Consider the following 230,686-nt stretch of genomic DNA (forward strand, 5'->3'; position numbering starts at 1 on the left):
GGGCCTGCTACCGGGCGCTCCGGCGCTTACCCGGACGGGACTCTCACCCGCTGGAGACGTGCAGCGGGAGATCGGTCCGCGAGCCGGCGTCCCGGCTGCTTGATCGATCTCTTCACGACGCACCATGTGCGCACATGGTAGCATCACGGGAGCCGCTCCGGCCAAGATGCGCCCGGCGGGCGCCCTTGCCCGCAGGGGACGCGCACGATAACGTGCTCTGTCTTCGCATGGATTGTCCGGGTGAAAACACGCTGAACGCTCTGCTCGGCGGCCACCTCGCTCCCGAGATGGCCGCGCGGACCGAGCACCACGTGGACGAATGCCCCGCGTGCCAGGAGCTCGTCGCCGTGGTCGGACAGACCATGGGCTCGTCCCAGGAGAGCGGCGCGACGCCGGAGATGCTCGCGCGTCCCCGGGAAGAGGCGACGACGGAGAAAGACGACGCGCGAGGCCCCAGCGCCGAGGCGCCGCTCCAGCCGGGAAGCGCCGTCCACCGCTACGTCGTGCTCTCCCGGGTGGGCGCCGGCGGTATGGGCGTGGTGTATGCTGCGTACGACCCGGAGCTGAACCGACGCGTCGCATTGAAGGTGCTCCGCGCCGAGGGCGGAGGCGAAGGGAGCGAGCAGGCCCGTGCGCGTCTGCTCTCCGAGGCGCAGACGCTGGCCCGCCTCGCCCATCCGAACGTGGTCTCGATCCACGACGTGGGGGTGACCGCCGGAGACGTCTTCCTCGTGATGGAGTTCGTCGAGGGGCCGACGCTCGCCGCGTGGCTCGCCGAGCGCCGTCGCCCCTTGCACGAGATGCTCCCGGTGTTCCTCCAGGCAGGCCGCGGGCTCGCCGCCGCGCACGCGATGGGGATCGTGCACCGCGACTTCAAGCCCGCGAACGTGGTGGTCGGGCGCGACGGCCGGGTCCGGGTGCTCGATTTCGGCCTCGCGCGGGAAGGGCTTTCCCGGGGCACGAAAGCTTCGAGCCCGGATGCAGAGGCGGCGACGGTGCAGACCGTCGTCGCCGGCACGCCCGCCTACATGGCGCCCGAGCAACACCAGGGCCGACGCGCCGACGCGCGCGCGGATCAATTCAGCTTTTGCGTCGCCCTCCACGAGGCGCTCCACGGCGTACGCCCCTTCCGCGGCGATACGCCGGCTGAGATCCTCGATTCCATCCTGCGAGGAGACATCCACGCCCCGCACGCAGCCAATGTCCCGGCCTGGCTGAACGAGGCCCTCCGGCGTGGTCTTTCCGCGAAACCCGAGGCACGGTACGCCTCGCTCGGGGATCTGCTCGCGATCCTCGAACGGGATCGGCGCGCGCTGCGCCGGCGGATAGCGATGTGGGTCGTCCCCCTGCTCGCGGCGGTCGTCGCGGGCGGGGTGGTTCGTGCGTCGATGGGGCCTTCGGCGGAGCCGCCTTGTCGCGGGGCGTCGCGGCGGCTCGAAGGCGTGTGGGACGCCTCCGGGCGTGCCGCGGTCCGCGAGGCGTTTCTCGCGACCAAGCTGCCTTATGCGGCGGGCGCCTTCGACCAGGTCGCGGCGCACCTCGACCGGCGCGCGACGGAATGGGCGGACGCGCATACCCAGGCGTGCGAGGCGACGCGAGTGCGCGGCGAGCAGACGGAAGAGCAGCTCGGCCGGCGCATGGTATGCCTCGAGCGGCGGCTCGCCGACCTCGGCGCGCTCACCCAGGCGCTCTCGCAGGCCGACGCCGCCGTGGTCGACGAGAGCGCGCATGCGGTCTCGGAGCTCGCGCCCGTCAGCGATTGCGAAAACCTGGAGTCGCTCTCGTCGATGGATCCGCGTCCGGAGGGTACGGCCGCGCAGGAGGAGATCACCCGGGTCACGGGTGATCTCTCCCGCGTGCGCGCGGAGCTCGCGGTCGGTCGTTACGAGGACGGGCTCTCGCGGGTCGATCCCTTGGTCGAGCGTGCCGCCGGAACACGTTATGGGCCGCTCGAAGCGGAGGCGCTTTACCTGCGCGCGCGCTTTCGAGACCTCCTCGGCAAGGATCGCGAAGCCGAGGGGGACTACCACGCGGCGGCCCACGCGGCGATTTCGAGCCACCACGACGAAATCGTGGCGAGCGCCTGGGTCGATCTGTTCGGCATTCTGGCCTTCGACGCGCGCCGGACCGACGAAGCCGCGCGTATCCTGGAATATGCGCGGGCGGCGCTTCGAAGGCGCGGGGCCAATCCGGAGCTCCTCGCGCGGCTGTCGGTGCGGATCTGCAATCGAGGCAATACGCTCGCCGATGCGCCGCAGATCGAAACGGATTGCAGGCGCGCCATCGAGCAGGTCGAGCGCTTCGCGCCCCACGATCCCGAGCTCCTCTCGGCCTCGCTGCAAGGGCTCGGCAGCGCGCAGCGCAATCAGGGCAAGCTCGTCGATGCCCGCGCGTCCGTCGATCGAGCGTTCGCCACCCTGTCGAATACGCTGGGCAAAGATCACCCGTCGGCGCTGCGCGCGCGCCGGGCGCTCGTCCTGGTCCACCAGGAGAGCGGCGCGCTGGCGGAGGCCGAGGCCGAGAGCCGATCCATCGTCGAAATCAGCGAGCAAAGCTTGCCGCCCGAGCACCCGGTGCGCCTGATGGCGCTCTTCGATCTGGCCAAGGTCCTCACGGTCCGGGGCAACCACGCCGCGGCGCTGCCCATCTTCCAGCAGGCCTACGAGGGAGAGCGCCGCAAACGCGGCGAGGACTCCGAGCAAGCGGCGACCTGCCTCGAAGCCATGGGGCGTGCCCTGCACATGCTGGGGCGCACACAGGAGGCGCTCGACCATTACCGCCGCGCGCTCGCGATACGTGAAAAAATCCTCGGCACGGATCACGCCGTCGTCGCGAGCACGCTGGTCTTCATTGCCATCGTGCGTCACGACCAAGGGGACCACGAGGAGGCGCTTTCGCTCCTGCGCCGCGCGCTCGAGATTCGTGAGAAGGCGCTCGGGCCGGAGCATCCGCTCGTCGCGAACACACTCGATACGCTCGCCAGGATCTACGGCGCGGTCGGTCGCCTGGACGCAGCCGAGCCGCTCGTCGAGCGCTCCCTCGCCATCCGCGAGGCGCGGCTCGGCAAGGAGCACCCTTCGCTCGCGGACGCGCTCGTCCCGCTCGCGGACATCCACATCGACCGTCACGCGCCGAAACGAGCCATTCCGCTGCTCGAACGCGCGATCGCCTTGCTCCTGCGTCACCCGGGCGATCCGACGAGGCTGGCGGACGCGCGGTATTCGCTCGCGCATGCGCTCGTGGCGGCCGGCGAGGACCGGCAGCGCGCGGTCGTGCTCGCGGACGAGGCGCGGGCAGGATACCTCGCGTCCGGGCCGAGGGCGGAGGCCGCCGCCGCGGACGTCGAGGCATGGGTGGCTCGTCTTCGGCGGTGATCGAATCCCTACGGACCCCGCTCCGCCAAAAGCTTCATCAGCGCGGTATTGTCCACCGGTTTGACCAGGTGGTGGTCGAACCCCGCCTCGCGTGATTGCCGACGATCCTCGGCTTGCCCCCAGCCCGTCATGGCGATGAGCCAAATGGCGCGCCCCCACGGCAACTCGCGCAGCCTCCGGCAGACCTGGTAGCCGTTCATCCGCGGCATTCCGATGTCGAGCAGCATCACGGTAGGCTTGAACGACTCGGCGATCCGGAGCGCTTGCTCGCCGTCGTAGGCGGTCCTCACTTCACTGCCCATGATCTCCAGCAGCGCGGCGAGGCTATCGGCATTGTCGACATTGTCGTCCACCACGAGCACGCGATGCTTCACCACGAGCGCAGGCGCGGCGTCCTCGTGCGGCTCGCTGTCCTGCGGCACGGAGACGATCGGGAGCTCGACCCGAAACTCGCTCCCGCCATTCGCCCCGTCGCTCCGCGCCGACACCTTGCCGCCGTGCAGCTCCACCAGCCCTTTCACGAGCGACAAACCAATGCCGAGCCCCCCCTGCGCCCGCTCGAGCGCAGGCGCCGCCTGCGCGAACATGTCGAACACCTTCGGCAGCATGTCGCTCGTGATGCCGATGCCGTTGTCCTTGACCGACACGACCACGGCCGCCCCTCGACGCTCGACGGAGAGCGCAATCTTGCCCTCCTCGGGCGTGTATTTCGCCGCATTGTTGAGCAGGTTCGAGAAGATCTGGGCGAGCCGCACGGGATCCCCGTCGACGCAGAGCGAGCCCGCCGGAAGGCTCACCGTGAGCTGGTGCCGCCCGGCTTCGATCACCGGGCGGCTCGTCTCGACGGCGACATCGATGACGGAGGCCAGCGCGACCCGCTCTCTCCTCAGCTCGAGCTTGCCGCGGGAGATACGCGAGACGTCCAGCAAGTCTTCGAGCAATCGGGCCATGTGCTGGACCTGCCGGTCGATCACGTTGCGGCACCACACGAGCTTCGGCTCCTGCGGACCTCTCGCCTTCAGGAGCTGCACCGCGTTCCGGATCGGGGCGAGCGGATTGCGCAGCTCGTGGGCGAGCGTCGCAATGAACGTGTCTTTTCGTCGATCGGCCTCGCGGAGCTGCTCGATGAGCCGCAGCCGTTCGTCCGCGACGGCGACGTACTGCGTGATGGTCTCGAGAAACTCCACCTCGTCCTGCGCGAATGCGCGTTTGCTGCGGCTGCCGAACGACAACGTGCCGACGAGCCGTCCACCAACGATGAGCGGATTGCAAACGTACGCCTGAACGCCGAGCGCGCGAATGGACTCCGCCGCTGCATCGGTCGAGCTCTGCACATCGCTCAGAACGATGGACTCCGAGCGCTCCGCGACCACGCCGCCAATCGACGCCCCGAAGTCGATCGACGCGGCGGCTTCGGGCGGGATTCCCTCGCTCGACACGAGGCGCAGGCGCGGAGAAGCGGGCTCGACCACGCAATTTTCGTAAAGGTCGAGCCCGAGGTCGACGCGGATCTTCTCGAAAAGCGCGCGGACCATGGCATTCAGGTCGTGAACGGTCATCAAGATGCGGGCCGCCTCCCAGAGGAGCTGGAGCCGCCGCGTGCGCCGTTCGAGGTTGGCTTCCGTGAGCTTGCGATCGGTGATGTCCAGGAATGCCGCGATGCTCCCCCGAATTTCGTGCGCGGCGTCGTAGAGCGGCGACGCATACCCGAAGATGTGCTTTCGGCGCCCGTCCTCGAAGACGATGTCGTACTCTTCGCCGTCGAGGAGCTGGCCCAGCGCGGCGCGCTGCATGGGCAGATCCATGATCCCGAGCTCGCGCCCCTCGTGCAGGACCTTGTGGGGCGTGGGACGCTCCTCGGGCTCCGCCAGCAAGGAAATGTTCGTCCGCACCCTCGCGCCGATGAGCTCCTCGGCAGCACGATTGCCGGTGATGCGAAGGCAATCCGGATCATGCGCCATGAAAATCGCGATGGGGACGAGGTCGAGCACCGTCTGCAGCTCGCCCGCTCTCGCCTCGAGCTCCGCATTGAGCCGCCGAACGTGCTCCCGTGCTTCCACCTGATCGGTGATGTCGACGGACATCCCGGCGAGCAATATGCGGCCATGGCTGTCGTGTATCGGGAACTTGTACGAGAGGTAATGTGCAGGCCGCCCCGCCACCGTCACCGTCTCCTCGAGACGGGTCACGGCGCCGCTGCTGAGCACGCCTCGATCATTCTCGCCCACGCGTGCGGCCTCCTCCGGCGAGAAGAGGTCCGCGTCCGTACCTCCGATCCATTGCGCGAGAGGGCGGTCGAACCTCCGTTCGAGGTAGGCGTTCACCCAGACGTACCGCCCCTCGGCATCCTTGATGTATGCCGAGGCGGGGCAATTGCCCATGAATTGCTGGAAGCGCTCCTCGCTCTCCCGGAGCTGGTTCTCGACCCGCTTCTGGGCCGTGATGTCGAGGGATACGGCGCCGATCCCGCGTACATCGCCGCGGCAATCGCGGATCGGATAATAGTTCATGACCCAGTGGCGCGCCTCGTCCGGAGCGAAGTCCGGCCCGCTGACCTCCACACCACGAATGGCCTCCCCGGTATCGCGCACGCGCCGGAGCAGCGGCTCGACCCGCTCGGCCCACGTGGGCCGCAGCTCGCCGAGGGTCTTGCCGACGTGGTCGTCGATGGCCCTCCCTTCGAGCGCAGCCTCCTCATTGAGCGATACGATCCGCAGCTCACGATCGAATGCGACGATGGCAACCGGCGCGTGCGTGATCAGCGCATCGAGCTGTGCGAGGAGCTCCTCGCGCTCCTGCTCGAGCCGCTTGCGGTCGGGGAGGTCCACATGTTCTGGGTCGTCGGTTCCGATTTCCTCCTTTCGCCGGAGAAACACGAATACGCCGTCACCATCCTTCAGCCCCGTGAGGGTGAACGAAGGCAGGTCGAAGCTGCACGGCTCGCCGGAGCGGTTCGTGGTTTCGAGCGCGGCGTAGAGCCCGTTCTCCCGGAACGCCGGGACCTCTCGGCCCATCGTCTTGCCGACGAGGTCGCTTCGCGATAACGCCCGAGACGCCGCGGCATTCAGGTACGACCATTCGAAATCGCTGGGCGCGCCGGTCTCGTCGCGCACCGCGCGGAGCCGCATGACGCCGTCCGGGTGACAATCGAAGAGAGTGGGATCGAACGGCATGGCGTCGGGCGGTTCTAGCCCACCGCGCCAGAGGCGAGAAGGGTCGTCGTCGAAGATCACGAAGGTGACTCCCCTCTCCCCGCGCACGACGTCAGGGTTTGGCCGGCCGCACAGGCTGGCCTCTCGCCAAATCGCTGGCTCGTTCGTTGCAACGGTGAAACGCGAGCTGTGCCGCGCGCGCCTGCCGCTGGTGACGGAGACCGATGAGCACGCAAGATTCCAAAGGAGCACCCCGCGGGCCGAGCCTGTCGGGGCTCTTGCGGGACCTGGAGCCGGAGATCCTGGCGAAATGGGAGCAGGCGGTCCGAAAGCTCCCCGTCGCTCGTTCCCTCGCGCGCCCGGTCTTGATGGACCACGTGCCCCAGCTCCTCCAGCACATCGCCGCAATGATCGACGCGATGGCGGCGGGTCAGCCTCCCGAACCGCCGAAGGAGACGGCCGAGATCCACGCCCGCGATCGCCTGGAAGCCGGCTTCGATCTCGGCGAGGTCGTCGCCGAATACGCCGCGCTCCGGGCCGCGATCACGAAGCATTTCTTGCAAAAGGAGCTCCTGGCCGAGCAGCCGGAGGCCCTGATGGTCCTGAATGGCGCGCTCGACATGGCCATCGCGGCCTCTGTCGATCGTTTTACCCGCGCGAGCCGGCGCACCCTCGAGGCCCTCGATCGAATCTCGACCGCTTCCCTCGAAGCTCGGAACCTGGACGAGCTTTTGCAGCGGCTCCTCGGCGTATTCCTCGACGCGACCGCTTCCGTCGAGACCGCCGTGATCCTCCTGCGCGAGGACGACGTCTTGCGCGTTCGCGCCGCCGTGGGTCTCGAGGAGGAGGTCTCGCAAGGTTTCTCGCTGAGGATCGGCGAGGGATTCGCGGGGACCATCGCTGCCGAGCAGCGCCCGATGTTCCTCCGGAATGCCTCGGAGGACCCGCTCGTCAAGAGCCCGCTCCTCCGCGCGAAGGGCGTGAAGGCCCTTTATGGCGTCCCTCTCGTCGATGGCGCTCGTGTCCTCGGCGTCGCGCACATGGGCTCCCGGACCACCTCCGAATTCTCCGAACAGGACAAACACCTCTTCGGCGCCCTCGCCGGTCGCGCCACGACCGCGATTTCTCAATGCATGCTCCGTGAAAAGCTGGAGGTGGAGCGCGCGCGCCTCGCGGCCGTCGTCGAGCAGATGCCCGCCGGCGTCCTCCTCGCCGAGGCGCCCTCCGGCAAGTTGGTCATGGGAAATCGGCAAGTGGCCGAGATCTGGCGCCGCCCGTTCGAGCCGTCGAAGACCATCGAGGAGTATCGGACCTGGCGGGGTTTCCATCTCGTGAATGGTCGACCGCTGAGGCCGCAGGAGTGGGCGATCGCGCGGGCGCTCCTGAATGGCGAGACGGTGCGGCAAGAGGTGAGGATCCTGCGCGGCGACGGCACCTATGGCTTCATCCTGAATACGAGCGCGCCCATTCGTGACTCCGCGGGGCGCATCGTCGCGGCCGTCGCGGCGCTCGTGGACATCACGGACCGCAAGCGCGCCGAGGAGGAGCGCGAGCGGCTCATCGCCGAGATCGATTTCGAGCGCATTCGATATCTGGACCTCATCAACAATCTCGATCACGTCGTCGTGTGGGAGGCGGATCCCAATTCTCTCGCTTTCTCCTTCGTGAGCAGCCGCGCGGCCACGGCGACGGGCTTCACCGCCGAGGAATGGAAACGTTCGCCGAAGTTCTGGGCCGCGCACGTCCCGCCGGAGGATCTCGACGCGCTCCTGTCCCATTTTCGTCGATGCCAGGACGAGGAGAGCCCCGCCCCCTTCGACCACCGCTTCCTCCGGCGCGACGGCCAGGTATCCTGGTTGCGCACGGGCGTCCATCTCTTGCGGTCCGGGCACAAAGCCCAGCTCGTCGGCGTGAGCATGGATGTCACCGAGTTGAAGGCTGCCGTCGGGGCGAGAGACCAGGTCCTGGCCATCGTATCGCACGACCTGCGAAATCCCCTCGCCAGCATCATGGGCGCGGCGCAATTTTTGACCTTACGAGCGGCCTCCGACGAAGCGTATACGTCGTTTCGCAAGCCGGCGGACATCGTCTCGCGCGCGGCGCAGCAGATGGCGCGCATGATATCCGACATCATGGATGTATCGAGCATCGAGACAGGGCACATCACCGTCGTGCCGGCGCCCGAAGAGCCGTGCCGGCTCGCGAGCGAAGCGATGGCCGGATTTCAAGATCGAGCGCGCGAGAAGGGGGTATCGCTCCGGAGCGAAATCGCGTGCGAGCTCCCGCGGGTCCATTGCGACCGCGACCGTGTGATGCAGATCTTCGGAAACCTCCTCAGCAACGCCATCCAGGTCACCGACCCGGGCGGATCGATCGTCCTGCAGGCCGAGGCGCGCGGCAAGGAAGTCGCCTTCTCGGTCTCGGACACGGGCCGAGGGATCCCGGCGAATGAAATCGGTCATCTCTTTCAGCCTTACTGGCGAAGCACCCGATCGGGATACAAGGGAAGTGGACTCGGACTCGCGATCGTCCAGGGCTTCGTCGCCGCGCACGGCGGAAAGGTCTGGGTCGAGAGTGCGGTCGGCAAAGGGACCACGTTCTTTTTCACGCTCCCCGTCGAGGGCGCGGAGCCGCGCGAGGGGTTGTCCCGGGCCGCCTGAATTGGTAACGCAATCGACCACGCGAGCGTGGTCCAATTCGTTACCAGCGACGCAGACCATGGCCGAAATCGTGCGTGCGACGATCTCCGCTATGGTTTTTCCGCGGTCCTGGTTATCCTCCGAAGGGCCTACCGGGCTCTCTCCTCACAAAGGAGGCTTCGAATGTCGACCCTCACCCAACGTGTGCTTTGCATCCTGCTCGCGGCCCCCTTGCTCGTGTTTGCCGTGCCCTCGTGCAGTGACGGGACCAGCTCCTCGGGTTCTGGCGGGGCGGGCTCGGGGACGGGAGGCATGGGCGGCGCGGGCGGCGCGGGGGGAGGTTCGAGCTCGTCGAGCGGCGGTAGCGGCGGCACCGGCGGCACCGGCGGCACGCCGACGCCCGTCGCTTGCCTCAACCAGTTCTACGAGTGCGGCGACGGCGACGACAACGACGGCGACGGACGCATCGATTCGAACGATCCCGACTGCCTCGGCGCATGCGACAACACCGAGGGCAGCTACTTCGGCGGCATCCCTGGCTCGGTGGGCCAGGCGTGTATCGTCGACTGCTACTTCGACGCCGATTCGGGCGCCGGCAACGACGGCTGCTACTGGAACCACAACTGCGACCCGCTCGCCGTCGCGCCGAACTTCTATCCGGAGAAGTACGAGCAGCAGCAGTGCAAGTACGACACGCAAGCCATGACGCCCGGGACGCCCCTCGGCTGTACCGAGCTCTCGCAAGGCCAGTCCCAGGAGTGCTACGACTACTGCAAGCCGCTCGTGCCGAACGGCTGCGATTGTTTCGGCTGCTGCGAGCTACCCGCAGGCAGCAAGAAGTACGTCTGGCTCGGCTCCGAGAACCCGAACGGTAGCGGGAGCTGCACCCTCGACGTGCTCTCCGATCCGGACAAGTGCCAGCCCTGCACGCCGGTCCCCGGCTGCAACAACGATTGTGATGTCTGCGAGCTCTGCGTCGGCAAAAACGAGCTTCCGCCCGAGTGCATGATGATGGATGGTGGCACGACCGGGCAATGCGAAGCCGGTGTCCAGCCCTGCGGCCTGAAAGGGCAAGACCCCTGCCCCGTCAATAGTTATTGCGTCACCGGCTGCTGCCAGGAGATTCCGAAGTAGCCCGCCTACGAACGTCACTCGTCCTGCATACGCGCCCGGACGAACACGCCGTGCCCCTTCAGGTACGTGCTCGTCCACCCGCCCGTGACGGGGGCGTTGGGTGCGAGAATGCAGCTCGAATCCTGCCCGCAATTGTCGAGCTTCCAGGCGGTCCAGCCGATTCCGTGCGTGTTCATCCACTCGTGCCAGAGGCGAGCGGCGTCGAGGCATACCTGCCCGTCGGTCCCCCCGTCGGCGTGCGTGGCCCCCCACTCCGTCACGAGCATGGGCAGCCCTTTGGCGCGGGCCCCGTCGGCCTTGCCGCGCAAGAAATCCGTGTGGGTACACGCATAGAAATGCAACGTGTAAAGGAGGTTCGTCCCGGCCACCGGTGACTCCGCGGCGCGGTCCACGTCCTGCGACCAGTTCGGCGTGCCGAGCACGATCACGTTGTCCGGATCCTTCGCGCGGATCGCCGCGATCACGGCCTCGTGATACGGCTTCAGCGTGCCCTGCCAATCGAGATCCAAGGGCTCGTTGAACGGCTCGTAGATCACGTTGGGGTTGTCGCCGTATTTCGTGGCCATCTCGCTGAAGAACTGCACGGCCTGATCCTTGTGCTGGTGCGCATTGTGATCGTGCCAGTCGATGATCACGTACACGCCCGCAGCGATCGCATTGTCGACGATCTGCTCCACCTGGCTCCGCGCCTTGTCGGGGTTCGTCAGGTACGCCCCGTCCGGCTCGACGCCCATCGCGGCGCGGATCACGGTCGCGCGCCAGTTGTTTCGCATCCAGCGCAAGGCCTCGAGGTTCTGCGCGAACCCCTCGTTCTCCCAATTCAGCCACATGCTGCTCGGGCCCTTGAGCTGCATGCGCTCGCCGTGTTCGTCGCGGAGCTCCGTGCCGACCACCTCGAGCTGCCCATGAAGCTCGACCGGCGTGGGGCCCATGTCCCCTGCGCCGACATCGTCGTCCGAGCCCGTGTCCCGGGGATCGATGGTCACCGGCGGGTTCTGGCTCTGGGCGCTCCCGGGATCACACCCCCCGGCGCCCATGCCAATGAGCCCGCACGCGACGAGGACACACGCGTATCGACTCACGGCTCCACCCCCCAGACGAGCGAGCCATTGTGGTAGAGTGTGACCTTGTCCCAATCGGTGAACGCTGTTTTCGTCGGGTCGAACGAGTAATCGTTCGTCTCGTCGTACGCCGCGTAATCCATCTTGTTGTATCGAGCCTGGATCTCTCCGCTCTGCTGACCCGGCGCGAGGACGTCGGCGCCGCTGAACGATACCTCCAGGTAATGGTCGGCGTTCGCGCCCGAGGTCGTCAGGAACGCGCCCGACACCTTGCCACAGCCGACGAACGCATAGTCGCAGTGGAACACCTCGGTCTGCGAGCCGTTCGGCTCCAGCGTGTAGTAATATCGAATCTGGAGCTCGGCGAGCGGCACGGAGACATCGCTGCCGTTCACGATGTTGAAATGCGGCTTGATCTCGGCATTCGTCGCGTTGGTATCCGATGCCTTGTACTGAACGTGCAAACCGGTCGGCGGCGCGCCGCCCGCGCCCGAGGAGCTGGAGCTGCTCGAGCTGCTCGAGCTCGAGGAACTGCTCGCGCTGGAGCTCGAACTGCTCGCGCTGGAGCTCGAGCTGCTCGAGCTCGAAGAACTGCTCGCGCTGGAGCTCGAACTGCTCGCGCCGCCCGCGCCGCCCGGTCCGCCGCCGCCCGCGCCGCCAGGACCTGCGCCGCCGGCTCCGGGCGTGAGGCCGCTCCGGTCCGGCTCGACTCCATAAGCACAGGCCGCGAGCAGCGCGGCGACCGAGACGAGGATCCCCTTCCTGGCGGACGACACAACGAAGCCTCTCGTTCGCATGATGAACTCCCTTCCCCCGTCCCGAGAGAACACGCGCCGGCGGGACCGAGGCATCGCCAATGCCATATCATGGTCGGCTGAAAAGATCGACGACACGAGCCGCGTCGAAGCGACCTTGACGCTCGGCGAAAAATGCGGGTAGCGTCGAGGAGAAACGAATTCGATGGCCTTGGAAGATTCCTCGATGACACGAATGCGATGGCCTCGCCGGCGTTTTTTGGCCGCGACGCTCCTCGCCCCGCTCGCGAGCGCGTGCTCCGGGCGGCGCGGCGCGCGGCGTGATCCCGGCGGTGTCCTCACGGTGTCGACCGAGCAGCAGGCCTCCTGGGTACGCAACTTCAATCCCTTGCTCGCGCCGGGCAACATCCGCTGGCCCACGCGGGCGGGAATCTACGAGCCCCTTTTCATCTACGACACCATCAACGGAAAACTCGTCCCGTGGCTGTCGACCGGCGCCACCTGGAGCCCCGACAAACGAACGCTCCATTGTACCCTCCGCCCCGGCGTGACCTGGTCCGACGGTGAGCCCTTCACCGCCGACGACGTCGTCTTCACCTTCGAGATCCTCAGTCGCCACAAGGCGCTCGATCTCTGCGGCGTCTGGTCCTTCCTCGACGACGTGAAGGCGCGCGGCCCGGACGTGGTGGTGTTCTCCCTGAAAAAACAATACGTCCCGGGGCTCGTCTACCTCGGCCACCAGCCCATCGTGCCGCGGCACGTGTGGCGGGACGTGAAAGACCCGGTCACGTTCACGAACGAGCGCCCCGTGGCCACCGGGCCCTTCACCGAAATCACGGTCTTTCAGAATCAGGTCTACGAGCTCGGCCGAAACCCGCGGTACTGGCAGCCGGGCAAACCTGCTCTCCGGGGGCTCCGCTTCCCCGCGTATCCCGGCAACGATCAGGCGACGCTCGCGCTGCTCCACGGCGAGGTCGACTGGGCCGGCAACTTCGTGCCCGACGTCGAGCGGATCTTCGTCGCGAAGGATCCGGCCCACCACCATTACTGGTTCCCGCTCGTGGGCGGCACCGTCATGCTCTATCCCAACGCCGCGCGCGCCCCGCTCTCGGACGAACGCGTGCGCAAGGCGATCAGCATGTCGATCGATCGCGCCCTGCTCGTGAAGGTCGCGATGTACGGTTATACCCGCCCCGCGGACGCGACCGGCCTCCACGACGGATACGCGCGTTTTCGCAGCGCCGAGGCCGCCGCGGCCGGCGACTGGATCACGCACGACATCGACCGCGCCGGACGACTGCTCGACGAGGCCGGTTATCCGCGCGGCGCGGATGGCCTTCGCGCTTCGGCCGACGGCGCGCCGCTCACGCTCGACGTCCACGTGGTCACGGGCTGGTCCGACTGGATCCGCGCCGCGCAGATCATCGCCCAGGGCTTGCGCGCGCTCGGCGTCACCTCGGCCGCACGCGCGTACGACTTCAGCGCCTTCTTCGAGAAGCTCCAGAAAGGCGCGTTCGACCTCTCACTCGGCTGGTCCTCGGACGAGCCAACGCCGTATCATTTTTATCGTGATCTGATGGGCACGGCGACCCTGCGGCCCCTCGGCGATCCTGCCGCGCGCAACTGGCACCGGTTCGGCAGCGAGGAGGCCGACGCCCTGCTCGCGGAATTCGAGGGGGCTTCCGACGAGCGCGACGAGATGCGCCTCTCGCACGCGCTCGAGCGCCTGTTCGCCGCGCGTGCGCCCGTGATCCCGCTCTTCCCGAACCCGGCCTGGGCCGCGTTCAACACCCGCCATTTCGAGGGTTTTCCGAGCGCGCAGGATCCGTACGCCAAACCCTCCCCTTACAGCGCGCCGGAGTGCTTGCTCGTCCTCACGCGGCTCACGCCGCGGGGCGCGTGAGGCGAAAGGTTCACGAGGAAACGGCACGTGCGATACCTCCTGCGACAGCTCGGCCTGTACATCCTCGCGGCCTGGGCCTCGCTCACCCTCAATTTCATCGTCCCGCGCCTCGCGCCCGGTGATCCGGCCTCCGCGATGTTCGCGCGTTACAAAGGACAGCTCCAGCCCGAGGCGCTCGCGGCGCTGCGCGAGGCGTTCGGCTTCACGGGCGGCCCCTTGCACGAGCAATACGCGGCCTACCTCGCGCACCTCTTCCGCGGCGACCTCGGCGTATCCGTCGCGTATTTCCCGGCCAAGGTCACGGACGTCCTCGCCATGGGGCTCGGCTGGACGGCGCTGCTCACGGGCTCCTCCGTGGTCGTCGCGTTCGCCCTCGGATCGCTGCTCGGCGTGATCGCGGCGTGGCGCCGCGGCGGCGCGTTCGACACGACGCTGCCGCCGCTCCTCGTGTTCCTCGGCGCGTTTCCTTATTTCTGGCTCGCGATGATGCTGCTTTACGGCTTCGGCTTCACGCTCGACGTGCTGCCGCTGCGCCACGCGTATGCCGACACGCTCGCGCCCTCGCTGAGCTTCTCGTTCGTCGCGAGCGTCGCCGAGCACCTCCTCTTGCCGGCGACCTCGATCGTCCTCGCGAGCGTGGGCGGCTGGATGCTCTCCATGCGCAGCTCGATGATCGGCGTCCTCGCCGAGGATTACGTCACGATGGCGCACGCGAAGGGCCTGTCGCCGCTCCGGATCATGTTCCATTATGCGGCGCGAAACGCGCTCCTGCCGAACGTCACCGGCTTTGGCATGGCGCTCGGGTTCGTCCTCGGCGGCTCGTTGCTCACCGAGATCGTCTTTTCGTACCCGGGCCAAGGGTATCTCCTCGTGCAGGCGGTTCGTAGCCAGGACTATCCGCTGATGCAGGGCATCTTCCTGACGATCACCATGGCCGTGCTCGCCGCGAACTTCCTCGTGGACGTGCTTTACGTATGGCTCGACCCGCGGACGCGCGGGCGCTGAGGGCTCGGGGGCGCATCCGATGGGCAGCACGAAGATCCCTCGAAAAGCCGCCGTGGGCCTCGCCATCCTCGGGGTGTTTTTCCTGATGGCGCTCGTCGGGCCCCTCGTCGCTCCGTACGACCCCTCGGCGTTCGTCGACATCCCGCTGCAGCCGCCCTCGCGCGCGCACCTGCTCGGGACCACGGGGCAAGGGCAAGACGTTTGGTCTCAAACGATCGCAGGCGCGAGGGCCTCACTGCTCGTCGGCTTCGTGGCTGGACTCGCGATGACCACGATCGGCGCGACCGTCGGGGCGATTGCGGGCACGTTCGGCGGCCTCGTCGACGACGTGCTCTCGCTGCTCACGAACGTCTCGCTCGTCATTCCGGGTTTGCCCCTGGCCGTGGTGCTCGCGGCATATCTGCCCGCGGGCACGAGGGCGCTGCTCGTCGTGCTCGTCGCGACGGGCTGGGCCTGGAACGCGCGGGTGATCCGCGCGCAGGTGCTCTCGCTCCGCAACAAGGATTTCGTCGCCGCCGCGATCGTCACGGGCGAGAGCAGGCTGCACATCGTCTTTCGCGAGATCCTGCCCAACATGACGTCGGTCCTCGCGTCGTGCTTCATCAGCGCGACGGTGTACGCGATCGGCGCGCAGGTCGGCCTCGAGTTTCTCGGGCTCGGCGACATGAGCGTCGTCACGTGGGGGACGAACCTCTACTGGGCCAGCAACGACGCCGCGCTGCTCACGGGCGCGTGGTGGACGCTCGTCCCGACGGGCCTCTCCGTCGCGCTCGTGGGCACGGCGCTCGTCCTCGTGAGCTTCTCCCTCGACGAGATCACGAACCCGCGCCTGCGCGCCGTGAGCGACTGGACACGCGCCCTCGCCGCGCGTGGCATCCGACCCGGCGCATCGACGCCGGTCGTGAGGGACCATGGGTAGCGCGCCCCTCCTTGCGGTCGAGGAGCTCGTCGTCGCGTACCAGACGCCGTCGGGCCCCGTGCGCGCCGTCGACCGCGTGTCGTTCGTCCTCGAGCGCGGCGAAGTCCTCGGCCTCGTGGGCGAGTCGGGCAGCGGCAAATCGACCGTCGCGCAGGCGCTCGCGCGTATCCTCGCGCCGCCCGCGATGATCACGGGCGGCCGCGTGCTCTTCGAGGGCCACGATGTCCTCGCCATGAACGAGGACGAGCTGCGTCGCTTCCGCTGGCGCAAGATGTCCTTCGTCCTCCAGAGCGCCATGAACGCGCTCTCGCCCGTCCTGACGATCGGCGATCAGATCATCGACGTCCTCGTCACGCACGAACGGACGAGCAAGCGCGTCGCGCGCGAGCGGGCCGCTCACCTGCTCGAGCTCGTCGGCATCGATCCCACGCGGCTCGCGAGTCATCCACACGAGCTTTCGGGCGGCATGCGTCAACGTGTTGGCATCGCCCTCGCGCTCGCCCTCCATCCGCCGCTCGTCGTCATGGACGAACCGACGACGGCGCTCGACGTGGTGGTCCAGCACGAGGTGCTCTCGAAGATCGCCGAGCTGAAGGAGAAGCTCGGTTTGTCCGTGCTCTTCATCACGCACGACATGTCGATCGTGTCGCAGTTCGCGACGCGCATCGGCGTGCTCTACGCGGGCCGCCTCGTGGAGACGGCGCCCACGCGCGAGCTCTTCCGCGCGCCGCGGCATCCCTACACGAAAGGCCTGCTCGGCTCGTTCGTCTCGATCCACGGCCCGCGCCGGAAGCTCGTCGGCATCCCCGGCTCTCCCCCCGATCTGCGTCGTCTGCCCGCAGGCTGCGCCTTCCGCGCGCGTTGCGGCGAGGCCGCCGCGCAGTGCGCGACGGAAGCGCCCGTGCTGCGCGTGATCGCCGAGGACCACCACACCGCTTGCCACGTCGTGTCCCCATGAGCGTGCCCGATCGAACGCCCCCGCTCCTCGAAGCGCAGCACCTCGGCAAGCTCTACCGGGTCGGAGGATGGCTGCGCCCGAAACACCTCCGGGCCTTGCACGACGCGTCCTTCACGCTCGGCCATCGCGAGATCCTCGCGCTCGTCGGCGAGTCGGGCAGCGGAAAGAGCACCATCGCGCGGCTCTGCGTGCGCCTCGAAGCGCCGACGAGCGGGCGCATCCTGCTCGACGGCCGCGACGTCCAAGGCGAAGCGCGAGGCCACGCGACGCTCGCCTATCGCCGCCGCGTGCAGATGATCTTCCAGGACCCCTTCGGCTCGCTGAACCCCGCGCGCACGATCGGAAAACACCTCGAACGCCCGCTGCTCCTGCATGGCAAAACCAAAACGAGCGCCGATCTCACCACGCGCGTCCACGCCTTGCTCGACACCGTGGGCCTCGTCCCCGCGCCCGAGGTGGCCGCGAAATACCCGCAAGAGCTCTCCGGCGGGCAACGTCAACGCGTCGCCATCGCACGCGCCCTCGCCGTGGAGCCGGATCTCATCCTCGCGGACGAACCCGTGAGCATGCTCGACGTCTCGATCCGCGCCGACATCCTCAACCTGATGCTCGACCTCAAAGAGAAGCGCGGCATCTCGTTCCTGTACATCACGCACGACCTCGCGAGCGCGCGGTACGTCGCAGACCGGATGATGGTGATGTACGCCGGTCACATCGTGGAATCGGGGCCGAGCGAGGCGCTCCTGCAAAAACCATTGCACCCGTACACGAAGCTCCTGCTCTCGGCGATCCCCGACCTCGAAGGCTCGTTCGCCCGCGGCCTGCCCGCGCGATCCGGCGCGCCCGCGCTCGTCGATCCGCCGCCGGGATGCCCCTTCGCCGCGCGTTGCCCCGATGTCGCCGACGTTTGTCGGCGCGAGACCCCGCGCCCCGTCTCCCACGACGAGGGCCGCGTCGTCCGCTGTCATCTGTACCCCGAGCCCCCTCGGACCCGAAGCGAGTAAACCCAGCGAGGCACCATGTCCAAGTACGTTTTTCCCGACAATTTCGTGTGGGGTACGGCCACGAGCTCGTACCAGATCGAGGGCGCAGCGACCGAAGACGGCCGCGGCGAGTCCATCTGGGACCGGTTCTCGAAGACCCCGGGCAAGGTGAACGACGGCACGAACGGCGACGTCGCCTGCGACCATTACCATCGCTACCGCGACGACATCGCGCTCATGAAGGACCTCGGCGTGCGCGCCTATCGCTTCTCGGTGGCATGGCCACGCGTGCTGCCGAAGGGCCGCGGCGAGGTGAACGCAGCCGGCCTCGACTTCTACGATCGAATCGTCGACACGCTGCTCGCAGCGGGCATCGAGCCGTTCGTCACGCTCTACCACTGGGATCTCCCGCAAGCACTGCAAGACGAGGGCGGATGGACGAACCGCGCCACCGCCGAGGCGTTCGTCACATACGCCGACGTGCTGAGCCGGCGCCTCGGCGATCGCGTGAAGAAGTGGATCACGCACAACGAGCCCTGGTGCGCGTCGCTGCTCAGCCACCAGATCGGCCTGCACGCGCCAGGAATCCGCGATTACCGCGCCGCGCTCTCCGTGAGCCACCACCTGCTGCTCTCGCACGGTCTCGCCGTGCCGGTCCTGCGCAAGAACAGCCCCGGCGCCGAGGTAGGCATCACGCTGAACCTGACGCCCACGGTGCCCGCGTCGCGGAGCGCCGCCGATCTCGACGCCGCAAGGCACCACGACGGCTATTTCAATCGCTGGTTCCTCGATCCGCTCTTCGGCCGCCACTACCCCGCCGACATGGTCGCCGACTACATCAAGGCCGGGCACCTGCCCCCCGAAGGTTTCACGGACGTGCGCCCAGGCGACCTGGAGATCATCGCCACCCCCTGCGATTTCCTCGGTGTCAACTACTATAACCGCACCGTCATGCGCAGCGACAAGGTGCCCGAGGAGCAAAACCTCCCGCGCACCGAGCACCTCGCACCACGCGAGGAGTGGACCGAGATGGGATGGGAGGTCTACCCGGACGGGTTGCGCCAAATCCTGACGCGCGTGCACCTCGAATACGGGCCAGCCAAGCTCTACGTGACGGAAAACGGGGCAAGTTATTCCGACGCCCCCGACGCCGAGGGTCGCGTGCGAGACGAGCGGCGCACCCGCTTCCTGCGCGACCACTTCATCGCCGCACGCCGCGCAATCGACGCAGGCGCGCCCCTCGCAGGGTACTTCGTGTGGTCCTTGCTCGACAACTTCGAATGGGAGCGCGGCTACACGCAGCGCTTCGGCATCGTGTGGGTCGACTACGAGACGCAGAAGCGCATCCCGAAGGACAGCGCGCTCTGGTACCGCAGGGTCATCGCGGCAAACGGCGTGGAGGATTGATCGCCATGGCGTAGCGCCGGGGTTTCACCCCGGACCCCGACCAGGGGCTGTCCGCCCCTGGACCCGGACCAGCGCAAGCGCTGGACTCGGGGTCGATGAACTGCGCAATGCGCAGTTCATCGAACGGGCCAGGGCGAGACCAGCGACGAGGTTGCCAGTCAAGACCGCAGCGCTGACGTGTCTGCTCGAGGTGGGGCAGCGCTGCTGTCTCTGCCGGCGCGGCCGCTTGTGGTCTTGCCACGGGCCCGTCGGAAAAACCGCGCATCGCGCGGTTTTTCCGCCTTCGGTCCAGGCCGTGCCTGGTCCGGGGTGCAGGGGGCGGACAGCCCCCTGCTGGGGTGCGGGGCAAAGCCCCGCGGCATCAGGGATTCTGCAGCGCTGATTTGACGATCTGCCCGGGCGCGCTTGGATCGCCGTTCCAGTTGTTGATGAGCGCGGGGAAATTGCAACCGCCTGGGTACCAGGCCCAGCCGGTCCAGGACATGCCGCGCTGCTTTGCGTAGTCGAGGAGCTGGCTCGTGTAGTTCGTCGAGCAGTCGAAGCTCCCGAACTCGGTGATGAATATCGGATCGGTCGCTGCGAGGAAGCCGAATTTCTGCTCCCACGTCCCCGGCTGCTTGCTCTCGAAATCGTACGGGTGGGTGACGTACACGATGTTCGTCCCCTGGATGCGGTTCTGCGTCACGCCCGAGAGATCGAAGGCCCAGTCGAGGCCACCGATGAGCACGAGGTTTTGCGCGCCCGTGGCTCGGACCGTGTCGTAGAGCTGTTGCATGCCTACGGCCTGGAAGCCCTCGCCGCTGTCGCCGCCGCTCCGCCACACCTGCCAGGATACGTCCCGCGGCTCGTTGTAAAGCTCGAACAGCACCCCGCCGTCGTTTTTGTATTTTTCGGCCACGGATTGCCAGAACTTCACCGAGTTCTGATCGGCCATCCGCTGCTGCTTCGTGTCCCAGTTGTTCATGTCCCCGCGATCCGACCAGTGCAGATCGAGGATGACGTCGAGCCCGGCCTGGTGCGCCCACTGGATCGCTTGATCGATGTTCTGCTGGTATTGCCCGTCGTAACGGACGTGCCCGGGCAGCCAGAAGCCTTGGTTCAGGGACAGACGCGTGACGTTTGCGCCCCAGCCCTTGATCTTCTGGAAATCGGCGAGGGAGACGTTCTCGCCCTGGGGCGTCCATTCGTGCGAGGGCCGCGCGAGCCCGCGGAATACGTGAACGTTCCCGTTCTCGTCGTAGATCTTGTTCCCTTGCACGTAATACCCGCCCGGGGGTACGGGCGGCGCGCCGCCGCTGCCGCCCGTGCCCGAGCTCGACGAGCTGCCGGAGCTATTGGAGCTGCTCGATCCGGGCCCGCTCGATGATCCCGACGCGCCCGCGCCGCCGCTGCCGCCCACGCCGGGCGTGGAGCCGCCCATGCCCATGGTGGACTGGGCGCCGCCCTCGCCGCCCTGAGCGCCCGTGAGGTTCGACGTCTCGCCGACGTCGCAGCCGATCGCACCGAGCGAGATCCCGAAGAGCGACAAACCGAGGAACAACAGGCCGCGTCGTGATTGCATGGTTTCCCTCACTCGTAGAAGGAGATGTCGTCGATCCAGATGTCGAACGTCGCGTTCTGCGAAGCCTGGAAGTGCACGTAGTACAGCGCGTCCTTCTTGATCGCCGTCAGGTTCTGCTTCGACCAGTTCACGGTCTTGAGCTCGGCGAAGGCGAACTTGAACTCTTGCCAGTCGGTCGTGAGCGTGACGTTCGCGCCGAAGTCGTCGCTGCACGTATCGCCGCAGTTGCCGGCCTCGGGCGTCGTCTGCGAGTCGCCGACGTTGAAGCGCACCGCGCCGCTCGATCCCGCGCCGACCTTGGCCCAGAAATGGATCCCCGCGAACTGCGACGCATTGTAGGCCTTCTTCGTCACGCCGTCGTTGTTGAGGTCGAATCCGAAGCCCGCGCCCCACGTCGTGAAGCCGTTCCCCTTCGTGTTCGCCGCGTACGTGCTCGAGCCCCGCGCGGGCGACAGCGCGGTCATCTCGAAGGGATCCCCCACGATGGGCGTCTGCGTCGCGCCGGCCGTCTCGTCGTTGTACGTGTACCAGGCGCCCAGCATGCCCGCATTCGGGAAGATGGATCCGTTCTGATCCTCCATATCGTCGATGATGGTGAGCTTTTGCCCGCCGCCGCCCGAGCCGCCGCTGCCGGGGCCGGGGCCTCCGCCGCCGGGGCCGGGGCCTCCGCCGCCGCTCGCGCCCGCTCCGCCCGCTCCTCCGGTGGTATCCGTCGAGCCCTCGTCGCACGCGGCGGCCGAGACCACGAGCAAGCCCATCACGACGGCAAAGAAAGCACGATGTTCGTTGACGAATTTCATTTCTGCGACCTTTCGGTGGGAGCGGAGGGAGAGCCGCTCGGAAGGAATGGGATCATCGTAGCGGAGCCTCCGCGCGACCACAATGAGCCGCGCGGGATTCCGTTTTCGCTTCATTCGTTCGAGGGGATCAGATCCGACCTTTTTCGTCGAGGAACGCGGCGACCCAGGCGAGCGGCGCATTCCAGTTGATGGTGATCTCGTTCAAGCCCCAGGCCTCGATGTGGTCGATGAAGCACTTCTGCGGCGCGCATCCGGCAAGCCCCGCGGCCTGCCCATACGGATCATCGAGGCCCGAGTTCGGGCCGCCCGAGACCGCGCCGGGCGGCGCCGTCGGGAACTTCGCGTCGACCTGGTTCGCCCAGAATCGATGGTGCGGGTTCTTGAGCGGATTCGACCCGTAGCCGGTCACGTACGACTGTACCATCGGGTTCTTGCCGAGGAGGTAATCCATCCCCTCGACCGCGCCGCCGAGGTACTTCGGCTTGCTCGTGAAATCGTGTGCGAGCGCGAGGACCACGAGGTTGTTCAGCACGAACGAGTTCGAGCCCCAGGGATACTTGCGCGCCCCTCCCGCCTTGAAGGGCAAACGATACCCCTCGGCGTCGAGGATGCCGAGGTACGCGTCCGCGGCCGCGACGACGCTCGAGCGCATGGCCGCGACGAGATCCTTGTCGAGCTTGTTCGGGACGACGGCGAGCGAAATCGTGCCGAGCGCCTGCGTCATCTGCCACGTCATGGAAGACGGCGCGCCAGCGCCCGTGCCACCGGCCGTCTGGGGAACGGACATGTAATGCTTCGACTTCGTGAGGGCGGTCTGGTACTCCTCCTTGCCCGTCGTGATGAAGAGCTCGGCCGCGGCCCAGTAAAATTCGTCGCTCACGTCGATGTCGTCGTACGGCCCGCCGCCCTGGTTGTCGCTCGCGGGCGCGTACACCGCCGGGTTCGCCTTCGCCGCGGCCCAGGCCTTCTCCGCGGCGGCCAGGGTTTTCTCCGAGAACGCTGGATCGAACGTCTTCCAGATACGCGCCGCTTGCGCCGCGTTCGCCGCGAGGTTCAAGGTCGCCGCGGTGCTCGGCGGGCGCAGGTAGCGCTTCATGTTGGCCTCGTGCGGCGCGAGCCCGAGCCCGGTCCATTTCTCGTCGTGGACCTTGTGGTGCACCATGCCCGCGCGCGGCTGCCCGTCCGGCACCTGCATCTTGAGCATCCACTCGATCTCGTATCGCGCCTCGTCGAGGATGTCCGGGGTCCCGTTCTTGTTCTCGGGGATCGCGAGCTTGCCGTCCCCGAAATCGCCGGAGCTCGTGCCGAGGTGCTTCGCTCGCTCGTACTGCGCGAGCATCGTCCAGACCGAGATACCCCCGTTGACCACGTATTTGCCGTGATCACCGGCGTCGTACCAGCCGCCGGACACGTCGAGCGAATACGAGCAGCCCGTCCCCGGCGCGCACGGCACGCTCTTGTCGCTCGTGTGGCCGGCGGGGCGCGCCCATTTCTCCTCGCCCGCGTAAGGCATGGCGATCGGCATGCCGCTGCGGTTGTGGTAGAAATAAGCGAGCGCGTCGTACTTGAGCTTTCCGTAGAGATCCTTCCGGACGTTGAAGGGAAAACTCGTCTCGCCCTCGACGCGCAGCTCGTACTTGTCGCCGGGCTTCGCGAACGAAGTGAAATCCACGATGTGGACGTGCTCGCCGGACGCGGGATCGTCGCCGAAGACCGCCGTCGTCCCCTTGGCGACCGACTCCTTGCCCTCCTTGACGATCTCCCAGGCGAGGGGCTTGTTCGGCGCGGCCTTCACGATCGCCTTCTTCACGAGCCCCGGGAAATACCCGACCTGGTTGACCCGCACCTTGGGCAGCTTCACCTGCGGCGGCGGCGGCGGCGCCTTGAAGTCGGGGTCGTCGAGACGAACATCGTCCAGACAAACCGTCACGCCTCCCTCGGCGGCGAGGCCCCCGCCCATGTGAAAGGCGAGCTCCGCCGTCGGATCGTCGCCCCTGCCCATGACGAACGCGCCCTCGAAGCGTTGCGGCTTCGTTTTCAGATCGATCGTGGCCGACCAGTACTCGGCGTACGGCGGCCCGGCCATGCCCACCTTGGGCCGGACCCGCGTGGGTTTGCTCGCCCAGGCCTTGAAGCGCACGGTGTACGTGTGGCCGCGCTTGACGACCATCTCGCGATGGCGGACCTGCGCGTCCCAGGGGTTCGCCCCTTTGTCGTCGATCTTCAGGCAAAACGCGCCGTTCTCGACCGCCGCCTTGCCCGTCGCGGGCGCGCTGAACGACGTCGTCCACGGCAGGCTCGTGCCGTCCTCGAAATCGCTGTTCTTGAGCAGGTTGTTGCCGCCCTGCGGCGCCACCGGCGTTGCGTTCGCCACGGGCGCGGGCCCCGAGCCCGTATCACTCGGCGCATTCGGGTCTTGTGTTGCGGCGCCGGGCGTGCAGCCCGACAAGAGGAGCGCCGCGTAGAGCATGCTCGATGAGGTCACGTTGCGCATGACAAACCTCGCGGAACGTCCCCGCATCACGGACAACCCGTGAACTGGATGTCGTCGACGTAGATGTCGTAGTCGGCCCCGGGCGAGTTCACCTGCCACTGAATGCCGAACATCTTCGCGCTCTCGATCGCGCCGGGCCGCGGCTGGCCCCACCCCGCCTGCTGCTGCGCCGCGCTGAACAGGACGACGTACTGCGTCCACGTCGTCGTGAGCTCGATATCCATGCCGAAGTCGTTGAAGCACTCCGTGCAGACCTTGCCCTCCGGATCCGTGTTCACGTCCGGCAATTTGATGCGCACGTGGCCCGTCGAGTTTTCGCCGCGCTTCGCCCAGAACGAGATGCCCTTGTACTGCGAGACATCGAACGGCGCCTTCGGATCGACGAAGTTGAAGCCCATGCCCGCGAAGATCGTGCCCGATCCGCCGAGCTTGCCGTTCATGCGCGCCGAGCTCTGCGAACCGTTCGCGCCGCCGGGGCTCATCGAAAACGTGCCGCCCAGCGCGCCCGCTTGCGGCGTGATCGTCGAGCCGCCCTTGTCGGCGAACGTGTACCAGTAACCGCCCCGGCCCTTGCTCACCGCGAGCTGGTTGTTGTTGTCCTCGCCGTCGTCGAGCACTCCATCGGCAGGACAAAGCTTCGCGTCCGGCGAATCGAGGTTCGTGCCCGCCCCAGCGCCAGCGCCCGCGCCCCCGCCGCCCGGCGGGCGCGGGATGCATCCGGAGATCGCCGACACGAACGCGCAGAGCGCGACGAAGGCCCCCGTCGAATACGTGATTGCCTTGTTCATGTTCGCCCTCACCACCAGATCGAGGCCTGCAGCCGGATGACGTTGAGATCGGGCCGCGTCGCCGGCGCGCCGCGGGTCCCCGGATCCTGGTTCGTCGTGGTCGCGCCGAAGCCGTCGGGCAGCGTGGGCGCCGCGGGCGGCTGCGTGCAGAGCTGCGGGGCGGCCGGATCTGCGCACTCCCGCTGATTGAAGAAGTAACGCGAATACTGCAGGGTGATCTCCTCGTGCGCGAGCCAATCCGATCGGAAGACGAGCCGCGGCGAGAGGACCGCGAACGACTGCTCGGGGATCTTGGAGTTCGGCTGCAAGCGGTCGAAGCGCAGGCCGAGCCCGAGCCACGATTTGATGCGGCCGTTGAGGTCGAAGCCGTACTTGAACTTCCGGACGCCATCCATGTCGGGGTCTTGGCTCGAGATGAAGTTCGCCATGGTGAAGGCGGCGATCTTCAGGTCGGGCCCCTCGCCCCAGTAACGTTGCGGCGGGCTCTTCATGTTCGAGAGGATGTTGGCGATGCTGAGCTCGTATTGCGCCATCAGCGTGTTCACCGCGCCGTTGCCGTTGCTCTGGGGGGTCGCCTGGTCGTCGAGGTAGTTGCTCGTGATGCCGAGCGCGAACTCGCCGCCGCCATTCGCGTGGATCACCTCGACCGCGGGCCCGACGACCCGCGCGTTCTCCGCGGAGACGCGGGAAAAACCCGCGTAGAGATAACCGTACATGTTCGCGTCGAGGCGCACGTCCGCGCCGATCACGCTCATGTTGCCGTTCGGCACGTTCGTCAGCGCCGAGCCGGGCCGATCCTCCTCCTGTGCCCACGTGTAGAAATGGTGGACGGAGAAGTCGAGCATCTTCTTCCAGCTCATACCGGCGTGCAGATGGTTCACGAGCGTGAAGCGCGCGTTGTTGTAGATGCTCGGGTTCGGGCGCCGCACGCCGAAGCCCTGCTCGCCCCAGAGCGTGAAATCGCCGACGTCGATCTCCATGCGGAGCGTCTCGCCCAGCGTGTGCGTGCGGCCGAAGAGGAACGTGTCGTAATACCCGGCGTCGTACTTGCCCGCCATTCCATACCGACCCCAGAAGCTGCCGACCTTGGCCTCGAGGCGGACATTGAGCCAGGGCAGCTCGGGCGTGATCGTCACCCAGCCCTGGGCAATGCCGAACTGCGCGAGGTTCTCCTTCCACGCCGCGTCCGTGAAGTTGAACGCGAGGATGCCGGCCGTCGCCTTGGCCCACCCCTTCGAGTAGCTGAAGTAGAGCTCGGCCCAGTCGCGCGCCTGGTGGCCGCTGTATTGCCAGTTCAGGTATTGATCGTCCGGCACGACGGGCGCGTGCAAGGTCGTCTTGCTCTGATCCGGCAGGGGGTTGTCGCGGGCGCCGATGCCGATCCGCATCGGAGCGCGGAAATAGCCGTGGAACTCGAAGCCTTCGGACTTGTTACCGTTGTTGCCCCCCGAAATGCCCGTGACCGCAGGGCTCGAGTTGCCGAACGTCGGCGGAGGGCCCTGGGGCGTCTGCACGTCGGGCGCGGCCGGCTTTTGCGCCGATTGCGCGGGCGCGGGCTTCGCGGGCGCAGCTGGCGCGGAGCCTCCGCCGGCGCTCGTGTTTTGCATCTGCACGACAGGAGCATCCTCGTCGGCAGGCTTCGGATCCCCCTGCGCCAGCGCCGGCAACGGCGCGAGCACACCACAGAGCAGCATGGTCAACGAGGACAAACGCATCGGAGCTCCTCTCACCACCCCCAACGGAAACATCTTGAAACACACGGACGATCAGAAGCCGTGCGAATACCCCAGCGTGGCGCCGAGCGCGGTGCCCGAAGCGCCAAAGAGCTGCATCACCCGGACCTCCGCGACGGGCCCGGTATTCGGCCGGATCGCGTACATCGCGCCGCCGCCGGCCGCGAGGAAGACGAGGCCCGACTTCTTCCACGCGTCGAGGACGAGCCTCTTGTCCGCGATGAAGTCCTGCTCGGTATTGTACACCGTGACCTCGACCGAGGCGTCGACCTGCGCGAGCCCGCCGCCGAGCGTCAAGAAGGGCCGGAAGCCCGCCCCGGCAAACGGATCGGCGCCGAACCAGTAGGCCGCCCGCGCCTCGGCGTGAATGGGCACGAACGCCGCGCCGCCCGGCGCCTGCGGCCCGCCGCCGAACACGAACCCGACGCGTAGCCCGGCCGTGAAGTTTTTCCCGAACACCCGATCGTACCCGAGGAAGATCCGCGTGGTCGCGACCGCGAGGCCCCCGGCGAGCTCGCCGCCGGATTTGTCGTAGGGGATGGCCTCGTAGAAATCGTCCCCCGAAAAGCAAGCATACTCGTTGCCGCCCGAACACGTGCCGGTCACGCCCGACAGCCCCAGGAAATCTTGCTGGAGGCCCAGGGTCACCCAGTTCTTCTTCCGGGTGGACGGCGGCTCCGGCGGTTTGTCGCAGGGCTCTCCCTCCGGGCAAGTCTTTCCCTCGCCCGGCTTGGGACACCCGAGCAGCCCCGGCGGGCAATCCGCCGCCTCGGAGCACTTCGCGGGCGGCGCCTGCCCCGGCAAAGAAGGCGACGCGCCTTCGATCTGGAGCTTGATCGCCACGTTCAGCGGCTCTTTCCGGGTACCGGCGAAAGCGACGACGTTGTTGTCCTTGTCGAAAGCCTGAATGAAATATTTGAGCTGCCCGGTCACGCTGCCGACGTCGAGGCAGGGGACCTCGACTCCATACCCCTGCGCCACCTTCGGCATCTCCAGCGTCTTCCAGGCCGAGGCGCCGAAAGGCCGATACTGGAGGACGACCTTGACGGCTTCCACACCATCCGGCAGCTCCGTATAAATAGGCACCGGCGTCATCACTGCCTGCTCGGGCGGGGGCGTGTGCACGAGATCGCCTTGCGCCGGTGCGGGCGCGACGGGCCCTTGGTTCGGCGTCGGGTTCGGGTTCGACGGAGCTTCGGAATTGCCTCCGATGCCGGCCGCCGCCTTTGCGTCCTTGAAGACGGCCTCGATCTCCTCCGAGGTGAGATCCGGATCGAGCGTGATGTCGGGGTCGGCCCTGAGCGCCGCGACGAACTCGGCCTTCCCCTCCTCGACCTTGCTCATGCCGCCGGCATAAACGACGCCGAGGTCGCGGTGCAGCCGCGCCACCACCTTGTTCGAACAGGACTTCGGGCCGCAAAGCGTGAGCGCCTGCTTGAGCTTTTTCTCCGCCTCGGCGAACTTCGTGCCGAGATAATCCGCCTCGATTGCTTTTTTCGCCAGGTCGAGCGCGGCGTCGTCGTTCGGCTCCGCGCCCGCCACCCGCGCGGTGGCGAAGACGAAATGGAACAAAGCGACGGACACGGCGCGCGACAGCGCCCCCTTGAAGCGGCGGTCCATGAATTGGGCACCTTACACGATTTACGGTAACTCTTACAACCACCGCATGCGGGTCGAGCGCAAAAAATTTGACGCGTCCGGGCACGGAGGAGCGGGGGGCCCGGGGGTTTTACCCATATCCGAAAGTTTTACCTCGGATGCGGGTAAAACCCGGGGCCCCTCCTCATTATATTACTTGGGCGGGGGCGGGGGCGGGATGTCGAAGATGTCCCAGGCCGGCGTCAGGTTGCTGGTCTTCGCTTCCTGGTTCCAGATGTAGACCGCCGGGTACGTCTGGTAGTTGCCCTGCGCGTCGCGCACGATGGCCGTCATGTAGAGCTGCGAGGAGCGCGTGTCCGACGGGCTGTACTGGTTCGGCGGCACGATGAACGCGCCCGGATAATCCCGCGCCGAGGAGAAGATGAGCCAGTAGTAGGTCTTGCCGTTCGGCACGCCCCCGAGCACCGTGGGCGACCATTTGGCCCAGCTATTGATGACGCCCGGGCTCGTCTGGCCCGTGCAGGCCGGCGGATCGTTCGCCGCGAGGCGGATGGGCGTCCCGCCGCCCGTCGGGATGACGTATACCTCGCCGTCGGGCCGATAGTAGATCTTTCCGCTCGTATTGCCCGCGCGGTTGTACGCGATGAGCTTGTCGTCCGCCGAGAAGGACGGGTAATACTCGGACACACCCGGCGTCGCCGCACCTTGCACCGGTGTGACCGTGCCGCCCTGGCGATTGTTGTAGGGCACCGTCTTGATGTCGGTCTCGACATTGTCGGCGATGCGGCCGTCCTGGGATTTTCCTGCCGACGTGTAAACGATGGTTTGACCGTCGTGGCTCCAGTTCGGGGCGACGATGCCTTGCGACTCGCCACTCGTCTGGAGGAATCCCCATGCCGTGCCCTGCGCGCTCTTGATCGCGTCGTTCGTCGGGCCGCTCTGCCCCTCGGTCCAGGGAATGTTCACGTTCGTCTCGAGGTCGAACCACGCGAGCCGATCCGAGCCGTAGCCCGCGCTGTCGGTGAAGCCGATGTCGACGTTCCGGTTCGCGTACGGCGTGAGCGCGATACGATTGCCCTGGCCCCAGACCGCCTTGGAGAACGTCATCATGCCGAGCCAGGGCTGGCTCAAGAGCCGCTGCGCGCCCGTGGTGAAATAGGCCGGCACCTCGCCCGCCTTGCCCTCCTCGATCGTGCTGACGACGTTGTTCCAGGGCCAGTGATCGGTATATCCGACTTCTTTGCCCTCGGGCGTCGAGACGTGACAGCCGATGCACTGCACGCGCCCCTGGGGCACGCCCTTGGGATCGCTGTACTTGCCGCGCAGCTCGCGCCCGCCCTCGGCGAGGATGCCGCCCTGCTGGACCTGCTGGATCGTCAGCGCGTCGATCGTGGTCTCGTCGCCGACGTAGAAGCCGACGAGCTTGCTCGTCGTCGGCGTGACGTCGGACGAGGTCGCAGCCCAGTACACCATCGATCCGCCTGCCGTGACGGGCGCGATCGTGAATGTGCCCGTAGCGCCCGTGGGCGTGCCGGGGTTCTGCGAGTTCACGCCGCGGATGGTCACCTGAATCTCTTGATCGATGGCGCCGCCCTTGACACCGATAGCCTCCCAGATCTCCTTCGGCATGGCCCAGATCGGGCTCGCCGAGTAGGCGACGAGCTCGTTCTTCTGGTTCGGCGCCTTGAGGCGGATCTCGAAGAGGTTCTCGTTGCCGGCGGGTTTGACGCGGAACCGGACGCGTAGCCAGTTTGCCGGGAACAACGCGCCCGGTTTGCCCGCGTCGCCGAGGTGAGGCTCGACGATGCAGAGCCCCGGCGTGTAATTGTCGGGGGCGCCGAAGAGCTCGGGGGCGTTCGAGGGGGCATTCCCGTCGAAGATCGGATCGGCAGGAAAATCGTCGCAGTTCGCCTGGCAGTTCGCGTTCACGATCACGTCGCCGCCGACGGGCCCGCCGCCCGCCGCGCCCATCCCGCCCGACGGATTGAAGATGTCGCCGCCGTTTCCGCCTTGCCCTCCGCTCCCCGATGCGCCCGAGCCGCCGGTGCCCGTAGGCGTCTTGTCTCCCCCGCCGCCCGCCGAACAGCCGACGGCCATGACGGTTCCCAAGATGAAGCATGCCCCTGCGAATCGCATCGCTCGCCTCCTGATAAAAAAGATCGAGAGCAGGGACCACCATTCTCATGGAGCGCCCGTCGGCTCCACGAGTTTTGTTGAATGACACGGCGCGTCGTGCACCATTCCGAGAGGCGAGCAAAAATCCATCCGAGCGACAATCGAGAAGCGCGAAAACGGTGCTCGCGGCGTGACACGCCCGTTGCGCCCGAAGCTCGAATGACACTAGACGATAAGGATGGCTCGGCGTCTGCGTGTCCTCTCCTGGGTCGCCTCCGCGGCCCTCCTCTTATGTTCGTGTATCCCGAGGCCCGGAGGCGGCGCGGTGGAGATGGGGGCGCAAGGAAGCGCGACAGCGCCCGCGCCCGGGGAAAACCCGTTCAAGGGCGCGCGCCTTTACGTCGATCCGACATCCTCCGCGCGAAGGCAAGTCGAAGCGTGGCGCAGCTCCCGCCCCGAGGACGCGGCCATGATCGAAAAAATCGCCCGCGAGCCGCAGTCCTTTTGGTTCGGGGACTGGAACCACGACGTCACCGCGGACGTGAACGCGCGCATGTCGGAGATCGCCGCGGCGGGCGCGGTAGGGCTCCTCGTCGCATACGACATCCCGAACCGGGACTGCGGCAATCACTCGGCGGGCGGGGCGGCGGCCGCGGAGGGATACAAGAACTGGATCCGGGCATTCGCCCGGGGGATCGGGGGGCGCCCCGCCGCCGTCATTCTGGAGCCGGACGCGCTCGGGCTCCTCAAAGACTGTCTCACGCCCGAACAACAAGAGGAGCGGCTCGCGCTCCTCGGCGACGCGGTGGCCGTCCTCGGGCAGGGCGGCGCGTCCGTGTACATCGACGCGGGGAACGCGAAATGGCAACCCCCGCCCGTGATGGCCGAGCGCCTGCGCGCCGCGGGGCTCGAAAAGGCGCGCGGGTTCGCGCTGAACGTCTCCAATTTCGTGACCACGGAGGAAAGCGTCGCATACGGCAAGCAAATTTCAGCGCTGCTCTCCGGCAAGCCGTTCGTGATCGACACGAGCCGAAACGGGAACGGGCCGACGAAGGAGCTGCAATGGTGCAACCCCGATGGACGCGCGCTCGGCCGGTCGCCGACGGCCGAGACGGGGGATCCGCTCGTGGATGCTTATCTGTGGATCAAGCTGCCCGGCGAATCGGACGGGGCCTGCAACGGCGGCCCGCGCGCGGGGGAGTGGTGGCCCGAGTATGCGCTCGGGCTGGCGCAGCGCGCCAAACCCTGAAGCGTCGTTTTTCCGAGACAGGGCGCCGCTGCTCCACGTAGCATCGCGGGCATGACCGACCTCTACGCGGCGCCGGCGAGCGCCGAGCCCACGCCTTCGAATGCAAAGAGGCGGCACCCGATGTTGTGGGTGCCTTCGCTCTACGTCGCGATGGGCACGCCAATGATCACGGTCTCCGTGGTCGCGGCCATCATGTACAAGAACCTCGGCCTCTCGAATACGGACATCACGCTCTACACGAGCTCGATGTACCTGCCGTGGGTGATCAAGCCGCTCTGGTCGCCCGTGGTGGAGATGTTCAAGACCAAGCGCTTTTTTGTGCTCTGTATGGAATTCCTCATGATGGTCACGCTCGGCTGCGTGGCGTTGTCGCTCTCGCTCCCGAATTATCTCGGCCCGACGCTCGCGTTTTTCTGGATCACGGGTTTCGCCTCGGCGACGCAGGACATTGCCGCGGACGGCGTCTACATCAGCTCGATGTCGGAGACCGAGCAGGCGCAATACGTCGGGGTGCAGGGGATCGCCTGGAACATCGGGCGCATCATCGCCTCGGGGCTCCTCGTGACGTTCACGGGCTGGCTGCACAATGGGCTCGGGCTCGACTGGGCGAGATCGTGGATGGTGGTGATGAGCTTGCTCGCCGCGCTCATGGGCATCTCGGGCGTCTGGCACATCTCCATGCTCCCCACCGGCGGCAAGGCGAAGGACGCGCCGAGCGGAATCGGGAACGCGGCGAAGACGTTCGCCGACGCATTCGCGAGCTTCTTCAAGAAGAAGCACATCGTGATGATGCTGCTCGTCGTGTTCTTTTATCGGTTCGGCGAGGGGCTCATCGAGAAGATCGGGCCCCTGTTCATGCTCGACAAACGCGAGGTCGGGGGCCTCGGGCTCGACAACGAGGCGCTCGGCAACATCAATGGCACGTTCGGCACGGTCGGCTTCATCGTCGGCGCGCTGCTCGGCGGGCTCTTTTGCGGGCGGCTCGGGCTCAAGCGCTCGTTCGTGCTGCTCGCGCTGGCCCTCAACGTCCCGCACCTGACGTATTTCTACCTGAGCCACGCCCGCCCCGAGAGCCTCTGGCTCATCACCGCCGTCGTGACGATCGAGAAATTCGGTTATGGGTTTGGCTCGGTCGGGCACATGCTCTACATGATGCAGCAGCTCGCGCCCGGGCCGTACAAGACCGCCCATTACGCGTTCGCGACCGGCATCATGGGCCTCAGCATGATGTTCACGGGGATGATCAGCGGTCCCATTCAAGAGGCCGTGGGTCATTCGCATTTCTTCACGATCGTGCTCTTCGCGTCGATTCCGCCCGTGCTCTTCGCGTTCCTCGCGCCGTTCAACGTGACCTCCGACAAGGCCAAGGGCGGCGCCCTTCCCGCGGGGCATTGAATGGGCACGGGCCAAGCGACGATCAATCGAGGCGATCTGTTCTGGATCGAGCCTGACGAATCACGAGGGTCCATTCCGGGCCATACGCATCCCCACGTGGTGGTGCAGGACGATCTCTTCAACCACTCGCGCATCCATACCGTCGTCGTGTGCGCATTGACGTCGAACTTGCACCGGGCAAACGAGCCCGGGAACGTGCTGCTCGACATGGGCGAAGGAAATCTGCCGAAGCAGAGTGTCGTGGTCGTGTCGCAGATCTCTTCGGTCGAAAAGGCGCGGCTCGGCGAGCGTATCGGGGCGCTGTCCGACGAGCGGGTGGAGCAGATCCTCTCCGGCCTACGATTTCAGCAGGCGTCGTTCTTCCATCGGTAACGAGCCGCTCTGGCCGGGCGCGTGGCGCGGCGTATGGACAAGCCCGCGCGATTGCCGATAGTCTGGGGCCTCCCGCCGGGTTCACCATGCCCATGCCCAGGACTCCCCACTTCACGTCCGTGCTGCCGCTCGTGATGCTCGCGTGCCTCGCGGCCTGCAAGAAGGACGCGCCCGCGCCGCCCCAGCAAGAGCCGTCGAAGGCCCCGGCGACGGCCGCTCCGAGCGCGTCCTCCGTGGCGCCCACGGGGCCGAAGGGCGTGCCCACGCTCGTCCTCGAAGAGTTCGCGCCCGCGGGCAGCAAGCCGGAGGCCGTGTTCGCCGTGGAGGGCGCCGTCGTCGTGACGCAGAAGCAGCGCGTCGGGCGGATCGTGGGCGAATCCATCGAATGGCTGAAGGAGACCATCCCGCCCGAAATCGCCACATCCGGGGCGACCGTCATCGATTCCGTGCAAGGCGTCTGGCCCGACGCGCTCGACGTACTTTACAGCAGCGAGAGCATGCGGGCGCCGGTGCCCTCGTACATGCCGCTGACCGGAAAGGGAACGAGCAAATCGTTCGCCTGGGGCGGTGGCCCCGCCGCAATCAACGGCCTCGCCCGGATCGGGGAATCGGTCCTGCTCCTCGGATGGTCGTACGCGTACGGGGATGGCATCTTCTTCTCGACCGTTCGCGGGCCCAAGCTCGAGCGAAAGCAGCAGACGCCCGCGGAGGCGGGGTGCAAGCCGGAGGAGGTGCAGAACGAATTCATGCCGGTCCGGCCCGCGATCTGGGCGGACACGCTCGCCGCCTCGAAATCGGGCGTGCTCGTGGCCGTGGGCCAGTTGTGCCATTCGCGGGGCCCGACGCTCGAGGTCTGGGAGGAGAACGCGACGAAATCGCGATTCATCGACGTGAAGCCCCTGGTGAAGGATCTCGGCTACTGGCCGAAGCTCCTCGGCGGCAAGGACGAGGTCTGGCTTTATTCGGGGAAAAACAATCCCATTCTGGAGCTCAAGGGCGGCGCGCTCACGGCGCTGCCCCGGACCGAGGCGCCGCCGACGCTCGCATTCGTCTCGACGAGCGGGGTTTTGCACGTGGTCGCGGGGCCCTCGCTCGAGCGATGGGAGGACGGCAAATGGGTGGAGATCGCGAGGCTCTCCTGGCCGACGCTGTTTCGCACGATGGTCGTCGACGGCGAGGCGATGTGGGCGTCCGCCGAGGGCAAGGTGTATAAGCTCCGCGAGGGGAAAGGCTGGTCCTTCGGGGACGATTGCAAGACGCCGGTTGTGTATCTCTACGACGTGAGCCCGGGGAACGCGAACAACTTCACGTTCCCCGGGACCCGCAAGGCCCTCGCCACGTTCCCCGGCGTCGCCGACATTCGATTGGTGGAGATCCGCGAGGGCGGGCGGCGGCTCGGCGTCGAGGTGAAGAGCCAGGAGCAGGGCGAGGCCCTCATCACGCACGTACGGGCGACCATGAAGGACGAGAATCCAATTCTGATCTGCCACGCGCCGAACAAGCCACGCGTCATCGAGATCAACGACGGGAAATGAGGCCCATGCTTCCGCTCGAGCAACATCCGACCGGCTTTCACGCGACCCCCGTCGCGCCCTCCGAGAAGATGCCCAATGCCGTCGCGGGCAAGAGCGCGTATGTCGTCGATGTCGAGGATTACGAGCTCCATCGCACCATGCTGTATGCGCTGGGCGCCAAGAGCGTCGCCAACAAGCTGATGGCGACCGCGGACCTCATCATCCATGGCGGGACCGAAGCCCCGCAAAAGGCACGCGCCAAGTATCCCGCTGCAAAGATCATCCGAGCGCAGACGATCCTGCCCCTGTTTCACCAGGAGATCCGGTCCTTCGCGGAGCTCGTTCGGGCGCTCCAGAGCCACGGGTTCAGGGTGCGCAACCCGAGCGACGAAGGGGATCCGCGCTTCGATTTTTTCGAGGTGCCGCTCGTCGACGGGTCGCTGCACGCGACGCTTTTGCACTGGCTCGGGACCTCGGAGTTCGTCCGCGAGTTCACGCACAATCCGCATTTCCCCGTCGACGTGCGCGAGGAAGGATACATCGATTTCCCGATGCCGGACAGCCGCGGGATCACCTGGTATTACTTCTGGAAAAGCGACGCCTGGGGCCGTGTCTACGCCCAGCGCGGCGAGGGTGATTACCCGCTCGAGATCAAGGGCAGCCAGCTCCTGCGTGTCGAGCCCTTGCTCTGGACGCAAAGCACGGGGCTGTACTTCCACGAGTATCCCCGGATCGACAGCATCGACGGCCTGTTCATCCAGGCAGGCGTCGACGCGCGCACCGGCATGGTGAACGGCGCGGCGGTGTCCCGGGTGTGGACGTAGCCTGGTTTCTCAGCCGCCGTGGGCGCGGATGAAATCGCGCACCTTCGGGTAGATGCCGTCACGCCATTTGCGGCCGGAGAAGATGCCGTAATGGCCGGCGCCCTCCGCCACGTAATGCTTCTTCTTCTCGGCCGGGACGCCCGTGCAGAGCGCGTGCGCCGCCTCCGTCTGTCCGAGGCCGGAGATGTCGTCCTTTTCGCCTTCGATCGTGAAGAGCGCGGTCTTCTCGATCGCCGCCGGATTCACGCGCGCGCCGCGCACGTACCAGGTCCCCCGGGCGAGGGCGAACTCCTGGAACACGAGCCGCACGGTCTCGAGGTAATAAGCGGCGTCCATGTCGAGGACCGCGTTGTACTCGTCGTAGAACTTCTCGTGCATCTCGCGCGCGGCGGCGCCGGACTCGCCCTTGTGCGAGTCGATCCAGTAGCGGAAGCTCGCCTTCCAGTGGTTCTTCGGGTTCATCATCACGAACGCCGTGAGCTGGAGGAACCCGGGATAGACCCGCCGTCCCTTGCCCGCGTAAGGGCCGGGGACCTTGTGGATCATGTTCTTCTCGAACCACTCGATCGGGTGCTGCGTCGCGAGCAGGTTCACCTCGGTCGGGCTCTTGCGCGCGTCGATGGGCCCGCCCATGAGCGTGAGTGAGCGCGGCGTCTCCTCGCCCGCCTGCGCGAGGAGCGAGACCGCGCCGAGGACGGGGACCGTCGGCTGACAGACGGACACGACGTGCAAAGAGCCGGCCCCGAGCAAACGCAAGAAGCGCATGACGGTGTGCACGTAATCGTCGAGGTGGAAGATCCCCTTCGAGAGGGGCACGTCGCGCGCGTCGAGCCAGTCGGTGACGTAGACGTCGTGGTCCTGGAGCAGCGTGCGGATCGTGTCGCGGAGCAGCGTCGAATGGTGGCCGGAGAGGGGCGCGCAGACGAAGACCTTCGGCTCGGACGCGAGGCGGCGCGCGACCTCGGGATCCTCGGAGCGGCGCACGAAATGAACGAGCCTGCAGAATGGCTCGTCGACGACGACCTCCTCGGCGACCGAGACCTCGACGCCGCCGCTCTCGACCTCGTCGATGCCCCAGGGCTGCTTGGGGTAACGCTTGCCGAGGCGGTGAAACAGGGCCTGGCTCGCGCCGAACGTGCGTACGTGGGGCAACTTCGACAGCGGGTTCCTCGGGTGCCGGAGCATCTCGGCCGAGGCGCCGGCGATGTGCGCGAGCGGCTCGAGCAGCGTCCGCTGCAGCTCGTAGAGGTGGTACATCTTCGGCGGCCTGAGGTACTGCGCGGCAGTGGAGAGGAACGGAGGGCGCACGTTTTGTTGCACCGCAACATAACTCGCACGTTCCTGAAGATCAAGGACTTTCAGGTCTTCGGGTGCGGGTGTGGTGCGGCTCCGCGGGGCACGCCGACGAGGGCGCTTGCCGGCCGGCGCGCCTTCACTTGCAGATCCGGACCACGCGGGCCTGCATGTCCCAGGTGTGCTGCTGCTGAAAGTTATCCGTGTGGATCACCTGGGCTGCGATATCGAAATCGACCACGCCGTCCGGCTGGATCTGGAAGGTGTTCACCTGGAGGTTCTGGATCGAGACCTCCTTGTTGACCGCCGCGAGCGATTTGACTTCGCCGTTTCCGAGCAGGGCGAAGCGGATCACCTCGAACCCCTGCTGCCAGACGACGTCGGCCCACGGCGCGCCGTACGTGGCCGTCTCGGCATAACAGCCGTATACCGTCCAGCCGCCGCTGCACTTGCAGCCCTTGCAATCCTCGCTGACCTGGCCGTCGACCGTGCGATGCGCGAAACGCTGGCCCACGGGGCCGCACGAGACGCACACGGACTCGGTCCCGCTGTCCGCCTTGCATTCCTCGGAATAATCACACGTCTGGGTCGCGACGAACTCCCACCCGGTGCTCGATTGGAAGCAATTGTAGCCGGCAATCTGGCGAAACGATTGCTTGTCGAGCTCGGTATCCGTCTTGTAGGTGCACGTCGCCATTTGCTGCTCGCAGCCGCCGGCGCCCCCGCTGCCGCCGGCGCCCCCGCTGCCGCCGGCCCCCCCGCTGCCGCCGACACCCCCGCTGCCTCCCTCGCCGGCGCTGCCGCCGGTCCCTGGACCGCTCCCCCCGCCGCCCGTTCCCGGGCCGCTGCTGCTCACGCTGCCGCCCATTCCACCCGCGCCGCCTGGACCTGCGCCGCCCGTTCCGCCGCCGGAGCCCGAGCCCGACGGAGTGTCGGATCCGCAGGCAGCCGAGGACGCGGCGAGGAGCGTGGCGAGGAAAAGAAGAGGAAATGATGAATGTAGGGACGTCGTCATGTTCTCGATGAGGAATGCGAACACAGGCGCCGGCCGCGGACGCGGAGGAGTTGCGACGGAATCTTGCTCGGCTCGAAAGGCTGCCCGCGCCGCTCCCGGCCCCTTCCCGCCTTTGCTCTGCGGCGCCATGATGTCCTCGTGATTCGTATCGCCCCGCCTCCCCTCTTGCTCGCCCTCGCCCTTGGCACCGTCGGCTGCGCTTATCGTGTCCCGCCCACGCACGTCCCCCCGCCCCTCGCGTTCTCGGCGGCCGATCTCGACGTCGACGAAATCATGATCGTCGATCACGACCCGACGAGCGTCGACACCGGGACGCCCGCCGATCTCTGGCAAGACACCGTCAATATCCTCGGCGATGCTGCGCGCGCTCGGCCCACGCCGTCGGGTCGGGCGCGCGTGCGCGTGCGTATCGATCTGGAGCGCAGGTCGTCCGTCTACGACGCCATGCGAAAGGATGGCATCGCTTTCGTGTCGCTCTTCTTCGCGCCCCTCGGTCTGGTCATCGATAACGAAAAACTTTCGGTCGACGTGACGGTCGAGCAGGGCGGGCGCACCTACGAGGGCCACGGCTCGGCCGAGAAGCTCGGCAGCATGTATGCCCCTGCGCGCCGACGCGCCCTCGCCGTGGCCCTCGATCGCGCCCTCGCCGACGCGTCGACGAAGAGCCCGTGACCCAAGCGTCTACCGTCCCCTTCCCCTCTCTATCCAAAGCACGAAGATCCGTGTAGAGTCCCCTACAGGGGAGTGAGCGGACCGGGCCTCGGGGGAAAACATGAGCATTGTCGTCTTTCTGGTCTTCGTGTTTGGCGTGTACACGTTCATCACGCGCCTGCGACGCAAGGAGCTCCCCGAGGAGACGCGGCAGTTCGGGGCGAAGCTCGGGCGCACGGCGCACGGGGCGATCCCGCTGCCGGGATTCATGGGCCAGGCGCCCGCCGATTACATGCCCGCCGAGCCCTGGCGCGAGACGGTCGGGCCGCCCGACGATCACACGCTCGTGCTCGACGCGACGGGGCGACCCGTGACGAACGAGCCCACGATCGACCCGGGCGATCTCGGCCCGTACCGGGATCCGACGGTGGCGCTGGTCTCGACCGCAGAACCGAGGCCCAAGCGCCGAAAGAAGAAGACGAAACGACCGACGGCGGAGGCGTGATACGGAGAGCCGATGACCATCCTCCTTTACGACCTCGTCGCCGAGGGCGACAGGCGCCCGAGCCCGTTCTGCTTTCGGACGAAGCTCGCCCTCGCGCAGAAGCGCCTCGCATTCGAGACCGCGCCCGTGGCGATGACCGACATCGAGGCCCTCGAAGGCGGCGCCTTCAAGACCGTGCCGATCCTGAAGGACGGGGCGCACGTCGTGGGCGATTCGTGGGCCATCGCCGATTACCTCGACGAGGCGTATCCCGAGCGTCCGCGGCTCTTCCATTCGCCGGAGGAGCGTGGCCTCTGCCGCTTCTTCGAGGCCTGGTTGTTCTCCGGCGTGCTCCAGCAGGTCCTGCGATTCTACGTGAGGGACATTCACGACCGTCTCCTCGAAAAAGACCGCGCCTATTTCCGTCGAAGCCGTGAGTCGAGGCTCGGATGTACGCTGGAGGAGGCGGCGGCCGGGCGCGAGGCGCGGCTCGACGCGATGCGCGCGAGCTTCGATCCGGCGCGGCTCACGCTCACGCACCAGGGACAGCCGTTCCTTTCGGGTCAAAACCCGGGCTACGCCGATTGCATCCTGGCCGGCGTCCTCCTCTGGATCGAGGCGATCGACACGGTGCCGCTGCTCGTGCAGGGCGACCCGCTGGTCGTGTACCTCGAACGCGTCCGCGCTTCGCTGACGCGTTGAAGCCTGGGCAATCGCGTTACCACCAGGCATCTCCCGACACGGGGCCAGGCTCGTCCCGAGCCCGCGTCAGAATTTTGCCTGCAAGCACGAAGACGGAGTTCCGGTACATCTGGAGCTTTACAAATCTGGAAAGCCCGGATAAGCTTCGCAAAGTTTCCTTTTTGGCGCTCATCGCCTCCTGGCGCTGAGCAGCTCCTATTCGTGCACGGAGGTCCCATGACGTTCACGCGCCCCCAGGCGGCGAAACGCCCATTTCGCCGTCCGCTCCTCTCCATTCTCGCCGTGGCACCGCTCCTCGCAGGGCTCTCGGTGAGCGCGGAGGCGTCCGCCGATAGCTCCTATACCCTCTTCGAAAGCGGTCAGGTCCGGCCCGTCGCGCTCTCGCCGAACAAGCAATTCCTGTTCGCCGTCAATACGCCCGACAATCGCCTCGAAATCTTCCACGTGGAAGCGAACGGCGGCCTCTCGCACCGCGGCTCGGTGCCGGTGGGGCTCGAGCCGGTCGCGGTCGCCGCTCGCTCGAACGACGAGATCTGGGTGGTCAATCATCTTTCCGACAGCGTCAGCGTCGTGAAGATCGGCCCGCTCGGGTACCAGGGCAACGTGGTGCGCACGCTGCTCGTCGGCGACGAGCCGCGCGACATCGTATTCGGCGGTCCCGGCAAGAACCGCGCGTTCATCACGACGGCCCATCGCGGCCAGAACGTGCCCTACGACCCCGAGCTCACGACGCCCGGCGTGGGCCGCGCCGATGTGTGGGTGTTCGACGCCGGAAACCTCGGCTCGACGCTCGGCGGCACGCCCCAGACGATCCTCACGCTCTTCAGCGATACGCCCCGCGCGCTCGCGGTGACGCCCGACGGCTCGCGCGTTTATGCGGCGGCCTTCCACTCGGGCAACCGCACGACGGCCCTGAGCGAGCTGCAAGTCCCCGACGGCGGCGAGGCGGCCGGCGGCGTGCCTGGGCCGAACACGAATTTCCAGGGCGTACCCGCGCCCGAGGTCGGCATCATCGTCAAGTTCGACGGCACACACTGGAAGGACGTCGTCGGCCGCTCCTGGGACAGCGCCGTCCGCTTCTCCCTGCCGGACAAGGACGTGTTCGTGATCGACGCGAACGCGAACCCCCCGGCCCAGCTCTCCGGTTCGTCTGGTTATTACACGGGTGTCGGGACCATTCTCTACAACATGGCCGTGAACCCGGTCAGCGGGAAGGTCTACGTCAGCAACACCGAGGCGCGCAACGACCTGCGCTTCGAGGGCCCGGGCATTTACGCGGGCGAGACCTTGCGTGGCCACCTGCACGAGAGCCGGATCACGGTGCTCGGGGCGCACGGCGTCGCGCCGCGTCATTTGAACAAGCACATCGATTACAACGTGTACCCGGCCCCGGCCGCGGTGAACGACAAGACGCTGTCGCAGCCGCTCGGGATGGTCGTGTCGGGCGACGGGACGAAGCTCTACGTGGCGGCGTTCGCCTCCTCGAAAATCGGCGTCTACAACACGGCGGCGCTGGAGAACGACACGTTCGTGCCGAACGCCGCGAACCATATCCAGCTCTCCGGCGGCGGGCCCACGGGCATGGTGCTCGACGAGAGCTGTGGACGCATGTACGTGCTCACCCGCTTCGACAATTCGATCGCGATCGTGAACACCACGACGAACCAGGAAATCGGGCATGTCTCGATGCACAGCCCGGAGCCGGAGAGCGTGATCGAGGGGCGGCAATTCCTCTACGACGCGCGCCTGTCGTCGAGCAACGGCGAGGCCGCGTGCGGGAGCTGCCACGTCTTCGGCGATCTCGACAGCATGACCTGGGATCTCGGCAATCCCGACGGCCTGGTCCTGAACAACCCCGGCCCGTTCGTCTCGATCAAGCCCGAGCTCGTCCCCGTCTTCGGCACGGATGATCCGCTCTTCGGCCAGAACCCCGACTTCCACCCGCTGAAGGGGCCGATGGCGACGCAGAGCCTGCGCGGCATGGCGAACCACGGGCCAATGCACTGGCGCGGCGACAGGACGGGCGGCAACGACGAGGCCTCGTCGCAGCCGGACGACGGGTCCTTCGACGAGGAGGCGGCCTTCAAGAAGTTCAACGGGGCGTTCGTGGATCTGCTCGGCCGCAATGCGACGCTCTCGGCCGAGCAGATGCAGAAGTTCACGGACTTCATCCTGCAGGTCATGTATCCGCCGAACCCGGTCCGGAACCTCGACAACTCGCTCACGCCCGCGCAACAAGCCGGCCGCGATTTCTTCTTCACCCAGAACGTCGCGTCCCAGGGCGCTTGCGAGGCGTGCCACCGCGTCGATCCCGATGCGAATCCCGGCGACGCCTTCCCCGGGTTCTTCGGGACCGCCGGCTTCGGCTCGTTCGACGCGACGACCCAGATCCTCAAGGTCCCGCACCTGCGCAACGCCTACCAGAAGGTCGGCATGTTCGGCGCCGGCTTCACGAGCGGCAATCGCCCGCCGGATCCGTTCCTCGGCGACCAGGTCCGCGGCTTCGGCCTCAATCACGACGGGACCGTGCCCGAGCTCTTCACGTTCGTGAGCGGCTTCGACGAGGTCCCGGCGAATCCGGCCGGCATCCCGAATACGCCCGCGGGCAACCAGGCGAAGCTCGACATGGTGCAATACCAGCTCGCCTTCGAATCGAACCTGGCGCCGATCGTGGGGCAACAGGTGACGCTCACGCAGAGCAACAGCGCCGTCGCGTCGCCCCGGATCGATTTGCTCGTCGCGCGCGCCGACGCCGGGGAGTGTGATCTCATCGCGAAGGGCCGGCTCTTGAACGAGATCGGGTTCGTCTACGTCGGCAGCGGGCAATTCCTCGTCGATCGCGCCTCGGTCTCGCCCGTCGCGAGGGGCCTGATGGAGACGGTCCTCACGGCTGGCGACAAGGCGCTCACGTATACCTGCACGCCGCCGGGCTCGGGCGTTCGCATGGGCATCGACCGCGACCTCGACGGCTTCCTCGACGGCGACGAGCAAGTCGCAGGCAGCGATCCCGCCGATCCCACGGACACGCCGTGAGCGCGTGTTGACAATCGCGCGGGGGCCTGGAAAAACCCTCCCGGCCCCCGCGATGCCGCGCCTGCGAAAGCGACTCCTCCCCGCCCTCCCGCTCCTCGCGCTGCTCGCGGCCTGTAGCCCCGCGCCGCCGCCCCCGTCCGCGCCGCCCCCCGAGGCGCCGCCCCCCGCGCCTCCGCCGCCGCACACGCTCCCGCTCGCGTCGCCGCCGCCCGAAGCGCTCCCGCCTGCGCCGCCGCCTGCTCCGCCGCCTCCGCCCTTCCGCTCCGACGAGGTTTTTCGACTCGCCGTCCGCGGGGGCCACGTGATCGACGGCTCGGGCGGCCCACGTCGCCGCGCCGATGTCCTCGTCCGCGGCGATCGCATCGCCTTCGTCGGCGACGTCGACCCTTCCGTACGCGCCGAGCGCACCCTCGACGCCACGGGCGCCGTCGTCACGCCCGGCTTCATCGACGCGCATTCCCACGGCAATCCGCTCGGCGACGTCGAGTACGCGCTCGCCATGGGCGTCACCACGCTCGTCGTCGGCCAGGACGGTCGCAGCCCGGCCACGCGCATCGGCCCCTGGCTCGCGAGCATCGACGCCGGAAGGCCCCGCGTCCACGTCGCCGCCCTCGTCGGGCACGGCACCGTCCGCGCCCTCGTCGGCGCGGCTCTCCATACGAAGCCGAGGCCCGCCGAGCTCCAGCGAATGCGGGATCTCGTCGCCCAGGCCCTTCACGACGGCGCCTTCGGCCTCAGCACCGGCCTCGAATACGACCCGGGGCGCGGCGCCTCGATGGACGAGCTCGTCGCCCTCGCCGAGCCCGTCGGCGCGCGCGGCGGCGTCGTGATGAGCCACGTCCGCAGCGAGGACGACGATCGCGTCGAATCCTCGCTCGACGAGCTCTTCGAGATGTGCCGCAGGGGCAAGGCCCGCGCGCACGTCGCGCACCTCAAGATCGTCCTCGGCCGCGGCACGGCCCGGGCCGAGCGCCTGCTCGCCCACATCGAAAAGGCCCGCGCCCTCGGCCTGCCCGTCACGGCCGACCTGTATCCGTACGCTGCGAGTTACACCTCGCTCGCCGTCCTTTTCCCCGACTTTGCGCGCCCGCCGTCCTCGTATGCCGACGCGCTGCGCAGCCGCCGCCCCGAGCTCGCCGCATTCCTGCGCGCCCGCGTGGAGAAACGCAACGGCCCGAAGGCGATGCTCTTCGGCACGGGCGCATTCGCGGGAAGGACGCTCGAAGAGGTCGCCGCGTCGCGTCGTGTCCCATTCGAGGACATCCTCATCGACGTCGGCCCGGATGGCGCCGAGGCCGCTTACTTCGTGATGGACGAGGCCGTCGTGGCGCGCCTCTTCGCCGATCCTTTCGTGATGGTCGGCACGGACGGCGGCGGCGGCGGCCGGCATCCGCGCGGATTTGGCGCGTTTGCGCGGGTGATCGAGGAGCTCGTCGAAAAGCAGCGCCTCGTTTCCCTGGAGGAAGCCGTGCGCAAGATGTCGGCTCTGCCCGCTCGCACGCTTGGGCTCGAAGGCGAGCGGGGCTGCGTGCGCGAGGGGTGCGGGGCGGATTTGCTCGTGTTTTCGCCGGCCGAGGTCCACGAGCGCGCGAGCTTCACCGCGCCGCATCGGCTGGCCGAGGGGATGCGTTTCGTCGTGGTCGGGGGCGTCGTCGAGCGTGAAGGTGGCAAGCCGACGGCGGGACGTGGAGGACGCGCGCTTCGATTTTCAGCGGTGGAGCGGCGGTAGCGGGAGCGGAAAGCGGAAAGCGAAATCTGCTTGTGTGCCGTTTCTGAGGATTGCGGCGGGCAGGGCCCCGTTGAGCACGGGGGCGACGTGGTATCAGTCCGTCACCACGAGGGTAGGCGCCTTAGCGCCACGTTCGCGGCTACGGGTGCTGCGCATGGCGACGGACCGCGCGGGTCCGCTCGACGCCCCGGCCGTCACCAGCGAGGGCGCTCTCGACGAAATCGGAACACGTGAACCCGCGGCGGCGGTATCATCGCGCATACGCTCGCCAGAAGACGTCAGGTAGAGGAGATGGGCTCGTCATCGTTATAGGGCGCATTCTCCACGCACAGCACTCCCTTGAAGCTGAGTGTCAGCGTCTCGTTGCGCCGGTAGTACTCGCCGTCCGGTTCGGTGCCCGCGAGCGGCTGGGTATACCAACGCGTGGCGGTGGTATTGACCGTGACGTCCACCGTGCCGCTCGTGGCGTACCACTGGATGATATACGTCGAATACGGCGGGACTTCATAATCAATGGTGGTGGCGAGCACGACTTCCTTCTCCAGGCTGTCTGTGCTGCTCTCGGAGTGCTCGTAGTTGTAGGTGAACCCGAATGTCAGATCCAACGCGTTGTTATCCGAGCCTACCTTGCTATGGGTATAGCCGGCTTCAACGGCGCCGCCGGAGCTGTGTGTGTCGGTGACCGTGACTTCGGCGGTCTCTATGACGCTCACCTTCACGCCGATCGCCGGTTTGATTGGCGTGCTCCCCGCGTTCGTGCCCTTCAGCTCGTAGACCACCTTGCGCGACTGGTTCGTCGGGACGTAATTTTCGACGATCACTTCCTTGATTTCTTCCTTCACTGGCCTGAGGCGGATGATCTTGAACGCACTGGCGCAGTCGTTGAACCCCACGTCATCCAGGCTCCTCACCTCCCCCGCGCCACGCGCGATGTTCGTGTAGCGCCTTCCGCCACCGTCGCTGTTCTCGTAGAGTTCCACGGTGAAGGTGTCGAGCATGCCCTGCCACTTGATCGAGCTGAGCTCGTCTTCGATATGCCAGCCGTCGATGTTGTGGACCGTATCGAGCTCCCACTCCGACATGAAAAGTGTCGTGTAGTTGCCGGTGAATTCGGCGCCTTCATAGAGGCACACATACCCCATGTCGAGGTCGACGTTCCGCCACAGGAAGGCGGAGGCGCAGTCGTTCAGATCGCACGATTTCAGATTGACCGCGTGCTCCTGCCCGTCACCGATGAGGTCCAAGACCCTGCCAGCCCCTTTGAGGTTGGGCCAATCCAGCGTCGCGTGGTTGTCGAACAGCGTGACGACGCACCCCTTGGGGAGGTTGTAGCGCACGTAGGTGGCTTCATCCTTCGACTCTTGGAGGGCGTGGACATACCCCAATGTGTATTGGGTCAAGTCGATCTTTTCGAGTTCGATGTTTGTGTTGTCGTCTTTGTAGAGGATGATGGTGTTATTCGGTACCGGGGTTGCCACGGATTGCACTCCTTTGGTTGCTTACAGTCAGAGACGCCTGACCATGAGGTGGCATCCTGTGGGATCCAGGACATAGAAACCAGGATTTCCGCTCTCGCTGGAGCATCGCACGCTCCCCTCTCGGTGGTTGACCGTGTCCTTTCACACCATGAGTACCCGAAAATTGTTTTATAGCTCACCGTTATTCGTGTTGGACGCAATGTTCTTGACTGTATGCCAAACATGTGACTCCACATACCCCCACTCGAACGGGGTATGGGGTATGAAGATGCTCTGGTGTCGCCTTCCTCTGCGTCGGGCAGCCCCAGCGGCACACATGGGTGCCCGAAACCACCGACCGTCCCGCCAAACGCGTGCAGGGTCCGCAGGCGCGCCACTTTTGTTGTTACCTCGCCCGGAGCCCAGCATTGATCGGGACATGGGATCGGGGGGGCGATGACGGGGTTGTAAATCAAAACGCCAGCCTGATCTTCCCCCGCTCCCGCGGACGTGGCTCTCAGCCCTGCGTCCCCTCCGCCGCGGGTCGGGAGAAGAACAGAGGGCGGAAGAAGAACCGGGGGAACGTTCCCGGCAGCTTCCTCCCTCGATGCCAAGGTCGAGGGATCGCCCCGGGGAGCTTCCTCCTCCAGGGACCTGGAAGCTCGGCGTGCGGCAGGGACTTGCTACGACGACATGCTCGTCGACGAGAAATGGGCCGGCGCGCTCGCGGGCTCCCTGGCGCACACCACCCGCCCCAGTCACCATTTCGACCCGCCTGCACGCGCGCAGTGGCAGCGCAAGACGGTTTATTGCTTTCCTTCGGATCCTCATTGTTTGCCATTTCGTCGGCGCTCGTATTCGTACTATTCTGAACCATCATGAAACACTCCCGTCTTGCTGCCCTCTCGCTCCTCTTCGGCGTGTTCGCGGCGTACGGCTGCGGGAAGGAAGAATCGACGACCGAGACCACCCTGGGCGCCGGCGGCAGCGGCGGCGTGGGAGGCGCGAACGGCAGCGGCAGCGAAGTCGGCAGCAGCGGCGGGAGCAGCGGCGAGGGCGGGAGCGCCGGCGCGACGTCGTGCGAGCCGAACACGACGGAGGCTTGTTATGGCGGCCCCGAAGGCACGGAGGGCGTCGGGGTTTGCCAGGGCGGGACCCGCACGTGCAACGCCGCGGGCACGGCCTTCGGGCCCTGCGAGGGCGAGGTCCTGCCCTCGCAGGAGGACTGCGCGACTTCGGAGGACGAGGACTGCGACGGCGCGACGCCTGCGTGCGGGAGCGACAACCTCTGGAGCCGCAGGTTCGGCGCGGCCGAGGGCCTCGCGCTCATCGCCGGCGCCGGCGGCCACCCGATCCTCGTGGGTCGTTTTCCCGGCACCTTGAGCTTCGGTGGCAACACGTTCACGAGCTCGGGCGGCTACGACGCGTTCGTCGCCAAGCTCGACGGCGCCTCGGGCGAGCAGCTCTGGAGCCGCAGGCTCGGCGGCGCCGAGGATCAGGCCGCGTGGAGCGTCACCGAGGACGCGCAAGGCAACGTCATCGTCGTCGGCGAGTTCCTCGGGCAAATGAGCGTCGGCGGCGGCAACTCGCTCCAGAGCGAGGGCGGCTACGACGTCTTCGTCGCGAAGTACGATGGTACCGACGGTGACCACATCTGGAGCCGGCGCTTCGGCAACAGCGAGGACCAGAACGCGCGCGGCGTCGCCGTCACGAAGACGGGCGAGATCCTCGTGATCGGGAGCTTCTCCGGCGGCGTCGATTTCGGCACGGGTCTGCTCGAGAGCGCCGGCAGCTTCGATCTCTTCGTGCTCACGCTCGACAATAGCGGTAACCCCGTGCGCGCCCAGCGCTTCGGCGACGGCGAGGACCAAAACGGACGCGCGATCGCGGTCGACGCGGGCGGCAACGCCGTGATCACCGGCGACTTCCGCGGCAAGGTGGACTTCGGCGGGACCACGCTCACGAGCGCGGGCGGCTTCGACCTGTTCGTCGCGCGCCTCGATCCGAACGGCGGCGTCACCTACGCGAAGCGGTACGGCGACATGGATCCGCAGCGCGGCTACGCCGTGCGCATGAACGCCGCGGGCAACGCGGTCGTGAGCGGGATCGTGCGCGGCACCGTGGATTTCGGGGGCGGCGCGCTCACCGCGCAGAACCTCGACGTCTTCCTGCTCGAGCTGTCGCCGAGCGGCGGGCACGTGAAGAGCGTCATCATGGGCGGCTCGAAGGCCGACACCGCCGGCGGCGTGGCCATCGGCGCCGGCGGCCGCTTCGTCGTCGGAGGCGGATTCCTGAAGGACGCGAAATTCGGCGCAATCACGCTGAACGCGCAGGGAGGCGCGTCCTCGCCCGACGCGTTCCTCGCGCGGTACGACACGTCGGGGAACGTCCTCTCGGCCACGGGTTATGGCGACAAGGACGACCAGTCCATCACCGCGGTCGCGACCGACGCCGCCGGCCGTATCTTCCTCGCCGCTGTGGCCTCCGGCACGGTCGACTTCGGCCAGGGCCCGCTCATGGGCGGCGCCTCCGAGCTCGTCCTGGCGAAGCTCGCGCCGTAGCCGTCCTGCGACGACGAACGGCCGTTCCGGTGCTACGCCTCTCCTCGATGCGCCCCGCGACGGTCGCCGCCTTCGCGCTCCTCGTGCTCGCCCCTTCCGGCGGGGCCGCTCGTCCGCCGCCTCCCCCCGAGGCGCCCTCGGCCCCCACGCAGCAAGCGAACACGAAGGCCGGCATCGTCACCCTGCAGAGCCCCGCGCCCGAGGCGATCCTCCTGCGCGAAGGCACCTTCACGATGGGCTCGACCCCCTCCGAGGTCGCCCACGCGCAGACGCTCTGCGCCCTCGAGCCGATGGGCCGCGAGTGTCCCGAGCAGATCTTCGGCGACGAGTACCCGCCCCACGAGGTCTACCTCTCGGACGTCTGGATCGATCGCGCCGAGGTCACGGTCGCGCGCTACCGCCGCTGCGTGGCCGCGGGGCATTGCCTGGAGCCGCCGTATGCGTCGGGGGCCGCGCGTTTCGATCGGCCGGAGCTGCCGGTGGTGATGGTGAGCTACAGCGACGCCGTGGCCTTCTGCACCTGGGCGGGCGGCCGGCTGCCGACCGAGGCGGAGTGGGAGCGCGCGGCGCGGGGCGCGCGGGGCCGGCGTTACCCTTGGGGCAACCTCTGGAACGGCACGATCGTGAACCACGGCAAGATCTCCTGGGACGAGCTCGACCCCACCGACGGCTTCCTCGAGCTCGCCCCCGTGGGCTCGTTCCCGGACGGCCGGACCCCGGACGGGTTCGCCGACATGGCGGGAAATGTGGAAGAATGGGTTGCCGATTACTACGCACCCCGATACCAGGAGGGCAGCGTGATGAATCCGCGTGGCCCGTCCTCGGGGGAGGAGCGGGTGCTCCGGGGCGGCGGCTACGTGCACGGGCGGCCGTTCATGCGCGCGGCCTCGCGCCAGCATGATCTTCCCTCCATGCGCAGGCCCTGGCGTGGCTTCCGTTGCGCCCGAGATCCGTAGCGAAGCGCGCCCGGCGGGCTCATAGTGGGCGCGTGAAGATCGCCCACCTCTCGGATCTGCACCTGCTCTCGCTCGAAGGCGCGGTGCCGATGCGCCTCTTCAACAAGCGCATCACGGGCTACATGAACCTGCGCTTCCACCGCAAGTCGGTCCACAAGCCCTTCGCCGTCGAGGCGGCCGCCGCGGAGATCCGGAAGCTCGGCGTCGATCACGTGGTCATCACGGGCGACGTCACGAACCTCGCCCTCGAAGTCGAGTTCGAGCTCGTGAAGAAGCTCGTCGAGCAGGACCTCGGCCTCTCGCCCGACCAGGTCAGCATGGTCCCGGGCAACCACGACACCTACACCCGCGGCGCTTTCCACTCGAAGCGCTTCTTCCGTTACTTCGAGCCCTACCTGAAGACCGATCTCCCCGAGATCCCGGGCCCCTTCCCGTTCGTGCGCCTGCGCGGCCCGGTCGCGCTCATCGGCCTGTCCACGGCCGTGCCGAGGCCGCCGCTCGTCGCCGCCGGCGCGCTCCGCCCGAAGCAGCTCGAGGCTCTCTCCCGGGCGCTCTCCCACCCCGAGGTACGCTCGCGCACGCCGATCCTGCTCCAGCACCACCCCTGGCACAACCCGCCGCGGCTCGTGAAGACGCTGCTCGAAGGGCTCTACGACGCCCGGGAGCAAGCCGAGCTTCTGCGTGGGATCGAGCGGGGCCTCTTGCTGCACGGCCACCTGCACCGGCGGATCCACCGCACGTTGCCGACGGCACGGGGCCACATCGACGCGGTCGGCGCGACGAGCGCGTCGCTCCTGCACGACAGCGACGAGCGTATGGCGGGCTTCAACCTGTACGAGATCGACGACGGCTCCGGGGCAATCCGGGCGATCACTTCGTGCCGGCTCGATCCCGCGACGAAGACGTTCTCCGAAGTGTCGATTCCGAAGGGATGAACAGGCAGGGGGGCGTGGGGGGGACGCCAAAAACGAACCCGGCGCCTGCGGACGGTTCGGACGTCCGAGGCGCCGGGTGGACGAGTCGCTCCGCTCAGCTCGCGGCGAGGCGCATCACGTTGATGGCCTGCAGGCCTTTCGGGCCCTCCTTGATCTCGAACTCGACCGTCTCGTCCTCGAAGAGGCGCTTCCGACCCGCGTCCGGTTGCTGGATCTGCGAGTAGTGGACGAAGACGTCAGGGCCCGTGTCCTGCTTGATGAACCCCCAGCCCTTCTCGTCATTGAACCACTTGACTTTACCTACTGCCATAACTCCTCCACTTCACACGGTGCTCGCCGATCGCTGACGATCCCCACGATTCCGCGCGTATCCAGCGCACGCGCCCCCGGTCGAGCGGCGCCAAGGTAGACGTCCGCTCGTCCGACCGTCAAGCGGGGTGCCACCGGTGGAAGGCGCGCAAGCACACCTCCAGCTTTGACGCGCGCTGCGAAATCGAAATCGCGCCGCGCGCGACGCACGTGCGTAACGACGTTCGCTTCCAGGGAAAAATATGACCGGGAAATGACCGAATTTCAGAGGCGCCGACTTCGGCACGACCATCGCAAGGGCGGCCGGCATGGAGTTCCCCACCCCCAAAGCCGAGATCACGGGCGCCCCTTCCGAGGGGAGCGGTGACGCGATGCAGCGGCCCCGCCCTTATGAACACGCCTCCCGCGATCCGCGGGCGCTCCGCATCCTCGCGAAGACCATCTACCGCGAAATGCGCCAGGGTGGTCTCGCCGAAGAGGACGTGATGTCGGTCGCCGGCGAGCTGCTCTCCCTCGTCGCCGGTGACATGAAGGACCGCCGCGAAAACGACAAGCCCTCCTCGATCCCGCCTTCGTCCGCCTCCGCCCGCAAGCCGCGCTGATCCGTCCCCGCGCGCGCGATCGTCCCCTCTTCGTTGACATGCTCCTCGGGGCTTGCTCGTATTGCCGAGCGTGGCCCGGGGCCGATCCCGCAAGGCCGCCCGAGCGGAATGATTTTCTCGGTCATCATCAGCGAGAAGGGCGGCGCCGAGCGCCGTGAATCCTTCGATCGCGCGGAGATCAACGTCGGCCGCGTGCAGGGCAACGACCTCATGCTGCCGAAGGGCAACGTGTCGAAGCGGCACGCGCGCCTGGTCCTGCGTGACGGCCGCTTCATCGTCACCGACCTGAAGAGCACGAACGGCACGTACGTCAACGGCCGCAAGATCGGGCAGCCGACGATCGTCCGCGAGGGCGACAAGATCTACATCGGCGACTTCGTCCTGCGCATCGAGGCCGGACCCGGCGCACAGCTCGCCGGCGGGCGTATCCCGAGTGGCGAGTTCAACGCGATGCCCGACATGGGCGCGATCGAAGGCCCACTCTCGTCGCCCGGAGGCCCGCCCTCGGCCGTTCCTGCCAAACCCCGCGACCCAGGCGTGCTCACCGGCGAGCAAGCCGCAGATGTCGTCAGTCACTTCCCGCTCGAGAACGATCCCGACGAGGCGCCGGTCCCCGTGCCCGCGCCGCCGCGCGTGCCAAGGCCGACCGCGAGCACGAAGCCGAGCGGCTCGATGCTCTCGCCGACCGCACTCTCGCCACTGCCGCCGCACGCCGCAGCCGGCCCGCCGACGCTGAGCGCAGGCCCGCGGCCCACGGCGTCGAGCATTCCCGCGCCGCCGCAAAGCCCCTTCCCGCCGGCCTTCCAGCAAGCCTTCCCGCCGCGGCACGCGATGCCACCCGGCCCGACGGCGGTGCCTCCGTCCCCGGTGAACCGCACGAACTCGGAGCCGACGCCGGGCCCGTCAGCCCCGCACCGCGCCGCGCTCGTGACCCTCGTGGAGCGCGTGGGCGAGGGGCTCGATCTCGCCCCGCTCACCGCGGGCGCGCCCATCTCGTCGACGTTCGCCACGAAGGTCACGGCAGCGATCGAGGAGCGCGCGGCGGTCATGAAGACCGCGGGCCTCGTGCCGGACGGCGTGGGCGTCGAGCAGCTCGCAGTGGAAGCGCGGCGCGAGCTTCTGGAGCTCGGCGCGATCGGTCCGCTGCTCGCGGACGACGACGTCGTCGAGATCCACGTGCAAGGGAACACGCGGCTCGTCGCATTCCGCAAGAGCCGCAAGACGCCGACGGGCGAGATGCCGTTCACGAGCGAGGAGGCCGCGGCGCGAGCGCTGCGACGGCTCCTCGTGCGCGCAGGCACGCCGTTCGAGGCGCCGGGCGCGGTGGATGTCGTCGCGCCGGAAGGATTTCGGATCCTCGGGGTCGTGCCCGCGCCAGGCGCGAAGGGCCTGCTCGTCGTGCTGCGCAAACCGCAGCGGATCGAGGCGAGCACGCTGGAGGATCTCGTGCGCGCAGGGCTGCTCTCGCGGGCCGTGGCGACGCTGCTCTCGCAAGGCATGGCCGGCCGCGCGAACGTGCTCGTGGCAGGGCCGATGGGCTCGGGGCACGGATCCCTCGTCGCAGCGCTCGCGGGAGGCTTCGCTGCGGAAGAGCGCGTCGTGTCGCTGCAAGACGACGACGAGATCCCCGTGCTGCACACGAACACGCTGTCGATCCCGCTCGGCCCGAGCGCAGACGCGGCGGCGAACGCGGCACGTGTCGCCGCGCGGATGCGCCCCGATCGAATCGTGATCGGCGCGCTCGCCGGCCCCGCGGCCTCCGAGCTCGTGGGAGCCCTCGGCGAGGGCGCGGGCAGCGTGCTGGCAGCGACACGCGCGCCCACGCTGCGCCATGCCCTCGCCCGGCTCACAGCCGACCTCGTGACGGCGCGCCCAGGCACGACCGTGGAAGCGGCGCGGGAGGCGCTGGCAAGCGCGTTCGATCTCGTGCTGGAAGTCGCTCGACTCCGCGACGGCCGCGCGCGGCTCATGCGAGTCGCAGATCTACGCGTCGAAGGCGGCGCGCTCGTGGCGCGGGACCTCTTCACGTTCACCATCGAACGGACCGCCGCAGGCGGGACGATCGAGGGCAGCCTCCACCCAACAGGCGCAGTCCCGGCCATCGTGGAGGACCTGGCAGCGCGGGGCACGCCGGTCGATCCGGCGATCTTCCGACGCACGAAGTAATGCTTCGTCGGCGAGCCGAGCGCATCTTGACGAGTCTCGGCAGGACGACGAGGTTCGACTAGGCTACCTTGTATGCGCTGTCCTGCCGCGGTTACGTTGCGGCAGCGGCGGTTCGAAGGGCACAAGAAGCGATCATGGCCATCCGCACCATCCTGCATTATCCCGACCCTCGCCTTCGCCAGAAGGCCCTGCCGGTCGAGCGCATCACGCCCGAGATCGAGCGGCTCATCGACGACATGGCCGAGACCATGTACGCAGCGCCAGGCGTGGGCCTCGCCGCCACGCAGATCGGCGAGCCACACCGGATCTTCATCATCGACATCGCCGCCGAGGACGAACCGAGCAACCTCATGGTCTTCGTGAACCCGGAGATCCTGTCGAAGGTCGGCGAAGAGGTGGGCACCGAGGGCTGTTTGTCCTTCCCCGGCGTGAGCGAGGACATCAAGCGCGCAACCGAAGTCCGCGTGCGCGCCCAGGGCCGCGACGGCAAGACGTTCGAGCTCACAGCCGACGGTCTGCTCGCCGTCGCGATCCAGCACGAGAACGATCACCTCGACGGCGTGCTGATGATCGACCGCGTGGGCATGCTGAAGAAGCGCATCATCCAGCGCAAGATGCAGAAGCGCGCCGACGCGACAGGCTGACGCGAGGGCGTTTCGCTGGGGCTTCGCCCCAGGCCCGACCAGGGGCTATCCGCCCCTGGACCCGGACCAGCGCAAGCGCTGGACTCGGGGTCGATGAACTGCGCGATGCGCAGTTCATCGAACAGCCGGTGGCAAGACCGGCGACGAACCTGCCAACCAAGACAGCAACGCCGACGGTTCAACCGGCAACGTGCCGCTACGTGCGACGACCTTCATGGTCTTGCCACCGGCCCCTTGGAAAAACTGCGCGAAGCGCAGTTTTTCCACCTGAGGTCCAGGGCTTGCCCTGGTCCGGGTCCAGGGGCGGACAGCCCCTGGTCGGGTCCGGGGTGAAACCCCGGCGCCACGCTTCAACGCGGAAACGACAGCGGCCCGCTGACGTATGCGTCGCGGCCGCAGAGCGCCCATCGCGGATCGACGATCCGCGGCGCCTCGCTCGGCGTGTCTGGGCCTGCCCAGTCGACTGCGCCGGGACGACCGCGCGGACCGAGCAGGATGGGTGCGATGAATGCGTGCAGCTCGTCTGCGAGGCGTGCCGCGAGCAGGCTGCCCGCGAGCTCTGCGCCGCCCTCGACGAGCATCGACACCACGCCCTGCGCCGCGAGGATCCGCAGCGCTGCCGACACCTCCACCCGACCTTCCGCCGAGTTTGGCACGCGCAGCACCACGCATCCTGCGTCGGCGAGCGCCTGCTCGTTCGCCCCGGGCGCGTCCTCGCCCGTGAGCACCCACGTTGGCACCTCGCGTGCGGTCTGCACGAGCCGGCTGTGCAGCGGCAAGCGCAGGTGCGTGTCGAACACTGCGCGCGTCGGGCAACGTCCCTGCTCGGCGAGCCCGGGCGTGCGCACCGTCAGGCGTGGATCGTCCGCGAGCGCCGTCCCGATGCCCACGCCGACGACGTCGTGCTGCGCGCGGAGCTCCTGCACCTTCGCCCGCGCCTCGGGGCCTGTGACCCACTTGGAGGCGCCGCTGCGGGTCGCGATGCGCCCGTCGAGCGAGAGCGCGAGCTTCAGCGACACATAGGGCATGCCTGTCGTGATGAACTTCGCCCATGGCGCGATGAGCGCGCGTGCCTCGGCGCCTGCGACGCCGACGTCGACCGTGATGCCTGACTCGGTGAGACGCGCGGCGCCCCCGCCCTCGACGTTCGGGTTTGGATCCAGGCAGCCGATGACCACGCGGCGGATGCCTGCCCGCAGGATGTTGTCGACGCACGGCGGCGTGCGGCCGTGGTGGTTGCAGGGCTCGAGCGTCACGTAGAGCGTGCCGCCGCGCGCGGCCTCGCCGGCGCGACGCAGGGCGGCGGTCTCGGCGTGCTCTTCGCCGGCGCGGAGGTGGTACGACGACGCGACGACCTCGCCCGCTTCATTGACGACCACGGCCCCGACCGGCGGATTCGGCGATGGCTGGGACTTCCTCGCCTCCTCGAGCGCGAGGCGCATCGTGGCGAGATCGAAATCGGATTCGGGGGCAGTCGTCATGGGTCAGCCCGGATCTACTAGGGGCCCTTCGCCTTCACAAGCTTACCAAGCTCGCGGAGGAACTCGTCCACGTCCCGGAAGGAGCGATAGACGCTGGCGAAGCGGACGTAGGCGACCTCGTCGAGGTCGCGCAGGTGGTTCATCACGCGCTCGCCGAGCTCGGCGCTCGTCACTTCGCGCCGCTCGGACTCCTGCACCTCACGCTCGATCGCGTCCACCACGACCTCCAGCCGGTCCACCGAGACTGGCCGCTTGTTGCAGGCGGTCCGGAGACCTCGCATCAGCTTGGCGCGATCGAAGGGTTCGCGCCGGCCGTCTTTTTTCACGACGGTCGGCAGGACGTCCTCGACGCGCTCGTACGTCGTGAACCGACGACCACACGCGGCGCATTCGCGGCGCCTGCGGACGACGTCACCCGACCCGGGTGCGCGGGACTCGACGACCTTGTCCTCGAGGTGCCCGCAGAACGGGCACCTCATCGCCTAGCCCTCGAAGCGGGAGAACACGAGCGCAACGTTGGTGCCCCCGAACCCGAACGAGTTCGACATGACGTTCCGGAGACGGCGCTCCCGCGCGACGAGCGGGACGCAGTCGAGCACGCACTCGGGATCCTGCTCCTCGAGGTTTGCCGTGGGAGGGACCTTGCCGTCTTGAAGCGCGAGCACCGAGAGAGCTGCCTCGACCGCGCCCGCGCCGCCGAGCAGGTGCCCGGTCACGGACTTCGTGGAGCTCACCCAGAGCGCGTGTCCGGTCGCGTGCTCCCCGAACACTTTCACGATCGCGCGTGCCTCCTCGATGTCGCCGTGCGGCGTCGAGGTGCCGTGCGCGTTGATGTACTCGATGTCCGTCGGCGCGAGCTTCGCGTCTGCGAGCGCTTGCTTCATCGCGCGCTGCGCGCCTTCGCCTTCCGGCGCGGGCTTCGTCAGGTGGTACGCGTCGCACGTGGCGCCGTAGCCCGTGACCTCGCCGTAGATCTTCGCCCCGCGGCGCTTCGCGTGCGAGAGCGATTCGAGCAAGAGCGTCGCCGCGCCCTCGCCCATGATGAAACCGTCGCGTCCCTTGTCCCAGGGACGGCTCGCGCGCGTGGGCTCGTCGTTGCGCCGCGAGAGCGCGAACATGGCGCCGAAGCCTGCGGCGGCGAGGCCCGTGATCGTCGCCTCCGTGCCACCTGCGAGCATGAGGTGCGTGCGGCCGCGGCGGATCCACTCGAAGGCTTCGCCGATCGAGTGGGCGCTCGACGCGCACGCGCTCGTGTTGCAGTAGCTCGGCCCCTTGAGGTCGAGGGCCATCGCGACCTGACCGGCGGCGAGGTTCGCGATGACCTGCGGGATGAAGTACGGGCTGACCTTCGAGGGTCCCTTTTCGAGGAGCACCTGCGCGTACTGGTACAGGTTCTCCAGCCCGCCGAGGCCCACGCCGATGTACGTGCCGCAGGTCTCGCGGTCCTCGTCGGTGAGCTCGATCCCCGCGTCCTGCATGCAGAGCTGCGAGGCGGCGACCGAGAGGTGGGCGAAGCGGCCCATCTCGCGGACTTTCTTCTTGGGGATGAAGTTCTCCGCGACGAACCCTTTCACCTCGCCTGCGATGCGCGTCGAATACTGCGACGCATCGAAGAGGGTGATGGGCCCGATCCCGGACTCGGCCGCGAGCACGGAGCGCCACGTCTCCGCGGTGCCGATGCCGTTCGGGGTGACGAGACCGATGCCGGTGATGACGACGCGTTCCATACTCGCTTCGCCCAGGATGGACCGGGGACCGAGCCCTCGCTAGGGCTCTCGGGGGCTACTTCTTGGTGTGCGCGTTGATGTAGTCGATCGCATCCTGCACGGTCCGGATCTTCTCCGTGTCCTCGTCCGGGATGTCGATCTCGAACGCCTCTTCGAAGGCGAGCACGAGCTCCACGAGGCCGAGCGAGTCCGCGCCCAGGTCGTCGATGAACGTCGACTCGGGCTTGATGTCCTTCTCGTCGACGTCGAGCTGTTCCTTGATGATCTTTTTGACATCGGCCGAGATGTCGCGACCTTCCGCCATGGCGTCCTCCGGGGAAAAAGCGGTCCCCTCCTAACCCATCGTTCGAGCTTTTGCACCACCTTCGTGGCGTGCGAAACGCTTTTTACATGTACATGCCGCCGTTTACGCGGATGGTCTCGCCCGTGATGTAAGAAGCGGCATCCGAGCAGAGGAAGGCCACCGCGGCAGCGACCTCTTCCGGCTTTCCCGTGCGACCGAGAGGAATGGCCTTCAGCATGCCGTCCTTCACCTCGGCCCCGAGCGACGACGTCATGTCGGTGTCGATGAAGCCGGGCGCGACCACGTTCACCGTGATGTTCCGCGAGGCGTACTCGCGCGCGAGCGTCTTCGAGAGGCCGAGGAGCGCGGCCTTCGACGCGGCGTAGACCGCCTGCCCGGCATTGCCCATCTCGCCGACGATGCTCGACAGGAGCACGATGCGGCCCGCGCGAGCACGCATCATGGGCTTGATCGCCGCGCGCGCGCAGCCGATCGCGCCCTTCACGTTCACCGCGAAGACGCGATCGATCTCCTCTTCCTTCACGCGCAGGACGAGGTTGTCGACGGCGATGCCCGCGTTCGCCACGAGGATGTCGAGGCGGCCGAGCCGCTTCGCCAGGGCCGCGATCGCCTCGTCGGTGGCCTGCATGTCCGCCACGTCGAAGCCGAGCGCCTCGGCCTTGCCGCCGCGCTCCTCGATCGCCTGCACGACGCGCCGTGCCTCTTCCTCGCCGCGTACGTAGTTCACGACGACGTGCGCGCCTTGCGCCGCGAGCGCCTCCGCCGTCGCCCGACCGATCCCACGTGAAGCGCCCGTCACGAGCGCGACCTTGCCGCTCAGACCGAACATCTCTCAACCCTCCAGGAACGCAGGCACCGCGTCGATCCCCGCGGGATCCGAGACGCTCAGCACCTTGATGGATTTCGCGATTCGCTTCACGAGCCCGGCGAGCACCTTGCCCGGCCCGAGCTCGAGCGCGTGCGTCACGCCCTCGGCCGCCATGCGCTCGACCGAAGCGGACCACAAGACCGCTCCGTCGATCTGCCGCAGCAAGAGCTCGGCGACCCGGCCCGGCTCGGCGTTCGGCGACGCGTCGACGTTGGCGATCACCGGGAAGGCGAGCGGATGGATCGCGACCTGTCCGAGCGCAGGCGCGAGCGCGTCGCGCGCGCTCCGCATGAGCGCGCAGTGGAAGGGCGCGCTCACCTTGAGCGGAACGGCCTTGCCGCCGCGCGCCACCACGAGATCGTTCGCGCGCGCCACCGCGTCCTTTTGACCTGCAATCACCACCTGCCCGGGCGCATTGTAGTTCGCGGGCGAAACGATCTCTCCCGCGGCCGCCTCCTCGCAGATCGCCGCGATCGCCTCGGCATCGAGCCCCATGATCGCCGTCATCGCGCCCTCGCCCGGAGGCACGGCGGCCTGCATCGCGGAGCCACGCAGCCGGCAGAGGCGCACGGCGTCTTCGAGATCGAGCGCGCCCGCGGCGCAGAGGGCGCTGTATTCGCCGAGCGAGTGCCCTGCGGCGAACACGGGCGGCGCGAGGTCCGGGTGACGCTCGCGCAACGCCGCCACGATGGCCGCGCTCGCCGCCACGAGCGCGGGCTGCGTGTTCGCGGTGAGCGTGAGCTCCTCCATCGGGCCCTCGAAGCAGAGCCGGGAGAGCGGCTCACCGAGCGCCGCGTCCGCGCGCTCGAACGTGCGGCGCGCAGCCTCCGACGTCGCGGCGAGGTCCTTGCCCATGCCGACGAGCTGCGAGCCTTGACCAGGGAACAACCAGGCGACCTTCGTGCTTCGTTGCATCGACGCGGACTCCGAGGTGCTACGTCGCGAAAGAATGTTTTGTCGTCAAAGGATCGGCCCGGCGCGCGGGAAGGAAGACGCGCGTCACATCCGGACGAGCGCGGCGCCCCAGGAGATCCCGGCGCCGAGGGCGCACATGAGGACGTTTTGCCCGGGCTTGATGCGCCCGTCGCGAACCGCTTCGTCGAGCGCGATGGGGATCGAAGCGCTCGACGTGTTGCCGTACTCCTGGATGTTGATGACGAACTTCTCCATCGGGAAGTTCAGCCGATCGGCGACCTGCGTGATGATGCGCAGGTTCGCCTGATGGGCGACGACCCAGTCGAGATCGGCGCTCGTCAACCCGGAGGCCTTGAGGACCGCGGTGGACGCGCTCGTCAGGTTCTTGATGGCGGTCCGGAAGATCTCCTGCCCCATCATGTGGACCTTGTTGCGCTTCTTCGCGAGGCCCTCGTCCGTGAGCGGCTCGGCCGTGCCGCCGCCTGGGATCGTGAGCGCATGCGCGAGCGAGCCGTCGGTGAAGATGCGCGTGGCGAGCAGGCCACGGCCGTCTCCGTCCGAGGGCCCGAGCACCACCGCGCCCGCGCCGTCTCCGAAGAGCACGCACGTCGTGCGATCCTGCCAGTCGAGGAGCCTCGAGAGGAGCTCCACGCCGACCACGAGGACGCAGCGCGCCGCGCCGGTGGCGATGAACTGATCGGCGATGGTCATGCCGTAGATGAACCCGGCGCACGCGGCCGACACGTCGAAGGCCGGGATGTTGTCGGCGCCGAGCTTCTGCTGCACGTGCACGGCGCACGCGGGCATCGGGGTGTCGCCGCTGATCGTCCCGACGATGATCATGTCGATGTCGGCGGCGTTGAGGCCCGCCGACTCGAGGGCGCGGCGCGCGGCCGCCGCCGCCATGTCGCTCGTGTTCTCGTTCTCGGCCGCGATGTGCCGGCGCCGGATGCCGGTGCGCTCCGCGATCCAAGCGTCGGATGTGTCGACCATCTTCTCGAGATCGACGTTGGCGAGCACCTTCTCGGGGACGTAGTGGCCGGTCCCGAGGATGCGACTCTTCGGTGTGGGGAGCGCGCTCATGATGACAAGGTAGCAGGGCGCCGGGGCGGCGCGCGATCGAGCGATGGACCTCGGCTCATGCATCCGCGAGATTCATCGCGGAGCGCCGAGATCCATGCACGCACGCGCTGCCCGGCGCGAGCCCGTCTCGAAGCCTCGCCCTTCGTCGTGGAGCGGGAGGCCCGGCGAGACGGGCAAGCTGGGGATTTGCGGTGATTCAGGCGGTCGTGGCCTTGACGGCCTTCGCCTTGCGACCCTTGTAGAAACCACAGGCGCCGCAGGCGCGGTGCGGGAGCGCGGCTTCCCCGCAGTTCGGGCAGGCAACCACCTGCACCGGGGTGACCTTGTCGTGGTTCGCGCGCCGCATGTCGCGCTTGCTCGGGGTGGTTTTCCTCTTCGGGACGGCCACGGGCTACTCCTTCTTCGTCTTCTTCTGCTGGGACGCGTCGGCGCTGCCGGACGCGGCCCCTTGATCATCGTTCGGCCCGCGCGAGCCGCTCTTGGAGAGCGCGGCGCGCAAAGCGCCGAGGGGCGCGAGCCTGGGGTCGATGGGCGGCTCGGCGCCCCCCTCGACGGCCTCGGGGGAGGCGGGACGGATACCCGGACACGCCTCGGAGCACAAGGGGAAGATGGGCATCTCGAGCAGAATCGCCTCGCGGATGAACCCGTCGAGCACGACCGTCTCGCCGTCGTAGACGTCGACCTCCGCCTCGTCCGAGGAAAACTCGTACTCCGGCAGCTCCTTTTCCTTCGACGCCTTCTTGCCCGTTTCGGTTTTCGTGCTTCCTCCGGCGGCCTTCTTCGCCTGCGCCGCCGCGCGCTTCTCGTCGGCCTTCTGCGCGAGCACGGCAGGCGCCGCAGGCTTGAGGAGGAGCGACATCTCCGCGTCGACGTCGAGCTTCGTGGGCTCGAGGCAACGAGCGCACGGCGCCTGCAACACGGTGTGGACGCGCCCGCGCACGACGATGTCGGCGCCCGAGCGGGAGATCCGCCCCGACACGTGCCCAGGCTCGGCGCTGCGCACATCGCAGTCGCTGAGCTGCTCGTCGAGCCAAGCGACGGGCAGGTCCGCCGCGATCGAGCGACCAGCGGCGTCGATGTCTCCGGCAGGAATGGCGAAGAGCGGCATGGTCGACTCCTGGGGGGCGAGAACGAATTCGCGGGAGCCGTGGGTTCGCCAAGGCGCGCGAGGCGGGAGCAACTAGCGCACGGTCGGGGTACTCGCAAGCCGCCCGGCGCGGCTTCGACCAGCGATGGCCATGGTAGGGTGCGCCCAGCACGCATGGATCGCCTGTTCGAACGGCCCGACGATCGATCACGAAGGTGGCTCGTCGCCGCGGTGATCTACACGTTGGTCACGGTCGTGTGTCTCGCCACGACGGCGCGCGAGCGGCTCACGACGCACACGCCGTACAACCACTTCGCCTTGCTCGCCGATGCGTGGCTGCACGGCCGTCTGGACCTCGGCGGCCCGCCCCCCGCGTACACGGGGAACAACGATTTCGTCACGTGGCAAGGCAAGCACTACGTGAGCTTTCCGCCGTTCCCCGCGGTCCTCTTGCTGCCTGCGGTCAAGCTCGCGGGCAACGTCGAACGCGTTCGGGACGGTCAGGTCTTCGCGCTCTTCACGGGCCTCGCCCCGGCGCTCTTGTACCTCGGCCTCGACGCACTCGCGCGCGCCGGCAGGACGGGCCGATCGGAGCGGGAGAACGTGCTCCTCTCGCTGCTCTTCGCGTTCGGCACCGTGTACTGGTTCTCCGCCGTGCAAGGCACGGTCTGGTTCGCGGCGCACGTCGTCGGCGCGGCGCTCGCGGCGCTTTACCTCTTCGCGTCCGTCGGCGCCGCGCATCCCATCGTCGCGGGTCTCGCGATCGGCCTCGGGTTCGCCACGCGCACGCCGCTCGGCTTCGCGTTCCCGCTCTTCGTGTACGAGGCGGTGAGGGCGAGCGCGCGCTCCGGGGCAAGCAGTCGCGTGCGTCTCGCGGACGTGGATGCGCGCGCGCTCGCGAAGAAGCTCGTACTGTTCGCTGCACCTGCCGCCGCGGTGCTCGGCGTCCTGCTCTGGTACAACGCCGCGCGTTTCGGCGATCCGTTCGAGTTCGGCCATCGGCTCTTGGCGATCACGTGGCGAGCGCGCATCGAGCGCTGGGGGCTCTTCTCGTACCACTACCTCGGCCGGAACCTCGGCGTGATCCTGACGTCCCTGCCCTACACGGGTGTCAGCGGTGCACCGTTCCAGATCAACGCGCACGGCCTCGCGCTCTGGATCACGACGCCCATCTACGCCTGGGTGCTCTGGCCGAGACGCACACCGCCTTCCTTCTGGCCCATCGCGCTCACGGCCGCGTGCATCGCGCTGCCGAGCTTGCTCTACCAGAACAGTGGCTGGATCCAGTTCGGCTACCGCTTCTCCAACGACTTCGCCGTGTTCCTGTTCGCGCTGCTCGCGCTCGGCCGGAGGCGGCTCGGCGGCTTCTTCTGGGCGCTCGCCCTGATCTCCGTCCTCGTCAACGCGTTCGGCGCGCTCACCTTCCAGCGCGCCGCTCACGCTCGGTTCTACTTCGTGGATCCGACCCAGAAAATTCTCCACCAGCCCGATTGACGTGACGCACCCCGCGCGGCCCGGGGACACCGCGTCGGCCTTGTGGTAGCTCGTCCCCGCCATGTCCGAAGTCCTCCTCGATCCGGTCGCGGTGGCCCGAGGCCTCCGCCGCGTCGCTGGCGAGATCGCCGAGCACGGCGGCGTCCGTGACCTCGCGCTGGTCGGCATACGGCGCGGCGGAGAGCCCCTCGCAGAGAGGCTCGCCGCGCTGCTCCGCGAGCTCGAAGGCGAAGCCCCGCCGACGGGCTCCATCGACATCACCCTCTACCGCGACGACGCCGCGACGGCCCTGCCGAACCCCAAGATCGGCCCGAGCCGCATCCCGTTCGAGGTGCGCGGCAAGCGCGTCGTGCTCGTCGACGACGTCATCTACACCGGCCGCACGATCCGCGCGGCGCTCGACGCCGTGCTCGACTACGGCCGCCCGCGTCGCATCGAGCTCTGCGTGCTCGTCGATCGCGGCGGCCGCGAGCTGCCCATTCACCCGGACTACACCGTGCGTCGCGTGGAGCTCGGCCCCGGCCAGCGAATCGAGGTCGCGCAGAAGGACGACGGCGCGTGGGCCACCATCGAGGACGCATCCACCCTGGGGGGAACGTGACGACGACACCACGCGCGCGATATCCGCACCGCCACCTGCTCGGGATCGAGGCCCTGGAGAGGACCGAGATCCTCTCGATCCTGGACGCCGCGGAGAGCTTCTTCGACGTCTCGCGGCGCAGCGTCCGGAAGGTGCCGACGCTCCGCGGCAAGACGGTGATCAACCTCTTCTACGAGCCTTCGACGCGCACGCGGACCTCGTTCGAACTCGCGGGCAAGAGGCTCTCGGCGGACGTCATCAACATCAGCGTGTCGACGTCGAGCGCGGTCAAGGGCGAGACGCTCCTCGACACGGTGAAGAACCTCGAAGCGATGTGCCCGGACGTCCTCGTGATCCGGCATCAAGCGTCGGGCGCGCCGCACTACGTGGCATCACGCACGAACGCCGCCGTGGTCAACGCGGGCGACGGCACGCACGAGCACCCCACGCAAGCGCTGCTCGATGCGTTCACGATCCGACGTCGCAAGGGCCGGCTCGAAGGCCTCGTCGTGGCCATCTGCGGCGACGTCCTGCACAGCCGTGTCGCGCGCTCGAACGTGCTTCTCCTGCGGAAGATGGGCGCCACGGTGCGCTTCGCGGGCCCTCGCACGCTGCTACCACCTGCAGCCGAGGCGCTCGGCGCGGAGGTGCACGATCGGCTCGAGCCTGCGCTCGAAGGAGCCGACGTGGTGATGATGCTCCGCGTCCAGCGCGAGCGCCTCGCGGGCACGTTCTTGCCGAGCACCCGCGAGTACAGCAGGAAGTTCGGCCTCAACGAAGCACGACTCGCGCTCGCCGCGCCCGACGCCATCGTGATGCACCCTGGGCCGATGAACCGAGGTGTGGAGATCGACCCTGCCGTGGCGGATGGATCACGAAGCGTCATCCTCGATCAGGTGGAAGCGGGCGTCGCCGTGCGAATGGCGGTCTTGTGGATGGTCGCGACGGAGGCGGAGGGAGAACCGATCGCGGGCGCGTGAGCGCGGATGATCATTGACGCTCCCTCCCACACGCAGGACAAACCGTTCGAGAGGCGCGGGCGACGCCGAGCACACCGGCCGCGCCTCGGGGCGGTGAACCATGAAAACGGCCGACGAGCGTCCCCGCAGCACCCGCGGGAAACGAGCTTCACGCGCAGGTTCGTCTGGTAAAACTCTTGCAGAAGGCAAGCGTCGTGGCGCTTCTTTCCCGTCGACGCCGACGCTGTCTCCCTCCACGTGGTGCCCCGACGTCATCCCTCCCCCGTCGGCCGACGTCGTGCCTCACGATCCCTCGCGCCCTCCCGTTCGTTATCCGTTCGCGGAGGAGCTCGTCTCCGGGGTCCTTCCTCCGCGCGACGAGGTGTTCCAGCAGCTCTATGCGCGCGAATGGCAGTTCGTCCTGCGCACCGTCGAGCGGTACGGAGTGCCCGCACGCGACGCCGACGACATCGCGCAGGAGGTCTTCTCGGTCGCCCTGCGGCGCATCGAGGATCACGACGCGGCAAGCTCGGCGCGCCCGTGGCTGTTCGTCATCGCGATGCAGCTCGCGACGAACTACCGAAAGCTCGCGAGGCACCGCATGGAGCCGCTCGTGGCCGAGCTGCCGCCGGAGCCGATGAGCGACGCTCTCGCAGCCGAATCCGCGCTCCTGGAGGGCGAGGAGCAGGCGCTCGCCCGTGAGCTCATCGGCCGGATGCGCCCGAAGCTCCGCGAGATTCTCGTCCTGCACGACCTCGAGGAGCAGCCGATGCCGGAGATCGCCGAGAAGCTCGGGGTCCCGCTCAAGACGGCTTACGCTCGGCTCAAGCTCGCGCGCGCAGAGGTGCTCCGGCGAGGGCGCGCGCTCGCCGCGTCGAGCCTCGCCGTGTCGGCGCCGCGCCCCCTGCGGCCGAAAGATCTGCTCCGCGTGCGCGAGGTGCTCCTCGCGTATGCGCATCCATCGCCCCGCGCGGCGCGCCCCGCACGACGGCGCAAGGGACCGATCATGTATCCCTGCGCCATCGCTCGGCGGGAGTTGTCCTATCCCATGGCCATGTTCCCGCCGTGAGGCGAGAGGCGCGCGGCCCCCATCCGCGCGCCGCCAATCATTCGAGGTCGAACGGATCGACCTGCGTCTCGAGCAACCGCGGGACGGACTTCGCGATGGCTTCGCCGATCTGCGAGAAGGTCCCCACGACGGAGACCACGAGATCGTCTTCCGACAGACGCTCGCGGATCGCGGCGTTCGCCTCATCCAGCGTGACGGCCTCGATCTGCTCGAGCTGCTTGTCGTGGTAGCCCTCGGGCAAGTCGTAGAGCGCGGCTTCGAGCTTCTGGTACGCCCGTTTCCTCGCCGTATCGACCTCGAACGCGTGCGAGCGGACGAGGTACTTTTTGACGAACGAGAGCTCGTCCTTCGTGATCCCGTCCTTGCGAAGCGCGTGCAAAAGCTCGAGCTTCAAGGCGAGGCAGGCCGAGGCATCCGAGGCCTTGGGCGCCGTCCACATCGTGAACGCGTCCCTCTGCCGATCGAAGCCGACGCGCGAGGACGCGCCGTACGACCAGCCTCGCTTCGCCCGCACCTCCTGCATGAGCCGCGACGTGAACGTCCCGCCGAACGCGGTGTTCGCCACGAGGAGCGCCACGTGATCGGGATCGTTCGGGTGCGTCCCGAGCCCTCCGACGATCATCTGCGTCTGGGTTCGCTCGGGCTTGTCGACGAAGACGAGCCGACGGCCGGATCTGCGCGGCGGCGGCTGCACGGGATCCGGGACACTCGCGCCGACCGGGAGTCCAGAAAGCAGGCGCTCCGCGATCGCGTGCCCTTCCTCGACGTCGACGTCTCCCGAGATCGTGACGATCGCGTTCTCCCGCGCGTAGTGCGCCTCGTAAAACGACACCACGTCGGCGCGCTCGATCGCCCGCAAGGCGGGGATGCAGCCGGCGACGCGGCGGCCGTACGGATGACCGGCGAAGAGCGTCCGGCGGAAGGCGCGCGCGCACAAGGTGCCGTCGCTGTCGCGCGACTCGATGAGCTCGGCCTCGGCCTCGCGCTTCAGCCGAGCAAGCTCGGCTTCGTCGAACGAAGGCCGGGCGAGCAGCGTCGACGCGAGGTCCACGAACGGATCGAGCGAACGCCGGATCACCTCGAAATGCACCGTGCTCGAGCTCGGTGAGACGTCCACGCCGAGCTCGCCGCCGAGCAGGTCGATCGTCTGCTCGATCTGCTCCGAGCGGTAGCCTTCGGCCCCGCGGCGGAGCATGCGGGCGGTGATGCGTCCGAGCCCTTCGCGGCCCACGGGGTCGTGTGCCGAGCCCGACCGGAACGCGACGACGACGCTGACGAGAGGCAACGCGGGGCTCGGCTCGATGATGACGTGCGTCACGACGCCACCTCCTCTTCGCTCTCCTCACCGTCCGTCTCTTCGTCGGGAGCCTCGTCGCTCTCCATCGATCCGTCGGGCGCGACCTCGATGACCGTCCTCGACGAGCGCACGAGGTAGCGCCGCGCCACGCGGAGCAGATCCCCCACGGTGACCCTGCGGTACGCCGCGAGCCGCTCGAAGAGCACCGCCGGATCGCCCAGCACGACCTCGTAGAACCCGATCTGCTCGGCCTTGCCGCTCACCGTTTCGAGCCCTTGCAGCACTGCGAGCTCGACGCGCGCCTTCGCCTTTTCGAGCTCCTCCTCGGTCACCGGCTCGACACGAACCCGGTCGAGGAGCACGTCGAGCGCGTTGCAGAGCTCCTCCGCCGTGCGCTCGCCGCGCGCCGACAAGAAGACGTCGTACAGCGAAGGATCCCGGAACGAGCCCACCCAGCCGCGCACGTCGGTGGCGATCTCCTGCTCCTGGATGAGCGCGCGATGCACCCGCGACGAGCGCCCTCCGAACAGGATCTCGTTCAGGAGCGTGAGCGCCGGATGATCAAAGTCGCCGAGCGCCGGCGACTTGTACCCGATCGCCACCTTGTGCGTCGGCGTCGGCTTGGTGATGCGGATCCGGCGCTCTTCGATCTGTGGAGGCTCGGGGCGCACGTCCTCGACCGGCAGCACCGAAGACGGCAGGCCGCCGTAGTTGTCCTGCACGAGCCGGAGCACCTGCCCGATGTCGACGTCGCCGACGATCGCCATCGCCGCATTGTTCGGCGCATAATACGTCCGGTAGAACGAGACGCAGTCGTCGGTCGTGAAGCCGAGGATGTCGTCCATCCAGCCGATCGTCGGGTGCCCGTAGCCGTGCTCGCGAAACGCCTCCTTGTAGAGGATCTCGCTGATCGCGCCGTCCACGTCGTCGTCGACGCGTTGCCGTCGCTCGTTCGCGACGACCTCCTTCTCGCTCGCCACCTGCGGATCACGCAGCACGAGGCGTGACATCCGGTCCGCTTCGAGCCGCAACGTGAGCTCGAGCGCCTCGGCGGGCAGGTTCGTGTGGTAGTACGTCCAGTCGAGGAACGTCGCGGCGTTCGTCTCGGCGCCCGCCTCTTCGAGGGTGCGATCGAACGCGCCGTGGGCCGAGGTCTCGGTCTCGCCGAACATGAGGTGCTCGAAGAGATGGGCGATGCCCGTCTTGCCGACGCGCTCGTGCCGCGATCCGACGCCGAACCACGTCTGCACGCAGACGACGGGCGCCGCGTTGTCCTGCAGGATCAAGACCCGCAGGCCGTTGCCCAGGACGAAACGTTCGACGCGCATCGTCGGGCCGAACGAGATGGTCGCGTCGTGCTCGGCCTCGGCGAGCCGGGTCCGGTTGCGGTTGAGCTCGGCGAGCAGCTCGGCGTAGGGACCTTTCCGGACGCGCGAGCGAAGATTCGGGAGGGCCGTATGCATTTGCCGCTCTCCCTTACCACATCGCGCATAGAAGCGCGGCCAGGCGCCACGCACGGGTGATGCGGGCTCGCTCGTCAGGGGCGGACGTGGCTCAGCGGCGCGGCGCGGCGTGGCAAAGCACGTCCTCGGGGATACGCGTCGACTGATGGCACTCCCACTTGTCGTCGTGGCAGGAGATGACGAGCACGCCGGCCTCGTACGCTTCCTTCAGCGACGAGCCCGCCCGCTGATGCAGCAAGTTCTCGGGCACCCGCTCGTTGCATCCCTTGCCCATGTCGACCTCGAGCTTGCGGTTGCCTTTGTTCGGCTTCACCGGGTTCGGCGGCGTCTTGCCCTTGTCGGCCGTGCGCACCGCGGCTTCGAGCTTCTTCACGATGCGCTCGACGTAGTCCTTGTCGACGATGGGGTCGGTGCCGCGCGGCGTGACCATCGCGATCGTGTACTGGATCGCCATCATCTGCTGATCCGGCGGCGCGCTCGGCTGGATCGGGCCCGCCGAGCCGAGGGGCACGGGCCGCGGCGGCATCTCGATCTTCGCCTTCGCCGGCGGAGGCGGCGTCGTCGCGGAGGGCTGCGGATCGGCCGCGGTCGGCGGCGCGGCCGAGGGCGCCGCGGACGACGCGGCCTTCGTCGAGGCCGGTTCGTCGCAGGCGGCGAGCGAGAGGAGGAGCGGGAGGCAGAGTGGGAGAGCGCGTCGAGCGACCGACATATCGCGCCTTATACGAAGGCTCGGCCGCGGACGGTAGAGGGCGCGCGCTTCAGTCGACCTTGAGGATCGCCAGGAACGCCTCCTGGGGGATCTCCACGCTGCCGACCATCTTCATGCGCTTCTTGCCCTCTTTCTGCTTCTCGAGGAGCTTGCGCTTGCGGGAGATGTCGCCGCCGTAGCACTTGGCCGTGACGTCCTTGCGCATCGCCTTCACGGTCGTCCGGGCGATCACCTTCGAGCCGATGGCCGCCTGGATGGCCACCTCGTACTGCTGGCGCGGCACGATGTCCTTCAGCTTCACCGCGAGATCGCGCCCACGCTGGAAGGCCTTCTCCTTGTGGACGATGACGCTCAGGGCGTCGAGCGGGTCACCGTTCACCAGCATGTCGAGCTTCACGAGGTCCGCGGGCCGGTAGCCGACGAGCTCGTAGTCCATCGAGGCGTAGCCGCGGGAGACGCTCTTCAGCTTGTCGTGGAAGTCGAAGAGCACCTCGCTGAGGGGCATGTCGTACGTGATGATCACGCGGTCGGACGAGGCGTATTGCAGCGACTTCTGCTCGCCGCGCCGGTCCTGGCAGAGCGCGAGCACCGCGCCCACGTACGACGAGGGCACGTGGATGGTCACGCGGTAGATCGGCTCCTCGAGGTGGTCGACGTGCTGCGTCGGCGGCAGGCGCGCCGGGTTCTCGATCGGCTTCATTTCCCCGCTGTTCATGTACACGTGGTACACGACGCTCGGGGCCGTGGTGATGAGGTCGAGGTTGTACTCGCGCTCGAGCCGCTCCTGGATGATCTCCATGTGGAGCAGGCCGAGGAAGCCGCAGCGGAAACCGAAGCCGAGCGCCTCGGACGTGTCGGGCTCGTAGACGAACGCAGCGTCGTTCATCTGGAGCTTCGACAGGGCGTCGCGCAGGTCCTCGTACTGCGCCGAGTCCGTGGGGAAGATGCCCGCGAAGACCATCGGCTTCACCTCTTTGAAGCCGGGCAGCGCGACCGTGGTCGGGTGGACCGCGTCCGTCACCGTGTCGCCGATCTTCGTGTCGGTGACGCTCTTGATGTTGCCCGCGATGAACCCGACTTCGCCCGGCCCGAGCTCGGTGATGGGCGTCGCGTGCGGGGCGAACACGCCCATCTCGGTGATCTCGTAGTCGCGCCCCGTCGCGAGGAACCGCACCTTCTGGCCCTTGCGCAGCGTGCCCTCGACCACGCGGACCATGACGACCGCGCCGCGGTAGCTGTCGTACCAGCTATCGAAGATCAGCGCGCGGGGCGTGACCGAGGCATCACCCTTCGGCGGCGGAACACGCGCCACGACGGCTTCGAGGATGTCCTTGATGCCGATGCCGGTCTTCGCGCTCGCCAGGATCGCGTTCGAGCAATCGAGTCCGATGACGTCCTCGATCTCGCGCTTGGTGCGGTCGACATCCGCCGAGGGCAGATCGATCTTGTTCAGGACGGGGATGATCTCGAGGTTGTTGTCGAGCGCGAGGAAGACGTTGGCGAGCGTCTGCGCCTCGACCCCCTGGGAGGCGTCCACGACGAGCAGCGCGCCCTCGCAGGCCGAGAGGCTACGCGAGACCTCGTAGTTGAAGTCCACGTGTCCGGGCGTGTCGATGAGGTGCAGCCGGTACTTCTGGCCGTCGCTGGCGGCGTACTCGAGCCGTACGTTCTGCGCCTTGATGGTGATCCCGCGCTCGCGCTCGATCTCCATCTTGTCGAGGAACTGGTCTTGTTTCTCGCGCTCCGACAGGGCGCCCGTGGCCTCCAGGATGCGGTCGGCCAGCGTGCTTTTGCCGTGATCGATGTGCGCGATGATGGAGAAATTGCGGATGAGCTTGGGATCGGCGGGCATACTTCCGTGAGGCCGGCAAGACGACGGCCGCGTGCTCCTAGCGCGTCGCGCGGGCGAAAGCCACGGCTTGCGGGGGTTACTTCTTCTGGACCGTCGTCTCCAGGCTCATCTGTCCCGGAAGCACGTGCTCGTAGTGCTTGAGGACCATGTCGATCCCCTCGCGGATGTAGACCGCGATCGGCACCTTCGTCCGGTCGTGCAGGAGCTTCAGGCGCTCGGCCTGCTCGGGCGTGATGTAGATGGTCGTCGAGACTTTCTTTCGCGACATGTCACGCCGGCCCTGCGCTCTTCGCGACGCCCACCGCATGCGGACGGCGCGCCCCCAGGACTCTGAGGGATACTGACAAGGCGTTACCCTAGATGCCGGTACGTGTGTTGTCAATCAGGAAGACTCGGGAGTCTCCGGAAACGCGCGTCAGTAGCATGAGCACGAGCAAGGCGTCGGCCTGCCGCTCGCCTTGCGGAAGACGTCGCGCTGCGTCTAGACTCGCCTCGAACGCTTGGAATCACGCCGCTTTCCATGCCCTTTCCGCTGGGCGCGCTCGCTCGGCGTCGCGGCCCTCCTCACGTCGCTGCCGGCGATCGGCAGCGCCGCGTGCACCTCGGCCGATCCAGGCGGCCCGCCGCCCACCCTTCCCACGGGCGCCGAGCGTGACACCGAGGTGAAGCACGAGGCCTGCGACATGACCGCAGCCAACGCGCAGCGCTTCGACGTGAACGGCGACGGCAAGCCCGACATGACACGCGTGCCCGACGCCTCGGGTCGCGAGCTCTGCCGCATCCTCGACCTCAACTTCGACGGCGCAATCGACGTCTTCGTCTACTACGATCCCGCGGGCCGCGAGCGCCGCCGCGAGTCGGACTACGACAGGGATGGTCGGGCCGACGAGATCGTGAGCTCGCGCGACGGCGCCGTGTTCCTGAAGGAACGCGAGACCAACTTCGACGACAAGCTCGACACCTGGGACTACTACGAAGGCGGCCGCCTCGTCCGGCGCGAGCGCGACTCGGACGGCGACGGGCTCATCGATCAGTGGTGGGCCTTCAACGATCCGACCGACGATCGGTGCGCGCTCGTCGCGACCGATCGCAACGTCGACGGCAAGCCCGATCCCGAGACCGTGCTCGACCTCTGCGCCGAGGCCCGCGCGAAGCAGGCCGCGACGCCGCCCAAGCCGCAGGCGCCTGCGCCTCGCCCCTCGGGCGCGGCGCCGCTTCCGACCGTGCCTGCGCCGGTGCTTCCGGCGGGCGCGCCCACCGCACCGCAGCCAGGCGCGACGAGCCCTCGATGATGACGAGCCGCGTGATCGTGTGGACACTCGCAGGCTCTCTCCTCGCGCTCTCCGCGTGCGCGAGCACGCCCGCGCCCACGACGAACGCGTTCACCGGCGAGACCACGCCGAAGCGCGCGCCGCTCAAAGGTCCCGCCTACAAGGTCGACGATCGCTCGATGTGCGACTGGAAGGGGCGGAAGGATCGGGAAGCGAGTGAGATCGCGGGGCCTGGCTCGCTCCAGCCGAACGTCCGCCGCGTCTTCTTGCTCGTCGGCGTGGGCGAGTCGCAGAAGAAGATCCTCGTCTGCCGCGAGATCGACACGAACTTCGACGGCGTGAAGGACGTCGTGCGTCGCTACAACGACAAGGGCGAGAGCCTGCACGAGGAGAGCGACAGCAACTACGACGGCCGCATCGACACGTGGATCACGTTCTCGCGTGGCAAGCTCGCGGAGGTCGCGTTCGACAACGATCGCGACGGCAAGCCCGACGAGTGGAAGTCCTACTCGGACGGGCGCCTCTCGCGCATCAAGCGGGACCAGAACCGCGACGGCAAGCCTGACGTCTGGGAGGTCTATCGCGAGGGCAAGCTCGAACGCATGGGCGTGGACCTCGACGCCGACGAGCGGGTCGATCGCTGGGACCACGACACCGAGGCGCGCCGCCGTGCCGAGGAAGCCGAGCGGAAGAAGGAAGAAGAAGAGGCCGCGAAGAAGCGCGAGGCCGAGAAAAAAGACGCCGCCGAAAAAGGCGACGCCGACAAAGACGGCGACGAGGGCGAAGGCGAACCGAAGGGTTCCCCCGCGCCGGCCGAGAAAAAAGACGGCAAAGCCGACAAGAAGGCCGACAAGGGCGAAAAGAAGAAGCCCTAGCGCGACGAGGACACGCCACCTCTGCATCGACCGCATCGCGGTCGATGCACCAGAGGTCCAGGGCTTGCCCTGGTCCGGGTCGAGGGGCGGACAGCCCCTCGTCGGGTCCGGGGTGAAACCCCGGCGCTGCGCGATGTCTCAGGGAGCGCTCGTGCCTTCGCGGCCGTAGACGTCTTCGATGCGGACGACGTCGTCGAGCTCGGGCGTGGACACTTCGATCACGTCCACGTCGGTGACGGCGATCATCCGGTGGATCGTCCCGGGCAGGACGTGGAAGACGTCGCCTTTCACCATGCGGCGACGCTCGAGCGACTCCTTGGGACCTACTTCGAGGTCCATCTCTCCTGACTGGAGAAAGAGTGTCTCTTCCTTGACCCGGTGGTATTGACGGGACAGACGCTCGCCTGCCCGGATGTGGAGCAACTTGCCCACGTAGCGGGACGTCTCCGCCCAGATGAGCTCGTGTCCCCACGGCTTGTCGACGCGGCGCATGGAGCGTGCTTATCACGACTGCGGGTTTGGAGCGAAGAGCGCGCGAGCAGCGGGCTGGAGGCGTGTCGGCGGATGGAAGAGCGGTTGCAGAAGATCATCGCCCGTTCGGGGGTGAGCTCCCGGCGCGCAGCGGAGGAGCTGGTCACGGCAGGGCGGGTTCGGGTGAACGGGCGCGTCGTGACGGAGCTCGGGGCCAAGGCTGACCCGCGTCGCGACAAGATCGAGGTCGATGGCAAGCGCCTCACCGCGGAGTCGCCTGTCTACCTCGTGCTGCACAAGCCGCGGAACGTCGTCTCGACGCTGCATGATCCCGAGGGTCGGCCCACGGTCGCGGATCTCGTGCGCAGCGCGGGAGCGCGCGTGTATCCCGTCGGTCGCCTCGACTTCGCGACGAGCGGCGTCCTCTTGATGACGAACGACGGCGAGTTCTCGAACGGCCTGCTTCATCCGCGCGGCGGCGTGCCCAAGACGTACGTCCTCAAAGTGAGGGGCGTGATGGATGAAGGCGACGCCGACGTGTGGCGCACGGGCGTCGAGCTCGAAGACGGCAAGACGCTCCCGGCGGACGTGCGCATCTTGCGGCACGAGGGCGACAAGACCTGGCTCGAGATCACCCTGCGTGAAGGGCGAAATCAGCAGATCCGCCGCATGGGCGAGGCGACGGGGTTCCCCGTGATGCGCCTCGCGCGGTTGAGCTTTGCCGGCGTCACGTCCGAAGGGCTCTTGCCGGGCAAGTGGCGCCTCTTGACGGTCGACGAGCTGCTCGCGATCCGAAAAGAGTTCGGCGTGCCGAAGCGCGTGCGCCCGGCCGTGGATCAGATGCCTGCGCAACGCGCGAAGCAGCAGAAGCCGCGGGCGCACGTCGGCGCAGCGCCGCGGGATCGAGGCGAGCGCGGCGAGCGGCCGCGGACGGGGCACACGTCGCGGGAAGGCGGACGCGAGGAGCGACGCGCGCGGCCTGCGGATCGGCGTGAACGTGGGACGAGCGGGCCGCCGCGCGAGCGGGGCACGGGCGGGCCGCGCGAGCGTAAGCGGTCCACCTGAGAGGGTGTTTCATGGCGTAGCGCCGGGGTTTCACCCCGGACCCGACGAGGGGCTGTCCGCCCCTCGACCCGGACCAGGGCAAGCCCTGGACCTCTGGTGCATCGACCGCGATGCGGTCGATGCATGAGGTGCATTTTCAGTCGTGACGCCTGTGGGACACCCTCTGAGGCGGCGCGTCAGATCTGCGCGAAGCGACCGCTGCGGAAGGAGGCTTCGAGGAGCTGCGCGACGCGCTTCTCGAGCTCGCGGGCGCGCGGATCGGTGATCCCGGCGAGCGCCGTTTTGATCTCGCCGAGGGCCTTGAGCTGGCTGAAGAGCTGCACGTCGCCGAGGGCGGTTCCGCCGGTGAGGAGCTGGCGGATGCGATCGATCTCGGCGGCGAGCGCCTCGACGCCCACGCCGAGCGCGCCGACGCGACGGCGATCGGGGTGCTCGCGGAAGAACGCTTCGAGCACGGGCTGGACGATGCCTTCGAGGATCGCGGCCTGGTCCTGGTTGTTCCAGATGTGCTTGAGGACGAAGAAGTCGCTCGCGTCGGTGGTGTTGCGCCCGTCGAGGTAGGCGCTCGCGGCGAAGAGCTTGAGCATCTTCACGACGCGACGATCCGACAGCGAGATCCCCTCGGCGCGGATCTGGAAGACGATGCCCTTGTAGGCCGAGAGGAACGCGTCGGAAAAATTCATCCGACCGCCGAAGCTCTTGCCGAGATCGGCGAGCTCGCGGGCGGTGACGACCGGGCGCAGCGGCTCGCCGGACATCTGCCGGATCTCGTGCTGGATGCCGCGCTGCAGGAGCTCGCTGAAGTGGTACGCGTCGAGGTTGTCCGAGTGGACGCGCAGGAGGAAGCGGTCGAAGATCGCGTTCAGCGTCTCGTCACCGGGCACCTCGTTCGATGCGGCGAAGACGCTGATGAGCGGGCAGCGCATCACCTTGCCGCCGCTCGTGAACTTGCGCTCGTTGAGCAGCGTGAGCAGGGCGTTCAGGATCGCGCTGTTCGCCTTGAAGACCTCGTCGAGGAAGACGACCTCGGCCTCGGGCAGCATGCCCTGCGTGTTGCGGCGGTAGGTGCCTTCGCGGAAGGCGACGATGTCGACGGGACCGAAAATTTCGTTTGGCTCGGTGAAGCGCGTGAGCAGGTACTCGAAGTAGTTCGCCTGCATCAGCTCCGAGAGCGAGCGGATGAGGGCGCTCTTGGCCGTGCCGGGCGGACCGAGGAGCACGCAGTGCTCGCCGGCGACGACCGAGATCATCAGGAGCCGGATGATCTCGTCCTTGCCGAGGAACTGTCGTTCGAGGGTGCTCGCGAGCTGTCGGAGTCGCTCGTGAAGAGGCGCGGGCGGCATCGCCGAGGATGCGTATCACAACGGGGGCGTGGGCCGGCCGCGTTTGTGCCTTGAGCCTTCGAAACACGAAGGCCGGCGCATCTTCACGTTTTCACGCTCGAGCGGCCGGCCTTTCGTGTTCTTCTACGTTGCGGAGCGGGAGACGGGATTTGAACCCGCGACGTCAACCTTGGCAAGGTTGCACTCTACCACTGAGTTACTCCCGCAGGGTGCTGCGAAGGAACTGCTAATTTTCAGAGCGGGAGACGGGATTTGAACCCGCGACGTCAACCTTGGCAAGGTTGCACTCTACCACTGAGTTACTCCCGCAGACTTCGTCATCGCCTTCATTAGCACGATGCCGAGGAGCCGCTCGGGTTTTTCCCGATTCACTCGGGAGGTCCCCGAGGAGGGCCCCACTGCGTGCCGAGGCGTGCCTCGTCAGCAGCGAGGCCATTCCTACTCGGCACTTTGGAAACTGTCAAGCCCTGCGCCCCAGACAGTTGCCTCTTTGAATTCCAAGAGTATCCTCTTCAACCGTTGCATCGGACGGCCTGGCCGGAGCGCCGGCCGTTGGGGGTTGCAGCACAGGCGGATGGGGCACCGTCGCGTGCTCCGTAGGGATGGGGGGAAACATGAACGAACAGCAGGCTGCTTTGCGTATCAACTCCGCTTCGAACACGGAGGCGGTCAGCCAAGCACAAAAAGAGCACCGGTCGGGCGTCTTCGCGAAGGGTCGCCGTGACGGCAGTGGATGGGGGCTCGTGCTCGTCGGTTTCAACGGCGAGCTTTCGCCGATCACGCTCACCGACGGCGCGGTGATCGGCAGCGCGTCGCGCGACGCGCACGTCGAAGGCGCGGGCATCGCGCCCGAGCACGCGAAGGTCAGCGTTCGCGCGGATGGTTGCTACGTCGAAGATCTCGGCACGCCCGACGGCACGTTCGTCGACGGCGTGCGCGCGCGCCGCATCGGTCTCAGCCACGGCGACGTGGTGCGTCTCGGCAGCCGGATCGGCGTGTTCGTCGAGCGTGACCTCAGCGCGTACGGCGGCACGATCATGCGCACGGGCCCGCTCGTTCACGGCCCGCGGCAGCGCAAGGACTGGATCGATCCGATCCTCGATCTCGTGAAGAGCGGCTCGTGCGTGTGCATCGAGGGCGGGCCCGGCACGGGCAAGCGCACGATGGCGAAGCTCGCGGCCGCCGTGCGCGAAGGCGTGGGCGACATCGTCACGGTGGACGGCCGCGCCGAAGGCAAGCCGACGATCCCGGCGGGCATTCGCCCGATGACGTGGGTCGTGCTCGACGCGGATCGTCTGCCGCGCCCGCAGCAGCTCGAGATCGCGCATGCGGTGGGTCGCACGAGCGGCGTGTCGGTGATCGCGACGGTCGGGCAGCCGCTCGATCGCGCGGTCGGCGACGGCAAGCTCGCGCCGTGGTTCGCTTCGCTCTTCTCGGGCAAGCGCGTCACGATCACGCCGCTCGAGCATCGTCGCGAGGACATCGCGGCGATCGTGCAGGACATCGCGGAGCGCCGTGGCATCGAGCTCTCGCGCATCACGCCGGAGCTGCTCGAGTCGCTCGTGCGCGCGGGCTGGCCGGGCGGCGTGCCGCAGCTCGAAGCCACGCTCGTCTCCGCGGCCGAGGTCGCGGGCGCCGATGGAGCGATCCTTCCGTCGTCGATCGCGTCGTCGCTCGCGAGGGCGAGCCGCACGAAGCCCTCGCTGCCGCCCGCCACGGATCCTTCGCTCGCACGCGCGCGCCTCGAAGATGCGCTCGCGCGCGCGAACGGCTCGGTCGCGTCGGCCGCGCGTTCGCTCGGCATGTCGCGCCAGGCGATCTACCGCGAAGCCGAGCGCCTCGGCCTCGACATCGCGCGGCGCAAGTTCTCGCGGAGCTAAGTCTTCACTCGACGAGAGGGCCGTGCTCGGACACGGCCCTTCAAGAGACGAACGCCAAGGACGCGTGGCTGACGATCGATCCCTCCACGGGATCGACGCACTGCGTGTAGTGCAAGAGCCGCCCCGTCGCGGCCCCCGGCAGAGCCCGGAGCGCCGTGTAGATCGGGCCGAGGCCACAGACGCGCCTCGTGTCGAGATCCTCGGCAACCTGCGAAAAGAACCCGCTCGCGTCGTGCTCCACCATGAGGCGGATGGACTCCGCGTCACGAGCCTGGAGCGCGCCGCGCTCGGCAGCGTCGAGCGGACGCGGATCGCCGAAACGCGGGCCCACGTGCGCGAGATCGGCGCCCGCGATGAGGAACGCACGCGCGCCGCGTCGTTCGACGAGCTCGGCGAGCGACGCGAGGAACGACTCGGCGCGCGCATCCTCGCGTGGATCACGTCCCCTCGCCTGCGCGTCGCCGAGGCCGCAGAGCACGGGCACGATCCGCGCGGGGCGATCGCCGAGCAGGTGGCGAAGGAAAATGACTTGGAGCTCCAACGAATGCTCGCCCTTGTGCAGGTACTCGTCCTCGCGCACGTCGAAGCGGCTGCGGCTCGCGAGGAACGCGAGCGCGTCGTGGTCGGGTTCGAGCGCGCCGAGCGGCGTGGCGAAACGTTTGTCGCAGACGGCGAAGGGCTGGCGCATCGGCGCGTGCGACGTGCCGAGCAGGAAGAACGTGTCGACCTCGGGAGGCAGCGCCTCGGCGAGCGCGCCGTACGCGTAGCCGTAGCCTTCGGCCGCGCGCCAGAGGTCCATGTGCGGCGCGCAGAGCCCGACGAGGCGGCCATGCGAGGCGCCGTTGCCGCGCGGCGCCTTCGCGAGACACGCCTCCTCGATGTAACGAGCGAGCTCCTCGGGATCACGATGGTAGGCGCCGCCCGCGTGGTGCGCGGGCCGCTCGCTCGCCGCGGCGAACGCGGCCACGACCTCGGCTCGTCTCGCCTGGAAGCGTGGCGTATCGAGCATGTAGGCCGCATCGAGATCCGCCACGACGCGCGAGACGAGCGCGACGTCGATCATGCGACCGATGATGCGGCTCGCGCGGCGGGCGATGCCGTCGAGGGAGCTCGTGCCGTCCATGCACGAGACGATCGGGGCGAGGTCTCCGCGGATCGCGACCGGGCTCGGCGCGATGCCCTCGCCGTCGCGGAGCATGAGCGCTTTGCCGAACGTCGGGTGCGGAACGAAGATGGCCTCGATCGGCCGCAGCCGCGGGTACGCGTGCGGTTTGGGCATGGTCACTGCGGAGGATAGCGCCCGCACGCAGCACGCAAAGTGAGCTGCGCGCGTTGGAATACGGCGGAGACGGCGCGTATGCTCCGGGCGATCGATCCATGTCCCACACGAAGTCGCCCGATCGTTCGAACGCATCGACTCGCACGAACAACACGAAGGACGACGATCGGCGCGCGCTCGCGGGCTTGCTCGACGAGCTCGCGGCGATCTACCGCGAGGTCGACGCGTCCTTCGCGGGACAGTCGTGCCCTGCGTCCACCGAGTGCTGCCGCTTCGGCGTCACGGGGCGCGAGCCGTACGTCACGTCGATCGAGCTCGCCCTCGTGCAACGCGCCATCGCGACGCGAGGCGGCGCGCGCGCGCTCGGTCGCACGCCGCCGCCGCTCGCGAGCAGCGAGGACACCTCGCGCGGCAAGCGTCGCCTCACCACGGTCGACGAGCGCGTCTGCCCGATGCTCGACGAGAACGGACGCTGCGCGATCTACACGTCACGGCCGTTCGGATGCCGTACGTACTGGTGCGAGCGCGCGACCTCGCCGGCCGGCGTCGATCAACGCGCCATCAACGCCTTCGTTCGTCGCATCAAGGATCTCGCGGCGCGGCATGCGCCCGAGGGCGACCTCGGTCGTCCGCTCACGCGCGCTCTCGCGGGCGCGGGTGCAAGCTCGGGGCCCGGCCCGCGCCGCAGACGCTGAAGAGGCCCGCGCCGCAGACGCTGAAGAGGCCTCACATGGCACTCTGGGGGGTTTTGAGGGGGGCTCTCGGGCCCCCCTCAACCAGGCCAAGCTCTCGGGCCCCCCTCGACCAGGCTACGTCCGCTCGACGGCCATCACGCCCGGGATGCGCTGGAGCTGCCGGATCACGCCTTTGAGCTGCGCGAGGTCCGAGCACAGGAAGGTGAACGTGTTCGTCGCGCGGCCGTCGTCGCCGGCGCGGCACGTCGCTTCGCTGATGTTGATGCCCTGCTCGTGGAACGTCTGGCCGACCGTGGCGAGGATGCCGGGCCGGTTCGCCGTCATCACGCGGAGCTGCACCGGGCGGTTGATCTTCGCCCGCGCGTCCCACGAGATCTCCACGCGGCGCTCCGGATCGGTGTCGAGCGCCTTCGGACAGTTGCGGCGGTGCACCGTGATCCCGCGGCCGCGCGTGATGAAACCGACGATCTCGTCCCCTGGCAGGGGGTTGCAACACTTCGTGTAGCGGACGAGCACGTCGTCGATGCCGTTCAGCCGGATGCCGTGGTTATCGCGGCCCGTCACCTTGCGGACGAGCGACTCGATGCGGCTCTCCTTGAGGGACGGCGGCGGCAGCGACTCCTGGTTGCCTTGCGGCGGCGCGAGGAACTCGATGATCGCCTTCGGGCTGTGCTTGCCGTAGCCGATGCCGATCAGGAGCTCGTCGAAGGTCTGAGCGTTGAAGTGCTCGCACAGCTTGCGCACCTCCGCCTCGTTCTTCGTGAGGCGCGCCATGCTGATCGCGCGCTGGTGGAACTCCTTCTCCAGGAGCTCGCGCCCGAGCTTCAGCGAGCGCTCGCGTTGATCGGCGCGCAGGTGGCTGCGGATGCGCGAGCGCGCGCGGCTCGTCGTGACGTAGTCGAGCCAGTCCTTGTTCGGCTGCTGGCTCGGGTTCGTCATCACCTCGACGACGTCGCCGTTCCGGAGCTTGTAGCGCAGCGGCACGATCGCCCCGTTCACGCGGGCGCCCGAGCAGTGATCGCCGACCTCGCTGTGGATCGCGTAGGCGAAGTCGATCGGCGTCGCGTTGCGCGGGAAGACGCGCACGTCGCCCTTCGGCGTGAAGACGTAGACCTCGTCCTGGAAGAGGTCGACCTTCACGCTGTCGAGGAACTCGTGCGGATCCTTGAGCTCCTTCTGCCACTCCATGAGCTGGCGTAGCCAGCCGAAGCGCGCCGCGTCCTTCGGGTCGAGCCCGCCCGAGTGGCGCTCCTTGTACTTCCAGTGTGCGGCGATGCCTTGCTCCGCGACGCGGTGCATCTCGTGCGTCCGGATCTGCACCTCGATGCGCTCGCGGCCCGGGCCGATGACCGTCGTGTGCAGCGACTGGTACATGTTCGGCTTCGGCAGTGCGACGTAGTCCTTGAAGCGGCCGGGCACCGGCGTGTACTGCGAGTGGATGACGCCGAGCGTCGCGTAACACTCGGCCACCGACTCGACGAGCACGCGGAAGGCGATCACGTCGTAGACCTGATCGAAGTCGCACTGCTGCGACTGCATCTTCCGCCAGATCGAGTAGTTGTGCTTCGCCCGGCCGGTCACGTCGGCGGCGAAGCCCTGCTCGGCCAGCTTGCCCGCGAGGATCTTCGAGACGTCGGTGATGTACTTGTCGCGCTCGGCCTTCGTGCCGAGCACCTTCTGCGAGAGGTCGGCGTAGGCCTCGGGCTCGAGGTACTTGAACGCGAGGTCCTCGAGCTCGCTCTTGAACCGCGCGATGCCGAGCCGGTTCGCGAGCGGCGCGTAGATCTCCATCGTCTCGCGCGCGATGCGGTCCTGCGCCTCGGGCTTCATGTGCTCGAGCGTCCGCATGTTGTCGAGGCGGTCGCAGAGCTTCACCAAAAGCACGCGGATGTCGCGCGCCATGGCGACCAGCATCTTCCGGAAGTTCTCGGCTTGTCGGTCTTCCTTCGAGGCGAAGTTGATCTTCGACAGCTTCGTCACGCCGTCGACGAGGAACGCCACCTCCTGACCGAACTCGCGCTCGATGTCCGTGAGCGTCGCGAGGGTGTCCTCGACGACGTCGTGAAGCAGCCCTGCGACGACGCTGGCCACGTCGAGCTTGAGCTCGATGATGATGCCGGCGACCGAGACCGGGTGCGAGAAGTAAGGGTCGCCGCTCTTACGCATCTGGCCCTTGTGCGCTTCGGCGGCGTAGTCGTAAGCGCGGGCGATGAGCTCGACGTCGGCCCCAGGCTGATACGCCTGGATCCGCTCGATCAGCTCCTTAGACGTCAACATACGTTGTGCGGAAGGTGCCTGGGCACCGTCCTGAACGTTCAAGCTAACACCCCGTGTTTCGCCCGGCAATTGGCTGACCATGGCTCACGCGCTCCGCTTCTTCCGTCTTCGAGCGCCCGTGGGCACGGCTGTCCAGCGGGCAGATGCGGAAACCTCCTCGACCTTTCCTGCACGAACGACCTCACATGAACTTGCGCACGGGCGCGGGAACGCCCAAGGGGTCATCGTGCCTTCGGGGCGAGGCATGTCCTTTCGGCCCCGTTCGACGTGCGTCCTGCCCCCCGCGTTCTCCCGTGACACCCGGGAGCCTCAGAGACCTCCACACACGTAGAAATCCATGGAGCCGATCGGCGTCTATGTCCACTTCCCGTGGTGCCTGAAAAAGTGCCCTTATTGCGATTTCGTTTCCTTCGCAAAGGAACGGGACGGAATCGAACACGAGCGTTACGCCGACGCCATCCTCGCCGAGCTCGATCGTCGAGCCGGGGCGTTCGAGGGGCGGACGCTCGCGACGGTGTTCTTCGGCGGAGGTACGCCATCGCTCTGGGCGCCCCAGGCGCTCGGGCGGGTGCTCGCGGGGATCCGCGCAGCCGCTGCAAGGCACGCAGGGGACGACGTCGAGGTGACGGTGGAGTGCAACCCGAGCTCGCTCGACGAGGATCGAGCGCGGGCCCTCGTCGACGTGGGCGTGAACCGGCTCAGTGTGGGCGTGCAGGGTCTCGAGCCGGAGCGGCTGCGCTTCCTCGGGCGCCTGCATGATGCGGAAGGAGGCCTCGAAGCGGTGCGTGCGGCGCTGCGGGCAGGCGTGCCGCGTGTGAGCGCGGATCTGATCTACGGCGTGGCCGTGCCCGCGAAGGAGGCCGGTCCGAAGTACCTCGCGGGCGGGCCCACGCAGGAGCAGTCGCCGAGCGAGGCGGCCGCAGAGGCGCGCCGCGTGGCCGAGACGGGAGTGACGCACGTGTCGGCGTACAGCCTGACGATCGAGCCGGGGACGCAGTTCGGCGAGCTGTCCCGGCGCGGGCGTCTGCCCATCGCGAACGAGGACGGCGTGGCCGAGACGTTTTTCGCGATCGAGGAGGCGCTCGGCGCGGCGGGGCTCGGGCACTACGAGATCTCGAACTACGCGCGCGAGGGGCACGAGGCGCGGCACAACCTCGGGTACTGGCGCGGGCACGACTACGTGGGCCTCGGCTGCGCGGCGTTCGGCACGGTGAGCGGAAAGGGAGCCGGGCAACACGAGGGGTCCGCGCTGCGGTACCGGAACGTGATCGATCCGGCGCGGTACATGCGGGCGGCGCTCGCGGGCGAAGCCGAGGTCGAGAGCGAGGAGCCGCTCGATCCGGAGACGCGGCTGCGCGAGCGGATCATGCTGGGCCTGCGGTTGCGGGAAGGGTTCGACCTCGAACGATCGGCGGCGGAAGTCGGAGCAGAGGCATGGACGCCTTCGCGCAGGCAGGCGGCCGAGCGTCTCGTGAAGCGGGGCAAACTGACGATCGAGGGCGGGACGATCCGCGTGCCGCGGAACGCGTGGGTCCTCGCCGACGGCATTGCGGCCGAATTGTTTTGACGTCCATTCATTGGACGCCAAAACATTTGTCTAGAAACGACCGATGACGGCAGCGCCCGCGAAGCCCGGACCGACGACGGGCGCGATGGCCATGTCCATCGGCGAGCCCTTCTCCTTCGGCTCCGGCTTCTTCTCGTTGCGCGCGGGCGGCAGCGGCAAGGACGGCGCGTCGAAGGCGTAGAGCACGAAGCCCGTGAGCCCGAGCGCGGCCCCGACGCCGAGCGCGACGCCCGCGGCGGTCGTCGAGGCGTCCCGCTCGACGAGGGCGTCGTTGTACGAGCGCAGCGTGGACTCGGTGAGCCCGGCGTTCTTGAGCTTCACGGCCTTGCCCTCGGCCTGGAGGGCTTTCCCTCCCGCGCCGAGACCACCGAGGAGCGTGAGCGCGCCGGCGCCGAAAAAGACGTACGACACGTAGCGCTGCGGCGTGCGCGCGAGGTTCAGGTCGATGGAGTCGCGTTCCCCGCGCTGCGCGACGATCTCCCGGGAGTACGGCTGGAAGCCGTTGCGCGACACGGCGATGAAGCGCGTGCCGGGCTCGAGCTCCTGCGCGGGCAGCGGCGTCGTGCCGACGAGCTTGCCGTCGATGGCGACGGTCGCGCCCGCCGGGCCGTTGATCTGAAGCAGCGCGGGGCGCTCGCGCAGCTCGCTCTCGATGGCGCGCTGATCGCCCGGGGCGATGTTGATCTCGCGCTCCTCGTCGATGTAGCCCTCGGCGCTGATCTTGTACCGGTGCTTGCCGGGGGTGACGGCCTCGGAGAGCGGCGGCTCGATGGGCTTGCCGCCGTCGAGGGAGATACGAGCGCCAGGCGTGGGCGAGGTGATGGTGATCTTGGTCTTCGGCGAATCGGAGCCCGCGTTCGGCGTGGTGGAGGTGAACGTCCCGTCGCGCGGCAAGCGCGTCGCCGCGATGACTTCGAGCTCTCCGAGCGCGGCCACGGCATCCGCGCGCCGCTCGCCTTCTTTCACCTGTTCGAGGTAGAGGCGGTAGTTCGCGAGCGCTTGCTCGAGCTTCTCGGGGTCGTTGTCGACGAAGTACTGACGGCGGTACGCCTGCGCGAGCGAGAAGATCGTGGCCGGGCGCGGAGCCGCCGCGTAGGCCTCGCGGAAGGAGTCGATTGCCACGAGATAGCGGCCGTTCGTGTAGGCCTTGGCGCCGGCGTTGAAGAGCGCCTTGGCCTTCTCGACGTCCTCGGCCGCGCGCGCGGGGCTCGGCGCGAGCGCGGCGAAGCAGAGGACGACGGAGAGAAGGCGCGCGGCATGAGGAACGTGTCTCATGGACGTTTCGGCACTCCGGCGAGGATGTAGATGCTCCCGTCGGCCCCGATGGCGATGTCGTCGACGCCGTCGCCCGTCAGCTCGCCCGCGGCGATCGTCGTGCCCGCGGGAGCGTCGCGGAGACACGTCACGGCATCCTTCTCGACGCGCTTGCCGTCCGCGCCGGTCTCGACGACGCGATGGTAGAGGTACGTGCCCGTGGGGCCGATGAGCACGAGCTCCTTGCGGGGATCGGTGTTGGCATCGACGACGTCGAGGGCCGTGACGATGACACCACCGACCTCGGGCGCGTCGGGGCACAACGTCACGTCGGCGAGCGAGACGATCGGGACCGGATCGACGAGGTTTCCGCCCTCGTTCGCGATCAGCATCGGCGTCGTGACGAAACGAGCCTCGCCCTCTCCGAGCGCCTGGATCGAGATCTCCATGGCCAGGATGTCGTCGTCGCCGTCACCGTCGAAGTCCGTGGCGCGCAGACTCGTGTAGAGGCGGCCCGTGATCGGGAACGACGGAGCGGTCACGGGATCGGCGCCGGGTTTGGCGATCAGGAGGTGCGCCATGGGCTGCGCGTCGCTGCTCGACGCGTGCACCACGGCGACGATCTCGTCGATCGAATCCTTGTCGAGATCGACGACGACCGCGCTCGTCGTGGTGATCCACTTGTCGTAGAGCGACGCGAGGAGCGGCTTGCGCATGAGCGCGGTCGACGGCTCCAGCGTCGGCCCCGAAGACAGCGGGACCCACCAGAGATCCGCGGAGACGGACCCGCTCTCGGTGAGCGTGATGGCCGCGAGATCCGGCGCGTCGTCGTCCTTCGAGAAACGCCCGAGCAGCGGCAGGTAGGGATAACGCGCCTTCTCGAGCTTGCCCTCCGTGAGGAAGATGGCGGACTGGATCTGGCGGATGCTGCTCCCGAGCACGGCGCTCGTGCTCCAGCCGTCGGCCGGGGCGCTGCGCTGATTGGGGTAGAGCACGACGAGATCCGTCGCGAGATCGCCGGTCAGCGCGATGAGATCGATCGGGAGGATCTGCGAGATGGCAGGGAAACGCGCGATCGTGACGGGCGTCTCGGGCGTGCCCGTGGGTCGGCCGTACGCGATGGAGAGCGCCGTCCGCTCGAGAGCGGGGTTGTCGGGGTCCGCGACGGTCTCGCCGAAGACCACGTCGTCGAGTCCGTCGGCGTCGACGTCGGCGACGCCGATGTCGTTCACGGCGCCCGCCTTGCCGATCTCGCTGGGGCTGAAGAGCCCGTTCCCGAGGTTGTTCAAGAAGCCGATGCCGCTCCCCGAAGAGGCGACGATGTCCGGCAAGCCGTCGACGTTGAAGTCGCCGATCACGGCGCGCCGCAAGTTGGGATCGTCCGATCCGTAGCCCCGTCGCTCGACCGTGGGGAGCGCTCCTTGAGCCTCGGGGCTCTTGCCGAACGCGAGTCCGCCGGGATCGACCATGTCGATCAAGCCGTCGTCGTCGAGGTGGCCGAGGGCGAGCGGCGCGAGGACGCCGATGTTCACGTAGAGGAGGCCGGCCTTGTTGTCGCCCTGGAGGGCCAGCGGATCCTGCGGCGCAGCGCTGTCGTAGGTCCCGTCGACGAGGCCGTAGGCGACGGCGAGTCCTCCGCAGGGTTTGTTCCCGCAGAGCGCGTCGTCGAGGAGCACCGGGGCGACGAGATCCGGATACGCGTCGGCGTTCACGTACGTGAAGAAGACGCCGTTCGTCATCTGGTACTCGATGAGCGTCGCCTTGTTGGGCACGTCCTTCAGCAGGGTCTTCTTTTCGAGCGGCGGTCCCGGGAGCCCGACCGTGACGAGCTCGTCGAAGACCGGCGGGTACTCCATGGCCTCGTTCGTCTCGACGCACGGCGCGTACACCTTCACGACGTTCTCTGCGCCCGCGCTCGATCGCACCGCGATCTTCTGGCACGGACGCTTGAACGGGCCGGCCCACGCTTGATCGAGGCCGACGACGTCCTTGCCGAGCGGCGCCTTCAACCACGCGGACGGCGGCTTGGTCTCGTCGACACGCACGAACACGGAGCCGAGCGCCGTACTCGCCACGCCGCAGAGCTCGGGCCCCGGCATGTCCTCGGAGGGATCGGCGTCGATCGCGCGGAGGTAGACCTCGGCCTCACCGTCACCGGAGATGGTCGGAAAACTCGCGGGATCCAGGGAGCGGGTGCGCTGCCCGCGCATGACGCCGATGCCACGACCCGAAGGCACGGCGAGATCTCCGACGTCGTCTTTGTTGAGATCCGCGCTCGCCGCGAGCACGCCGGCCGTCGGGATGCGGGTCGTGCTCCCGAGGAGGCCGCCCGGATCGACGTAGTGAACGCTGATCGAGGTCGCGCCCGCCGCGACGACGTCCCTTCGCTCGTCGCCATCCATGTCGGCGAGGAAGAGCTGGCCGGGCGTCTCGGAAGCGACGGGGACGCCGGCGCGCACGAAGGCCGGTGTAGGTTCCCGACAAACCCCATCCGAGCCGCATTTCCAGCCCATGGGGCACGCCTTGGGATCCAGGCTGCAGTCGTAACGACACCGGTGCTGGCTGCTCGTGTCGTAACAGGTCAGCGCGGGCGTCGTGCTCTTGCCCGGGTCGACGACGGGCTCGCAGTCCTCGCCGTAGCCGCTCTCGACGACCCCGTTGCCGCAGCGGCCCTCCTCGATGGGCGAGAGATCCGCGCAGCCGAGCGCGAGGGGCAGCGACGCGAGGAGCATCTGCCCGAGCGACGTTCCCACGAGACGAGATGTTCTCCGCGGCATGGGTCCTCGTTCAGTTTTTGAAGGGGTTCTCGACGTCCTTCGAGTAGACGGGCCCGCGAGGCAGGGGCTTGAGCTCGACCACCAGCGTGCCGTCCTCGGTGGGGATCTCGCGCGGGAGATCGATGTACCCCTTCGCCTTGAACACGAGCTTTTCCGACGTGCTCCGCGGGATCTCGATCGGCCCCGGCGCGGCGCCGAGCCGCTTCGTTCCCAGAAAAACTTCGACGCCCGGCACGCGGGTGTCGACGGTGATCTTCACCGCAGCAGGAGGAGCGTCCGGGCTCAGGGAGTTCGACGCGGGGACCACCGCCGGCGCCGAGGGAATCGGCTTCGTGATTTCGATCGTTGGTGCCGCAACGTTTGCAGAAGGTGCAGCGTGCGCGCCTTCATCGGCCGGGCGGCGCATCACCACGACGCCGAAGGCCACGGCCGCGAGCAAGGCGACCGCGAGGCCGGCGACGAGAAGCGGCTGCGAGCCTCCGCGTCCTTTGCGTTCGCCCTCCCCTACCGTCGAAGTCTGAAGCGCGAGCTCGGTCTTGCCCGCGCTCGGCTTCGTCGACTCGGACGGCATGCCCTGGGTCACGGCCATCGCCTCGGTCTTGCCCTGGTCCGCGGAGGGATCCGTGACGACGCGGATCGAGCCCTGTCCGGGCTGCGGGCGCGATACGACCGTCTTCACCTCGATGCCCGCGCCTCGCGCGGCCGCAGCGATCGCCTCGATCGCCTCGCCCACCGTCCGCGGCCGGCGCGCCGGATCCTTCTCCAGCATGTGCAAGACGGGCGCGTCGAGCGCCGCGGGGAGGTCCGGACAAACCGTGGACATCGGCGGCGCGGGCGCGGAGGTCTGCTTGATCAGGAGATCGATCGTGTCCTCGGCCTCGAAGGGCAATCGGCCCGTGAGCAGCTCGTGGGCCACGATGCCGAAGGAGTAGATGTCGGTGCGCTGATCGACGTTCTTTCCGCGGCATTGCTCGGGCGACATGTAGAGCGGCGTGCCCATGGCCATGCCGGTGCGGGTCTTGTGGTGGGCGCCGGCGGAGTCGCCGAGGAGCTTGGCGATGCCGAAATCGAGCAGCTTCGGGAAGAGGCCCGTGTCCTCGTCGTACACGAGGAAGATGTTCTCCGGCTTGAGATCGCGATGCGCGATGCCGGCCGCATGCGCGGCGTCGAGGGCGCGCGCGACCTTCGCGAGGATGGGGATCGCCTCCTCGGGCGGGATGCGGCCGCGCTGACGGAGAAAGGCATCGAGGGTCAGGCCCTCGAGCAGCTCCATCACGTAGTACTGGCGGCCATCGTCGAGCACGCCGAACGAGAAGATGTCGATGATGTTGCGGTGGCGGATCTGGTTGACCGCGCGCGCCTCGGCGACGAACCGCGAGACGATCTGCGGGTTGCCCGAGAACTCCCGCGAGAGGACCTTGATGGCCGCGGCCTTGCCGATCACGGGATGAACGGCGCGGTAAACGGCGCCGAAGCCTCCCTCGCCGAGCTTTCCCTCGATGCGGTACTCGCCGACGATCGTGCCGGCGGCGAGGGGCGGCTCGACGGGCCCGAGGGTGTCGTCCGGGACGAGCGCTACGCCGTCGTTCGCGCACGTCGAGATGTCGTCCGGGTACTGGGTCCGACAGGTGGGGCACGTCGCCATGAAGGATCCGTGCGGCGAGCGTACACGAGCGATGTGCGTGCGCACAGGCCCGGCTACGATGCGGCCCTCGTGCACGACAAGGTCCGACGCCGCGCAAGCACGCTCGGATGCGCGGCGCTCGTCGTCGCGCTCGCCGGGGAAGCGCGCGGAGAGGACGAGGGGACGAGCTGGGCGACGAAGCAAGCCGCGGAGCTCGTGCGGCAAGGCACGGCGCACGCAGCGCGCGGAGACAACGCGACCGCGATGCGGCGGCTGCTCGAAGCGATCTCGTTCGATCCGACGTACGGGCCGGCGTACCTCGCGCTCGCGGCGCAACACGAGTCCGCAGGCGACGTGGTGGAGGCGGAGCGGGTGTATGCGGCGGGGCTCGAGCGCGTCGCGGGTTTCGCAGAGGGACACGCAGCGCGCGGGACGTTACGCAGGCGCCTCGGGAGGCTGCGCGAGGCCGCGGCGGATTTCGAGGCGGCGCTCTCGTTCGCGCCGGACCATGCCGCAGCGCTCGAAAATCTGTATGCGACGTACGTGGCGCTCTCCGCGCTGCCGGCCGCGCTCGCGACGAGCCGGCGGATGGAAGCGCTCGCGGAGGCTCGCGGCGACGCGGAGGCGCACAAGGAAGCTCGAGCTCGATCACGGGCGCTCGTAGTGCTGCTCGCAGAGATCGATCCCGTGACGGCGGGCGCTCGTGATCGTGGTCCGCTCCGCAGGGCGCTCGCGCGTCATGTGCGAAGGGGGCGATGACGCGCGAGGGCCCTTCCATTGACCGACCCGCGAGCGGCTCCTACGCTCGCGCGCCCTATGAACCAAGGCCCCTCCCCGACGACGGCCGAGCCCGCCACGAACGGGAACGCGTTCCTCGCGCTGCTCAAGCAGATCAAGCCCGAGATCGAGCGCCGCATCGCCGCGCGGTTCGACGAGAAGATCACGCGGGCGCGCACGTACGGGCCCGCGATCGCCGCCATGCTCGAAGCGGCGCGGGACCTCTCGCTGCGCGGCGGCAAACGCGTGCGCGCAGGGCTCATCGCCGCCGGCTGGATCGTCGCCGGTGGCGAAGGCGCGCTCGACGTGGCGATCGACGCCGGCGTCGCGTTCGAGCTGCTGCAGAGCTACCTGCTCATCCAGGACGACTGGATGGACGGCGACGAGACGCGGCGCGGCGGTCCGAGCGTGCACGCGGCGCTCACGAAGGAGCTCGGAGGCGAGCGGCTCGGCGCGTCGGCGGCGATCCTCGCGAGCGACATGACGTGGGGGCTCGCGGTGGAGACGCTGATGTCGATCGCGGCGCTGCCCGCGGCGCGGCGGCTCGAGGTGATGCAGGTGTTCATGCGGATCCACGAGGACGTGGTGCTCGGCCAGCAGATCGACGTGCTCGGCAAGGCCGAGGACGTCGAGACGATGCACGACCTCAAGACGGGGAGCTACACGATGCGCGGGCCGCTCAGCATCGGGGCGGCGCTCGCAGGAGGCTCGCCGGAGCTCCACGCGGCGCTCGCGCGCTTCGCCGCGCCGCTCGGGATCGCGTTCCAGCTCCGCGACGACCTCATCGGGACGTTCGGTGATCACGCCGAGACGGGCAAACCCGTGGGGAACGACATCGTGGCGGGCAAACGCACGTGCCTCGTGGCCGAGGCCGAGCGGCTGGCAAACGAGGAGGAGCGCCGCGCGCTCGCGCGGGCGCATGGGCGCGCGGATGCGGACGCGGAGGCGATCGCAGCGGCGACGCGGGCGCTCGTGACGTCGGGCGCGCGTCGGGCCGTGGAGGAGCGGCAACTGGCGCTCTGCGGGGCCGCGGCGAAGGAGCTCGCGTCGATGCCGGTATCGGCCGCGGCGCGCTCGATCCTCGCCGGCGTGGTGGATGCGCTCCGGGTGCGTCCGGAAGCGCCGGAGGCGCGATCGTGACGGGCAAGGCGAGCGCCGAGGGATCCGCGTCGGGGAAGGTGATCCTCTTCGGCGAACACGCGGTCGTGTACGGGTCGCCCGCGATCGCGGCTGGCCTCGATCGTGGGGCGCGCGCCGTCGTGACGCGCCTGCCGGCCGGGCCGAGCACGTTGAAGATCGGGGACGGCACGGTCGTCGCGGATGCTTCGTCCTCGAACGATCTGGGGCGAGCGTTCTTCGCGCTCCTCGAGGTCGCTCCCGCGATCCCGCCCGTGCACGTGGAGGCGCGGTGCGATCTGCCGCCTGGCGGAGGGCTTGGCAGCTCGGCGGCGCTCGCTGTATCGATCGCGCGCGCGGCGGAGACGCTCGTGCGCGGGGACGAGGTGAGGCCCGAGGAAGACGCGGCGATCGAGGCACGCGTGCTCGCGCGCGCGGCCGCGTGGGAGCGGATCTTTCACGGCAACCCCTCCGGGATCGACGCGACGGCCGCGGCCCGAGGCGGCATCTTTCGCTTCACGCGGGCCGAGGGCGCGCGTTCGATCACGCCGCGCCAGGATCTCGTGCTCTGCGTGGGGTCCACGGGACAGCCGTCGTCGACGAAGACGACGGTCGAGCTCATCGCCTCGCAACACGCGAAGGATCCCGCGCTCGTGAAGCGATCCATCGACGCCGTGACGTCGATCGTGGGCAACGCGGTGCTCGCCATCGAGGCCGGCGACATGCGCGCGCTCGGCGATCTCATGAACATGAACCAGCTCGTGCTCTCCGGCCTGTTCGTCTCGACGAGCGAGATCGAGGAGCTCTGCGGGCTCGCGCGGTCCGCGGGCGCGCTCGGCGCGAAGCTCACGGGCGGCGGCGGAGGCGGGTGCGTGATCGCGCTCGTGCCGCCCTCGTTCCGGAGCGACGGCACGAGAGACGAAGAACGCGAGGCCGAGAGCGCCGCGCGGATCCTCGACGCCTGGCGGAGCGCCGAGGGCCACTACGAAGGGTTTTGCGCGCGGATCGGCGCGGGCAGGCGCGCGGAGACGCAAGGCGCCGAAGGAGGTTTGTCGTGACGATACGCGCTGCGAAGGCGACGGCGCATCCGAACATCGCGCTGGCGAAATACTGGGGCAAACGAGCGGACGGGGTGAACCAGCCCGCGGTCCCGAGCCTCTCGGTGACGCTCGCGGGCATGGCCACGACGACGACCGTCACGTTCGATCCGGCGCTCGCGGAGGACACGTTCCTGCTCGGCGGCGCGCCGGCCGACGAGGTCGCGCATGGCCGTGTGGTAAAACTCCTCGATCGGGTGCGTGGCGCGTCGGGGATCACGGAGCGTGCTCGCGTCGAGAGCAGCAACGATTTCCCCACGGCCTCGGGGCTCGCGTCGAGCGCGTCGGGCTTCTCGGCGCTCGCACTCGCGGCGCTCAGCGCGGCGGGGCTCGATACGGCTCCGACGCGGGTGAGTGATCTCGCGCGGCGGATCTCGGTGTCGGCAGCGCGCTCGGCGTTCGGCGGGTTCGTGGAGCTGCCGGTGGGCAGCCCCGGCGAGGGTGATCTCGCGGCGGTGCCGGTCGCGCCGCCGGAGCACCTGCCGATGCGCATCGTCGTGGCGGTGACGCGGGAAGGCCCGAAGGCCGTGAGCTCGACGAACGGCATGGAGCACACGGTTCGTACGAGCCCATACTTTCCGGCGTGGGTCGAGTCCGCGCCCGCGCTCTGCGCCCGCGTGCGCGACGCCATCTTGCGTCGGGATCTCGAAGCGCTCGGCGTCGCCGCCGAGGAGAGCGCGCTCGCCATGCACGCGACGAGCATCGCGGCACGGCCGGGCCTGCTCTACTGGAACGGCGGCACGGTGGAGGCGCTCGAAGAGGTGCGGAGGCTCCGGGCGCGCGGGCTCCTCGCGTACGCGACGATCGACGCCGGGCCTCACGTAAAAGTTCTGACGACGCCGGAGGACGAGCCTCGCGTGACGGCCGCGCTCGCGGAGGTGCCGGGCGTCAAACGCACGATCGTGACGTCGCCCGGCGAGGGCGCGCGGATTCTGGATCGAACGTGATCGCGCGGGCGCCTGGAAAGATCGTCGTCTCGGGGGCGTATGCCGTCCTCGAAGGTGCGCCTGCGCTCGTCGCAGCCGTCGATCGGTACGTGACGGCGGATGCGAGCCGGACGAGCGAGCTCGTGACGGAGGAGGTGCGCGCGGCGATCGACGCCGGTGTCCTCGAAGCTGCGCCCGCGTTCGACGCGTCGGCGTTGCGCGCGCCGATGCCCGACGGCACGACGCGCAAGCTCGGGCTCGGATCGAGCGCGGCGATCCTGGTTGCCTCGATCGGCGCGGCGCTCGCAGGGGCGATCAGGGACGAGGCCGCGCTGCGGAAGGCCGTCTTTCCGCTCGCGCTCGCCGCGCACCGAAAAGCACAACCGCGCGGCAGTGGCATCGACGTCGCGTCGAGCGTGTTCGGTGGGATCGTCGCGTGCCGGCTCGCTCCCGATCACGCGCTCGATGTGATGCCGTTCAACCTGCCCGAAGGCGTGGTCCTCGAAGTGTTCGCGTGCCCCACGGCAGCCTCGACGGGCGCGCTCGTCGAGAAGGTTCAGGCCCTCCGCACGACGGATCCGGCGACGTATCGGCACCTGCTCGACGAGATCGCAGACGGCGCGCAAGCCGCGCTCGAAGCGCAGGATGCCGCCGGGTTCGTGCAAGCGATCGCAGCGCAGATCGACGCTCTCGCCGAGCTCGGTCGTGCCGCCTCCGCTCCCATCGTGGTGGACGACGTGGCCGAGCTCCGCCCCTTCGCGCAGGCGGAAGGCGCGAGCTTCGGACCAAGCGGCGCCGGCGGCGGCGACATCGCGCTGTGGGTCGGCCGCGCGCCTTCATCCGCAGCCTTCCGCGCACGCGCGGCCGCACGAAACCTCGACCCGCTCGACACGCGGATCGGCCCGCCCGGGCTCTCCGTCGGTTGAACGACCCGAGCGAGCCGCCGCGACCTCCCCCACCGATCCTCCCGCGCCTCATCATCCTCGCTGCGCGGAGTCTCCACGGAACATGCGCATGGAGGCGCGTTATCCCTCCCGAGCGACCATGCACAGTGACCCTCCCCTTCCCCTTCCCTCGTTGCGCCATTTCTCCATCCCCGAGCGACGCGCCGAGGTCGCGCGCCTCGTCGGCCTCTCGCCCACGGAGCTCGAACACGCGCTTCGATCGGGCGGCCTCGACGAGTCGACCGCCGACGCGATGGTCGAGAACGCGCTCGGCACGCTGGCCCTGCCGTTCGGCGTCGCGCCGGGCGTGCGCGTCAACGGCAAGGACTACCTCGTGCCCATGGCGATCGAAGAGCCGAGCGTCATCGCCGCGGCCTCGCACGCCGCCAAGCGCGCGCGCAAGGCCGGCGGGTTCGTCGCGGAGATCGATCCGTCGATCGTCGTCGCGCAGATCGAGGTGCACGACGTCGCGGATCCGAAAGGAGCGCTCACGCGGATCGAGGGCGTGAACGGAGAGCTCGTCGCGCGAGCGAACCAGGCGATCGGGAACCTCGTCGCCCGCGGCGGCGGCGCGCGCCGCACCTCCGTGCGTGATCTCGGCGGCGGCATGATCGTCGTCCACGTGCACGTCGATTGCCTCGATGCGATGGGCGCGAACCTCGTGAACACCGTCGCCGAAGCCGTGGGACCGCGGGTCGCCGAGCTCGCATGTGGGACGCTCGGCCTGCGCATCCTCTCGAACTACTGCGACGAGCGGGTCGCCCGCGTGCGTGTTCGGTTGCCCGTCGAGGAGCTCGCGAGCGCGCGCGTGTCCGGGCTCGACGCGGCCCGCGGGATCGCGCAGGCCTCGGCGTTCGCCGAGCGCGACGTCTACCGCGCCGTCACGCACAACAAGGGCATCATGAACGGCGTCGACGCCGTCGTGCTCGCGACGGGCAACGACTGGCGCGCGGTCGAGGCCGGCGCCCATGCATACGCGGCGCGCGAGGGCAGCTACCGCCCGCTCGCCACCTGGCGCCTCACGGACGACGAGCGGGTCCTCGAAGGAGAGCTTGCGCTTCCGCTCGCGCTCGGCATCGTCGGCGGCGCTCTCCGCGCGCACCCAGGCGCCCGCCTCGCGCTCGCCTTGCTCCGCGTGACGTCCGCGGCAGAGCTCGCCGCCGTCGCGGCGGCCACGGGCCTCGCGACGAACCTCTCGGCCCTGCGCGCGCTCTCGACCGAAGGGATCCAGCGCGGCCACATGGCCCTGCATCACCGGGCGACGGGCGGGCCCTCGGAGCGGAGTGCCCGAACGACGAACGGATCCGAGCCCTGCGAGCCACCCGGCGCGGGAGAGGCTAAGCTGCCGCGCTGATTCGCGCCGACGCGTGGATCCCGAGGTGCCTCGCATGACCGCGCCCCGCTTCGCCCACCTCCTCCGCCCCGAGCTCGCGGACCTCGCCGCGTACGTCCCGCACGCGGGCGACTACGAGATCCGGCTCGACGGCAACGAGGCCCCGCCGCTGCTCTCGCCGGACGCGCATGCCGCCGTGGCGCAGGCGCTCGCGGCGGGCGGGCTCGAGCGATATCCAGATCCGCGGGCGAGCGAGCTCTGCGCGGCGATCGCCGCGCACGTGGGCGCGACGCCGGACGAGATCCTCGTCGGCACGGGCTCCGACGAGGTGATCGCGCTCCTTTTGACCGCGCTCTCGCAGCCGCGCGCGGGCGCCGATGCGGCGACGATCCTCACGCCGTCGCCCACGTTCGTCATGTACCGGCTCAGCGCGGCGGCCCGCGGGATGCGTGTCCTCGACGTGCCCCTCGATGAGCGCTGGGATCTCGACGTCCCGGCGATGCGCGCGGCGATCGAGGCCGGAGAGCCGAACATCGTTTTCCTCGCGACGCCGAACAATCCGACCGGAAACCGCATGTCGGAGGATCGGATCCGCGCCGTGATCGAGGCCACCGAAGATGCGCTCGTCGTGCTCGACGAGGCCTACGTCGCGTTCGCGCCCGGGAGCATCGCGCACCTCCGCCACGCCTACCCGAACGTCGCGATGCTCGGCACGATCTCGAAGATCGGCTTCGCGGCGCTGCGGGTCGGCTGGCTCGTGGGGTCGGCCGAGCTCGTCCGCGAGGTCGACAAGGTGCGACAGCCCTACAACGTCCCCGCGCCCTCGCAGCGCGCCGCCACGCTCGTCCTGCGCGAGCTCCGCGCCGAGATCGATCACGTCGTCGCGCACGTGGTGGCGGAGCGCGAGAGGCTCGGTCGTGAGCTTGCGCGGCTCGGCTTCGGGGTCTCCCCGAGCGACGCGAATTTCCTTTGGGTCGAAACGAAACGTCCCGCGAAGGACGTCTTCGAGGGGCTCGCGGCGAGCAAGATCCTCGTGCGGAGTTTTCATGCGCGCGGCGGGCGCCTCGCGAACCGCCTGCGCATCACGATCGGGACACGTGAAGAGAACGATCGGCTGCTCGAAGTGATCGCGAGGTGGGCATGAGCCGACGCCGCGGCTCGGCTGCGATCGTCGCCGCCGTGATCACGCTGCTCGGCCTCGCGTCGGGCTGCGGTGATCCGACGGTGATCCGCGTGATCGACGGCGTGCCCACGAAGGGACGTTTCATCTCGTACGAGGCGTACGCGTATTACGCGCGCGGCGCGGAGGCCGAGGCGCACGGCGATCTGCCGCTCGCGATCATGCTCTACAGAGGCGCGACGGAGCACGACGAGAAGAGCGTCGAGGTCTGGACGCGTCTCGGCGCGGCTTCCTGCGCGAGCCCCGACGCGCGCGCCTCCGCCGGCGAAGCCTTCACCCGCGCCGAGGAGCTCGACCCGACCTACGAGCCCCTCGCCCGCGCCCGCGCGCGCTGCGCCGCCGACAGCGGGCGCGTCGCCGAGGCGCTGCAGCACGCCGCGCGCGCCGTCGCCCTCGATTCGGAGCAAGACGAGGCCGTCCTGCTCTACGCCTCGCTTCTCGAACGTGCGGGTCGCGTCGCCGAGGCCGAACGCACGCTCGACGCGCTCGTCATCGAGCGACCGACCTCCGTGCAAGGCTGGCTCGCTCGTTACGAGCTCGCCTTGCGCCGCCACGACGCGGTGACCGCCGAGCGAGCAGCCCGCGCCTTGCGACAGCGCGCGCCTCGCCTCGCCGATCGGATCGCCTCCGAGGTGCCCGCGCTCGCCCCGCTCGCCGAGGTCGACGCGGCCCTCCGATCCGGCGACCTCGCTGCCGCCCGAAAGGCTGCTCGTCGCGCGCGCCTCCCCGCGCCCGAGCTCGCCGTTCGTGCCGCGGCGCTCGGCCTCCCGCGCCTCGCGCGTGACCAGGCCGAGCTCGTCCTCGGCGCCGATCCCTCGTCGAGCTCCGCGCGCATCGCCCTCGCCGTCGCCGCGGATCTCGCGGGCGACACGGCCCTGCTCGCATCCGCGCTCGACGCTCCGAAGGACACGCCCACCGTGGCGCCCTCCCCGCTCGCGCGTCTGCTCTTCACCGACCTGCTCGGCCGGCGCGCGGGCCGCGACGCCGCGCGCGCCTTCGCCGGCACGGACTTCGTTTCCCCTGACGCACCCTCGCCCGATCCGCTGCTCGAAGCCGCCCGCAAGCGCGTGCGTGCTCTCCTCGAACCGTCGGGCAAGGGCGAGTAGCGCTACTTCTTCTCGCCCTTGTCCGGAGAACCCTTCTCGTCCGTGGCCTTCTTCTCCGCCGCGGCCTTCTTCTTCACCTCGGGGTCGTCCTTCTTCGCGTCGAACTCGAGGTTCAGATCGATCGTGTTGTCGCCTTCCTTCAGCGTGACGCGCTGCTCGACGACCTTGTCGATCGACGGAAGGAACGCACTCACGCGCACCTCGCCCACAGGGACGCCGGGGATCTCGTACTGCCCATCGAGGCCCGTGACCGCGTGCGTCGCGTACGCGAGCACGTAGACGTCCGCCGTGAGGAACGGGTTCGGCAGCTCGTCGCGCAGCATGTAGTGCCCAGGCTCGAACGCGTAGAGCTTCACCGGCGCGCCGCCCGGCACGGCCACGAGCACCGCCTTCTTGGGCGCGCCGTCGACGTACGGCATGTAGCTCTCGATCTTGTCGATGTTCGCGACCTCGATGCGTTGCCCGTACGTGAGCGCCATCGTGCGGCGCCCGAAAGCGCAGCCGTGGATGGTGATCTTCGCGGCCTCTTCGCGTGCCGGGACGAACCCGCTATAGCCCGTCACCGCGACGAGCACGTCGGCCGCCGCGCCCTCGAGCCCCACGCGGAAGAGCTTTCCGTACGTCGCCGCGGCCTCGCCGCATTTGCCCGCGGGGAACGAGAAGCTCGTCGCGGGCGGCGCGTCGCCCTTGATGCGCACCGTGCCGCGCACCGTTGCCTTCGGGCCCGCGTACGGCGCTTCCCCCTTCGGGTTGACGACCTTCGCGATGTCCGCGTCGGGGCGCCCGATGCCGTTCGGAATCGGCCCCTTCGGCGCGGGCGCCGCCGCCGAGGCCTGCGGCGCGCCGGATCCAGGCGCCGCCGCCTGCGTGGTCGTGGGCTTCGCATCGGCCCCCGTAGGCTGGTTCTGACAGCCCAGCGCGGCGACACAGGGGACCACCAGGAGCCAGGACATCGACGTTCGGTTCATCGCCCCGGACGGGGGCAAGCCCTGCGCCGCGCCGGATCGCAGCCGTTTCGAGGGAGTTCGCCGCAAACCCTGCCAACCGAGTTGTCGGATCATGTCAACCTCGTTGCCATACCCCCGGCGATGCTGCGGCACAGCCGTCGCCGGGGCAAGGAGTTCATTGTAGGGGGAGCGAGGAACGCGGAGCGAGCCCGAAGGCCCGCTCCGTCAGCGCGTGGCGAGGGCCGCCTCGACCGCGATCTGCAGCGACGTCGTCGGCCACAGGCCGAGGACGAGGACGAGCACGCCGGCGACGACGAGCGCCGTCGCGACATAACCCGAACGCATCGGCTTCGCGATGGGCGCGCCGGGCGCGGGCTCGCGCATGTACATGTAGACCATCACGCGCAGGTAGTAATACGCGGAGATCACGCTGTTCAGCAGCAGGATGATCGCGAGCGGGTAGAGCCCCGCGCCGATCGACGCCTTGACGATGTAGAGCTTGCCGAAGAAGCCCGCCGTCGGAGGCACGCCCGCGAGCGAGAGCAGGAAGAGCGAGAACGCGAAGCCCGCGGCCGGGTGCCGCTTGCCCACGCCCGCGAGATCCTCGTAGCTCACCGCCTCCGCGCCGCGGCTGCCCATCAGGATGAGCGCGCCGAACGCGCCGACGGTCGAGACGGTGTACGTGAGCAGGTAGAACATCACGCTGCCCTGCGCGTCGCCGCCCGCGCGCATCGTCGCGACGACGCCCACGAGCACGTACCCCGCGTGCGCGATGCTCGAATACGCGAGCATACGCTTGACCGACTCCTGCTGGCCCGCGACGAGGTTCGCCACCGTCATCGTGAGCACCGCGAGCAGGGCCACGACCGGAGGCCAGCCCGCCGCCCACGACTCGAGCCCGCCCTCGCCGAACGCGCCGATGAGCACGCGGAGCATCGTGGCGAACGCCGCGCACTTCACGGCCACGGCCATGTACGTCGTGGTCGGCGTCGGCGCGCCCTCGTAGGCGTCCGGCGTCCACATGTGGAACGGCACCGCGCTCACCTTGAACGCGAGGCCCACGATGATGAGCACCGCCGCCGTGATCACGAGCGCGAAGTTCGAGCCCTTGCCCGGCTGCATGTTCGCGATCGCCTCGCGAATGCCCGCGAGATCCGTGTGCCCCGTCGCGCCGTAGAGCAGCGCCCCGCCGTAGAGCAGGAGCGCGGCCGCGAACGACCCGAGCAGGAAGTACTTCACCGCGGCCTCGGTGCTGCGCAGCGAGGCGCGGCGGAAGCCGACCATCGCGTACACGCCGAGCGACATCGTCTCGAGCCCGAGGAAGAGCGAGAGCAGATCACCCGCCGAAGCGAGGATCATCGCGCCGACGGTCGAGAAGATGATGAGCGGGTAGAACTCGCCGCGATCGAGCCGATGCTCCGGCAGGTAGCCGCCCGCGAGAAGCGCGGCGAGCGCGCCGCCGAGGCAAAGCACGAACGAGAAGAACAGGGTGAAGCGGTCGACGATCACCCAGGGCGCGACCGACGACGCGCCCTCGAGCTTCTCCGGACCCACGAACCAGATCGCCGCGGCGAAGACCGCACCCGCGAGCAGCGTGACGGCCGTGCCGAGCGAGAGCTCCGACGAGGGACCGGCGTCACGATCGTCCGATGTCTCGTCGACGCGGCGCTTCGAGAACGCCTCCGCCACCATCAGGAGCAGGCCGCCGAGGCTGACGACGAGCAGCGGCGACAGACCGAGGAAGAGCCCCGAATTCACTGCGCCACCTTCCCTTCACCACCGAGCGCCGCCTGCGAGCCCTCGGCGCCCGCCGGGGGCTCCGCGGGCTTCTCCTTCTTGGGCATGCCCTTCAGGAACGCCGGCGAGAACGTGTCCTCGGGCAAGAGCTTCGCGTCCCGCTCGTCCGCGAACAGGATCGCCTGGCCCGAAACGACCTTGTACTGGTTGTGCTGGAGCAGGATCGACTCCTTCATCCGATCGAGGAAGATCGAGGGGAAGAACCCGATGACGAAGATCATCAGCACGAGCGGCGCGAGCGCGAGCGACTCGCGCACCGTGAGATCGGGCAGGTGCTTGTTCTTCGGGTTCGTGAGCGGCCCGAAGAACATCTTCTGGACCACGTAGAGCATGTAGACCGCCGCGAGGATCACGCCGGCCGCCGCGCCCACCGTGTGGATCCCGGCGAACTTGCCGAGCCGCTCGGAGAGGAACGTGCCCATGATGACGAGGAACTCGCCGACGAACCCGTTCGTCCCGGGAACGCCGACCGACGCGAACGTCACGATCAGGAAGACGACCGCGTAGATCGGCATCACCTTCGCGAGCCCGCCGAACTCGTCCACCTCGCGCGTGTGGCGCCTGTCGTAGATGACGCCGACGAGGAGGAAGAGCGCGCCCGTCGACACGCCGTGGTTGACCATCTGGAGCACCGCGCCCTGCATGCCCGTCGGCGTCGCGCTGAAGAGCCCCAGCATGACGAAGCCGAGGTGCGCGACCGACGAGTACGCGACGAGGCGCTTCACGTCGCGCTGCTTCCACGCGACGAGCGCGCCGTAGAGGATGCCGCCCAGGATCGCCACGCCCGCCAGGTTCGCCGACAGGTTCGAGGCGGGCCCCGGGAAGAGCCCCATCGAGAAGCGCATGTACGCGTAGGTGCCGAGCTTCAGCATCACGGCGGCCAGGATCACCGAGCCGCCCGTCGGCGCCTGCACGTGCGCGTCCGGCAGCCACGTGTGCACCGGCCACATCGGCACCTTGATGAAGAACGCCAGCGAGAAGGCCCAGAAGCAGATGATCTGCGCGTTCTTCGACAGCACCACGCGCGAGAGCGCGAGGTAGTCGAACGTGAAGTCACCCGTGAGCTTCTGGTGCGTCCAGACGAGGTAGATGATCGCGGCCAGCATCAGCACCGAGCCGGCCATCGTGTAGAGGAAGAACTTGATCGCCGCCTTCACACGATCCGCGCCACCCCAGACGCCGATCATCATGAACATCGGGACGAGCATCAGCTCCCAGAACACGTAGAACAGGAAGAGATCGAGCGCGAGGAACGCGCCGATCATCCCGCCCTGCAGGAGCAGGAGCGCGAAGCAGAACTCCTTGATGCGCGTCTTGATCGAGCCGAACGACGCGTACGCCGCGATCGGCGTGACGAACGTCGTGAGGAGCACGAGCCACAGGCTGATGCCGTCGATCGCGACGTGGTAGCGGATGCCGAGCGAGGGCATCCAGTCCTTGATGTACTGGAAGTGCCAGCCCGCGGTCATCGGGACGGTGAGCAGCCAGAGCGACGCGACGAACCCGATGCCGAGCACCAGGTAGGTGAAGCCGCGGAGCACCGAGAGCATCTGGCGCGGGATGAACAGAACCGCCGCCGCGCCCACGATGGGCAGCGCGATGAGCAGGTTGAGCAGATGCGGCCACTCGCCCGCGGCCTCCGCAGCCTGCGCCGCCTGCGCCCCGCCTTCGGTCGGCCAGAGCCAGATCACGAAGAGCGTGGTGAGGGCCGCGATGAGGCCGAGGCCGGCGCGCTGCTTCGTCGACGCGTCGCCCCGCGGGACGAGCGCGCCGAGGATGCCCGCGCCGATCGCAGGCCAGTACTGAAACACGAGATCGAGCGGGCTCATTGTGCGCCTCGCGGGTTGATGAGCCCGGGGATGTCCTTCGCAGGAATGCTACCGCCGCCCGCCGGCACCACGCCGCCCGGCACGACCGGGACGGGCGCCGCCGAGGACGGGAAGCCGCGGCCAGGCCGCGTGATCGCGAACGAGTGGGTCGCCTCCTGCGCGAACGCGTTGCGCACGTGCAGCTTGACGTCCTTCGTCTCCCCGGGATTGACGTTGATGCGGACCTCGCGCAGCGGGCCGAAGTCCTTCTGCTCCGTCCCCGTGCCCTCCCAGCGGTACTCATACCCGGGGCCGGGCGCCGCCGAGATGACCACCTCGCCAGCCGAGCGGAGCTTCGAATCGTCGACCGTCGCGTCGGCGTGCGGGCGGACCAGGAAGAAGCCCACGCCCGCGAGACCGATGGCCATCGCGGCGCCGTACACCTGCACGCGGCCGGTCTGGAACGTGCGGAGGACCGTCCCGAAGAACGCGACGATCGCCGCCGTGAGCTTCGCGAGGACGCCGTCGATGAGCCACTTGTCCGCGGTCGTGAAGATGTCCGCGAGCGCGTCCACCATCCCGACGACCACGGCGTCGTAGAGCTCGTCGATCCGCCACTTGTCGTAGATGAGCTTGTAGAGGCCCGGCGCCGCCTTCTTGAACGCCTCCTCCGGCGCGCCGCCCTTGTTCAGGTAGACGACCATCGCCGCGCCCGTGCCGGCGAGGAAGGCCGCCACGCCGGGGCCCATCATCGGCCACATGAGCTTCTCGACGCCCTCGCCGCGCAGCACGACGGCGTCGTGCGCACGCGTGAAGACCGGCGCGAGGATGTGCCCGAGCGGCTCGAAGTGGATGGGCTCCGCCATCAGGAAGCCGGCGAAGACCGCGAACGCCGCGAGCACCATGAGCGGGAGCGTCATCGCGAGCGGCGACTCGTGGGGCTTCGGCCCCTCGAGCGGCGTGCCGTCGTCGTGGTGGTCGTGGTGATCGTCGTGGCCATGATCGTCATGGCCGTGCGCGTGCTTCGGCTCCTTCCAGCCCGCGACGACCTTCCATCCGCGGAACTCGCCGTGGAACGTGAGGAAGTAGGCGCGGAACATGTAGAACGCCGTCATCGTCGCGGCGACGACGCCGACCCAGTAGATCGTCTGGCCGAGCCACGAGGGCCACGTCCAGAGCGGCTCCAGGCGGCCGACCTCCGGCGCGACGATCTTCGTGGAGAACGCCCGCCAGAGGATCTCGTCCTTCGACCAGAAGCCCGCGAGCGGAGGCGCGCCGGCGATCGCGAAGCACGAGAGCAGGAACGTCCACCGCGTGATGGGCATGTACTTCTTCAGGCCGCCCATGTTGCGGATGTCCTGCGACTTGTCCGTGTCGTGGATCCGCGCGTGCATCGCGTGGATCACCGAGCCGGCGCCGAGGAAGAGGCAGGCCTTGAAGAACGCGTGCGTGAAGACGTGGAAGAAGCCCGCGGCGAACGCGCCCACGCCGACGCCGATGAACATGAACCCGAGCTGGCTCACCGTGGAGTAGGCGAGCACCTTCTTCAGGTCGTGCTGGAACAGGCCGATCGACGCGGCGAAGATCGCCGTGGCGCAGCCGAGCACCGCCACCGTCGCCATCGCGGCCGGCGACATCAGGAACACCGCCGACGTGCGCGCGACGAGGTAGACGCCCGCCGTGACCATGGTGGCCGCGTGGATGAGCGCGGAGACCGGCGTGGGACCCGCCATCGCGTCCGGGAGCCACACGTAGAGCGGGATCTGCGCGCTCTTGCCGGCAGCGCCGAGGAACATCGCGAGGCCCACGAGCGTCGACGCGTAGACCTGGATGCCCTTCTCGGGCAGGAACAGGTGCACGATCGCCTTGTAAAGCGCGTTCGCGCTCGGGTTCGCCGCGTCCCACTGCGACTCGATCGGGAGGTTGCCGAACGGCCAGATCGTGACCGGATCGAGCAGGTTCCGCGCGTTCGCGTTGATCTCCGCGAAGCGCAGCGATCCCGTGTAGTAGAGCAGGATCGCCATCGCCACGAGCAGACCGAAGTCGCCGATGCGGTTGACGATGAACGCCTTCTTGCCCGCGGTCGCGTTCTTCTCCTCGCCGAACCAGAAGCCGATGAGGAGGTAGCTGCAGAGGCCGACGCCCTCCCAGCCGACGAAGAGCACGGCCATGTTGTCCGCCATGACGAGCGTCAACATGGCGAAACAGAAGAGGTTCAAGTACGCGAAGAACCGGTGGTAGCCCGGGTCCTTGATCATGTACTCGCTCGAGTACAGGTGGATCAGGAACCCGACGCCGGTGACCACCAGCATCATCGTCGCGCTCATCGCGTCGACGCTGAAGGCGACATCGATGGGGATCGTCTGCCCCATCCGCCCGTTCAACGAGAACCAGCGCCAGGCGGTCCAAGCGAGCGTGCCGCCGCCCTCCCCCTTCGGCAGGAGGAGGAAGGTGGCGAGCGCCGCGATGAACGAGCCGCCGAGGGCCGAGAGGGCCATCAGGCGGACGCCGGCCTTGCCGAGCCGCTTGCCAAAGACGCCGTTCACGAAGGCGCCGATGAGCGGCAGGGCGAGGACGACCGCTAATAGCGTGAAGTTCGTTGCGGGAAACTGAGCTTTGAGGGCTTCCACGCTAGTTCCTCAAGAGATCGGCGTCGTCCGAGCGCACCGTGCTGCGGAGGCGGAAGAACGCGAGGACGATGGCCAAGCCGACGGCGGCCTCCGCCGCGGCGATGGCGATGATGAAGAAGGTGAAGATCTGCCCGGCGTGGCCCCCCACGTACTGGCGGTTGAAAGCGACCAGCGTGAGGTTCACGGCGTTCAACATCAGCTCGATGCTCATGAGGAGCACGAGCAGGTTGCGTCGGATCAAGAAGCCCACCGCGCCCGTCATGAAGAGCGCGGCGGCCACGATCACGAAGTACTCGAGCGGGACGGTCACGACCTCGCCTCCTTGGTCTGGCCTGCGGTGGGTGCGGACGTCTGGCTCGACTTCGCGTCCGCCGCGGGCAAGAGCGTGGGATCCACCTGCTTGCCGCGCGCGACCGCGACCGCGCCGATGACGGCCACGAGGAGCAGCGCGCCCGAGAGCTCGAACGGCACGAGCGCCGTCGAGAAGAGCTCGTGCCCGATCGACTCGATCGTGCCGAACTGCGGCGGCACGGCCGGCAGCGCCGTCGGCGTGACCGACTTCGTGCGCATCACGAGCGCCATCGCGCCGAGGCCGCTCACGAGGAGCGCCGCGGCGCCCACGTAACGCGCCACCGCGCCCCGCGCGTCACGCTTCGACTGCGCCGACGGGCCGAGGAGCATGATCACGAACAGGAAGAGGATCACGACCGCGCCCGCGTACACGAGGAGCTGGATCGCCGCGAGGAACTCGGCGGCCAGCATCAGGTAGAGACCCGCGATCCCGATGATCGTCGAGAGGAGGCCCATCGCCCCGCGGATCGGGTTCTTCGCGCCCACGGTCACGACCGCGCCGAGGAGCGCGATGAGCGAGCAGAGGCCGAAGTACGCCAGTTCGACTTTGTTCACAGCGCGAGCCTCCCCGTCCCGGATTTGCCCTTCGTGCGCACGTGCTCCTCGAACTCCTTGCGGTACTTGCGCAAGAAGCCGAGCGCGGGCATCGCCGTGCCCTCGCCGAACGCGCAGATCGTGTTGCCCATGATGTTGTCGGCGATCTCGTGGAGCCGATCGAGCTCCTCCATCGTGGCCTCGCCGTGGACCATCCGATCGAGGATGCGGAAGAGCCACGCGCTGCCTTCGCGGCATGGCGTGCACTGGCCGCAGGACTCGTGGCGGTAGAACCGCATCAGGTTGTGCATCGCGAGCACGATGTCCGTGTTCTTGTTCAGCACGATCGCGCAGCACGTGCCGAGCATCGTCCCGAGCGCGCGGTACGTCTCCACGCCCATCGGCACGTCGAGCACGTTCTTGCCGTGCCAGCGGTGCAGCGGCGACTTCGGATCCGGCGCGTTCACCGTCTCGTCGGGGCGCAGGATCGGACAGGACGAACCGCCGGGGATCACGCCGAGCAGCTCGCCGCCCTTCACGCCGCCGCCGAGATCGTAGATGAGCTCGCGCAGCGTCAGGCCCACGCACGCCTCGAAGACGCCGGGCTTGTTCACGTGGCCCGAGACGCCGTAGAGCCGGCAGCCGCCGTCCTTCTGATCGTGCAGGTCCGACAGCTTCGAGAAGGCGTCGCCGCCCATCGCCAGCGCCACGGGCACCGCCGCGATCGTCTCGAGGTTGTTCACGGTCGTCGGCATGCCGAACGCGCCGGCCTGCGCCGGGAACGGGGGCTTGAGCCGCGGCTCGCCGCGCTTGCCTTCGAGCGAGTTCAAGAGGCTCGTCTCTTCGCCGCAGATGTACGCGCCGGCGCCCGTGTGGACGTAGACCTCGACGGGGTAGTCGATCCCGAAGGGCTTCGCGCCGAGGTAGCCCTTCTCGCGCGCCTCCTTGATCGCGCCCCAGAGGCGCGCCTTCGACAGGTGCAGCTCGTCGCGGACGTAGATGTACGCCGCGTGCGCGCCGATGCCGAAGCAGCCGATGATGCAGCCCTCCACCACCGCGTGCGGATCGAGCTCCATGATCGTCCGGTCCTTGAAGGTCCCGGGCTCGCCCTCGTCGGCGTTGATGACGAGGTAGTGCGGCTTCTCCGGCTTCGGAGGCCACGGCATGAAGCTCCACTTCACGCCCATCGGGAAGCCGGCGCCGCCACGCCCGCGGATGTTCGCGGCCTTCATCTCCTCGACGAGGGCCTCCCGGGGCATCGAGAGCGCGCGCTTGGCCTGTTGATAGCCCCCGTCACGCTCGTACACGGGGAGCGTCCACCCCTCGGGGACGCCATACCGCTTCGTCAGATACGTCGTTTGTCGCAGCATGGGTCACTTGATGAGGCGGTCGAGGATCCGATCGACCTCGGCCGTGGTGAGGTTCTCGTAGTAGTCCTTGTCGACCTGGATCATCGGCGCAGTGCCGCACGAGGCGAGACACTCCGCCGTCCGCAAGGTCACCTTCCCGTCCTTCGTCGTCTGCCCGACGTGGATACCGAGGCGCTTCTCGCAGTGGTGGAGGATGTCATCCGCGCCGCGGAGCGCGCAGCTCAAGGTCCGGCAGACCCAGACCTGGTGCTTGCCCACGGGCTCCTTGTTGAAGAGCGTGTAGAACGTCACCACGCCCTTCACGTGCGCGGCCGATAGGCCCAGCCGAGCCGCCACCCATTCGACGACTTCGTCGGAGATCCACCCATTCTGCTCTTGGCAGAGATGGAGGACGGGGATGCAGGCCGCCTGGCGGTTCGGGTAACGCGAGAGGATTTCTTCGACGTGCTTCTCGCGGTCGGGAGACAGTGCGAACTTCGTCATGTTCGTTCGCCAGCAGGGCTAGGGGTGGATCGAGGCGGCGGCAAGCGAGCACGTGTCCTCGTGCTCGACTTCGAGCCCCTCCGTCGGGCCACGAGCCAGACTGGAAGGAGAGCGAGCCGCCCGAAGGGTTTCGCCCGCGTTTCGCTCGGGCCCCTTCTGCAGGCGCGCGCACGCTAGTGAGCGACCCCCGGTTGTGTCAAGGCGCGCCGTTCGCCATGCCGAATCTTTCTCTTTTTCTTGGCGACGCGTGAGGCCCGCGCCCACCTCGCAGCGGCTCCGTTTCATGCGCCCGAGAGCACCGCCGGGTCCGCGCGGGTTTGCTCGCTCGCAAGCGCGCACGCGCGCGTCCGATCGATCTCTGATGCCCCCTTGCGTTGTGCTTGAGAAGTGGGGCGAACCTCCTCTACGCTGCCCGCCGCCTCGCGCCCTTCGCAACCGTTCGAATGACGCAGAGCGCCTCGGGAGGTGGTTCGTGTTCTGTCCGAATTGTGGGACACAAAACTCGGAGACGGCGACGACGTGCACGAAGTGCGGCTTCAACCTGAAAGGAGCCGCCGCGCCGAAGTTCAAGGGGACGATGCTGATGAGCCAGCAGCCCCCCACGCCGCCCGCGGGGGCCATGCCGCCGCCGGCGCCGCCGCCGCCGATGGCTCCGCCCATGCCGGCCGCCGCGCCGCCGCCGCCAGGCATGCCGCCCGCCGGCCCGACGCTGGGGGATCAAGGCCTCGCGGGCACGGTGATCGGCGTGCCGCCCGCGGGCCTCGGCCCGACGGCCGCCCCGCCGCCGGCCGCGCCCCCGCCCCCGCCCGGATATCCGGCGGCCGGCGGATACGAGCCGCAGGGCGGGCTCGGGAGCACGATCGCGATCGATCAGATCCCGAACTTCACGCCTCCCTCGCCGAACCCGCCCGGGATCCCGTCGCCCGGCGCGTTCCCGGCCCCCGCAGGCCCGCCCCCCGGCGGCGGCTTCGGCGCGCCCCCGCCCGGCGGACCCATGGGCGGCTCGCCTGCAGGCGGCTACGGCGCTCCTCCGCCTCCCGCGGGCGGTTACGGCGCTCCTCCGCCTCCCGCGGGCGGTTACGGCGCTCCTCCGCCTCCCGCGGGCGGTTATGGCGCTCCTCCGCCCCCCGCGGGCGGTTACGGCGCTCCTCCGCCTGGCGGCGCCTACGGCCCGCCTCCGGGTGATCCGGGCGCGATGGGCGCTCCCGGCGGCTACGGCGCGCCTCCCGGCGGCGCGTACGGCGCGCCTCAAGGCGGCGCGATGGTGGCCCCTGGCCAGTACCCCGGCGGCGCGATGGGCGCTCCGATGGGCATGGGCGGCGCCATGATGGGCGCTCCGGGCGGCGGCATGGGCGGCATGCGTGGAACGACGCGCAACCCGACGACCGCGCTGCTCGGCACGCTCTTCTGCTGCGGCATGTACCACCTGTTCGGCGGCTACGGCATGCTGAACGAGCTCAAGGCCTACACGAAGGACGAGTCGCTCCAGACGTGGCACCTCTTCGTCCCGATCCTGAACCTGCTCATGATCCTGAAGCTGCCCGAGATCGTGACGCGGGCGAAGCAGGCGGCCGGCTCGCGCAACCCGCAGTCGCAGAGCCTCGTGATGTACATCTTCCTCTTCCCCTACGCGCTGGCGAAGGACCTGAACCAGGTCTGGGATCCGAACGCGGCAGACTGATCGACCAGGACGAACCGGGGCGACGCTTGGACAAACCCATCGCCGCCCCGGTCCCCGTTCCACACGCCCCGCACCCCTACCCCGTCGCGCATCCTTCCGCGCCCCCTCGTCCGAAAGGATCCGCGCTCGGTCGCGCCGCGCGCCTCGCCGCCGTCGGCGCAGTTCTGGGCGTCGCGGTCGCGGTGCGTTTCCCCCTCTGCCCGTTCGCGCTCATCACGCGCCACCCCTGCCCCGGCTGCGGCCTCACGCGCGCCGCCCTCGCCCTCGCCACCGGCGACCTCCGCGAGGCCGTCCACTTCCACCCGCTCGTGATCCCCATCGTCCCCATCGTCGCGCTCCTCGCGCTGCAAGGAAGCTACAACTACGTGCGCCACGGCCGCTGGTACACGTTCGCGTTTCAGCAGACGCGTTTCGTCACCCTCGGCTCGATCGTGCTCGCGGTCGCCATGATCGCCGTCTGGTTCGCGCGCTTCTTCGGCGCCTTCGGCGGCCCGGTCGCCGTGTAGCCGGGCCGCATTCGTTGCTGCACCAAGGATCTTCGCGCCGCGTCAGATCGCCCCGCGCGGCGCCGGACGACGCGCGCCTCGACGCATCCGCGGCTCCGCCCGGGACGCGTCTTCCTCGTCGTCCTCCTCCGAGGGACGCGTGTACGTCGTGCGCGTGTCGCCCGCGCCCGCGAGCAGCCGGTTGTACGAGCGCTCGATCTCCTCGCCGAGCACGTCGAGCTCCTCGTCCGTGAGGCTACGCTTGAGCTTCGGGAACACCACGTCTTCCTCGACGTCCGCGTGCTTCTCGAAGCGCTCGCGCAGCGCCGCGATCATCGCCGCGAACTGCGGCCCCGTGCGCGGCATCGTGAGCGCGACGCGCGCGGCGTCGAGGATGCGCGTGTGCTCTTCGCGCGCCTCGCGCACCTTCGTGTCGTCGCCGAGCCTGCTCGCGCACGCGATGTAGACGTACGCCTCCTCGACGCGGACGTGCGCCTCGACGGCGCGCAGCGCGGCGTAGAACGCCTCCTCGCTCCCCACGCCGACCGGCGACGCCTCCGCGAGCCGCGACAGCAGCGCGCAGACGTCACGGTGCTGTTGCTCCAACAGATCGAGTGCATCCATCAGCCCTCTCCTCCAAGCCTGTCGCTGCGGCGGCGGTCTCCGCTCCCGCGGGCGGAAACCATGAGCGAAAGCCGCGCAGCGCGGCCGTCTATGGCAAGGAGCGGGCCCAGGGCGGGCGCGCACGGCGTGCTCGATGCCGCGCCGGCGCCACGTGGCGGGTGATCTCCTACCCTGCGAGCGCCGCGGCCACCCCGGCGACCTTCGCGCGCGGGCGCCTCATCTCGGAGAGCGCGCGTCGCATTTCTGCGGCGCCCGAGAACCGCGCGTCCGGGTGTTTCGCCAGCGCGCGCGACAGGAGGACGTCGAGCGCGCGCGGCACGCTCCGGTTCTCCGCGCGCAGCGGCACCGGCGCTTTGCGCACCGTCGCCACCGCCACGTCGAGGTCCCCTTCCCCTCGGAAAGGCAGCTTCCCCGACACGGCGTAGTAGAGCAGGAGAGCCGTCGCGAACAGATCACTCTGCGCCGTGATCGCGCGGCCGCGCGTCACTTGCTCGGGCGACATGAACCGGATCGTCCCTACGAGCGCGCCGCGGCTGTCCGCCGTCACCCCGTCCCCCGTGTCCACGCCCGGCTCGTGGGCGAAGCCGAAGTCGAGCAGGAGCACGCGCGTCTCGCCCGCGGGCCCCTCGGTGAGCAGGACGTTCTCCGGCGTGAGATCCCGGTGCACGATCCCCGCCGCGTGCACGGCCTCGAGCCCGGCCAGGATCCGGTCCGTGATCTCGAGCGCGCGCCCGATCGAGAGCGGCCCGTCCTCCCGCACGACGGCCCCGAGCGTCCGGCCTCGGTAAAGCTCCATCAAGTAGTACGGCCGCCCGTCGCTCATGTGCCCGTGACCGAGCACCGGCGCCACGTTCGGGTGCACGACCCGACGCGTGAAGGAGATCTCCCGCTCGAACCGGGCCCGCGCCCCTTCGTCGTTCGCGAAGCAGGCCCGCAGCGTCTTCAGCGCCACGCGCTTGCCCGAGGCGATCTCGCGGGCAGCGTACACGAGCCCCATGCCGCCTTCGGCCACGACGCCCTCGAGCCAAAGGCCCGGCACGTACGGAGCTCCCTGATCCACCGTAGGGCCGGGGAACGGAGCGTCGAGCGTCGGGAGGGGGTCCCGGGACAATCCTTCGTTGAAATTCGGAGGCGTCATGATCGGGGCAGCAGGTCATTTCTGCACGCTCCCCGTCAGGAATCACCCGAAAAGTGCATCGGCACCTTGCCCGGCTCGGATCAGGACCGTCCTCAACGTTTCCCCGCGCAAGATGGACGGTAAGCACACGTCCCAGGTGCGGATGCGCAGGTCCACGAGCGCTCGCAGAGCCGGATCGCTTGCTTTTTCCCGCAGCCGTTTTCGGCGTGTTCAGGAGGGCAGGAGCGACTTCAGGCGCGCGACGAACGTGAGCGCGTCGAGCGGCGTCAAACGCTCGATCTCCACGGCGCGCAGCGTTTCGAGGACGGGCGCGGCCGCATCCGTGTCGGGTTTCGCCTTCGCGAACAGGTCGAGCTGCACCCCGCCTTGCCGGGTGCGTCCGCGCATCGTCGCGTGTTTGCCCGAGGGCAGCGGCGCGCCCGCTTCGAGCGTCGAGAGGATCGCCTTGGCGCGCGCGAGCACCGGCTCGGGCAGGCCCGCGAGCCTGGCGACCGCGACGCCGTAGCTGCGGCTCGCCGGCCCTTTGACGAGCTTGTGCAGGAAGACGACGTCGCCGCCATGCTCGCGCGCCGAGACCGACCAGTTCGCCACGCCGGACCCATGCTGCGCGAGCTCCGTCAGCTCGTGGTAGTGCGTGGCGAACATCGCGCGGCAGCCGACCGCGTCGTAGAGGTGCTCGGCCACGGCCCACGCGATCGCGAGCCCGTCGTACGTGCTCGTGCCACGACCGATCTCGTCGAGGATCACGAGCGAGCGCCGCGTCGCGTCGCGCAGGATCGTCGCGGTCTCGCGCATCTCGACCATGAACGTGCTCTCGCCGCGCGCCACGTTGTCGCTCGCGCCGACGCGCGAGAGCACCCGATCGACGAGCCCGATCCGCGCGGCCTGCGCAGGGACGAAGCTCCCCGCCTGCGCGAGGATCGTGATGAGCGCGACCTGGCGCATCAACGTCGACTTGCCTGCCATGTTCGGGCCCGTGAGCAGCCAGAGACGCTCGCCGCCGAGATCGAGCATCGTGTCGTTCGGCACGAAGCGACCCGCTGCGGCGAGGCGCTCCACCACGGGATGCCGCCCGCTCTCGATCACGAGCGCCTCGCCCATGTCGACCACGGGCCGCACGTAGTCCTGCCGATGCGCCACGTCCGCGAGCGCCGCGGCCACGTCCCACGACGCGAGCGTCCGCGCGAGCCTGCGGATCCGCTCCGCGTTCTCCGCGACGAGGCGCACGAGCCCTTCGAAGATGTCGGTCTCCCGCGCGAGCGCGCGCGACTCGGCATTCTCCAGCCCGTCCGCCAGCTCGTCGAGACGATCACTCGTGAAGCGCTCGCCGCCGGCCACCGTCTGCTTGCGCCGGAAGTCCGGCGGCACCTTGCCGAGGTGCGTCTTCGTCACCTCGATGTACCAGCCGAACACGCGCGTGTAGCGGATGCGGAGCGAGCCCGCGCCCGTCTTCTCACGCAGCTCCGCTTCGAGCTTCGTCATCTCCTCGGCGCCGCCGCGCGCGAGCCTGCGTTGCGTGGCAAGCTCTGCGTCGTACTCCTCGCGGACGAACCCGCCCTCCCGCGCGAGCGCCGGCGGCCGATCCACGAGGGCCGCCGCGAGCTTCGCCGCAATCTCGGGCAGCGTGTCCACCTCCGCGCCGAAGAGTTCGCGCGCTTCGCCATCGGTATCCACGATCGACCGCGTCGCCGCGACCGCCGCCGGAGCCGCGAGGAGACCATCCCTGAGCGCACCGAGATCCTTCGGCGTCGCCTCACGCAGCACCGCGCGCACGCTGAGCCGCTCGAGATCCCCCACCCTGCCGAGCGCCTCCCGAAGCTCGCCACGCGCCCGCGGGTTCTCCACGAACGCCTGGACCTCATCGAGCCGCCGTCGAATCGCCGCCACGTCGAGCAGCGGCGCAAGCAGCCGTCGCCTGAGGAGCCGCGCCCCCGCCGGCGTCACCGTCGCGTCCACCGTCTCGAGCAGCGTCCCCTTCCGCGACCCGTCCGCCCCTCGCACAAGCTCGAGGTGCACCTGCGCGGTCTCATCGATCCGCATCGCCCCCGTCGGGTCGTACGGCGCAATCCTCCGCACAGGCAAAGGACTCCCCGGCGTACACTTGTGCGCAAACCGGAGCGCCCGCGCCGCCGCCCGCCGCGCCGCAATCGGCAAGGTCGAAGCCGCCTCCGCCGCAATCGGCTCCGCCACCGACCCATCGATCGTGGCCGCCACGTCTCCATCCTCGAGCGGCTCGTCATCCCGCAACACCGCACGAGGCGCCGCGAGCCCAGCGCCCTTCTTCACATCCGGATCGAGCCCCCCGCCAACGAGCACCTCCCGCGGATCACACCGGGCAAGCTCCGCGAGCAGCGAAGCAAGATCAGGAATGATCCCGGCCGAAAGCTCTCCCGTCGAAAGATCGAGCAGCGCAATCCCACGCTCCGCATTACCAGACTCGGTGTCCACAGCGACGAGGTAGTGGTTTGCCCGCGCGTCGAGCTGCTCCGTATCCGTCACGAGCCCCGGCGTGATCACGCGAACGACCTGCCGCGGCACGATCCCCTTCACCGTGGAGGGATCAGCCATCTGCTCGCAGATGGCCACCTTGTGCCCAAAGGCGAGCAAGCGAGCAACGTATCCGGCAGCCGCGTGGTGAGGCACACCGGCCATGGGCTCTTCGTCGGGATTCCCCTTGTTCCGGCTCGTGAGGGCGATGTCGAGGAGGCGCGCCGCAATGACGGCATCCTCCCGGAACATCTCGTAGAAATCCCCCATCCTGAAAAACAAGATTGCGTCGGGATGGGCAGCCTTGGCCTCCTCATACTGCCGCATCACAGGGGTGAGCTTCTTGCCGCTACTGCTGCCGCGCACTTGCACGGCCCCCCCTTACCATGGTTTGCCCAGTAGGTCCCCTTCGTTTGTCCAGGGCGCCTCGGAAAAACCTCGAACCTCGACAGGTGTTCAGGATGCGCGGGGCTTTGCCCCGCACCCCAGAAGGGGGCTGTCCGCCCCCTTCACCCCGGACCAGCGCAAGCGCTGGACTCGGGGTCGATGAACTGCGCGATGCGCAGTTCATCGAACGGCCCGGTCAAGACCGGCGACGTACCTGCCAAAGAAGACGGTCGCGCTGACGGTTCAGCTCGAAACGCACCTCTACGGTCTTGCCATCGGCCCGCTGGAAAAACTGCGCGGAGCGCAGTTTTTCCACCTGAGGTCCAGCGCTGGCGCTGGTCCGGGTCCAGGGGTGGACAACCCCTGGTCGGGGTCCGGGGTGAAACCCCGGCGCCACGCAGCAGCTCAGTAATATTGCCGCGTAATGTCCAGACGGCTCGCCGAGAGGAGAATGAGGCCTTCGAGCGACCCGTCGGTGATGGCGAGCTCGCCGGTCGAGGGCACGAACGTGACTGCCTGGGGCTGGATCTCGGTCGTGGACGAGGCGAGGTTCAGGAGGAGGGGGCGGAAGTTGCCTTGCGTCGCGAACTGGAAGAAGGTGTCGCGCGGGGGGCCGTTGATCGTGGCTGAATTCGGGTTCGCGTCGAATTCGCTCCCCGGCGCTGGATCGTTGATGGCCATCCGGAAGAAGGGATTGATGAAGGCGAGGATGTCGCCGTCCTTCACCACTTCCCCGTGCGGCGCGGCGCGCACGCGGCCGTTGAACCGCGCGAGCGTCGGATCACACGAATTGCGGCAGGCGCCGAGCTGCGTGGCGCCGGCGCTCTCCGGGGCGGCGATCACGTGGTGCAAGAAGCCCGAGGCATCTCCGATGACCGACCATTGCCCGCCCACGCGGACGTTGAAACCGACCAGCGTGGGGAAGCAGCATTCGATGAGCTCCGGCGACGCTCCGCCGCGTGACGCGCCGAGCTCCAGGTGATCCTGATAAGCCTCGACGATCGTGAGGTCGCGTGCCTCGCGCGGGAGCTCGGCCGGGCCGAACGTCGATTTGCATTGCTGGTACGTGCAGACCCCTTGTGTCTCCGGGCTCGTCCAGTGGAGGTCGTCCTCCTCGGGGATGTTCGAGGCGATTTGCACGTAATCGGCGAAGGCCTTCGCTTTCGCCGCGGCGTTCGCGTCGCCCTCGCTCGCGAGGATCTCCTCCCAGGCGCGTTGCCCGAGCACGCCTTGATCGCAGAACCGGCTCGCGGCGTCGGAGAGCTTCGCCGTCGGGCCGCCCGTGAGATCGAGCCGCCCGGCTTTCCCGGCAAACCCCGGCAACGCGCCCTCGTAGGTGATCGTGAATGACTGGCTCGTCGACTGGGCGCGCGGATCCTCGAAATTCATCGCGACCGTGTGCTCGGGATCCCCGGCGTTCGTCGTGAGCCCCGTTTTTTGATCGATCACCCGGATCGTCCCGCCCACGGCGAGCGTGAAATGCTCGGGCGGTATCGTCTGGTTCGCATTCGGGGGAACCGGCACCGTCGCGCGAATGATCGGCCCGTTCTCGTCGAACGTCGATTGGAGCGTCCCCTGGTTGTTGTAAAGCAAGGGGAAACCCGAGAGGCCGGGCTGGTTCTGCCCCGTCCGCTCCGACGTCCGCATGTAGTTCGCGCTGCGCGGCGTGTGCGGCACGACGATGTTGCACGAGATCTCGCCCGTGCTCGCGAGCACCTCTTCCCCGCCGAGATCCGCGGGCGCGCCGGGCGGCGGGCAGCCATAAAGATACGTGTACCGCGTCGGCGCGCGGCAAAGCGCGTCGTAATCGTCGATGTCGACGACCGCGATCTGCCCCGTGCCGAGCACCACGTACGCGAACGCCCCGCGCATGCGCGTCGGGCCTGCGCCGCTCTCGTAGGTCCCGCTCGTCCGGTAGAGCGTCTCGGGATCACACGAGGTCGACGACGCGGTGCAGACCGTGAGATCCGGATCCGGACTGCAACGGACGCCCTCCGGGGCCACGCCCGTGTTCGGGATGGGCGCCGGGTTGTCACGCTCGATGATCACGAGATCCTGCACAGGGACGCCGAACTCCACGCGATCGGGCGCCTGCGCGGGCGTCCACTCGGGGTGCGGCCGCGTGACGGGCCTGCGCGAGGTCGCGTCCTCGGCGATGTCGAAGACCATCACGCTGCCGTCGAGATCGTCGACCGCGTAGAGGAACCGATCGAGCGAGCCCGCGAGCGTCGGCGACGCGGCGAGCTGGCTCGTGGTCACGACCCGGTTCGGCTCGCGCAGCGACGTCGGCAGCAGCGGCTCCCGCTCGATCGGCTCGCACGGCGTCTTCATGTCGAGCACGTGGACGACGGGCGCGTCGAGATCGCCGACGAAGAGCCGTTTCTCGGAGAGCGTGATCCCCGCGGGGCGTGCTTCGTAGTCCTGGGCGGGCGCGGGCGCCGTCACGGGGGGCGCGACGCACGCGGCGCCCGTCGGCGGAGGCGCGGGCGGGCTCTGCACGGGCAGGTCCACCGTGAGCGGGACCCAGCGATCGATGGGGCACTCCTTCCACGAGCCCGGCGGGTGCACGTAGACGAGCTCGCCCGTCTCCGGATCCTTGCGAGGCGTGCCGTCGGCCTCGCGCTCCACGTCGAAGAGCGCCTGCGCGTCGATCACGGCGAGCGCGCCGAGATCGGGGATCGTCACGACGAGCTTGGGCCGACCGAGGCCCTCCTGCGTGAGGTCGACGAGGAAACCGCCTGCCCCATCGGGCTCCGGATCCCGCGGCTTCGAATACGTGGTGTCGTCGCAGTGCGCGCGGACCTCGCCCGCGTCGTTCTTCGGATCGTAGACGACGAGCATCTCGCCGGGCGCGCCCGGCAGCGCGCAGGCGGGCCAGCTCGACAGCGTCTTCGGCGCGCACGTGCTGCAGACGCGGAGGTCCTTCGCGGCGAGCGCGAAAATCCCCTCGCGGCCGGGCTCGGCGACGCCCACGAACGCCGCCGTGCTGCCGCTCGTGCTCGCGATGTCGACGGGCTGCGCGCCGATCGGCAAGAAGTTCGCGCCGGGCACGCGCGGGTTCGAGTCGAGCACGGAGTCGACCTTCGTGTTCATGTCGATCACGGCCACCTCGCCGCGCGTCGTCTGCGTCACGAGCGCGTAGAGGTGCGGCTGCGTCGTCACCCCGTTCGACACCGCGAAATCGTCGGGCGTCGCGAACCGCGTGCCGCCGCATCGCTCGAACGGCAAGGCCGGCGTGGTCCCGAGGCCCGGGGCGCCGAGGCAGAGGAACGAGACGCGGCCCGATCGCTCGAGGGCGCGGACCTCCGACGCCACCGTCTGCGTCTGGCATCCACCGGCGGAGACGACGAGCACGAGGGGCAAACCGAGCGCGGCGAGCGTGAGGCCGCCGAACGAAGAGAAAATACGCCGCTTCATTGTGACTCCTTGGGCGGCACCGGTTTGCCGAGCGTCATGTACATGGCCCCGAACGTGGCGTGATTCCGCATGTCGAGGTCCACGACGCCGACGTAGGAATCCGTGAAATGGGCTACGTACATCGTCGAGTACCAGATGGGGTTGCCCTGTGCGTCGAGGACCAGATTCCCCGCCTCGTCCCGCACGCGCTCCGTGTCGAAGGCGAGGGCGTGCGGGCCGCGGCCCGTCTTGATGACGTTGTCCACGCGCCGCGAGACCGGATCGTACGAGAAGACGAAGGCCGAATCGTAGGCCACGGCGAAGACGCGCCACGCCGGAAGGCCATCCTGCCCGATCACCCGGCCCATCTTCACGCGTGACGAGCCGAACGCGAGCGGCACCGCGTCGTGGAACGAGACCTCCTCGAACGCGCCGGTCACCTCCGGGCCGTTCGGCCCTTCACGCTCGGTGAACTTCGTCTCGATCTGCCCGATCACGAGCGCCGCGGGCGCGCGGTTCGCCATGTAGACGCCGAGCGGGTTGTCCTCGGCGCAGGCCCGGAGGCAACTGTTTCGCACCGCGCCGGTCGGGCACGCGTCCTCGCACGCCCGCCGCTCCGTCCCGTCGATCGCGACCCCACGCGAGTCCGTCGAGCTCGCCGTCGTCCCGATGCGCACCGACGCGCTGCGCGTGATGAACGGCCGGGCCGGGCTCGATCCGCCGTCGTCGTTGTACCGCAGCACGTCGAACACCGCCGACGATCGGTAGCTCACGCCGAACGCGGGCGTGTAGTCGATCGTGCCCCGGTTCTCCTCGATGAGCCGCGCGATCGGGATCGCCGCGACGTCCGTCGGCCCCGGCGGCAAGCCCGTGAGGTAGTGCTCGAGCGCAGGCTCGCTCGCCCAGCGGTTCACGATGAGGCTCGCCGTCTGCTCGGTCTGGTGCACGACGACGATCGACTCGCCGCGGTCGTCCACCGCGATGCCGAAGGGCTCGACGGGCAACGTGAGATCGCGCTGGCTGTCCGAGGGATCACGGCCGACGAGGAAGTCACGCGAGCATCGCCCGCCCGAGGACGTCGCCCCGCACTCGAGGCAGATCGTGCCGCCGCAGGCCGATTCGGCAGGCAGCGGCGCGCCGTCGCACGTGATCTCGCGGTCGTCGGTGATGTCGAAGTACGTCACCGAGGGATCACCGCGCACCGGCACGAAGAGGCGCGCGCCGCGGCCATCCGCGCACGGGTTCGGCTTCACGGCGATCACCGCGTCGGTGGCGAAGGCGCCGATCGTCACGGCCTTCCCGCCCTGCCGGTACGCAGAGAGCTCGACGGGCGCGCAGGGCCCCGGGTAGAGCGTGGTGTTGTCGTTGCGCCCGACGCCGAGCGTGCGGCACGCCTCGGCCGTCGGATCGCCGCTCGACGCGGGGCTCGCGGCAGCGTCGATGATGGCCTGCCGGAGTTTGTCCGTGTCGGCCCGGAGCTTCGCGAGGTCGAGCGCGAGGACCGTGCCGCCGTTGTATTGCAGATCGAAATCGGAGTTCGCCACGTAGAGCGCGGTTCGTCCGGGCGAAACCACGAGGCCCGTCGGGTAGTAGAACGTGTCGATCGGCGGCGGCAAGCCGTCGGCGACCGAGAAGCAGCCTCCGAGGCCAACGAGGCCGGAGGCGGCGAGGACCAGCGCGGCGGAGGCGAAGCGCGCCCGGCGTGGCAAGGGGCCCGCGGCGCTCGGGCGACGGAAGACAGGTTCGGGCGACATGGCGCGGCGCAGCCTAGTTTGCCGCCCCCTGCAGGGCAAGGCGCCGAGCCTCTGCCTCGCACGTATCCCGCCCGGGACGCGTCACGCGCCGGCTCGCCGCCGCCTCGTGGTATCGATGCCCATGCCCATCCGAGAATTTCGAGGCAAGGTCGCCGTCGTCACCGGCGCAGCCAGCGGAATCGGCCTGTCGATCACGCGCGCCCTCGTCCGCCACGGGGCCCACGTCGCACTCGTGGACAAGGATCCCGCAGTCGAGAAGCTCGCCGCCGAGCTCACCGCCTCCGGCAGCCGCGCGACGGCCCATGTCCGGGACGTGGCCGATCGCAGCCGCATGCTCGCGCTCCCCGACGAGATCCTCGCCGCACACGGCCACGTGAACCTGCTCGTGAACAACGCCGGCGTCTCCGTGGCAGGCCCCTTCGAGGCCACACCGCTGGAGGACGTGGACTGGATCGTCTCCGTGAACTTCTGGGGCGTCGTCCACGGTTGCCGCGCATTCCTGCCCGCGCTGCGCCGCGAGCCCGAAGCACACATCGTCAACGTGACGAGCTCCTTCGCATGGCTCGGCCTCCCCGGCAAGAGCGCATACTCCGCCACGAAGGCCGCCGTCCGCGCATTCTCCGAGTCCTTGCGCATCGAGCTCGCCTCGGCCTCGCCCCCAGAAAACCCCGTCGGCGTCACCCTGCTCTTCCCAGGTCCCGTCGACACGAACATCATCCAAGCCGGCCGCGTCACGAGCGAAACGCAACGCAGCGCCGAAGCCCAGTTCCTCGCCTCGCGCGGGCTCGACCCGAACCAAGTCGCCGAGCGATGTCTCGAGGGCATCCAGGCAAACGCAGCACGCGTCGTGCTCGGCACCGACTACCGCATCCTCGACCTCGCCACGCGCCTCTCCCCAGATCTCTCGCTCGCCCTGGCCACGCGTTTGTCCCGGTTCCTCCCGTTCTGAGCGCGACGCGCTTTGCGTTTCGACCCCCGTCGTTTATCGTCCCAGCCATGGCCGCGACGCCGACGAACCGCGAGATCATACTCTTCGTGTGCGACAGCCTGATGCAAGGCGAAGAGCTCCACACACGCCTTGCCGCCGCACGCCCCCTCGGCCCAGCGACGACCGCCGCAGCCTACGATCTCGTCGACCTCGGAACCACAGGCGCCCTCGTACCAGGCGGCAGAGTCTCCGTCTCAGGCGAGCTCTACGCCCTCGAACCACAAGCCCTCGCCACCCTCGACGTCTTCCGCGGTCACCCCGTCCTGAACCAACGCATCCCCATCCAACTCGCCGACGGCCGCGAAGCACAAAGCTACGCCGTCGCCCCCGACCAATCCGCAGGCCGAAGGCGCATCCTCTCCGGCGACTGGCGCAAACGCCGCGGCGCCACGAGCCTCGGCGGCAGCCGCGGCGCCGGCCCCGTCGTCCGCTGGTCCGGGCGGCGGTGAGCCGAGCCGGGGTTTCACCCCGGACCCCGACCAGGGGTTGTCCACCCCTGGACCCGGACCAGGCACGGCCTGGACCGGTGATGCAAAACCCGCGCGATGCGCGGTTTTTGCAACGGGCCGCGTCGAGACTGGCGACGATGTTGATCATCAAAGCGTGAGGGTGGGGCAAAGCCTCGTCAGGGATTCGACGGTAGTTGCCGCTCGCCTTTTCGCTTTCCGCCCGCCGAGTAATGTTCGAGCAGCGAGTTCACCTCGGAGCCGAGCAAGATCACGAGTCCGGCTACGTAGAGCCATAACAGGAGCACGATCACCGCGCCGAGGCTCCCGTACGTCGCCTCGTATTTCCCAAAGTTTTCCACGTAAAACCGGAAACCGAGGGCGGCCAGGACGAGCACGGCGACGCCGAGGACGGCGCCTGGCGTGATGAACCGGAAGCTTTGCTCCACGTTTGGCCCGAAGTAATAGACGACGGCGAAGGCCGTCAGCAAGAAGCCCAGGATCACCATCCACCGGAATGCGGAGAAGAGCTTCAAGAGCGCGCCGCTCCAGCCGATGATCTCGGCCACCTCGCGCTGCAGGATCCCGCCGAATACGATGAGCCCGAACGCGGTCACGACGAGCGCGCCGAAGAGCAGGACGAGCAGCACCGACATCCCGCGTGTCTTCCAGAAAGGCCGCGTCTCCTTCACGTCATAGGTCACGTTGAGCTGCCCGATGATCGCGTTGAGCCCGTTCGACGCAGCCCAGAGCGCGCCCAAAAAGCCCACCGAAAGCAGCCCGCCGCGCCGCTCGGAGAGCACCCGATCCACCGTGGTCGTGAAGAGCTCCGCCGCCTGCGTCGGCATCGCCTCCCGCAGGAGATCCATGATCGCCGTCTCGAGCCCAGGAATGGGCAAATAGGGCAAGAGACTCAGGACGAAAATGGCAGCGGGAAAGATCGACAACATCAGGAAATACGCCAGCGCAGCCGCGCCCGTCGAGACCTGGTCCTCGCGGATCTCGTTGTAGAGATCCTTGAAGAAACGCCGGACGCCGACGCCGGGCCGGATCAAGCGGCTGAGGGGCACGAGCTTTCGCTCTTTTCCGCGATTGGCCCGGAAGGGCTTGCGCCAGCGGAAACGTGCGCGCCTCGGACGGCTTTGCACACCGAGCGGGTGATGGGTCCGCATGAGCTCTCCCGGGGCAAGCCGGATGCCGGACGGTTCTCGGCCCGACGGGCTTCGCTTGACGCGGATGGACGTGGCCGCTCGATTTCGCCGATCCGCCGCCGCGCGATCGCCGGGCACTGCGCGGGTTCCAGGGTCCTACCCTGGGAGCCCAAGGACCATGCAGGGGCGTGGTACGGCGGGGGAGCCAGCGCGGCGGCGCCTTCCCGGGCGCCTCGCCTCCCGATCACCCCGGTAGCGGCTTCCAATCCTCCTCTGCGAGGGGCGTGGCGTTCAGCTCCTGGCGAAGGAAGCGCCACTTCGGCAGGTGTCGGTCCATCAGGGCCGTGAACCGCTCGCCGTGGTGTCGCGTGATCAGGTGCACGAGTTCGTGAACGACGACGTACTCGATGCACGAAAGCGGCTTCTTCGCCAGCTCCAGGTTGAGCCAAATACGGCGCGCCGTCACATTGCAGGCGCCCCATTGGGTCTTCATTCGCTTGATGCCCCACGCAGCGATCTCGACGCCGAGCGTCCTTTGCCAGGACGTGAGGAGGGGCCGCACGAGTTCGCGAAGTTGCTCTCGGTACCAGCGCATTAGGATCCGCTCCCGTTGCGCGCTCTCGCTGCCCGCGCGTGCATGGAGTTCGAGGATCGTTCGGGTCCGCAGCACGATCCGCCCAGCCCCTTCGGTCTCCACAACGCGAAGCCGATAGCGCCGGCCCAGGAAGTAGTGGCTCTCCCCGCTGACCATCTCGCGCGAGGACTGCCGGCTTTGCCCCTCGAAGCTGGACCTCTGACGCTTGATCCAGGCGAGGTTCTTGATCACCGCCACCCGGACAGCCGCGTCGGACACGGCCGAAGGCGCCGCCACGCGGACCCGCCCATCGGGCGGATACACGCCGAGGTGAAGATTCTTGATGTCCTTCCGGACCACAGATACCCGCACGCCGCTCACGGTGAGGACGTGGTTCTCAGTACTCATTCTGCTGCTTCACCAGCTCCAGCGTTTTCGCTGTACGCTCCTCGTCGTCGGCGAGGACGGCCTTGATCGCCGACCGCACCCTTCGTGTCTTCATCGCGTTGTCGCGCCACCCGTCTTGCAGGCTCCCCCGGACCGCCCCGTCCACCCGAAGCGCCAGCGCCTCGTCCTGCCCGAGGTTGTCGTAGAGCGCTCGTAGCGCCTGGGTATCGAGGGACTTCGGGTACCCCGCGCCACTCGGCCCGTCCTTCACCTTGCGTGTCAGCTCGACGATCTTCGCCAGGTACTCCTCGTAGTTGAGCGCGTCCTTCTTGCGCTGCTCGATCAGAGCTCCCAGAAGCTCCGACATTTTTTCGTAATACTTGGGGTTGACGGCGGACTGATCGAGAATGCGCTTGCGAACGTTGTTCTCGACGGTCTCGGCAACGGTCTTCTTGCCGAACGACTTCGGAAGCGCCTTCACCGCCTCCGCCCCCCGCGCGGCGATGAGGTCGATCAGCGAGAGATCGTCGAACGCCGACACCTTCTCGCTCTCCTCGGCACGGATGTACGTGTCGATGAGATGCCGCATGGCCGGCTCGTATCGCTTCAGGTCGATCGCGTCACCGCTGTGGATCTTCACCGCGGCGCGCAGATCCTCGTAGAAGTCCACTTCCCTCTTGATCGTCCGCGCCTCGGCATCGCTGTACCCGGCCTCCGTCATCTCGTTCGCGAGGTTCGCATAGGCGCGCACGAGCGCCGCCGCGAACTTGTAAAGCGCGAGCCGCTGCGGCTCGTTTTTCGCGAGACCGGCTGGGTCGCGATCCGTCGCGGAGAAGTAATGGAAATAGGCCTCTTGATCTCTCGGCGGCTCGACCGGCTCGCAAAGCGCACGCACCGCTTCCAGCGCCTGGTCGAGCCGCTCCTTCCCCTTGACGAGGCGGTTTTCGAGGAGCCCCTCGACGTCTTCCTTGTCGTATCCGTCGAGGGCGCCGGAGGTGTAATCGTTCACCGCGTTTTCGAGGCTCTTGAACAGGTCCTTGTAGTCGACGATGTAGCCGTAGTCCTTGTCCTCGCCGTCGAGCCTGTTGACCCGGCAAATGGCCTGGAACAGGCCGTGATCGCGCATCTTCTTGTCGATGTAGAGGTACGTGGCAGGCGGCGCGTCGAAGCCGGTCAGGAGCTTGTCGACGACGATGAGGAGCTTGAGCTGCCCGGGCTCCTCGATGAACCTCTTCTTGGCCGCCTTCTCAAATGCCTCGACCTTTTTGATGGCCGTCTCCGGCGGCTCGTCGAACCAGTCCGCCAGCATCTGCCGGTAGATGGAGTACTTCTCCAGTGCGTCCGTCGCGCCCTCGCCGGACTCCTCCCCCTTGATGTCGGCCGTCTTCGGCGTGTACGACGTGACAATGGCGCATTTGCCTGCGAGGGGCCCCCTGGCGAACAGCTCGTAGAGCTTGCACGCCTCGTACACGCTCCCCGCCACGAGCAACGCGTTACCGCGCCCGCTCTTCAGTCGGTCGCGCAGCTCCACGTCGAGCAAGATGTCGGCCACGATTTTTTGCAGACGCGACTGGCTCGACAACACTTTCTGCATCGTGCCCCAGCGCGATTTGAGCTGCGCCTTGGCGAGCGGCGTGAGCCCCTGGGTCTTGGCCTCGAACCACTGGTCGATCTTGGCCGGCGACGTGAGGTTCTGATCGATGTCCCGGGCCTCGTACCGCAGATCGAGCACGACGCCGTCCCGGACCGCCTCGTCGAACTTGTACGTGTGGATGTAGCCGCCGAAGACCTCGATGCTCTTTTTCTTGTCGGTCTTGAGCAGCGGCGTCCCCGTGAAGCCGATGAACACGGCGCCAGGGAGGATGGCTTTCATCGCATTGTGGAGATCGCCCGATTGCGTGCGGTGGCATTCGTCCACGAAGACGTGGATCTTGCCCTTGGGCTCGAAGCCCGGCGGCAGGGCGCGCTTGACCTCCTCGACGAAGCTCGCGACGTCGCCCACATCCTCGCCGCCTTCCTTGCGGCCGAACTTGTGGATGAGCGAGCAGAGCAGCCATTGCTCGCTCGTGTTCAGTTGCTCGACGAGATCGGCGCCCGACTTCGTGCGGTGAATGTCCTCGCCGACACTCTTGAACACGGATTCGATCTGGTCATCGAGCTCGGTGCGGTCCGTGATGATGAGGACCCGCGCGTCCTGCACGTTCTCGCGGATCCACCGGGCGAGCCAGACCATGACGAGGCTCTTGCCGGACCCTTGCGTGTTCCAGATGATCCCGCCCTCGTCACGCTTCACGCGCTCCTGCGCAGCGCGCACGGCGAAATACTGGTTATGACGGCATATCTTCTTCGTACCCGCATCGAAGGCGATGAAGTCGTGGATCAGCTCGAGGAACCGCGCCTTGTTGCAGAGCTGCCTGAGCGCCTTGTCGAGCGGGTTTCGCCCGGGGCCGTCTTCCTTCCACGTGAGGTAAAGCTTCTCGGCCCCTCCGGTGGTCCAGTAACGTAGGCCCTCGGTATCGTTGCCGGCCATCACGAGTTGCATCGTGGAAAAGAACGGCTGGATGAAGTCCTTCCTCTGGTTTTCGAGGTTCTGGCGGATGCCCTCGCCGACGGACACGCTCGCGCGTTTCAGCTCCAGCACGCCGAGCGCGATGCCGTTCACGTAGAGGACCAGATCGGGCCGTTTGGTGTGGGCCCTTGGATCCACCGGCTTGACGGTGACCTCCTCGGCGATGGCGAACTGGTTGCGCTCGGGGTTCTTCCAGTCGATGAGCCAGACGGTCTCGCTGGGGGCGCCGACGTCGGGCTTCACCTGCACGCCGTACCGCAGGAGCTTGTAGACCTCGTGGTTGCGGTTGTAGAGCGCGAGGCTCGTGTCGCCCGCGGTCTTGACGAGCTCGGTCACGGCGCGGCGGATGAGCTCGTCGTCGTATTCCTGGTAGGCGAACAGGAATCGTTCGAGGTGGGCCTCCTCGATGTTGCTGTTCTCGGCCTCGCTGCGGTCGCCGAGGTAGTCGTAGCCAAGCTCGTCGACGAAGAGCCGGATGACGCGTTTCTGGGTCTTCTTTTCGAGGTCTCCGATGGTCATACGAGGCGCGTCCTCCCGGTCAAGAGCTCCTGCATCATGCCCTGCTTGAGGGCGGAAACCTTGTCGCGGCGCTGCTCCAGCGCGGAGATTTCGGCGTCCATGTCGGAGAGGACGGCGGCGATGGCGGTTTGCTCAGGGAGTTCGGGCAGCGCGATTTTCACCTCGAACAACGCCTCGGTTGGCATGCGCTTCGTGCCATGCGTCGATTCTGTAGTCTTCGAGAGCAGCAGTGATTCATTGGCCGTCAACCACCAAAGTACAAAATTGCTGTCGACATCAGCAGCAACGACCAAGCCTTTCATATCTTGATTGAACGCGACGGGTCGCATCGCGCGCGCCACGGGCAATGAATGGGCGAGAATCATGCCTCGCACGACGAGCAGGATTGCTCCCTCCGGCAAGAGCCGAGTCCCATTACCCAGAGCACTGTTGCTCACATGATCGATGGTATCATGGAGTAACGCAACCTTCATGTCTTTCGGGCTTACCCAAGGGATGTCGCCAGACCAATACTTATCGATGGACATGCTTGGTGTACCACCACTAAGCCAAGCACCAAGACTGCCCAGCGTCTTCATCTCCCACTCCCCATGAAACCCCGGAAGGCGTTGCTTGCCGGTGAGGAGCTGCTGCATGGCAGCCTGTTTGAGGTCGCGTTTCTTGGCGATGAGCCGATCCAGACCGCTGATCAAGGCATCCACGTCCCCCAGCGCCTCGGCGATGGCTCCTCGTTCAGTGGGAGGAGGCAGCGGAATCATCATCTGGCGCAAGCTTGCACCACTGATCTTGGGCATGCTCCCGCTAGACCCCGCTGCAATCCCGAGGAAAAATCGCCTCCCTTTCGGGCTATTGGCATACCTCCAAACCCATTGAGCAGTTGCATCCTCTGCCAATCGCAACCGCATCATGAGGTCCGGATATACGTACGTATCCCCTGGTCCGTCGAAAATAGCCGCGGTCCCAACAATATCCCACGTGTTGGAGCGTTGGATGAGGAGATCGCCAGGCTGAAGAAACAAGTCAGACCCTGGTTCGATGGTTTCATCCAACCGCTTGACGGTTTCATCATTGAGAAGCAGTCGGCCGGATGATGTAGCGTTTAGTTTCAGAGTTGGCGTACCCCGCGCATCTCGTCCAGCCCGCCCAGAGTAGCCATTCCTAGGCCCAGAGATTACGACATCAGCCAGACATCGTACCTCCCACTCCTCCGGAATGACCCCCACCTCGGTCAACTTATACCCCGCCTTCAGCTCCACACCGCCCCCATCTTCTCAAGGTGGGCCTCCACCCGCGCCGAAAGCGTCTCTACCTCCGCCGTCAACTTGGGCAGCGGCTTCTCGTACCGCTCCGCCAGCTCCCGGACCCTGCCCGTGAGCGCCTGCGAAACCCGATCAAGCTCGCTCTGCACGGAGGCCGAAAGCGTCGCGAGCCACTTGTCCTCCACCACGAGCGCCTTGATCTCGGCCTCGCCGAGCTTCGCGTACTGCGCCGCGACCTTCGCCTCCAGCGCCTTCTCGGCGTCCTTCACCCGCTTGTTCGCGGCGGCCTGCTGATCGATCAGCGCGAGATACTTCTCCAGCACCTCGCGCTCCTCCTTCGCATCCTTGTCCCAGGTGAGATCCCCGAGCCGCGCTTTGACGCTCGCCTTCGTCAGCTTGCCCTTGTCCGTCTTCGCCTCCGCGAAAAGCCCCTCCTCGCCGCCGTGCTCCTCCTCCATCTCCTCCACCTGCCGCGTCACCGCATCCCGCGCGGCCTCCAGCGCCTCGACGGCCACCTGCTCCTTCACGAAGGAACGTGCCACCACGAACCGCTGCGGAATCAGATCCGTATTGGGCTTCCCCCCCTCCACCGCCGTCCAGCCCGCTTGCACGAGCTGGTACACGTCGTCCTGCATGCTCTCTTCCCATTGGTCCAGGAGGTGCTGATACACGTCGTAAGCATCGATCAGCGGAGCCGCGCGGAACGTCTCCAGGAGCGACTCGGACAGCTCCCCGATCAGCGCCTTCGGCTTGTCGCCGACACGGATCCCCTGGAGCTTCGGCGTGTTCGCCTTTCGCCACTTCTTGAACAGCGTCGTCACCGTCTCGTTGAACGTCGCGAACTCCGGATGGCCGAAGATGGTCGCCTTGACCTCGCCCACCCCCACGCGGAGCAGGCTGTACCCGCGGCGCTCCGCCTTCTTGAACAGCGCCGCGCGCACGCCGGGGAAGACCTGCCAGTACCGGTCGAGCGCATCGATGTCCCGGTTCGGGATCCCGCCCCGGAGGTGCGCGTCGATGTCTTGCAGGTCCTCCGGCTCGGTGCTGTCGATGTACCGCGGCAGATTCAAGTTGTAATCGTTCGCCTCGATCTCGGTGAGCGGCACCATGCGGGCATACCGCGGCACCTCGAGCGTGCGCGTAAAGGTGTCGACGATACGGTGGATGTCCTGCGCCCGCAGGCGGTTCTTGTTGCCGTCCTTCAGGAACCCCTTGGACGCGTCCACCATGAAGATGCCCTTGCGCGCCGCGGCGTTCTCCTTGTCCAGCACGACGATACAAGCCGGGATGCCCGTGCCGTAGAAGAGGTTCGGCGGCAGGCCGATGATGCCCTTGATGAACCCCCGCCGCACGATCTCGCGCCGGATGCTCGCCTCGGCGCCGCCGCGGAAGAGCACCCCGTGCGGAAGGATGATCGCCCCCTTGCCCGTGCTGTTCAGCGAAGCGAGCATGTGCAAGAGGAACGCGTAGTCGCCGTTCTTGTCCGGCGGCAGCCCATAAGGGAACCGCTTCCACTCGTCCTCGGCCGCCTTGAAGCCGTTGCTCCAGGCCTTCATCGAGAACGGCGGGTTCGCCACCACGAAATCGAACGTCTTGAGGCTGCTGCCGCTCTTGTCCTTGAAATGGGGCGTGGAGAGGGTGTTGTCCTTCCAGATGTCCGCCGTGGGGCAGTTGTGGAGGATCATGTTCATCCGCGCCAAGGCGTGCGTGGCGTTGTCCATCTCCTGGCCGTACAGAGCCAGATCGAAGCCAGTCGCGCCGAGCGCCTCGTCATGCGCCTTCAAGAGGAGCGATCCGGAGCCACACGTGGGGTCGTACACGGTCTGCCGGGGTGACTTGGCGGCGCCGAGGCCGATGACCTTGGCCATGACCCGGGAGACCTCGGCCGGGGTATAGAATTGCCCCTTGCTCTTGCCGGACTCCGTGGCGAAGTGCCGCATCAGGTATTCGTAAGCGTCACCCAGGAGGTCATCGCCTTCGGCACGGTTGCCGCGGAAATCGAGGCTCGGCTTGTCGAAGATGGCGATGAGCTTGGAGAGGCGATCGACCATCTCCTGCCCCTTGCCGAGCTTGTCCGCGTCATTGAAGTCCGCGACGTCGATCACGCCCCGGAGCTCGTTCGCCTCCGCGAGCTTGGCGATGATCTTGTTCATCTTGTCGCCGATCTCTTTGTCGCCCCTCAGCGCGACCATATCCGCGAAGCTGCCGCCCTTGGGGACGTCGACGAGCGGATCTTTCTGGCCGGCGTACTTGTCCGATACGTACTTCACGAACAAGAGCACGAGGACGTAGTCCTTGTATTGCGAGGCGTCCATGCCGCCGCGCAGCTCGTCACAGGACTTCCAGATGGACGCGTAAAGCTCGGATTTTTTGATGGGCATGGGTCGGTCGAAATGGGCGCTCGTCACGCCACGACGCGCCAGCCTATGGCAGACGCCCCAAGCCCCTCAAGTGCTCGTCGACCTGCAAGGACATGATCCGCACCCCTTGCGTGAGCTTGCTTTCTTACCAGGCGACGAACCTGGCTCCGGTCACGCCCTTGTCAACCCGCAAGGGTACGATCCGGGGTCTCTAGGTGTGCTGGTGCACCATCCAGAGACCACGCTGAGCTCCTCACGCGAGCTTGCGAGGTGCCAAGGACACGATCGGACCTCCCATCGCGTGCTCGCCGGTCGACCAGCGCAGGATCCCGACGCCCTTCGCGCTCTTGTCGATACGCAAGGACACGATCGGCGCTCGGTTCGTGCCCTTGACGATGCGCGAATGCGCGTCCTTCACTTCTTGCTCGGGGGACGCGTTAGTGGCGGGCTCGTCTCGGCGGTCTTGCACCGCTCGAAATCATAGGGTTGCTCGTCGTCGCAGAGCATGAACTCCTCGAAGCAGCACGAAGGGCAATAGCGCGTTTCGTCACGCTGGAAGCAGCCCTTGTAACAGTTCGTGCTTGGAATTTGGCACTCTTCGCGCGCGACGATGCGTCCGGCGTCGTTCGTCCTCGGCTTCTTCGAGGGCTTGCTCGGTGTCCCCTCGCAACCAGCGAGCAGGGCGAGAAACAGGACGAAGCCCACGAGCGGGGATCGCTGCCCGTCCATGATATTATTCCTTGTTGGGGCAGCTATAAAAACTATACCCACCGTCTGCCCTGCATGCCGATGCGTTGTCGTTGCAACAAGCGAAGCACGGCCCCTTCGCCTCCATCTTGTAGCAGCTATTTTGACAAGCGATGGCCTTCCGCTCACAAGGCCCCATCTCCGCCTCCTCCGTGAAGCAGCCCCCGCCCGCCACAGTCACGACCCACACCCACAGCGCGAGGGCGCAAATCTTTCTCATGGCACCCATCACTGCCTTCCTCCTTCCCCTGCTTCCCCCCAAGTAGCTCAGGGCTTCGGGGGCTCTTCCGTATCCGCAGGCGCCGCCGGCTCCTCCACGACCTCGTTCTCGCGGCCCTTCCGAAAATCGAAATAAATGAACCGAGCGAGACCTCGGCCCCCGCGCCCGAGCGCGTTCTCCACGGCCTTCCGCTCCTCCCACAACGTATCGACGACGAGCTTGCGCGCCGCGAGCTCCGTCTGGAACAGCGCGTTCACCTGCTTTTCCCCCTCCCGCACCGCCGACGCGACCGGGCCGACGATGGGAATGACCTTGTCGAGGAGCGCAAGGACATCCGTCTTGACCGATAGCGTGGAGTCGTGGATCGCTTTGCGGAGGTCGATCGCGAGCTCCTCGTCCTCCTTCACCGTGGGCGAGGTGTACTCCTCGGTGCCGTGCGGGAAGATGGCGCGGTATTCGGGATTGGAGGCGCTCCGATCGGGGAGCGACGTGCGAATCGTCTCCGACGAGGCCGCGATGACCGCGTCGAATCCACGGTCGACGCCGCGCCCTCTGCCGAACGCGACGCGCTGGTCGACGTATTCGAACACGATCCGCGCGACGTACGCCCCCACGAGCTGCTTGACCGCCGCCACGACCTTGTTCCCCGATTCCTCGAGTGCCACGCGGCGCTTGGCCTCCGGAACGACGTTCTCCATCGCCGCGACGCCGAGCGTCCTTCCCCCGACCTCCGCCGCGTACCAGGCAATCTTCAGCGTGTCGGATCCTACCGTAGGCAACACTTTCTCGTCCCTCCAGTCATGACACAAGCGTGTCGGGGGACACCCTACATAGGCGGATTGTTGTCTGTCAAGGTAACCCGCCCGCCCAAAGGCCCCACCTTGACGCCGCGCGCCCCTCTCGATATTCGTTGGGCCCCGAACGAGGAGCGCGCGATGGGCCGTTACATCAGCGGAAGCGATGGATTCTCCTACAAGTACGCCGCGGGGGAGCAGGACAACAACCTGACCGATCTCGCAGCCACATCGGGGGTCGGTAGCTCCTACGTAAAGCCCGAGTTCTGGGCGTGGATGCCCGAGACCGAAGAGAACCGCGTCATCGACTGCATCGCGCTCGCCAAGGCCATCGTCGCCGAGACCGGGGCGTCGGGCGAGATCACGGCCGTTTCGCGGTATCCGGACGCGGGGATCTTCCTCGACGAGGGTTACGGCGGCTACGTGCTCGAGTTCGTGCAGTACGCGATGGCCGAGCAGATCCTCGAGGTCGCGCGGCGCGTGGATCGGGCCCTGCCGTACCCGGCCCGCTTGATGCCGCTCGTCGGCGTCGCGCGATTCGTCATGAGCCGCGAGGACTATCCGCGCATGCTCTCGTACGTGAACGGATTCTTGCCGGAAAACCTCTCGGTCTCGGAGGTATCGATCCTCGCCGGCCGCGCCAAAGGCCTCGACAAAGCATTCGGAAAGCAGCTCCAGGCGTTACGCGGCAAGGAGGACTTTCTCCCTTTCATGGGCTTTCAGATCCTATGTCACGCGATCTGGAAGGACCTGCCCTCCATCGAGGTCTGGGAGAAGGATCCCGCGATCACGGCCGCGGGGTTCTGGGAGAACGCGCCCGAGTGGGGACCTTCGTGGCTCCTCCGGGGCGGCGACGAGACGGGTGAGCAGCGCTGGGTATCGGGCCTCGTGCGCCTCTTCCAGGGCGACAGCGCAGGCGCGCGGACGGAATTCGTGGCGGCGCGTGAGCGCGGCGAGGTGCGCGCGACGCGGTGGGTCGAAATGGTCGATCGACCTCTCTGACGGGTCTCCTCGAAAAACCTCTTGTGGGCGGCCCGCGTGAGGTGTAGCGAACGAGGAGGGCATTCGTTCGCCCTGAGGGGTCACGCATGAAGATTCGCACGAAGATCCTGTGGTTCGTCGGGGCGCTCGCGCTCGCCGGGGCTCCGGCGTGTGAGGACGGGCCGAAAGGGCCGGCCCAGGAGCACTTGAAGAAGGGCGACGAGTTCCTGGCCGCGAGTGATTTCGCCAAAGCGGCCGAGGAGTACGGCAAGTCGCTCGAGGCCGATCCCAAGCAGGAGAAGGTCTGGGAGAAGAAGGCCTACAGCTACAAGGAAGCCGGCGACATGGCGAAGGCCGAAGAGGCCATCCTGAAGACGCTCGAGTTCAAGCCCGACGCGGCCAAGAAGGCCGAGGTCTACGCGAACCTCGCCGGCGTCTACATGGAGAAGAACGACACGGCCAACGCCGAGAAAAACTACGCCGAGGCCCTCAAGCTGAACCCGAACGACGACAAGTCCCTCGCGTGGCTGGCCGAGTTCGCCGCGCGCCGGGGCGGCGCCCGCGACATGAAGGCCCCGATCGTCCCGGACGAGCTGAAGAAGGCGATCGAGTCCTACGACAAGGTGATCGCGCTCAAGCCCGACGACGCCGCCGCGTACACGAACAAGCGCATCGCGGTCGGCCGGCTGATGGAGCACGAGCGGCTCCAGAAGGAGGCCGCGACGAAGGAGGTCGAGGAGGCGGTCGCGGCCAAGGACAAGGCCAAGGAGGACGACGCCAAGGCCCGCGCAGACAAGCACCAGGCGCAGATGGACGAGTACAAGAAGCAGCTCGACGAGCTCGGCAAGAAGATCGGCGAAGTGATGAAGGCCGGGAAGAAGTGAGCCCCGCCGCGTGATCCCCCGCGCCGCCGTCGCCCTCCTCCCCGCCCTCGTATTGCCGCTCGCCTGCACGCTCGACGCCCATTCGGATGACCCCACGGCGAGCCATACCGCTTCGAGCGGAAGCGGAAGCGGCGGCGGAAGCGGAGGCGGCGGCAGCGGAAGCGGCGGCGCAGGCGGCAGCGGCAGCGCAGGCGGCAGCGGCGGCGGGGGTCCGATCGTCCCGCTCCCGACGACGCCGTTCACCCTCGGCGGGCAAAATGGCTGGGAGCACGACGAGGCCCAGCCCTCGGGTTATTTCCACACCTACGACGCCCTCACGATTGGCCCCGCGGGTTTTGCCCCGCGCAAGGTCCACGTCTACCTGCCCCGCGCGTATGCCCAGACCGACGCGCGTTATCCCGTCGTGTACATGAACGACGGGCACACGACGTTCTGGCCCGGCGGGCCCGGGAACATCACGTGGGACGTCGATCAGCGCCTCTCCGAGCTTTATGCCGAGAAGGCTATACCCGAGGTGATCGTCGTGGCCCTCCACCCGATCGAGCGGGAGCGCGAATACAGCCACGTCGACATGGGCGACGGCAAACCCTGCTGCGACGTCGAAGAATACACAGCCTACGTCGCGGACGACGTCAAGAGCTGGATCGACACGTATTACCGCACGAAGCCCGAGCCCGCGAACACGGCCATCATCGGCTCCTCGCGCGGCGGGCTCGCGTCGTTTTACATGGCGAACCGGCGGCCCGATCGGTTCGGCAAGGCCGGCTGCCTCTCGCCGTCGTTCTGGGCGGGGCTCGACCCGGTCTTCGGCGGCAACTTCCCGGGCGGCCCCCTCGAAAGCTCGGTGCTCGTGACGACCCTCGCGGGCACGCTCCAAAATCCCTCGATCCGGCCGCGGCTCTGGATCGACTGGGGCCTCGTGCGCACGGGCGGCTTCCACAACGAGGCCATCGAGGCGGCCGCCACGAAGCGTGGGATCGAAATGGTCGGGCTCCTCGAACAATCGTACGGCTACGTCGAGGGCAAGGAGCTCTTCTGGTACGAGGATCCCATCGGCGCCCACGACGAGATCTCCTGGAACCGACGCTTCCCCGACGTCATGAAGGCGCTGTTCGGGACGCCGTGACCGAGGCGCGCGCGTCCACGAGGACGTGCTCGGCCACCATTCCCACGACCATCGCGCCCACGAACGCCACGGCGCCCGGGCTACCGGCGAGCAGATTCACGATGCCGGGTCCGGGGCAGATCCCCGCGAGCCCCCAGCCCACGCCGAACAGCGCCGCGCCGGCGAGCAAGCGCACGTCGATGTTCTTCTTCTCGGGGAACCGAAAGCCCCCGCCGAACAGGGGCGCAGCGCGCTTCCGGGCGATCCGGACCGCGACGAAATGCACCACGATCGCGCCCACCATCACGAAGGCGAGGCTCGGATCCCAGTCGCCCGTGACATCGAGGAATCCGATCACCTTCGCGGGCAAGGTCATCCCGGAGAGCGCGAGCCCCGCGCCGAACAGAAGCCCGGACGCGACCGCGGCGCTCCCGCGTCGAGGGTCGAGCTTCATGGCGCACCTCCGCCGAGCTTTCGCACCACGACCGCCGTGAGCGCGCCCGTGGCCATGAACGTCAGCGTCGCGGCCAGCGAGCGCGCCGAGAGGCGGCTCAATCCGCAGACGCCGTGCCCGCTCGTGCAACCATTGCCGAGCCGCGTCCCGAACCCGACCAGAAGCCCCGCGGCCACGGCGAGCGGGACCGAAATCTCGTTCGCGCCGGGAAAACTCTCGGGCCGGAGCGCGAGGAGCAGCGCGCCCCCGCCGAGCATCCCCAGCAGAAAGAGCAATCGCTCCATGCGATCGTTCGTCCCCGGCAGGACGAGCCCCGCGGCCATGCCGCTGATTCCTGCGATTCGGCCATTCCCGAGCAGCAGCACCGAAGCGGAGAGACCGATGAGCACACCCCCGAGCAGTGCGGGCAGCGGCGTGAAACCTTGCATGATGCAAGAGCTTAGCAGCGAACGTGCCAGCCCACGAAACATCGGGATCCCTCTCGAACCTCGGCCCCTCGGCTCCAGGCGAAACACGTACGTTTCATGGCTGAAACGTCCGGCTCCTCGCCTGCGTCCCGCCGAGCTCACGCCATGACGTGTGGGACAATCCCTGACGTTCGGCGCTGATAGCTGGTAAATTGCGCTTAATGGCCTGGGAGGGGGACCAAGCTCGACACCCGGAGCCGCGGGGCCCAGCGGAGGATCTGGTGGAATGCCCGCCCATCTCCCGTTCGGTCGCGCGCCTGCCCGTCGTCTTTGCCGTCGTCGTCGTGATCGTGGCCCTCTGCACGCTCGCCGGCTGGGCGCGCGACATCCCCGGCCTGCATACCTGGCTGCCGCAGCATCAACCCATGATGCCGGTCACCGCCGTGGCGCTCATCTTCCAGGCGCTCACCGTGCTCTCCATGAGCGAGGCCCGGCGAAGGCGAAACCCGTCCTGGTGCTTGCCGGCGCGTACGTTCGCGGCCGCCTCGTTTGCCCTCACGTTCGCCAGCCTCCTCGAATATGCGAGCGGCCTCGTCCTCCTCGACCGCCTCCTCTTCCCGGACACGGCGTATGCCATGCCCGGCCCTTTCCCGGGCCGGATGTCGCTGTACACGGCCGTCGTCGCGACCCTCACGTCGCTCGCGTGCCTCTCGGTGTCCATGCGCTCGCAGCGCGCGCGGGCCTTCACCTCCCCGTTTGCTGTGCTCGGGGGATTGCTCGCGCTCCTTGCGCTCGTCGGGCAGGTGCAGGGCGCCCGGATCCTCTTCGGCGTCAACCGCATGATCGGGATGGCCATTCCGAGCGCCGTCTCGACGCTGCTCATCGCCCTCTCCTGCCTCGCGCTCACGCCCGAGCGGGGCATCGTTTCGGCCCTTTTGCGCGGCGGATCGAGCGGCGTCCTGCTCCGCAGGCTCCTCGTCGTGGCCACGATCCTGCCGCTCGGCCTCGCCCTCCTCCTGCGCCTCGGGACGTACGCGAAGCTCTACAGCCTCGCGTTTTCTTTTTCCGTGTTCGTCCTCCTCACGCTCGTCACCTTCCACGTCATTGCGTTCATCGCCGCGGGCGTCGTGGCGCGTATCGAGGAGGATCGCGTGGAGCGCGCCGTCCTCTCGGCCGCGCGGGCGCAGGTGACCGCCGAGCGCGACCGGGCTCGGGCGCTCGCCGAGGCGCTGCGGCAAAACCAGGCGCAGCTCCAGGCCATCATCGATCACGCGCCCGCTGCCATCTACATCAAGGACGCGGAGGGCCGATTGGTGCTCGTCAATCGATGCGTCGAGCTCGCGTATGGCAAGCCCCGGGATCTCTTGATCGGCGCCTTCGAGCGCGACATGATCCCGAAAGAGACGGCCGCCGCATTCGAGGCCCACGACGCGCTCGTCCGGGACCGCGGCCACCCGATCGAGGCCGAGGAGCGCATGCTCCTGCCCGACGGCCTCCACACGTACCTGTCCGTCAAATTCCCCCTGCCCGGCCCCGACGGCGGCGCCGCCCTCGTGGCGGGCATTTCCACGGACATCACCGAGAAGAAGCGATTCGAGGAGCGTCGGGAGTTCTTGCTCGCGCTCCAGTCCGACCTCTTGCATTACGAGGATCCCGCGACGCTCGCGGGGATCGCGGTCGGGCGCCTCGGCGAGCGGCTCGGCGTGGACGGCGCGGGGCTCGTGCTCGTGGATCACGCGGCCCGCGAGGTCGTGCACCTCCCGGGGTACGAATACGGCAAACCTCCTCAGGACGTGTGGCGTTTTCCCCTCGACGTCTGGGGCCAAGCGCTCGACGAGGTGCGGGAGGGGCACGTCATCGTGGTCGGCGACACGCGCACCGACGCGCGCGTGTGCGCCGATTACGAGCGATATCATTCGCGTTACGGCGTCGGCGCGTTGCTCATGGCGCCGCTCTTCCGCAACGGCGGCTGGGTCGCGTATCTTTATGCACACACCACGACGTCGCATTCATGGACCGACGACGAGGTCGAGCTCTTCCGGGCCGTCGCGGACATCACCTGGCCTCTGTACGAGAATGCGCGCCTCGTCGTCCTGCTCCGCGACGCCGTGCGCGCCCGCGACGATTTCCTCTCGATCGCCTCGCACGAGCTCAAGACGCCGCTCACCCCGCTGCTCCTCCGGCTCGAATCCCTCGAACGCGCGACCGCGCAGCAACCGGATTCGCCGTACGTGCGCACCGTGACGAGCGTGCTCGACGTGGCCAAGCGCCAGCTCAGGCGCCTCACGGACCTCACCACGGACCTGCTCGACGCGACGCGCATTCAAGCGGGCAAGCTCTCCGTGGAGCGGGAGGAGGTCGATCTCGTCGAGGTCGTGCGCGACATGTGCCAGCGCTTCGGGCTCGACGCCGCGCGCGTGCACTCGCCCCTCCTCGTCGACGCCCCGCCCAGGGTCGTGGGCCTCTGGGATCGGCTCCGCATCGAGCAGGTCGTGGACAACCTGCTCTCGAATGCGCTGAAATACGGTCCGGGAAAGCCGATCCGCATCGAGATCGGCACCACCTCCGGCTCCGCCGTCCTCACGGTGAGGGACCAGGGAATCGGCATTCGCGCCGAGGATCACGAGCGTATCTTCGGTCGATTCGAGCGGGCCGTCTCCGAGCGCAGTTATGGCGGGCTCGGGCTCGGGCTCCACATCGTCCGCGCCATCGTGCAAGCGTTTGGCGGAACGATCTGCGTCCACAGCGTGCCGGGCGAAGGCGCCGCGTTCACGGTGACGTTGCCGCTCGGGCGGTAGGCGAATCGAGCCGCGGGCGGCTCTTCACGCCTCTTTCCATCGGAGAAATGCGGCGACCTCGGCGGTCACGAGCTCGGGGCGCTCGTGATGAATCCAGTGCGTCGCGTCGGGGACGTGCACGATGCGCACGTTCGGCACGAGGTCCCCTCCCGGATCGGCGAGCTCGCGGCCGAGGTGACGATCCAGATCACCCCAGAGCACGAGCACGGGCGCGTCGATGCGGCGCGTCTCGACCTGGCTTTTGCGACGAATGGCGGCGCGATAATAATTGATCATACCCGTCAGCGCGCCGGGCGCCGCGAACGCCTCGCGATATCGATCGAGGTCCTCGGCGTCGAACGCGTTCGGCCCGCGCACCTCCTCGCGGAGCGCCTTCATCAGGAGCGCGTGGCCGTCCCGGCCGAGGAAGTGCTCGGGGACGCCGGGGAGCTGGAACATGAACATGTACCAGCTCCGCACGAGCTGCCGCGGCGAGCGCAACCCGTCGCGCAGCATCCGCGTGGGATGCGGGCCATTGATCACGACGAGGCGATCCAAGAGCTCCGGATGCGCCATGGCGAAGCACCAGGCGACGCCGGCGCCCCAGTCGTGCCCCACGACCGACGCCCGCGGCGCGCCGAGCGCGCGCACGAGCCCCGCGATATCGGCGGCGAGGTGGCGGGGGCCGTACGGCTCGATCCCCTCGGGTTTGTCCGACGCGCCGTATCCGCGCATGTCGGGGGCGACCACGTGGAACCCCTCGCGGGCGAGGGCCGGGAGGATACGCCGCCACGCATACCAGAACTCGGGAAACCCATGCAGCAGGATGACGAGCGGCCCGCTGCCGGCCTCGGCGATGTGCAGGCGGACCTCGCCGACGTCGACGGTGCGGTGGCGGATCTCGGGACTCGCGTCCCCGGACTGGGAGGTGCTCATGCGCGGAGTATACGTGATCTCTGCCTGGCCACGCTCGTTGTTGACCGCGGCGCCCAAACCATGTTGGATGACGGCGAGGGGACTCGTGCCTGTCGATTCGGTCGTCGCCGTTTTGCCCGATGGCGCAGCGCTCGTCGCCGTGCGCAAGATGGATGCCTACGGACCCATGGGGTATTCGCTCCGCCTCGACGGAAGGCCCCTCGTCACCGTGGACGGGCGGAACGGCGAGCTTCGCGAGCCCTTGCTTTCTGCGTTTCTGGATCGCCCGCCCACCCGGGCGACGCCCGCGCCGTTCGGCAATGCGTGGGTGCGCGCCGGCGACGAGGCGTCCGAGATCGTGTGGCTCGTCCAGCCGCGCCTCGGGGTCGTCGTGCAATGGACGACGGTCGACCGGGACGAGGACGGATTCTTCGACTGCCCGGGCGTCGCGCCCTGGCTCCCGCGGGCCTTTCCGCTCGGACGGCCGCCCGCCTATGTCGTGGTCCAGGGAGGCCCCGCGGATGGGTACGTCGTGCCCATCCTCGGCCGAACCGTCGTCCGCGGCGACGACGTCCCTTTGCCCGAGCCCTTCGAGCTCGTGGTCGAGCCCGACGCGGACGGTTTTTTCGTGGCGCTCTCCGATCACCGCGGCGCCTTCGAGGGCCACGTCCCCCACGGCGCTGCCCTGCGCGTCGGTGATTCCATTTTGCGGATCGCGTATCACCTGGACGATCGTGCGGTTTGGCAAGGCGCATTCACGCCCCTGCCCCCCGCGGAGCTTTTCGACGGGCGCACCTTTCCCGATCGCATCGGGGCTCACGTGGGAGGCGCGCTCTTCGTCAGCGTCGATGGCGTGAGCGCCCGCTTCACGACGTCGCGGGACGGATACTTCGTCGAGGCGCTCGACGATCCGAGCGCCGTCACCCTGGGCTCGCAGCCCCTCGTGCACGGCGCGATGCCGACGCCGCTCCGGCACGGAGACGCCCTCGCCTTCTCCGGGAGGGTCTGCCGGGTCTTTCGTCATAGCCCGCACCCCTTCGTCGAAATGCCCGCCCCGCTCGGGACCGCCCCGGCGGAGGCCCCACGCGCGCCCTCGGCCTTCGTGGCGCGGCCCTTCCGCCCGCCCGAGCCCTCCCTGGCCGAGCTCGTCGCAAACATCCTTTGCCCGCCGCGCCCCCGCCTGCGCGAGGTCCTCCGCGCGATGCGCCGATGGAGAACCGACGTCCTCGCGGAGAACGCCGAGCAGACCCTCTGGCGCAGCCTGAACACGCGTGATCTGCGCTGTCGATTCCCGCTCTTCAACATGGATCGCGCGCGGCCCCGGAGGTTCGGCCGCCGCGCCCCCGTGGCCGCGGGGATCGAGCCGGGCGTCGGAATCGAGGAGGTCGACGTTCCGGACCTGGCGCTCACCCTCGCATTGACCAGCGATCCCTCGGGCGCGGAGACGGCCGAGGCGCTCGCCCTTCGCGCCGCCGAGCTCGCATCGAATGCCCCGGGCGCCGCCCAGGCCATTCGATGGTCCGTCATTCCTTGGCGTGTCCCGCGCGGAAGAACCTTTCCGGACGTCGCGTCGATCACGGACGCGGCCCAGGTCGTCGCCATGGATGCGGCGCTCCCGCCCGGCGTTCGTTCGCTCGCCGCCTGGCAACTCCTCCAGTACGACGCCTGGCGCGGAGCGGCGCCCGAGGGCCCGGCGGGGCCCGATCCGGGCGATCCCCACCTCCTTCTCCTGCGTATCCTTTCGCTCGGGTATCTCGTCGACGAGCTGCGCGACGGCGTGCTCGATCTGATTGCGCCCATGCCGGACCTCGCGGACGCGGACGACCCCCTTGCGAATGCCGCGGGCTTGTACCCGCTCGACCGTTTCACCCGCGACCTCGACGCACGCATGAAACAGCCGCTTTCCCTCGTGGTCATCTCGCCGGGCAAGCACCTCGGCCGCCGGTATTCGATGCCCGAGGGCAGCCACATCCTCGGCTCCTCGGCCGGCGCCGGCATCCACCTCGACGACCGTCACGGCAGCGTGGCGGCCGAGCACGCGCGAATCGACGTGAATGGCCTCGCCATGCACATCACGCCCCTCGCCACGCACGAGACGGCCTTCGTCAATGGGTACGTCCAGCCCCAGCGCCGAAGCCTCGTCCCTGGCGACCGCATTCGGCTCGGCGCCGAGGTGGAGCTCGAGCTGGTCGAGTAAAAGCGCCGCTAAGGCGCCTCGACCAGCTCCCGTAGCTGCCCGAGCTCCTGATCCACCCATTCGATCTGCTCGCCAAAGGCCGCCTCGGAGCACCCGGGCGGCCGCTGGATGGTGAACAGGAGCAGGCTCCCCGGGCCATGGGGCAATACACGCATCGGCATGCGCAGCTCTCCGCTCCCCGTATCCACGCAATGCCAGATCACGCGCCCCGCGGCGTCGGCCTCGTAACGCAAGCGCACGTCTCCCTGCGGGGAGCGCACGAGAAACCCCTCCCCCTCCTCGCGAATCTGCTGACAGAACCGCGTGGCCCAGCGAGGCAACAGGCGGATGTCCGCCGCCAGTCGGAACGCCTTCTCCCACGGAGCGCGCGTCATCGCCGTCGCCGTGTACTTTGTCTCGCCGGGCTCATGGCCGGGGAAATAACTCACCTCCAGGCGGTCGAGCAGCGCCCGGATACGCGGAAACCAGATGGCTCCGTGGGGCGAGCCGTTGTGGGCGGCGAGGGCGTCGCCGTCGCGATAACGATCGAGGACCACGTAACGCCCGGGGGCGCCGTCCCTGAACAACTCGAAGCTGATGGTGCCCGGCTCATGGGCTCGAACCAGCGACGCGAATTCCCGGAGCGCCGCCTCGAATTCGACCTCGGCCCCCGCCCTCGTCTGCACGCGCTTGATGCCACCGATCATACGTCCCTCCTCTCGAACGCCGGGGAGTCTAAATGCCCATGGGCGGCCGGGCTTGAAGGATCTTGCGCGCGGACGGTCGTTCCAGGAGGCGGCGAACGGCGGAAGGGCTGCAGCCGAATTCGCGTCGGAATGCATTCGTGAAGTGACTGTGATCGGCGAAGCCGAGATCCAGGGCCAGCGCCGTCAGATCCCGCGCCCCACCGAGCAGGCGCCAAGACAAGATCTCCCGCGCGGAGAGCCGCATCGACGCTTGTGACGACGCGCTCGACGCGTTCGTGGACGACGTCGCGGCCGCGCTGCTCTACGGCAACAACGATCGCACCTCGGCCGAGTTCCGGTCCTTCTTCGGTTCGAAGCAACCGCACGAGATCAAGCGCCCCATCCTGGGCGAGGAGCTCGAAACCGTGCGCGCGTGGATCCCGGTGCTCAAGAGCTCGTCGAAGCCGCTGCTCGTGGAGCTCGGCGCGCGGGGCGAGGCATTGGTCGAGAATGCGGACGCCGCGGTGGGAGCGCTCGGCGCCGCGCAGCAAGAGTTCCGGAGCTTCCGCCTGACGGGCGGATACAGCAAGCTCGTCGACGCCGTGAACACGGGCCGGAAGACGGTGCACGGCGAGCTCGGCAAGCTGCGGCATCAGCCCGAAGGAAAAGGGCTGCCGGCCGATTTCGCGGATGGATTCTTCCGCCACGAGACGCGCCGGAACAAGAAGCAGACCCTCGACGCCGTGCGCGCGAGGCTCTCCGCGCTGACGGCCGAGCTGGAGAAGGAGACGGCCACGCTGGCAGCGCTGGAGGCAAAGGCCAAGCGCGAGGAGGAGGCCGAGCAGGCGCGGAAAGCGCTGGAGGCGGAGCTGGCTGCCGCCGAGCAGGCACGCGCGGAGCTGGAGAAGAAGACGGCGGAGATCAAGGCCAGGTTGAAGAAGTAGAGGGCGGCGGGCGGGAGCGGCGTCTGCGGGACGAGGATCGCGTGGCCGGGGAAAGGGAGAGCGATGCGGCGGGTGAAAGACGTGTGCCTGGTCAGAGCGGCGTGCCCTGGGGATGCCAGAACTGGACGATGCCGTTGCGCATGACGCCATCCTCGGCGACGTCCGACACCCCAGGCCCGTCGGTCCACACGAAGACGTCGAGGGTCGGCACGTACCGGAAGCGGCCCCAGGCTCCCTCGAGCGAGGTGGCGACGCCGATCGACCCGTGCGCATTCGCCGGCGCACGGCCGCCGTATGACTCGCGCGACCACGTCCAGGTGGCCGTGCGAAAATCGAGCGAGCTCGGGGTGAGCACGTGGGTGACCTTTTCCCCGAGGCCCTCGTAGAGGACGATGCGGTGTCGCTTGGAATCCCAGGCGGCGGAGACGTCGGTGCCGCCGTGCGGGAAGCCCGCCTCCCCGGGCGGCAGCGCGGGAACCTCGACCGCGGCCATCACCGGCGTGCCCGAGGCGAAATCGACGAGAATGGCAGCCATGCCCGCGTTCTCCGTGCCTCCTCCGGCGAACGCCAGCGCCGCCTTCGCCTCCGGGACGAAGAGCCAGGTGAAGTCGTAGACGGGGACGTAACCATTGTTCGGAGCGCCGTTCTCGACTTGAACGACCACCGACTCGAGCGGGCGCGGCACGGGCAGGGTGAGATCCTGATAGAATACCAGCGGTTGACCCTGGGTGAAGTACCACATCTTCCGGTTCACCGTGTCCTTCACGGCGACGCGCGAGCCGGACCCGACGCCCTCGGTCGCAGCGTCGGAGCGAGAGCGGGCCATTTGACCGTCGCCGAGGCTGAACGTCCATTGGCCCCACTTCGCGGGTTTGCCGGCCGTCTCGTCGAACTCGGCGTTTGGCACGAGGATCGAGCCGACGCTGGGCGCGCCGCCCTCGTCGGGCGCGAGATAGCTCGTCGACTGGTACTGATGCGCGAGGACGATGATCCGGCTGCCGTTGTGGTCGTAGTCCAACCAGGCGGGATCGCGCTCGTCCTTCGCCGCGTCGTACGGGTGGCCGCCGTTCCAGTCGCCGGTGGGCGGCAGGTTGCGCTCGGCGCCGACCTGGCCCCATTTGCGCGTGGTCACGTCGAAGAAGTAGGAGATGCAGCCGATGTTGGCTCCGTGGCCGCCGCCGAAGAACGCGAGCGCGCCGTCCTTCGAGTAGCCGTCGGCCCAGAGGGCGCCGTTCCACGAGCCCACCATCCCGGCGAAGCTGTTTGCGCCGTAGAACCCGTTGTACCATTGGCCCGGCGCGGCGGCGCCGTGGTCGATGTCGACGTCGGTGGCGTCATTCTGGTTCACGTTCGTGATCATGCCCGGCTGCGGGAGCCACCAGTCGGGCTGCGGCGGCTCGCCGCCGTCGGGGACCTGGCCGCCATCCGGCCCGGGCTTGTCGTCGTCGGGCGCGCTCGGGGACGAGCATCCCATGTGCAAAGCGACCAAGGTCAACCCGATGATGTGCGCAGCAGGTATTTTCAAGCGAGTCCTCCGGCGGGATGCGTATCACCAATGGGATATGGAGCTCAAGCGAACACGTGGCGACCCCGCGTTCGAATTGTGCCATCTCCCCGCCCCCTTCTCCCGCACCCGCACCTCCACCACGCTCGTGGCGACCTCGCCGCCGCCCGCGGCGGAGGCCTTGATCGCATACCCTCCAGGCGCCACCGGGGCCTTCACCTTGAATACCGCCCGCCCGCCGGAATACGAACGCACGACTCGGTAGAGAACCGTCTCCTCAGGTCGATGCCGCTCGTAGCGGTCGCCGTCGCCATGCAGTGCAGAAAGCGAACCTTTCGTTTGGCATGTAGCGAACACACCCATTGGCGAAGTTGTACCTCCGGCAATACCTCCTCGGTCAGATGCACAGCACCATCGCTCATCCGCCGTCCGAGGCATGATGGACAGAACCCACGTCGCTTGCACGAAAATGCGACCAGTCGCTCGAATCCGCCCCCTTCGCATTCCCCGCGCATGAAGCCGTATTCGAGAATCCCGCAGCGCAGATACTCCTCGACCTCGCGCACGACGAATCGCGGCAAACTCCCAATCGGCTCCACGCGCTCCCGAAACGAGTCCCAATGGCGCGCGCGATGGGGACGCGCGTGGGGCCTTCCTTTTGGCTTTGGCCGTGCTCCTACGGGGCGAGGTCACGGCAGCGGCGGCAGGCGACCTCGATGCCGCGGCCGTTGCCCACGAGGCAGCGGCACAGCTCTTTGGACTGGTCACCGAAAGCGATGCCACCAGCGCGGCTCGCACGGCCCATGAGGCCGTGGGCAAACTTCTTCGGGCGATGAGGCGGCACAGGTAGGTGCCGGGCCCCCTTGGATGCGGGGCCCGATTCGAGACACGAGCGCCAAATTGAGCTGGTACTTCAGGATATTCTGATCCAGACCTGGCCGATGCCGACGCCCCCGCCCGAAGGTACGCCGCCCGACGTGAAGCCTCTCCCGAAGCCGGTTCAGTACGCGATCCTCGCGGTGATGCTCGCCATCGCGGGGGGCGTGGTATGGCTCATACGCCCGTCGACGAAGCCGTGCACGGTGAAAGAGACCTTCCACAACGACGACATCTGCATCGTGACCGGAAGCGTGAAGGCGATCGACGAGGTGAACAAGGCCCTCAACGCCAAGCAGCTCGGCTCCGTCGACCTCGACGAGGTGGAGCTGACGGACCCTTCGGGCTCGCGAGCGGTCTATTTCGATCCCCAGAAGCTCGATCTGCACGGCCGCACGACCGTGAAGGTGACCGGACGGGAAGTGCCGGAGCGCAGGATGCCGGGCGTCATGCGGTTCGTGGTGGAGAAGGTCGAATAGTCGTCGCGTGGACCGGCTTGCCGCTTCCGCTCCCGCTTCCGGGCGCTCAGCCCTTGCGGTGGGCGAGCGTCTTCGTGCCGATGGCGAACGCAATGGTGACGGTCGACTCTTTGACCGTGCGCACAGTTCCCGAGCCGAACACGCGATGCGCGACGACTTCCCCCACGGTGTAGGTGTCCTCGATCCGATAGGGACGACCTTCGAGCGTCGCGACGTCGTGGGAATTCCGTCTGGCTCTTCGAAGCTCCTCTTCCACTTCCTCCGCAGAGAGCCCGGTGCCCCAGCCGAAGTCGAGCAGCAGCGTCGTGGCGGTCAGTTCCTGGCGCCGCACTCGTTTCTCCGCGCTCTTGAGTTCTTTCCGGGTGAAGGGGACGAAGTTGTCGCTCATCCATTCCAGCTCGGTCGTGTCTGCGAAGAGCCAACCCTCAGCGAAGTGGGTTGTCAGCCACGCGTAGACCCGGGCCGTCAGGCCGTCTCCTTCGAGCCTGATTTTCGCGCGCTTCATCCGCTCTGCGAACCGCGCGAGCGCGGCGGGTGCTTCCGCGAGGAAATAGGACGTCGTGGTGGGCTTGCAGGCGTCCGGCACCGGACAGTCGTTGCCGGTACGGAAGTCCGAGGGCCCGAAAAGGTCGCACCACGCGTCCGGAAGGCTGTAGCTCGCGCTGACCTCGTGATCCGACCGTCCCTGAAGGCACCGAAGATAGGCTCGGTTCGCCATGATGTGTGCGCGAGATTATGCTGCGCCCAGAAGCGAGTCAACACGGCCCTCAAAGCATGTGAGCAGAGGGCATGACAGGCTCGCCCGAGGGTAACGCGAGCCAGCGGCGGGGCTCAACCCTTCACGGTGCAATGCCAAGAACGGTAAACAGATTTCGCTTGCCGCTTGCCGCCCCCTCCCCCCTACCGCGGCATTTCCACGACGAACCGCGCCCCCCGCCCCTCCTTCGGCGCGAGATACACCTTCCCCCCGTGCCGCCGCGCGATCTCCCGCACGATCGACAAACCCAAGCCCGCCCCCTGCCCTTGCTTCGCCTTCGCTCCCCGGAAAAACGGCTCGAAGATATGCTCCGCTTCCTCGGGCCGGACCCCCTCGCCCTCGTCCTCCACCGAGATCCGCCACCCCTCCCCCGCCGCCTCGATCCCCACCGAAATCGTCGTCCCCCGCGGCGCGTGCGCCATCGCGTTCGACAGCAAATTGTCGATCGCTTGCCGCGCCGTCTGCGCCTCGAACGCCGCCTGTGCCTCCTCCGGCAGCGATAACGAGATCCTCACCCCGCGCGCCTCCGCCTCCCCTTCACACGCCTCCGCGGCTTCCCGCACCACGGCCGCCAGATCCCCGGCCTTCGCCTCCCACGTCACCTTCCCGAGCGCCGCGAGATCGAGCAGCCGCGCGGCCAGGTTCGACAATCGCGTCACCTCGCCGCGCGCCTCGGAGAGCGCCTCCCGGAGCTCCTCCGCGCTCCGCTCCTTGCGCAAGGCGAGATCCATCTCGGTCCGCATCAATCCGAGCGGCGTCCGCAATTCGTGCGCCGCATTCGCGATCAGCCGCTCCTGCGCGTCCCGCGCCGCCCGCAATCGCTCCATGGCCTCCGCCAGCGCCACACGCAAATCCGCGATCTCGTCGCCCGTCGGATCCGGGGGCAGGCGCCACGCGAGCGCGCCGCCGCGGAGCTCGGGGAGCTGCGCCGTCATGTCGCCGATGCGCCGGCTCATCCGGCCCGCTTGCACCCATTGCAAGAAAAACAGGAGCGCCGCCGCCACGGCCACGAGCCCGAGCGTTGCTTGCCAGTAAAGCCGCATCGTCGCGTCGATCTCCGCGAGCGAGCTCTGCAGCGTGAGCACGTACGGCTCGCCCCACGGCGCGCGCACGGCCACCACGAGCGAACGTATCCAGCGCCCGTCGGACGACCGCTGCGTCGAGAGGCGCGGCCCCTCGGAACCCACGTCGGCCGCCGGCCGATCGGGTATCCAGCCATTCTCGGGGAAATACGAGACGAGCTTGCCCGTCCCGTCGTAGAGCCCCGCCATCGGCACGAACGAGCGCACGTCGTCCGCGAGCGGCGATTTTCCGAGGTGCACGTGCGGCGCGCCCGTCGGACCGTCGAAGAGGCTCACGCTCTCCACCGCCGCCTGCGCGAGCAGCGCCCGATCCAGCGCGCCGAGCAAGCTGCCGCGGAACACCACGCCCGCCACGACCACCGCGAGCACGAGCACGAGCGACGGCAGCGCCGCGCCAAAAAGGACGAGCCGCGCCCGTACCCTCACGATTCCCTCCTCGGCGGCTTCGCGACCACGAGCCGATATCCCACGCCGCGCACGGCCTGGATCGTCACGTTGTCCCCGCAAAGGCTCCGGAGCTTGTTCCGCAGATACCCCACGTAAACATCGACCACGTTCGGCGCCCCGTCGAACCCCGTCCCCCACACCGTGCCGAGCAGCTCCGTCCGCGTCAGCGCCTCCCCCACGTGCCCCGCGAGCTCCGACAGCAGCGCATATTCCCGCGCCGTCAGGCTCTCCTCGACGCCGTCCCGCGTGATGACCCGCCGCCGCGCGTCCAGCGTGATCGGCCCGAGCCGCGTCAATGCCTCGTGCCCCGCGCCGCGCCGGTGCAGCGCCTCGAGCCGCGCCACGAGCTCCTCGAAATCGAAAGGTTTGACCAGGTAATCGTCCGCGCCGGCCCGCAGGCCCGTCACGCGCTCGCCCACCGTCCCGCGCGCCGTGAGCAAGAGGACCGGCGTCTTGAGCCCACGCTCCCTCCATCGCCGCAGGAGCGAGACGCCATCCATGCCCGGCAGCGACCAGTCGAGGATGATGACGTCGTAGACGACCCCGAGGCCCTGCTCGAGCGCCTCCGTGCCGCTCGCCGCGAGGTCCACCTGATGGCCCTCCTCGCGGAGGCCTCGCTCGAGCAGGCGGGCCATCTTGGCCTCGTCCTCCACCACGAAGAGCTTCACGCCGCCATCGTAGCGCCGGACGACCCCTCCGGCGGCGCAGGATCGGTCGCCGACCGCCCGCGCCGACCTCGGCCGATCCAGCCGTACAGGCTCGGCACGATGAGCAGCGTGAGCAGCGTCGAGGTCACGAGCCCGCCGACGACCACGGTCGCGAGCGGCCGCTGCACCTCGGAGCCTGCGCCCCGCGCGAGCATCATCGGGACGAAGCCGAGCGCCGCCACGAGCGCCGTCATGAGCACCGGCCGCGCCCGCGCCCGCGCCGCGCTCTCCGCCGCCGCCGCGGGATCCTGCCCCGCCGCCTCGTTCGCGAGCACGCGCGAGAGGAGCACCACGCCGTTCAGCACGGCCACGCCCGAGAGCGCGATGAACCCGACGGCCGCGGAGATCGACACCGGCATGCCTCGGATCGTGAGCGCCACCATCCCGCCGACGCAGGCGAACGGCACGTTCGTGAAGATCACGAGCATCGGCTTCACCTTGCGGAACGCCGCGAAGAGCGCGGCGAGGATGAGCGCGACCGCCGCCGGCACCACGACGAGCAGCCGTCGCGAGGCCTCCTGGAACGTCTCGTATTGCCCGCCCCAGACGAGGCGATACCCACGCGGCGCGGGGACGGCCTTGTCCACGCGCGCCCGCGCCCGCGCCACGAGATCCCCGAGATCCGCGCCGCGCACGTTGAAGCCCACGACGATACGCCGCTCGCCGTCCTTGCGGCTCACGAGGCCCGGCGTCGGCAGCGTCTCGACCTTCGCCACGCGCGCGAGCGGCACGAGCCCGCCCGCCTCCGTCGGCAAGCTCAGGTTCGGCAGATCGAACGCGCCCGCCGCGCCCCCGATCCGCAGGACCACCGGAATCCGGATCGCCCCGTCGTACGTCGCGCCGACCTCGATGCCATTTCGCACGGCCTGCACCGCGTCGAGCACCTCGCCGACGCCGAGGCCCACGAGCGACGCTTCGAGCGCCTTCGGCTCGACCTCGATGAGCGACACGTCCGGCGGCGCCAGCACCTTCACGTCCGCGGCGCCCTTCTCGGCCGCGATCTCGGCCGCGATCTTCTCGGCGAGCTCTCGGAGGACGGCGAGATCCGCGCCGTAGATGCTCACGGCCACGTCCGACACGGCGCCGCCGAGCAGCTCGTTGAACCGCATCTGGATCGGCTGCGTGAACGAGGGATCCGCGCCCGGCGAGGCCGCGTCGATCGCGCGCCGGATCTCCTCGATCAGCGCCTCGCGTTCGAGCCCCGGCCGCCACTTGTCCCGCGGCGCGAGCGTGATGAACACGTCCGCCTGTTCGAGGCCCATGATGTCCGTCGCGACCGCGGGGCTGCCCACGCGCGAGACGACCTGCTGCACCTCGGGCACCTTGCGCGCCGCGGCTTCGAGCTTACCCGCCTCGACGATCGCGGTCTCCAGGCTGATGTCCGGGGCGCGCGTCGTCTGCACCACGAGATCCCCCTCGTCGAGCTGCGGCGCAAGCTCGCTGCCCGAACGCACGTAGAGCACGACGCCCGCCGCGAAGAGCACGAGCGCGGCCCCTGCCACGAAGACGGGACGTTTGACCACGAACGAGAGCGTGGGCCCGTAGATCCGATCGATCATCCGCACGAGCCACGGATCCCGCACCGGCACGTCCTTCTGGCGGAGCACGAGGCTCATCGCCGCGGGCACGTACGTGAGCGACAGGACGAGCGACGTGGCGAGCGCGAACACCACGGTGAGCGCCATCGGCCGGAACATCTTCCCATCGACGCCGGTCATCGTGAGGACCGGCAGGTACACGATCAGGATGATCAGCACCGAGAAGAACACGGGGCTCGCGACCTCGGCGCTGACACGGCTCACCCACGACGTACGTTCCGGCCCTCCCGCAGGCGCGGCCCCCTTCTGCGAGGCGTGGAAGAGGTGCTCGACCATCACGACCGCGCCGTCCACGACGAGGCCGAAATCGATGGCGCCGAGGCTCATCAGGTTGCCCGGGATGCCGAGCGCCACCATGCCCGAGAGCGCCCCCAGCATCGAGAGCGGGATCGCCGAGGCCACGAGCAGCCCCGCCCGCAAGCTCCCGAGCATCGCGAACAGCACGACGCCGACGAGCAGGCCGCCTTCGAGCAAGCTCTTGCCCACCGTGCGCAGCGTGCTGCCGACGAGGTGGCTCCGGTCGTACACGAGCCGGATCGACACGTCCTCCGGAAGCGCCGCGCGCACCGCGGGCAGCTCCGCGTGGAGGCGATCCATCACCTCGAGCGCGTTGTCACCCCGGAGCATCTGCACCATCAGGTAGACGACCTCGCCGCGGCCGTCGGCCGTCGCCGCGCCGATCCGCGGCAGCCCTCCCACGCGCAGATCCGCCACGTCCGACACGCGCACCGCGCGGCCTTCCTGATCGAGCGGCGAGACGATCGCGTGCCCGAGCTCGGAAGGATCCTTCGGCCGCGAGACCGCACGAAGGAGCGCCTGTCCACGGCCGAGCGGCAAGCTCGCGCCGGGCGCGCTGCCGGTCGATCGTTCGAGCGCCTCGCGCAGCGCGCCGAGCGTCATGTGCCGCTGCGCGAGCCGCGCCGGATCGGCCACGACCTCGATCGTACGCCGCTCGCCGCCCCAAGGGTTCACCTCCACGACACCCGGCACCGCGCGCAGGAGCGGCGCCACGCGCGTCGTCGAGAGCTCGTAGAGCTCCGCCAGCGAGCGCGACGGCGAGCTCAACGTGAAATGAAAGATCTCGCCGAGCCCGCCCGTCACCGGACCAAGCTCGGGCGCGCTCACGCCGGCCGGAAGCGAGCCCGCGACGGACCCGATGCGCTCCGAGACCATCTGCCGCGCGCGCCACGGATCCACCGCGTCGTCGAAGACGATCGTCACCGACGAGATGCCGTACCGCGACAAGCTGCGGTGCTCTTCGAGGCCCGGGAGTCCCCCGATCGCGAGCTCGATCGGCCGCGTGACCTGCCGCTCGACCTCCTCGGGCGTGAGGCCGGGCGCGCTCGTCAACACGAGCACCTGGTTGTTCGTGATGTCCGGCAGCGCGTCGAGCTCGAGCCGCCGCCCGAGGAAGGCCCCCACGACGGCGAGGACGAGCGTCACCACCACGACGAGGACACGATGCCGGATCGAGAGTTTTACAAGCGCGGGAATCAATCGGCTCCTCCCGGTGTGGGCAACGCGCGCGACGCATCCGCGGCCACCTCGTCTCCGGGGCGCAGCTCCCCCTCGACGAGCGCGTCGGCCCCGGAGCTCGACAGCACCTTCACCGGCAGCGGCGCGCCGGTTTTTCGCGAGAGCACCACGGCCGCGCCGTCCTTCAGCGTCACCGCCGCCGCGGGGATGGCCACGGCCGTTCCGCCCGGATCCGGCGAGACGCGCACCTTGCCCAGCGTTCCATGCGGCAAGTCGAGCGCCTCCGCAGGCTTGAACCACGCGAGCACCGTGCCGTCCCGCCCGTTCGTGCTCGGCGCCTCGTTGAGGAGCGTGAGCGCCGTGGTCTGTCCGAGCGGCCCCACGAAGACGAACCGCGCACCCGGCGGCGGCCGCTGCGAGAACCGCGCCTCGACCCGCGCCGCGCCCGCGCCTTCGATCCGCGCGATCGGCGCGCCCGTGGGCTCACGTGACTCGCCGAGCGCCGCGTCGAGCTCCGTCACCACGCCCGCGACCGGGCTCTTCAGGGTCACGAGGCCGCCCGAGCGCACGAGCGAGGCGACGTCCTTCGGCCCGAGCCCCGCGATCTTCAATGTCGCGAGCGCCATCTGCTGCGCGGCCGACGCATCCGCGAGCGAGCCCTCGACCTCGGCGATCTCCGCGAGCTTCGCGAGCCCGTCCTTCCGGAGCTCTTCGAGCTGCGCCTTGCGCCTGCCATGCGCCCCGATCCGCGTGCCCGCCGCCGCGAACGCGCCCGCCGCGCGCGCGAGCTCGGGCATCACCACGTCCGCGATCGGCGCGCCTTCCTGCACGCGCTCGCCGTGCTCCACGTGCACCTTCGTGATGCGCGCGGAGAACGGCGGCACGACCGCTCCTCGCGCTCCCGCGGGCGGCACGAGCTCGGCCGGCGCTTCGAGCAACGAGAGCCCGCCCGGCGCGCGCGCCGCGACCCACGGCGTCTCCGCGCTCTTCGGGCCCACGTCCGCAGCCGGCTCGGGCGCCGCCTCGGGGCGCGCGCACGCCGTGAAGGAAAGCGCCGCCATGACAAAACCGATCCTTCGCGCCTTCATCGCGCCTTCTCCTGCTTCTTCCCGTCGTCCATCGCCGAGAGCCACAGCCACAACTTCACGCGCGCCCACGCGTTCGCGGCCCGCGCGCGCTCGAGCCGGCTCTGCGCGGCCGCGACGTTCCTGCGCGCCGTGATCACTTCCAGCATCGTCCCCTCGCCCGCCTCGAAGAGCCGCACCCGCGCCGCGAGCCCTTCCGTGAGCGCCGGCAAGATCGCGCCGGCAAGCGTGTCCACGATGTCCTGCGTGTGCTCGACCTCGTGGATCCCCATCGCCACGTCGGCCGACGCGTTCGCTTCCTCGCGCTTCGTCTCGCCTTCGAGCTGCGCCGCACGCGCGGCCGTCACGCTGCGCTCACGCTCGCCCTGATTGAAGAGCGGGAGCGTGAGGCCAACGGCGCCATACCCGACGAACCCGCCGGGCGAGTCCCGCTGCACGTACACGCCGAGCGAGAGCGACGTGCCGCGCGCGGCCTTCTCCTCGGCCTCTCGCGCCCGCTCGACGCGCGCCGCGAGCGCCTTCTGCTGCACGGTCGGCAGCGTCGCCGCGCGCTTCAGCACATCACGCAAGCCCGCGCCGGAAGGCAACCCAGGCGCCGGCAAATCCCCACGCGCGCCGAGCGGCTGCGCGCCCGCAGCGATCACCCGCGAAAGCCCAAGCCCGCGCTCGAACACCTCGCCCTCGGCCCCGATCACCCCGAGCCGCGCCTCGGCGTGGTAGGCGCGCGCGTCCGCCGCATCCGCCTTCGTCGCCGCCGAGGCCTGCGCGGCCTTCTCCACGAGCCGCGTGAACTCCCCGGCAAGCGCCGCTTCACGCGTCGCGACCTCGAGCACACGCTCAGCCGCCCAGAGATCGATCCAAGCCCGCGCCGCTTCGAGCCTCTGCGTGAGCGCAAGCGCACGCGCGCCGGCCGAGAGCTCCTCCTCCTCGACCCGCACCGCAGTCTTGCGCGCCGAAGCCAACCCCGCGAGGTTCCACGACTGCGTCACGCTCGCCTGGATCTCGACCCCCTGGTTCGGCGTAGGCAGGACGCGGTAGCCCGGCTGCACATAGATTTGCGGGTTCTCCGTCAATCCCGAGATCCGAGCGCCGAGCGCATGTTTCGTAGACACAGCGCGCTCGGCGCCGCGCACGTCGGGCGTCTCGACAGACAGGCCAATGGCCTCGTCGAACGAGAGTTCCTTCGCAGGTGTCGTGGCCGCGAGCGCAACATTCGCGGCGATCGGGAGCGCGAGCCAGAAGCTCATGCGTCGGACCCTAGCGCCGCACCCCGGAAAAGATCCTGAGGGGATCCTGAGAGAATTCTCAGAAAGGCAGCGCCGTTTGAAGCCGCTTCGCTGGGGCTTTGCCCCAGGCCCCAGCAGGGGCTATCCGCCCCTGCACCCGGACCAGCGCAAGCGCTGGACTCGGGGTCGATGAACTGCGCGATGCGCAGTTCATCGAACGAGCCGGGTCAAGGCAGGCGACGATGTTGCCAGCCAAGACGGCCGCGCTGCGGGTTCGGCTGGCGACCTGGTCGCTTCGCCGGCCTGTTTGAAAAACTGCGCGTAGCGCAGTTTTTCAACCCTGCGTCCAGGGCTTGCCCTGGTCCGGGGTCGAGGGGGCGGACAGCCCCCCGCGGGGCTCGGGGCAGCGCCCCGACGCGGCGCCTCCCCGAGGAGACCCGTGCTCCACCCTTCACCGCGGCCCGAGCTTCGCCATGAACGACGCTGCGAGCCCGGACAGGAGACATGGCGCCACGCCGCCGCCGAAGACGCCGGAGCCCGCGAGATACAGGCCTGTCACGGGCGTGCGTGTGCGGAATCCTTTGGGCCCCCATTGCGAGAGCGTCATTGCCGGGCCGAATGGCGCGCCGCCTGCCGCGTGTGTTCGATCTGCGGCCGTGAGGGGCGTGCCGTAGGCCTGCACGACCACGTCGCCCACGAGCCCTGGATACCGTGCGTCGAGCTCCTTCAGCATCCACCGCGCGATCTCGTCGCGATAGGCTGCATATGCGGGACCGCGCTCGGCCTCCGGGAGCGATTGCCATTTGCGGAAACGCGCGTGTGGCACGTAGGTGAGCACGACGAGCGACGAGCTGCCCTCCGGGGCGAGTGCGCCGCTCGTATCTTTGATGGAGGTCGGCGAGACGAACAGCATCGGCCGCGGCGGGAGTTTTCCCGTGAACCGGGCGGAAAAACCTTCCTCGACGTCGTAGGACGGGTAAAGCCACACGTTTTGCGCGCCGAGCCCGTAGGCTCGTACGTCTCGGCGCAGGCCGAGCCATATCTGGAAGGTCGCCATGGACGGCTCGATCACGGCCGCCTTGCGCCGGAGCGAGGTTTTCAGGTCCGCTGCGGGGACGAGCCGGCCCAGGGTGATCGTGGGATCAATCGCGGAGACCACGATATCGGCCTCGATTCGCTCGCCTCCCGCGAGGATGACGCCGGTCACGCGGCCGCGCTCGGTCTCGATACGCTCGACGAGGGCGCGTGTGCGGAATTGCGCGCCTTTCGCTTCGGCTGCGCGCACGAGTGCGTCGCGCAGGCCTCCGCCGCCGCCGCGCGGGAAGAACGCGCCGTCGCTGAAATGGGCCATGTAGAGCAGCGCCGCGAGGGCGACCACGCGCGACGGCGGCAAGGCCCACGCGCCGGATTGACCGGCGAGCACTGCGCGCAGGCGCCCGTCGTCGGTGCTCTGCTCGATGAGCTCGCGCAAAGGCCGCTGGCTCCATTGCAAGAGCGCCGGCACGCCTGTGAGCGCGACGAGATCGGTGAGGACGGGGCGGCCGAGGATGCCCCGGGCGAGCGCGTCGTGCATCTTCGCCGCGCCGTCGAGCAGACCGAAGAAATGGCGCAGGCCCTTCGTTTCGCCTGGAAAGAGCGCGGCGAGGCGCTCGCGGTAGGCGGCGAGGGGCCGACAAACCCGGATATCGAGATCGGGAAATCGATACAGGTCGAATCCGTCGGGATCGAGCTCGCAGAAGAGCTCGCTGGCGTCGACGCCGACGGACTGGAGCAGCTCGTGGACGAGCTGGCCGGGGCGGCATGCGCCGACGTAGTGCAGGCCCTGGTCGAACACGAATCCGTCCCGCGAGAACGGCGCGAGGTAGCCGCCGATCTCGGCGCCCGCGTCGAGGGCGAGGACGTCGAAGCCGTCCTTGGCGAGGAACGCAGCGGACGCGAGGCCGCCCGTACCGGTTCCGATCACGAGGGCGCGTCGCGTGCTGGAGGCCATGATGCTGCCCGCCAGGGTACACCCACCCGCCGGCCGATGCGAGCAAGAAGCAATCACGCACACGCGTCAAGGCCACGACGGTGTCGTGAACTCCGGTATGTGCACGCACTTCGTGTGGTCGAGCGCTTCCTTTTCGGCGCGAGGCGCCTTGACAGGGCTTCGAGCGTGATCCTAGCATCCCGTATTTAGAGGATTCGATTTCGGGGTGAATGGTTGGAAATGGTGGAAGGGCAACAAATCGGAGACGCCGGGTCGAGTGGGGGTGATGCAGTGCAGGATCCTTATCGACGCCTCTTCGAGTTGTCGCCGGATCTCCTGGGGATCGCCAATATGGAAGGTTACTTCCTGGAGCTCTCCCCGTCCTGGGAAAGCCGCCTCGGACACACGCGCGCCGAGCTCTGCGCGTCTCCATTCCTCGCCTTCGTGCATCCGGACGATCAGGCGAAGACAGCCGAGGTCGCGGCCGATCTCGGCCGCGGCAGGGAGATCTTCACCTTCAAGAATCGGTATCGCTGCAAAGACGGATCCTACCGGTGGATTCATTGGACATGCGTGCCGACCGGGGATCGCATTTACTTCGTGGCGCGCGACGTCACCGAGCAGCACGAGCTCGAAGCGGAGCTACGCGCGTCGAGGAACGAGCTCGAGGAGCGGTACCGGGAGCTCGAGCAGGAAATGACCGAGCGCCGCCAGGCCGAGGCGGCCCTCCACGCGCAAAACGAGGCGGTCCGGGCGCTCTCGGCGCCCATCCTGCAAGTCGCCGAGGGCGTCCTCCTCTTGCCCGTCATCGGGCAAATCGACGCCGGGCGCGCGGCCATGATGATGAGCAAGCTGCTCGAATCCATCGTGCATTCGGCAGCCCGCGTGACGATCCTCGACCTGACGGGCGTGGCCGACATCGACACGAATACGGCGTCACACGTCTTCTCGCTCGTCCACGCGGCAAGGCTCCTCGGGAGCGACTGCCTCGTCTCCGGCATCCGGCCGGCGATCGCCTCGACCATGGTCGAGCTCGGGATCGACACGAGCAGCCTGCGCACGTTCGGAACCCTGGCCGCAGCGCTGTCACACGCGCTCGGCCTACGAGCGCCTCGCCAGCGGTGACGACCTCCTGCTAGGCTCGCCCCATGCGAGCCATTCGATTCCACGCCCTCGGCGGCCCCGAGGTCCTCCGCCTCGAAGACGCCCCCGAGCCCACGCCAAAGCCGGGCCAGGTCAAAATCGCCGTCCGCGCCGTCGGCCTCAATTACGCCGATACGATGTTCACGAAGGGGCAATACTTCATCCGCCCCACGTTCCCGGCGATCCCGGGCATGGAAGCCGCCGGCGAAGTGCTCGCCGTCGGCGAAGGCGTGACCGACGTCCACGTCGGCGACCGCGTGATGGCCCTCGGCGACGGGGCCTATGCCGAGCAAATGGTCGCGCCAGCCTACAGCGTCTATCCGATCCCGAAGGGTTTGTCCTTCGAGCAGGCCGCAGCCTTGCCGGTGCAGGGCCTGACGGCGTACCACGTGCTCACGTTGTCAGGCAGGCTCGCGCCCGGGGAAAAAGTGCTCGTACACGCGGCCGCGGGCGGCGTGGGGACACTCGCGGTGCAGATCGCACGGCGGCTCGGAGCGTCGTTCGTCGCAGGCACGGTGGGCTCGCCGGCGAAGGCGGATCTCGTACGCTCGCTCGGCGCCGATCTCGTGGTGAACTACCGGGAAGACGATTTCGCCACGCAGATTCGTTCAGCCGTGAAAGAAGGGGTGGACGTGGTGCTCGAAATGCTGGGCGGCACGGACGTCTACAAGCGGAGCCTCGCCTGCCTCGCGCCACTCGGCCGGATGGTCGTGTACGGCGCCGCGACCGCCGACGTACGCGGCACGGTGGAGCCCATCGGGCTCATGCACAAAAACCTGAGCATCACCGGCTATTACATGACACCCCTGATCAAGCGCCGCGAGCTCTGCGCCCCACCCCTCGCCGAGCTCGCCGCCGCAGCCGCAGAAGGCACACTGCGCGTGATCGTGGGCAAAACGTATCCGCTCGAAGCCGCAGCCGAAGCACACCGAGACCTCGCCGGCCGCGCAAGCACCGGCAAGCTCGTGCTCGTGGTTTGAGGCGGCGGCGGCGCAGCGCCGGGGTTTCACCCCGGACCCGACCAGGGGCTGTCCGCCCCTGGACCCGGACCAGCGCAAGCGCTGGACTCGGGGTCGATGAACTGCGCGATGCGCAGTTCATCGAACGAGCCGGGGCAAGACCGGCGACGGGCTGGCCAGCCAAGACCGAGAGGCCAACGTGTCCGTTGAGGAAGGGAGCGCTGCTGTCTCGACTGGCAACGCCGCTCGTGGTCTTGCCACGGGCCCGTCGTAGAAACCGCGCATCGCGCGGTTTCTACGCCTTCGGTCCAGGCCGTGCCTGGTCCGGGGTGCAGGGGGCGGACAGCCCCCGCTGGGGTCCGGGGTGAAACCCCGGCGCGACGCTGTCGCCCAGCACTCCCTCAGTGCGATGACGCGGGGGGCGCGGCGGACGGCGCGCCTGAGGCTGAGGCGCTCGCGGCGGCTGCGGCGGCGTTCATCTTTGCGCGGACGGAGAGCCGCATCCCTACGATGGTGCCGGCGATCGCGGTGGAGGTGACGATGATGAACAGGACGAGGAGCTTTCCCGAGTTCCCGCCGGACGGCCTCGACGCGGGTGTGGATGGCGACGTGCGGGGCGGGGGCGAGGGGGTTTCCATGCGGGGCTTCTATATCGTCCGATCTGGGCTGAGGCAACGAGCGTGGTGCTCGTGGTTCATCGTGACGGCGGGAGTTTTTCGGGGGTGAGTGGTTCGCCGCGCGCGAGTGCCGAAAGGACGGCCTCGCGCATGCGGGAGTCTGCCTCTCGGTGGGGGCTGGACCGACGGGCGAGCGCTTTGAGCGGCACCAGCATGCGCGGGTTTTTCTGGAGGATGGGCTCGTTCCGCGCGAGGAAGTCCCAGTAGAGCGCCGTCAGCGGGCATGTTTTTTTGGGGTCGAACGGGCAGTCGTCGCAATAATTGCTCATTCGATCCACGTAGGCTGCGCCGGAGACGTAGGGCTTCGTGGTCATGATGTCGCCTGCGGCGAATGTGCCCATCCCGAGCACGTTCGGCTCGACGACCCAGTCGTATGCGTCGGTGTATGCGATCCAGAACCAGTCTGTCAGCTCCCGCGGCGAGAGCCCGAGCAAGGTTGCGATGTTCGAGAGGATCATGAGCCGCGTGATGTGGTGGCTGTAGCCTTCGCGCCAGACGTCTCCGATCACTCGATCGAGACATGCGAGCCCCGAGCGCGGGCCTCCCTCCCAGAAACATGCGGGCAAGGGCTCGGTCGCGCCGAGCATGTCCGGCGTGGCGGGCGCGTTTGGGTCCTCGAGGCCGCGCGCCATTCCTTCGGGTAGGTCTGGCAGCATGCGGAATCCATCTGTCTCGCGGTGCACGTGCCGCACGAACTCCCGCCAGCCGAGGATTTGCCGGACGAAACCCTCCTTGCTCGCGATGGGAATGGGGAGCGCCGCGGCCTCGCGCACGATTCGCGCGGGCAGGAGGCGGTGGAGGTGCAGGAGCGGGGCGAGACGCGTGTGGAAGAGGGTCGTGGAGTCGCGCGACATCGCGTCCTCGAATGGGCCGAAATGCGGCAATGCGGCGCGTTTTCCCCAGGCCCAGAGCGCCTCGGCGTGCGCCTTCGTGCACGGGAGCGCGCCGGGATCGAGGTGGCCCGGGTGATCGGCATAGTGGCGATGGATCAGCGCGCAGACCTCTTCCGTAATGGGATCCAGCTCGAACGAGGGCGGCGTGGGTGCGGGGGGCTCTCCGCGGAACGGCAGCCGGTTGTCCGTGTCGAAGCTCCACCGCCCGCCCTCGGGTTTTCCCTCGTGCACGAGGATGCCGGTCCGCTTTCGTACGTACCGGTAAAACACATCCATTCGATAGGGCGGACGCCCGCCCGTCGCCTTCATGAAATCGTCGCGCGTCGTCAGCCACCCCTCGTGTGGGAGGAAGCGCAGCGCGCCCTTGGCCACGGCGGGCGCGAGATCCACGCGGAGCTCCCGCTCGGCCGGCTCCATGCAGACGAGCGGTCCGACCTCGGCGGCGGCGCGCGTCACGGCCCCGGCATAACCTGCGTCTGCCACCACGTACCGGACCGCGACGCCGCGCTCGGCCTGCTCCAGCGCGAAATGGCGCATGTTCGCGAGCACGAGGGCGAGCTTCTGCTTGTGGTACGGGCGGCGCGCGGCTTTCCCCGGGTCCTCGACGAGCAGCACGCCCGCGCGCTCGGGGGGGAGATCCCGCAAGGGGCCGATCGCGTCCGAGAGCTGGTCGTAGGGGACGAAGACGAACGTGCGCCCCCGCTCGTCCCGCGCGGAGGCGCGGAGCTCGGCGAGGAAACGCTTCATGAGGCCTGCGTCATGGTGGTGCGGCGGGACGTAGGGGTCTGCGCAGGCCCGGTCAAGCTGCCCGCCGATGTCTTCCTTTTCGCCTCGAAACCGACTAGTTTGCCCGCATGCGTGGCCTCGTCGCCTTGCTCGCTTCCGCGCTTGTTTCTTCCGCTCTCCTCGGCTGTGGCAACAGCGACAAAAGCCCGCCGCCCACGCCTTCCGCGACGACCACCACGCCTGCGCCCGCGCCGGAAATGCCCACGCCCAAGGGCCCGCTGTCGGTCGTGCTGGAGGCGAAGGACGTGGTCACGTTCTCGGGCGTGGCCGAGGGCGTGGTGATCGCGGACGCGGCGCGCACGCGGATGGCGACGGCGACCGTCGAGGCGGAGCTCGTCGAAAAGCCCATGCCCTCCGGCCTGCCCGCCGAAGGACAAATCCTGCGCTTTTCGGGCCGGTTGCCGAACTCGATCTGGTTGCTGTTCGAGACGCCGAAGATCGAGAAGGAGCCCGTCAAGAATCCGTTTTTCCGTCTGGATCAGGCCAAAGGCAGCTTCAAGCAATACGCCGACGACTGGAAGCCGCACCTCGCCGCGTGGTCGAAGAAGCGGATCCTCTCCATGTCGACGTCCTCGGGCAAACTCAAGGTGAAGGTGATGGAACCTCACCGGGACGAACCGTCGCCCGATCTGCCGAGCGCGCGGCTCGACGACGAGGCGTGCGGGAAATCGCTGCGCATCGAGGGGATCGCGGCGCTCGCGACCGGAGAGGTGTTCGCCGCGGGGCATTGCAAGATGGCGGATGCCGCGAAGCACCACGTCGTCGTGCGATGGGCCCCGCCGGTCGACACGAAACCCGCCGGAACCGCGAGCGCGCCGCCCCCCAAGGCGAGCGCGAGCGTGGCGCCCGTCGTCGCGAGCGCGGCGCCGGAGACCACGACGAACGAGGCGCAGGACGGCGGCGTGGCGGATGCCGGCGCGGATGGCGGCGAGGTGGAAGAGGCGCCGATCGGAGTCCCGGGCCAGGTCTACGTGCTGCCGGGCGTGCCCGCGTCGGTGAAGCACGTGGCCCTCGTGGCGCAGGGTCCGAGCGACGTGTGGGTGCTCGACGCCGAGGAAAACGGCAATGCCCACCTGCTCCGGCTCGAAGGCGGCGCCTTCAAGGCGCAGACCTTGCCGAAGATCGGCGCGCCCGTGCGCTCGCTCGCGGGCGCGGGCGACGGGACCTTGTGGCTCGTCACCGCGGACGCGATCTGGAAGCGATATCCGCCCGGAGAATGGGAGGAGGTCGCGCCGCCCATGCAGTCGCTTTCACCGGAGCTCGATTCTCGCTGGGACATGCGCGACGTGTGGGCCTCCGGGACCGACGTGTGGATCACGGCGAAGCACATCACGAACAAGGGCGAGCGGCACGTCGTGTTGCGGGCGCGGCCAGCGAAGGAAATCGTGCGGTGGTGATCCTGAACCTGCCCCCAGCTTGACGACGAAGGCCCGCGGGCGTCTCATGCCGCCCATGGAAAATCCGGGTCTCGCCGAGCTCATCAAATATCTTCGATCCAATGCCCCCACGAGCCCCGCGCCGGCCGACATGCGCGCCTGGTTCGCGAGGATCTTGCAAGCCACGCCCGTACCCAGCGAAGCGCGGCTCGAGCGCTCCACCTGCGACGTGCCCGCGTACTGGATCACGCCGCCGGGCGCGGATACGAGCCGCGTCATCCTGTACCTGCACGGCGGCGGCTACATCATCGGCTCGCCCGAGACCCACCTGGAGACGGTCTTCCGCCTGGCGAAATGTGCCGGCGTGCGCGCGCTCTCCGTCGATTATCGCCTCGCGCCGGAGCACGCCTGGCCCGCTTGCCGCGAGGACGCAGTCGCGGCGTATCGATGGCTGCTCGGGCAGGGCGTCGCGCCTTCGCACATCGCGATCGCCGGGGATTCCGCGGGCGGAGGCCTCACGCTCTCCACGCTGCTCGCGCTGCGCGACGCAGGCCTGCCGCTGCCGGGCGCCGCGGCGTTTCTCTCCCCCTGGGTCGATTTCACGGGCTCCGGCGATTCCGCGAAGACGAACGCCGAGATCGATCCGCTCGTCGATCCGCGCGGCCTGGCGATGATGGTCGGCGCCGTTCTCCAGGGAAACGACCCCGTGAAGAGCTCGCCGCTCTTCGCCGATCTCGGCGGTTTGCCCCCGCTCTTCGTGCAGGTGGGCACGGCCGAGGTGCTGCTCGACGATGCGCGCCGGCTCGTCGACAAGGCGAAGGCCGCGGGCGGCGAGGCCGAGCTCGACGTGTGGGAGCACATGATTCACGGCTTCCAGGCGTTCCCGAGGTACCTGCCCGAGGCCATTTCCGCGACCGAGCGCGTCGGCGATTTCGTGCGGGCACGCCTCGCCATCACTCGATGACCTCTCCGCCCTTCTGCACGTCTTCCTTCGTGAAACGGCGTGATCCGAGGGTGATCGTCTTCGGCACCTTCTCCCCTTTCAGGATCCGCGAGGCCGTCTCGACGGCCTCGCGCCCGCCCGTCGGATACTGGAACGTCGCGTCCAGGATCCCCTGCGCGACGTAACTCACGCCCTCGTGGGGCAACGCGTCGATCCCGACGAACTTCATCTCCTTCTCGCGACCGGCGGCGCGCGCCGCGAGGTACGCGCCGTGCGCGCCCGGATCGTTGTGCGCGTAGACGAGATCGATCTTCGGCAGCCTGGCGAGCGCCGAATCCATCTCCTTGCGGGCCTCGGGCTCGAGCCATTTCATGTCGGCCTCGAACGCGATCTCGATCTCGGACCCGGCGATCGCCTCGCGAAAGCCCGCGCTCCGGTCCTGCCCCGGCGTCGAGGTCATGAGCCCCTTCAGCTCGACGACCTTGCCCTTTCCGCCGAGGATTTTTTTGGTCCATTCGCCCGCGGCGCGGCCGATCTTCTTGTTGTCGGCGCCGATGAACGTGGTGAATCGCTCCCCGAGCACGGCCCGATCGAGCACGATCACCGGGATGCCCGCATCGAAGGCTTTTCCGACCGGCTCGGTGAGCGGCTGGGCCTCCTTCGGGCTCACGAAGAGCACGTCGACCTTCGCCGCGACGAGCTCTTCCACGTGCGCGCGCTGCTTCAAGGTATCGTTCTGCGCGTCCTTGAAGATCACCTCGATCTCGGGGTGCTCCTTGGCCGCGGCGGCGATGTCGGCGTTCATCTGCACGCGCCAGGGCTCGCCGAGGTTGCATTGCGACATCCCGATCACGAAGCGGGCCTTCTTGCCGCCCTCCTGCGCGGGCCCGCTCCCCTTCGATTCCCCCTTGCAGGCGCAGGCGAGGACGAGGAGGCCGAGGGTGAACGAGCGACGGGTGAATCCAAGCATCTTTCGGGACATGTCCGCACGACCTCCGGGCCGCCTACCGCGCGCCCCATCAAGCGTTTTTCTGGGCCACCGCCGCGACGATCACGATGGCGCCCGTGAGCATCAGCCGGCTCGCCTCCGGCACGGCATTGATGCTGAGGATCTTGTCGAGGTATCCAATGGTGAGCACGCCGAGCAGCGTGAGCCCCATCCCGCCGCGGCCCCCCTTGAGGCTCGTGCCGCCGATGACGACCATCGCAATCGCCGTGAGCTCGTAGGTGACGCCGGCCTCGGGGTCGCCCTGCTGCTCCTGCGCGGCCTGGCAGATGCCCGCAGCGGCCGCGCAGAGGCCGGAGATCACGTACGCGAGGATCTTCGTGGCACGCACGGGCACACCGGACAAACGCGCGGCCTCCTCGTTGCCCCCGACGGCATAAAGATAACGGCCGAGCCGGTGGCGGGCGCATACCAAGCCGACGATCGCGGCAATGGCGAGGAAGACGAGGGAGACGGCGGCGACGCTGCCGCCGAGGACCTGGGCGTCGAGCGCGCGAAAAAGCGGCGGGACCTCGACATAACGGAGGACGCCGTCGGGACCCGGGACGGCCGTCGCGACCTTCGTTCCGCCGCTCGTCGTCTTCGCCAAGCCGCGCGCGAAGACCATCATCGCGAGCGTCGCGACGAACGGCTGCACGCGGGCAAACGCGACGACCGAGCCCGAAGCCGCCCCGCACGCGGCGCCCATCCCGAGCACGAGGAGCACGGAGAGCCAGGCCGGCTCGCCCGCGTGAATGTTGAGTTTCGCCGCGACGACGGCCGAGAGGCCGAGCACGCTGCCCACGGAGAGATCGATCCCACCCGCGAGGATCACGGGGAGCAAGCCGCAGGCGAGGATTCCGACGACGGAGGCCTGCCGCAACGCGCCCTGGTGCGTGCCGAGGCGGAAAAACGCGCCTTCGGCGGGGAAAATCACGCCGAGCATGAGCACGAGCGCGAGCGAGAACAAGGCGCGCGCGAGCGAGGAGCGATGCCACGCGGAGGGTTTTCCAGGCGAACGCGGGGCGGGGGCTTCCAGGCTGGATGGGTGTTCGCTCACGGCTCCGCCTCATCGTGGCCCATGGCGAGGGCGAGCAGCGCGGCCGGGGTCACCTCGGCCCGCGACACTTCGGCGATGATCCGGCCTCGTCGGAGCACGAGGACGCGGTCCGCAATCGCGGCGATCTCGCGCGCATCCGAGCCCGCCACGAGCACCGCCGCGCCCGAGTCCGCGAGCGCGCGGAGTTTTCCGTGCATCTCGGCCTTGGCGCCGACGTCGACCCCGCGCGTGGGTTCGTCGCAGAGCAGCACCCGCGGCCGTTCGAGCAGCCATTTTCCGAGCACGACCTTCTGCTGATTGCCGCCCGAGAGCGTGGCCGCATCCATGGGGAGCGCCTCGGGCCGGAGGCCCACGTCGGCCGCCATGGACAGGGCCGCGCGCCGCTCGCGCGCAGGGCGAAGCCATCCGAGCGGCGAGAGCGCAGGCAACCGGACGAGGGTCCCATTGTGCTCGGCCGTCATGCCAGGCACGAGGCCCATGGTCTTCCGATCCGCCGGGACGAACGCCACACCGTGCGCCCTCGCCTCGCGCGGCGAACCAATTCGAACGGGCACCGAGGAGATCCGTACCTCCCTGGCCTGCGCACGCGCGCCAAGCGCACCGGAGAGCCCGAGCAAAAGCTCACTCGCACCCGCACCGGACAGCCCGAAGAGCCCGACGATCTCCCCCGCGAACACCACGAACGAGGCCCGATCGACGAGGGGCCGCTCACCCGCAACCGAATCCACGGACAATCCCTCGACCGAGAGCCGCTCCTCACGTGCAGCAGGTGAAACCGGCGCGCCTTCAGCCGAAATATTTCGTGGTCCAAGCATCCACGCGACGACCTGATCGAGCGGCACCTCGCCCACCCGCGCGGAGCCGACGACGCGGCCATCCCGCAAGACCGTGAGTCGATCGGCGATCTGCTCGATCTCCTCCATGCGGTGCGAGACATAAACGATCGCGACGCCACGCGCCCGGAGGCCCGCGATGAGCTCGAAGAGGCGCGCAATCGCAGGTCCCGCGAGCGCACTCGTCGGCTCGTCCATGATGAGCACACGCGCGCCGCGGCCAAGAGCCCGCGCAATCTCGACGAGCTGCCGCTCAGGAAGCGAGAGGCGCTCGACGAGGACATCCGGATCGAGATCGAGGCCAACCCCAGCGAGGATCCGCTCCGCGCACGCGCGCTCCCGCCGGCGATCGACAAAGCCAAAACGCCCGAGAGGCCGCTCGACGAAGAGGTTCTCGGCGACGGAGAGCGCAGGCAAGAGCGAAAGCTCCTGATGAATGACGGCGATCCCGAGAGCGCCCGCATGCGCCGGGGAGCGAGGACGGACGATGCGCCCGTCGAGCCAAATCGTGCCGCCATGATCCGTGTACACGCCGGCGAGGATCTTGAGCAACGTGCTCTTGCCCGCGCCATTCTCGCCGAGGAGCGCATGCACCTCGCCGCCACGGAGATCGAGCGAGACCCCGTCGAGGACGGTCGCCCGGCCAAACCGCTTGGTGATGTGCTCCATGCGGACGACCGGGGCGGGAACTCGAGCAGGCTCAGCCATGCAGGCGCAGGAAAGGGTAATGCGACGTGAGCCCGTACGGAAGAGCCGTCGCAACGCTGCGACGATGCAGCAATGCCCGGGACGCATGCCGAGCTTTCGCGACGCGCAACGTGGAAAACCCGAGTCAGGCCTCTCGAACCGCCGCCTCCACGAGGGCCCGGCCGAGCGGCATCACGACGTCATCCATCGCCCGGACGAACGCGGCACGGGCGTCCCCTCGCGAGATGTGCCCGTGCGCTGCGGCCACCTCGGCCGGGAGCGGCGGCTCCGGGGGCGGCGAAGGCAGACGGCCTGCGGCGTCGCGGAAGGCTTGCGCGACGGCGTCACGCACGGGTGCACCGCCTGCGGCGATCGCGAATGCGACGACCCTGAATGCGAGCTCTGCGTGGCGTGACTCGTCTTCTGCGATGCCCGTGAGCACCTGGCGCACGGCTGGATCGGATGCGCGCTCGGCTTGCTCGGACGCGAGCACCGCTGCGAGCGTCTCGCCCACGGCGCCCTCGACCACCGTCGACACTGCGAGTTCCACGAGACCTTCGCCCAGCGGCAGAGACAGCGCCTCGGGCAACCCTCGCGGCGCGACGGGAGCGCCTCGATAGGCCGCCGCGAGCGAGAGCGAGAGCCGCGCGTGCCGCACCTCGTCGAGTGCCGCCTCGTGTGCGGCGCGGACGAGTGATTCGTCGGCCCCGTGTGCGAGCAGCGCGAGGGCGAGGCGTGAGAACGCGGCGACCGAGGCGTGCTCGAAGAGACCGTCTCGGATCCAGCGCTCTGCGAGTGCTTCGCGTGCTTCCGCCGAGAGACCCTCGACGTTTGGCATCAGCGGCTCCTCGGACCAACCACGCCGTGCGGCCTCGATGGGCGCGACGGCGGGACCGTCGTCGGCGAGGAGCGGACGGCCGATGACGCACTTGGGCTCGATCGTGGTGTCGTAGCAGCAGAGGCCATTGCCGCTCGGATCGGGCTTCGGGCCGACGTCGACCGAGTGCAGGCACGAGCAGACATCGAGGTTCTGCGCGACGGGGCCGTACGCCTCCTGCACCGAGGGACACGACTCACCCACGTTCGAGGGGATGCATGCGAGGAACGTCGTGTACTCTCCCCAGCCGCCTTCGCACTCCGTCGGGCCCGTGGAGCTCGACGTCGCGTTTGTCGTCGTGCTGCCGCCTGCGCCGCCTGCGCCCACGGACTCGCTGTCGACGACGACCTTCGCGCCGCATCCGACGAACGCGACGGGCGTGGCGAGCGTGATCCCGAGCGCGGCAGCCATGCGCTGCGCGAGCTTCTTCCGAAAGTTAAGCGAACCATCCATCGACCCATGATACATGACGGGGCGCCCATGCAATCCCCCCTGCTCGTCACGATCACGTTCAGCCACTACTGCGAGAAGGCTCGGTGGACGCTCGATCGCGCGGGCATCACGTACCGCGAGTCGGGCCATCTTCCTGCGTTCCACATGCTCGCCGTGCGCCGCGCGGGCGGTCATCGCAGCGCGCCTGCGCTCATCACGGACGAGGGCGCGATCAACGACTCGACGGACATCGCCAAGTGGGCGGATCGCCGCGCGCCTGGCGCGCATCTCTACGGGACGAACGACGCCGAGCGCCGGGAGATCGAGGCGCTCGAGGACCACTTCGACGAGAATCTCGGGCCGCACACCCGGCGCTTCATGTACTTCCACATGTTGCGGGACCGTGACCTCGTGCTCCGCCTCTCGGCCATGCAAAACGCGCCTGCGCTGGAGAAACGCCTGCTCCCGATCTTCTTCCCGATCGTCCGCCCCGCGATGCGCCGGGCCATGCGCATCACGCCCGAGGGCGCCGAGCGCTCGCTTCGCAAAATCGAGGCGGCGTTTGCCGAGGTCGGCAAGAAGCTGGAGGATGGCCGCCGCTACCTGGTCGGCGACGCGCTCACGATGGCGGACATCACGTTCGCGAGCCTCGCGGCGGTGGTCCTCGCCCCTCCGGAGTACGGCGCCCCGCTCTGTTCGATCGACGAGCTCCCCCGGGAGCCCGCGGCCCGCATGCGCGCCTGGCAGGAGCTGCCGGCGGGGAAATTCGTGGCGAGGCTGTTCCGGGAAGATCGCGCCCCCGCGCGCCCTTGAGCCGCGAATACGGATCGCGTCCCGTATTCTCGGGATGAAAAACTCCGATATCGACCTACTCCGCACCTTTACGCAATGCGTCACACTGGCGCGCGTCGAAGTGGCAAAAATGCGCGCTGGCGCGTCGGATCCCGAACCGTCCTGAATGACAATCCGCACCACCCGTAGCGGCGGGCATGGTAACGTCCGAACGCAAACGCTCTCTGGGGGGAGCTTCCATGCCACGCCGTTACCTCGTCATTCGCACCGATCGCACGCAGCGTTCGTTCTTGACCCGCGAGCTCGAGCAAGGCCGCCTGCGCCAGGGTTTTGGTTGGCGACGCGAGCACGATTTGCGGCTCCTGCGCGACCAGGTGCGCGCGGGAAAAAAGCTCACGGAGGAGGAGGCGAGTGTCTGGCGAAACCGGCGCCTGCTCGACACGGAGCCCGATGGCCTGAAGCCGGGCAACGTGCTCATCCTGCCGAACCTGCCCGAGCCGGGCCGCTGGGTCCTCGCGCGCGTGAAGGGCGCCTACGATTTCGCGCCCATCGTCGCGCCGGGGCGGGAAGGCCCGGATTATGGCCATATCGTGGCCGTGGAGCCCATCCGCACGCCGGGCGGGAGGATCGGCAGCGTCGACGCGGAGAACACGCACGTCGACGCCGAGCTCCGCGCCACGATGCGGAACCTGTCGAGGATGTGGTCGATCGACGCGCTCGGCTCCGCCGTGGAGGCGCTCGTCCACGCGATCGAGTCCGGCAAGGACACGTGGACGCCCGAACCCGAGACGCAAAAAGCCGAAGGGTTCTTCACGGCCGTACGCGACGCGGCGTGGAAGCACGTCCAGACGAAATACAAGGGCGCCGAGCTCGCCCACCTCGTGCATCACCTGTTCGTGTGCATCTACGAGGGCGGGCGCGTCGAGCAATGGGGCGGGGCCGGCGAGAGGGGCACGGATCTCATCGTCTACACGCGGGATCCTCTGGGGCTCGAATACAAGGTCGCCGTCCAGATCAAGCAAGACGGGCTCCACGACGACGAGCGCGCGCTCGGCCAGATCGAGCAGGCCAAGGAGCTCCACAAGATCGACGCGGGCGTCATCGTGACGACCGCCGAGGTGACGAGTGGTGCATTCGAGGAAAAATGCGCCGCGCTCGAAGGCAAGCTCGGCATCGACATTCGCGTGATCGTGAGGGGCGAGCTCATCGAGCTCGTGATGAAGTACCTCGGCAAGGCCCGGATGACCGTCCGCGAGGCGCTCATCGATCTCCTCCGCGAGAGCACGGCGTCTCCCGAGCCGCGGGAGCACACGCCGGTGACGGACCGCGTATACGAAGAGCTGCAGCGTCTACCCGAGCTCGAACGTCAAATCGCTGGGACGAAGGTGGCGCACCAGAACCGCGGCGGCGGCGTTCATTTGATCCGGGTCGAATTACCCCAAGAAATGATCGCCGCCGTCGTGGAACCCATCGCGCAAAGCATCGTGTCCTGCCTGCGGAAAATGGTCCCGAGCGCGAAGTGTCAGCGGGGCAAACCGAGCGGCCCCGGTACGAAATGGATGGTCGTGGATACCATCCTCGAGCTCGCTTGACGTCGAAGCGAACTCTCCGCCGCTAGGCGCTCCCCCCGGCGCCGCCCGCGCCGCCGGATCCCCCAGCGCCGCCCGCGCCGCCCGTGCCCATCATCGAGCCACCGGTGCCGCCTGTGCCTCCGGAGCCACCCTCACCGCCGGTGCCGCCCGTGCCTCCGGAGCCGCCCTCCCCTTCATGACAATCGCCTTCGTGGCAGGCTTCCTCGGAGCAACCACCGACCAGCGCGCCGGCCGCAGCCACGAGCAACCCCGAAAACGCGAGAACCCTGAATTGCTTGTTCGTCATGGGATGGCCGTTTATCACCTCCGCCAGGTCTCCCGGTGCGACAGGTTGTCGCACGCGGAAAAGACCCCTGCCGTCGTGCGGTAACATTCCGCTGTTCAGGAACGTACACTTTTGAGGACCAAGCTCCTCCCCTCCCCTGCGGCTCCGACCGAGACCGACCCGACGTAGCGCATCGCGGCGAACCCCCCGTTCCGGAAATTCCCTGATCGGGTATCCTCCTTTCCGCCATGCCCCCGCCCTCTGCCCGAGAGCACGCCGAACGTCGCGTCGGCAAAACGCTCCGGGAGAAGTACCGCATCGAGCGCGTGCTCGGCGTGGGCGGCATGGCGACGGTCTACCTCGCCGTTCACCGCAACGGTCACCGGGTCGCCGTCAAGATCCTCCACCCCGAGCTCTCCGCCAGCGTCACCCAGCGCGAGCGCTTCGTCCGCGAAGGCTACGTCGCGAACTCCATCGAGCACCCCGGCGCCGTGCGCGTCCTCGACGACGACGTCTCCGACGACGGCTGCCCGTTCCTCGTGATGGAGCTGCTCGAAGGCGAGACCCTCGACCAGCGGCGCAGGCGCGCCGGCGGAAAGATCGCTTGCCGCGAGGTCCTCGTCATCGGCCACGCGCTCTGCGACGCGCTCGCGGCCGCGCACGACAAGGGCATCGTGCATCGCGACATCAAGCCGGAGAACGTGTTCATCACGTCCGACGGCACCCTCAAGATCCTCGACTTCGGCATCGCGCGTGTCGCCGACGAGGAAGGTGGACCCGGCGGCGGCGTCGCCGGCACCCCCGCCTACATGCCGCCCGAGCAGGCCCTCGGGGATCGAGGCGCCATCGACGCGCGCACCGACCTCTGGGCCGCCGGCGCGACGATGTTCACGCTCATCACGGGCAGGCTCGTGCACGACGCGAGCCGCGCGACGGAGCTGCTCACGAGCACCGCGACCAAGCCCGCGCCGCGCCTCATCGACGTCGCGCCCGAGGTCCCGCGCGAGGTCGCTCGCGTCGTCGACGAGGCCCTCGCGTATTCGCGGCACGATAGGTTCGAGGACGCGCGCGAGATGCGCGACGCGATCGGCATGGCCCACATGGCGGTGTACGGCGAGCCGCTCTCCGTCGTCGGACCTCGCAACAGCGGCAGCTCCCTCGCGTTCGCGCCGTCGTCGTCGCGACGCATTTCGCTCCAGCCTGCTTCGGGGCGCGTGGTCACGTCGCGGCCGCGGGCCGAGCTCGTCGAGACGGTGCTCGACGTGCCCCTTCCGAACGAAGGCTCGCCGCGCCCGCCCTCGCTCGCGCCGGCCGCCGCGCCCGTCGACGGCGCGCCGCAAAACACCGTGAGCGAGCCGCTCTCGTCGCGTCCCACCGAGCAGCGCCCCTCCCGCGCGCGCGCCGTGCTCATGATGTCGGCGGGCTTCGGCATGATCGCGACGCTCCTCGTGCTCTTCGTGGCGCGCGCGAACCACCTCGTGCAGACCGAGGTGCCGCCGAATCCAAAGACGCCGGCGCCGCGCCCCGCGTGCGTGACGAACGCCGACTGCGCCTCGCCGGGCAGCGGCTCGCACGTGATCTGCCGCAAGGACCGCGGCGCCTGCGTCACGCTCGAGACCGATCAGTGCCGCGTCCTCGCCGAGAGCGGCGACGTCGAGAACGACGGAACGCTCTGGATCGGCGCGATGTACCCGCACGACGAGAAAAAAGGCACGGCGTACGGCCGGCAAGCCGCGCGCGCCGTGGACCTCGCCCGCCGCGATTTCGCGAGCCTCACCGGCGGCCTGCCTCCCGCGAGCGGCGCGGGAAAGCCACGCCCGATCGGCATCGTCCTCTGCGACGACACCGAGGCCGCCGAGCGCGCGGCGTCGCACCTCGTCGACGACATCGGCGTGCCCGCGGTCCTCGGCTTCGCGCGCAGCAAGGAGGTCCTCGACCTCGCGAGCTCCCACTTCCTGCCGAAGGGCGTGCTCGCGTTCGCCTCGAACACGGCCTCGATGCTCACGGACATCCCGCACGCGCCCGACGATCCGCGCCTCGTCTTGCGCGTGACCACGAGCGCGACCATGTCCACGGACGCGAAGGCCGCGTTCCTCGAACACGTGCTCGAGCCGGAGATCCGCAAGCGCCCCGGGATCCTCCGCCCGGGCGAGGCATTACGCGTGGCCATCGTCCGCGTCGACAACGCCTCCGGCGTGAGCCACGCGGACAAACTCGTCTCGGCCTTGCGCTGGAACGGCAAGAGCGCCGCGGAGAACGGCGACGATCTGCGCCAGTTCGTGGTGAAGGACGAGCTCTCCGGGTCACAGACCGGCGACGCCGTCACGCCGCTCCTCGCGTCGATCGGCGCGTTCGCGCCGCACGTCATCGTCGAGGCGGGCGCGGGCGCGCAGTTCCTCGTCGAGCTCGAGCGCCGCTGGCCGAAGAACCTCCGCTTCCGGCCGCATTACATCATGTCGGGCTCGCTCGCCTCGGACGACTTCCTGAAGCTCGTCGCCGAGCGCCCGGACGCCTCGCGGAGGCTGCTCAGCGTCGACGCCGCGATGAACCCCGCGCTCGCGAAGTTCGTCGTGCACCACAACGAAATCTTCCCGGACAAGGTCACGCCGTACGACTCGACGAGCGCGCCGTACGACGCGTTTTACGCCGTCGCCTACGCCGCGCTCGCGCTCGGCGACGAGCCGATCACGGGCCGCGGGCTCGCGCGCGCCGTGCGCCGCCTCGTGCCCCCGGGCGAGCCGGTCGAGGTCGGCCAGGGCGGCATCTACACGGCGATCAAAGTCCTACGCGGCGGTAAAAATATCGACCTCACCGGCGCGCAGACCTCGCTCGACTTCGATCCGGAGACCGGCGACGCCACGGTCGATTTCGCGGTGTATTGCCTCGATCCGAAGCGCCGCGTCGCGGCCGAGTCGGGCCTCGTCTATCGCGCGAAGACCGGCAAGCTCGAAGGCGTGATGCGCTGCCCGTGACGGATGCGGCAAGGCGTTGCGCCTGTGGGCCGAGTGCGGATACCGTGCGGATCTTCCCGCACCATGCGAACGCCCGCCGCCCTCTTCGCCTCGGTCCCTTCGGCCCTCGCCCTCTCGCTCGCGCTCCTCTCGGGGGAAGCGCACGCGCAAACGGAGGCGTGGACGGATCCGGATCCGAAGGGCCAGGGGAGCCGGTACGCGCTCGACAAGTTCGGCTTCCGCGCCGGCGCCGAGTATCGCGCGAATCTGCTCTACGTGAACCCGATCGCGCTGAACAGCGAATCGAACCGGCGCTTGAGCTGGATCGAGCACCGCCTGCGCCTCGACGTCGGCGTCGACTACCTCGACAAGGTGCGCCTCTACGCCTCGGCCGACATGCTCGACGGCGTGCTCTGGGGTGACAACGGCACGCTCGCCTCCGGCCCCGCGCCGAACTTCGGGACGAACATCAACGCCCGCAGCCCCAACGTCACCACGCCCTGCGTCGGCCTGCGCGGCCCCGATCCTTTGAACGCCGACGATTACGGCTACACGCTCTGCTCGCAGGAGCAGATCCGGTTCCGCAAGGCCTACGGCGACGTCGTGCTCCCGATCGGCCTGCTCCGCGTGGGCCGCCAGTCCGCGAACACCGGCACCGGCATCCAGGCCGCGGACGGCGATGGACGGCCGAACCGCTTCGGCTTCAGCCGGCAGGGTAACCTCGTCGACCGCGTCCTCTTCGCGACCAAGCCCCTCGAGGCCTTCAAGCCCAAGGAGGAGCGCGACACCTCGGAGAACCGCGGGGTCATCCTCGCGCTCGCCTACGATCGCTGGGTCACCGACAGCGTGCAGCTCTTCGCCGACGACGTGCAGCAGGTCGACGTGGCCGTGCGTTTCCTCGCGCCGCGCCTCGGCCCCGCCCGCGACCTCTTCCTCGGCGGCTACTACGTGCACCGCTGGGACGACGCGAACAGCTCCAGCATCAACAGCTTCGGCCTGAAGGCGATCTCGCGCTTCGGCGATTTCCACGTCACCGCCGAGGCCGCGATGAACGTCGGATCGACCCGCGAGATCGCCCAGGCGAACAGCTACATCTCGAACGATCCCGTCGTCGATCAGCGCATCCTCCAGGGCGGCGCGCGCGCCGTCGTCCGCTACGACAAGCCGCTCTACACCGCGTACCTCGAGTTCGATTACGCCTCCGGCGACGCCGATCCGAACAACCGCACGCCGCTCACGCAGTTCGTCTTCGCCGAGGACGCGAACGTGGGCCTCCTGCTCTTCGAGCACGTCCTCGCCTTCCAGACCGCGCGCGTCGCGGCCGCGGGCACCGAGCTCTTGAAGCGCCTCGGCGCCCCGAGCTTTCCCTCGGACTCGGTGTACAACCGCGGCGCCTTCACGAACGCGATCGCGCTCTTCCCGCAGTTCGACATCCGCCCGATCCGCGGCCTCACGCTGCGCGGCGGCGCGCTCTTCGCGTTCGCGGCCGAGCCCGTCGTCGATCCGGTCAACTCCCTCCTCGCCCGCGACGGCCTCACGATCGAGGACGATCTCGTGAACTTCGTCGGCGGCAAACCCGGCCGTTATTACGGCACCGAGCTCGACGGGCGCATCTCCTACCGCTACCTCGATCACTTCCTCTTCGATTTCGAGGCCGCGGTGCTCTTCCCCGGCGACGCGCTCCGGAACGAGGACGGCTACGCGGTGCGCAGCGTCCTCCTCCAGGGCCGCACCACGTTTTTCTTCTAGATCGCGCGGAGCCAAGGACATGCGACGTCTTCCCTTCTCGCTCCTCTTGCTCTCGCTCGTGGCCCCGCTCGGCGCTGGCTGCGAGCTCTACGATGGCCCCCCGCAGCCGCGTATCGTCGGCGCCGAGGACGGCGTGCTCGAAGACGCGACGGCGCCGATCGTCCTCGCCTTCTCCGAGCCCGTCGATCCCGCGACGCTCCACGTCTCCATCGTTCGCCTCGAGACCGACGTGGAGGGCAACCTCTTCGACGAGGACGACGATCCCGAGAGCACGCCCGAGGAGTTCTTCTCGTTCACGACGGCCCTCACCACGGGCGGCACGGCCGAGCTCGTGGATGCCAATGCGACGCTCGTGATCAAGCCGAGCGCGCCCTTGCCCGTCGGGCCGAAGCTCGCGCTCGTGATCGACGAGGGCCTCAGCGACGTCGAGGGCCACGTCACGACGACCCGCAAGCGCCTGCTCTTCGGCTACACGTTCAAGCTCGACTGCGACAAACCCTCGCAGGTCTTCCCGACCGGAAAGTACTTCCTGCTCGCGGACATCGAAAAACCGCTGCAGACGCAGGTCCAGCTCTGGGCCTCGTTCTACGTCGACCCGGCGACGGGGCGCGTGCGTGGGCAGGCCACGAACGCCGATCGCGACAAGACGCAGGTTTGTCCGATGTCGTGCAAGAGCACGGAGGTCTGCCGGCTCCTGCCCGAGCCCCAGTGCGTCGCGCCCTCCGAGCGCGCGGGCACGGCGGACGAGTACTCGGACTACGTGCCGTACGGCACCCCGCCGACCGGATATTCGTTCACGATCGAAGGCTGCGCCGTGGACCAGCCCGGCGGCAAGGTCGTGTTCGCCACGGCGCCCACGGACGTCATCGTGCAGATCCCGCCGGTCACGCTGCGCAACGTCACGCTGACGGCCGAGTTCGCCCCGGACGCGAGCGGCGCGCTCCGCGGCACGGGCACGCTGGCGGCGGACACGGTGCTCATCGGCACGACGGCGAGCGGCAAGGGCGAAGGAAACCTCGTCGGCCGGCTCGTCCCTGCGGACGAGGCGCCCCCGGACATCCCGGATCCGCCGCCTGCCCCCTGAACCGGCTCACCGTACCGTGTCCGATTCGTGACACGGCAGGCGGCAGCATCGGCCGGGAAATTTGGTAGAGAGCCGATACCATGACCACGACGACCATCGAAGCTCAGAAGGGCCCGGCGAAACCGACGAGCGAATCCCCGCTCCCGCCGATGAACCGCTGCATCGAGATGCCGCGCTTCGAGCTCGGCGAACGGCTGACGCCGGAGCAGGTGGAGTTCCTCGACACGTTCGGGTTCATCCGCTTCAAGAGCTTCCTGCCGCGCGCCGAGGTCGCGAAGCTCGTCGAGGAGGTCGAGGCCATCGACGCGCGCCTCGTGGACGAGGGGCGGACGGTGATCAACGGCGTGCCGCTCATCATCGGCAAGCGCAAGGACGGCCGCGCCTTCGTGCAGCGCATGTGCTTCTCCTCGCTCTTCGGCGAGCGGCTGCACACGTTCCTCCAGGATCCGCGCTTCAAGGCCATCCTGGAGATCGCGGGCCCCGGATATCGCATCGGCGAGCGGGAGCGGGACGGGCTCGTCATCAACCATTACCGTCGCGAGGAGGGATCGAGCTACAAGCGGCTCGGCTGGCACACGGACAGCCTGCGTGATCTCTTCTATTTCGAGATGCCGCGGCGGTACCTGAACGTCGGGTTTTACCTGGACGACTCGCCCATCGAGAAGGGCGGCGTGCGGCTGATTCCGTTCTCGCACAAGCAAGGGCTCTGGCCGATGCTGACGCGGAAGGCGCATTTCATGGATACGGACGCGGATCCGGCCGAATATGCGCTCGTGGCCGAGGCGGGGGATCTGACGATCCACGACGGCCGCATCTGGCATCGGGTCGCGGAGGCGAGCGCGACGGGCGACGCGAGCCAGCGGCGCGTGATGTACGTGCCCTTGATGGAGGGGCCGGAGAAATTGAAGGACGAGAACAGCCCGATGCCAGTCTACTTCAAGCTGCGGCGATTCGCGCGGTTCTGAGAGGCAACACGTGACGCCCCGGCGCACGGATTCCCCGATCCGGCTCCTCGCCCGCGCGGCGGGGAGCCCCGCGGCGTTGGCCGGAAAAATCGCCCGTTTCGGAAAGATGCTCGCGGCGTACGGGGATGGCCGCGAGCTCGATGCGCGCCTCTCGCGGCTCCTCGCGGCGGGCGTCATCGACGCGGCGCCGACGCGGATCCAGCTCGTCGTGGGCTCGATCGACATGCTGCGGTTCTGGATCTCGCCCGCGTCCTCTGAATATTACGAGCGCGTCGGCATCGATTACACGTTCCACCAGATCCTGCGTTTCCTCGAAGAGCCGGCCTCGCTCGCGGACCCGGTCGGCTTTTTCAGCACCCCGGACAACGTGATCGGCCACCTCATGCAGGTCGTACACGCGAACCCGCGGTACGATCTGGAGCTGCTCACGATGTGGGACGACGGGCTCGGCGAGCTCGAACGGCAGGTCGAATCGATGCTCACCGGCACGCACCCGCGAGGCGCGGCCATCGCGGCGATCGTGGAGGAGCCCGACTACCACGCGCGGCTGCTCGATTACGTGCGCCTCTTCCGCGAGGACCCGGCCGCGCCCCCTCCCCTGCGCTCGAACGTGGAAGGAAGCGCTCACTGGGAGGATCTCGAGCGCACGTTCGGCTCGCTCCGGACCTCGATGCGGTATTTTTGCCGAATGCCGGCGGATCCGATCGCGGCGGCGCGGCACCTCGTCACGGTGAAGGAATTCCCGCGGCACCTCGGGGAGCCGAAGCCCCGAGACACGTCGAACTGACGCTCATTGCCCCGGGCCGGTGCACGCGCCCGGCTGCGCGGGCGGGATGGCGCGCAGGTATTCGTACATGGCGACGAGATCCTCGTCGGCCATGGCTCTGTAAAGGGCCCAGGGCATGACCTTGAGGATCCGGTTCGGGTCGTCCGGATCCTTCCCCGTGCGCATGACCTCGATGAATTTTTCGCGCGTGAGCCCGCCGGGCAAACCATTCGTGTCGGGCGCGAGGCTCGGCGCCTTCAGGTTCTGCCCCATGGGCACGCCGCCCGCGAGGTAATGCGCGGCGTCGAGGCGGCCGGTACCGCCGGTGAACGGGGACGCGCCTGGCGAATACGTCGGGCAGCTATGGCAATCGACGCAGGCGGACGCGGCATTCACGTAATAACTCCCGAGCCCCACGACGGCCCGATCCGCATTCTCCAGCTTCAGCGGCACGGGGGCGATCTTCAACCCGATCTCGGCCCGGACGTCGAGCGGCAGAGGCGCCTCCCCCGGCTCCGCGGTCCCCGTCACCTCGACGCACGAGACGAGCAGCCCCGAAAGACCGAGCACGATGAAGGATCGCCGATGCATGGATGAACGCCTCCCCCGGATCCGCGCCTCTCGCGGTCCGCATCCGCCCATGCAAGCGCGGCGCCCGCCTGCAAGTGCGCTCGGAGCACGGGCAGGCGATTCAGGATTCGGCGGTCATTGTGGCCTGCCCTGCACGATCCAGGTCTCGACGAGCTGGATGTCCTCGGGCGTGACGGGGGGCAAGGCGAGGGGCATTCCGCGGACGGCCGGATCGGTTTGTCCGGCCTCCTCGCGATACCGGGCGAGCATGGCGTAGACGAGGCGCGGCGTGCCGTCGGGCATCGGCGAGAAGATGCTGCGGCGCTCGCCCTTGTCGTCGACGTAGCCGGCCTGGATGCCCTCGTATTCGGCGAGGTTCAGGCCGCGGGGCCGATAGCCGAAGCCGCCCGTGTTGCCCGGTCCGCCGTCGCCGATCGCGTAATCGGGCTCGGCGTGGCAATGCCAGCAGGTGTTGCGGAAGACGCGGCGACTGACCTCCTCGTACGTGACCTTGCGATCGAGCACGGGCAGGCGCGGCGGGATGATCTTCGCGACCTTGGGCGCAAGCTCGGCGCGCAAGAGGAAGGCCGCGAGATCCCGCTGCTCCTCGACCGTGAGCGGCGTCCTCGGCATGAGCGTGTCGGGCTTCTGCGCCTTCGGGTCGTCGAGCCAGCGGACGAGCTCGCCGGGGGCCATGCGATCGCGGACGTACCGCAGATCCGGCGCGAGCGCGCGGGCCATGCGCTCGCCTTTGCCTTCGAGGTCGGCCACGCCGGCCGGGAGCGTGGCGCGCGGGGCGCCCGTGTATTCGTGGCACTGGCGGCAGCCCTTCGCCTCGAAGAGCACGCTGCCCTTCTCGACGCTCGCGCCTTCGAGCGCGACCGCCGGGGCCGGCGTCGCCGTGGACGTGAGCCACGTGGCGACGTCACGCGCCTCCTCCGGGGTGATCACGAGGCGCGGCATCGTCGTGTCGAGGTGCGGGCGAACGTCGTGTGGTTCGAGGAGAAACTTCTCGATGAAGCCGCGACGCAATCGGCCGCCGATGTTCACGAGCGACGGGGTCTCGCGGAAATGGACGATGGATTTTTGCCACTTCGAGAGCGTGCTCGCCGAGGCCTGGTACGTGCCGGCGTGAATCTCCTGGTGGCAACGGACGCAATCCTGATCGAGCTTCGGTTTTTCGAGCCCGGTGCCCTCGTGGCAGCGGTTGCACTCGAACTTGGCGAGGAGGGTTTTTCCTTTTTCAGGATCGCCCGGCGGCGGTTCGGGCGTGTTTGCTTGCGCGAGCGTGGTCGCGCTCGCGGAGGGAGCGGGCGGAGGTGCCTCCGCGCGCTCGTCCTTGCGACAGCCGAGGAGGAGGAGGACCAGACCGACGACAAGGACGAGCGCGCGGGGCACGGATGAAATCCTTTCGAGCGGCTAGCTCTGGCCCCCCTGGCTCGTGGGGACCTGGCAGATCGAGCTGTCCTTGGCCATCGTGTTGCAGCGCTGGACGGCGGCGTCGCGGGCGGTCGTGTTGCCGGCCTCGTGCTGGAGGCGGCCGAGGGCGGCGTAGCCCTGCGGCGTGGCCATGAGGTCGCGATCGGCGAGACCCTGGAGCAAGCTGCGCGCCTCGTCCTTGCGGCCGTCGACCTTGGCGAGCGCCTCGCCGAGATCCGTGTCGACGGAAGGATCGTTCTTGCGCTGCTCACGGAGCCGCTCGAGGGCCGAGACGGCCCAGGCGACATTCTTGGCGCGCTGCTCGGGCGTCTTGCCACGCCAGGTCGGGTCGAGGTCGATGCCGCCGTCGGCGCGGACGAGGGCGACGGCGAGGGTGCGCTGGGCGCGCTGGAGCATGCCGTCCTTGCCCGGGTTGATGCTGCGAATCTCGGGGAACATGCGCACGATCGACTGAGCCGAGGCCGCGATCTTGCCGTCACGCATGGTCTTCTCGGCGTTCGCGAGGCCCTGGATGCGGTGGTCGATCTCGGGGATGAAGACGTCGCCGCAGGCAGCCGCGTCGTTCGAGACGGCCGGAATGGCGGCGAGGGCAGAGAGACCGAGGGCAAGACGAACGGCGAGACCCTTGATGGTGAGCATCGTAACCTCCTCTGGCAGAACGAGCGGTTCAACCCGGGTATCGGAGCGGGCGGTTCTTCTGTGACAGCGGCCGGCGAAAAAAGTTTTGCGAGAAGTTCCGGCGCGGGGGGTTTGAGGCGAAGGGCGCCGATGGCGAACCGAAGCCCCGAGCGTCGAGCGACAAACGCGCCTCGCGGGCGGGATCTTTCAGAGGTCAGGCCGAGGGGAGCGAAGCGAGCGAGAGGCGGGCGACGGCGGCGAAGAGGAGGTTTCCGCCCTGGTCGACGGCGTCCCGGTAGAGGCGAATGCGCTCGGCGGGGTCGTCGACGAGGTTGCCGAGCTTGACGAGGAGCTGGGTGCGGACGTCGGGCTCCTCGGCGACGTCGAGGCCGCGGCGGTAAGCGGCGCGCGCTTCGAGGGGTTTTCGTTGCGCCGCGAGGGCGTCGCCGAGGGCCACGTGGAGCAATCCGAGGTCGGCCTTCGCGAGGGCCTCGCGGGCACGGCGGATTTTTTCGGCGGGATCGAGGTCGGGGCGGTCGAACTCGGTGACCACGGCGAAGATGCCCGGTTCGAGGGTTCCCGCGGCAATCCGTTCCGCGAGGTCGCGGTAAGCGCGGCAGCGGAACCAGCCCGGGGCAAGCTCCTCGGTCTTGCGGAAGAGCTCCGCAGCCTCGGCCGCGCGGCCCATGAAGAGGCACGTGACGCCGGCCTGGTAGACGGGCGAAGGATCATGCCGATCCGCGACGGCGGCACGGCGAAAAGCTTCGAGCGCGCGGACGAACTCACCAGCCGCCCCGAGGCGCTCGCCCTCCTCGGTAGCGATGGACGCGGCGCGAAGCTCGGGCCGATTGCGCTCATAGATGAACTGGACGGAGCCCTGGAGGCCGCCGAGCTCGTCAATTTCAGCAGGCTTGCCATTCACGAGGGCAACGACACGGCACCGCGGCTCGCCGGCCCGGACACGTTCGGCGCGGCGGCGGAAGGCGCGCGCCTCGTCAGCATCGCCAAGTCGGTCGAGGATGGAAGCGATGCGCTCGGCAGTGGCAGCAGCCCGGTCAATCTCGCCGAGGTAACGATGGACCTCGAAGAGAGAGAAGAGAGCGGCAAGGGCGCCCTGGTCATCACCCGACTCTTCACAAAGGGTGAGGGTCTCCTCGAAGGGCGCGCGAGCCTCGGCGACGCGGCCGGTATGGAAGAGGCACTCGCCGAGGCGGCCCGTGAGCATGGCCTGATGGCCACTCTTGTGGCCCGAGGCCTCCGCCAGCGCAGCGCGGGCCTTGGCCTCAGCCTCGGCATAACGGCCCTCGGCAGCGAGGGCGTCGATGTCGGCGAGGGCCTGTTCGAGGCGTCGGAGGAGGGCCTGTGTATCCTCGGGGACGGTCGTGAGGGCCGCAAAAAGCTCGGGGCGACCGCGCATCGCAGCCATGTGCTGCGCGACGGAGGTCATGCCCTGGATGTACCAGCGCAGCCGGGCGCCCTCGCGATACGGCTCGGGGACAGTGCGCCAGCCGAGGAAGGCGTCGCAGATGGCTTGCTCGTGCGCCTCGCAGAGGGAGGAGAGGCGGTCGAGGTCACCTTCGTCGACGGCATCGAAGAGGGCCTCGCGGAGGGCGTCGGAGGAGAGCGGCTGCATCGGGCAGGAAGGTAGTCGAGGGCCGATGCGAGCGGAAGCAAGCTTTCGCCAAACGCACGGGGGCGTCGCGCCGGGGGGGCTGCACTGAGGCGTCGCGCCGGGGCGCTGCCCCGGGCCCCGCGGGGGCTGTTCGCCCCTCGACCCGAACCAGGGCAAGCCCTGGACGGGTGGGCGAGGACTGCGCGATGCGCAGTCCTCGCGGGGAAATCTTGTTTGTAGCTGTTCGCCCCCCCTTCGCAGGGCAAGCCCTGGACCTCAGGGGGAAGAACTGCGCGATGCGCAGTTCTTCCCACTGGCCTGTGGCAAGACCAGGCACGGCGTTGCCTGTCGAACCAGTGCGGCGGCCTTGGGTGGCGGGCTCGTCGCCGGTCTTGCATTGGCCTGTTCGATGAACTGCGCATCGCGCAGTTCATCGACCCCGGGTCCAGCGCTTGCGCTGGTCCGGGTCCAGGGGCGGATAGCCCCTGGTGGGGCCTGGGGCAAAGCCCCAGCGAATCGGCTTCGAGGCAGGCTCGACGCCGGGGCGCGGGCGAGCGATCCTCCGGTGACGGGAGGTTGAATCCATGCGTTGGAACATCATCAACGGTATCGTGACTGGGGCTCTCACCGTTTTCCTTGGGCTCTCGGTCGTGGCTTGCGACGACGAGGGGGGTGCGAACACGACGGCGGGCACCGGCGGGGGCGGCGGCGCCGGCGGGGGCGGCGGCGCCGGGGGGAGCGGGGGCGAATCGAGTCAAGGGGAACAGTATGTCGATGCCGTCTGCGGCAAGCTCTTCGAGTGCTGCAACGCCAAGGACCTCGTGGCCCGCGTCGGCAATTCGGGGGTCGTCGATTATGCGGGCTGCCGGATCCTCTACCGCACGTTCTGGGAGGGAGGTTACGAGCCCACGGTGAAGGAAGCGGAGGCGAATGGGCGCGCCGAATTCGACGACGCGGCGTTCGCCGCGTGCCTCGACGCGATGAAGGCGCAGACCTGCGGCGCGTTCGCGACGGGCGCCTCTGCGGGCTGCAACGATTTCATCATCGGCAAGGTCGAGACGGGCGGCGCGTGCGCGCAGGATTTCGAATGCAAGTCCAAGAAGTGCGAGGTCCCGGCCGGCGTGGCCATGGGCACGTGCGTCGACCCCGCCCCGGCGGCCGAGGGCGCGGCCTGCGACGAGAACGATGATTGCGCGAGCGGCCTCTATTGCGCGAGCGCCACCGACAAATGCGCGCAGAAAAAGGCCGACGGCCAGGCTTGCGTCAACAACGTCGAATGCCTCAACAATGCCTGCGTGGCCGACGCGAATGGCATGAAGACCTGCGCCACGGTCTGCCAGGGCGGCGGCCCTGGGCCCGGGACCATCGATGCAGCGCTCGAGAGCGTGGGCGGGGCCGTCGTCATCGCGGGGTGCAAGAGGAACTTCGCGTGCTGTACCGAGCAGGAGCTGATGGACTCCTTGTTCGATACCGAGGCCGAGTGCCGCCTCTTCACGGGCGCTTTCCTCGGCGTCAGGCTCGTGAGCATCCACAACGACATCGCCGAGGGCCGCGTCGCCGTCGACCCCGGGAAGCTCGCGTCGTGCGTGCAAGCGTACGAGGCGCTCACGTGTGAAGAGTCGGCGAAGGGCAGCAGTGGTATCGACTGCGAGGGCGCGCTCCAGGGCCTCGTCGCCGACGGCCAGAGCTGCACGGACGACGGGCAATGCACGAGCGCGTATTGCAACCAGCCGTCGGGCGCGTCCATGGGCACCTGCGCGACACCCCCCGGCGTCGGCGCCCCCTGCACGGACAGGTGTGCCGAGTCCTTTTATTGCGACGCGGGCACCTGCGCGCCGCAGAAGGCAGTCGGCGCGACGTGTAACACGACCGACGCGTGCGCCGAGGGGCGTTGCCTGGACGACGGCATGGGCGCGAAAACCTGCACGCTCGTTTGTGACGGCATCTAGGTAAGCGCCAAGGCATCTCCGGAGATTTCGAGGCGGCGCGATCGGTTTTGCAGCGATCGTCGGGGCACCGGGCGCTTCATCGGCTACAACTGGGCGCAAAGGAGAGACTTGATGAAGCGCCCTCTCGCGAATCCCCCGTTCGACCCCCAGATCGCGCCGCTCCTCTCGGCCCTGGAGGGATATGTGCCGGTCGGCATGACGCCCGACCGCCTGGCGCATTTCCGTGCATTGAAGATGCCGACCATCGAGGAGATCATCGGCGACCGACCCGTCCAGTGCGTCGACCATACCATCGCCGGCTACGATGGTGCCGAGATCGTCGTCTCGGTGATCTCCCGCAAGGACCACGCAAAACCCGGCCCCGGAATCTACAACATCCACGGGGGCGGCATGGTCATGTGCAATCGGTTCGCGGCCGTCCACCCGCTCGTGGACTGGGCCATGAAACACGACGCGGTGGGCGTCACGGTCGAATACCGGCTGGCGCCCGAGCACCCGGCCCCGATCCCCGTCGAGGATTGTTATGCCGGGCTCGCATGGATGGCCGCCCATGCCGAGGAGCTCGGATTCGACCCCGAATGCCTGGTCATCTTCGGCGGCAGCGGCGGCGGCGGGCTCGCCGCGGGCACGACGCTCCTCTCGCGCGACCGGAACGGGCCCAAGCTCGCCGGACAATTGCTCCAGTGTCCGATGATCGACGACCGCAACGAGACGGTCTCCTCCCACCAGTACCAGGGCACCGGCATCTGGGATCGCACGAGCAACCTGACGGCCTGGACGGCCGTGCTCGGCGAAAGGCGGGGCACGGAAAACGTCTCCCCCTATTCCGCACCGGCGCGCGCGACCGACCTGCGCGGCCTGCCGCCGACGTTCATCGACGTCGGCGCCGCCGAGGTGTTCCGGGACGAGGACGTGGCCTACGCCAGCGCCATCTGGGCCGCCGGCGGCGAGTGCGAGCTGCACGTCTGGGGCGGCGCATTCCACGGGTTTTACGACGTCGCCCCCGAATCGGAGATCTCCAAGGCCTGCCTCGCCGCGCGTGAAGCCTGGCTCACCAGGTTGCTGGCCCGCTTGCAGGCAAAACGAGCCGCAGGTGCTCCCAAATAGGGCGTCGCCGACCCGAAAGGAGGTCCGGCCGGCCGGGATCGGTCATGGGGACGCCCCGAAGTGAGGTCCCGGCGGTCGGGGTCGGCTTTGGGGAGGCCCCGAAGCGAGATCCGGGCGGCCGGGATCGGTCATAGGGAGGCCCCAAAGCCAGGTCCGGTCGGTCGGGATCGATCATGGGGACGCCCCAAAGCCAGGTCCGGTCGGTCGGGATCGGTCATGGGGACGCCCCAAAGCCAGGTCCGGTCGACCGGCACCGGCTTTGGGGAGGCCCCAACGTGAGGTCCCGCCGGCCGGCACCGTCTTTGGGGACGCCCCAAAAGGGAGGGCTGGACGCCCGCAACGTGTTTGGGGAGCCCCCAAAGCGGAGCCCCCACGATCGGACCACGTCGAGGGCTGTCGTCAGAGATCGATCTGCATGCCGAGCTCGACGACGCGCCCCGGAGGCAGCCCGAAGTAGGCCGTCGCCGGCCGCGCATTCCGCGACACGAACGCGAACAGATCCTTGCGCCACTTCATCATCCTCGATCGCCCCGTCGGCAGCAGCGTCTCGCGGCCGAGGTAATAACTCGTGTCCTCGAGCTCCACGACGAGGCCGTGGTCCTTGCACGCGGCGAGCACGCTCGGCACGTTCGGCGTCTGCATGAAGCCGTAACGCGCCGTCACCCGGTAAAACCCGTGGCCCATGTCGACCACCGAGATCCGCTCCTCGGGCGCGATCTCGGGGACACGCTCGTTCACCACGGAGAGGAGCACCACCTGCTCGTGCAGCACCTTGTTGTGCTTGAAATGGTGCAGCAGCACGGGCGGCGTGCCCTGCGGGTTCGACGCCATGAACACGGCCGTCCCCTGCACGCGGTGCGGCTTCGTCTCCTCCACGTCGCGCAGGAACGATTCGAGCGGTAGGAGGTTCTCCTTGAACGCCTCGCCGAGGATCCGGCGGCCCGTCTTCCAGGTCGTCATCACGGCATAGATCCCGGCGCCCATGACGATGGGGAACCAGCCGCCGTGGAAGAACTTCGCCGCGTTCGCGCCGAAAAACGCAAGATCGATGCAGAGGAAGAGCAGGACCGGCGGGAGCGCCTTCCAGAGCGGCCATTTCCAGCGCTGCGTCACGACGACGAAATAGACGACCGTCGTGATGCCCATCGTCCCCGTGACGGCAATGCCGTACGCCGCGGCGAGCGCGCTCGAGTTCTGGAACCAGAGCACGAGGAAGACACACGCGACGCAGAGCGCGCGGTTGATCTCGGGGATGAAGATCTGGCCCTCGGTCTCCTTCGAGGTGTGGACGATGGTCACGCGCGGGAAATAGCCGAGCTGCACGGCCTGCTGCGTGAGCGAGAAGGCCCCGGAGATGAGCGCCTGCGAGGCGACGATGGTCGCCGCGGTCGCGATCGCGACCGTCGGATAAAGAGCCCAGGAGGGGACGAGGGCATAAAACGGGTTCGTCGCCGCGGACGGGTTGTGGAGCAGGCAAGCGCCCTGGCCGAAGTAGTTGAGGAGCAGCGAAGGCCAGACGACCGCATACCAGACCGTGCGAATCGGACCACGCCCGAAATGCCCCATGTCCGCATAAAGCGCCTCGCCGCCGGTGATGCAGAGGACGACGGCGCCGAGCAGCAAAAAGCCGTGGCTCTTGTGCTCCACGAAAAACCCGACCGCGTGGCGCGGATCGATCGCCGCGAGCACCGAGGGCTCCTGCCAGATCCAGCGGACGCCGAGCGCCGCGATCGTGACGAACCAGATGAGCGTGATCGGACCGAACACGTTGCCGATGCCCGCCGTGCCGCGCTTCTGCACGAAAAAGAGCGTCAAGAGGACCACGACGGTCAGCGGCACGACCGCGGGTTTCAGGGAGGTCGTGGCGACTTCGAGGCCCTCCATCGCGGAGAGCACCGAGATGGCCGGGGTGATGACGCCGTCCCCATAAAGAAGCGCCGCGCCGAAGAGCACGAGCAGCACGAGCGGGCCCGCGACGGAGCGACCGTCCTTGCGCGTCGGGACGAGCGCGAGCAGCGCGAGGATGCCGCCGGAGCCCTGGTTGTCGGCTTTCAAGATGAACGTCAGGTACTTGACCGTGACGACCATCATCAAGGACCAGAAGACGAGCGAGAGGACGCCGAGGACGTTCGCGGGCGTCGGATCGACCCGATGCGTGCTCGCGGGGCTGAAGCATTCCTTGATGGCGTAAAGCGGGCTCGTCCCGATGTCGCCGAAGACGACGCCGAGCGCGCCGAGCAGGAGCGAAACACGAGCCGCGTGTGCTGCATGCGCCACCGGGGGCGCATGCATGCTGGTAGATGGCACCTGGGAAGGATCGACCGTCATGGCGCGCGAAGAGTAACCTCATCCGGAACGGCCCCGACGGCAGGCGCGCAATCTTGATACTTTCTTGATACCCGGCCGCCGGACCTTGACGCCGCCCTTACACGGAAAGCCCTATACAACGGGCATGCAGCTCGCCGGCATGACCCGTCATGGTTGCGCCCTCCTGGCCGCGACGGCCTCGCTCCTCGGCTCCGTCCCCGAGGTCCAGGCCGCCGAAGATCCGCCCCCAGCCACATGGAAGCTCGGCGGGTATGCGGAGGCATTCTACCAGTGGAACTTCGGGCAGCCCTCGAATGGCATCACGCATTATCGAGGGTTCGATAACAGGCACAACACGTTCACGCTATCAAACGTCGCGCTCTCCGCGTCCTGGGACGTGGAGCGGCTCGTCGGGCTCGTGGCGCTCCAGGTCGGCCACACGCCGAGCACGTATTATCTCGCCGAGCCGGCGCTCGCGGGCGCGAGCGGGACGAACGCGACGAGCGCGGAGCTCTGGAAGTACGTCCAGCAAGCCTACGCCGGGTATCGCTTCGACATCGGGCGCGGGCTCCTCGTCCAGGCCGGACTTTTCCTCTCGCCGATCGGCCCCGAGGGGATGGCCGTGCGGGACAACTGGAACTTTTCCCGCTCGAACCTGTTTTTCGGGCTTCCGTTTTATCACACCGGCGCGCGCCTCACGTATCCGCTGAGCGACGCGTGGGCATTGACGCTCGCCTGTTACAACGGGTGGAACAGCGTCGTCGACAACAACGACGAGAAGTCGCTCTCGGCGCAGGTCACGTTCACGCTGCCCGACAAACTCGCGCTCTCGCTGCTCTATTTCACGGGCGTCGAGCGGCCCCGCGGCGCCCCCGAGGGCCGCGCGTGGCGGCACCTCGTGGACGCGCACGCGACCGTCCACCCGACGGACCGGCTCTCGTTCATCGCCCACGTCAACGGCGGGACGGAGCCCAATCGGTTCGGGACGAGCGCCTGGATCGCGGGCGCGCTCTACGCGCGTGTCCGCGTGACGGACAAACTCTACCTCGCGGCGCGGGGAGACGCGTTCCACGAGCGCGTGCCGAGCAGCAATGAGGGCGCGGCCGCGGCCATCTTCTGGCCGGTTTCGTGGGTCGCGTCCGGCACGGCGACGGCGGACTTCCGCCCGCACGAGCGAGCCTCCTTCCGGCTCGAATACCGCCACGATCACGCGGCGGGGGACATGTATTTCGGCGGCGCGGTCGCGGGCAACGGCGCGGATGCGCCCTTCGTCCCGAACCGCAATGCCCAAAACACCGTCACGCTCGGCGCGACGACATGGTTCTGACGATGAGCCCATACCGCGAGAAACGCTCTGGCATCGATCAGGGCCCGGAAGAGAACGCCGAGCAGCAGATCCTCCACTGGACGTTGCTGGGCCTCGGGGTCCTGCTCGTCGTGTACGAGATCGGCCAGCCGGCGCCTTTTGGCTCCGTGGGCACGCTCGGCATGTTGATTCTGATCCTGGCCCTGCGGGGCCTCGTCGGCCCCTACGTCACGCGCCTCCGCCACGGCGGCCGAGGCGGGAGGACTTGATCCATGGACGCCGTGTTCCTGGCCATCACGGCCGCGTTTTTCCTCCTGTCGTGGGGCTTCGTGCGGCTCTGCGAGAAAGTCTGACGCCATGGCGACCCTGACGAACCTCGGCGGCGTGCTCGCCGTCCTCCTGTTCGGGTATCTCCTGTTCGCGCTCCTCTATCCGGAGAAGCTGTCGTGATCGAAATCGCCCTCCTTCGGTGCGGCCTGTATCTGCTCGCGCTCGTCGTGCTGGCCGTCCCGCTCGGCTCCTACATGGCGAGGGTGTACGCGGGGGAAGCCAGGATCGCCGCGCGTGTCTTCGGACCGGTCGAGCGCCTGTTCTATCGCGCCGCGGGCATCCGCGAAGACGAGGACATGTCGTTTCGTCGGTATGCCGCGGCCGTCCTCCTCTTCAATCTCTTCGGCCTGGTCGTGGTGTACGTGCTCCAGCGATTGCAGGCCGCCCTTCCCCTGAATCCGACGGGGCTCGGCGCGGTGCCTCCCGAGGTCGCGTGGAACACGGCCGTGAGCTTCGCGAGCAACACGAACTGGCAAGCGTACGCCGGGGAGACGACGCTCTCGCACCTGACGCAGATGCTCGGGCTCACCGTGCAGAACTTCGTCTCCGCGGGCACGGGCATGGCCGTGCTCGTCGCATTGGTACGAGGTTTTACCCGGCGCACGGCCGAAGGCATCGGGAACTTCTGGGTCGATCTCACGCGGAGCACGCTGTACGTGCTGCTGCCGCTCTCGTTCGTCGTGGCGCTCGTGCTCGTCTCGCAAGGCGTCGTGCAGACGTTCGCCGGGAGCCGCGTCGTGGATTTGCTCGTTCCGACGACGTCGAGCGACGGAGCCGGCATCCCCCGGCAAATCCTCGCGCTCGGGCCCGCGGCCTCGCAGATCGCCATCAAGCAGCTCGGGACGAACGGCGGCGGCTTTTTCAATGTGAACTCGGCGCACCCGTTCGAGAACCCCGACGCGGTGACGAACTTCGTGGAGGGTCTCTCGCTCCTGCTCGTCCCCGCCGCGCTCTGCTTCACGTTCGGTACGATGGTGAAGGACAAACGGCAGGGCCACGCCGTCTTCGCGGCGATGCTCGCGATCTTCGTGCCCCTGCTCGTCGTCGCCGTGGCCGCCGAGCAGCATGGGAATCCCATTCTTTCGAGCCTCGGCGTCGATCAGGCCGCGAGCGTGCTCCAGCCCGGCGGGAACATGGAGGGCAAGGAGGCGCGGTTCGGCATCGTGGACAGCGCGCTCTGGGCGACCGCGACGACCGCGGCCTCGAATGGCTCCGTGAATGCCATGCACGACAGCTTCACGCCGCTCGGCGGGCTCGTGCCGATGTGGCTCATGCAGCTCGGGGAGATCGTGTTCGGCGGCGTGGGCTCGGGGCTCTACGGGATGCTGATGTACGCGGTCATCGCCGTGTTCATCGCGGGCCTGATGGTCGGGCGCACGCCGGAATACCTCGGCAAGAAGATCGAGGCGTTCGAGATGAAAATGGCCTCGCTCGTCATCCTGCTCCCCGCGGCGGCGGTGCTCGTCGGCACGGCCCTCGCGAGCGCCACGCCCGCGGGCACGGCGCCCCTCGGAAACCCCGGCGCCCACGGCTTCAGCGAGATCCTGTATGCATTCTCGTCCGGCGCGAACAACAACGGCTCGGCGTTCGGCGGGCTCACCGTGAGCGGGACGTTTTACGCGACGGCGATGGGCCTCTGCATGCTGATCGGTCGTTACGGGATCATCGTCCCCGTGCTCGCGATCGCCGCGTCTCTCGCGCGCAAAAAATCGGTCCCTGCGAGCGCGGGGACGCTGCCAACGCACACGCCGCTTTTCGTGCTCTTGCTCGTCGGGACGATCCTGCTCGTCGGTGCGCTGACGTTCGTCCCGGCGCTCGCGCTCGGCCCGATCGTCGAGCATCTCTCCCTGTTTGCAAGGTGATTGGAGCCCCATCATGACGACCCGAACCCAGGCTCGTCCACTCTTCGAGCGCGCCATCGTCGGCCGCGCCGCCGTCGATGCATTCCGCAAGCTCGATCCACGGCGCATGATCAAAAACCCGGTCATGTTCGTCGTGGAGGTCGGCAGCGCCTTCACCACGGTGCTCTTCCTCCACGCGGCGATCACCGGGCGCGGCGAAGCGCCCGCCGGGTTCATCCTCGCCGTTTCGCTCTGGCTCTGGTTCACGGTCCTCTTCGCGAATTTCGCCGAGGCGATGGCCGAAGGGCGCGGAAAAGCGCAGGCCGACGCGCTCCGAAAGACGCGCAAGAACGTGAGCGCCAAGCGCCTGGAGACGCCCAAGCTCGACGCGCTGCGCGCCGAGGTCGACTCCTCGACGCTGCGCCGCGGCGACATCGTGCTGATCGAAGCGGGAGATACCATTCCGAGCGACGGCGAGGTGATCGAAGGGGTCGCGTCGGTCGACGAGAGCGCCATCACGGGCGAGAGCGCGCCCGTCATTCGCGAGAGCGGCGGCGATCGCAGCGCCGTCACCGGCGGGACACGCGTGCTCTCGGATTGGCTCATCGTGCGCATCACCGAGAATGCGGGCGAGACCTTCCTCGACCGCATGATCGCGATGGTCGAGGGCGCCAAGCGGAAGAAGACGCCGAACGAGATTGCGCTCGACATCCTGCTCGCGGCCTTGACGATCGTCTTTTTGCTCGCGACCGTGACGCTCCTGCCCTTCTCGAAATATGCCGTGGAGAGCTCCGGACAAGGCGCGCCCGTGAGCCTCACCGTGCTCTGTGCATTGCTCGTCTGCCTCATTCCCACGACGATCGGCGGGCTCCTCTCGGCCATCGGCATCGCGGGGATGGATCGAATGGTCCAGGCGAACGTGATCGCGACCTCGGGTCGCGCGGTCGAGGCGGCGGGCGACGTGACCGTGCTCCTCCTCGACAAGACCGGGACGATCACGCTCGGCAATCGCCAGGCGACGGCCTTTTTGCCCGCGCCCGGCGTGAAGGAGGGCGAGCTCGCGGACGCGGCGCAGCTCTCGTCGCTCGCCGACGAGACGCCGGAGGGCCGCAGCATCGTGGTGCTGGCAAAGGAGCGCTTCGCATTACGCGGCCGGGAGGTGCACGCGCTCGGCGCGACGTTCGTGCCGTTCACCGCGCAGACGCGCATGAGCGGGGTCGATCTCGACGGGCGTAGCATCCGGAAGGGCGCGACGGACGCGATCACGCGGTTCGTCGAGGAGCAGAACGGCATGCTCCCGGCCGAGGTGCGAGAAATCGTGGACGAGGTCGCGAAGCAGGGCTCCACGCCGCTCGTCGTCGCCGAGGGAGCGCGGGTGCTCGGCGTCGTGCAGCTCAAGGACATCGTGAAAGGCGGGATCCAGGAGCGATTCGCGGAGCTGCGCCACATCGGCATTCGCACGGTGATGATCACCGGGGACAACCCCCTCACCGCCGCGGCGATCGCGGCGGAGGCCGGCGTCGACGATTTCCTCGCCGAGGCGACGCCCGAGCAAAAGCTCGCCATGATCCGCTCGTACCAGCGCGACGGGCACCTCGTCGCGATGACGGGCGACGGGACGAACGACGCGCCGGCGCTCGCGCAGGCCGACGTGGCCGTGGCCATGAACACGGGCACGCAAGCCGCGAAGGAGGCCGGGAACATGGTGGATCTCGACTCCAACCCGACGAAGCTGCTCGCGATCGTGGAGATCGGAAAGCAGATGCTCATGACGCGCGGCGCGCTGACGACGTTCAGCATCGCGAACGACGTGTCGAAATACTTCGCCATCATCCCGGCGGCGTTCGCCGCGACCTACCCCGCGCTCGGCGCGCTGAACGTGATGCGGCTGCATTCGCCGGCCACGGCGATCCTGTCGGCCGTGATCTTCAATGCGCTCGTCATCATCGCGCTCGTGCCCATCGCGCTCCGCGGCATTCGTTACCGGCCGGCGCCCGCGCCCGCGCTCCTCCGGCGGAATTTGCTCGTGTACGGCCTCGGCGGCGTGGTGCTGCCGTTCCCGTGCATCAAGCTCATCGACCTCGTGCTCGCGGCCCTCGGCGTCGGTTGAAAGGAATCGAAGATGAAATCGCTCCTCCGCCCCGCGATCACGCTGCTCGCCCTGTTCACGCTCGTCACGGGCGTGCTTTATCCGCTGCTCGTCACCGCGGTCGCGCAAGCCGCTTTCCCCGTGCGCGCGAACGGGAGCCTGATCCGTGAAGGCGAACGCGTCGTCGGCTCGGAGCTCATCGGGCAGCCCTTCGACGATCCGCGTTACTTCTGGGGGCGCCCGTCCGCGACGCCGAGCCATCCGTACAATGCAGCGGCGTCGAGCGGATCGAACCTCGGGCCGACGAACCCGGCGCTTCGAGACGCCGTCGCGGCGCGGATCCAGGCGCTCCGCGCGGCGGATCCGGGGAACGCCGCGCCGATCCCCGTGGATCTCGTCACGGCCTCGGGCAGCGGGCTCGACCCGCACATCTCGCCGGCCGCCGCCCATTTCCAGGTCGGCCGCGTCGCGCGCGCCCGCGGGCTCGACGAGGCGCGTGTCCGCGGCCTCGTCGACGCGCACGTGGAGGGACGTGTCCTCGGTGTGCTCGGCGAGCCGCGCGTGAACGTGTTACGCCTGAACCTCGCGCTCGACCACGCGAAAGCCCGTCCATGACCGACCCCGAAAGCCGACCCGATCCCGACGCGCTCGTCCGCCGCGCGCACGAAGAAGAAGGGCGCGAAAAGCGCGCGCGGCTGCGTGTCTTCTTCGGGTTCGCCCCCGGCGTCGGCAAGACGTACCGCATGCTCCAGGTCGCGCGCGAGCGGGCCCTCGAACAGAAGATCGACGTCGTCGCCGGGATCGTCGAGACACACGGGCGCGCCGAGACCGAAGCCCTGCTCGAAAAGCTCGACGTGTTGCCGCGGCGCAAGGTGGAGTACCGCGGGCGCCCCCTCGACGAGTTCGACCTCGACGCCGCGCTCGCGCGCCGGCCGGGGCTGCTCCTGCTCGACGAGCTCGCCCACACGAACGTGCCCGGATCACGGCACGCGAAGCGCTGGCAAGACGCGATCGAGCTGCTCGACGCGGGCATCGACGTGTTCACGACCGTCAACGTGCAGCACGTGGAGAGCCTGAACGACGTGGTCGCGCAGATCACGGGCATCCAGGTCCGCGAGACGATCCCCGATTCGATCCTCGATCGCGCCGACGAGATCGAGCTCGTGGACATCGCGCCCGAGGAGCTGCTGGCGCGCCTGCGCGAAGGAAAGGTCTACCTGCCGGAGCAGGCCAAACGCGCGGCCGCGCATTTCTTCCAGCGTGGGAACCTGCTCGCGCTGCGCGAGCTCGCGCTCCGGCGCACGGCCGAGCGCGTCGACGTGGACATGCGCGAGTATCGCGAGCAGCACGGGGTGATCACGCCCTGGCCGGCCGGCGAGCGGATCCTCGTATGCATCAGCCCCGCGCCGAGCTCGGGCCGGCTTTTGCGCGCGGCGAGCCGCATGGCCGCGGGCCTGCGCGCGCCGTGGGTCGCCGCGTACGTCGAGTCGCCCGGGGCGAAGGCGCCGAGCCAGGCCGATCGGGCGCGGCTCGAATCCCATTTGCGCCTCGCGGAGACGCTCGGGGGCGCCGTGACGCGGCTCTCCGGCGCGAGCATCTCGGAGGCGCTCCTGCGATATGCGCGCAAGCACAACGTCACGCGGATCATCATCGGCAAGCCGACACATTCGCGCCTGCGCGACCGGCTGCGCGGCTCGCTGCTCGACGAGGTCGTGCGGGGCAGCGGGGACGTGGACGTGCTCGTCATCAGCGGCAGCACGAGCGCCGAGACCACGCCGGCCCCGCCAGAGCTGCCGAAGGAGCCGACGCGGCCCGTGACGTATGGATGGGCCGTGCTGCTCGTCGCGGGCACCACCGTGCTCGCGGAGGCCGTACGCGCCGTCTACGACGTGCCCGATCTCGAAGTGCTCTACGTGCTGGCCGTCATGCTCGCGGCGGTGCGCTTCGGGCGAGGCCCCTCCATCCTCGCGGCGGCCCTCGGCGTGGCTTGTTACGACTTCTTCTTCGTCCCGCCGTTCCACACGTTCAACGTGGCCGACGCGCGGTATCTCCTGACGTTCGTCATGATGTTCGGCGTCGGCCTGCTGCTCAGCGAGCTGACGGCCCGCATCCGGCGCCAGGAGCAAGACGCGCGGCATCGCGAGGGGCGGACGGGCGTGCTTTACGATCTCAGCCGGGATCTCGCGGCGGCGGACGATATCGGGGCCGTCGCCGCGGCCGTCGCGCGCCACGCCGAGCAGGTCTTCGAGGCGACGGCGCACGTGCTGCAATCCGTGGACGACGGCGTGCTCCGGACGGTCGCGGTCGCACCGGCGACGGCCTTCCTCGATTCCGCCGATCTCGCGGTCGCCCGCTGGGCTTTCGAGCACGGCCGGCCTTCGGGGCTCGGCACGGATACACTCCCGGGCTCGAAGGTCGTCTGTGCTCCGCTCTCCGTCCGGGGAGCGCCGCTCGGCGTGCTCGTGCTCGCGCCCAAGGGAGCGGCGCCGCTCGGGGCCGAGCAGCGCGCGTTCCTCGACGCCTTCCGCAGGCAGGCCGCGTTCGCCTTCGAGCGCGTGCGGCTCACGAGCGAGGCAAACACGGCCGCCCTGCGCGCGAAGACGGAGGAGATGCGTAGCTCGCTGCTCTCGGCGGTCTCGCACGACCTCCGCACGCCGCTCTCGGCGATCACGGGCGCGGCCACGGCGCTGCGCGACGACGGGGGGCTCGCCGCGCACACCCGCGACGAGCTGCTCGAATCGATCTGCGAGGAGGCCGAGCGGCTCGAGAGGCTCGTCGCGAACCTGCTCGACATGACGCGCCTCGAAGCCGGCCCGGTGGCGCTGAAACGTGAATGGGTGCCGCTCGAAGAGCTCGTCGGTTCCGCGCTGACGCGGCTCGAACGAAAGCTCGGGGACCGGCCCGTGAACATCGGGATCCCCGAAGGATTACCCCTCCTGTCCGTGGATCCCGTACTCTTCGAGCAGGTGTTCATCAATCTCTTCGAGAATGCGGCGCGCTACACGGCCCCCGGGTCTCCGATCGAGGTGCTCGCCCGCGGCGAGCCCGGCGTGGTGATCGTCGAGGTGGCCGACACGGGCCCGGGGCTGCCGCCGGGGAGCGAGTCGCGTATCTTCGAGAAGTTTTTCCGCGGAGGGCACACGGGCGCGGGCGGCGCGGGGCTCGGGCTCGCGATCTGCAAGGCGATCGTCGAGGCGCACGGCGGTACGATCACCGCCGAGAATCGCGCCTCGGGCGGCGCGAATTTCCGTATCCGCGTCCCGATCCCCGGCGTCGCTCCCACGGTCGCCGCGCCCGCCCTGGAGGCCCGGCCATGACCGATTTCCGCCCGCTGGTCCTGCTCGTCGAGGACGAGCCACAAATGCGAAGGTTCATGCGCGCGACGCTCACGTCGCACGGCTACCGGCTCCTCGAAGCGGGCAACTCCGCCGAGGCGCTCATGCTCGCGAGCACGCACAATCCCGAGCTCTTGCTGCTCGATCTCGGCCTGCCGGACGGCGACGGAATCGACCTGACGCGCAGGATCCGCGAATGGGGCCGGATGCCCGTGATCGTGATCTCGGCGCGCGGGCGCGAGGACGACAAGGTGGCCGCGCTCGACGCGGGGGCGGACGATTACCTGACCAAACCCTTCGGCGTGAACGAGCTGCTCGCGCGGATGCGGGTCGCGCTGCGGCACGCGCGCGCGGGCGGGACGCCGAGCGGGACGCAGACGATCGAGGTCGGGGATCTCGGGATCGATCTCGTGCGGCGCGAGGTGAAAAAAGGGGGCCAGGAAGTGCACCTCACGCCGATCGAATACAAGCTCCTCGTGCTGCTCGCGCAGAACGCGGGCAAGGTGCTGACGCACCAGCACATCTTGAAGGAGGTCTGGGGGCCGGCCTATGCGAATCAGCCCCATTACGTCCGGGTCCACATGGCCGAGCTGCGCAAGAAGATCGAAGCGAACCCGGCGCGGCCGAAATTGCTCGTGACGGAGCCCGGGGTCGGGTATCGGCTGCGGGATCGCGCGGGGGACGACGCGGGGGCGTGACGTGGTCCGGGGCCGGAAAAATTCCGAGCGTCCCGGAAAAAATTCCGACGTCGGACATCACGCGGGCTGGATCCACGCGCTCGCCACGGTGGCATGCTCTCTGCTTTTGCGAACGAGCGTCGTCTGGAGGTCCTGTCGTGAAACCTTCCTTCACACGCTGGTTCGTCGTTGCCGTCGGAATGCTCGTCGCAGGGGCTGCGTGTGCGCCCGCGCCGAAATCGGTGCCGTGTTCGAACCAGTCCGACTGCGAGGGCAAAAACGCAGCGTTTCAGTACTGCGCCGAAAACCGCTGCGTCGAGTGCGTGAGCGACGCGAGCTGCGGCATGGGCAATTCCTGTGTCGCCGGCCTCTGCCAGCGCTCCTGCAAGGACGGTCGGGATTGCCTCGCCGGCTACGTCTGCACGAGCGCCCGCTGCACGCACCTCTAGCCTTTCACGATCCGATGGCCCGCGCGAGCACCGCCGGCGCCGAGAGCCTTCCCGAGACCCGCTCGCGGCGGCGCAGCTCCGCCGCGTCCACGAGCATACGCCCGGCCCAGCGGTAGACGTTGAATTCGGAGACCATGCGGCGCATGGACGACATGCGCTCGCGTTGCTCGGCCTCGGACATGCGGAGCGCCGCGGCCATCGCGTCGCCGGCCTGGCCGAGGTCGTACGGATTGACGATGAGCGCCTCGGTCAGATCCCGCGCCGCCCCGGTGAACTGGCTCAGCACGAGCACGCCGAGCTCGTCGTCGCGCGCCGCGACGAACTCCTTGGCCACAAGGTTCATGCCGTCATGGAGGCTCGACACGTAACAAAGCTCGGCCGCGCGGTAATAACGGAAGACCGTCGGCGGCTCGTGGTGCGCGCGCAGGAGAATGATGGGACGGTAATCGCCCTTCCCCCACCGCGCGTTGATCTCATCCGCCAGGGCCTCGACGCGATCGTTGAGCTCCCGGTAGCGGGCAATCTTGGTGCGGCTCGGCGCGGCGAGCTGCACGAACGTGAAGCGGTCGCGGAATTCCGGATGACGTGAAAGCAGCTCGTCGACCGCCTGGAGGCGCTCCTCGATGCCCTTCGTGTAATCGAGGCGGTCGATGCCCACGCCGAGGAGCGCGTCCGCGGACAAGCCGAGCTCCTTGCGCACGGAGGCGCGACAGTCGGGGACGGACGGCAATTCTTCGAGCCAGTGCACGGGCCATTCGATGGAGATCGGGTACGGCCGGACCAGGCTCCGCCGCGCGCCCTGGACGATCGCGTTCGCCTCCCTGTCGATGCGGCTCTCCATGAACGTGTCGACCGCGTCGATGAAGTTGTTGCAATGCTCCCGCGTGTGAAATCCGACGATGCTCGATCCGAGCAGCCCCGAGATGATCTCCTCGCGCCAGGGGCAGATGCCGATACGCTCGGCGCTCGGCCAGGGGATGTGCCAGAAGGTCAGGATCGTCGCGCGCGGGAGGCGCTCGCGGATCATGCGGGGCGCGAGCGCGAAATGGTAGTCTTGCACCAGGATGATCGGGTCCTCGCTGTCGACCTCCTCGCAAACCGCGTCCGCGAACTTGCGGTTCACGCGGACGTAATGCTCCCAGTCCTCGGCGCGGAAGACGGGCCGCGCGTGCGCCACGTGGCAAAGCGGCCAGAGGCCCTCGTTCGAGAAACCGTAATAATACCCGTTCTCCTCGGCCTCGCTGAGCCAGACGCGGCGAATGCTGTAGGACTCCTCGCCGGGCGGGACTTTTACGTGGCCACGCGCGTCGGCGGTCTCCTTGTCGGCGCTGCCGCTGCCGTGCGCGACCCATACGCCCGAGCACGCGCGCATGACGGGCTCGAGCGCGGTCACGAGGCCACTCGCAGGGTGCTGGACACGCACGCCAGTCGGCGTTTTTTCGTGAATGTAGGGCTCGCGGTTCGCGAGGATGATGACGCGCTCGCCTTCGAGGTGCGTCGTGAGCGTGGATCGCAATCGCTCCGGGTTCCACGGGCCGCCCCGCGCCTCGCGGTCCCGCTCGCTGGCAAGGCGCCGGGCGAGCTCACGCACGTCCCCGACGAGCGGCTTGAAATCACGCGTGACCTCGCCCGACAAGGCGCGCCGTAGCTCCGAGGTCCACACGCGGAAGGCCAGCCGCTCCGCGATCATCGTGATGGTGGCGGCGCCGAGCGAGAGCACGAAAAACGCCACGAGGAGGAGGTTTCGCGTGGTCGCCTCGCGCCGCTCCAGATAGCTGAGATCGTGCACGAGCAGCACACGGCCGAGGGGTTTGCCCTCGGCCGCGACCGTGACGGCGCTGAGGTGCACGCGGCCGCCGGGCAGCGCTTCGGTCGTGGTCCAGGGGTTCGCCTCGGCGCCCTCCTGCTCGATTCTCGCGAGGACCCAGCGACAGCCGTAATCGAGCGGATAGGCGGACGTCGCGGCGAGGCGCTGTCCGTCGAGCGAACACGCGGCGACGCCCATCACGCGCTCGTCCCGGGTGATGTCCTCCAGCGCCTCCATGAGGCCCTCGCGCCCCTGTTCCCAGTTCCGCGCGAGCATCTGGTTCGTGGCGGTCACGACGAACAGCGACCGCGCGCGCAGGTCGCTTTCGAACCAGCGATGCGTCGTGCGTGTCAATGCGACGTACCCGACCCCGGTCACCAGGGCGAGCCCGAAGAGGAGGAGCAGCAGGAAACGCAGAAGGCGAGGCATCGATTTCCCCCGTTTCGTAGGCGAATCAATCGACGGGCAGGGTGTCCTCGGCGCTTCGTTTCGCCAGAAACACGAACATCGAGGGCACGAGGAAAAGCGACAGGAAGGTGGACGAAGCGAGGCCGCCGGTGACGGCGAGGGCGAGGGGGCGGTTCGACTCCGTGCCGTGTTCGAGGCCGAGCGCCGTCGGGAGCAAGCTGATGATGGTGGCGAGGCTCGTCATCGCGATCGGGCTGAACCGCGCGCGCCCGGCCTCCACGGCCGCGTCGAGGAGGTCTTTTCCTGCCTGGAAAGCGCGGTTCGCGTGGTCGACGAGCAGGATGCCATTCGAGACGGCGATGCCGATGACCATCAGGATGCCCATCAGCGCGGGAATGGAAAACCCTTCCCGCGCGCCGAGGAGCGCCGCGACGATGCCGACGAGGCACGCGGGGATCGTGAACAGCATGACGAGCGGGAGCCGCAGCGATTTGAATTGAATGGTCATGATCATGAAGACGACCATGACGGCGAGGCCGAGCGCGACGCCGAGGCCCCCGAAGGTCGTGCGCATGAGCTCGACCTGTCCGGCCATGGCGAATCGCACGTCGCGGGTGCGCGGATCCTGCCGGAGGCGCGCTTCGAGGTCGGCGGCGGCGCTGCCGAGATCACGCCCCTCGGTCTGCATGAGGACGTGCGCGACGCGCTGGAGGTGGTTGCGCTCGATGGAGATCGGGCCCGCCGATCGCTCGATCGCGCCATAACTGCCGAGCGTGACGGCGCCCTTCGTCGTCGCGCGGATCGGGATCTCGCGGAGCCTGTCGGCCTCGTTCACGATCCCGCGGTCGTATGCGGTGACCACGTAATACGACTGGCCATTCGAACCGTCGACCCAGACCGAGGGGGCATTGATGTTGCCGAGCGTCGCTTCGAGCGTCGTCTGCGCGGCGGCGCGCGCGGTCACGCCCACGAGGCCGGCCTCCTGCCTGTCCGTGGCGAGGCGCAGCTCCGGGTAATCGAGCTCCAGCGTGGTGTAGATGTCCCGCACGCCCGGCACGGTCCGGGCGACCTCGGCGACGGCGCGCGCCTGGGCGTCGAGCTCTTCGAGGTTCTCGCCGCGCACTTCGACGACGAGCGGGGCCATGTATCCATTCGAGAAGACGCTGGCCACGAGCCCGCCGGGCGCCTGCAGGAACTCCACGCCGGGGAAACGACGCGAAAGGATGGCGCGCATCCGGTCGGCGATCTCGCGCTGCGAAGCTTTTCGTTTCTCGGGCGGCACGAGCGCGACGCGGAGGAATCCCATGTGCGGGCCGGCGTTCGGGCTGTTCATCTTCGCGCGGGCCTTGCTCGGGGCGCCGACGTTCATGAGCACGAGCTCGACCTCGTCCTTGGGCAATTCCTCCCGGAGCGCCTGCCCGATCTCCTGGAAGATCCGCGTCGATTCTTCGAGCGAGGTCCCGGGCGCGAGGCGCACGTAGACGCGCTCCATCGATTCGTCGATCTCGGGGAAAAACGCGCTCGGGAGCCGCGACGCGCCATACACGCTGCCGGCGACGAGCACCAAGGTCGCGAGGACGACGGCGCCCCGATGTTCGAGCGCCACGCGGAGCGCCGCCGCGTAAGCGCCCGCGAGCTTTTCGACGGCTCGTTCGAATGCACGGGCGAGTTTTCCCGGTTCGCCGTGGCCGAGCAGGTACCGGCAGGCGACGGGGGTCACGAGCATACTCACGAAGTACCCGGCGACCATCGCGGATGCGACGGTGAGCGCGAGCGGCGAGAAGAGCTTTTTCGCGAGGCCCGTCAGGAGGACGACCGGCAGGAGCACCGCAATGGTGCAGAGCGACGCGGCGAGCGCGGGCCCGGCGACGAGGTTCGCCCCGCGGAGCGCCGCCGTCGCGTCGTCGTCACCGGCGATTCGCCTGCGATGGATGGATTCGAGCACGACGACCGAGATGTCGACGAGCGGCCCCATGGCCAGCGTCAGCCCGCCCAAGGTGAAGGCGTTGAGGGATTGGCCGGTCGTGTAGAGGACGAGCAGGATGACGGCGAAGCTGAGCGGCACGGAGATGGCCGCGATGAGCACCGAGCGTCCGCTCTGGAGGAAGATCAGGATGACGCCCGCGATGAGGAAAAGCGCCTGCACGATCTCGCGCTGGAGCCCTTTCATCGCGCCCTCGACGAACGTCGATTGATCGAAGATGGGCTGCACGATCATCCCGGGCGGGAGCTCCGGCAGGTGCGCGAGCGCCTCGCGGATCGATTCGACGATCGCGACCGTGTTCCCGCCCGGGATCCGCAGCACGTTGAGGTAGACGGCCGGCTTTCCGTCGATCGAGACGAATTGCGTGGGGAGCGTGCCGCCGTCCTCGACCTTGGCCACGTCGCGCACGAGCACCGGATGCCCCGCGACGACCTTCACCACGGCCTCGCCGATATCGGAGACGCGCGGCGCGACCGCGTTCGTGTAGACGTTCGCCTCGAAGCCCGCGGCCATGAAGCGGCCCGAGGGCAAAAGCGCGTTCGCCTTGTCCACCGCGGCGGCGATCTCACCCGAGGTCACGCCGCGCGCCTCGGCGCGCACGGGGTCGACGACGACGTTGATCTGACGCTCGCGGCCGCCGTTCGGCGAAGCGCTGGCCACGCCCGGGATGCCCTCGATGATGGGCTCGACGGTGTTGACCGCGAAATCGTAGAGCTGCGGCCCGCTGAGCCCGCCTCCGTGGACGGCAATTTGAATGAGGGGAGCGTTGGAAGGATCGTATTGCAAGACGAACGGCGGCAGGACGCCGAGCGTCTTCGGGACGGACGACATCGCGAACGCGACCTGCTGCTGCACGAGCGATTGCGCGGCATTGAGGTCGGTGCCCCATTTCAGCCACACGTAGATGATGCTGAGGCTGTTTCTGGATTCGCTCTTGATGTGGTCGACGCCGGGCGTGGCGGCGATGAATTTTTCGAGCCGCCAGGTGATCGTCTTCTCGACGTCCTTGGGCCCGAGCCCCGAGGCGAGCGTGCCGACGATGAGCACGGGCGGCGTGAGCTCGGGGAAGGTGTCGACGGCCAAACGCGGCGTGACGACCGCGGAGAAGACCATCAGCGCAATGCTGACGACGAGCACCGCGAGCGGATTTCGCAACGCGAGGCGCGTCATCGGACCGCCCCTCCCGGAGGCGCGGGCGTGGAGACAGGCAGGAGCGACGGCACGGGCGCGGCGGCGCCTTCGACCTTGGCGCGCACGACGTCGCCATTGCGGAGGTGCGCCCGGCCTTCGAGCACGAGGAGCGATCCGGGCAGGATCGAGGGCTCGACGAACAGGCTCTTTCCCGTCTCGCCGAGGACCCGCACCGAGGCCTTTCGGGCGATTTCACCCTCGACGACGATCACGGTCGCCTTCGAGCCACGCACCGTCGCCGCGCGGAGGGGCATTTCGATGGCGGGCTCCGGCGCGCCGACCTCGGCGAAGACCTCGGCCGTGGTGCCCACGGGCAGCGTGCGCTCCGGGTCGGGCACGTCGATTTCGACGTGCAGGGTGCGGGTCACGGGGTCCGCCGCCGGAGAGCGCCGCGCGATACGCGCGGTCATTTCTTTCCCCGTCGCGAGCAGGCGGAGCTTGACCTCGGCGCCCGGCGTGACCGCCTGGAAATCGACCTCGGGGACGTCCGCCGTGACGCGGACGATGCCGCGATCGACCATCGACACGAGCGCCGTGCCGGGCCGGACGAACGTGCCCGGATCGAGGCTCCTGCGCGTGATCTCCCCGTCGAACGGCGCCTTGAGCACGCAATCGTTCACCTCGAGGGCCTTGCCCGCGAGCTCGGCCCGGAGCGCCCGGAGCTGCGCTTCGGCCGCGGCGCTCTGCGCGGATTTTTGCTCGGCCTCGTTCTTCGAGACGAAACCGTCCTCGACGAGGCCCTGGACCCGCGCTGCCTCGCTCGCAATCGCGCGCTGCCGCTGGTCGAGCGCGCGGGCCTGCATGGCGACGCTCTGGCTCTCCGTGGACGCGCTCCTGCAATCGAGGGTCGCAAGGACCTGACCACGCTTGACGACGTCGCCGGGGCGCACGAGCACCGTCTCGACGTAGGCCGAGACGAGCTGCGGGCCGATGTTCGCCTCCTGCCACGGCGCGAGCGTGCCCACGAAGCGGCGCGTGGGCCGGTACGTCGCCTCGCGCGCGGGCACGACCGTCGCGCCCTTGGGCTGCGCGGAGAGCGGCGTCACGTCCGACGAATTCGCCCGATGAAGCAGCGCCGCGCCGCCGCCGAGCGCCACGAGCAGCATGACGCCGAGCGCGCCCAATACCCGCCGATCCATTCGCTTCATCAGCGCACCTCCGCCACGGCCCGACGGAGCGCGGCCCGCGCCCTCGCCACGGCAAACCCGCCGACCGCCCGCTCGACCTCGGCCTCGACGCGTAATGTCTCGGCGTCGACGAGGTCGAGCATCGTGCCGAGGCCGGCCTTGAACCGCGCCTCGGCCTGCTCGTGGTTGACCCGCGCCGCCGTCGCCGCGCGCTCCAGGGCGACGAGCGCCTGCCGCGCGGCCACGAGGCCGAGGTAGGCCTGCCGGACGGCCGCCTCCTGCGCCGCGCGTGTGGCCTGGAGCTCCGCGGCGCGCACGTCCTCGACCTCGCGGAGCGCGTCACGGCGGGCCGCGAGAACCGGATCGTAGAGCGGGACGCTCAGCACCACGCCGACGTCCCAGTTCGGCACGAGCGGCGCGAAGCCATGCCCGCCCACGGTCGATCCATTCGAGGGCGGCGCGCCGCCCGCGCGCCCCGAGATCGCGGCGGTCAGGAAGACATCGGGCCGCATCTGCGCCGCGGCCGCGCGCGTCTCGGCCTTCGCGAGGTCGACGCGCGCCTTGGCCTCCTGGATCTCGGCGCCGCCGTCCCGCGCCCGTTCGAGCAGCTCGTCGAGCGACCCGAGCGCCTCGTCCTCGCCCGCCTCGCCGCCCGCGTCGAGCGCCGCGTCCGGCACGCCCACGACCGCCGCGAAGACGGCCTGCGCGGCGGCGAGCGAGCCCTGGGCCCGCACCTTCGCGACCTCGAACCGCGCGACCTCGGCCTCGGCGCGGGCGAGATCCACGGGCGTTCGAAGGCCCGCGTCGACGCCCGCGCGCGCCGCATCCCGATGGGTCGAGGCCCTCGCCGCCGCTTCGTCGGCCGCTTGCGCCACCGATTTCGCCGCGCGCACCGCCCAGTACGCCTCGGTGACCTCGAGCGCGACGTCGAGCTTCGCGCCTTCGGCCCGCTGCCGTTCGAGCTCGGCCTGGGCATCGACGGCCGCCGCTTGTGCTGCGATCCGGCCGAAATCGAAGATCTCCTGCCGCAGGCCGACCGCGACGAGCGTCGAGGCATACGGCGTGAAGTCCGGCTCGGCCGAGATGCGGGTCGCGCCGATCCGCGGCAAGTCGACACGAGGGTTCGAGAGGATGGTCGCCGTGGAGTTGTTGACCGTCGAGCCGATCACCTGAGCCGTGGCGCCGACCGAAGGGAGCCACTGCGCCCAGGGCACCCGCGCCGCGGCCTGCGCGGCCTGCACCCGCGCGCGGGCCGCGACGAGATCCGGGTTGCGCTTCTCGGCGTACGTGATCGCCTCGCGCAACGAAAACGCCCGCGGCGGCGGGGACGCGGCCAGGGCGGCGGGTTCTCGTGCGGGCGAAGCCCGCGGCGCGAGCAAGAGGCCAAGCGAAAGCAGAGCCATCCAGCGCCGCCGTACGACGCGATCCCCGTGAAGCATGCGTGCCGTATGAGCACCAACGATGCCAAGCGCGCGGCGCGCCGAATCGCCCGGGATCCGGGCGTGGAGCCGAGGGCGCGGGATGGGAAAAATTCCAAGCCGGGCAGGGAAAATTTCCCTGCCCGCGCGCCCGGTCCCGCGCAGGATAGAGCTTCGTCCCGCGGTGGCATGCGCGCTGCAATCGGCGGATCCGCCGCGGGAAGCCGCCCTCGCCATGCGATCGCCCTCGCCTCCCATGCCCCTCCGGACGCTCCCCTCGCGGATCACACGGGCGATCCGGCGCGGATGGCTCGTCTGGACGGCGGCGCTCGGGGTGCTCGCCATCACGACGCTCGCGCTGCTCGACGAGCAACGCGAGTTCGAAGGCGCACTCGTGGCCCTCGCGCGGCAGCAGCAGATGCTCGCGCTCCTCCTGTCGGACGAGCTCGGCGCGCGGCTCTCCGCGGTCCGGCGTGATGCCCTGCTCGTCGCGGACGACGTGTCGGCCGGCCACGGCCCCTCGATGGGGATGCGAAAGGCCTATCCGAGCATCGAGGTGCGTTCGTCGGAGAGCGCGCCGAGCGTACGCCCGCCGCGAACGATGTCGGTACGCGTGCCCTCGACCGAAGGCAGAACGGTCGAGCTGACGGTGCCCGTCGCGTGGCTCATGGGCCCTTCGGCGCGGATCGAGCGCCCGGAGGAGCTGGTCGTCCTGGTCCGGCCGCCGGACGAGGCGCTCTGGCAAGCGGCCGACGGGCGGCAGATCGAGAGCGCGCCGCTCGCACACGCGGTGGAGGATGGTCACGACACGACGCGGCTCGAACGAGACGACGCGGTCGCGCTGGGGCTGCCGAATCGCCGGGCCGTGGCCGCCGTCGCGGCGACCGACGCCGGGCCCCTCGGCCGGTGGACGACCGCGGTGGTGGCGAGCGCGTCGCAAGAGCGGGATCGATGGGATCGGGCTCGCGGCCGCTTGCTCATCGGCGTGCTCGTGCCGTGCGCGCTCATCGTGGCGTTCGGCGCGACGGCCTTACGGCGGCAGCGGCGCGAGCTCGAGCTCGAAAAGCAGCTCGCCCTGGCCGCGCTGGTGCGCGAAAGCGACGAGCGGCTGGCGCGGGCGAGCCGCGCGGCCACGACGGGGACGCTGGCCATGGGGATCGCGCACGAGATCTCGACGCCGCTCGGGGTCATCGTCGGACGCGCCGAGCAACTCGCGGCCCGCGTCGGCGAGGATCCGAAAGCGGCACGCGCCGTGCGCACCATCAACGAGCAAGCCGATCGCATCACCCAGGTCGTGCGGGGCTTCCTCGACCTCGCACGCGGCGGCTCCCCATCGCTGCGCCCCGTCGATCCAGGCGACGTCGCGCGCGGGGCGCTCCGGCTCGTCGAGCACCGGTTCGTCGCCGCGCAGGTCGCGCTCGTGACGGTCGTGGACGAAGGGTTGCCCACGCTGGCAGGGGATCTTCGCCTGCTCGAACACGCGGTCGTGAACCTCTTGCTCAATGCCTGCGAGGCATCGAGCCCCGGGACGAACGTCGCGCTCTCGGTGCGCGCCGCGGACGCAGGTGTCGATTTCATCGTCGAGGATCGCGGCGCGGGCATCCGGCCCGAGGACATCGCCCGCGCGACGGAGCCATTTTTCACGACGAAACCCGAGGGCTCGGGCCTCGGCCTCGCGATCGTCCACGAAATCGTGAACATCCACCGCGGCTCGCTCGCGCTCGAACCCCACGAGGGCGGCGGCACCCGCGCGCGCATCCACGTGCCTGCCCAAGGCGAGGAGTGCTCCGATGCCTGATCGATCCCCCACCCCGCACGTCGTCATCGTGGACGACAAGATCGAAATGGCCGAGATGCTGGCCGACGGCCTCGCCGAGCACGGTTATTCGGCATTCGCCGTGGCCACGGGAAAACAAGCGCTCGCGCGGATCGAGGCCGAGCCCATCGACGCCCTCGTCACGGACCTGCGCATGCCCGGCATGGACGGCATCGAGCTCCTGACCGCCGCGCGCCGCGCCGTGCCAGACCTGCCGGTCCTCGTGATGACCGCATACGGCGCCCTGGAGACCGCGATCGAGTCGATCCGGCGCGGCGCATACCATTACCTGACAAAACCCTTCAAGCTCGACGAGCTCATCGTGTACCTGGGCCGCGCCCTCGACGAGTCGCGCGTCCGGCGCGAGGCCCGCACGCTACGAAAATCGCTGCGCGACGAGGCCACGAAGGCAGGCATCATCGCGAAGAGCCCGGCCATGCGCGCGGCACTCGACGTGCTCGCCCGCGTGGCGCCGAGCGACGCGCCCGTGCTGCTCATGGGGCCCACCGGCGCGGGAAAAGGCCTGCTCGCCCGATATCTGCATGCGGAGAGCCGCCGCGCGCGAGGCCCGTTCGTCACGGTGAACTGCGCCGCGCTGCCCGAGCCGCTGCTCGAAAGCGAGCTCTTCGGCCACGCCAAAGGCGCCTTCACAGGCGCGACCACGCGCCGCAGCGGTCTCTTCGCCGAAGCCGAAGGAGGCACCATCTTCCTCGACGAGATCGGCGAAATGGCGCAAGCCCTGCAGGCGAAATTGCTCGACGTGCTCGAGAGGCGTGTCGTCCGCCCCGTCGGCTCGACGAAAGAAACAGCCATCGACGTGCGAATCGTCACGGCCACACACCGCGACCTGCGCCGCCGCGTCACCGAAGGTCTCTTCCGCGAGGATCTGCTCTACCGGCTCGACGTCGTCCCCGTGCACGTGCCGCCCTTGCGCGAGCGTCGCGAGGACCTCCCCGAGCTCGCCGCGGATCTGCTCGAAAAAGCACGCGCGCGCCACCCGACCTCCCGCGTCGAGCGTCTGTCGCGCGAATGCATGCTGGCCATGCTGGACTATCCCTGGCCCGGCAACGTGCGGGAGCTCGCCCACGCCGTGGAGCGCCTCGTGCTGCTCGGTCGCTCGGCCGAGGCACAATTCGCCGACGCGGCGCTGCCACAAGCCGTCGCGGAGGGCACACCGGGCCTGCATTTCGCCGGGCCCGTGCTGCCCCTGCGCGAGGTGCAGCAACGTTATGCCCGCTTCGCCCTCGCCGAGCTCGGCGGGAACAAGTCGCGCACGGCCGATCGGCTGGGGATCGACGTGAAGACGCTCGGAAAATACCTCGCGGACGACGGCCCGGAATGAGCCGCGTGGACAAACGCGTCACCGCCGCTGCCAGGGAAAACGTCCGGACAGCTCGACTTCGAGGGCCCAGCTCAAGAACGTCCGTACGAGCACGATGATGACGAGGACGCCGACGCTGCTGAACGTCGGGCGGATGGCGACCGTGCGGATGATGTCGCCGGCCACGAGCAATTCGAGCCCGAGCAGGATGGCCCGGCCCACGGTCTCCCGGAACTCGTGATACGCGTCGCCGGGCAAGGATCGCACGGCGGCCCGGTGAAGGACTCTTCCCGTCGCCGAGACGACGCCCAGCGCGATCACCGCCACGCCGGCCGCGTCGATGAGCGTCCCGGTCCAACGAATGGTGGTATCGAGCTCCATGGCAGCGCTGGGCTCGCTCGGCGCGAGCTCCTTGCGCGCTGGGTAGGCAATGCGTGGGCCAGGCGCCAGCCGAGCCGATCAGCTCGGCCCGAGCCGTCGAATCGCGTACGAAAGGCCGTCGCGCAACGTGGCCAGCGTGCGCACGCGCGTGAGGTCGAGGCCGAGGGAGACCATGGTCTGGGCGACGGTGGGCCGGATTCCGGTGATGATGCCCTCGGCGCCGAGGAGGCGGACGGCGCGCAGGATGTCGAGCATATGCGCCGCTGTCGCCGTGTCGACCACTTCGACGCCCGTCAGGTCGAGGATCGCGAAACGCGCCTGCGTGCGCGAGACCGCGGCGAGGAGGTCGTCCGTGACCCGCGCGGCGCGACGGCTGTCGACGACGCCCACCATGGGGAGCGTGAGGACATGATCCCAGACCTGGATGACCGGCGTCTCCAGATTGAGGATCACCTCCTGCTGCCGTTCGATCAGGGCGAGCTTTGCCTGGATCTCCTTTTGGGCATGGTGCGCCTCGGTGATGTTCACGCTCATGCCGATGACCTCGGAGACGCGCTTGTCCTCCTCGGTCACCGGGACCATCCAGTGCTCCCAGATGATGTCCTCGCCATCGTCGATCACGTGAATGGGGTTGCCCGCGAGCGCGCGAGCCACGTGGTCTGTGGGATAGAGTTCGAGGAAATTCTGTCCGATGAGCTGCCCGCGCGTGATGCCCGCCGAATCCGAGCCGCGGCCATCGTGGAAGGTGCATACGCCTTTCGAATCGACTGCCCAGACCACCACGTCGAGATTGTCGAGGAGCCCCTGGAGGAGCCGCGCCATCCGGAGCTTCTCCTTTTCGGCGGCCGTGCGTTGCTCGTCGGCGTGTTGCCGGCGCTGGCGTTCGAGTTCGTATCGCTTGCGCTCGCCGATGTCGCAAAACACGACCACAGCGCCGAGGAGCTCGCCCTCTTCGTTGCGAATGGGGCGGCCGGAAACCGCCACGGACACGCCCTGGGGCTGCCGCTCGCTCCGCATGCAGATTTCCACGCCGTCCGTGACCTCTCCGCGCAGGGCGCGGGCCAGGGGCAAGTCGTTCAGGGGGAACGGGGTCACGCCGTCCGGCAGGTAGGCGCCATAACGCGACCAGTCCGAAGCGTCGGCGCCGCTCGGACCTTGCCCGACCATCACCTCCGCTGCGGCATTGAAGTAGAGAAGCCGCCCCTCTCGGTTGCAAAGGATGATGCCGTCGCCGAGGGTGTGAAGCGCCGCCCTGAAGAGCGAAAGCTCGCCCTCGGGGTCGGGGGTGCTTCCCGCACGATGCGGTTCCTTCCCGGTAGACTCCATCGCCGCGAGGCGTGCCTCCAGCTCGGCGACCCGCGCGCGCAGCGCCGCGCACTCCTCTTCCAAACCAGTATGCACCATGAAGTCCTTCCCTGTGCCCAGGTACGATGATCTCCCGATCCTCAATCCGATGTCGGAGCCGCCTCGCCTCGGGGGAGCATGGATGGCGGGCGAGCTTCGGGGGCCGAGGAGGGCCGCGCGAAACGAATGGGGAGTTTTTCGACCCCGCGCACCACGAAAGCGTCCCGCCACACGAGCTTCGAGGTGGCCAGCGCGGGCTCGGACAGGCGCTCGAGCAGGCGTGGAAACGCGACACGCGCCTCGAGGCGGGCGAGCGGCGCTCCGATGCAGTAATGAATCCCGTTGCCGAAGGCGATGTGCCGGTTGTCTTGCCGGTGGATGTCGAAACGAGCCGGATCGGGGAACACCCGCGGATCACGATTCGCCGCGGCAATCATGAGGAAGACACGCGAGCCGGCGAGGATGCGCTTGCCTGAAAGCTCGACGTCCTCCGAGGCGACGCGCGCCATCATGAGCAGCGGCCCGTCCCAGCGCAGCATCTCTTCGATGGCAGAGCTCATCAGCGTGGTGTCGGCGCGCCGCTCCCGCAGCTCGGCAAGCGCCTTCGGGTGGCGGAGGAGCGCGATCATGCCGTTGCCGATGAGGTGCGTCGTGGTCTCGTGCCCTGCGAAGAAAAGGAGCGCGCAGCAGGCGAACAGCTCCGCCGCGCTCAGGAAGTCGCCCTGCTCCTCGGCCGCGATGAGGCGCGAGAGCATGTCCTCCCGCGGGCGCCGGCGACGCTCCGCGACGACTTCCTCGAAATAGGACGTCATGGCGCGGAGCCCGCCGGCGGCAATCGCGTATTTGTTGGCGAGCGTGCGCGACTGGACGATGAACGCGCCCAGCTCGTCGGACCACTTCTTCAGCAAAGGGACGTCGGCGCGCGGCACGCCGAAGAGCTCGGCGATCATCGTCGCGGAGAGGGGATAAGCGAAGTCGGCGATCACGTCCATTTCGCCGCGCTCGAGCGCCGCATCGATCAGCTCGTCGGCGAGCGCGCGCACGCGCGGCTCGAGCGCCAGGATCGATTGCAACGTCATGGCCTTGTTCATGAGGCTGCGGAGCCGGGTGTGCACCGGTGGCTCGTTGAAGGAGGCCCACATCGAGAGGCCCTCGACGAGGGATTGCACCGCCTCGCGCTCCGGACCCTTGAAGTGGGCCAGGAACGGGCGCACACGATCGGCCGACAGCCGCGGATCACGCAGCGAGGCGCGCACGTGCTCATGACGCGTGAGCACCCAGCCATGGAGCTTCTCACTCCAGAAGACGGGCTCGTGCTCCATCAAGGAAAGGAGCGCCGGAAATGGATCCTCGATGAAGTCCGGATGACGCGGGTCGAAGGATGACTCCATGGTCCCTCCTAGCGCGTGCACGGTGAAGTGGTCCGTGCGCGAATGCTTGGTGACGTCGTCTCGATCTCGCGATGCCGCGCTGGCCGCGTCATGGCTCGCGCACCCCCTCGACGACGACGTGATGCAGGCCGACGTCGGTGGGAAGCAGGCGCGCCAGGCGGAAGCCCGCCGCGGCCATCAGATCCCGGTGCTCTTGCTCGGTGCGCATGCGCCCTCCGACCACCGTGAGGAGGTGGACGTCGAGCAGCTCAGCGGGCGCAGAGAGGCCGATCACGGACTCGATGACCAGGATCCGCCCGCCCGGCGGGAGCGCGCGGTGACAACTCTTCAGGATCCGAATCGCCGCGTCGTCGTCCCAGTTGCAAATGATGTGCTTGAGCATGTGGACGTCGGCGCTGGGGACAGCCTCGAAGAAGTCACCGGCGACGACCTTGCAACGCGCCGCGACCGCGCTCGCGGCGATCCGCGACCGCGCCCCCTCGATGATATGCGGCTGATCGAAGAGGAGCCCCTGAAGCTCCGGGTTCCTCTCGAGGACGGCCACGAGAAGGCTGCCGTGCCCACCGCCGACGTCGACCACCGTGCGAAACGCGGAGAAGTCGTAGCGGGCGGCGGCCGCGGTGGTGTCGACGTAGGTGAAGCTGGTCATCGCCTTGTCGAACAGTTGCGCGTCCTCGGGGTGGCCCGCGAGATAAGGATAAAGCGGCGCGCCGAAGACGTGCTCGACGGCCGTCTTCCCGGACTGCACGCTGGAGAGCAGATCGAGCCAGGCGCGCGCGTAGACATCGCCGCCGAACAGCAAAACGAAGTCGCGCATGGAGCCTGGGGCGCTCGTGCGCAGGGTCGCGCCGAGGGGGGTCGAGGCAAACCGCTTCTCCGGTAGCTCGGTGAAAACCCCTGCCCCGGCGAGGGCCCGGAGCATCCGATAGAGCGCGCCCGCGTCGACCCCCAGGGAGGCGGCGAGATCATCGCTGCTCCGCGGGCCATCCTCGATCGAGTCGGCGATTCCCAGCTTGGCGGCGACGTAGATCATCCGCGAGATCCACATGTTGAACACGCTCAAGGAGCGCATTTGCACCGAGAGGTCGTTCGTTCCGACAGCGTTGTTCATGGCTGACTCCTCATGGAGCGCAGGAGAGGTCGAGCGCCGCTGCTCTCACTTCGAAAGAACCGCCCTCAGGGGTCGGGCGAAGGACGGGAAAGGTCGGCGTGGGGTGTCGATACCTGGACAGGAAAGGGACGGGCCGATTGCCTTACATGCGCTTTGCGGCAACGTGCCTGTAGTCAGGCAAAATTGTCAAGCCAGGAAGCGCCGCAGGGGGCCAGCCTCTCCAGCCATGGGAACCCGCCGCACAATCGAGGCATCGCCTCGTACCGCGCGTGGGATCACTTCGGCGCAGCAGCGTTCACCGTCTCGCCCTCGGCGGGACGCGCCTTCGCGGCCTCTTCGGCGACCTTCTTGAAGTTGCCGAGGCCATTCTCGAAGTCCTTCCCGATCATCGCATCCATGTCCATGAACAGGCAAAACGCCTTCCCGATGAAATCGTTCTCGCCGTTCATGAACCAGGTGATCTTCGTCTCCTGACCCGCCGCCGCCACCGTGAATCCATTGTCGGCCTTGGATTCGAAAGGCTTCAGGAATTCCAGCTTGATGTCCACCCGCTCGTTCGGCTTGATCGCGGTGATGGTCATCCGGCCCGCCCCGACCTCGTCGTTGCCCTCCCATTCGTAGATGGCGCCGACCTCGCCCTGGTTGCCGGTGAACGTCGTCTTCATGTTCGGATCGAGCTTCATCCAGGGAGCCCACGCCCCCCAGGTCCGAAAATCCTTGACCTTGGTGAACACGAGGTCCAATGGCGCCGCGATGGTGGCGTGGCGCTCGACGCGATACGTGGACGGGCGCGTCGCGATCACGATCAAGAGCACGGCAATCACGGCCGCGAGTCCAATGCCCACGCGAATGGCGACTTTCTTCAAGGAGTCCTCCAGGGTGTAGGGACAAACCTTGCTACGGCCGGACCGCAGACGCGTCAAGAATGGAAAACGTTCGTCGTAGCAAAACCCGGCGTCAACCGGCCGACGCGCGACGCCGGCGGCGTTTGCCATCCGTCCACGCACGAAGCGCGAATCGAAGAGGACGACCGCCCGTGAGCGCCGAGGCCACGTCCCACAAAGAGACGATTTCACTCGTGCCACGCGGATGGACGAACCAGACCGGCTCCCACGCCTCGGGCGCAAAGCGCGCCCGGAAGACGCGCAGGCCCTCGAAATCGTAGACGTTATGCCCGAGGCGCCGCAAGATCCGCAGGGGATGCGGCAAGGGCCCCGCGAACGGAACCAGGCCCATCGTCACCCGCCTGCACCCCGCGACGGCGAGCCATCGCATCGCCGCATCCACGAGGAGCTCCACGGTCCCGTTCGGCGCGTCGTCCGCGCGCAGAATGTCCTCGAAAAACCAGCCGCCTCGGCCGGGCACCGGCACCGCCGCGAGCAAGCCGACCAATCGATCGCCCCGCTCGGCCACGACGTAAAGCCGCTCGGACGGCCGGTAAAAGAGGTCCACCGCGAGCAAGAAGCCGAGCGGCCCGCCCCGCCGCCCCGCCAGCCATCCCGCCGCGAGCGCCGCGATCGAAGCCCCGAGCTCGCCCCCGAGCTCCTGCGCAGAAGCCACGCGCGCCCGAACACCTTTGGCCCGCGCGCGGCGGATCTGCTCGCGGAGGCTCCTGCGCCCGGCGAGCACGCGATCCCATTGCAGCGGATCCCAGATCGGCTGTCGGCCCAGGGGCAATCGCTCGAAAAAGGTGTCGTGCGGAAACGCCTCGACCGCACAAAACCCGGCGCGTCGCCCCGCCGCGCGCGCAGCCTGCACGAAAGCGCGCGCCACACGCCCCGTATCCTCGGGCGCGCAAAGCGGCGAGCCGACCGCGAGCCAAGCCCGGCCCGTATCCGCGAAAGCGACCCAGGCCCCCGCGCCGTCACTCCAAGCGCGCATCCCGGGCGCGAGGGACTGAAACGCCACGGTATCGCGCCCGAAGCAAAACACGGCCTCGGCGAGCGTGCTCGGCGCGGCGGCGCGCGGGGGAGGCGGCGCCGGGACCTCCGGGAAGCGGATCATGCCTTGCGCGAGCGCGACGGGGCAGGATCCCCTTCGAAAAACATGGGCGCAGGGCCATCGGACGCGCCAATGGCCGCAGCCACCCGCCCGAGGCCCCTCGCCAGGACCGCGCGCTCCTCCTCGGGCAAATCAGCGAGCGCCGCGATGAGCCTGACCTGGATCGGCTCCGGAGCCTCGCGCAAGAGCGCAGTCCCGGCAGGTGTGATGGCAATCTCAGCCCGGCGCGCATCCTCCGGAGAGGCGCGGCGGACCACGAGGCCCCGATCGACGAGGCGCGCGACCACAGCAGAGACGGAGCTCGGATCCGTGGCCGTACGAGCAGCAAGCTCGGCGATGGAAAAGCTCCCGCCACTCGCAAGCTCGCCAAGGACGAAAAGCTGCGCCCCGCTCACGCCATGCGCCCTCTCCACAGCCGTAGCCGAGAGCCTGAGCGCCCGCACCACGCGCCGGAGGGCATCAAGCGCCGCGCCCACATCGGGGTCGGACGTGGCCGCCTCCGGTTTCGATCCATGGGATCCCATGCTTTCTCCGACAAGGTAGAGCCGGACGGGCCCGCCGGCAACCACCCGGCGCAGGGGATTCTCGTGAGCCCACGAACCGATATGCTCTGCACATGCGCGCCCTGGTCCTGACCGAGCCCCACCGCCCACTCGAGCTCGTCGAGCGTCCCGACCCCACGCCCGGCCCAGGCCAAGTGCTCCTCGGCGTGCGAGCCTGCGCAGTCTGCCGGACAGACCTCCACATCCTCGACGGCGAGCTCGCCGACCCCAAACTCCCCCTCATACCCGGCCATCAAATCGTGGGCAAAGTTCTCGCAGAAGTGCCGCTCCCAGGCCATCCCCCCCGCTTTTCCCCCGGCGCGCGTGTAGGCGTGCCCTGGCTCGGCTTCACCTGCGGAAAATGCGCCCACTGCCTCGCCGGCCGCGAGAACCTGTGCGACCAAGCGCGCTTCACCGGCTACCAGATCGACGGCGGATTCGCCGAGCGAGCCGTCGCCGACGCCCGCTATTGTTTCCCCATCCCAGAAGGATACCCAGACCTGCAAGCAGCCCCATTGCTCTGCGCCGGTCTCATCGGCTATCGAACGCTACGAATGGCAGGAGACGCCGAGCGCATCGGCATCTACGGATTCGGCGCAGCAGCACATCTCGTGGTGCAAGTAGCGCGATACCAGGGGCGGCGCGTGTTCGGCTTCGTGAGGGAGGGCGACGAGAAGGCAAAAGAATTCGCCCTGCACATGGGAGCAGAATGGGCAGGCGCATCGAACGAGCCGCCCCCCGTGGAGCTCGACGCGGCGTTGATCTTCGCGCCCGCGGGGGAGCTCGTGCCGGCCGCGCTGCGCGCCGTACGAAAAGGAGGGACCGTGGTCTGCGGAGGAATCCACATGAGCGACATCCCTTCGTTCCCGTATTCGATTCTATGGGGCGAGCGCGTGCTCAGGTCCGTAGCGAATCTGACGCGGAGAGACGGCGAGGAGTTCCTGGCGCTCGCGCCCCAGGTGCCCGTGCAGACCGAGGTGAACGTCTATCCGCTGGAAGAGGGCGCGGCGGCGCTCTCGGATTTACGGCACGGGCGATTCTCGGGGGCCGCAGTCCTGGTGGTCGAGTAAGGGGGCGAAGCGTCGCGCCGGGGCGCCGCCCCGGACCCCGCGGGGGCTGTCCGCCCCTCGACCCGGACCAGCGCCAGCGCTGGACCATTTGGGGAAGAACTGCGCGATGCGCAGTTCTTCCCACAGGCCGGTGGCAAGACCATCGACGGCGTTGCCCATCGAACCGGCCCTGGTTGGCAGGATCGCTCGCCTGTCTTGACGCGGCCTGTTCGATGAACTGCGCATCGCGCAGTTCATCGACCCCGAGTCCAGCGCTTGCGCTGGTCCGGGTGCAGGGGCGGATAGCCCCTGCTGGGGCCTGGGGCAACGCCCCAGCGAATCGGCTTCGCTCAGCTCTTCGCCGCCTCCCCTTCCCCACCCCGCCGCCCCCTGCCATCCTCCCGTCGTGTCTCCGAGGCCGCGGCTCGTCTTCTTCGACGTCATGGACACGCTCGTCCGCGACCCCTTCCACGACGTCATGCCCTCCTTCCTCGGGATGACCCTGCCCGAGCTGCTCCGGTACAAGCACCCCACGGCCTGGGTCGACTTCGAGCTCGGGCGTATCGACGAGCGCACCTTCCTCGACCTGTTCCTGCCCGGTCGCTCCTTCGACGCCGAAGGCTTCTGCAAGGTCGTTCGCGAGAGCTACACCCTGCTCCCCGGCATCCACGAGCTACTCACGGACCTGCGCCGAAGCGCGCCCGACGTGCGGCTCTACGCACTCTCGAACTATCCACCCTGGTACGCCTGGATCGCAGAGCGCTGCGCACTCGACACGCTCCTCGACGGCGCGTTCGTCTCGTACGAGACCGGCGCACGCAAGCCCGATCCCGAGGCCTACCTCGTCCCCTGTCGAAGGCTCGCCGAGCAGCCCGAGCAGGCGCTCTTCATCGACGATCGCGACAAGAACTGCGAGGGCGCCCGCGCCGTCGGCATGCAAGCGATCGAGTTCGACGGCGCCGAGAAGCTACGCGAAGAGCTCGCGCGGCGTGGGCTCGTCGCGCCCTAGGCAAACACGCGCGCGGAATCTTGCAGGCCTTCCACCGCTGCTTCTATGCTGGCGCTGTTCTGCAGGGTTCATCCGCGGAGAGCCATGTACGCGTCGCTGATCGAGCACGTTGGGACGGGGAAAATGATTCGCCTCGAGCGACGCCTGTCGGGCGAGCCGTCGCTGCACGGGTACCTCCTCGGCCTCGGGCCCGAGCTCGGGCTCATCCACTGCTTCGATGACTTCGAACCCGACGGCTACACCCTCTTCCGCCTGGAAGACGTGCTCGCCCACGAGCGTGGCCCCCACGAAGAGCACTGGGACCGCATGCTCCGCAGCGAAGGCCTGCTCGGCGGGCTACGCCTGCCATTCGAGGTCGATCTCCGCGGCTTCCCCGCAGCGCTGCGCTCCATCCAGTCGCACCACGCCGACGTGATCGTCGAGTGCGAGGACGAGGGCGACGACGACGGCGACTTCTTCCTCGGTCGGCTGCTCGAGATCGGCGAGGAGACGATCGTGCTGCATTACGTGGACGCGCTCGGGCGCTGGGACGAGTCACCGACGCTGATCGCGGCCGAGCGGATCACGAAGGTGCAGTTCGACACGCCCTACCTGCGGCGCTTCATGCGGTACACGGACCCGTTCCCGACGCACTGAGCCGACCATAGAGGTGCGCATGGAGGCTCGCCGGTCGATCCCATCCCGGCGAGGCACGAAGCACACGACGGCGTAACGACGCGCCGTCCGAGGTGCCGAGGTGCGCAAGAGCGCGGCGGACCGCGAGGACGAGCGCGTCCGCGGTCGGCGCATCGAAGAGGAAAGCCGTTCCGCGGCCCGGATGCGCGTCTTCGTCGACGAGCGTGTCCACGAGGCCGCCCGTGCGCCGCGCGACGGGGACGGCGCCGTAGCGCTGGGCTTCGAGCTGCACGACGCCACAAGGCTCGAAGCGGGAGGGCATGATCAAGAGGTCCGCGGCCGCGAGGAGGCGACGCGCGCGCTCGTCGGAGACGGGGCCGAGGAAACGCGCATGCGCCGGGTGCGCGGCGGCCGCGTCGGCGAGGGCGCGTTCGAGCGGTTCGTCACCGGCGCCGGCCACGACGACGGTCACGCCGGCGCGGCAGAGCGCGGGGATCGCGGCCGCGACGAGGTCGGCGCCTTTCTGCGGGACGACGCGGCCGAGCGAGGCGACGAGCGGGCGCGTGCCCTCCGGATCGAGGCCGATCTCCGCGAGGAAGGCGCGCTTGCAGAGGGCCTTGCCCGCGAGATCGTCGGGGCCGAACGGCGCGGCGAGCGCCGGATCCCGCGCCGGATCCCAGGCCTCGACGTCGATGCCGTTGACGATGCCGAGCACGCCGCGGCCCTCGCGCAAAGCCCGCGCGCGGAGCACGCCGTCGAGCAGCTCGCCGTATGCAGGATCGAGGATCTCGCGCGCGTACGTGGGCGAGACCGTGGTGACGGCGTCGGCCGCGAGGATGCCGGCCTTGAGCAGGTTCACGCGGCCGTGGAACTCGAGTGCGTCGGGCCGGAAGTGCGAGGCATCGAGGCCGAGCAGCGCGAGCGTCTCCTCCGGGAAGATGCCCTGGAACGCGAGGTTGTGGATCGTGAGCACCGTGCGCGGGCGAGGGCCCGAAGCCTCGCGGAGGAGGTACGGGACGGCCGCGCCGGGCCAGTCGTGCACGTGCACGACGTCGAAGTCCCGGGCCATCGCCGCGGCGGCGCGCGCGAAGAGCGCGAAGCGACGCGCGTTCTCGTGCTCGCCGTCGCCCTCGCGGCCGTAGACGCCGAGGTGCGCGGGGACGTCGGGGATCGAGACGACACGCGCGCGGACGCCGGGCGCGATCGGGATCTGCGGATCGAGCGGCATGTTCGGAGGCGCGGGGATCACGACGGTGACGTCGTGGCCGAGGCGCGCGAGGGCGCGGGCTAGCCCGGCGACGCCGTCCGCGATGCCGCCGAAGCGGACGACGGGCGCGAGCTCGGCCGCGACGTGGAGGATCTTCACGGGCGTTTCACGGCGGGCACTTGCCGCAGTCCGCGGGGCACGTGCACGCGGTTTCGCTGCCCTTGGTGCAGACGCCGTCGCCGCAGGTGCCAGCGCACACGCCGCAATCCGCGGCGCAATCACACGCGGTCTCGAACGGCTGGCAGAGGCCGTCGCCGCAGAAGCCGGTGCAGTCCTCCGGGCAGCTCACGGCCTCGCTGCAGTGGCAGACGCCGTCGCCGCACTTGGGCCCGCAGTCCGCGACGCAGCTCGTGCACGTCTCGCCACTCTCACAAGCGCCGTTGCCGCAACACGCGCCGGTGCAGTCCGCCGGGCAGGTCAGGCACGTCTCGCCGAAGTCGCACTTGGCGTTGCCGCAACAAGCGCCGCAGTCCGCCGCGCAGGTCGAGCAGTTCTCGGTGCCGCCGCAGGACTTGTTGCCGCAGACCTCGCCGCAGTCCTTGGGGCAGTTCGACTTCGTCTCGCCGGCCGTGCAGTTGCCGTTGCCGCAGCCTGCGGGGCAGTCGGTCGGGCACTTGTCGTGGTTCTCGAAGTTCTGGCAGACGCCGTCGCCGCAGTTGGGGCAGCCGCCGCAGTCCTCGACGCACGCGCCGCAGAGGACCTCGTCCGGCTCGCAGGTGCCGTTGCCGCAGCAGTCGCAGTCGCCGTAACACGTCGAGCACGTCTCGCCGAAGTTGCAGGCGCCGTCGCCGCAGCACGCGCCGCAGTCCTGCGAGCAGGTGGAGCAGTTCTCGCCGAGGCTCGTGTCGCACGTGCCGTTCGGGCAACAAGCGCCGCAGTCCTGCGCGCAGTTCGCGCAGTTCTCGCTGAAGCCCGTGTCGCACGTGCCGTTGCCGCAGCACTTGCCGCAATCGCCCGGACAGCTCGCGCACGTCTCGGTGCCTTCGCAGACGGTGTCGCCGCAGTTGCACGGGCAGTCGGCGAGACAAGTGCCGCACGACTCGCCGGGCACGCACGCGCCGTCGCCGCAGTTCGGCTGCGGGGCGCAAGAAGGCTCGCCGCTGCCCGGAGGATCCTCGACGCACACGTACCCCGTGGGGCAAGGATGCTCGAGACAAACACACGGCAGGCTGAGCGGGATCACGCCCGTCGTGCCCGCGGGGAACTCGGTGAAGATCGTCTCCGTGACGGTGAAACCGTCGTCCCGCGCGAGGTCGAACGCAGCCGAGGCGCGGTGCTTCGTGCCCTCGGGATCCGAGAGCGAGATGCGGCGCGCGACGGGGAGCTCGGCCGCGCTCGCGACGAGGATGGTCTCGGTGACGTCGACGCGCTCCCCGGTCTCGACCTTCATCGTGACCGCGCGCAGGCGCGCCGCGCATTCGGTGCCGACGCCCATCACGAGCGTGACGTCGGTGGTCGTCTGCGGCTCGACGTCGCTGCCGCAATGCAAACCGAACACGACGAGGAGGAGGGCGAGCGCCGCGAGGAGGACGCCGCGGAGCGCGAGAGGAGCGGGCGGCCGAGACATGCCTCATGGTCGCGCCGATCGCGGCGCGCGCGCAATGCCAGCGGGCTCAGGTACCGAGCGCGCAAGCCGAGGAGAGCCTCGCGCCGCAACACGTCGAAGGCGCGCACGTCTGGCCCGTGGTCGTGAGGCCCACGCCGCACGAGAAGCCGGACGCGCATCCACACGAGGACGGCCCCGCGTCGACGTCACCGCCGTCGCTGCCGCCCGCGTCGTCGATGCTCGCGTCACCCGCGTCGTCGCCGGTCCCCGCGTCTCCGTCCTCGCATCCACACACGGAGCCGACGTGGAAGACGAGCTTGCGCGTCTGCGCTTCGCAGAAGTCGACGTTGATGGTCTGCACGTCGCCGAGGAGGGGCGGGAGCGCCGGCGGGCAAGCGAACTCCTTGCCCGGCCCCGCGTTCTCCTGGCCCTTCAAGGTCGCGAACGAGAGGACCTCGATGTCGATGCGATCCGAAGCAGGTTTGCCCGCGTCGCGCTTGAGGACGAAGCTCGCCGGGCTGTCCCCCGCGAGGTTGACGCAGAGCGCGGCGATCTCGGTGGTGCCTTTCGTGACCACGACACGCGCCGCGCCGGGCTTCGCAGGCGACTCGACGGGGACGAGCTCGACGAGGAGGTAACTCGGATCCTCGGCGACGTCCGATCCACACGCGGAGACGATCACGCCGGTGGCCACGGGGAGGAGCGCGCCGAGCGCGAGCGCGAACGCCGCGCGACGGCGAGCCGGGGGCATGTCGCGAGGGGCGCCCTGCATCAGAACCTCACGGTCGCAGGAAAGACGCGATCGATCGTGCTCGTCGGAGGCCCGGCCGTCGCAGGCGTCTCGCCGGGGCGCGTGACCACGACGATGACGGTCACCGCGGCGGCGACGCCCACGACGCCGCCCACCGTGCCCCAGAACCAGCCGCGCTTGTAGAAGGGCGGTTCCTGGGGCTTGGGCGCTTCCGTGCTCGCGCTCCGCGGCGCGGTGAGCAGGAGGGAGGTGTCGCCCTGCGAGAGGCTCTTCGTGACCGTGGTCGTGTCGTGGCCCTTGGCGCTGATCACGAACACGTGCTTGCCGGGATCGAGCTCGGCGCGGCCGTCGGAGGCGAGCTTCATGGGCGCGCCGTCGACGGTGACCTCCGCGTCCGCGGGGCTTTTCTGGAGCTCGAGGCGGACGATCTTGCCGATGACCTCCTCGCGGAGCTTGTCGATCTCGGTCTTGAGCGCGGGCTTGATGGGCACCTTGCGCGCCTCGGCGTCGGTGACCGCGCCGTCGAGGGTGTCACGCGCCTCGACGTAGCGGCCGAGCGCGCGGAGCGAGGCGGCGATGTTGAAGCGGACGCTCGTCGAAGGGCTGATGTCGTCGGACTTGCGGAAGGCCTCGAGCGCCTCGGCCCATTTGCCCTCGTCGCTGAGCGCGAGGCCCTGATCGAAGAGGGCGCGCGCCTCGCGCTGCTCGGGCGTGGGCTTGGCGGGGCCTGCCCCGAGCACGGCGGGCGCGACGAGCAAGCACGCGACAAAAGGGGCGATGGAGAGCCATCGCAGCGGCGAACGACGCATCAGTCGTAGCTCCGAACGAGAGGTCCGCCCTTCTTGAGCGAGGTCGACGCGGGCGCAGGCGTCGAGCCCGTCTTCGGAGACGTCGCGCCGGGCTTCGCGGAAGGCGTGGCCGACGGGGCCTGCGCCGCCGAAGACGAAGGCACGGCGAGCGTGGCCGGCAGGACCGAAGGCGACGGCGCAGGCACGGGCGAGACGGCCGACGGCGGCGCCGCGGCCGAGGCCTCGGCTCCGTCGCCGCCTCCCGAGCGGAAGAGGACGAGCGCGCCGCCGCCGAGGAGCAGCATGACGAGCACGCCGAGGACGACGTGCACCGTCGACACCGCGCCGCGCGGCGGAGGCGTGTCCGGCGCGAGCACGTGCGGGTCGCTCTGCGCGAGGCCCGGGATCGACGCGCTCGGCTCCGGGCCGAGCTGGAACGGCACGTAGCTGCTCGGCGCCGGCGTGTTCCCCTGCGGCGCGGGGATCTGCGGGACTTGCCCCGGGTTCAGCGTCCCCACGCGCACGACTCCGACCGGCGTCTGGAGCTGCCCGGAGGGGCGCGAGGGCGGCGGCGTGACCACGCCCGGCGTCAACGTGTTGAGGCGCGGCGACGAGCCCATCTGCGCGCGCGTGTGCGGCGCGCTGTTCGCCACGCGCGCGAGCAAGCCCTTTCGCCAGGCGCACCGATCCGGGAAGGTCTCGGCGATCCAAGCCGCGGCGGAAGCGGCGTCGTGCGGAGCGCCGCGGGCGCGCGCCCAGGCGCGCAGATCGTTCTCCACGGCGAGGGCCGTCGGATATCGCTCGGCTCGATCCCGGGCCATCGTGCGCATCACGATGGGATCGAGCGACTCGTGGATCACGTCGCGCACGCGGCTCGGCGGCTCCACGACGGCGCTCTGAAGCGCCATGATCGTCTCGAGATCCGAGTTCCGCGCGAAGGGCGAGTTGCCCGTGCAGAGCTCGTAGAGCATGACGCCGAGGCTGAAGACGTCGACGGTCCGATCCACGGCCTCGCCGCGGAACGTCTCGGGGGCCATATACGGGAGCTTGCCCTTCAGCTCGCCGTGCGACGTCTGCACCATGCGCTGCTTCGCCTTCGCGACGCCGAAGTCGAAGAGCATGGGGTGACCCGCGTCCGAGAGGATCACGTTGGAGGTCGAAACGTCGCGGTGGATGATCTCCAGCGACTCGCCTTCGAGGTTCTTCGCCTCGTGCGCGGCGTGCAGCGCGGAGGCGACCTCGGCGCCGATCCAGGCGACCATCCAGTCGGGGAACGCCGTGCCGTGGTTCTTCCGGACGTCGCGCAGCATGCGCTGCAGCGGGTCGCCGTTCGCGTAATCGAGGACGACGAAGTGGTTGCCGGCCTCGAAGCCGACGTCGATCGTCGAGATGATGTTCGGGTGCCGGATGGCCGCAGCGACGTTGGCCTCGTCGTGCAGCATGTGAATGAAGGTCTCGTCCTCGGCGAGGTGCGGGTGGATGCGCTTGACCGCCACCGCTTTGACGAAGCCGCCGGGCGCGACGAAACGCGCGATGAAGACCTCTCCCATGCCGCCGGACGCGAGTCGCTCTACGATCTCGTAGCGACCGAGGCGCTCGGGGACGTCCTGGGACTCCGACATGGGAACGCCACGGTACACCTTTGGCGCTCCCGCCACAAACCCCCGGCGATCCGCACCTCGGGGCGGTAACTCGGCTGCCCGACTGACTTGTCGGTCAGTGCTTCGCGTCGACCGCGCCGGGGCCGAGCAACGTGCCGCACATGGTCTTGCAGAGGATGTCGTGCGCGGCGCAGGTGCACTGGCCCTGCTTCTTCGCGTCGAGCTTCTTCTGCATCTCGGCGATGGTGAACCCGGCCCGCTTCTCGACCTTCTGGATCGTCCACTTGTCCCGGATCTGCCACGGCGTACGCGGATCGGTGGCTTTGCCGTCGGCCTCCGCGCAGCAGCGGAAGCTCAGGAAGTAGTAATAAAAGTCCTCGTCGTGCGTGTAGACCTTGGGGCGGCACTGGTTGCGGACGCCCTTGTACCAAGGGCCGCCGGTGTGGACGCTGTCGTAGAGCGCGTGGCGTGAGCCCTTGGGTTGCTCGCTCGCGACGACCTCGTCGGTGTTGGCCGGCATGTCGGCGACGCCGAAGTCGCTGATGCAGTTCGGCTGCGAGCCGCTCGGCACGCCCTTCCAGAGGCGCGCCAGCTCGTCGCCATCACGCGCGGCGACCTTCTTCATGTTGGGATCGTCCCAGAGGTGGTCGCCGTTGCACTTGGCGGCATCACGGACGTAGCCGTGCGGGAAGGGCTTCATCTCGGGGCCCTCGCACGCGAAGTTCCACTCGGACTCGGTGCACATGCGCTTGCCCACGGAGGCGCACTTGATCTGCGCCTGGTGGAAGCGGTTCATCACCTCGGGCCGCACGCCCTTCTGGTTCGGCCATTCATAGGTGTCGACGCAGTAGCGCTTCTTCACCTTCTTGCCGACGCACTTGCTCGTGGGCTCGAACTCCTCGCACACGGTCTTCTTGTTCGATTTGTCGAACCAGCTCTTCTTGCACTTGTGCTCGACCTCCGTGCAGTACTCGCCCTCGACGAGCTTCATGTCGGGAGGGCAAGCGGAGGGCTCGGCGGAAGGCACGGGCGTGGGCGCAGGCGTGGCCATGGCGCTCGTGGCGGGGGGCGGATCGGCGGGCTTCGCCGTCGTGTCTGCAGGCGCCACGTCCGCGGGCTTGTCAGCGGGGATCGCGGCCGCGGGAGGCGGCGCGGGGGGCGGGGCCGGCGGCGGAGGGCCGGCCGTCACGGGCTCGGGCGTGGCGGCGGAACACGCGGCGATGAACACGACGGCCGCGACGATCGAAGGGAGGGACGAGACGATCCGCATACCCGCCCTCCCTTAGTCGAGCAGGGATCCGGCGCCAGCCTCATTTCGGCGGGACGGGCGGCTCGTCGTCGGGCTGGATGCAAGCCGAGAGGTCGAAGAGCATGAAGAGCAGCGCCTTCTCCTGCGGCGAGAGATCCGTCGTCTTGCAGCCGTTCGGGAACGCGACGCCGATCTCGTCGCCCGACGAGACATGGATGTCGCTGAAGACGACGCGCCCGCACTGGTTCTCCTCGGCGACGCCGATCGGCGTGTTGAACGTGAGGTACTGGACCGAGCCCGGGTTTTCTCCGTAGATCCAGCGGCGCGAGATGGCCGGGTTGACCTCGTCGACCGTGTGTTGTCCTTCCTTGATGACGAGCTCGCCGGCGGTGGTCGAAGCGTTCACGTTGACGAGCCAGTCGCGGAGCGCGGCGCCCTTGGGGAAGGTGTCGTCGATCTTCGCGGTGAAGGGGTTCGCGAGGTCGGCCTGGTGGTTGAAGACCGCCGTCTGCGGGAAGGGCTCGGGGCCCTCTTCGAGCCAGTAGTTGTGCCAGTGCGAGGCGAAGATGCGCCCGCCCTGCGAGGCGTAATCGAACAAGGCCTGCCGCGCGGACGCAGGCTTCTGCCCGCCGTTCTGGTTGCCCTCGCAGGCCATGAGGAGGACGTCGTACTTCTTGAGGCTGTCGACCGTGCCCCAGAGCGTGGTCGCGGAGGCGAACGTGGCGCCGTTGTTCAGGCCCGCGGCGTACTTGTTCGAGCCGCCCGGGCCCGAGAAGAGCTGGACGCGGCCGGGGCCGTCGGCCGGCGTGAACTCGGCGTCGTCGATGCCGATCTTGCGGAGGAGGCACTCGAGCGGATCGGCGCCGCCCGTGGTGAGCGCGATCCGCGGGATATCACCTTCGGACTGGTTGCGCGGCAGGCGCGTGACCTGCGGGTCGGTGAGCGCGTTGTCGACGCACTCGGTGACCTCGGGCAGCACGATCTTCCGGCGCCACTTGCCGACCTGGATCACGAGCGGGATGTCCTTGCCGACGGGGACGTCTTCCAGGACGAACCTGCCCTCGGTGTCCGTCAGCGCAGTGACCACCGGGTCACCGGAGAGCACGGAGCCGCATTGATCGCAGCTCGCGCCGTCGGGCAGGGGCTTGAGCTCCTCGTTCGGGATGTAGACGGTGACGTTGTAGAGCGGCGTTTTGCCGGCCGGATCGTAGACCTTGCCGGTCACCGTGGTCTTGGCGCCGCCGGCGCAGCTGACCTGCTGGCATTCGAGGTTCGAGCAGGGCGGTCCGCCGCCCGTGAAGACGCCGCCGACGCCGTCGGCGCCCGTGCCGCCCTGGCCGCCCATGCCGCCTTGCGCCCCGCTGCCGGCCGAGCCGCCCGAGCCCGTGGGGGTCGAGCTGCCGCCGCCTCCGCAAGCGCCCGCCGAAAGCCCGACGAGGATCGCCAAGGTCGCGCCGATCCCCACGCAAACCGCGTGTTTGCCTCTCATGTTGCTGCCTCTCCCGGCGCCGCGGCGCCAAGCAAAGAACCCGAGCCAGCGCCGGCGAGGGCAGCGATCGCAGCCCACCCGGCCATCTGCATTCTGCATCAGCCGGGGAAACACTGCATCGCCGTCACACTGCTGACGTGATGCCCTCGACAGACGCCGCCTCGATGGGGAGGCAGCGTCTGGAATCGAAACGTAGTGCCCAGGGTCGGAATCGAACCAACCACACGCGGATTTTCAATCCGCTGCTCTACCAACTGAGCTACCTGGGCGTTTTCCGCGGTGGCTCTCGCAAGCCCCGTGGACCGCGTACGTTACGCGGAACGTTTCCTAAGTCAAGCGTCCAATCGTTCTTCCGTCACAACTTTTTCCTCGGGACGAACCGACGCGGGGTCCGAAGCCTCCGCAGAAGCGTTTTCCTCGGGGGTTTCCGCGAGGGGCCCGAGCGGCGCGGAAGGCTCGGCCGGATGTTCCGCGGGGGGAGGCGCAGCCTGCGGAGGTTCGCCGTCGTTTTCGGCGGGTGTTTCGGGCAGCGAGGCCGGGACGACGGGCTCCGTCGTGGGCTTCGGCAGGACCCGATCGACGTGGCGGATGGCCGCCGCGAGCCAGGACGCGCGGAGGAAGAAGACCGCCAGCACGGATGCTTGGTGCACCAAGAATCCGGCGAAGACCTGCAGCTTGCGCTCGACGCCGATGCGCGAGGCGGCGACGAGCGCGACGCCGAGGAGCGCAGCGCCGAGCGCCGCGCGCCACGACCAGCCGCCGAGGAGCGAGAGCGGCGCGCTCCGGAAGGCAGCGAAGGCGCGCTTGATGGAGGCGCGCATGCCGAGCTCGCCACGCACGGCCGCGACACGCGCGAGGTCGTGGAAGACGGAGACGAGGAGGACGAGGAGGACCGCGAACGCGACGAAGCCGATGCGGATCTGATCGGCGGCGCGCAGATCGACGGTCTCGCGGCGCGCGATGGCGTTGCCGACGGCGATCACCACGCCGCCGAGCAGCGCCTCCACGATCGCAGCCGCGCCGAGCAAGAGCGAGAAGGTGCCGATGGGGCGGAGCGCCCACGCGCCGAGATCACGGGCGGTGACGCGGCCCTTGGCGCCGAGCGCGCCGAGGAGCGCGGCGAGCGGCAAGAGGCTCAGGAAGCAGACGAGGACGAAGAGCAAGAGCGAGCTCGACGTCGTCGGCCGGAGCGCGCCGGCCGATCGGCGCAGCGCTTCGAGGAGGAGCATGCCGCCTTGATCGAAGAGGACGGCATCGCCGCGCGGGTAACCGGAGACGGCGCCGCCGAGCGTGACCGCGAAAGGCCACGCGACGAGCAGCGCCGCGACCAGGCGGAAGGCGTAGACGAGCAGCACGACCCCGGGGCGCTTGCGCGCGAGAGGTCTGTCTTCGATCGATTCGGCCGCGTGGTTCATGGTGCTCACGGAGCGAGGAGCCAGAGGAGGAGCTCGGCGCCGAACATGCCACGCTCGAGGACACGCGAACCCGGACCGCCGCCTCGATCGCTCTGCGCGTTGTTCAAAAGGTCGTCATCGAGCAGCACGCGATGCTCGGGATCGATGACGGCCGCGACGAGCTTGCGCTCACCCTCGTAGTCGACCTCGTGCGTGACGCCCTTGCCGTCCCAGCGCACGCGCTTCGTCGAGCCGTCGTCCATCACGAGGTCGATGTCGACGGGAAAGACGAGCGTGCCGTGGCGCCGGACGAGGACACGGCCGCGGTAGCCGTACGTGTCGAGCACGGGCGCAGCCGAGGGTTTGTCCGGATCGCCGAAGACGCCGCCGACCGGCTCCATGCGGTTCGAGCTGAGCTCGGCGACGGAGTAGTCGACCCAGCCGCGCTCGAAGAGCGCCTGGCGCGTGGCGAGCTCGGCGTCGGGGCCCATCGTGTCGCGGAGGATCCCGAGGAGCTCCTCGGGCCCAGGGTGGCGGAAGCGGTAGCGGCGTGTGTAGCGGCCGATCGCCTCGCGGACGCGATCGGGGCCGTAGACGCCGGCGAGCGTGTTCAAGATCGTCGCCGTGCGCGAGTAGACGAGCGAGCCGTAGTCGCTGCCGCTCGCGAAACGCGCGGCGGACTGCGCGACGGCCTCGTTGTGCTCGACCTCGGCGGCGGCGACGCGGTAGCCCGAGGGGAGCGCGACGCCGAAGCCTCCGGGCAAGCGGGCCGCCGAATTGCCGGGCCAGCGCGCCTCCATGGACTCGCCTTCCGCGTACGAGTTGAGGCCCTCGTCGAGGAACGGGAAGGCATGCTCGTTCGTCGCGACGAGCCCGTAGAACCACTGGTGCCCGAGCTCGTGGATCGTCACGCCCTCGATGGCACGCGCGCCCGTCTCGGGCAGCCACCACGGGCCGCCCGTGGTGATCAGCGTGGGGTACTCCATGCCGCCGGCCTCGCTGGCGCCGGGAGGCGGATGCACGATCGTGAGCGTGCCGTACGGGTACTTGCCGTACGCCGCGCCGAAGTGCTCGAGCCCGAACCGGGCCGCGTCGAGCTCGATCGTGGCGTCGCGATCGAAGCCCGGCGGATAGAGGCAACGGAGCGCGACGCCGTCCGCCGTCGTCGCCGTGACCTCGCGGAAATGATCCCACGCGGTGAAGGCGAAGTCGTGCACGTCCTCCTGCAGGAAGCGCCGCTCGACGCGGCCGTCCTTCGTGGTCTCCTTGTCGAGCCTGCCCGTCGCGCCGATGACGTAACGCTCGGGCGCGTCGATGGTGACGTCGTAGTTGCCGTAGTCCGCGTAGAACTCGGAGAAGCGATAGAACGCGAAGTGCGCCCAGCGCCCGTCGGGCTCGATCTTCGCGAGCTTGGGAAACCACTGCGCGACCATGTGGAAGCTCTCGTCGAACCCGGTCCGCAGCGTGACGCTCGGCAGATCGGAGACGAACGCGACGTCGAGCGTGAGCGTCTCGCCGGGCTCGATCGCGCGCGGCAAGGGGACGCGGATGTCGGTCTCGTCGTCGGGATCGCCGGGCGTGTGGCGATCGGCCTTGTCCCAGAGCTCCGTGTCGAGTTCGCGCGCGAAGAGCTTGGAGACGCGGATCCAGCCGTAATCGGCGAGCGCGCCGCCGCCGCGGAAGCCGCGGGCGCGCTGCCGCATGTAGTTCGTCTTCTCGTTCTTGAAGGCGTTCAGGTAGAGGTGCAGCCAGAGTTCGCGCTGCGGGATGCGCGAGGCGTTGCGCCAGACGATCGTGCCCTCGCCACGCACCTGGTGGAGGTTCGGATCGAGCGAGGCGCGCAGCGTGTAGCTCGCGACGGGATCGGCGTGCGCGGCCATGGGCTCGGCGGCAAACGCGGCGAGCGCGCCGGAGCCCGCGGGGCTCGGCGGGATGACGGCTTCGGCGAGCTCGACGCCCGGCGCGCTCGAAGGCTCCGCCGAGACACCGGCGGTCGCCGCGAGCGCCGCTCCGTACGTCGCGCCGAGGCCCACCACGATCGCGAGGAGCGTCCGCCCCCACGCGCCCCGCCCCCCCTGTCGTTTGCTCATCGTCTGCCTCTCGAGAACGTCACGAGCTCGAGCTTCTGCGCCACCAGCAGATCATGGATGACCCGCAGCACCTCGATCGTCGGCAGGCCCGCGCCGCCGATGATGTCCTCGATC

General features: G+C 68.6%; 184 protein-coding genes, 3 tRNA genes and 1 pseudogene (1 of these 188 cut by a window edge). 82 read left to right on the forward strand and 106 right to left on the reverse strand.

Features of this window, described 5'->3' with window-relative positions; all coding sequences use genetic code 11:
* The first annotated feature begins 227 nt into the window (after positions 1 to 227).
* Positions 228 to 3,374, forward strand: a complete 3,147-nt coding sequence (locus QHF84_RS03240; protein WP_281311671.1) for a serine/threonine-protein kinase — start codon at positions 228 to 230, stop codon at positions 3,372 to 3,374.
* 8 nt (positions 3,375 to 3,382) lie between these two features.
* Here QHF84_RS03240 and QHF84_RS03245 read toward each other — a convergent pair whose 3' ends face one another.
* Entirely contained in the window at positions 3,383 to 6,547 is a 3,165-nt protein-coding gene (locus tag QHF84_RS03245; protein ID WP_281311672.1) for a PAS domain-containing protein, read from the reverse strand.
* Between the two features lie 203 nt (positions 6,548 to 6,750).
* On the opposite strand from QHF84_RS03245, the gene QHF84_RS03250 reads away from it, so the two are divergent.
* Entirely contained in the window at positions 6,751 to 9,186 is a 2,436-nt protein-coding gene (locus QHF84_RS03250) for an ATP-binding protein (protein ID WP_281311673.1), read from the forward strand.
* 162 nt (positions 9,187 to 9,348) lie between these two features.
* The gene (locus tag QHF84_RS03255; protein WP_281311674.1) at positions 9,349 to 10,299 is read left to right on the forward strand and encodes a hypothetical protein; all 951 of its coding nucleotides are present in this window, start codon (positions 9,349 to 9,351) and stop codon (positions 10,297 to 10,299) included.
* A 14-nt stretch (positions 10,300 to 10,313) separates the two neighbouring features.
* Here QHF84_RS03255 and QHF84_RS03260 read toward each other — a convergent pair whose 3' ends face one another.
* Both QHF84_RS03260 and QHF84_RS03265 read right to left on the reverse strand, forming a co-directional pair.
* The gene (locus QHF84_RS03260) at positions 10,314 to 11,381 is read right to left on the reverse strand and encodes a glycoside hydrolase family 5 protein (protein ID WP_281311675.1); all 1,068 of its coding nucleotides are present in this window, start codon (positions 11,379 to 11,381) and stop codon (positions 10,314 to 10,316) included.
* Positions 11,378 to 12,157: a cellulose binding domain-containing protein gene (locus QHF84_RS03265; protein ID WP_281311676.1), complete on the reverse strand. Its 780-nt coding sequence runs from the start codon at positions 12,155 to 12,157 to the stop codon at positions 11,378 to 11,380. Before QHF84_RS03265 ends, QHF84_RS03260 begins: the two co-directional genes overlap by 4 nt.
* A 184-nt stretch (positions 12,158 to 12,341) precedes the next feature.
* Between QHF84_RS03265 and QHF84_RS03270 the strand changes: the two genes are divergently transcribed.
* The 6 genes from QHF84_RS03270 to QHF84_RS03295 are packed head-to-tail and all read left to right on the forward strand — an operon-like array spanning position 12,342 to position 19,290.
* Entirely contained in the window at positions 12,342 to 14,018 is a 1,677-nt protein-coding gene (locus QHF84_RS03270; protein WP_281311677.1) for an ABC transporter substrate-binding protein, read from the forward strand.
* A 27-nt stretch (positions 14,019 to 14,045) separates the two neighbouring features.
* Entirely contained in the window at positions 14,046 to 15,023 is a 978-nt protein-coding gene (locus QHF84_RS03275; RefSeq protein WP_281311678.1) for an ABC transporter permease, read from the forward strand.
* 19 nt (positions 15,024 to 15,042) lie between these two features.
* Complete coding sequence (locus QHF84_RS03280; protein WP_281311679.1) at positions 15,043 to 15,942, forward strand: ABC transporter permease; 900 nt, start codon at positions 15,043 to 15,045, stop codon at positions 15,940 to 15,942.
* On the forward strand, positions 15,935 to 16,900 hold the full coding sequence (locus tag QHF84_RS03285; protein WP_281311680.1) for an ABC transporter ATP-binding protein: 966 nt from the start codon (positions 15,935 to 15,937) through the stop codon (positions 16,898 to 16,900). Before QHF84_RS03280 ends, QHF84_RS03285 begins: the two co-directional genes overlap by 8 nt.
* Positions 16,897 to 17,904: an ABC transporter ATP-binding protein gene (locus QHF84_RS03290; RefSeq protein WP_281311681.1), complete on the forward strand. Its 1,008-nt coding sequence runs from the start codon at positions 16,897 to 16,899 to the stop codon at positions 17,902 to 17,904. The genes QHF84_RS03285 and QHF84_RS03290 overlap by 4 nt, the downstream gene beginning before the upstream one ends.
* A 15-nt stretch (positions 17,905 to 17,919) precedes the next feature.
* The gene (locus QHF84_RS03295) at positions 17,920 to 19,290 is read left to right on the forward strand and encodes a GH1 family beta-glucosidase (protein WP_281311682.1); all 1,371 of its coding nucleotides are present in this window, start codon (positions 17,920 to 17,922) and stop codon (positions 19,288 to 19,290) included.
* 361 nt (positions 19,291 to 19,651) lie between these two features.
* On the opposite strand, the gene QHF84_RS03300 is transcribed toward QHF84_RS03295, so the two are convergent.
* The 7 genes from QHF84_RS03300 to QHF84_RS03330 form a co-directional block, all read right to left on the reverse strand.
* Positions 19,652 to 20,851 (reverse strand): glycoside hydrolase family 5 protein, encoded by a 1,200-nt coding sequence (locus tag QHF84_RS03300; RefSeq protein WP_281311683.1) that lies wholly within the window; start codon positions 20,849 to 20,851, stop codon positions 19,652 to 19,654.
* A gap of 8 nt (positions 20,852 to 20,859) precedes the next feature.
* Entirely contained in the window at positions 20,860 to 21,765 is a 906-nt protein-coding gene (locus tag QHF84_RS03305; protein ID WP_281311684.1) for a hypothetical protein, read from the reverse strand.
* Between the two features lie 13 nt (positions 21,766 to 21,778).
* Positions 21,779 to 24,145 carry a glycoside hydrolase family 9 protein gene (locus QHF84_RS03310; protein WP_281311685.1) on the reverse strand — a complete coding sequence of 789 codons (2,367 nt, stop codon included), beginning with the start codon at positions 24,143 to 24,145 and terminating at the stop codon, positions 21,779 to 21,781.
* Between the two features lie 26 nt (positions 24,146 to 24,171).
* Positions 24,172 to 24,933: a carbohydrate binding domain-containing protein gene (locus tag QHF84_RS03315; protein ID WP_281311686.1), complete on the reverse strand. Its 762-nt coding sequence runs from the start codon at positions 24,931 to 24,933 to the stop codon at positions 24,172 to 24,174.
* 8 nt (positions 24,934 to 24,941) lie between these two features.
* Complete coding sequence (locus QHF84_RS03320; RefSeq protein ID WP_281311687.1) at positions 24,942 to 26,648, reverse strand: hypothetical protein; 1,707 nt, start codon at positions 26,646 to 26,648, stop codon at positions 24,942 to 24,944.
* Between the two features lie 51 nt (positions 26,649 to 26,699).
* On the reverse strand, positions 26,700 to 28,286 hold the full coding sequence (locus QHF84_RS03325) for a hypothetical protein (RefSeq protein WP_281311688.1): 1,587 nt from the start codon (positions 28,284 to 28,286) through the stop codon (positions 26,700 to 26,702).
* Positions 28,287 to 28,457: 171 nt separating this feature from the next.
* Positions 28,458 to 30,362, reverse strand: a complete 1,905-nt coding sequence (locus QHF84_RS03330) for a hypothetical protein (protein ID WP_281311689.1) — start codon at positions 30,360 to 30,362, stop codon at positions 28,458 to 28,460.
* Between the two features lie 487 nt (positions 30,363 to 30,849).
* On the opposite strand from QHF84_RS03330, the gene QHF84_RS03335 reads away from it, so the two are divergent.
* The 5 genes from QHF84_RS03335 to QHF84_RS03355 all read left to right on the forward strand — a co-directional run bounded on the left by QHF84_RS03335 (position 30,850) and on the right by QHF84_RS03355 (position 35,734).
* Positions 30,850 to 31,629, forward strand: coding sequence for a glycoside hydrolase family 6 protein (locus QHF84_RS03335; protein ID WP_348652833.1), 780 nt, complete (start codon positions 30,850 to 30,852; stop codon positions 31,627 to 31,629).
* A gap of 51 nt (positions 31,630 to 31,680) precedes the next feature.
* The gene (locus QHF84_RS03340) at positions 31,681 to 33,024 is read left to right on the forward strand and encodes an MFS transporter (RefSeq protein WP_281311690.1); all 1,344 of its coding nucleotides are present in this window, start codon (positions 31,681 to 31,683) and stop codon (positions 33,022 to 33,024) included.
* On the forward strand, positions 33,025 to 33,396 hold the full coding sequence (locus QHF84_RS03345) for a type II toxin-antitoxin system PemK/MazF family toxin (protein WP_281311691.1): 372 nt from the start codon (positions 33,025 to 33,027) through the stop codon (positions 33,394 to 33,396).
* A gap of 92 nt (positions 33,397 to 33,488) precedes the next feature.
* Positions 33,489 to 34,931, forward strand: coding sequence for a hypothetical protein (locus tag QHF84_RS03350; protein WP_281311692.1), 1,443 nt, complete (start codon positions 33,489 to 33,491; stop codon positions 34,929 to 34,931).
* Positions 34,928 to 35,734, forward strand: coding sequence for a hypothetical protein (locus QHF84_RS03355; protein ID WP_281311693.1), 807 nt, complete (start codon positions 34,928 to 34,930; stop codon positions 35,732 to 35,734). The genes QHF84_RS03350 and QHF84_RS03355 overlap by 4 nt, the downstream gene beginning before the upstream one ends.
* A gap of 9 nt (positions 35,735 to 35,743) precedes the next feature.
* Here the strand turns inward: QHF84_RS03355 and phaZ are convergent, their stop codons facing one another.
* Together phaZ and QHF84_RS03365 are read right to left on the reverse strand one after the other, a co-directional pair.
* Positions 35,744 to 36,991 (reverse strand): polyhydroxyalkanoate depolymerase, encoded by a 1,248-nt coding sequence (gene phaZ, locus QHF84_RS03360; RefSeq protein WP_348652837.1) that lies wholly within the window; start codon positions 36,989 to 36,991, stop codon positions 35,744 to 35,746.
* Between the two features lie 175 nt (positions 36,992 to 37,166).
* A complete protein-coding gene (locus tag QHF84_RS03365) occupies positions 37,167 to 38,042 on the reverse strand; it encodes a hypothetical protein (RefSeq protein WP_281311695.1) in 876 nt (291 codons plus the stop codon).
* Positions 38,043 to 38,180: 138 nt separating this feature from the next.
* On the opposite strand from QHF84_RS03365, the gene QHF84_RS03370 reads away from it, so the two are divergent.
* The 5 genes from QHF84_RS03370 (at position 38,181) to QHF84_RS03390 (ending at position 44,641) form a co-directional block, all read left to right on the forward strand.
* Positions 38,181 to 38,714, forward strand: coding sequence for a hypothetical protein (locus QHF84_RS03370; protein ID WP_281311696.1), 534 nt, complete (start codon positions 38,181 to 38,183; stop codon positions 38,712 to 38,714).
* Positions 38,715 to 38,814: 100 nt separating this feature from the next.
* Positions 38,815 to 39,198 carry a hypothetical protein gene (locus QHF84_RS03375; protein WP_281311697.1) on the forward strand — a complete coding sequence of 128 codons (384 nt, stop codon included), beginning with the start codon at positions 38,815 to 38,817 and terminating at the stop codon, positions 39,196 to 39,198.
* 12 nt (positions 39,199 to 39,210) lie between these two features.
* Positions 39,211 to 39,879, forward strand: coding sequence for a glutathione S-transferase N-terminal domain-containing protein (locus QHF84_RS03380; protein WP_281311698.1), 669 nt, complete (start codon positions 39,211 to 39,213; stop codon positions 39,877 to 39,879).
* Positions 39,880 to 40,095: 216 nt separating this feature from the next.
* Positions 40,096 to 42,912, forward strand: a complete 2,817-nt coding sequence (locus tag QHF84_RS03385; protein WP_281311699.1) for a beta-propeller fold lactonase family protein — start codon at positions 40,096 to 40,098, stop codon at positions 42,910 to 42,912.
* 52 nt (positions 42,913 to 42,964) lie between these two features.
* Positions 42,965 to 44,641 carry an amidohydrolase family protein gene (locus QHF84_RS03390; protein ID WP_281311700.1) on the forward strand — a complete coding sequence of 559 codons (1,677 nt, stop codon included), beginning with the start codon at positions 42,965 to 42,967 and terminating at the stop codon, positions 44,639 to 44,641.
* A gap of 278 nt (positions 44,642 to 44,919) precedes the next feature.
* Here the strand turns inward: QHF84_RS03390 and QHF84_RS03395 are convergent, their stop codons facing one another.
* Complete coding sequence (locus QHF84_RS03395; protein WP_281311701.1) at positions 44,920 to 46,119, reverse strand: hypothetical protein; 1,200 nt, start codon at positions 46,117 to 46,119, stop codon at positions 44,920 to 44,922.
* An 857-nt stretch (positions 46,120 to 46,976) separates the two neighbouring features.
* Here QHF84_RS03395 and QHF84_RS03400 point away from each other — a divergent pair.
* From QHF84_RS03400 to QHF84_RS03410, 3 genes are read left to right on the forward strand one after another with little or no spacing between them, the layout of a single operon-like run.
* Positions 46,977 to 48,659, forward strand: a complete 1,683-nt coding sequence (locus tag QHF84_RS03400) for a hypothetical protein (protein WP_281311702.1) — start codon at positions 46,977 to 46,979, stop codon at positions 48,657 to 48,659.
* 47 nt (positions 48,660 to 48,706) lie between these two features.
* Entirely contained in the window at positions 48,707 to 49,615 is a 909-nt protein-coding gene (locus QHF84_RS03405; RefSeq protein WP_281311703.1) for an SUMF1/EgtB/PvdO family nonheme iron enzyme, read from the forward strand.
* Positions 49,616 to 49,647: 32 nt separating this feature from the next.
* Positions 49,648 to 50,550 carry a metallophosphoesterase gene (locus tag QHF84_RS03410; RefSeq protein WP_281311704.1) on the forward strand — a complete coding sequence of 301 codons (903 nt, stop codon included), beginning with the start codon at positions 49,648 to 49,650 and terminating at the stop codon, positions 50,548 to 50,550.
* Between the two features lie 94 nt (positions 50,551 to 50,644).
* Here the strand turns inward: QHF84_RS03410 and QHF84_RS03415 are convergent, their stop codons facing one another.
* Complete coding sequence (locus QHF84_RS03415) at positions 50,645 to 50,860, reverse strand: cold-shock protein (protein ID WP_281311705.1); 216 nt, start codon at positions 50,858 to 50,860, stop codon at positions 50,645 to 50,647.
* Positions 50,861 to 51,167: 307 nt separating this feature from the next.
* Between QHF84_RS03415 and QHF84_RS03420 the strand changes: the two genes are divergently transcribed.
* From QHF84_RS03420 to def, 3 genes are all read left to right on the forward strand, one after another.
* Positions 51,168 to 51,461: a hypothetical protein gene (locus tag QHF84_RS03420; RefSeq protein WP_281311706.1), complete on the forward strand. Its 294-nt coding sequence runs from the start codon at positions 51,168 to 51,170 to the stop codon at positions 51,459 to 51,461.
* A gap of 108 nt (positions 51,462 to 51,569) precedes the next feature.
* Positions 51,570 to 53,627, forward strand: a complete 2,058-nt coding sequence (locus QHF84_RS03425; RefSeq protein ID WP_281311707.1) for an ATPase, T2SS/T4P/T4SS family — start codon at positions 51,570 to 51,572, stop codon at positions 53,625 to 53,627.
* 134 nt (positions 53,628 to 53,761) lie between these two features.
* The gene (gene def / locus QHF84_RS03430) at positions 53,762 to 54,271 is read left to right on the forward strand and encodes a peptide deformylase (RefSeq protein ID WP_281311708.1); all 510 of its coding nucleotides are present in this window, start codon (positions 53,762 to 53,764) and stop codon (positions 54,269 to 54,271) included.
* A gap of 350 nt (positions 54,272 to 54,621) precedes the next feature.
* Here def and ribD read toward each other — a convergent pair whose 3' ends face one another.
* The 9 genes from ribD to QHF84_RS03475 all read right to left on the reverse strand — a co-directional run bounded on the left by ribD (position 54,622) and on the right by QHF84_RS03475 (position 61,757).
* Complete coding sequence (gene ribD, locus QHF84_RS03435) at positions 54,622 to 55,752, reverse strand: bifunctional diaminohydroxyphosphoribosylaminopyrimidine deaminase/5-amino-6-(5-phosphoribosylamino)uracil reductase RibD (RefSeq protein ID WP_281311709.1); 1,131 nt, start codon at positions 55,750 to 55,752, stop codon at positions 54,622 to 54,624.
* Positions 55,753 to 55,769: 17 nt separating this feature from the next.
* Positions 55,770 to 56,231 carry a transcriptional regulator NrdR gene (gene nrdR / locus QHF84_RS03440; protein WP_136931831.1) on the reverse strand — a complete coding sequence of 154 codons (462 nt, stop codon included), beginning with the start codon at positions 56,229 to 56,231 and terminating at the stop codon, positions 55,770 to 55,772.
* A gap of 3 nt (positions 56,232 to 56,234) precedes the next feature.
* The gene (gene fabF / locus QHF84_RS03445; RefSeq protein ID WP_281311710.1) at positions 56,235 to 57,479 is read right to left on the reverse strand and encodes a beta-ketoacyl-ACP synthase II; all 1,245 of its coding nucleotides are present in this window, start codon (positions 57,477 to 57,479) and stop codon (positions 56,235 to 56,237) included.
* Positions 57,480 to 57,534: 55 nt separating this feature from the next.
* Complete coding sequence (acpP, locus tag QHF84_RS03450) at positions 57,535 to 57,783, reverse strand: acyl carrier protein (protein WP_281311711.1); 249 nt, start codon at positions 57,781 to 57,783, stop codon at positions 57,535 to 57,537.
* A gap of 82 nt (positions 57,784 to 57,865) precedes the next feature.
* On the reverse strand, positions 57,866 to 58,612 hold the full coding sequence (fabG, locus tag QHF84_RS03455; protein WP_281311712.1) for a 3-oxoacyl-[acyl-carrier-protein] reductase: 747 nt from the start codon (positions 58,610 to 58,612) through the stop codon (positions 57,866 to 57,868).
* A gap of 3 nt (positions 58,613 to 58,615) precedes the next feature.
* The gene (fabD, locus tag QHF84_RS03460; protein ID WP_281311713.1) at positions 58,616 to 59,566 is read right to left on the reverse strand and encodes an ACP S-malonyltransferase; all 951 of its coding nucleotides are present in this window, start codon (positions 59,564 to 59,566) and stop codon (positions 58,616 to 58,618) included.
* An 84-nt stretch (positions 59,567 to 59,650) separates the two neighbouring features.
* Positions 59,651 to 60,649, reverse strand: coding sequence for a beta-ketoacyl-ACP synthase III (locus tag QHF84_RS03465; protein WP_281311714.1), 999 nt, complete (start codon positions 60,647 to 60,649; stop codon positions 59,651 to 59,653).
* Positions 60,650 to 60,845: 196 nt separating this feature from the next.
* Positions 60,846 to 61,037, reverse strand: a complete 192-nt coding sequence (gene rpmF, locus QHF84_RS03470) for a 50S ribosomal protein L32 (RefSeq protein ID WP_281311715.1) — start codon at positions 61,035 to 61,037, stop codon at positions 60,846 to 60,848.
* A 3-nt stretch (positions 61,038 to 61,040) separates the two neighbouring features.
* The gene (locus tag QHF84_RS03475) at positions 61,041 to 61,757 is read right to left on the reverse strand and encodes a DUF177 domain-containing protein (protein ID WP_281311716.1); all 717 of its coding nucleotides are present in this window, start codon (positions 61,755 to 61,757) and stop codon (positions 61,041 to 61,043) included.
* A gap of 153 nt (positions 61,758 to 61,910) precedes the next feature.
* Here QHF84_RS03475 and QHF84_RS03480 point away from each other — a divergent pair, with 153 nt between their 5' ends.
* The 4 genes from QHF84_RS03480 (at position 61,911) to QHF84_RS03495 (ending at position 65,838) form a co-directional block, all read left to right on the forward strand.
* Entirely contained in the window at positions 61,911 to 63,230 is a 1,320-nt protein-coding gene (locus tag QHF84_RS03480; RefSeq protein WP_281311717.1) for a hypothetical protein, read from the forward strand.
* Between the two features lie 61 nt (positions 63,231 to 63,291).
* On the forward strand, positions 63,292 to 63,831 hold the full coding sequence (gene pyrR, locus QHF84_RS03485) for a bifunctional pyr operon transcriptional regulator/uracil phosphoribosyltransferase PyrR (RefSeq protein WP_281311718.1): 540 nt from the start codon (positions 63,292 to 63,294) through the stop codon (positions 63,829 to 63,831).
* A complete protein-coding gene (locus QHF84_RS03490) occupies positions 63,828 to 64,790 on the forward strand; it encodes an aspartate carbamoyltransferase catalytic subunit (RefSeq protein ID WP_281311719.1) in 963 nt (320 codons plus the stop codon). Before pyrR ends, QHF84_RS03490 begins: the two co-directional genes overlap by 4 nt.
* A 277-nt stretch (positions 64,791 to 65,067) precedes the next feature.
* Positions 65,068 to 65,838 carry a sigma-70 family RNA polymerase sigma factor gene (locus QHF84_RS03495; RefSeq protein ID WP_281311720.1) on the forward strand — a complete coding sequence of 257 codons (771 nt, stop codon included), beginning with the start codon at positions 65,068 to 65,070 and terminating at the stop codon, positions 65,836 to 65,838.
* Between the two features lie 37 nt (positions 65,839 to 65,875).
* Here QHF84_RS03495 and QHF84_RS03500 read toward each other — a convergent pair whose 3' ends face one another.
* The 5 genes from QHF84_RS03500 to QHF84_RS03520 all read right to left on the reverse strand — a co-directional run bounded on the left by QHF84_RS03500 (position 65,876) and on the right by QHF84_RS03520 (position 71,427).
* A complete protein-coding gene (locus QHF84_RS03500) occupies positions 65,876 to 67,156 on the reverse strand; it encodes a pitrilysin family protein (protein WP_281311721.1) in 1,281 nt (426 codons plus the stop codon).
* The gene (locus tag QHF84_RS03505; RefSeq protein ID WP_281311722.1) at positions 67,153 to 68,598 is read right to left on the reverse strand and encodes a pitrilysin family protein; all 1,446 of its coding nucleotides are present in this window, start codon (positions 68,596 to 68,598) and stop codon (positions 67,153 to 67,155) included. Before QHF84_RS03505 ends, QHF84_RS03500 begins: the two co-directional genes overlap by 4 nt.
* Before the next feature lie 91 nt (positions 68,599 to 68,689).
* The gene (locus QHF84_RS03510; protein WP_281311723.1) at positions 68,690 to 69,307 is read right to left on the reverse strand and encodes a hypothetical protein; all 618 of its coding nucleotides are present in this window, start codon (positions 69,305 to 69,307) and stop codon (positions 68,690 to 68,692) included.
* Between the two features lie 49 nt (positions 69,308 to 69,356).
* On the reverse strand, positions 69,357 to 71,159 hold the full coding sequence (lepA, locus tag QHF84_RS03515; RefSeq protein ID WP_281311724.1) for a translation elongation factor 4: 1,803 nt from the start codon (positions 71,157 to 71,159) through the stop codon (positions 69,357 to 69,359).
* A 76-nt stretch (positions 71,160 to 71,235) separates the two neighbouring features.
* Complete coding sequence (locus QHF84_RS03520; protein WP_136918444.1) at positions 71,236 to 71,427, reverse strand: ribbon-helix-helix domain-containing protein; 192 nt, start codon at positions 71,425 to 71,427, stop codon at positions 71,236 to 71,238.
* A gap of 232 nt (positions 71,428 to 71,659) precedes the next feature.
* Between QHF84_RS03520 and QHF84_RS03525 the strand changes: the two genes are divergently transcribed.
* Together QHF84_RS03525 and QHF84_RS03530 are read left to right on the forward strand one after the other, a co-directional pair.
* Entirely contained in the window at positions 71,660 to 72,451 is a 792-nt protein-coding gene (locus QHF84_RS03525) for a hypothetical protein (RefSeq protein WP_281311725.1), read from the forward strand.
* Entirely contained in the window at positions 72,448 to 73,305 is an 858-nt protein-coding gene (locus QHF84_RS03530; RefSeq protein ID WP_281311726.1) for a hypothetical protein, read from the forward strand. Before QHF84_RS03525 ends, QHF84_RS03530 begins: the two co-directional genes overlap by 4 nt.
* Before the next feature lie 138 nt (positions 73,306 to 73,443).
* On the opposite strand, the gene QHF84_RS03535 is transcribed toward QHF84_RS03530, so the two are convergent.
* Positions 73,444 to 73,797 (reverse strand): cupin domain-containing protein, encoded by a 354-nt coding sequence (locus QHF84_RS03535; protein WP_136931847.1) that lies wholly within the window; start codon positions 73,795 to 73,797, stop codon positions 73,444 to 73,446.
* 72 nt (positions 73,798 to 73,869) lie between these two features.
* Here QHF84_RS03535 and QHF84_RS03540 point away from each other — a divergent pair, with 72 nt between their 5' ends.
* Positions 73,870 to 74,841, forward strand: coding sequence for a pseudouridine synthase (locus QHF84_RS03540; RefSeq protein WP_281311727.1), 972 nt, complete (start codon positions 73,870 to 73,872; stop codon positions 74,839 to 74,841).
* A 176-nt stretch (positions 74,842 to 75,017) separates the two neighbouring features.
* On the opposite strand, the gene QHF84_RS03545 is transcribed toward QHF84_RS03540, so the two are convergent.
* The 3 genes from QHF84_RS03545 to QHF84_RS03555 form a co-directional block, all read right to left on the reverse strand.
* A complete protein-coding gene (locus QHF84_RS03545) occupies positions 75,018 to 76,184 on the reverse strand; it encodes an AAA family ATPase (protein WP_281311728.1) in 1,167 nt (388 codons plus the stop codon).
* A 134-nt stretch (positions 76,185 to 76,318) separates the two neighbouring features.
* A tRNA-Gly gene (locus QHF84_RS03550) sits at positions 76,319 to 76,390 on the reverse strand.
* A 31-nt stretch (positions 76,391 to 76,421) separates the two neighbouring features.
* A tRNA-Gly gene (locus QHF84_RS03555) sits at positions 76,422 to 76,493 on the reverse strand.
* A 305-nt stretch (positions 76,494 to 76,798) separates the two neighbouring features.
* Between QHF84_RS03555 and QHF84_RS03560 the strand changes: the two genes are divergently transcribed.
* Complete coding sequence (locus QHF84_RS03560; protein WP_281311729.1) at positions 76,799 to 78,064, forward strand: FHA domain-containing protein; 1,266 nt, start codon at positions 76,799 to 76,801, stop codon at positions 78,062 to 78,064.
* Positions 78,065 to 78,104: 40 nt separating this feature from the next.
* On the opposite strand, the gene amrB is transcribed toward QHF84_RS03560, so the two are convergent.
* Positions 78,105 to 79,343, reverse strand: coding sequence for an AmmeMemoRadiSam system protein B (gene amrB, locus QHF84_RS03565; RefSeq protein WP_281311730.1), 1,239 nt, complete (start codon positions 79,341 to 79,343; stop codon positions 78,105 to 78,107).
* Positions 79,344 to 79,441: 98 nt separating this feature from the next.
* On the opposite strand from amrB, the gene QHF84_RS03570 reads away from it, so the two are divergent.
* Positions 79,442 to 80,038, forward strand: a complete 597-nt coding sequence (locus QHF84_RS03570; RefSeq protein ID WP_281311731.1) for a YkgJ family cysteine cluster protein — start codon at positions 79,442 to 79,444, stop codon at positions 80,036 to 80,038.
* 114 nt (positions 80,039 to 80,152) lie between these two features.
* On the opposite strand, the gene QHF84_RS03575 is transcribed toward QHF84_RS03570, so the two are convergent.
* Entirely contained in the window at positions 80,153 to 82,315 is a 2,163-nt protein-coding gene (locus QHF84_RS03575) for a bifunctional (p)ppGpp synthetase/guanosine-3',5'-bis(diphosphate) 3'-pyrophosphohydrolase (protein WP_281311732.1), read from the reverse strand.
* Positions 82,316 to 82,652: 337 nt separating this feature from the next.
* Here QHF84_RS03575 and hemW point away from each other — a divergent pair, with 337 nt between their 5' ends.
* Positions 82,653 to 83,882, forward strand: coding sequence for a radical SAM family heme chaperone HemW (hemW, locus tag QHF84_RS03580; RefSeq protein ID WP_281311733.1), 1,230 nt, complete (start codon positions 82,653 to 82,655; stop codon positions 83,880 to 83,882).
* A gap of 30 nt (positions 83,883 to 83,912) precedes the next feature.
* Here hemW and QHF84_RS03585 read toward each other — a convergent pair whose 3' ends face one another.
* Genes QHF84_RS03585 through QHF84_RS03595 form a run of 3 tightly spaced genes read right to left on the reverse strand, consistent with a single transcriptional unit; the run spans position 83,913 to position 89,558 of the window.
* Positions 83,913 to 85,157 (reverse strand): PEGA domain-containing protein, encoded by a 1,245-nt coding sequence (locus tag QHF84_RS03585; protein ID WP_281311734.1) that lies wholly within the window; start codon positions 85,155 to 85,157, stop codon positions 83,913 to 83,915.
* Positions 85,154 to 87,889: an FG-GAP and VCBS repeat-containing protein gene (locus QHF84_RS03590; protein ID WP_281311735.1), complete on the reverse strand. Its 2,736-nt coding sequence runs from the start codon at positions 87,887 to 87,889 to the stop codon at positions 85,154 to 85,156. Before QHF84_RS03590 ends, QHF84_RS03585 begins: the two co-directional genes overlap by 4 nt.
* A 34-nt stretch (positions 87,890 to 87,923) precedes the next feature.
* Positions 87,924 to 89,558 (reverse strand): serine/threonine-protein kinase, encoded by a 1,635-nt coding sequence (locus QHF84_RS03595; protein WP_281311736.1) that lies wholly within the window; start codon positions 89,556 to 89,558, stop codon positions 87,924 to 87,926.
* Between the two features lie 9 nt (positions 89,559 to 89,567).
* Between QHF84_RS03595 and QHF84_RS03600 the strand changes: the two genes are divergently transcribed.
* The 8 genes from QHF84_RS03600 (at position 89,568) to QHF84_RS03635 (ending at position 98,016) form a co-directional block, all read left to right on the forward strand.
* Positions 89,568 to 90,296, forward strand: coding sequence for a tetratricopeptide repeat protein (locus tag QHF84_RS03600; RefSeq protein WP_281311737.1), 729 nt, complete (start codon positions 89,568 to 89,570; stop codon positions 90,294 to 90,296).
* Positions 90,297 to 90,353: 57 nt separating this feature from the next.
* The gene (locus tag QHF84_RS03605) at positions 90,354 to 91,454 is read left to right on the forward strand and encodes a polyprenyl synthetase family protein (protein ID WP_281311738.1); all 1,101 of its coding nucleotides are present in this window, start codon (positions 90,354 to 90,356) and stop codon (positions 91,452 to 91,454) included.
* Positions 91,451 to 92,488 (forward strand): mevalonate kinase, encoded by a 1,038-nt coding sequence (gene mvk / locus QHF84_RS03610; protein WP_281311739.1) that lies wholly within the window; start codon positions 91,451 to 91,453, stop codon positions 92,486 to 92,488. The genes QHF84_RS03605 and mvk overlap by 4 nt, the downstream gene beginning before the upstream one ends.
* The gene (gene mvaD, locus QHF84_RS03615; protein ID WP_281311740.1) at positions 92,485 to 93,474 is read left to right on the forward strand and encodes a diphosphomevalonate decarboxylase; all 990 of its coding nucleotides are present in this window, start codon (positions 92,485 to 92,487) and stop codon (positions 93,472 to 93,474) included. Before mvk ends, mvaD begins: the two co-directional genes overlap by 4 nt.
* A complete protein-coding gene (locus QHF84_RS03620; protein WP_281311741.1) occupies positions 93,471 to 94,379 on the forward strand; it encodes a hypothetical protein in 909 nt (302 codons plus the stop codon). The genes mvaD and QHF84_RS03620 overlap by 4 nt, the downstream gene beginning before the upstream one ends.
* A gap of 151 nt (positions 94,380 to 94,530) precedes the next feature.
* Positions 94,531 to 95,751: a hydroxymethylglutaryl-CoA reductase, degradative gene (locus tag QHF84_RS03625; protein ID WP_281311742.1), complete on the forward strand. Its 1,221-nt coding sequence runs from the start codon at positions 94,531 to 94,533 to the stop codon at positions 95,749 to 95,751.
* A 34-nt stretch (positions 95,752 to 95,785) separates the two neighbouring features.
* A complete protein-coding gene (hisC, locus tag QHF84_RS03630) occupies positions 95,786 to 96,874 on the forward strand; it encodes a histidinol-phosphate transaminase (protein ID WP_281311743.1) in 1,089 nt (362 codons plus the stop codon).
* Positions 96,871 to 98,016, forward strand: coding sequence for a tetratricopeptide repeat protein (locus tag QHF84_RS03635; protein ID WP_281311744.1), 1,146 nt, complete (start codon positions 96,871 to 96,873; stop codon positions 98,014 to 98,016). Before hisC ends, QHF84_RS03635 begins: the two co-directional genes overlap by 4 nt.
* Before the next feature lie 2 nt (positions 98,017 to 98,018).
* Here QHF84_RS03635 and QHF84_RS03640 read toward each other — a convergent pair whose 3' ends face one another.
* The 8 genes from QHF84_RS03640 to nuoE form a co-directional block, all read right to left on the reverse strand.
* Positions 98,019 to 98,969 (reverse strand): hypothetical protein, encoded by a 951-nt coding sequence (locus QHF84_RS03640; protein ID WP_281311745.1) that lies wholly within the window; start codon positions 98,967 to 98,969, stop codon positions 98,019 to 98,021.
* Positions 98,970 to 99,188: 219 nt separating this feature from the next.
* A complete protein-coding gene (locus QHF84_RS03645; protein WP_281311746.1) occupies positions 99,189 to 100,721 on the reverse strand; it encodes an NADH-quinone oxidoreductase subunit N in 1,533 nt (510 codons plus the stop codon).
* Positions 100,718 to 102,589 (reverse strand): NADH-quinone oxidoreductase subunit M, encoded by a 1,872-nt coding sequence (locus tag QHF84_RS03650; protein WP_281311747.1) that lies wholly within the window; start codon positions 102,587 to 102,589, stop codon positions 100,718 to 100,720. Before QHF84_RS03650 ends, QHF84_RS03645 begins: the two co-directional genes overlap by 4 nt.
* Complete coding sequence (nuoL, locus tag QHF84_RS03655) at positions 102,586 to 105,198, reverse strand: NADH-quinone oxidoreductase subunit L (RefSeq protein WP_281311748.1); 2,613 nt, start codon at positions 105,196 to 105,198, stop codon at positions 102,586 to 102,588. The genes QHF84_RS03650 and nuoL overlap by 4 nt, the downstream gene beginning before the upstream one ends.
* Position 105,199: 1 nt before the next feature.
* Positions 105,200 to 105,508 (reverse strand): NADH-quinone oxidoreductase subunit NuoK, encoded by a 309-nt coding sequence (gene nuoK / locus QHF84_RS03660; RefSeq protein WP_281311749.1) that lies wholly within the window; start codon positions 105,506 to 105,508, stop codon positions 105,200 to 105,202.
* Positions 105,505 to 106,104 carry an NADH-quinone oxidoreductase subunit J gene (locus QHF84_RS03665; RefSeq protein WP_281311750.1) on the reverse strand — a complete coding sequence of 200 codons (600 nt, stop codon included), beginning with the start codon at positions 106,102 to 106,104 and terminating at the stop codon, positions 105,505 to 105,507. Before QHF84_RS03665 ends, nuoK begins: the two co-directional genes overlap by 4 nt.
* Complete coding sequence (gene nuoF / locus QHF84_RS03670) at positions 106,101 to 107,453, reverse strand: NADH-quinone oxidoreductase subunit NuoF (RefSeq protein ID WP_281311751.1); 1,353 nt, start codon at positions 107,451 to 107,453, stop codon at positions 106,101 to 106,103. Before nuoF ends, QHF84_RS03665 begins: the two co-directional genes overlap by 4 nt.
* Before the next feature lie 3 nt (positions 107,454 to 107,456).
* Positions 107,457 to 107,936, reverse strand: a complete 480-nt coding sequence (gene nuoE / locus QHF84_RS03675) for an NADH-quinone oxidoreductase subunit NuoE (protein ID WP_281311752.1) — start codon at positions 107,934 to 107,936, stop codon at positions 107,457 to 107,459.
* Positions 107,937 to 108,408: 472 nt separating this feature from the next.
* Here nuoE and QHF84_RS03680 point away from each other — a divergent pair, with 472 nt between their 5' ends.
* Both QHF84_RS03680 and QHF84_RS03685 read left to right on the forward strand, forming a co-directional pair.
* Complete coding sequence (locus QHF84_RS03680) at positions 108,409 to 109,617, forward strand: zinc ribbon domain-containing protein (protein ID WP_281311753.1); 1,209 nt, start codon at positions 108,409 to 108,411, stop codon at positions 109,615 to 109,617.
* Positions 109,618 to 109,643: 26 nt separating this feature from the next.
* Complete coding sequence (locus QHF84_RS03685; RefSeq protein ID WP_281311754.1) at positions 109,644 to 110,123, forward strand: DUF2752 domain-containing protein; 480 nt, start codon at positions 109,644 to 109,646, stop codon at positions 110,121 to 110,123.
* 42 nt (positions 110,124 to 110,165) lie between these two features.
* Here QHF84_RS03685 and QHF84_RS03690 read toward each other — a convergent pair whose 3' ends face one another.
* The 5 genes from QHF84_RS03690 to QHF84_RS03710 all read right to left on the reverse strand — a co-directional run bounded on the left by QHF84_RS03690 (position 110,166) and on the right by QHF84_RS03710 (position 119,888).
* Positions 110,166 to 110,726 carry a hemerythrin domain-containing protein gene (locus QHF84_RS03690; protein WP_281311755.1) on the reverse strand — a complete coding sequence of 187 codons (561 nt, stop codon included), beginning with the start codon at positions 110,724 to 110,726 and terminating at the stop codon, positions 110,166 to 110,168.
* 166 nt (positions 110,727 to 110,892) lie between these two features.
* On the reverse strand, positions 110,893 to 111,786 hold the full coding sequence (locus QHF84_RS03695; RefSeq protein WP_281311756.1) for a serine/threonine-protein kinase: 894 nt from the start codon (positions 111,784 to 111,786) through the stop codon (positions 110,893 to 110,895).
* A gap of 288 nt (positions 111,787 to 112,074) precedes the next feature.
* Complete coding sequence (gene mutS, locus QHF84_RS03700) at positions 112,075 to 114,723, reverse strand: DNA mismatch repair protein MutS (RefSeq protein WP_281311757.1); 2,649 nt, start codon at positions 114,721 to 114,723, stop codon at positions 112,075 to 112,077.
* Between the two features lie 420 nt (positions 114,724 to 115,143).
* Positions 115,144 to 118,155, reverse strand: coding sequence for a hypothetical protein (locus QHF84_RS03705; RefSeq protein ID WP_281311758.1), 3,012 nt, complete (start codon positions 118,153 to 118,155; stop codon positions 115,144 to 115,146).
* The gene (locus QHF84_RS03710) at positions 118,152 to 119,888 is read right to left on the reverse strand and encodes a hypothetical protein (protein WP_281311759.1); all 1,737 of its coding nucleotides are present in this window, start codon (positions 119,886 to 119,888) and stop codon (positions 118,152 to 118,154) included. The genes QHF84_RS03705 and QHF84_RS03710 overlap by 4 nt, the downstream gene beginning before the upstream one ends.
* 121 nt (positions 119,889 to 120,009) lie before the next feature.
* Here QHF84_RS03710 and QHF84_RS03715 point away from each other — a divergent pair, with 121 nt between their 5' ends.
* Both QHF84_RS03715 and QHF84_RS03720 read left to right on the forward strand, forming a co-directional pair.
* Positions 120,010 to 120,837, forward strand: coding sequence for an SDR family NAD(P)-dependent oxidoreductase (locus QHF84_RS03715; protein ID WP_281311760.1), 828 nt, complete (start codon positions 120,010 to 120,012; stop codon positions 120,835 to 120,837).
* A gap of 47 nt (positions 120,838 to 120,884) precedes the next feature.
* Complete coding sequence (locus QHF84_RS03720; RefSeq protein WP_281311761.1) at positions 120,885 to 121,325, forward strand: gamma-glutamylcyclotransferase family protein; 441 nt, start codon at positions 120,885 to 120,887, stop codon at positions 121,323 to 121,325.
* A 176-nt stretch (positions 121,326 to 121,501) separates the two neighbouring features.
* Here the strand turns inward: QHF84_RS03720 and QHF84_RS03725 are convergent, their stop codons facing one another.
* From QHF84_RS03725 to QHF84_RS03765, 9 genes are all read right to left on the reverse strand, one after another.
* A complete protein-coding gene (locus QHF84_RS03725; protein ID WP_281311762.1) occupies positions 121,502 to 122,392 on the reverse strand; it encodes a YihY/virulence factor BrkB family protein in 891 nt (296 codons plus the stop codon).
* 325 nt (positions 122,393 to 122,717) lie between these two features.
* Positions 122,718 to 123,428: a SprT family zinc-dependent metalloprotease gene (locus tag QHF84_RS03730; protein ID WP_281311763.1), complete on the reverse strand. Its 711-nt coding sequence runs from the start codon at positions 123,426 to 123,428 to the stop codon at positions 122,718 to 122,720.
* A 16-nt stretch (positions 123,429 to 123,444) separates the two neighbouring features.
* A complete protein-coding gene (locus QHF84_RS03735; protein WP_281311764.1) occupies positions 123,445 to 126,522 on the reverse strand; it encodes a type I restriction endonuclease subunit R in 3,078 nt (1,025 codons plus the stop codon).
* Positions 126,519 to 127,316: a restriction endonuclease subunit S gene (locus QHF84_RS03740; RefSeq protein ID WP_281311765.1), complete on the reverse strand. Its 798-nt coding sequence runs from the start codon at positions 127,314 to 127,316 to the stop codon at positions 126,519 to 126,521. The genes QHF84_RS03735 and QHF84_RS03740 overlap by 4 nt, the downstream gene beginning before the upstream one ends.
* Positions 127,317 to 127,768: 452 nt before the next feature.
* Complete coding sequence (locus tag QHF84_RS03745; protein ID WP_281311766.1) at positions 127,769 to 130,162, reverse strand: type I restriction-modification system subunit M; 2,394 nt, start codon at positions 130,160 to 130,162, stop codon at positions 127,769 to 127,771.
* A gap of 232 nt (positions 130,163 to 130,394) precedes the next feature.
* Entirely contained in the window at positions 130,395 to 130,559 is a 165-nt protein-coding gene (locus QHF84_RS03750; protein ID WP_281311767.1) for a hypothetical protein, read from the reverse strand.
* Positions 130,556 to 130,870, reverse strand: a complete 315-nt coding sequence (locus QHF84_RS03755; RefSeq protein ID WP_281311768.1) for a hypothetical protein — start codon at positions 130,868 to 130,870, stop codon at positions 130,556 to 130,558. Before QHF84_RS03755 ends, QHF84_RS03750 begins: the two co-directional genes overlap by 4 nt.
* A 4-nt stretch (positions 130,871 to 130,874) precedes the next feature.
* Positions 130,875 to 131,108, reverse strand: coding sequence for a hypothetical protein (locus QHF84_RS03760; protein WP_281311769.1), 234 nt, complete (start codon positions 131,106 to 131,108; stop codon positions 130,875 to 130,877).
* Positions 131,109 to 131,155: 47 nt separating this feature from the next.
* Positions 131,156 to 131,887: a hypothetical protein gene (locus tag QHF84_RS03765; protein ID WP_281311770.1), complete on the reverse strand. Its 732-nt coding sequence runs from the start codon at positions 131,885 to 131,887 to the stop codon at positions 131,156 to 131,158.
* 156 nt (positions 131,888 to 132,043) lie between these two features.
* Here QHF84_RS03765 and QHF84_RS03770 point away from each other — a divergent pair, with 156 nt between their 5' ends.
* The 3 genes from QHF84_RS03770 to QHF84_RS03780 all read left to right on the forward strand — a co-directional run bounded on the left by QHF84_RS03770 (position 132,044) and on the right by QHF84_RS03780 (position 134,893).
* The gene (locus QHF84_RS03770) at positions 132,044 to 132,904 is read left to right on the forward strand and encodes a hypothetical protein (protein WP_281311771.1); all 861 of its coding nucleotides are present in this window, start codon (positions 132,044 to 132,046) and stop codon (positions 132,902 to 132,904) included.
* Between the two features lie 86 nt (positions 132,905 to 132,990).
* Positions 132,991 to 133,767 carry a tetratricopeptide repeat protein gene (locus QHF84_RS03775; RefSeq protein WP_281311772.1) on the forward strand — a complete coding sequence of 259 codons (777 nt, stop codon included), beginning with the start codon at positions 132,991 to 132,993 and terminating at the stop codon, positions 133,765 to 133,767.
* Positions 133,768 to 133,777: 10 nt separating this feature from the next.
* Positions 133,778 to 134,893: an alpha/beta hydrolase-fold protein gene (locus QHF84_RS03780; protein ID WP_281311773.1), complete on the forward strand. Its 1,116-nt coding sequence runs from the start codon at positions 133,778 to 133,780 to the stop codon at positions 134,891 to 134,893.
* Here QHF84_RS03780 and QHF84_RS03785 read toward each other — a convergent pair.
* Positions 134,865 to 135,326 (reverse strand): YeeE/YedE family protein, encoded by a 462-nt coding sequence (locus QHF84_RS03785; RefSeq protein WP_281311774.1) that lies wholly within the window; start codon positions 135,324 to 135,326, stop codon positions 134,865 to 134,867. The two genes, QHF84_RS03780 and QHF84_RS03785, sit on opposite strands and share 29 nt — an antisense overlap.
* Complete coding sequence (locus QHF84_RS03790; protein WP_281311775.1) at positions 135,323 to 135,754, reverse strand: YeeE/YedE thiosulfate transporter family protein; 432 nt, start codon at positions 135,752 to 135,754, stop codon at positions 135,323 to 135,325. The genes QHF84_RS03785 and QHF84_RS03790 overlap by 4 nt, the downstream gene beginning before the upstream one ends.
* A gap of 260 nt (positions 135,755 to 136,014) precedes the next feature.
* Here QHF84_RS03790 and QHF84_RS03795 point away from each other — a divergent pair, with 260 nt between their 5' ends.
* Positions 136,015 to 138,531, forward strand: a complete 2,517-nt coding sequence (locus QHF84_RS03795; protein ID WP_281311776.1) for an ATP-binding protein — start codon at positions 136,015 to 136,017, stop codon at positions 138,529 to 138,531.
* A 24-nt stretch (positions 138,532 to 138,555) separates the two neighbouring features.
* Here the strand turns inward: QHF84_RS03795 and QHF84_RS03800 are convergent, their stop codons facing one another.
* Positions 138,556 to 139,446, reverse strand: a complete 891-nt coding sequence (locus QHF84_RS03800; protein WP_281311777.1) for an alpha/beta hydrolase — start codon at positions 139,444 to 139,446, stop codon at positions 138,556 to 138,558.
* Between the two features lie 85 nt (positions 139,447 to 139,531).
* Between QHF84_RS03800 and QHF84_RS03805 the strand changes: the two genes are divergently transcribed.
* Positions 139,532 to 141,622: an FHA domain-containing protein gene (locus QHF84_RS03805; RefSeq protein ID WP_281311778.1), complete on the forward strand. Its 2,091-nt coding sequence runs from the start codon at positions 139,532 to 139,534 to the stop codon at positions 141,620 to 141,622.
* A gap of 8 nt (positions 141,623 to 141,630) precedes the next feature.
* Here QHF84_RS03805 and QHF84_RS03810 read toward each other — a convergent pair whose 3' ends face one another.
* Complete coding sequence (locus QHF84_RS03810) at positions 141,631 to 142,308, reverse strand: putative quinol monooxygenase (RefSeq protein WP_281311779.1); 678 nt, start codon at positions 142,306 to 142,308, stop codon at positions 141,631 to 141,633.
* Positions 142,309 to 142,336: 28 nt separating this feature from the next.
* Positions 142,337 to 142,552 carry an AraC family transcriptional regulator gene (locus tag QHF84_RS50215; protein ID WP_348652834.1) on the reverse strand — a complete coding sequence of 72 codons (216 nt, stop codon included), beginning with the start codon at positions 142,550 to 142,552 and terminating at the stop codon, positions 142,337 to 142,339.
* Positions 142,553 to 142,583: 31 nt separating this feature from the next.
* Here QHF84_RS50215 and QHF84_RS03815 point away from each other — a divergent pair, with 31 nt between their 5' ends.
* Positions 142,584 to 143,231 (forward strand): hypothetical protein, encoded by a 648-nt coding sequence (locus QHF84_RS03815; protein ID WP_281311780.1) that lies wholly within the window; start codon positions 142,584 to 142,586, stop codon positions 143,229 to 143,231.
* 91 nt (positions 143,232 to 143,322) lie between these two features.
* Here QHF84_RS03815 and QHF84_RS03820 read toward each other — a convergent pair whose 3' ends face one another.
* Both QHF84_RS03820 and QHF84_RS50220 read right to left on the reverse strand, forming a co-directional pair.
* Entirely contained in the window at positions 143,323 to 144,705 is a 1,383-nt protein-coding gene (locus QHF84_RS03820; protein ID WP_281311781.1) for a hypothetical protein, read from the reverse strand.
* Between the two features lie 245 nt (positions 144,706 to 144,950).
* Positions 144,951 to 145,349, reverse strand: a pseudogene (locus tag QHF84_RS50220) (transposase zinc-binding domain-containing protein); the annotation flags it as partial.
* 363 nt (positions 145,350 to 145,712) lie between these two features.
* Here QHF84_RS50220 and QHF84_RS03825 point away from each other — a divergent pair.
* A complete protein-coding gene (locus QHF84_RS03825) occupies positions 145,713 to 146,090 on the forward strand; it encodes a hypothetical protein (protein ID WP_281311782.1) in 378 nt (125 codons plus the stop codon).
* Positions 146,091 to 146,136: 46 nt separating this feature from the next.
* Here the strand turns inward: QHF84_RS03825 and QHF84_RS03830 are convergent, their stop codons facing one another.
* The 7 genes from QHF84_RS03830 to QHF84_RS03860 all read right to left on the reverse strand — a co-directional run bounded on the left by QHF84_RS03830 (position 146,137) and on the right by QHF84_RS03860 (position 156,458).
* The gene (locus QHF84_RS03830) at positions 146,137 to 146,808 is read right to left on the reverse strand and encodes a hypothetical protein (RefSeq protein ID WP_281311783.1); all 672 of its coding nucleotides are present in this window, start codon (positions 146,806 to 146,808) and stop codon (positions 146,137 to 146,139) included.
* A 182-nt stretch (positions 146,809 to 146,990) separates the two neighbouring features.
* Complete coding sequence (locus tag QHF84_RS03835; protein ID WP_281311784.1) at positions 146,991 to 148,355, reverse strand: HAMP domain-containing sensor histidine kinase; 1,365 nt, start codon at positions 148,353 to 148,355, stop codon at positions 146,991 to 146,993.
* Positions 148,352 to 149,044: a response regulator transcription factor gene (locus QHF84_RS03840; protein WP_281311785.1), complete on the reverse strand. Its 693-nt coding sequence runs from the start codon at positions 149,042 to 149,044 to the stop codon at positions 148,352 to 148,354. The genes QHF84_RS03835 and QHF84_RS03840 overlap by 4 nt, the downstream gene beginning before the upstream one ends.
* Positions 149,041 to 152,178: a CusA/CzcA family heavy metal efflux RND transporter gene (locus tag QHF84_RS03845; protein ID WP_281311786.1), complete on the reverse strand. Its 3,138-nt coding sequence runs from the start codon at positions 152,176 to 152,178 to the stop codon at positions 149,041 to 149,043. Before QHF84_RS03845 ends, QHF84_RS03840 begins: the two co-directional genes overlap by 4 nt.
* Entirely contained in the window at positions 152,175 to 153,218 is a 1,044-nt protein-coding gene (locus tag QHF84_RS03850) for an efflux RND transporter periplasmic adaptor subunit (protein ID WP_281311787.1), read from the reverse strand. The genes QHF84_RS03845 and QHF84_RS03850 overlap by 4 nt, the downstream gene beginning before the upstream one ends.
* A gap of 23 nt (positions 153,219 to 153,241) precedes the next feature.
* Positions 153,242 to 154,489 carry a TolC family protein gene (locus tag QHF84_RS03855; RefSeq protein ID WP_281311788.1) on the reverse strand — a complete coding sequence of 416 codons (1,248 nt, stop codon included), beginning with the start codon at positions 154,487 to 154,489 and terminating at the stop codon, positions 153,242 to 153,244.
* A 430-nt stretch (positions 154,490 to 154,919) separates the two neighbouring features.
* A complete protein-coding gene (locus QHF84_RS03860; RefSeq protein ID WP_281311789.1) occupies positions 154,920 to 156,458 on the reverse strand; it encodes an NAD(P)/FAD-dependent oxidoreductase in 1,539 nt (512 codons plus the stop codon).
* A 270-nt stretch (positions 156,459 to 156,728) separates the two neighbouring features.
* Here QHF84_RS03860 and QHF84_RS03865 point away from each other — a divergent pair, with 270 nt between their 5' ends.
* Both QHF84_RS03865 and QHF84_RS03870 read left to right on the forward strand, forming a co-directional pair.
* Positions 156,729 to 157,562: a PAS domain S-box protein gene (locus tag QHF84_RS03865; RefSeq protein ID WP_281311790.1), complete on the forward strand. Its 834-nt coding sequence runs from the start codon at positions 156,729 to 156,731 to the stop codon at positions 157,560 to 157,562.
* 23 nt (positions 157,563 to 157,585) lie between these two features.
* Positions 157,586 to 158,560: an NADPH:quinone oxidoreductase family protein gene (locus QHF84_RS03870; protein WP_281311791.1), complete on the forward strand. Its 975-nt coding sequence runs from the start codon at positions 157,586 to 157,588 to the stop codon at positions 158,558 to 158,560.
* 673 nt (positions 158,561 to 159,233) lie between these two features.
* On the opposite strand, the gene QHF84_RS03875 is transcribed toward QHF84_RS03870, so the two are convergent.
* Complete coding sequence (locus QHF84_RS03875; RefSeq protein WP_281311792.1) at positions 159,234 to 160,856, reverse strand: cryptochrome/photolyase family protein; 1,623 nt, start codon at positions 160,854 to 160,856, stop codon at positions 159,234 to 159,236.
* A 107-nt stretch (positions 160,857 to 160,963) separates the two neighbouring features.
* Between QHF84_RS03875 and QHF84_RS03880 the strand changes: the two genes are divergently transcribed.
* Positions 160,964 to 162,292, forward strand: coding sequence for a hypothetical protein (locus QHF84_RS03880; RefSeq protein ID WP_281311793.1), 1,329 nt, complete (start codon positions 160,964 to 160,966; stop codon positions 162,290 to 162,292).
* A 55-nt stretch (positions 162,293 to 162,347) separates the two neighbouring features.
* The gene (locus tag QHF84_RS03885) at positions 162,348 to 163,235 is read left to right on the forward strand and encodes an alpha/beta hydrolase (protein ID WP_281311794.1); all 888 of its coding nucleotides are present in this window, start codon (positions 162,348 to 162,350) and stop codon (positions 163,233 to 163,235) included.
* Here QHF84_RS03885 and QHF84_RS03890 read toward each other — a convergent pair.
* The 4 genes from QHF84_RS03890 to QHF84_RS03905 form a co-directional block, all read right to left on the reverse strand.
* Positions 163,225 to 164,196 carry a substrate-binding domain-containing protein gene (locus tag QHF84_RS03890; RefSeq protein WP_281311795.1) on the reverse strand — a complete coding sequence of 324 codons (972 nt, stop codon included), beginning with the start codon at positions 164,194 to 164,196 and terminating at the stop codon, positions 163,225 to 163,227. The genes QHF84_RS03885 and QHF84_RS03890 overlap by 11 nt on opposite strands.
* 37 nt (positions 164,197 to 164,233) lie before the next feature.
* Complete coding sequence (locus QHF84_RS03895; protein WP_281311796.1) at positions 164,234 to 165,259, reverse strand: ABC transporter permease; 1,026 nt, start codon at positions 165,257 to 165,259, stop codon at positions 164,234 to 164,236.
* Positions 165,256 to 166,761 (reverse strand): sugar ABC transporter ATP-binding protein, encoded by a 1,506-nt coding sequence (locus QHF84_RS03900; protein WP_281311797.1) that lies wholly within the window; start codon positions 166,759 to 166,761, stop codon positions 165,256 to 165,258. The genes QHF84_RS03895 and QHF84_RS03900 overlap by 4 nt, the downstream gene beginning before the upstream one ends.
* Before the next feature lie 163 nt (positions 166,762 to 166,924).
* Positions 166,925 to 168,109 carry a ferritin-like domain-containing protein gene (locus QHF84_RS03905; protein WP_281311798.1) on the reverse strand — a complete coding sequence of 395 codons (1,185 nt, stop codon included), beginning with the start codon at positions 168,107 to 168,109 and terminating at the stop codon, positions 166,925 to 166,927.
* A gap of 27 nt (positions 168,110 to 168,136) precedes the next feature.
* Between QHF84_RS03905 and QHF84_RS03910 the strand changes: the two genes are divergently transcribed.
* Positions 168,137 to 168,901 (forward strand): glutathione S-transferase, encoded by a 765-nt coding sequence (locus QHF84_RS03910; protein WP_281311799.1) that lies wholly within the window; start codon positions 168,137 to 168,139, stop codon positions 168,899 to 168,901.
* Between the two features lie 218 nt (positions 168,902 to 169,119).
* Positions 169,120 to 170,472, forward strand: a complete 1,353-nt coding sequence (locus tag QHF84_RS03915) for a restriction endonuclease (RefSeq protein ID WP_281311800.1) — start codon at positions 169,120 to 169,122, stop codon at positions 170,470 to 170,472.
* Between the two features lie 22 nt (positions 170,473 to 170,494).
* Here the strand turns inward: QHF84_RS03915 and QHF84_RS03920 are convergent, their stop codons facing one another.
* Complete coding sequence (locus QHF84_RS03920; RefSeq protein WP_281311801.1) at positions 170,495 to 170,758, reverse strand: hypothetical protein; 264 nt, start codon at positions 170,756 to 170,758, stop codon at positions 170,495 to 170,497.
* A gap of 227 nt (positions 170,759 to 170,985) precedes the next feature.
* Between QHF84_RS03920 and QHF84_RS03925 the strand changes: the two genes are divergently transcribed.
* The 5 genes from QHF84_RS03925 to QHF84_RS03945 all read left to right on the forward strand — a co-directional run bounded on the left by QHF84_RS03925 (position 170,986) and on the right by QHF84_RS03945 (position 178,273).
* Positions 170,986 to 173,709: a bifunctional serine/threonine-protein kinase/ABC transporter substrate-binding protein gene (locus QHF84_RS03925; protein ID WP_281311802.1), complete on the forward strand. Its 2,724-nt coding sequence runs from the start codon at positions 170,986 to 170,988 to the stop codon at positions 173,707 to 173,709.
* Positions 173,710 to 173,772: 63 nt separating this feature from the next.
* Complete coding sequence (locus tag QHF84_RS03930) at positions 173,773 to 175,437, forward strand: hypothetical protein (RefSeq protein WP_281311803.1); 1,665 nt, start codon at positions 173,773 to 173,775, stop codon at positions 175,435 to 175,437.
* Positions 175,438 to 175,456: 19 nt separating this feature from the next.
* Positions 175,457 to 176,521, forward strand: coding sequence for a hypothetical protein (locus tag QHF84_RS03935; RefSeq protein ID WP_281311804.1), 1,065 nt, complete (start codon positions 175,457 to 175,459; stop codon positions 176,519 to 176,521).
* Between the two features lie 80 nt (positions 176,522 to 176,601).
* Positions 176,602 to 177,486, forward strand: coding sequence for a phytanoyl-CoA dioxygenase family protein (locus QHF84_RS03940; protein ID WP_281311805.1), 885 nt, complete (start codon positions 176,602 to 176,604; stop codon positions 177,484 to 177,486).
* Between the two features lie 10 nt (positions 177,487 to 177,496).
* Positions 177,497 to 178,273 carry a hypothetical protein gene (locus tag QHF84_RS03945; protein WP_281311806.1) on the forward strand — a complete coding sequence of 259 codons (777 nt, stop codon included), beginning with the start codon at positions 177,497 to 177,499 and terminating at the stop codon, positions 178,271 to 178,273.
* A 3-nt stretch (positions 178,274 to 178,276) separates the two neighbouring features.
* Here the strand turns inward: QHF84_RS03945 and QHF84_RS03950 are convergent, their stop codons facing one another.
* From QHF84_RS03950 to QHF84_RS03965, 4 genes are all read right to left on the reverse strand, one after another.
* Positions 178,277 to 178,843, reverse strand: coding sequence for a cytochrome C (locus QHF84_RS03950; protein WP_281311807.1), 567 nt, complete (start codon positions 178,841 to 178,843; stop codon positions 178,277 to 178,279).
* Between the two features lie 114 nt (positions 178,844 to 178,957).
* Positions 178,958 to 180,220, reverse strand: a complete 1,263-nt coding sequence (locus QHF84_RS03955; RefSeq protein ID WP_281311808.1) for a c-type cytochrome — start codon at positions 180,218 to 180,220, stop codon at positions 178,958 to 178,960.
* A gap of 21 nt (positions 180,221 to 180,241) precedes the next feature.
* Complete coding sequence (locus QHF84_RS03960; protein ID WP_281311809.1) at positions 180,242 to 180,901, reverse strand: hypothetical protein; 660 nt, start codon at positions 180,899 to 180,901, stop codon at positions 180,242 to 180,244.
* Positions 180,902 to 181,094: 193 nt separating this feature from the next.
* Positions 181,095 to 181,568 carry a hypothetical protein gene (locus QHF84_RS03965; RefSeq protein ID WP_281311810.1) on the reverse strand — a complete coding sequence of 158 codons (474 nt, stop codon included), beginning with the start codon at positions 181,566 to 181,568 and terminating at the stop codon, positions 181,095 to 181,097.
* Between the two features lie 42 nt (positions 181,569 to 181,610).
* Here QHF84_RS03965 and QHF84_RS03970 point away from each other — a divergent pair, with 42 nt between their 5' ends.
* The 3 genes from QHF84_RS03970 (at position 181,611) to QHF84_RS03980 (ending at position 185,548) form a co-directional block, all read left to right on the forward strand.
* Entirely contained in the window at positions 181,611 to 182,528 is a 918-nt protein-coding gene (locus QHF84_RS03970; protein ID WP_281311811.1) for a hypothetical protein, read from the forward strand.
* A 548-nt stretch (positions 182,529 to 183,076) separates the two neighbouring features.
* A complete protein-coding gene (locus QHF84_RS03975; RefSeq protein ID WP_281311812.1) occupies positions 183,077 to 184,441 on the forward strand; it encodes a hypothetical protein in 1,365 nt (454 codons plus the stop codon).
* Between the two features lie 111 nt (positions 184,442 to 184,552).
* The gene (locus tag QHF84_RS03980; RefSeq protein WP_281311813.1) at positions 184,553 to 185,548 is read left to right on the forward strand and encodes an alpha/beta hydrolase; all 996 of its coding nucleotides are present in this window, start codon (positions 184,553 to 184,555) and stop codon (positions 185,546 to 185,548) included.
* Positions 185,549 to 185,947: 399 nt separating this feature from the next.
* On the opposite strand, the gene QHF84_RS03985 is transcribed toward QHF84_RS03980, so the two are convergent.
* Positions 185,948 to 187,840, reverse strand: a complete 1,893-nt coding sequence (locus QHF84_RS03985) for a potassium transporter Kup (RefSeq protein ID WP_348652838.1) — start codon at positions 187,838 to 187,840, stop codon at positions 185,948 to 185,950.
* Between the two features lie 160 nt (positions 187,841 to 188,000).
* On the opposite strand from QHF84_RS03985, the gene QHF84_RS03990 reads away from it, so the two are divergent.
* The 9 genes from QHF84_RS03990 (at position 188,001) to QHF84_RS04030 (ending at position 197,882) form a co-directional block, all read left to right on the forward strand.
* Positions 188,001 to 189,182, forward strand: coding sequence for an outer membrane beta-barrel protein (locus QHF84_RS03990; protein ID WP_281311815.1), 1,182 nt, complete (start codon positions 188,001 to 188,003; stop codon positions 189,180 to 189,182).
* A gap of 2 nt (positions 189,183 to 189,184) precedes the next feature.
* Complete coding sequence (locus QHF84_RS03995) at positions 189,185 to 189,430, forward strand: hypothetical protein (protein WP_281311816.1); 246 nt, start codon at positions 189,185 to 189,187, stop codon at positions 189,428 to 189,430.
* A gap of 88 nt (positions 189,431 to 189,518) precedes the next feature.
* Complete coding sequence (gene kdpF / locus QHF84_RS04000) at positions 189,519 to 189,611, forward strand: K(+)-transporting ATPase subunit F (protein WP_281311817.1); 93 nt, start codon at positions 189,519 to 189,521, stop codon at positions 189,609 to 189,611.
* Positions 189,608 to 191,353 (forward strand): potassium-transporting ATPase subunit KdpA, encoded by a 1,746-nt coding sequence (kdpA, locus tag QHF84_RS04005; protein ID WP_281311818.1) that lies wholly within the window; start codon positions 189,608 to 189,610, stop codon positions 191,351 to 191,353. Before kdpF ends, kdpA begins: the two co-directional genes overlap by 4 nt.
* 13 nt (positions 191,354 to 191,366) lie before the next feature.
* Positions 191,367 to 193,442: a potassium-transporting ATPase subunit KdpB gene (gene kdpB / locus QHF84_RS04010; RefSeq protein ID WP_281311819.1), complete on the forward strand. Its 2,076-nt coding sequence runs from the start codon at positions 191,367 to 191,369 to the stop codon at positions 193,440 to 193,442.
* Between the two features lie 12 nt (positions 193,443 to 193,454).
* Positions 193,455 to 194,036, forward strand: a complete 582-nt coding sequence (kdpC, locus tag QHF84_RS04015) for a potassium-transporting ATPase subunit KdpC (protein WP_281311820.1) — start codon at positions 193,455 to 193,457, stop codon at positions 194,034 to 194,036.
* Positions 194,033 to 196,738 carry a sensor histidine kinase KdpD gene (locus QHF84_RS04020; RefSeq protein WP_281311821.1) on the forward strand — a complete coding sequence of 902 codons (2,706 nt, stop codon included), beginning with the start codon at positions 194,033 to 194,035 and terminating at the stop codon, positions 196,736 to 196,738. The genes kdpC and QHF84_RS04020 overlap by 4 nt, the downstream gene beginning before the upstream one ends.
* Positions 196,735 to 197,454, forward strand: a complete 720-nt coding sequence (locus QHF84_RS04025) for a response regulator (protein WP_281311822.1) — start codon at positions 196,735 to 196,737, stop codon at positions 197,452 to 197,454. The genes QHF84_RS04020 and QHF84_RS04025 overlap by 4 nt, the downstream gene beginning before the upstream one ends.
* Before the next feature lie 137 nt (positions 197,455 to 197,591).
* Positions 197,592 to 197,882 (forward strand): hypothetical protein, encoded by a 291-nt coding sequence (locus QHF84_RS04030; protein ID WP_281311823.1) that lies wholly within the window; start codon positions 197,592 to 197,594, stop codon positions 197,880 to 197,882.
* Between the two features lie 4 nt (positions 197,883 to 197,886).
* On the opposite strand, the gene QHF84_RS04035 is transcribed toward QHF84_RS04030, so the two are convergent.
* The 4 genes from QHF84_RS04035 to QHF84_RS04050 are packed head-to-tail and all read right to left on the reverse strand — an operon-like array spanning position 197,887 to position 205,802.
* Positions 197,887 to 200,118, reverse strand: coding sequence for a trehalose-6-phosphate synthase (locus tag QHF84_RS04035; RefSeq protein WP_281311824.1), 2,232 nt, complete (start codon positions 200,116 to 200,118; stop codon positions 197,887 to 197,889).
* Between the two features lie 25 nt (positions 200,119 to 200,143).
* Positions 200,144 to 203,251 carry an efflux RND transporter permease subunit gene (locus tag QHF84_RS04040; protein ID WP_281311825.1) on the reverse strand — a complete coding sequence of 1,036 codons (3,108 nt, stop codon included), beginning with the start codon at positions 203,249 to 203,251 and terminating at the stop codon, positions 200,144 to 200,146.
* Positions 203,248 to 204,420, reverse strand: a complete 1,173-nt coding sequence (locus QHF84_RS04045; RefSeq protein ID WP_281311826.1) for an efflux RND transporter periplasmic adaptor subunit — start codon at positions 204,418 to 204,420, stop codon at positions 203,248 to 203,250. Before QHF84_RS04045 ends, QHF84_RS04040 begins: the two co-directional genes overlap by 4 nt.
* On the reverse strand, positions 204,420 to 205,802 hold the full coding sequence (locus QHF84_RS04050; RefSeq protein ID WP_281311827.1) for a TolC family protein: 1,383 nt from the start codon (positions 205,800 to 205,802) through the stop codon (positions 204,420 to 204,422). The genes QHF84_RS04045 and QHF84_RS04050 overlap by 1 nt, the downstream gene beginning before the upstream one ends.
* 271 nt (positions 205,803 to 206,073) lie before the next feature.
* On the opposite strand from QHF84_RS04050, the gene QHF84_RS04055 reads away from it, so the two are divergent.
* Together QHF84_RS04055 and QHF84_RS04060 are read left to right on the forward strand one after the other, a co-directional pair.
* A complete protein-coding gene (locus QHF84_RS04055) occupies positions 206,074 to 207,615 on the forward strand; it encodes an ATP-binding protein (protein WP_281311828.1) in 1,542 nt (513 codons plus the stop codon).
* A complete protein-coding gene (locus QHF84_RS04060) occupies positions 207,608 to 208,975 on the forward strand; it encodes a sigma-54 dependent transcriptional regulator (protein WP_281311829.1) in 1,368 nt (455 codons plus the stop codon). The genes QHF84_RS04055 and QHF84_RS04060 overlap by 8 nt, the downstream gene beginning before the upstream one ends.
* Before the next feature lie 18 nt (positions 208,976 to 208,993).
* Here QHF84_RS04060 and QHF84_RS04065 read toward each other — a convergent pair whose 3' ends face one another.
* The 7 genes from QHF84_RS04065 to QHF84_RS04095 all read right to left on the reverse strand — a co-directional run bounded on the left by QHF84_RS04065 (position 208,994) and on the right by QHF84_RS04095 (position 215,706).
* The gene (locus QHF84_RS04065) at positions 208,994 to 209,335 is read right to left on the reverse strand and encodes a DUF1622 domain-containing protein (protein WP_281311830.1); all 342 of its coding nucleotides are present in this window, start codon (positions 209,333 to 209,335) and stop codon (positions 208,994 to 208,996) included.
* A gap of 78 nt (positions 209,336 to 209,413) precedes the next feature.
* On the reverse strand, positions 209,414 to 210,739 hold the full coding sequence (locus QHF84_RS04070; protein ID WP_281311831.1) for a PAS domain-containing protein: 1,326 nt from the start codon (positions 210,737 to 210,739) through the stop codon (positions 209,414 to 209,416).
* Between the two features lie 41 nt (positions 210,740 to 210,780).
* Positions 210,781 to 212,070, reverse strand: a complete 1,290-nt coding sequence (locus QHF84_RS04075) for a cytochrome P450 (protein WP_281311832.1) — start codon at positions 212,068 to 212,070, stop codon at positions 210,781 to 210,783.
* A gap of 88 nt (positions 212,071 to 212,158) precedes the next feature.
* Entirely contained in the window at positions 212,159 to 213,181 is a 1,023-nt protein-coding gene (locus tag QHF84_RS04080) for a methyltransferase (RefSeq protein WP_281311833.1), read from the reverse strand.
* A gap of 275 nt (positions 213,182 to 213,456) precedes the next feature.
* Positions 213,457 to 214,047, reverse strand: a complete 591-nt coding sequence (locus tag QHF84_RS04085; RefSeq protein ID WP_281311834.1) for an SRPBCC family protein — start codon at positions 214,045 to 214,047, stop codon at positions 213,457 to 213,459.
* 91 nt (positions 214,048 to 214,138) lie between these two features.
* A complete protein-coding gene (locus QHF84_RS04090) occupies positions 214,139 to 215,185 on the reverse strand; it encodes a phosphatidylglycerol lysyltransferase domain-containing protein (protein ID WP_281311835.1) in 1,047 nt (348 codons plus the stop codon).
* On the reverse strand, positions 215,182 to 215,706 hold the full coding sequence (locus QHF84_RS04095; RefSeq protein WP_281311836.1) for a MarR family winged helix-turn-helix transcriptional regulator: 525 nt from the start codon (positions 215,704 to 215,706) through the stop codon (positions 215,182 to 215,184). The genes QHF84_RS04090 and QHF84_RS04095 overlap by 4 nt, the downstream gene beginning before the upstream one ends.
* A 92-nt stretch (positions 215,707 to 215,798) precedes the next feature.
* On the opposite strand from QHF84_RS04095, the gene QHF84_RS04100 reads away from it, so the two are divergent.
* From QHF84_RS04100 to QHF84_RS04110, 3 genes are all read left to right on the forward strand, one after another.
* Positions 215,799 to 216,794: a zinc-dependent alcohol dehydrogenase family protein gene (locus tag QHF84_RS04100; protein ID WP_281311837.1), complete on the forward strand. Its 996-nt coding sequence runs from the start codon at positions 215,799 to 215,801 to the stop codon at positions 216,792 to 216,794.
* Between the two features lie 385 nt (positions 216,795 to 217,179).
* Positions 217,180 to 217,782 carry an HAD family phosphatase gene (locus QHF84_RS04105; RefSeq protein ID WP_281311838.1) on the forward strand — a complete coding sequence of 201 codons (603 nt, stop codon included), beginning with the start codon at positions 217,180 to 217,182 and terminating at the stop codon, positions 217,780 to 217,782.
* A 123-nt stretch (positions 217,783 to 217,905) separates the two neighbouring features.
* On the forward strand, positions 217,906 to 218,418 hold the full coding sequence (locus QHF84_RS04110) for a hypothetical protein (RefSeq protein WP_281311839.1): 513 nt from the start codon (positions 217,906 to 217,908) through the stop codon (positions 218,416 to 218,418).
* On the opposite strand, the gene QHF84_RS04115 is transcribed toward QHF84_RS04110, so the two are convergent.
* The 11 genes from QHF84_RS04115 to QHF84_RS04165 all read right to left on the reverse strand — a co-directional run.
* Entirely contained in the window at positions 218,384 to 219,763 is a 1,380-nt protein-coding gene (locus QHF84_RS04115) for a glycogen/starch synthase (RefSeq protein WP_281311840.1), read from the reverse strand. The two genes, QHF84_RS04110 and QHF84_RS04115, sit on opposite strands and share 35 nt — an antisense overlap.
* Positions 219,764 to 219,770: 7 nt before the next feature.
* Entirely contained in the window at positions 219,771 to 221,231 is a 1,461-nt protein-coding gene (locus QHF84_RS04120; protein WP_281311841.1) for a hypothetical protein, read from the reverse strand.
* A 46-nt stretch (positions 221,232 to 221,277) separates the two neighbouring features.
* Complete coding sequence (locus QHF84_RS04125; protein ID WP_281311842.1) at positions 221,278 to 221,982, reverse strand: hypothetical protein; 705 nt, start codon at positions 221,980 to 221,982, stop codon at positions 221,278 to 221,280.
* Positions 221,982 to 222,770 carry a CDC27 family protein gene (locus QHF84_RS04130; RefSeq protein WP_281311843.1) on the reverse strand — a complete coding sequence of 263 codons (789 nt, stop codon included), beginning with the start codon at positions 222,768 to 222,770 and terminating at the stop codon, positions 221,982 to 221,984. Before QHF84_RS04130 ends, QHF84_RS04125 begins: the two co-directional genes overlap by 1 nt.
* Positions 222,770 to 224,371: a serine/threonine protein kinase gene (locus tag QHF84_RS04135; protein ID WP_281311844.1), complete on the reverse strand. Its 1,602-nt coding sequence runs from the start codon at positions 224,369 to 224,371 to the stop codon at positions 222,770 to 222,772. Before QHF84_RS04135 ends, QHF84_RS04130 begins: the two co-directional genes overlap by 1 nt.
* A gap of 94 nt (positions 224,372 to 224,465) precedes the next feature.
* Positions 224,466 to 225,620, reverse strand: a complete 1,155-nt coding sequence (locus QHF84_RS04140) for an SUMF1/EgtB/PvdO family nonheme iron enzyme (protein WP_281311845.1) — start codon at positions 225,618 to 225,620, stop codon at positions 224,466 to 224,468.
* Between the two features lie 40 nt (positions 225,621 to 225,660).
* On the reverse strand, positions 225,661 to 227,088 hold the full coding sequence (locus tag QHF84_RS04145) for a carboxypeptidase-like regulatory domain-containing protein (protein ID WP_281311846.1): 1,428 nt from the start codon (positions 227,086 to 227,088) through the stop codon (positions 225,661 to 225,663).
* Between the two features lie 196 nt (positions 227,089 to 227,284).
* A tRNA-Phe gene (locus QHF84_RS04150) sits at positions 227,285 to 227,357 on the reverse strand.
* Between the two features lie 63 nt (positions 227,358 to 227,420).
* Positions 227,421 to 228,512 carry a hypothetical protein gene (locus tag QHF84_RS04155; protein ID WP_281311847.1) on the reverse strand — a complete coding sequence of 364 codons (1,092 nt, stop codon included), beginning with the start codon at positions 228,510 to 228,512 and terminating at the stop codon, positions 227,421 to 227,423.
* Positions 228,509 to 230,572, reverse strand: a complete 2,064-nt coding sequence (locus QHF84_RS04160) for a M1 family metallopeptidase (protein ID WP_281311848.1) — start codon at positions 230,570 to 230,572, stop codon at positions 228,509 to 228,511. Before QHF84_RS04160 ends, QHF84_RS04155 begins: the two co-directional genes overlap by 4 nt.
* Positions 230,569 to 230,686 carry the 3' end of a hypothetical protein gene (locus QHF84_RS04165; protein WP_281311849.1) on the reverse strand. Its footprint extends 1,412 nt past the window's final position, so only the last 118 of its 1,530 coding nucleotides appear in the window; the start codon falls outside the window, past its right edge — the gene reads right to left on this strand; its stop codon occupies positions 230,569 to 230,571. The genes QHF84_RS04160 and QHF84_RS04165 overlap by 4 nt, the downstream gene beginning before the upstream one ends.

It is taken from the genome of Polyangium sp. y55x31, from assembly GCF_029946505.1.
Taxonomy (GTDB): domain Bacteria; phylum Myxococcota_A; class Polyangia; order Polyangiales; family Polyangiaceae; genus Polyangium.

Coding starts and splice junctions, on each gene's coding strand:
- QHF84_RS03240 (WP_281311671.1), top strand. CDS start 228: ATGGATTGTCCGGGTGAAAACACGCTGAACGCTCTGCTCGGCGGCCAC.
- QHF84_RS03245 (WP_281311672.1), bottom strand. CDS start 6,547: ATGCCGTTCGATCCCACTCTCTTCGATTGTCACCCGGACGGCGTCATG.
- QHF84_RS03250 (WP_281311673.1), top strand. CDS start 6,751: ATGAGCACGCAAGATTCCAAAGGAGCACCCCGCGGGCCGAGCCTGTCG.
- QHF84_RS03255 (WP_281311674.1), top strand. CDS start 9,349: ATGTCGACCCTCACCCAACGTGTGCTTTGCATCCTGCTCGCGGCCCCC.
- QHF84_RS03265 (WP_281311676.1), bottom strand. CDS start 12,157: ATGCGAACGAGAGGCTTCGTTGTGTCGTCCGCCAGGAAGGGGATCCTC.
- QHF84_RS03270 (WP_281311677.1), top strand. CDS start 12,342: ATGACACGAATGCGATGGCCTCGCCGGCGTTTTTTGGCCGCGACGCTC.
- QHF84_RS03280 (WP_281311679.1), top strand. CDS start 15,043: ATGGGCAGCACGAAGATCCCTCGAAAAGCCGCCGTGGGCCTCGCCATC.
- QHF84_RS03285 (WP_281311680.1), top strand. CDS start 15,935: ATGGGTAGCGCGCCCCTCCTTGCGGTCGAGGAGCTCGTCGTCGCGTAC.
- QHF84_RS03290 (WP_281311681.1), top strand. CDS start 16,897: ATGAGCGTGCCCGATCGAACGCCCCCGCTCCTCGAAGCGCAGCACCTC.
- QHF84_RS03295 (WP_281311682.1), top strand. CDS start 17,920: ATGTCCAAGTACGTTTTTCCCGACAATTTCGTGTGGGGTACGGCCACG.
- QHF84_RS03300 (WP_281311683.1), bottom strand. CDS start 20,851: ATGCAATCACGACGCGGCCTGTTGTTCCTCGGTTTGTCGCTCTTCGGG.
- QHF84_RS03305 (WP_281311684.1), bottom strand. CDS start 21,765: ATGAAGCGAAAACGGAATCCCGCGCGGCTCATTGTGGTCGCGCGGAGG.
- QHF84_RS03310 (WP_281311685.1), bottom strand. CDS start 24,145: ATGCGCAACGTGACCTCATCGAGCATGCTCTACGCGGCGCTCCTCTTG.
- QHF84_RS03315 (WP_281311686.1), bottom strand. CDS start 24,933: ATGAACAAGGCAATCACGTATTCGACGGGGGCCTTCGTCGCGCTCTGC.
- QHF84_RS03320 (WP_281311687.1), bottom strand. CDS start 26,648: ATGCGTTTGTCCTCGTTGACCATGCTGCTCTGTGGTGTGCTCGCGCCG.
- QHF84_RS03325 (WP_281311688.1), bottom strand. CDS start 28,286: ATGGACCGCCGCTTCAAGGGGGCGCTGTCGCGCGCCGTGTCCGTCGCT.
- QHF84_RS03330 (WP_281311689.1), bottom strand. CDS start 30,362: ATGGCCGTCGGCTGTTCGGCGGGCGGCGGGGGAGACAAGACGCCTACG.
- QHF84_RS03335 (WP_348652833.1), top strand. CDS start 30,850: ATGATCGAAAAAATCGCCCGCGAGCCGCAGTCCTTTTGGTTCGGGGAC.
- QHF84_RS03340 (WP_281311690.1), top strand. CDS start 31,681: ATGACCGACCTCTACGCGGCGCCGGCGAGCGCCGAGCCCACGCCTTCG.
- QHF84_RS03345 (WP_281311691.1), top strand. CDS start 33,025: ATGGGCACGGGCCAAGCGACGATCAATCGAGGCGATCTGTTCTGGATC.
- QHF84_RS03350 (WP_281311692.1), top strand. CDS start 33,489: ATGCCCAGGACTCCCCACTTCACGTCCGTGCTGCCGCTCGTGATGCTC.
- QHF84_RS03355 (WP_281311693.1), top strand. CDS start 34,928: ATGAGGCCCATGCTTCCGCTCGAGCAACATCCGACCGGCTTTCACGCG.
- phaZ (WP_348652837.1), bottom strand. CDS start 36,991: ATGTACCACCTCTACGAGCTGCAGCGGACGCTGCTCGAGCCGCTCGCG.
- QHF84_RS03365 (WP_281311695.1), bottom strand. CDS start 38,042: ATGACGACGTCCCTACATTCATCATTTCCTCTTCTTTTCCTCGCCACG.
- QHF84_RS03375 (WP_281311697.1), top strand. CDS start 38,815: ATGAGCATTGTCGTCTTTCTGGTCTTCGTGTTTGGCGTGTACACGTTC.
- QHF84_RS03380 (WP_281311698.1), top strand. CDS start 39,211: ATGACCATCCTCCTTTACGACCTCGTCGCCGAGGGCGACAGGCGCCCG.
- QHF84_RS03385 (WP_281311699.1), top strand. CDS start 40,096: ATGACGTTCACGCGCCCCCAGGCGGCGAAACGCCCATTTCGCCGTCCG.
- QHF84_RS03390 (WP_281311700.1), top strand. CDS start 42,965: ATGCCGCGCCTGCGAAAGCGACTCCTCCCCGCCCTCCCGCTCCTCGCG.
- QHF84_RS03400 (WP_281311702.1), top strand. CDS start 46,977: ATGAAACACTCCCGTCTTGCTGCCCTCTCGCTCCTCTTCGGCGTGTTC.
- QHF84_RS03405 (WP_281311703.1), top strand. CDS start 48,707: ATGCGCCCCGCGACGGTCGCCGCCTTCGCGCTCCTCGTGCTCGCCCCT.
- QHF84_RS03415 (WP_281311705.1), bottom strand. CDS start 50,860: ATGGCAGTAGGTAAAGTCAAGTGGTTCAATGACGAGAAGGGCTGGGGG.
- QHF84_RS03420 (WP_281311706.1), top strand. CDS start 51,168: ATGGAGTTCCCCACCCCCAAAGCCGAGATCACGGGCGCCCCTTCCGAG.
- QHF84_RS03425 (WP_281311707.1), top strand. CDS start 51,570: ATGATTTTCTCGGTCATCATCAGCGAGAAGGGCGGCGCCGAGCGCCGT.
- def (WP_281311708.1), top strand. CDS start 53,762: ATGGCCATCCGCACCATCCTGCATTATCCCGACCCTCGCCTTCGCCAG.
- ribD (WP_281311709.1), bottom strand. CDS start 55,752: ATGACGACTGCCCCCGAATCCGATTTCGATCTCGCCACGATGCGCCTC.
- nrdR (WP_136931831.1), bottom strand. CDS start 56,231: ATGAGGTGCCCGTTCTGCGGGCACCTCGAGGACAAGGTCGTCGAGTCC.
- fabF (WP_281311710.1), bottom strand. CDS start 57,479: ATGGAACGCGTCGTCATCACCGGCATCGGTCTCGTCACCCCGAACGGC.
- acpP (WP_281311711.1), bottom strand. CDS start 57,783: ATGGCGGAAGGTCGCGACATCTCGGCCGATGTCAAAAAGATCATCAAG.
- fabG (WP_281311712.1), bottom strand. CDS start 58,612: ATGTTCGGTCTGAGCGGCAAGGTCGCGCTCGTGACGGGCGCTTCACGT.
- fabD (WP_281311713.1), bottom strand. CDS start 59,566: ATGCAACGAAGCACGAAGGTCGCCTGGTTGTTCCCTGGTCAAGGCTCG.
- QHF84_RS03465 (WP_281311714.1), bottom strand. CDS start 60,649: ATGAGCGCGCTCCCCACACCGAAGAGTCGCATCCTCGGGACCGGCCAC.
- QHF84_RS03475 (WP_281311716.1), bottom strand. CDS start 61,757: ATGCCGCTCTTCGCCATTCCTGCCGGAGACATCGACGCCGCTGGTCGC.
- QHF84_RS03480 (WP_281311717.1), top strand. CDS start 61,911: ATGGATCGCCTGTTCGAACGGCCCGACGATCGATCACGAAGGTGGCTC.
- pyrR (WP_281311718.1), top strand. CDS start 63,292: ATGTCCGAAGTCCTCCTCGATCCGGTCGCGGTGGCCCGAGGCCTCCGC.
- QHF84_RS03505 (WP_281311722.1), bottom strand. CDS start 68,598: ATGCATACGGCCCTCCCGAATCTTCGCTCGCGCGTCCGGAAAGGTCCC.
- QHF84_RS03510 (WP_281311723.1), bottom strand. CDS start 69,307: ATGTCGGTCGCTCGACGCGCTCTCCCACTCTGCCTCCCGCTCCTCCTC.
- lepA (WP_281311724.1), bottom strand. CDS start 71,159: ATGCCCGCCGATCCCAAGCTCATCCGCAATTTCTCCATCATCGCGCAC.
- QHF84_RS03520 (WP_136918444.1), bottom strand. CDS start 71,427: ATGTCGCGAAAGAAAGTCTCGACGACCATCTACATCACGCCCGAGCAG.
- QHF84_RS03530 (WP_281311726.1), top strand. CDS start 72,448: ATGATGACGAGCCGCGTGATCGTGTGGACACTCGCAGGCTCTCTCCTC.
- QHF84_RS03535 (WP_136931847.1), bottom strand. CDS start 73,797: ATGCGCCGCGTCGACAAGCCGTGGGGACACGAGCTCATCTGGGCGGAG.
- QHF84_RS03540 (WP_281311727.1), top strand. CDS start 73,870: ATGGAAGAGCGGTTGCAGAAGATCATCGCCCGTTCGGGGGTGAGCTCC.
- QHF84_RS03545 (WP_281311728.1), bottom strand. CDS start 76,184: ATGCCGCCCGCGCCTCTTCACGAGCGACTCCGACAGCTCGCGAGCACC.
- QHF84_RS03560 (WP_281311729.1), top strand. CDS start 76,799: ATGAACGAACAGCAGGCTGCTTTGCGTATCAACTCCGCTTCGAACACG.
- amrB (WP_281311730.1), bottom strand. CDS start 79,343: ATGCCCAAACCGCACGCGTACCCGCGGCTGCGGCCGATCGAGGCCATC.
- QHF84_RS03570 (WP_281311731.1), top strand. CDS start 79,442: ATGTCCCACACGAAGTCGCCCGATCGTTCGAACGCATCGACTCGCACG.
- QHF84_RS03575 (WP_281311732.1), bottom strand. CDS start 82,315: ATGTTGACGTCTAAGGAGCTGATCGAGCGGATCCAGGCGTATCAGCCT.
- hemW (WP_281311733.1), top strand. CDS start 82,653: ATGGAGCCGATCGGCGTCTATGTCCACTTCCCGTGGTGCCTGAAAAAG.
- QHF84_RS03585 (WP_281311734.1), bottom strand. CDS start 85,157: ATGAGACACGTTCCTCATGCCGCGCGCCTTCTCTCCGTCGTCCTCTGC.
- QHF84_RS03595 (WP_281311736.1), bottom strand. CDS start 89,558: ATGGCGACGTGCCCCACCTGTCGGACCCAGTACCCGGACGACATCTCG.
- QHF84_RS03605 (WP_281311738.1), top strand. CDS start 90,354: ATGAACCAAGGCCCCTCCCCGACGACGGCCGAGCCCGCCACGAACGGG.
- hisC (WP_281311743.1), top strand. CDS start 95,786: ATGACCGCGCCCCGCTTCGCCCACCTCCTCCGCCCCGAGCTCGCGGAC.
- QHF84_RS03635 (WP_281311744.1), top strand. CDS start 96,871: ATGAGCCGACGCCGCGGCTCGGCTGCGATCGTCGCCGCCGTGATCACG.
- QHF84_RS03640 (WP_281311745.1), bottom strand. CDS start 98,969: ATGTCCTGGCTCCTGGTGGTCCCCTGTGTCGCCGCGCTGGGCTGTCAG.
- QHF84_RS03650 (WP_281311747.1), bottom strand. CDS start 102,589: ATGAGCCCGCTCGATCTCGTGTTTCAGTACTGGCCTGCGATCGGCGCG.
- nuoF (WP_281311751.1), bottom strand. CDS start 107,453: ATGCTGCGACAAACGACGTATCTGACGAAGCGGTATGGCGTCCCCGAG.
- nuoE (WP_281311752.1), bottom strand. CDS start 107,936: ATGACGAAGTTCGCACTGTCTCCCGACCGCGAGAAGCACGTCGAAGAA.
- QHF84_RS03690 (WP_281311755.1), bottom strand. CDS start 110,726: ATGGATGCACTCGATCTGTTGGAGCAACAGCACCGTGACGTCTGCGCG.
- QHF84_RS03705 (WP_281311758.1), bottom strand. CDS start 118,155: ATGAAGCGGCGTATTTTCTCTTCGTTCGGCGGCCTCACGCTCGCCGCG.
- QHF84_RS03710 (WP_281311759.1), bottom strand. CDS start 119,888: ATGTCGCCCGAACCTGTCTTCCGTCGCCCGAGCGCCGCGGGCCCCTTG.
- QHF84_RS03715 (WP_281311760.1), top strand. CDS start 120,010: ATGCCCATCCGAGAATTTCGAGGCAAGGTCGCCGTCGTCACCGGCGCA.
- QHF84_RS03720 (WP_281311761.1), top strand. CDS start 120,885: ATGGCCGCGACGCCGACGAACCGCGAGATCATACTCTTCGTGTGCGAC.
- QHF84_RS03735 (WP_281311764.1), bottom strand. CDS start 126,522: ATGACCATCGGAGACCTCGAAAAGAAGACCCAGAAACGCGTCATCCGG.
- QHF84_RS03740 (WP_281311765.1), bottom strand. CDS start 127,316: ATGCCCAAGATCAGTGGTGCAAGCTTGCGCCAGATGATGATTCCGCTG.
- QHF84_RS03745 (WP_281311766.1), bottom strand. CDS start 130,162: ATGCCCATCAAAAAATCCGAGCTTTACGCGTCCATCTGGAAGTCCTGT.
- QHF84_RS03755 (WP_281311768.1), bottom strand. CDS start 130,870: ATGGACGGGCAGCGATCCCCGCTCGTGGGCTTCGTCCTGTTTCTCGCC.
- QHF84_RS03760 (WP_281311769.1), bottom strand. CDS start 131,108: ATGAGAAAGATTTGCGCCCTCGCGCTGTGGGTGTGGGTCGTGACTGTG.
- QHF84_RS03770 (WP_281311771.1), top strand. CDS start 132,044: ATGGGCCGTTACATCAGCGGAAGCGATGGATTCTCCTACAAGTACGCC.
- QHF84_RS03775 (WP_281311772.1), top strand. CDS start 132,991: ATGAAGATTCGCACGAAGATCCTGTGGTTCGTCGGGGCGCTCGCGCTC.
- QHF84_RS03785 (WP_281311774.1), bottom strand. CDS start 135,326: ATGAAGCTCGACCCTCGACGCGGGAGCGCCGCGGTCGCGTCCGGGCTT.
- QHF84_RS03790 (WP_281311775.1), bottom strand. CDS start 135,754: ATGCAAGGTTTCACGCCGCTGCCCGCACTGCTCGGGGGTGTGCTCATC.
- QHF84_RS03800 (WP_281311777.1), bottom strand. CDS start 139,446: ATGAGCACCTCCCAGTCCGGGGACGCGAGTCCCGAGATCCGCCACCGC.
- QHF84_RS03810 (WP_281311779.1), bottom strand. CDS start 142,308: ATGATCGGTGGCATCAAGCGCGTGCAGACGAGGGCGGGGGCCGAGGTC.
- QHF84_RS50215 (WP_348652834.1), bottom strand. CDS start 142,552: ATGCGGCTCTCCGCGCGGGAGATCTTGTCTTGGCGCCTGCTCGGTGGG.
- QHF84_RS03820 (WP_281311781.1), bottom strand. CDS start 144,705: ATGGGATGCTCGTCCCCGAGCGCGCCCGACGACGACAAGCCCGGGCCG.
- QHF84_RS03830 (WP_281311783.1), bottom strand. CDS start 146,808: ATGGCGAACCGAGCCTATCTTCGGTGCCTTCAGGGACGGTCGGATCAC.
- QHF84_RS03850 (WP_281311787.1), bottom strand. CDS start 153,218: ATGGCGGCGCTTTCCTTCACGGCGTGCGCGCGCCCCGAGGCGGCGCCC.
- QHF84_RS03855 (WP_281311788.1), bottom strand. CDS start 154,489: ATGAGCTTCTGGCTCGCGCTCCCGATCGCCGCGAATGTTGCGCTCGCG.
- QHF84_RS03860 (WP_281311789.1), bottom strand. CDS start 156,458: ATGGCCTCCAGCACGCGACGCGCCCTCGTGATCGGAACCGGTACGGGC.
- QHF84_RS03870 (WP_281311791.1), top strand. CDS start 157,586: ATGCGAGCCATTCGATTCCACGCCCTCGGCGGCCCCGAGGTCCTCCGC.
- QHF84_RS03875 (WP_281311792.1), bottom strand. CDS start 160,856: ATGAAGCGTTTCCTCGCCGAGCTCCGCGCCTCCGCGCGGGACGAGCGG.
- QHF84_RS03880 (WP_281311793.1), top strand. CDS start 160,964: ATGCGTGGCCTCGTCGCCTTGCTCGCTTCCGCGCTTGTTTCTTCCGCT.
- QHF84_RS03885 (WP_281311794.1), top strand. CDS start 162,348: ATGGAAAATCCGGGTCTCGCCGAGCTCATCAAATATCTTCGATCCAAT.
- QHF84_RS03890 (WP_281311795.1), bottom strand. CDS start 164,196: ATGTCCCGAAAGATGCTTGGATTCACCCGTCGCTCGTTCACCCTCGGC.
- QHF84_RS03900 (WP_281311797.1), bottom strand. CDS start 166,761: ATGGAGCACATCACCAAGCGGTTTGGCCGGGCGACCGTCCTCGACGGG.
- QHF84_RS03905 (WP_281311798.1), bottom strand. CDS start 168,109: ATGGATGGTTCGCTTAACTTTCGGAAGAAGCTCGCGCAGCGCATGGCT.
- QHF84_RS03910 (WP_281311799.1), top strand. CDS start 168,137: ATGCAATCCCCCCTGCTCGTCACGATCACGTTCAGCCACTACTGCGAG.
- QHF84_RS03915 (WP_281311800.1), top strand. CDS start 169,120: ATGCCACGCCGTTACCTCGTCATTCGCACCGATCGCACGCAGCGTTCG.
- QHF84_RS03920 (WP_281311801.1), bottom strand. CDS start 170,758: ATGACGAACAAGCAATTCAGGGTTCTCGCGTTTTCGGGGTTGCTCGTG.
- QHF84_RS03925 (WP_281311802.1), top strand. CDS start 170,986: ATGCCCCCGCCCTCTGCCCGAGAGCACGCCGAACGTCGCGTCGGCAAA.
- QHF84_RS03930 (WP_281311803.1), top strand. CDS start 173,773: ATGCGAACGCCCGCCGCCCTCTTCGCCTCGGTCCCTTCGGCCCTCGCC.
- QHF84_RS03935 (WP_281311804.1), top strand. CDS start 175,457: ATGCGACGTCTTCCCTTCTCGCTCCTCTTGCTCTCGCTCGTGGCCCCG.
- QHF84_RS03940 (WP_281311805.1), top strand. CDS start 176,602: ATGACCACGACGACCATCGAAGCTCAGAAGGGCCCGGCGAAACCGACG.
- QHF84_RS03950 (WP_281311807.1), bottom strand. CDS start 178,843: ATGCATCGGCGATCCTTCATCGTGCTCGGTCTTTCGGGGCTGCTCGTC.
- QHF84_RS03960 (WP_281311809.1), bottom strand. CDS start 180,901: ATGCTCACCATCAAGGGTCTCGCCGTTCGTCTTGCCCTCGGTCTCTCT.
- QHF84_RS03965 (WP_281311810.1), bottom strand. CDS start 181,568: ATGGGCCGCGCGGCCGAGGCTGCGGAGCTCTTCCGCAAGACCGAGGAG.
- QHF84_RS03970 (WP_281311811.1), top strand. CDS start 181,611: ATGCCGATCCGCGACGGCGGCACGGCGAAAAGCTTCGAGCGCGCGGAC.
- QHF84_RS03975 (WP_281311812.1), top strand. CDS start 183,077: ATGCGTTGGAACATCATCAACGGTATCGTGACTGGGGCTCTCACCGTT.
- QHF84_RS03980 (WP_281311813.1), top strand. CDS start 184,553: ATGAAGCGCCCTCTCGCGAATCCCCCGTTCGACCCCCAGATCGCGCCG.
- QHF84_RS03985 (WP_348652838.1), bottom strand. CDS start 187,840: ATGCATGCGCCCCCGGTGGCGCATGCAGCACACGCGGCTCGTGTTTCG.
- QHF84_RS03990 (WP_281311815.1), top strand. CDS start 188,001: ATGCAGCTCGCCGGCATGACCCGTCATGGTTGCGCCCTCCTGGCCGCG.
- QHF84_RS03995 (WP_281311816.1), top strand. CDS start 189,185: ATGAGCCCATACCGCGAGAAACGCTCTGGCATCGATCAGGGCCCGGAA.
- kdpF (WP_281311817.1), top strand. CDS start 189,519: ATGGCGACCCTGACGAACCTCGGCGGCGTGCTCGCCGTCCTCCTGTTC.
- kdpB (WP_281311819.1), top strand. CDS start 191,367: ATGACGACCCGAACCCAGGCTCGTCCACTCTTCGAGCGCGCCATCGTC.
- kdpC (WP_281311820.1), top strand. CDS start 193,455: ATGAAATCGCTCCTCCGCCCCGCGATCACGCTGCTCGCCCTGTTCACG.
- QHF84_RS04020 (WP_281311821.1), top strand. CDS start 194,033: ATGACCGACCCCGAAAGCCGACCCGATCCCGACGCGCTCGTCCGCCGC.
- QHF84_RS04025 (WP_281311822.1), top strand. CDS start 196,735: ATGACCGATTTCCGCCCGCTGGTCCTGCTCGTCGAGGACGAGCCACAA.
- QHF84_RS04035 (WP_281311824.1), bottom strand. CDS start 200,118: ATGCCTCGCCTTCTGCGTTTCCTGCTGCTCCTCCTCTTCGGGCTCGCC.
- QHF84_RS04040 (WP_281311825.1), bottom strand. CDS start 203,251: ATGACGCGCCTCGCGTTGCGAAATCCGCTCGCGGTGCTCGTCGTCAGC.
- QHF84_RS04045 (WP_281311826.1), bottom strand. CDS start 204,420: ATGAAGCGAATGGATCGGCGGGTATTGGGCGCGCTCGGCGTCATGCTG.
- QHF84_RS04050 (WP_281311827.1), bottom strand. CDS start 205,802: ATGGCTCTGCTTTCGCTTGGCCTCTTGCTCGCGCCGCGGGCTTCGCCC.
- QHF84_RS04055 (WP_281311828.1), top strand. CDS start 206,074: ATGCCCCTCCGGACGCTCCCCTCGCGGATCACACGGGCGATCCGGCGC.
- QHF84_RS04060 (WP_281311829.1), top strand. CDS start 207,608: ATGCCTGATCGATCCCCCACCCCGCACGTCGTCATCGTGGACGACAAG.
- QHF84_RS04065 (WP_281311830.1), bottom strand. CDS start 209,335: ATGGAGCTCGATACCACCATTCGTTGGACCGGGACGCTCATCGACGCG.
- QHF84_RS04070 (WP_281311831.1), bottom strand. CDS start 210,739: ATGGTGCATACTGGTTTGGAAGAGGAGTGCGCGGCGCTGCGCGCGCGG.
- QHF84_RS04075 (WP_281311832.1), bottom strand. CDS start 212,070: ATGGAGTCATCCTTCGACCCGCGTCATCCGGACTTCATCGAGGATCCA.
- QHF84_RS04080 (WP_281311833.1), bottom strand. CDS start 213,181: ATGAACAACGCTGTCGGAACGAACGACCTCTCGGTGCAAATGCGCTCC.
- QHF84_RS04090 (WP_281311835.1), bottom strand. CDS start 215,185: ATGATCCGCTTCCCGGAGGTCCCGGCGCCGCCTCCCCCGCGCGCCGCC.
- QHF84_RS04095 (WP_281311836.1), bottom strand. CDS start 215,706: ATGGGATCCCATGGATCGAAACCGGAGGCGGCCACGTCCGACCCCGAT.
- QHF84_RS04100 (WP_281311837.1), top strand. CDS start 215,799: ATGCGCGCCCTGGTCCTGACCGAGCCCCACCGCCCACTCGAGCTCGTC.
- QHF84_RS04110 (WP_281311839.1), top strand. CDS start 217,906: ATGATTCGCCTCGAGCGACGCCTGTCGGGCGAGCCGTCGCTGCACGGG.
- QHF84_RS04120 (WP_281311841.1), bottom strand. CDS start 221,231: ATGTCTCGGCCGCCCGCTCCTCTCGCGCTCCGCGGCGTCCTCCTCGCG.
- QHF84_RS04125 (WP_281311842.1), bottom strand. CDS start 221,982: ATGCAGGGCGCCCCTCGCGACATGCCCCCGGCTCGCCGTCGCGCGGCG.
- QHF84_RS04130 (WP_281311843.1), bottom strand. CDS start 222,770: ATGCGTCGTTCGCCGCTGCGATGGCTCTCCATCGCCCCTTTTGTCGCG.
- QHF84_RS04135 (WP_281311844.1), bottom strand. CDS start 224,371: ATGTCGGAGTCCCAGGACGTCCCCGAGCGCCTCGGTCGCTACGAGATC.
- QHF84_RS04140 (WP_281311845.1), bottom strand. CDS start 225,620: ATGCGGATCGTCTCGTCCCTCCCTTCGATCGTCGCGGCCGTCGTGTTC.
- QHF84_RS04145 (WP_281311846.1), bottom strand. CDS start 227,088: ATGAGAGGCAAACACGCGGTTTGCGTGGGGATCGGCGCGACCTTGGCG.
- QHF84_RS04160 (WP_281311848.1), bottom strand. CDS start 230,572: ATGAGCAAACGACAGGGGGGGCGGGGCGCGTGGGGGCGGACGCTCCTC.